Origin of the sequence: Rhizobium centroccidentale, from assembly GCF_030182565.1 — a bacterium.
Taxonomy (GTDB): domain Bacteria; phylum Pseudomonadota; class Alphaproteobacteria; order Rhizobiales; family Rhizobiaceae; genus Rhizobium.
In genome coordinates, this window is record NZ_JAQJCG010000014.1 from 1 (window position 1) to 163711 (window position 163711).

General features: G+C 59.8%; 172 protein-coding genes and 2 tRNA genes. 98 read left to right on the forward strand and 76 right to left on the reverse strand.

Annotation, left to right across the window (positions count from 1 at the left end; genetic code table 11):
- Positions 1-249 precede the first annotated feature (249 nt).
- Together PH562_RS18590 and PH562_RS18595 are read right to left on the reverse strand one after the other, a co-directional pair.
- Positions 250-1461 (reverse strand): acyltransferase family protein, encoded by a 1212-nt coding sequence (locus tag PH562_RS18590; protein WP_285174594.1) that lies wholly within the window; start codon positions 1459-1461, stop codon positions 250-252.
- A gap of 169 nt (positions 1462-1630) precedes the next feature.
- Positions 1631-2206 carry an NADPH-dependent FMN reductase gene (locus PH562_RS18595; RefSeq protein WP_285174595.1) on the reverse strand — a complete coding sequence of 192 codons (576 nt, stop codon included), beginning with the start codon at positions 2204-2206 and terminating at the stop codon, positions 1631-1633.
- Between the two features lie 73 nt (positions 2207-2279).
- Between PH562_RS18595 and soxR the strand changes: the two genes are divergently transcribed.
- Positions 2280-2744 carry a redox-sensitive transcriptional activator SoxR gene (soxR, locus tag PH562_RS18600; RefSeq protein ID WP_285174597.1) on the forward strand — a complete coding sequence of 155 codons (465 nt, stop codon included), beginning with the start codon at positions 2280-2282 and terminating at the stop codon, positions 2742-2744.
- Between the two features lie 9 nt (positions 2745-2753).
- On the opposite strand, the gene glpD is transcribed toward soxR, so the two are convergent.
- Both glpD and PH562_RS18610 read right to left on the reverse strand, forming a co-directional pair.
- On the reverse strand, positions 2754-4265 hold the full coding sequence (gene glpD, locus PH562_RS18605) for a glycerol-3-phosphate dehydrogenase (protein WP_285174599.1): 1512 nt from the start codon (positions 4263-4265) through the stop codon (positions 2754-2756).
- A 114-nt stretch (positions 4266-4379) separates the two neighbouring features.
- The gene (locus tag PH562_RS18610; protein ID WP_285174602.1) at positions 4380-5153 is read right to left on the reverse strand and encodes a DeoR/GlpR family DNA-binding transcription regulator; all 774 of its coding nucleotides are present in this window, start codon (positions 5151-5153) and stop codon (positions 4380-4382) included.
- A 97-nt stretch (positions 5154-5250) separates the two neighbouring features.
- Here PH562_RS18610 and PH562_RS18615 point away from each other — a divergent pair, with 97 nt between their 5' ends.
- The 9 genes from PH562_RS18615 (at position 5251) to PH562_RS18655 (ending at position 15585) form a co-directional block, all read left to right on the forward strand.
- Positions 5251-6021 carry an SDR family NAD(P)-dependent oxidoreductase gene (locus tag PH562_RS18615; RefSeq protein WP_285174604.1) on the forward strand — a complete coding sequence of 257 codons (771 nt, stop codon included), beginning with the start codon at positions 5251-5253 and terminating at the stop codon, positions 6019-6021.
- 101 nt (positions 6022-6122) lie between these two features.
- The gene (locus PH562_RS18620) at positions 6123-6461 is read left to right on the forward strand and encodes an ArsR/SmtB family transcription factor (RefSeq protein WP_285174606.1); all 339 of its coding nucleotides are present in this window, start codon (positions 6123-6125) and stop codon (positions 6459-6461) included.
- Positions 6462-6531: 70 nt separating this feature from the next.
- Complete coding sequence (locus PH562_RS18625; protein ID WP_113231555.1) at positions 6532-7428, forward strand: LysR family transcriptional regulator; 897 nt, start codon at positions 6532-6534, stop codon at positions 7426-7428.
- Between the two features lie 158 nt (positions 7429-7586).
- Entirely contained in the window at positions 7587-8066 is a 480-nt protein-coding gene (locus PH562_RS18630; RefSeq protein ID WP_285174609.1) for a formate dehydrogenase subunit gamma, read from the forward strand.
- Positions 8063-9619: a formate dehydrogenase beta subunit gene (locus PH562_RS18635; protein ID WP_285174611.1), complete on the forward strand. Its 1557-nt coding sequence runs from the start codon at positions 8063-8065 to the stop codon at positions 9617-9619. The genes PH562_RS18630 and PH562_RS18635 overlap by 4 nt, the downstream gene beginning before the upstream one ends.
- Before the next feature lie 5 nt (positions 9620-9624).
- Positions 9625-12504 carry a formate dehydrogenase subunit alpha gene (fdhF, locus tag PH562_RS18640; protein ID WP_285174613.1) on the forward strand — a complete coding sequence of 960 codons (2880 nt, stop codon included), beginning with the start codon at positions 9625-9627 and terminating at the stop codon, positions 12502-12504.
- Positions 12505-12733: 229 nt separating this feature from the next.
- Positions 12734-13561 (forward strand): formate dehydrogenase accessory sulfurtransferase FdhD, encoded by an 828-nt coding sequence (gene fdhD, locus PH562_RS18645; RefSeq protein ID WP_285174614.1) that lies wholly within the window; start codon positions 12734-12736, stop codon positions 13559-13561.
- Complete coding sequence (locus PH562_RS18650) at positions 13551-13817, forward strand: formate dehydrogenase subunit delta (RefSeq protein ID WP_113231560.1); 267 nt, start codon at positions 13551-13553, stop codon at positions 13815-13817. Before fdhD ends, PH562_RS18650 begins: the two co-directional genes overlap by 11 nt.
- A gap of 106 nt (positions 13818-13923) precedes the next feature.
- The gene (locus PH562_RS18655) at positions 13924-15585 is read left to right on the forward strand and encodes an OFA family MFS transporter (RefSeq protein WP_285174615.1); all 1662 of its coding nucleotides are present in this window, start codon (positions 13924-13926) and stop codon (positions 15583-15585) included.
- A 77-nt stretch (positions 15586-15662) separates the two neighbouring features.
- Here PH562_RS18655 and PH562_RS18660 read toward each other — a convergent pair whose 3' ends face one another.
- The 6 genes from PH562_RS18660 to PH562_RS18685 form a co-directional block, all read right to left on the reverse strand.
- Positions 15663-17336 carry a methyl-accepting chemotaxis protein gene (locus PH562_RS18660; RefSeq protein WP_113231562.1) on the reverse strand — a complete coding sequence of 558 codons (1674 nt, stop codon included), beginning with the start codon at positions 17334-17336 and terminating at the stop codon, positions 15663-15665.
- Positions 17337-17631: 295 nt separating this feature from the next.
- The gene (locus PH562_RS18665; RefSeq protein ID WP_113231563.1) at positions 17632-18108 is read right to left on the reverse strand and encodes a chemotaxis protein CheW; all 477 of its coding nucleotides are present in this window, start codon (positions 18106-18108) and stop codon (positions 17632-17634) included.
- Positions 18109-18270: 162 nt separating this feature from the next.
- On the reverse strand, positions 18271-19206 hold the full coding sequence (gene rocF, locus PH562_RS18670) for an arginase (RefSeq protein WP_285174620.1): 936 nt from the start codon (positions 19204-19206) through the stop codon (positions 18271-18273).
- A gap of 305 nt (positions 19207-19511) precedes the next feature.
- On the reverse strand, positions 19512-23696 hold the full coding sequence (locus PH562_RS18675; protein ID WP_285174622.1) for a translocation/assembly module TamB domain-containing protein: 4185 nt from the start codon (positions 23694-23696) through the stop codon (positions 19512-19514).
- Between the two features lie 65 nt (positions 23697-23761).
- A complete protein-coding gene (locus tag PH562_RS18680; protein WP_285174624.1) occupies positions 23762-25687 on the reverse strand; it encodes an autotransporter assembly complex protein TamA in 1926 nt (641 codons plus the stop codon).
- Between the two features lie 316 nt (positions 25688-26003).
- Complete coding sequence (locus tag PH562_RS18685; protein WP_069612891.1) at positions 26004-26303, reverse strand: glycine zipper domain-containing protein; 300 nt, start codon at positions 26301-26303, stop codon at positions 26004-26006.
- A 297-nt stretch (positions 26304-26600) separates the two neighbouring features.
- Here PH562_RS18685 and PH562_RS18690 point away from each other — a divergent pair, with 297 nt between their 5' ends.
- The 4 genes from PH562_RS18690 to hemA all read left to right on the forward strand — a co-directional run bounded on the left by PH562_RS18690 (position 26601) and on the right by hemA (position 31763).
- The gene (locus tag PH562_RS18690; RefSeq protein WP_113231566.1) at positions 26601-27089 is read left to right on the forward strand and encodes a (2Fe-2S)-binding protein; all 489 of its coding nucleotides are present in this window, start codon (positions 26601-26603) and stop codon (positions 27087-27089) included.
- An 81-nt stretch (positions 27090-27170) separates the two neighbouring features.
- Complete coding sequence (locus tag PH562_RS18695) at positions 27171-29516, forward strand: xanthine dehydrogenase family protein molybdopterin-binding subunit (RefSeq protein ID WP_285174626.1); 2346 nt, start codon at positions 27171-27173, stop codon at positions 29514-29516.
- 20 nt (positions 29517-29536) lie between these two features.
- Entirely contained in the window at positions 29537-30331 is a 795-nt protein-coding gene (locus PH562_RS18700) for an FAD binding domain-containing protein (RefSeq protein ID WP_285174628.1), read from the forward strand.
- 220 nt (positions 30332-30551) lie between these two features.
- Positions 30552-31763: a 5-aminolevulinate synthase gene (gene hemA, locus PH562_RS18705; RefSeq protein WP_015341358.1), complete on the forward strand. Its 1212-nt coding sequence runs from the start codon at positions 30552-30554 to the stop codon at positions 31761-31763.
- A 70-nt stretch (positions 31764-31833) separates the two neighbouring features.
- On the opposite strand, the gene dxr is transcribed toward hemA, so the two are convergent.
- Positions 31834-33027: a 1-deoxy-D-xylulose-5-phosphate reductoisomerase gene (gene dxr / locus PH562_RS18710; RefSeq protein ID WP_285174633.1), complete on the reverse strand. Its 1194-nt coding sequence runs from the start codon at positions 33025-33027 to the stop codon at positions 31834-31836.
- A 198-nt stretch (positions 33028-33225) separates the two neighbouring features.
- On the opposite strand from dxr, the gene PH562_RS18715 reads away from it, so the two are divergent.
- Positions 33226-33492 (forward strand): BON domain-containing protein, encoded by a 267-nt coding sequence (locus PH562_RS18715; RefSeq protein ID WP_113409016.1) that lies wholly within the window; start codon positions 33226-33228, stop codon positions 33490-33492.
- 60 nt (positions 33493-33552) lie between these two features.
- Here PH562_RS18715 and PH562_RS18720 read toward each other — a convergent pair whose 3' ends face one another.
- The 3 genes from PH562_RS18720 to PH562_RS18730 all read right to left on the reverse strand — a co-directional run bounded on the left by PH562_RS18720 (position 33553) and on the right by PH562_RS18730 (position 35728).
- Positions 33553-34167: a GNAT family N-acetyltransferase gene (locus PH562_RS18720; RefSeq protein WP_285174909.1), complete on the reverse strand. Its 615-nt coding sequence runs from the start codon at positions 34165-34167 to the stop codon at positions 33553-33555.
- A 113-nt stretch (positions 34168-34280) separates the two neighbouring features.
- Positions 34281-35489 carry a tyrosine-type recombinase/integrase gene (locus PH562_RS18725; protein WP_285174641.1) on the reverse strand — a complete coding sequence of 403 codons (1209 nt, stop codon included), beginning with the start codon at positions 35487-35489 and terminating at the stop codon, positions 34281-34283.
- A 32-nt stretch (positions 35490-35521) separates the two neighbouring features.
- On the reverse strand, positions 35522-35728 hold the full coding sequence (locus tag PH562_RS18730) for a helix-turn-helix domain-containing protein (protein WP_285174643.1): 207 nt from the start codon (positions 35726-35728) through the stop codon (positions 35522-35524).
- A gap of 65 nt (positions 35729-35793) precedes the next feature.
- On the opposite strand from PH562_RS18730, the gene PH562_RS18735 reads away from it, so the two are divergent.
- The gene (locus PH562_RS18735; protein WP_285174645.1) at positions 35794-36042 is read left to right on the forward strand and encodes a DUF982 domain-containing protein; all 249 of its coding nucleotides are present in this window, start codon (positions 35794-35796) and stop codon (positions 36040-36042) included.
- 9 nt (positions 36043-36051) lie between these two features.
- Here the strand turns inward: PH562_RS18735 and PH562_RS18740 are convergent, their stop codons facing one another.
- The 10 genes from PH562_RS18740 to PH562_RS18785 form a co-directional block, all read right to left on the reverse strand.
- On the reverse strand, positions 36052-37128 hold the full coding sequence (locus PH562_RS18740; protein ID WP_285174647.1) for a hypothetical protein: 1077 nt from the start codon (positions 37126-37128) through the stop codon (positions 36052-36054).
- Positions 37125-37661, reverse strand: a complete 537-nt coding sequence (locus PH562_RS18745; protein WP_285174649.1) for a hypothetical protein — start codon at positions 37659-37661, stop codon at positions 37125-37127. Before PH562_RS18745 ends, PH562_RS18740 begins: the two co-directional genes overlap by 4 nt.
- Before the next feature lie 2 nt (positions 37662-37663).
- Entirely contained in the window at positions 37664-38791 is a 1128-nt protein-coding gene (dnaN, locus tag PH562_RS18750; protein WP_285174651.1) for a DNA polymerase III subunit beta, read from the reverse strand.
- On the reverse strand, positions 38784-39128 hold the full coding sequence (locus PH562_RS18755; protein WP_285174654.1) for a hypothetical protein: 345 nt from the start codon (positions 39126-39128) through the stop codon (positions 38784-38786). Before PH562_RS18755 ends, dnaN begins: the two co-directional genes overlap by 8 nt.
- Positions 39128-39706, reverse strand: a complete 579-nt coding sequence (locus PH562_RS18760; RefSeq protein WP_285174656.1) for a hypothetical protein — start codon at positions 39704-39706, stop codon at positions 39128-39130. The genes PH562_RS18755 and PH562_RS18760 overlap by 1 nt, the downstream gene beginning before the upstream one ends.
- On the reverse strand, positions 39703-40026 hold the full coding sequence (locus PH562_RS18765) for a hypothetical protein (protein ID WP_285174657.1): 324 nt from the start codon (positions 40024-40026) through the stop codon (positions 39703-39705). The genes PH562_RS18760 and PH562_RS18765 overlap by 4 nt, the downstream gene beginning before the upstream one ends.
- Positions 40027-40028: 2 nt before the next feature.
- Complete coding sequence (locus PH562_RS18770) at positions 40029-40160, reverse strand: hypothetical protein (protein WP_285174659.1); 132 nt, start codon at positions 40158-40160, stop codon at positions 40029-40031.
- 61 nt (positions 40161-40221) lie between these two features.
- Entirely contained in the window at positions 40222-40491 is a 270-nt protein-coding gene (locus PH562_RS18775) for a hypothetical protein (protein ID WP_285174661.1), read from the reverse strand.
- 81 nt (positions 40492-40572) lie between these two features.
- On the reverse strand, positions 40573-40767 hold the full coding sequence (locus PH562_RS18780) for a hypothetical protein (RefSeq protein ID WP_285174664.1): 195 nt from the start codon (positions 40765-40767) through the stop codon (positions 40573-40575).
- A 497-nt stretch (positions 40768-41264) separates the two neighbouring features.
- Positions 41265-42005, reverse strand: a complete 741-nt coding sequence (locus PH562_RS18785; RefSeq protein WP_285174666.1) for an XRE family transcriptional regulator — start codon at positions 42003-42005, stop codon at positions 41265-41267.
- 78 nt (positions 42006-42083) lie between these two features.
- Between PH562_RS18785 and PH562_RS18790 the strand changes: the two genes are divergently transcribed.
- From PH562_RS18790 to PH562_RS18935, 30 genes are all read left to right on the forward strand, one after another.
- Complete coding sequence (locus PH562_RS18790; protein WP_246698850.1) at positions 42084-42275, forward strand: transcriptional regulator; 192 nt, start codon at positions 42084-42086, stop codon at positions 42273-42275.
- Between the two features lie 281 nt (positions 42276-42556).
- Positions 42557-43027: a phage regulatory CII family protein gene (locus tag PH562_RS18795; RefSeq protein ID WP_285174671.1), complete on the forward strand. Its 471-nt coding sequence runs from the start codon at positions 42557-42559 to the stop codon at positions 43025-43027.
- Complete coding sequence (locus PH562_RS18800; RefSeq protein ID WP_285174673.1) at positions 43024-43260, forward strand: hypothetical protein; 237 nt, start codon at positions 43024-43026, stop codon at positions 43258-43260. The genes PH562_RS18795 and PH562_RS18800 overlap by 4 nt, the downstream gene beginning before the upstream one ends.
- Positions 43257-43454: a DUF6525 family protein gene (locus PH562_RS18805; RefSeq protein WP_285174674.1), complete on the forward strand. Its 198-nt coding sequence runs from the start codon at positions 43257-43259 to the stop codon at positions 43452-43454. The genes PH562_RS18800 and PH562_RS18805 overlap by 4 nt, the downstream gene beginning before the upstream one ends.
- The gene (locus PH562_RS18810) at positions 43451-44923 is read left to right on the forward strand and encodes a Spo0J and IME4 domain-containing protein (protein ID WP_285174676.1); all 1473 of its coding nucleotides are present in this window, start codon (positions 43451-43453) and stop codon (positions 44921-44923) included. The genes PH562_RS18805 and PH562_RS18810 overlap by 4 nt, the downstream gene beginning before the upstream one ends.
- On the forward strand, positions 44920-45219 hold the full coding sequence (locus PH562_RS18815; RefSeq protein WP_112399291.1) for a hypothetical protein: 300 nt from the start codon (positions 44920-44922) through the stop codon (positions 45217-45219). The genes PH562_RS18810 and PH562_RS18815 overlap by 4 nt, the downstream gene beginning before the upstream one ends.
- Before the next feature lie 195 nt (positions 45220-45414).
- On the forward strand, positions 45415-47259 hold the full coding sequence (locus PH562_RS18820) for a DNA cytosine methyltransferase (protein ID WP_285174680.1): 1845 nt from the start codon (positions 45415-45417) through the stop codon (positions 47257-47259).
- Positions 47256-48407, forward strand: coding sequence for a helix-turn-helix domain-containing protein (locus PH562_RS18825; protein WP_285174682.1), 1152 nt, complete (start codon positions 47256-47258; stop codon positions 48405-48407). The genes PH562_RS18820 and PH562_RS18825 overlap by 4 nt, the downstream gene beginning before the upstream one ends.
- Positions 48391-49029, forward strand: coding sequence for a transcription termination/antitermination protein NusG (gene nusG / locus PH562_RS18830; RefSeq protein ID WP_285174684.1), 639 nt, complete (start codon positions 48391-48393; stop codon positions 49027-49029). The genes PH562_RS18825 and nusG overlap by 17 nt, the downstream gene beginning before the upstream one ends.
- 366 nt (positions 49030-49395) lie before the next feature.
- A complete protein-coding gene (locus tag PH562_RS18835) occupies positions 49396-49608 on the forward strand; it encodes an HNH endonuclease (RefSeq protein ID WP_285174686.1) in 213 nt (70 codons plus the stop codon).
- Between the two features lie 54 nt (positions 49609-49662).
- A complete protein-coding gene (locus tag PH562_RS18840) occupies positions 49663-49929 on the forward strand; it encodes a hypothetical protein (RefSeq protein ID WP_285174688.1) in 267 nt (88 codons plus the stop codon).
- An 81-nt stretch (positions 49930-50010) separates the two neighbouring features.
- Positions 50011-50466 (forward strand): hypothetical protein, encoded by a 456-nt coding sequence (locus PH562_RS18845; RefSeq protein WP_285174690.1) that lies wholly within the window; start codon positions 50011-50013, stop codon positions 50464-50466.
- A 104-nt stretch (positions 50467-50570) separates the two neighbouring features.
- Complete coding sequence (locus PH562_RS18850) at positions 50571-52160, forward strand: terminase large subunit (protein ID WP_285174692.1); 1590 nt, start codon at positions 50571-50573, stop codon at positions 52158-52160.
- Entirely contained in the window at positions 52157-53377 is a 1221-nt protein-coding gene (locus PH562_RS18855; RefSeq protein WP_285174694.1) for a phage portal protein, read from the forward strand. The genes PH562_RS18850 and PH562_RS18855 overlap by 4 nt, the downstream gene beginning before the upstream one ends.
- A 16-nt stretch (positions 53378-53393) precedes the next feature.
- The gene (locus PH562_RS18860) at positions 53394-54050 is read left to right on the forward strand and encodes an HK97 family phage prohead protease (RefSeq protein ID WP_285174696.1); all 657 of its coding nucleotides are present in this window, start codon (positions 53394-53396) and stop codon (positions 54048-54050) included.
- Between the two features lie 70 nt (positions 54051-54120).
- On the forward strand, positions 54121-55371 hold the full coding sequence (locus PH562_RS18865; RefSeq protein WP_483315363.1) for a phage major capsid protein: 1251 nt from the start codon (positions 54121-54123) through the stop codon (positions 55369-55371).
- Between the two features lie 61 nt (positions 55372-55432).
- A complete protein-coding gene (locus PH562_RS18870; protein ID WP_285174701.1) occupies positions 55433-55936 on the forward strand; it encodes a hypothetical protein in 504 nt (167 codons plus the stop codon).
- Positions 55937-55945: 9 nt separating this feature from the next.
- Positions 55946-56515, forward strand: a complete 570-nt coding sequence (locus PH562_RS18875; protein ID WP_285174703.1) for a head-tail connector protein — start codon at positions 55946-55948, stop codon at positions 56513-56515.
- A gap of 3 nt (positions 56516-56518) precedes the next feature.
- Positions 56519-56869 (forward strand): head-tail adaptor protein, encoded by a 351-nt coding sequence (locus PH562_RS18880; protein ID WP_285174704.1) that lies wholly within the window; start codon positions 56519-56521, stop codon positions 56867-56869.
- Positions 56866-57324: an HK97-gp10 family putative phage morphogenesis protein gene (locus PH562_RS18885; RefSeq protein WP_285174706.1), complete on the forward strand. Its 459-nt coding sequence runs from the start codon at positions 56866-56868 to the stop codon at positions 57322-57324. Before PH562_RS18880 ends, PH562_RS18885 begins: the two co-directional genes overlap by 4 nt.
- On the forward strand, positions 57321-57731 hold the full coding sequence (locus PH562_RS18890) for a DUF3168 domain-containing protein (protein WP_285174707.1): 411 nt from the start codon (positions 57321-57323) through the stop codon (positions 57729-57731). The genes PH562_RS18885 and PH562_RS18890 overlap by 4 nt, the downstream gene beginning before the upstream one ends.
- Positions 57732-57978: 247 nt before the next feature.
- On the forward strand, positions 57979-58431 hold the full coding sequence (locus PH562_RS18895) for a phage tail tube protein (RefSeq protein WP_285174709.1): 453 nt from the start codon (positions 57979-57981) through the stop codon (positions 58429-58431).
- A complete protein-coding gene (locus PH562_RS18900; RefSeq protein ID WP_285174711.1) occupies positions 58431-58835 on the forward strand; it encodes a gene transfer agent family protein in 405 nt (134 codons plus the stop codon). The genes PH562_RS18895 and PH562_RS18900 overlap by 1 nt, the downstream gene beginning before the upstream one ends.
- The gene (locus PH562_RS18905) at positions 58832-58978 is read left to right on the forward strand and encodes a hypothetical protein (RefSeq protein ID WP_285174713.1); all 147 of its coding nucleotides are present in this window, start codon (positions 58832-58834) and stop codon (positions 58976-58978) included. Before PH562_RS18900 ends, PH562_RS18905 begins: the two co-directional genes overlap by 4 nt.
- A 39-nt stretch (positions 58979-59017) precedes the next feature.
- Complete coding sequence (locus tag PH562_RS18910) at positions 59018-61132, forward strand: tape measure protein (RefSeq protein ID WP_285174714.1); 2115 nt, start codon at positions 59018-59020, stop codon at positions 61130-61132.
- Positions 61132-61854: a hypothetical protein gene (locus tag PH562_RS18915; protein ID WP_285174718.1), complete on the forward strand. Its 723-nt coding sequence runs from the start codon at positions 61132-61134 to the stop codon at positions 61852-61854. Before PH562_RS18910 ends, PH562_RS18915 begins: the two co-directional genes overlap by 1 nt.
- A 71-nt stretch (positions 61855-61925) precedes the next feature.
- Positions 61926-62438 carry a transcriptional regulator gene (locus tag PH562_RS18920; RefSeq protein WP_285174722.1) on the forward strand — a complete coding sequence of 171 codons (513 nt, stop codon included), beginning with the start codon at positions 61926-61928 and terminating at the stop codon, positions 62436-62438.
- Positions 62435-62845 carry a DUF6950 family protein gene (locus tag PH562_RS18925; RefSeq protein WP_285174724.1) on the forward strand — a complete coding sequence of 137 codons (411 nt, stop codon included), beginning with the start codon at positions 62435-62437 and terminating at the stop codon, positions 62843-62845. Before PH562_RS18920 ends, PH562_RS18925 begins: the two co-directional genes overlap by 4 nt.
- 278 nt (positions 62846-63123) lie before the next feature.
- Positions 63124-65049: a phage tail protein gene (locus PH562_RS18930; RefSeq protein ID WP_285174726.1), complete on the forward strand. Its 1926-nt coding sequence runs from the start codon at positions 63124-63126 to the stop codon at positions 65047-65049.
- 33 nt (positions 65050-65082) lie between these two features.
- Positions 65083-67194, forward strand: a complete 2112-nt coding sequence (locus PH562_RS18935; protein WP_285174728.1) for an SGNH/GDSL hydrolase family protein — start codon at positions 65083-65085, stop codon at positions 67192-67194.
- A 55-nt stretch (positions 67195-67249) separates the two neighbouring features.
- Here PH562_RS18935 and PH562_RS18940 read toward each other — a convergent pair whose 3' ends face one another.
- Positions 67250-68164: a class I SAM-dependent methyltransferase gene (locus PH562_RS18940; RefSeq protein WP_285174730.1), complete on the reverse strand. Its 915-nt coding sequence runs from the start codon at positions 68162-68164 to the stop codon at positions 67250-67252.
- A 545-nt stretch (positions 68165-68709) separates the two neighbouring features.
- Here PH562_RS18940 and PH562_RS18945 point away from each other — a divergent pair.
- The 3 genes from PH562_RS18945 to PH562_RS18955 all read left to right on the forward strand — a co-directional run bounded on the left by PH562_RS18945 (position 68710) and on the right by PH562_RS18955 (position 70565).
- On the forward strand, positions 68710-69609 hold the full coding sequence (locus PH562_RS18945) for a glycoside hydrolase family 108 protein (RefSeq protein WP_285174731.1): 900 nt from the start codon (positions 68710-68712) through the stop codon (positions 69607-69609).
- Positions 69606-69863 carry a hypothetical protein gene (locus PH562_RS18950; RefSeq protein WP_285174732.1) on the forward strand — a complete coding sequence of 86 codons (258 nt, stop codon included), beginning with the start codon at positions 69606-69608 and terminating at the stop codon, positions 69861-69863. Before PH562_RS18945 ends, PH562_RS18950 begins: the two co-directional genes overlap by 4 nt.
- Positions 69864-70118: 255 nt before the next feature.
- Entirely contained in the window at positions 70119-70565 is a 447-nt protein-coding gene (locus PH562_RS18955) for a hypothetical protein (RefSeq protein ID WP_285174734.1), read from the forward strand.
- Here PH562_RS18955 and PH562_RS18960 read toward each other — a convergent pair.
- The 6 genes from PH562_RS18960 to PH562_RS18985 all read right to left on the reverse strand — a co-directional run bounded on the left by PH562_RS18960 (position 70562) and on the right by PH562_RS18985 (position 72780).
- The gene (locus PH562_RS18960) at positions 70562-70741 is read right to left on the reverse strand and encodes a hypothetical protein (RefSeq protein WP_285174735.1); all 180 of its coding nucleotides are present in this window, start codon (positions 70739-70741) and stop codon (positions 70562-70564) included. The genes PH562_RS18955 and PH562_RS18960 overlap by 4 nt on opposite strands.
- Positions 70742-71038, reverse strand: coding sequence for a hypothetical protein (locus tag PH562_RS18965; RefSeq protein ID WP_285174737.1), 297 nt, complete (start codon positions 71036-71038; stop codon positions 70742-70744). It abuts the gene before it with no gap.
- Positions 71035-71775, reverse strand: coding sequence for an SOS response-associated peptidase (locus PH562_RS18970; RefSeq protein ID WP_285174739.1), 741 nt, complete (start codon positions 71773-71775; stop codon positions 71035-71037). The genes PH562_RS18965 and PH562_RS18970 overlap by 4 nt, the downstream gene beginning before the upstream one ends.
- Before the next feature lie 11 nt (positions 71776-71786).
- Positions 71787-72269: a hypothetical protein gene (locus PH562_RS18975; RefSeq protein ID WP_285174740.1), complete on the reverse strand. Its 483-nt coding sequence runs from the start codon at positions 72267-72269 to the stop codon at positions 71787-71789.
- A gap of 4 nt (positions 72270-72273) precedes the next feature.
- Positions 72274-72477, reverse strand: coding sequence for a hypothetical protein (locus tag PH562_RS18980; RefSeq protein WP_285174742.1), 204 nt, complete (start codon positions 72475-72477; stop codon positions 72274-72276).
- Positions 72478-72540: 63 nt separating this feature from the next.
- Positions 72541-72780, reverse strand: a complete 240-nt coding sequence (locus PH562_RS18985) for a hypothetical protein (RefSeq protein ID WP_174174065.1) — start codon at positions 72778-72780, stop codon at positions 72541-72543.
- Between the two features lie 393 nt (positions 72781-73173).
- Between PH562_RS18985 and PH562_RS18990 the strand changes: the two genes are divergently transcribed.
- The 3 genes from PH562_RS18990 to PH562_RS19000 all read left to right on the forward strand — a co-directional run bounded on the left by PH562_RS18990 (position 73174) and on the right by PH562_RS19000 (position 74898).
- Positions 73174-73383, forward strand: a complete 210-nt coding sequence (locus tag PH562_RS18990) for a hypothetical protein (RefSeq protein ID WP_285174745.1) — start codon at positions 73174-73176, stop codon at positions 73381-73383.
- 7 nt (positions 73384-73390) lie between these two features.
- Positions 73391-74656, forward strand: coding sequence for a deoxyguanosinetriphosphate triphosphohydrolase family protein (locus PH562_RS18995; RefSeq protein WP_285174911.1), 1266 nt, complete (start codon positions 73391-73393; stop codon positions 74654-74656).
- A 62-nt stretch (positions 74657-74718) separates the two neighbouring features.
- The gene (locus PH562_RS19000; RefSeq protein WP_285174747.1) at positions 74719-74898 is read left to right on the forward strand and encodes a hypothetical protein; all 180 of its coding nucleotides are present in this window, start codon (positions 74719-74721) and stop codon (positions 74896-74898) included.
- 188 nt (positions 74899-75086) lie between these two features.
- Here PH562_RS19000 and PH562_RS19005 read toward each other — a convergent pair whose 3' ends face one another.
- The 4 genes from PH562_RS19005 to PH562_RS19020 form a co-directional block, all read right to left on the reverse strand.
- Complete coding sequence (locus PH562_RS19005; RefSeq protein ID WP_285174749.1) at positions 75087-75281, reverse strand: hypothetical protein; 195 nt, start codon at positions 75279-75281, stop codon at positions 75087-75089.
- 10 nt (positions 75282-75291) lie between these two features.
- The gene (locus PH562_RS19010) at positions 75292-75525 is read right to left on the reverse strand and encodes an Arc family DNA-binding protein (RefSeq protein WP_285174751.1); all 234 of its coding nucleotides are present in this window, start codon (positions 75523-75525) and stop codon (positions 75292-75294) included.
- 791 nt (positions 75526-76316) lie between these two features.
- A tRNA-Arg gene (locus PH562_RS19015) sits at positions 76317-76393 on the reverse strand.
- 124 nt (positions 76394-76517) lie between these two features.
- Positions 76518-77678: a M20 aminoacylase family protein gene (locus tag PH562_RS19020; RefSeq protein ID WP_285174753.1), complete on the reverse strand. Its 1161-nt coding sequence runs from the start codon at positions 77676-77678 to the stop codon at positions 76518-76520.
- Between the two features lie 195 nt (positions 77679-77873).
- Here PH562_RS19020 and PH562_RS19025 point away from each other — a divergent pair, with 195 nt between their 5' ends.
- Entirely contained in the window at positions 77874-79040 is a 1167-nt protein-coding gene (locus PH562_RS19025) for a D-alanyl-D-alanine carboxypeptidase family protein (RefSeq protein ID WP_483315361.1), read from the forward strand.
- A gap of 116 nt (positions 79041-79156) precedes the next feature.
- Complete coding sequence (locus PH562_RS19030) at positions 79157-80353, forward strand: CobW family GTP-binding protein (RefSeq protein ID WP_285174755.1); 1197 nt, start codon at positions 79157-79159, stop codon at positions 80351-80353.
- A gap of 205 nt (positions 80354-80558) precedes the next feature.
- Here the strand turns inward: PH562_RS19030 and PH562_RS19035 are convergent, their stop codons facing one another.
- The 5 genes from PH562_RS19035 to PH562_RS19055 form a co-directional block, all read right to left on the reverse strand.
- Positions 80559-80792, reverse strand: a complete 234-nt coding sequence (locus PH562_RS19035) for a sulfurtransferase TusA family protein (RefSeq protein ID WP_285174757.1) — start codon at positions 80790-80792, stop codon at positions 80559-80561.
- The gene (locus PH562_RS19040; protein WP_285174759.1) at positions 80785-82098 is read right to left on the reverse strand and encodes a L,D-transpeptidase family protein; all 1314 of its coding nucleotides are present in this window, start codon (positions 82096-82098) and stop codon (positions 80785-80787) included. The genes PH562_RS19035 and PH562_RS19040 overlap by 8 nt, the downstream gene beginning before the upstream one ends.
- A gap of 342 nt (positions 82099-82440) precedes the next feature.
- Positions 82441-83394, reverse strand: coding sequence for an acetyl-CoA carboxylase carboxyltransferase subunit alpha (locus tag PH562_RS19045; RefSeq protein ID WP_285174762.1), 954 nt, complete (start codon positions 83392-83394; stop codon positions 82441-82443).
- Between the two features lie 62 nt (positions 83395-83456).
- On the reverse strand, positions 83457-84446 hold the full coding sequence (gene xerD, locus PH562_RS19050; protein ID WP_285174763.1) for a site-specific tyrosine recombinase XerD: 990 nt from the start codon (positions 84444-84446) through the stop codon (positions 83457-83459).
- Positions 84443-84610 (reverse strand): hypothetical protein, encoded by a 168-nt coding sequence (locus PH562_RS19055; protein WP_167078112.1) that lies wholly within the window; start codon positions 84608-84610, stop codon positions 84443-84445. The genes xerD and PH562_RS19055 overlap by 4 nt, the downstream gene beginning before the upstream one ends.
- 160 nt (positions 84611-84770) lie before the next feature.
- On the opposite strand from PH562_RS19055, the gene PH562_RS19060 reads away from it, so the two are divergent.
- The 3 genes from PH562_RS19060 to PH562_RS19070 are packed head-to-tail and all read left to right on the forward strand — an operon-like array spanning position 84771 to position 87801.
- Positions 84771-85364, forward strand: a complete 594-nt coding sequence (locus tag PH562_RS19060; RefSeq protein WP_092717639.1) for a shikimate kinase — start codon at positions 84771-84773, stop codon at positions 85362-85364.
- Positions 85361-86491, forward strand: coding sequence for a 3-dehydroquinate synthase (aroB, locus tag PH562_RS19065; protein ID WP_285174773.1), 1131 nt, complete (start codon positions 85361-85363; stop codon positions 86489-86491). The genes PH562_RS19060 and aroB overlap by 4 nt, the downstream gene beginning before the upstream one ends.
- Complete coding sequence (locus tag PH562_RS19070) at positions 86491-87801, forward strand: HlyC/CorC family transporter (RefSeq protein ID WP_285174775.1); 1311 nt, start codon at positions 86491-86493, stop codon at positions 87799-87801. Before aroB ends, PH562_RS19070 begins: the two co-directional genes overlap by 1 nt.
- 19 nt (positions 87802-87820) lie before the next feature.
- Here the strand turns inward: PH562_RS19070 and PH562_RS19075 are convergent, their stop codons facing one another.
- Complete coding sequence (locus PH562_RS19075) at positions 87821-88108, reverse strand: BolA family protein (protein WP_285174776.1); 288 nt, start codon at positions 88106-88108, stop codon at positions 87821-87823.
- A gap of 107 nt (positions 88109-88215) precedes the next feature.
- Between PH562_RS19075 and PH562_RS19080 the strand changes: the two genes are divergently transcribed.
- The 4 genes from PH562_RS19080 to PH562_RS19095 all read left to right on the forward strand — a co-directional run bounded on the left by PH562_RS19080 (position 88216) and on the right by PH562_RS19095 (position 93160).
- Entirely contained in the window at positions 88216-88836 is a 621-nt protein-coding gene (locus tag PH562_RS19080; RefSeq protein ID WP_285174777.1) for a J domain-containing protein, read from the forward strand.
- Between the two features lie 309 nt (positions 88837-89145).
- The gene (gene cobS / locus PH562_RS19085) at positions 89146-90135 is read left to right on the forward strand and encodes a cobaltochelatase subunit CobS (RefSeq protein WP_095436016.1); all 990 of its coding nucleotides are present in this window, start codon (positions 89146-89148) and stop codon (positions 90133-90135) included.
- Between the two features lie 17 nt (positions 90136-90152).
- Positions 90153-92054: a cobaltochelatase subunit CobT gene (cobT, locus tag PH562_RS19090; protein ID WP_285174780.1), complete on the forward strand. Its 1902-nt coding sequence runs from the start codon at positions 90153-90155 to the stop codon at positions 92052-92054.
- A 110-nt stretch (positions 92055-92164) separates the two neighbouring features.
- Positions 92165-93160 (forward strand): esterase-like activity of phytase family protein, encoded by a 996-nt coding sequence (locus PH562_RS19095; protein ID WP_285174913.1) that lies wholly within the window; start codon positions 92165-92167, stop codon positions 93158-93160.
- Positions 93161-93256: 96 nt separating this feature from the next.
- Here PH562_RS19095 and PH562_RS19100 read toward each other — a convergent pair whose 3' ends face one another.
- A complete protein-coding gene (locus tag PH562_RS19100) occupies positions 93257-93892 on the reverse strand; it encodes a queuosine precursor transporter (protein WP_285174782.1) in 636 nt (211 codons plus the stop codon).
- Between the two features lie 117 nt (positions 93893-94009).
- Positions 94010-94309 carry a 50S ribosomal protein L28 gene (gene rpmB, locus PH562_RS19105; protein ID WP_004107717.1) on the reverse strand — a complete coding sequence of 100 codons (300 nt, stop codon included), beginning with the start codon at positions 94307-94309 and terminating at the stop codon, positions 94010-94012.
- A gap of 237 nt (positions 94310-94546) precedes the next feature.
- Between rpmB and PH562_RS19110 the strand changes: the two genes are divergently transcribed.
- Positions 94547-95323 (forward strand): DUF3108 domain-containing protein, encoded by a 777-nt coding sequence (locus tag PH562_RS19110; RefSeq protein ID WP_285174793.1) that lies wholly within the window; start codon positions 94547-94549, stop codon positions 95321-95323.
- A 113-nt stretch (positions 95324-95436) separates the two neighbouring features.
- Positions 95437-96336: an aromatic amino acid exporter YddG gene (gene yddG, locus PH562_RS19115; protein WP_285174795.1), complete on the forward strand. Its 900-nt coding sequence runs from the start codon at positions 95437-95439 to the stop codon at positions 96334-96336.
- A gap of 22 nt (positions 96337-96358) precedes the next feature.
- On the opposite strand, the gene PH562_RS19120 is transcribed toward yddG, so the two are convergent.
- The 3 genes from PH562_RS19120 to gloB all read right to left on the reverse strand — a co-directional run bounded on the left by PH562_RS19120 (position 96359) and on the right by gloB (position 98843).
- A complete protein-coding gene (locus tag PH562_RS19120; protein ID WP_285174797.1) occupies positions 96359-97516 on the reverse strand; it encodes an esterase in 1158 nt (385 codons plus the stop codon).
- 131 nt (positions 97517-97647) lie between these two features.
- Positions 97648-98073, reverse strand: coding sequence for a cupin domain-containing protein (locus PH562_RS19125; RefSeq protein ID WP_285174799.1), 426 nt, complete (start codon positions 98071-98073; stop codon positions 97648-97650).
- Positions 98073-98843 carry a hydroxyacylglutathione hydrolase gene (gene gloB / locus PH562_RS19130; protein ID WP_113231592.1) on the reverse strand — a complete coding sequence of 257 codons (771 nt, stop codon included), beginning with the start codon at positions 98841-98843 and terminating at the stop codon, positions 98073-98075. The genes PH562_RS19125 and gloB overlap by 1 nt, the downstream gene beginning before the upstream one ends.
- A gap of 53 nt (positions 98844-98896) precedes the next feature.
- Here gloB and PH562_RS19135 point away from each other — a divergent pair, with 53 nt between their 5' ends.
- From PH562_RS19135 to PH562_RS19150, 4 genes are all read left to right on the forward strand, one after another.
- A complete protein-coding gene (locus tag PH562_RS19135) occupies positions 98897-99676 on the forward strand; it encodes a class I SAM-dependent methyltransferase (RefSeq protein ID WP_113231593.1) in 780 nt (259 codons plus the stop codon).
- A gap of 102 nt (positions 99677-99778) precedes the next feature.
- Entirely contained in the window at positions 99779-100888 is a 1110-nt protein-coding gene (gene hisC, locus PH562_RS19140; protein WP_285174804.1) for a histidinol-phosphate transaminase, read from the forward strand.
- Positions 100885-101814 (forward strand): prephenate/arogenate dehydrogenase family protein, encoded by a 930-nt coding sequence (locus tag PH562_RS19145; protein ID WP_285174811.1) that lies wholly within the window; start codon positions 100885-100887, stop codon positions 101812-101814. The genes hisC and PH562_RS19145 overlap by 4 nt, the downstream gene beginning before the upstream one ends.
- 27 nt (positions 101815-101841) lie before the next feature.
- The gene (locus tag PH562_RS19150) at positions 101842-102270 is read left to right on the forward strand and encodes a GNAT family N-acetyltransferase (protein WP_285174813.1); all 429 of its coding nucleotides are present in this window, start codon (positions 101842-101844) and stop codon (positions 102268-102270) included.
- 4 nt (positions 102271-102274) lie between these two features.
- On the opposite strand, the gene PH562_RS19155 is transcribed toward PH562_RS19150, so the two are convergent.
- Positions 102275-103288 (reverse strand): DUF2125 domain-containing protein, encoded by a 1014-nt coding sequence (locus tag PH562_RS19155; RefSeq protein WP_285174815.1) that lies wholly within the window; start codon positions 103286-103288, stop codon positions 102275-102277.
- An 11-nt stretch (positions 103289-103299) separates the two neighbouring features.
- Here PH562_RS19155 and PH562_RS19160 point away from each other — a divergent pair, with 11 nt between their 5' ends.
- On the forward strand, positions 103300-103872 hold the full coding sequence (locus PH562_RS19160; RefSeq protein WP_483315362.1) for a gamma-glutamylcyclotransferase: 573 nt from the start codon (positions 103300-103302) through the stop codon (positions 103870-103872).
- Positions 103873-103899: 27 nt separating this feature from the next.
- Here PH562_RS19160 and PH562_RS19165 read toward each other — a convergent pair whose 3' ends face one another.
- The 4 genes from PH562_RS19165 to ftsE form a co-directional block, all read right to left on the reverse strand.
- Positions 103900-104703, reverse strand: coding sequence for a lysophospholipid acyltransferase family protein (locus PH562_RS19165; RefSeq protein ID WP_285174819.1), 804 nt, complete (start codon positions 104701-104703; stop codon positions 103900-103902).
- A gap of 122 nt (positions 104704-104825) precedes the next feature.
- Positions 104826-105548, reverse strand: a complete 723-nt coding sequence (locus PH562_RS19170; RefSeq protein ID WP_208409278.1) for a YdcF family protein — start codon at positions 105546-105548, stop codon at positions 104826-104828.
- Positions 105549-105617: 69 nt separating this feature from the next.
- Positions 105618-106664 carry a cell division protein FtsX gene (locus tag PH562_RS19175; RefSeq protein ID WP_440478768.1) on the reverse strand — a complete coding sequence of 349 codons (1047 nt, stop codon included), beginning with the start codon at positions 106662-106664 and terminating at the stop codon, positions 105618-105620.
- Positions 106657-107316: a cell division ATP-binding protein FtsE gene (gene ftsE / locus PH562_RS19180; RefSeq protein WP_015341323.1), complete on the reverse strand. Its 660-nt coding sequence runs from the start codon at positions 107314-107316 to the stop codon at positions 106657-106659. The genes PH562_RS19175 and ftsE overlap by 8 nt, the downstream gene beginning before the upstream one ends.
- A 210-nt stretch (positions 107317-107526) precedes the next feature.
- Between ftsE and PH562_RS19185 the strand changes: the two genes are divergently transcribed.
- The 3 genes from PH562_RS19185 (at position 107527) to PH562_RS19195 (ending at position 109401) form a co-directional block, all read left to right on the forward strand.
- A complete protein-coding gene (locus tag PH562_RS19185) occupies positions 107527-108192 on the forward strand; it encodes a hypothetical protein (RefSeq protein WP_285174823.1) in 666 nt (221 codons plus the stop codon).
- A 141-nt stretch (positions 108193-108333) separates the two neighbouring features.
- The gene (gene hpt, locus PH562_RS19190) at positions 108334-108882 is read left to right on the forward strand and encodes a hypoxanthine phosphoribosyltransferase (protein ID WP_095435999.1); all 549 of its coding nucleotides are present in this window, start codon (positions 108334-108336) and stop codon (positions 108880-108882) included.
- A 159-nt stretch (positions 108883-109041) separates the two neighbouring features.
- Positions 109042-109401, forward strand: coding sequence for a response regulator (locus PH562_RS19195; protein ID WP_069612925.1), 360 nt, complete (start codon positions 109042-109044; stop codon positions 109399-109401).
- Between the two features lie 46 nt (positions 109402-109447).
- Here the strand turns inward: PH562_RS19195 and PH562_RS19200 are convergent, their stop codons facing one another.
- From PH562_RS19200 to argH, 5 genes are all read right to left on the reverse strand, one after another.
- A complete protein-coding gene (locus PH562_RS19200) occupies positions 109448-109873 on the reverse strand; it encodes a cupin domain-containing protein (protein ID WP_285174829.1) in 426 nt (141 codons plus the stop codon).
- Between the two features lie 55 nt (positions 109874-109928).
- Positions 109929-112676 (reverse strand): TIGR02302 family protein, encoded by a 2748-nt coding sequence (locus PH562_RS19205; protein ID WP_285174831.1) that lies wholly within the window; start codon positions 112674-112676, stop codon positions 109929-109931.
- Between the two features lie 348 nt (positions 112677-113024).
- Positions 113025-114296, reverse strand: coding sequence for a diaminopimelate decarboxylase (gene lysA, locus PH562_RS19210; protein WP_285174833.1), 1272 nt, complete (start codon positions 114294-114296; stop codon positions 113025-113027).
- A gap of 13 nt (positions 114297-114309) precedes the next feature.
- Complete coding sequence (lptM, locus tag PH562_RS19215) at positions 114310-114504, reverse strand: LPS translocon maturation chaperone LptM (RefSeq protein WP_183874558.1); 195 nt, start codon at positions 114502-114504, stop codon at positions 114310-114312.
- Positions 114505-114603: 99 nt separating this feature from the next.
- Positions 114604-116004, reverse strand: coding sequence for an argininosuccinate lyase (gene argH / locus PH562_RS19220; RefSeq protein WP_095435994.1), 1401 nt, complete (start codon positions 116002-116004; stop codon positions 114604-114606).
- A 23-nt stretch (positions 116005-116027) separates the two neighbouring features.
- Between argH and tlpA the strand changes: the two genes are divergently transcribed.
- Positions 116028-116693: a thiol:disulfide interchange protein TlpA gene (gene tlpA / locus PH562_RS19225; protein WP_285174837.1), complete on the forward strand. Its 666-nt coding sequence runs from the start codon at positions 116028-116030 to the stop codon at positions 116691-116693.
- A gap of 159 nt (positions 116694-116852) precedes the next feature.
- Here tlpA and PH562_RS19230 read toward each other — a convergent pair whose 3' ends face one another.
- The 6 genes from PH562_RS19230 to PH562_RS19255 form a co-directional block, all read right to left on the reverse strand.
- The gene (locus PH562_RS19230; RefSeq protein WP_113231607.1) at positions 116853-117731 is read right to left on the reverse strand and encodes a 3-hydroxybutyryl-CoA dehydrogenase; all 879 of its coding nucleotides are present in this window, start codon (positions 117729-117731) and stop codon (positions 116853-116855) included.
- Positions 117732-117875: 144 nt separating this feature from the next.
- Positions 117876-118805: an electron transfer flavoprotein subunit alpha/FixB family protein gene (locus PH562_RS19235; RefSeq protein ID WP_113231608.1), complete on the reverse strand. Its 930-nt coding sequence runs from the start codon at positions 118803-118805 to the stop codon at positions 117876-117878.
- A 21-nt stretch (positions 118806-118826) separates the two neighbouring features.
- Positions 118827-119576: an electron transfer flavoprotein subunit beta/FixA family protein gene (locus tag PH562_RS19240; RefSeq protein WP_113408989.1), complete on the reverse strand. Its 750-nt coding sequence runs from the start codon at positions 119574-119576 to the stop codon at positions 118827-118829.
- 197 nt (positions 119577-119773) lie between these two features.
- The gene (locus tag PH562_RS19245) at positions 119774-120352 is read right to left on the reverse strand and encodes a cob(I)yrinic acid a,c-diamide adenosyltransferase (protein ID WP_285174842.1); all 579 of its coding nucleotides are present in this window, start codon (positions 120350-120352) and stop codon (positions 119774-119776) included.
- 112 nt (positions 120353-120464) lie between these two features.
- A complete protein-coding gene (locus tag PH562_RS19250; RefSeq protein WP_015341309.1) occupies positions 120465-120668 on the reverse strand; it encodes a twin transmembrane helix small protein in 204 nt (67 codons plus the stop codon).
- A 72-nt stretch (positions 120669-120740) separates the two neighbouring features.
- On the reverse strand, positions 120741-121574 hold the full coding sequence (locus PH562_RS19255; protein WP_285174846.1) for an SDR family oxidoreductase: 834 nt from the start codon (positions 121572-121574) through the stop codon (positions 120741-120743).
- A 111-nt stretch (positions 121575-121685) separates the two neighbouring features.
- Here PH562_RS19255 and PH562_RS19260 point away from each other — a divergent pair, with 111 nt between their 5' ends.
- Positions 121686-122648, forward strand: a complete 963-nt coding sequence (locus PH562_RS19260; RefSeq protein WP_113231612.1) for a YihY/virulence factor BrkB family protein — start codon at positions 121686-121688, stop codon at positions 122646-122648.
- Here the strand turns inward: PH562_RS19260 and gluQRS are convergent.
- Positions 122613-123494: a tRNA glutamyl-Q(34) synthetase GluQRS gene (gluQRS, locus tag PH562_RS19265; protein WP_285174849.1), complete on the reverse strand. Its 882-nt coding sequence runs from the start codon at positions 123492-123494 to the stop codon at positions 122613-122615. The two genes, PH562_RS19260 and gluQRS, sit on opposite strands and share 36 nt — an antisense overlap.
- Between gluQRS and PH562_RS19270 the strand changes: the two genes are divergently transcribed.
- Positions 123493-124182, forward strand: a complete 690-nt coding sequence (locus PH562_RS19270; protein ID WP_285174851.1) for a DNA-3-methyladenine glycosylase family protein — start codon at positions 123493-123495, stop codon at positions 124180-124182. The genes gluQRS and PH562_RS19270 overlap by 2 nt on opposite strands.
- Before the next feature lie 110 nt (positions 124183-124292).
- Entirely contained in the window at positions 124293-124850 is a 558-nt protein-coding gene (locus PH562_RS19275) for an HNH endonuclease (protein ID WP_015341304.1), read from the forward strand.
- A 191-nt stretch (positions 124851-125041) separates the two neighbouring features.
- Here the strand turns inward: PH562_RS19275 and PH562_RS19280 are convergent, their stop codons facing one another.
- Entirely contained in the window at positions 125042-125554 is a 513-nt protein-coding gene (locus PH562_RS19280) for a disulfide bond formation protein B (protein ID WP_285174852.1), read from the reverse strand.
- A gap of 18 nt (positions 125555-125572) precedes the next feature.
- Positions 125573-126166, reverse strand: coding sequence for a YqaA family protein (locus PH562_RS19285; protein WP_285174854.1), 594 nt, complete (start codon positions 126164-126166; stop codon positions 125573-125575).
- A 264-nt stretch (positions 126167-126430) separates the two neighbouring features.
- Here PH562_RS19285 and PH562_RS19290 point away from each other — a divergent pair, with 264 nt between their 5' ends.
- Together PH562_RS19290 and PH562_RS19295 are read left to right on the forward strand one after the other, a co-directional pair.
- Positions 126431-127030, forward strand: a complete 600-nt coding sequence (locus PH562_RS19290) for a hypothetical protein (RefSeq protein ID WP_285174856.1) — start codon at positions 126431-126433, stop codon at positions 127028-127030.
- Positions 127020-127757, forward strand: a complete 738-nt coding sequence (locus PH562_RS19295; RefSeq protein WP_285174858.1) for a hypothetical protein — start codon at positions 127020-127022, stop codon at positions 127755-127757. The genes PH562_RS19290 and PH562_RS19295 overlap by 11 nt, the downstream gene beginning before the upstream one ends.
- A 109-nt stretch (positions 127758-127866) precedes the next feature.
- Here PH562_RS19295 and PH562_RS19300 read toward each other — a convergent pair.
- Both PH562_RS19300 and PH562_RS19305 read right to left on the reverse strand, forming a co-directional pair.
- Positions 127867-127951: transfer RNA gene (locus tag PH562_RS19300), tRNA-Leu, on the reverse strand.
- Between the two features lie 143 nt (positions 127952-128094).
- Positions 128095-129393: an MFS transporter gene (locus PH562_RS19305; protein WP_285174859.1), complete on the reverse strand. Its 1299-nt coding sequence runs from the start codon at positions 129391-129393 to the stop codon at positions 128095-128097.
- A gap of 230 nt (positions 129394-129623) precedes the next feature.
- Here PH562_RS19305 and PH562_RS19310 point away from each other — a divergent pair, with 230 nt between their 5' ends.
- The gene (locus tag PH562_RS19310; RefSeq protein ID WP_285174860.1) at positions 129624-130211 is read left to right on the forward strand and encodes a TetR/AcrR family transcriptional regulator; all 588 of its coding nucleotides are present in this window, start codon (positions 129624-129626) and stop codon (positions 130209-130211) included.
- A 6-nt stretch (positions 130212-130217) separates the two neighbouring features.
- Here PH562_RS19310 and PH562_RS19315 read toward each other — a convergent pair whose 3' ends face one another.
- Positions 130218-131012 carry a class I SAM-dependent methyltransferase gene (locus tag PH562_RS19315; protein ID WP_285174862.1) on the reverse strand — a complete coding sequence of 265 codons (795 nt, stop codon included), beginning with the start codon at positions 131010-131012 and terminating at the stop codon, positions 130218-130220.
- Positions 131013-131394: 382 nt separating this feature from the next.
- The gene (locus PH562_RS19320; protein ID WP_113231619.1) at positions 131395-132375 is read right to left on the reverse strand and encodes an aldo/keto reductase; all 981 of its coding nucleotides are present in this window, start codon (positions 132373-132375) and stop codon (positions 131395-131397) included.
- A 255-nt stretch (positions 132376-132630) separates the two neighbouring features.
- Between PH562_RS19320 and PH562_RS19325 the strand changes: the two genes are divergently transcribed.
- On the forward strand, positions 132631-134271 hold the full coding sequence (locus PH562_RS19325) for an AMP-binding protein (protein ID WP_285174865.1): 1641 nt from the start codon (positions 132631-132633) through the stop codon (positions 134269-134271).
- Here PH562_RS19325 and PH562_RS19330 read toward each other — a convergent pair.
- Together PH562_RS19330 and PH562_RS19335 are read right to left on the reverse strand one after the other, a co-directional pair.
- The gene (locus PH562_RS19330; protein ID WP_285174867.1) at positions 134258-135529 is read right to left on the reverse strand and encodes a GNAT family N-acetyltransferase; all 1272 of its coding nucleotides are present in this window, start codon (positions 135527-135529) and stop codon (positions 134258-134260) included. The genes PH562_RS19325 and PH562_RS19330 overlap by 14 nt on opposite strands.
- 2 nt (positions 135530-135531) lie before the next feature.
- Positions 135532-136947 carry a lipopolysaccharide biosynthesis protein gene (locus PH562_RS19335; RefSeq protein WP_285174869.1) on the reverse strand — a complete coding sequence of 472 codons (1416 nt, stop codon included), beginning with the start codon at positions 136945-136947 and terminating at the stop codon, positions 135532-135534.
- A 249-nt stretch (positions 136948-137196) separates the two neighbouring features.
- Here PH562_RS19335 and PH562_RS19340 point away from each other — a divergent pair, with 249 nt between their 5' ends.
- Positions 137197-137826, forward strand: coding sequence for a glutathione S-transferase family protein (locus tag PH562_RS19340; RefSeq protein WP_285174871.1), 630 nt, complete (start codon positions 137197-137199; stop codon positions 137824-137826).
- Between the two features lie 127 nt (positions 137827-137953).
- Here PH562_RS19340 and secA read toward each other — a convergent pair whose 3' ends face one another.
- Positions 137954-140674 carry a preprotein translocase subunit SecA gene (gene secA, locus PH562_RS19345; RefSeq protein ID WP_285174873.1) on the reverse strand — a complete coding sequence of 907 codons (2721 nt, stop codon included), beginning with the start codon at positions 140672-140674 and terminating at the stop codon, positions 137954-137956.
- Positions 140675-140920: 246 nt separating this feature from the next.
- Between secA and PH562_RS19350 the strand changes: the two genes are divergently transcribed.
- The 6 genes from PH562_RS19350 (at position 140921) to PH562_RS19375 (ending at position 145565) form a co-directional block, all read left to right on the forward strand.
- Positions 140921-141844, forward strand: a complete 924-nt coding sequence (locus PH562_RS19350) for a peptidylprolyl isomerase (RefSeq protein ID WP_113231625.1) — start codon at positions 140921-140923, stop codon at positions 141842-141844.
- A gap of 61 nt (positions 141845-141905) precedes the next feature.
- Positions 141906-143147 carry a bifunctional glutamate N-acetyltransferase/amino-acid acetyltransferase ArgJ gene (gene argJ / locus PH562_RS19355; protein ID WP_285174875.1) on the forward strand — a complete coding sequence of 414 codons (1242 nt, stop codon included), beginning with the start codon at positions 141906-141908 and terminating at the stop codon, positions 143145-143147.
- Positions 143128-143937 (forward strand): GNAT family N-acetyltransferase, encoded by an 810-nt coding sequence (locus PH562_RS19360; RefSeq protein WP_285174877.1) that lies wholly within the window; start codon positions 143128-143130, stop codon positions 143935-143937. Before argJ ends, PH562_RS19360 begins: the two co-directional genes overlap by 20 nt.
- Entirely contained in the window at positions 143934-144347 is a 414-nt protein-coding gene (mutT, locus tag PH562_RS19365) for an 8-oxo-dGTP diphosphatase MutT (RefSeq protein ID WP_113231628.1), read from the forward strand. Before PH562_RS19360 ends, mutT begins: the two co-directional genes overlap by 4 nt.
- Before the next feature lie 548 nt (positions 144348-144895).
- The gene (locus tag PH562_RS19370) at positions 144896-145213 is read left to right on the forward strand and encodes a hypothetical protein (RefSeq protein WP_113231629.1); all 318 of its coding nucleotides are present in this window, start codon (positions 144896-144898) and stop codon (positions 145211-145213) included.
- Positions 145214-145382: 169 nt separating this feature from the next.
- A complete protein-coding gene (locus tag PH562_RS19375) occupies positions 145383-145565 on the forward strand; it encodes a Flp family type IVb pilin (protein ID WP_069612954.1) in 183 nt (60 codons plus the stop codon).
- A 20-nt stretch (positions 145566-145585) separates the two neighbouring features.
- Here the strand turns inward: PH562_RS19375 and PH562_RS19380 are convergent, their stop codons facing one another.
- The gene (locus tag PH562_RS19380; protein WP_285174883.1) at positions 145586-146470 is read right to left on the reverse strand and encodes a methyltransferase domain-containing protein; all 885 of its coding nucleotides are present in this window, start codon (positions 146468-146470) and stop codon (positions 145586-145588) included.
- 118 nt (positions 146471-146588) lie between these two features.
- Between PH562_RS19380 and PH562_RS19385 the strand changes: the two genes are divergently transcribed.
- From PH562_RS19385 to PH562_RS19405, 5 genes are read left to right on the forward strand one after another with little or no spacing between them, the layout of a single operon-like run.
- Complete coding sequence (locus PH562_RS19385; RefSeq protein ID WP_285174885.1) at positions 146589-147365, forward strand: ComF family protein; 777 nt, start codon at positions 146589-146591, stop codon at positions 147363-147365.
- 30 nt (positions 147366-147395) lie between these two features.
- Positions 147396-147653 (forward strand): glutaredoxin 3, encoded by a 258-nt coding sequence (gene grxC / locus PH562_RS19390; protein ID WP_015341281.1) that lies wholly within the window; start codon positions 147396-147398, stop codon positions 147651-147653.
- A 22-nt stretch (positions 147654-147675) separates the two neighbouring features.
- Positions 147676-148533, forward strand: a complete 858-nt coding sequence (locus tag PH562_RS19395; RefSeq protein WP_113231632.1) for a carbon-nitrogen hydrolase family protein — start codon at positions 147676-147678, stop codon at positions 148531-148533.
- Complete coding sequence (locus PH562_RS19400; RefSeq protein ID WP_285174888.1) at positions 148530-148958, forward strand: DUF1178 family protein; 429 nt, start codon at positions 148530-148532, stop codon at positions 148956-148958. The genes PH562_RS19395 and PH562_RS19400 overlap by 4 nt, the downstream gene beginning before the upstream one ends.
- Entirely contained in the window at positions 148958-149545 is a 588-nt protein-coding gene (locus tag PH562_RS19405) for a DUF3291 domain-containing protein (protein WP_285174889.1), read from the forward strand. Before PH562_RS19400 ends, PH562_RS19405 begins: the two co-directional genes overlap by 1 nt.
- A gap of 13 nt (positions 149546-149558) precedes the next feature.
- On the opposite strand, the gene ubiG is transcribed toward PH562_RS19405, so the two are convergent.
- Positions 149559-150311, reverse strand: a complete 753-nt coding sequence (gene ubiG / locus PH562_RS19410; protein ID WP_285174891.1) for a bifunctional 2-polyprenyl-6-hydroxyphenol methylase/3-demethylubiquinol 3-O-methyltransferase UbiG — start codon at positions 150309-150311, stop codon at positions 149559-149561.
- 262 nt (positions 150312-150573) lie between these two features.
- Here ubiG and PH562_RS19415 point away from each other — a divergent pair, with 262 nt between their 5' ends.
- The 7 genes from PH562_RS19415 to clpB all read left to right on the forward strand — a co-directional run bounded on the left by PH562_RS19415 (position 150574) and on the right by clpB (position 161078).
- On the forward strand, positions 150574-151200 hold the full coding sequence (locus PH562_RS19415) for a hypothetical protein (RefSeq protein WP_285174893.1): 627 nt from the start codon (positions 150574-150576) through the stop codon (positions 151198-151200).
- Positions 151201-151371: 171 nt separating this feature from the next.
- The gene (locus PH562_RS19420; RefSeq protein WP_113231637.1) at positions 151372-152646 is read left to right on the forward strand and encodes an aspartate kinase; all 1275 of its coding nucleotides are present in this window, start codon (positions 151372-151374) and stop codon (positions 152644-152646) included.
- Between the two features lie 100 nt (positions 152647-152746).
- Positions 152747-155014 (forward strand): phosphoenolpyruvate--protein phosphotransferase, encoded by a 2268-nt coding sequence (gene ptsP, locus PH562_RS19425; RefSeq protein WP_113231638.1) that lies wholly within the window; start codon positions 152747-152749, stop codon positions 155012-155014.
- Between the two features lie 93 nt (positions 155015-155107).
- Positions 155108-156187 (forward strand): peptide chain release factor 1, encoded by a 1080-nt coding sequence (prfA, locus tag PH562_RS19430; RefSeq protein ID WP_285174895.1) that lies wholly within the window; start codon positions 155108-155110, stop codon positions 156185-156187.
- On the forward strand, positions 156184-157059 hold the full coding sequence (gene prmC, locus PH562_RS19435) for a peptide chain release factor N(5)-glutamine methyltransferase (protein ID WP_285174897.1): 876 nt from the start codon (positions 156184-156186) through the stop codon (positions 157057-157059). Before prfA ends, prmC begins: the two co-directional genes overlap by 4 nt.
- Before the next feature lie 348 nt (positions 157060-157407).
- Complete coding sequence (locus tag PH562_RS19440; RefSeq protein WP_285174899.1) at positions 157408-158112, forward strand: DUF4167 domain-containing protein; 705 nt, start codon at positions 157408-157410, stop codon at positions 158110-158112.
- Positions 158113-158477: 365 nt separating this feature from the next.
- Positions 158478-161078 (forward strand): ATP-dependent chaperone ClpB, encoded by a 2601-nt coding sequence (gene clpB, locus PH562_RS19445; protein WP_285174901.1) that lies wholly within the window; start codon positions 158478-158480, stop codon positions 161076-161078.
- Positions 161079-161176: 98 nt separating this feature from the next.
- Here clpB and PH562_RS19450 read toward each other — a convergent pair whose 3' ends face one another.
- A complete protein-coding gene (locus tag PH562_RS19450) occupies positions 161177-163117 on the reverse strand; it encodes a M23 family metallopeptidase (protein WP_285174905.1) in 1941 nt (646 codons plus the stop codon).
- Between the two features lie 288 nt (positions 163118-163405).
- Positions 163406-163711, reverse strand: a 306-nt coding sequence (locus PH562_RS19455; protein WP_285174907.1) for a hypothetical protein, incomplete at its 5' end; no start/stop codon positions are given.

Consider the following 163711-nt stretch of genomic DNA (forward strand, 5'->3'; position numbering starts at 1 on the left):
CCACGGGCTTGGTGTCCCAAAGGTGCATCGGTCTCCCATCCGCCACCGCAACAGGCATTACAGCCTCAACCGCGGATAAAGGGAAGTTACAAGGTGCCGACAGGCGGATGAGGGGGTATCTGCCAAGAACACTTGAATCCGCGCCTTCAAATCAGCCGGCCCCCCCTCATCCGACCCTTCGGGCCACCTTCTCCCCGAGGGGAGAAGGAACTTGCTGCTCTGACATGCCTCACATGTGATGGCCCTACATTACGCCGTGGCTGGTCGCATGACTTTGTTTTCATGTGTCCGCGCCCACTGAATGACGGGGCGTTCGAGCAGGACATAGCTCAGCGTGCCGATGGCAAAAATGATGGCTGTTGCGATCAGGCTTGAGACGATCCAGCCGCCCAGCACGTTGTCCGAGCCGGCACCGAAGGATGAGGGGAAGAGCTGCGGCATCAAGGTCAGCACGATATCCTGCCAGATATAGACGCCGAAGGAGACGGTGGCGACATAACGGCTCACGGGGTTGTCGAGCAGCTTTGCCAGCAGCAGCGATTGGGGGAGCGTGCAAAGCGCGATCGCGGCCGCGAGGGGCAGCAGTGGGAATTGATAGGGAATGCCGAGCCAGGCATAGCCTTCCGCCGCGCCGCCGATCGACTGCGGCAGCTGCCACGCGCCCATGACGATCGCAAGCGCTCCGATGATGTCGTAGATCACCGAGCGTCGAGGCGGGAGGATGGTCTGTATGCCGGCGGCCAGCACGCCGATTGCAAATATGGCGAAGAAGCCGATGGGATTGTAGCGCGGCATCCATTCCTTGGCGCCGCCCTGAAAGCCATATCGCCATCCCTGCCCGACATTGTCGGTCGGCAGATAGGTCACGACGAGCCAATGGCCAATCAAGGATATTGCGATGATGCCGATCCAGAGCAGGCGGCTGACGAAAGCGGAGCGCGATCTCAGTTTCGGATGAAACAAAAGCAGGAAACCGATTGGCATGAGAACATAGCAGGTCGTCTCGAAGGGGATCGACCATAAAGGCCCATCGCCCTGTACCGGGAAAAAGGTACGCCAATGCCATTGGCTCATCAGGAAGAAACCGGAGATGTAGCGGCCGACCAGTTCCGCGTCCAGCGGAAAGCCATAGATCGTGAAGCTGATCAGGAAGCCGACCGTCAGGGCAAACCAAAAGCCCGGCAGGATGCGTGCGGCACGGCGCATGGCATAGATCTTCAGCGAAGGTAGGGGTTGGGCTCTATCCAGTGCCAGCCAGAAGGGACGCGCAAGAAGGAAGCCGCTGAGGACGAAGAAGACCGAGACGCCGTGATTGCCGAAACGCGCCAATATGAAGGTTACATCCAGGGCTGGTGGGATCTTGTAGAAATTCATTCGGAGCACGAGATGGTGAACAAGCACCATCAGACATGCGACGGCGCGCATGAAATCCGCTCCTCCCAGCCGCTTGGCGTTCTCCATTCTCGTATCCGCCCGAGATCTCCCTCTATTGCGTTAGGTCATTGCGGCGGTTTCGGCAAGCATGATCCTTGACAGGACGCCCGAACCCATCGGTGCCGGGTCCGGGCGTCGGACCGATCTCCCGCACCTGCCAGAAACGAGAGATCGGATTCATGTGTTGGGATAGGGATCAGGCGGCAACGGAGCGGTAGGGGCGCGTGACGCGAGCTGGCTTTAAGGCGTTGCTCCACCATGTCAGCCGCGCAATCATGAGAACAAGCGATTTTCTGGCATCGAGCGGGCTTTCGAGCGTGCCATCTTCGGCAAATCGGCCCCAGGGGTTGGCGAAGCTGACCGTATCGCGCACCGTGACCGTATGCAGCTCGGCAAAAACGAGCCGCAACTGTTCCACCGCGCGCAGGCCGCCGGAGATGCCGCCATAGGAGACGAAGGCGACGGGTTTGCCATGCCAGGGCTCATAGACGAGATCGAGCACGAATTTCAGCGAGGCGGTGAAACTGTGATTGTATTCGGGCGTGACGATAATGAAGGCATCGGCATCCGAAAGCCGCTCCGATAGGGCTGCGACACCGGGATGCTCGCGATTGTGCGCGAAAGGCAGATCGAATTCGAGAGGATCGATCAGATCGATGTCTATAAGCGGATAATGCGCCAGTTCGCGGGCGACCCAGTTGACCACCCGGTCGCATAGCCGACCCGGACGCGTGCTGCCGTAGATGATCGCCAGCCGGGTTCTTTCTGTCATGTCTTGCTCCTGCTTTACGCGGTTCGGAGCCAGGGTTATAAAACCTCAAGTAAAGTTGAGGTCAATAGCGAAAATGGGAAAAATCGATCCGGCTCAATTTCCGAAGCTGCTGACGGTCGGCGAGGTGGCCGCACGCAGCGGCGTGGCTGTATCGGCGTTGCATTTCTATGAAGCGAAAGGCCTGATCGAGAGCCATCGCAGCCGCGGCAATCAGCGGCGTTATCCTCGCGAAGTGCTGCGGCGAGTCTCCGTCATCAAGGTGGCCCAACGTGTCGGTATTCCGCTTGCCGAGGTTCAGGCGGCTCTTCAATCGCTGCCGCAGGGTCGCACGCCGACGGCATCCGACTGGAAGGCGCTTTCGGCGCTATGGAAGGATGATCTCGACGCCCGCATAAAGCGCCTGCAGGGACTTCGCGATCAGCTGGACAGCTGCATCGGCTGCGGCTGCCTTTCGCTCGATAGCTGTCCCTTGCGCAATCCCTGGGATCAGCTTTCCGAGGAAGGCGCAGGCCCGCGGCTGCTCGATCCCGGAGAATGAATTGGCCGCTCAGGCGTGGACGTGGCTCTCTGCCATATAGCTGTCGAGAGCTGCGGCTTCTTCCTTCGAAAGATAAAGACCCTTTTTGGAGCGCCGCCATAGGATATCTGCGGCACTATAAGCCCATTCCTGTTCGATCAGATAGCGCACTTCCGCCTCATAGAGATCACTACCGAAACAGCGGCCGAGATCGGCAATCGTCTTTGCGTCGCCCAGGATCATGGCGGCGCGCGTGCCGTAGCGGCGGATGAGGCGGCGGGCATGCGGATCGGCAAGGAAGGGATAGCGTGACTTCAGCTTGGAGACTTCGGCCTCATAGCCGCGAACCGGAAAGTCGCCGCCCGGCAACGAGCTCCCTGCGGTCCAAGGCGTGCCCTTGAGGCCGATCGCCTCACCGATCTTCTCCAGCGCATGCTCGCCCAGGCGGCGATAGGTGGTGAGCTTGCCGCCGAAGACATTGAGCAGCGGTGCCTGGCCCTCTTCGCCTTCGACCTTCAGCACGTAGTCGCGCGTGGCTTCCTGCGCTTTCGATGCGCCATCGTCATAGAGCGGGCGGACGGCCGAATAGGTCCAGACGATATCTTCGGGCTTTACCGGCTCCTTGAAATATTCGCTGGCGGCGTTGCAGAGATAGGTGGTTTCGCCCTCGGTGATCTTCACATCCTTCGGATCATCCTTGTAGTCGCGATCCGTGGTGCCGATCAGCGTGAAATCCTGCTCGTAGGGAATGGCGAAGATGATGCGGTTGTCCGGGTTCTGGAAGAAATAGGCGCGCGGGTCATCGAACTTCTTGCGCACGACAATATGGCTGCCCTGAACGAGACGGACATTGTGCACCTGGTTCTTACCGAAGGTACCGGACAGCACCTGATCGACCCAGGGACCTGCGGCATTGACCAGCATGCGCGAACGAAACTCGCGTTTTTCGCCGCTGACCGTATTTTCCGTTTCGATAGCCCAAACGGCGCCTTCGCGGCGGGCCGAGACCACTTTCGTCCGGGGCATGATCGTCGCGCCGCGGTCTGCCGCATCGCGGGCATTCAATACCACCATGCGGGCATCGTCGACCCAGCCGTCGGAATATTCGAAGGCTTTGGTGAAGAGCGCCTTCAGCGGCTTGCCCGCCGGATCCTTCTTCATGTCCAGTGTTGCGGTCGGCGGCAGCAGCTTTCGTCCGCCGAGGTGGTCGTAGAGGAAAAGGCCGAGGCGGATCAGCCAGGCGGGGCGGATGCCGCCCTTATGGTAAGGCAGGACGAAGCGCATCGGCCAGATGATGTGCGGCGCCATCGCCCAGAGCACTTCGCGCTCCATCAGCGATTCGCGCACGAGACGGAATTCATAATGTTCGAGGTAGCGCAGGCCGCCATGAATGAGCTTTGTGGCGCCTGACGACGTGCCGGAAGCGAAATCGTTCATCTCGGCAAGCGCGACCTTGTAGCCGCGCCCGGTGGCGTCGCGGGCGATGCCGCAGCCATTGATGCCGCCGCCGATAACGAAAATGTCGTAGACCTGCTCGCTCACCCGCCCCTCCGCAAAGGTCAGCCATCCCTCGAAGATGGAAAATCGAAACTAATCCATCTAAAGCGAAACAGATACGAATGTCAAACGAACGTTTCTTGACGGAAAGTGCGGCAGTTAGGCCGATCTGCGAGAGGTTTCAACAAGATGGACGTCATGTTCCGCTGCGATGGAGCGCACAGATTCGATGCTGCATTCGTCGGTGACGAAGGTGTGGACTTGCGAGAGATGACCAATGCGAACCGGGGCGGTTCGTTCGAACTTGGTGCTGTCGGCAACGAGTATGACGTGCCGGGCATTGGCGATGATGGCCTGCGCCACTTTCACTTCGCGAAAGTCGAAATCCAGAAGCGCACCGTCGGGATCGATTGCCGAGGCGCCGATGACGGCATAATCCACCTTGAACTGCTTGATGAAATCGACGGCGGCTTCACCGACGATACCGCCATCGGAGCCGCGCACGACGCCGCCGGAAATCACGACTTCGATGGATGGAAAGATGCGTAACTTATTGGCAACGTTGATATTATTGGTGATGACCATTAGTTCGTGATGGCCAAGGAGTGCCTCTCCGACTGCTTCCGTCGTCGTGCCGATATTGATGAAAAGCGAGCTATTGTTGGGGATCAGGCTCGCCGCAGCACGGCCGATCGCATGCTTTTCAGGCGCGGCGATGGAACGTCTCGCCTCGTATTTCACGTTCTCGGTTCCGCCGGGAAAAATTGCGCCGCCATGCACGCGCGAGAGTACGCGCCCGTCGCAGAGATCGTTCAGGTCCTTGCGGATGGTTTGCGGCGTGACCGAGAAGCGTAGCGCCAACTCCTCCACAAGCACTCGCCCCTCCGCCTTTGCGATGTCGAGGATCTCTGTCTGACGCCCGGACAGGAACATGGCTTTCGCTCCCTTTCTTTCGTTTTTTCGTCATCATATGGTAAAGTGAAAATTCCGCAATTACCGGCACGCGAATAGTGTGGTTGGGGAGGTCATCGTGTTTCATCCGAAGCTATTCGACAATCGCAACGTCGTGGTCACCGGCGCCGGTCGTGGCATCGGGCTGGAGGTCGCGCGCCAGTTCCTCGATTGCGGCGCTCATGTCCTTGTTCATGTCGGCCGCGATGCCGGTCGCCAATTGCCCGATTTCCTGATGGAAGCGGAGGCCGAGCGCCGCGCCTTTCTCATTGCCGGCGATTTCGCCACCGGCAATGGCACGCACGATTTCGTCAGCGCTGCCGGCGAGCGTTTCGACCGCATCGACGTGCTGGTCAACAATGCCGGCACCATGGTCGGGCGATTTCCCGCCGGCGAACTGACGGACGAACAATACGAGCAGATCGTTCATCTCAATCAGACTTCCGTCATGGAAGTGACGAGAGGGCTGTTGCCGCTGCTGCGGGCAGCCGGGCAGGCCGCGATCGTCAACACGGTTTCGATTTCGGCGCTGACCGGCGGCAGCCCAGGATCGGCGATTTATTCCGCTTCGAAGGCCTTTGTCGCGACCTACTCGAAAGGGTTGGCGCGCGAGCTGGCGCCTGACGGCATCCGAGTGAATTGCGTCTCCCCCGGCACGATAGCGACTGATTTTCATGAGCGTTATTCATCGAGAGAGAAGCTGGAGCAGACGCGCAAATCGATCCCGCTTCAGCGCCTGGGCACCCCCGAAGATTGCGCGCCCGCCTATCTCTTTCTCGCAGCGCCCCTGCTTTCCGGCTACATCACCGGGCAGGTAATCGAGATCAACGGCGGGCAGCTTATCTGCTGATAAAACGGACCTTTTTTGGTTTTCCGCGTCTTTTTTGAATCAGCTTCTGATTTGATAATATTATAAACATTCCCTGGGGGATTCTTATTAGAGGCTGTGATATGTCGTCGTCTCTACCGCAGGGCGGTGCAGCGGAACATGATGTTGAGGAAATGACCGACAGGGCGCGAAAGTCGAGCGCCCTGTTGAAAGCACTATCGCATGAGACGCGCCTGACAATTCTCTTTATGCTAGCCAGGCACGAGAAAACGGTGATGGAACTCGAGGCTCTTCTTGATCTGCCGCAGGCCGTCGTGTCGCAGCATTTGGCGCGCCTTCGTCTGGACAAGCTGGTCGATACGCGCCGCGAAGGACGTCTCATCCATTATGCCGTTGCGCGGTCGGAAATCTGCGCCGTCGTCGATTCGCTGCAGAAGGCTTTCTGTCAGACCGATCGCTGATCCCTGAAGCCGCTTTGCATGTTGCGCTCGCCATGCTGCCGGTCTAACTCTTTCGTCGCGGGAGAGCGGGATGATCGACAAGCTGGAATTCTTCATAGCGCTGGCGAATCAGAAGCATTTTGGCCGCGCCGCGGAAGAATGCGGCGTGACGCAGCCGACCCTGTCTGCGGCGATCCGCCAGCTGGAGGACCAGCTCGGCGTGATGCTTGTCAGCCGTGGTTCGCGCTTTCAGGGACTGACGCCCGAGGGCCAGCGTGTCTTGGAATGGGCTCGCCGCATCGTCGGCGACAGCCGCACTATGCGCGAGGAGATGCGGGCTGCGCGCAAGGGCCTTGCCGGCCATATTCGGATCGCCGCCATTCCAACAGCGCTTGCCATGGTGCAGAAAATCACCACGCCTTTCCAGGAAAGACACCCGGACGTCACCTTTTCCATTTTATCGCGCAATTCGCTGCAGGTTCTGAGCCTGCTGGAAAATCTCGAGATCGATGCCGGCATTACCTATCTGGAAAACGAGCCGCTCGGCCGCGTCACCAGCGTGCCGCTCTATGCCGAGCGCTATCACCTCATCACTGCGGCAGGCAGCCCGTTTTCCGAGCGTGAGACGGTCACCTGGAAAGAGGTCGGCGATCTTCGGCTTTGTCTATTGACTGCCGACATGCAGAATCGCCGCATCATCAACCGGCACCTTGCCGAGGCAGGCGCAACGGCCAAGCCGACGCTGGAATCCAATTCGATGATCGTGCTGTTTTCGCATGTGCAGACCGGGCGCTGGGCGAGCATTATGCCGAAGAATATTGCCGATTCCTTCGGTTTTCCGGCGGATATTCATAAGATCCCGATCACGGAGCCTGACGCCGAGCATCTTGTCGGCCTCGTCGCCACACATCGTGAACCCTTTACGCCGCTCGTGTCTGCCTTGTTGCACGAGGCGAGATTGCTCGCGGAAGAGAATAAAAATCGATAGAAAATTCCTATCGAATGACGGGACTGCCTTATTGATCCTTAGCCCTCTCCCTGCGAGCTTATCGTTGTGGCGCGTCGACCGCGCGCCAGGAGGAAATGCCGCATAGGTTTCGCGAAGATTCGCCTTCGATCTTCGGAGCTATGCGCGGGAGGCTGCTAATGAGTTTGAATCAGGCCGCGGGCGATATCGCAACCCGGGCCGGCACCATCATCGATAGCATGAAATCGATGGAGGGGCCGCTTTTGCCGATCCTGCACGGGATACAGGACGAGTTCGGCTATGTACCGCAGGATACGCTGCCGCTGATCGCCAAGGCATTGAACCTCTCACGCGCCGAAGTGCATGGCGTCATGACCTTCTATCATGACTATCGCGATCATCCCGCCGGCCGTCATGTTCTAAAGCTCTGTCGCGCTGAAGCCTGTCAGTCGATGGGCGGCGACGCGCTGGCGGAGCGCATCAAGCGGCTGCTCGGCATCGATTTCCATCAGACCACGCTCGATGGCAGCGTCACGCTGGAGCCGGTCTACTGTCTCGGGCTCTGTGCCTGCGCTCCGGCTGCGATGCTGGATGGCGAACTCTATGGCCGCCTCGACGATGAAGGCGCGGACGACCTCGTGAAGGAGGCGCGCCAATGACCCTCACCATCTATATTCCCCGCGATGCGGCCGCCCTTTCGCTTGGTGCGGAAAAAGTGGCGAAATCGGTCGCGCAGGAAATCGCCAAACGCGGGCTCGATGCGCGCATCGTTCGCAACGGCTCGCGCGGCATGTTCTGGCTTGAGCCCCTGGTCGAAGTCGAAATCGATGGCAAGCGCATCGGCTACGGACCGGTGAAGGCCAAAGATGTCTCTGCACTCTTCGATGCCGGGCTCGCCGAAGGCGGCGAGCATCCGCTCTGTCTTGGGGAGGTGGAAAACCTCCCGTTCCTGAAAGAACAGACCCGCCTGACCTTTGCCCGCTGCGGCATCACCGACCCGCTTTCGCTGCAGGATTATGAAGCCCATGGCGGCCTGAAAGGTCTGCGCCGCGCCATCGATATGGCGGCTGGCGATATCGTCAAGGAAGTCACCGATTCCGGCCTGCGCGGCCGTGGCGGTGCGGGCTTCCCGACCGGCATCAAGTGGAAAACGGTGCTCGATGCGCCGGGAACACGCAAATACATCGTCTGCAATGCCGACGAGGGCGATAGCGGCACTTTCGCCGACCGGATGATCATGGAGGGCGATCCCTTCGTGCTGATCGAAGGCATGGCGATCGCTGGGCTGGCGACCGGCGCGACAAAGGGCTTCGTCTATACGCGCTCGGAATATCCGCATGCGATTGCCGCGATGATTAAAGCGGTGGAGATCGCGCGCAAGGCCGGCATTCTCGGCGCTTCGGTTCTGGGTTCCGGCAAGGCCTTCGATATGGAAATTCGCACCGGTGCGGGCGCCTATGTCTGCGGCGAGGAAACGGCGCTCTTGAACAGCCTCGAGGGCAAGCGCGGCATCGTACGCGCCAAGCCGCCTCTGCCGGCGCATAAGGGGCTGTTTGGCTGTCCCACCGTCATCAACAATGTCATCTCGCTTGCCTCGGTCCCCATCATCATGGACAAGGGCGCTGCCTTCTATCGTGATTTCGGCATGGGCCGGTCGCGCGGCACGATCCCGCTGCAGATCGCCGGCAACGTCAAGCATGGCGGCCTTTATGAGACGGCCTTCGGCCTTTCGCTCGGCGATATCGTCGACAGGATCGGCGGCGGCACGGCGACGGGACGGCCGGTGAAGGCGGTGCAGGTGGGCGGGCCGCTCGGCGCGTACTTCCCGCGTGCGCTGTTCGACACGCCATTCGATTATGAGGCCTTCGCGGCGAAGGACGGTCTCATCGGCCATGCCGGCATTGTCGTCTTCGACGATACCGCCGACATGCTGAAACAGGCGCGGTTCGCGATGGAATTCTGTGCCGTCGAAAGTTGCGGCAAGTGCACTCCCTGTCGCATCGGCTCGACACGCGGCGTCGAGACGGCCGACAAGATCGCACAAGGGATCGAGCCCGAGAAGAACCGGGTTCTGCTTGCCGATCTCTGCAACACGATGAAGTTCGGTTCACTTTGCGCGCTCGGCGGCTTCACGCCCTATCCCGTCATGAGCGCGATGACCCATTTCCCGGAGGATTTTTCTCCGGCTCCCTTGATTGAAGCGGCGGAGTAAGATCCATGTCCCTCGTTCCAGAAATCGATTACGGCACGCCGGCCTCCACCTCCGAAACCATGGTGACGCTGACCATCGACGGCCGCCAGATCAGTGTGCCCGAGGGTACGTCGATCATGCGCGCTTCCATGGAAGCCGGCATTCAGGTGCCGAAGCTCTGCGCCACCGACATGGTCGATGCCTTCGGCTCCTGCCGCCTCTGTCTCGTGGAGATCGAAGGCCGCAACGGTACGCCGGCCTCGTGCACGACACCGGTTGCCCCCGGCCTTGTCGTTCACACGCAGACTGGCCGGCTGAAGGATATCCGCCGTGGCGTGATGGAGCTTTATATCTCCGACCATCCGCTCGACTGTCTGACCTGCGCCGCCAACGGCGATTGCGAGCTGCAGGATATGGCGGGCGCTGTCGGCCTGCGCGACGTGCGCTACGACTACGAGGGCGACAACCACGTCAAGGCGCGTAACAACGGCGACATCAATCTGAAATGGATGCCGAAGGACGAGTCGAACCCTTATTTCACCTATGATCCTTCGAAGTGCATCGTCTGCTCGCGCTGCGTGCGCGCCTGCGAGGAAGTGCAGGGCACCTTCGCACTGACGATCGAGAGCCGCGGCTTCGGCTCGCGCGTCTCGCCCGGCATGCATGAGAGCTTCATCGACAGCGAGTGCGTTTCCTGCGGCGCTTGCGTGCAGGCCTGCCCGACTGCGACGCTGACGGAAAAATCTGTCATTTCGATCGGCCAGCCGGAGCATTCGGTCGTCACCACCTGCGCCTATTGCGGCGTCGGCTGCTCCTTCAAGGCGGAAATGCGTGGCGAGGAGCTGGTGCGCATGGTGCCCTGGAAGGACGGTCAGGCCAATCGCGGCCATTCCTGTGTCAAGGGCCGCTTTGCCTATGGCTATTCGACCCATAAGGACCGCATTCTCAACCCGATGATCCGCGAGAAGGTGACCGATCCCTGGCGCGAAGTGAGCTGGGATGAGGCCTTTGCCCATATCGCCACCGAGTTCAAGCGGCTGCAATATCAGTATGGCCGCGATTCCATCGGCGGCATCACCTCCTCACGCTGCACCAATGAGGAAACCTATCTGGTGCAGAAACTGGTGCGCGCCGGCTTCGGCAACAACAATGTCGATACCTGCGCCCGCGTCTGCCATTCTCCCACAGGCTATGGCCTCGGCCAGGCCTTCGGCACCTCGGCCGGCACGCAGAATTTCGACAGCGTCGAGCATTCCGATGTCGTCATCGTCATCGGCGCCAATCCGACGGACGGTCATCCGGTCTTCGGCTCGCGCCTGAAAAAGCGGCTGCGCCAGGGCGCCAAGCTCATTGTCATCGATCCGCGCCGCATCGATCTGGTGCGCACGCCGCATGTCGAAGCCAGCTATCACCTGCCGCTGAAGCCGGGCACCAACGTCGCCATTCTGACGGCGCTGGCGCACGTGATCGTCACCGAAGGCCTGTTCGACGAGAAGTTCATCCGCGAACGCTGCGACTGGTCCGAATTCGAGGACTGGGCGGCCTTCGTTTCCGAGCCGCAGCATAGCCCGGAGGAAACGGAGAAATATACCGGCGTTTCTCCGGAACTCGTGCGTGGTGCCGCTCGTCTCTTTGCCAAGGGCGGCAACGGCGCGATCTACTACGGCCTCGGCGTTACCGAACACAGCCAGGGCTCGACGACGGTCATGGCGATTGCCAATCTTGCCATGGTGACGGGCAATATCGGCCGTCCGGGTGTCGGCGTGAACCCGCTGCGCGGACAGAACAATGTGCAGGGCTCCTGTGACATGGGCTCCTTCCCGCACGAGCTGCCGGGCTATCGCCACATCTCCGACGATGCGACCCGCGATATCTTCGAAAAGCTCTGGGGCGTGAAGCTCAACAACGAGCCCGGCCTGCGCATCCCAAACATGCTGGATGCCGCCGTCGAAGGCACCTTCAAGGGCATCTACATTCAGGGCGAGGACATTCTCCAGTCCGATCCGGATACAAAGCATGTCGCCGCCGGCCTTGCCGCGATGGAATGCGTCGTCGTCCACGACCTCTTCCTGAACGAGACGGCCAACTACGCGCATGTCTTCCTGCCCGGCTCGACCTTCCTCGAAAAGGACGGCACCTTCACCAATGCCGAGCGCCGCATCAATCGCGTGCGCAAGGTCATGACCCCGCGCAACGGCTATGCCGACTGGGAAGTGACGCAGAAGATGGCACAGGCCATGGGCCTTGGCTGGAATTACACGCATCCGTCTGAAATCATGGACGAGATCGCCGCAACAACACCGAGCTTCGCGCTCGTCTCCTACGACTATCTCGAGAAGATGGGCTCCGTGCAGTGGCCCTGCAACGAAAAGACGCCGCTCGGCTCGCCGATCATGCATGTCGATGGCTTCGTGCGCGGCAAGGGCAAGTTCATCCGCACGGAATATGTGCCGACGGACGAACGCACCGGCCCGCGCTTCCCGCTGCTGCTGACGACCGGGCGTATTCTCAGCCAGTACAATGTCGGGGCGCAGACGCGGCGCACGGAGAATGTCGTCTGGCACGCTGAGGATCGCCTGGAGATCCATCCGCACGACGCCGAGCAGCGCGGCATCCGCGAGGGCGACTGGATCCGGCTCAGCAGCCGCTCCGGCGACACGACGCTTCGCGCATTGATTACCGACCGCGTTGCGCCCGGCGTCGTCTACACGACCTTCCATCATCCGGACACGCAGGCGAACGTCATCACCACTGACTACACCGACTGGGCGACGAACTGCCCGGAATACAAGGTAACTGCGGTGCAGGTCTCGCCGTCGAACGGTCCTTCGCAGTGGCAGGTCGAGTATGACGAACAGACCCGGCAGTCGCGGCGGATCGTTGGGAAGATGGAGGCAGCGGAGTGAGTCGGAGTATGGGGAAATATACCCCCCTCTGTCGCTTTCGCGACATCTCCCCCACAAGGGGGGAGATTGTTGGGAGTTTGCCGGTTGCTACTGGCAAGACAATAGGCAGCGATTTCAGCAGACTGGACGTTCGCTTGAGGCAAGAGAGTGCTGCGCGTTACCAATCTCCCCCCTTGTGGGGGAGATGTCACGAAGTGACAGAGGGGGGTATTCCACACCCGGTACCACAATGACCAAATTCACCCCCACCACCACCGTCCCTGAAGCCGCCCGCCGCAACGGCCTGGTGCGATCCGGCTCCCGTATCGTTCCCGAAGAAGTGCCGATCGCCTTTTCTTATGGCGGCACCTCGCACGCGGTCATGATGGGCACACCCGCCGATATCGAGGATTTTGCCGTCGGCTTCAGCCTCACCGAGGGCATCATCACCGATATCGATCAGATCGCGGCCGTCGAGCCGATCGAGGACGAGCAGGGGATGGACGTGCAGATCACGCTCGTCGATGATGCGGCAGATGCCTTGCGGCTGCGCCGCCGCCATATGGCAGGCCCCGTTGGTTGCGGCCTCTGCGGCATCGAATCGATCGAGCAAGCTGTGCGCAAGGTGCCGGATGTCTCGAACGTTGCTTTAAAGCTGACGCAAAAGGATATCGTTCGCGCGGTCGCGCTGCTTAACGATGCGCAGCCTCTGCATCGCGAGACGCATGCCGTGCATGGCGCGGGTTTCTATATTCCTTCCGAGGGCTTGCTTGCCGTGCGCGAGGATGTCGGCCGGCACAATGCGCTCGACAAGCTTTGCGGTGCCGTCATCCGGTCCGGTCATGAGGGCGCGGATGGAGTGGTCGCCGTCACCAGCCGCCTGTCGGTCGAGATGGTGCAGAAGGCGGCGATTGTAGGCAGTTCCGTCCTTGTAGCGATTTCCGCGCCGACGGCGCTTGCTATCCGTACGGCGGAGGAGGCCGGCATGACGCTGGTGGCGCTGGTGCGCGGCGACGATTTCGAGATTTTCACCCATCCGCATCGCATCATCACGGGGAGCATCGCCGATGTCGCCTGACGACACGCCGCACGGCAAGACCGAAACCAAGCTCATCTATATGGCGAACCAGATCGCCACCTTCTTCAAGACACAGCCGGCAAACGAAGCGGTGCAGGGGGTTGCCACCCATATCAACAAATTCTGGGAGCCGCGTATGCGCCGCCAGCTTTTCGCGATCATCGATCACGGAGATAGCGGGCTGAACCCTTTGGTCTTGGAGGCGGCGTCGCTGATCCACAGGCCGGCGCCGGTCGAGGAAGTTAAGTCGGCTTAATACTAGCATTGATAGTGCATTGGGATGGAGAGTGGAGGCTCCATCATCGAATGCGATTCCCGTTTCGGGAAGGGGTGCCGGTCTTTGAAGCAAGGAGGAGTTGTTCATGACGGCTGCGGATACGAATATTTCCCGAGGAACGGCGACGGCGGGTCTGCTCGATCGTGAGCGCATCATTGCCAGGCCGGGCTTCAACCGGTGGCTCGTGCCGCCGGCGGCACTGGCGATCCATCTCTGCATCGGCATGGCCTATGGCTTCAGCGTGTTCTGGCTGCCGCTCTCCAAGGCGCTCGGCACCCCGGCACCGGCTCCGGCCGAGTGCGCAAACCTCAATCTTCTGACGGCCCTGTTCACGACAAGCTGCGACTGGCGCATCAGCGATCTCGGCTGGATCTATACGCTCTTCTTCGTATTGCTCGGCTCCTCCGCCGCCATCTGGGGCGGATGGCTCGAGAGGGTCGGGCCGCGCAAGGCCGGCGTGGTTGCTGCCTGCTGCTGGTGCGGCGGTATCCTGATTGCGGCGATCGGCGTCATCTTCCACCAGCTCTGGATCATGTGGATCGGTGCTGGCGTCATCGGTGGTATCGGGCTCGGGCTCGGCTATATCTCGCCGGTGTCGACCCTGATCAAATGGTTTCCCGACCGGCGCGGCATGGCGACCGGAATGGCGATCATGGGCTTCGGCGGCGGCGCGATGATCGGCGCGCCGCTTGCGAGCTTGCTGATGAACCACTTCCGTGATGACGGATCAGTGGGCGTCTGGCAGACTTTCATCGTCATGGCGGCGATCTATTTCGTCTTCATGATGGGCGGTGCCTTCGGCTATCGTCTGCCGCCGGCCGGCTGGCGGCCGGAAGGCTGGACGGCACCCGCTGCCAAGAGCTCAATGATTACGACGAAGCATGTGCATCTTCGCGATGCCCACAAAACCCCGCAGTTCTGGCTGATCTGGGCCGTATTGTGCCTCAACGTCTCGGCGGGCATCGGTGTCATCGGCATGGCTTCGCCGATGCTGCAGGAAATCTTCGGTGGCGCCCTGATCGGCCTGCCGGATCTGAAATTCGCCGATCTCAGCAAGGACCAGATCGCGGCGGTGGCGGCCATCGCTGCCGGCTTTGCCGGGTTGCTGTCGCTTTTCAATATCGGAGGGCGCTTCTTCTGGGCGTCGCTATCAGACAAGATCGGTCGCAAGAACACCTACTATTGCTTCTTCGTCATCGGCATTGCGCTTTATGTCCTGGCTCCCTGGGCGGCAGGCATTCATAGCAAGGTTTTGTTCGTGGGCGCGCTTTGCATCATCCTGTCGATGTATGGCGGCGGTTTCGCTACCGTTCCTGCCTATCTCGCCGATATATTCGGCACGCAGTTCGTCGGCGCGATCCATGGTCGGCTGCTGACGGCCTGGGCGACGGCCGGGATCATCGGGCCTGTCGTGGTCAACTATATCCGCGAGGCGCAGAAGGCGGCTGGCGTCGAAGGCGCGCAGCTCTATACCTTCACCATGTATATTCTTGCGGTCATGCTGGCTGTGGGCTTGATTGCCAATTCGCTGGTCAAGCCGCTCTCGGACAAGTGGTTCATGTCGGACGAGGGGGTCGCCGCGCTGCAAGCAAAGACCGCCGCTGCCAATGCCGGCCCCACCGGCTCTTTCGGCATCGGCACGGGCGGTTTCGATGGTAAGGCACTGATCGCCTGGGGGCTCGTCGGCATTCCGCTGCTCTGGGGTGTATGGGTGACGATCAAGAGCACTTACGCTCTGTTCGGCTAAACTATCCTCCGCAAGATCACGAAGCCGCTTCGACCTATCCGAGGCGGCTTCGTGCTGAAGGTTAATTGCGAGGGAGATCAAGCGGCGCGCCGCGTTACCATATCGTGGATCATCGAGTCGGCCAGGCGGAATTGGGCCAGCAGCGTGTGCAGCGCATCCGCCTCATTGGCGAGCCTGAGGCTTGCGGCGGTGCTCTCTTCGACCATCGCGGCATTCTGCTGGGTGGTCTGATCCAGCGAATTGATCGCCGAATTGATTTCTCGAAGGCCGATCGTCTGTTCCTTCGACGCCTTTACGATGGCAGCGACGTTGGTGTTGATATCGGCAACCTGGGTGACGATCTGTTCCAGCGCCTTGCCCGTCTGGCCGACCAGGCCGACACCGTTCTTGACATGCTCGCTCGATGTCGTGATCAACGCCTTGATTTCCTTGGCGGCACTGGCCGAGCGCTGAGCAAGTTCGCGCACTTCCTGCGCCACGACGGCGAAGCCTTTGCCCGCCTCGCCGGCTCGTGCCGCCTCGACACCGGCATTCAGCGCCAGCAGGTTGGTCTGGAAAGCGATATCGTCGATGACCCCTATGATGTTGGTGATCTCGCGTGAGGATTTCTCGATCTGATCCATGGCGGCGACGGCGTTGCGGACTACCGTGCCGGATTCTTCGGCGCCGCGTTTGGTTTCGGCAACGAGACGCCCGGCTTCTTCCGCACGTTGGCTGGAATCGGCGACCGTGGTGGTGATTTCCTCCAGGGCAGCGGCCGTTTCCTCCACCGAGGCGGCCTGCTGCTCGGTACGCCTTGAAAAGGCCTCGGCTGAATCGCCAAGCTCGCGCGAGCCGGCGGCAATGGCGCTGGCATTGTGGCCGACGGTGGTCAGCGTCTCGGAAAGCCTCTCGATCGTTGCGTTGAAATCGTGGCGAAGCTGTTCCATGGAGGGCACGAAGGACCGCTGGAGCGTCTTCGTCAGGTCGCCTTCCGACAGGCTGCGGAGTGCGCCGGCAAGTTCGCTGATGGCGCTCATGCGCGAGGTGACATCGGTCGCGAATTTCACGACCTTGTAGACTCTGCCGTCGGCATCGACGATAGGGTTATAGGCCGCCTGGATCCAGATTTCCTTGCCGCCCTTGCCGTAGCGGACGAATTCGTTGGCGATGAACTCGCCCTGCGCCAGGCGCTGCCAGAAGCGCTTGTATTCCTCGGTGCGGGCATAGGCCGGATCACAGAAAATACTGTGATGCTTGCCGGCGATCTCGCTGGGCGCATAGCCCATGGCGTTGCAGAAATTTTCGTTCGCGGTCAGAATTTCGCCGGTCGGCAGGAATTCGATCACGGCCTGCGAGCGCGAGAGGGCCTGAAGCTTGCCGGCATCGTCGATCGCCTTCTTCTTGGCCTCGGTGACATCGACGGCGAATTTTACGACCTTTACCGGCTTGCCGTTGCGAAAGACGGGGTTGTAAGAGGCCTCTATCCAGATCTCACGATTGCCCTTGGCGAAACGCTTGTAGGTGCCGGCATCATATTCGCCGCGGCCGAGACGCGCCCAGAAATCATGATAGGCAGGGGTTGTCACATAGGCGGGATCGCAGAACATCCGGTGATGATTGCCGACGATTTCCTTCAGCTCATAGCCCAGCGCGCGGCAGAAATTCTCATTTGCGGTCAGTGCTTTACCCTGGAGATCGAATTCAATGATGGCCTGTGATTTGGAAACGGCGGAAAGAATGCGGCTGGCATCGGATGATAGACTGAACATTCCTATTCCCTCTTAGAAAGCTCACGTTTGTCGGGCGTGGATTAATGGCATCGAAGCGGGCCGCCGCGCTCGTCGGCACGCCGAAAACGGCGTTCCGCAAGGGATGGTCGGAATGTAGAGATTGTATTTTCTTTCCTCGCCTCACAATCGATGATGGAGTTGTCTCCCTTAATTTTGAGTAAAAATTAGATAATTAGAAATTATAATTTAAATAAAACATAACTAACTAAAATACTGAAATAATAAAAACCGCCGCGAGAGAACGGCGGTTTCTTAGAAAGACTATGCGGCGAAGTTAAGCTGCAAGTTCGTCTGTTTCGTTTTCCTTGAACATCTTGGCGAGGTTCAGGAAGCAGATCATGCCATTCTCCGTGGCGATGATGCCTTCGCAATAGGCGCGATCGAAGGACGCGGTCACTTCCGGCACCGGCTGTACCTGGTTGGACGCGATCGTCAGGATATCGGAGACGCGATCGACCAGCATGCCGATAACCATGTTATGGACTTCGGCGACGACGATGGCGCTGCGCTCATTGGCGACCGTGCTCTGCATGCCGAGCTTGTAGGCGAGGTCGATGATCGGGATCACCGAGCCGCGCAGGTTCATGACGCCGATGACATCGGCCGGCGCGTGCGGGATCGGCGTCGACGGCGCCCAGCCGCGGATTTCGCGGATCGTGGTGGTCTTGACGCAGAATTCCTGATCATGCAGCCGGAAGGCAATGATCTCCAGAGTATCGCCGCTGAAGCTGGTGGAATTGATCGTGGCCATGAACGTTCTTCCCATTGAACCCGTGACGCCGAATTCGACGTGTTATTGGCACGATAGAGCAAGAAGATTGCTTAAACCTAAATCTATACAAGCAGTTTCGACTGGATAGTCTTACGCCGTATGATGTCGGGAAGGGTCGCCCCGGAAAGGAATGGAGCCCCTTTAAGCGGCTCGGGTCGGGCGATCGAAGATGCGCCGACCGAAGAGGCTTGCCGCCATTTCCACGAGAACACGGGCGCTCTTGCCGCGATCGTCGAGGAACGGGTTGAGCTCCACGAGGTCGAGCGATGAGACGAGGTTGCTGTCGGAGAGCATTTCCATGATCAGATGCGCTTCGCGATAGGTCGCGCCGCCCGGCACGGTGGTTCCGACACCCGGCGCGATATCCGGATCGAGGAAATCGACATCGAAGCTGACATGCAGCAGGCCGTTGGCTTCGCTGACGGTATCGAGCACCTTGCGCATGATGGCGGCGACGCCTTGCTCGTCGAGGGAGCGCATGTCGAAGACGTTGACGCCGTGTTCGCGGATTTCCTCGCGCTCGCGCGGATCGACGGAGCGGATGCCGACCTGGAAGACCTTCGTCGGATCGACCAGCGGCCGCCCGGCTGGCAGAACGTCCTCGATCTCGGCTTCACCACAATAGTAGGCGACGGGCATGCCATGAATATTGCCCGAGGGCGACGTGGCCGGCGAATTGAAATCGGAGTGAGCGTCGAGCCAGAGCACGAAGAGCGGGCGACCGACCTCCGCCGCGTAACGAGCCATGCCGGAGACACTGCCCATGGAGAGGCTGTGGTCGCCGCCCAGGATCAGCGGGAAGCTGCCGGACGATGCGACATCATAGACCTTTGCTTCCAGTGCGCGCGTGAAAGCGCCGACGATCTTCAGATTGTGAGCGTGGGGATGCTCCGGCAAATCCGTGGCCGGCGCCGGGTGCAGGTCGCCGCCATCCGTGACGCGATGGCCAAGTTCGGTCAGTGTGGTTTCGATGCCGGCTATGCGAAGCGCCGTCGGACCCATGCCGGCGCCGCGGCGGCCGGACCCTTCTTCCAGGGGAACGCCGATCAGGGTAACGGGAGTGGATTGCGTATTCATCGGCATTGCTCCGAGGGTTAGAGCGCTTCCGGAAGAGCCACCAGCAGCTTTCCGGAACGGGGTAAAAACACAATGACATAGATCAGATCGGGGCCAGGAAGAGCCGATTGGTCTGAATCATGTTGCCTTGCATTATCAATTGTCTGGATGACAGCAAAAAGATGGAAAATTGTCCAGAATCAACCGGCTTTCGACAGATTGATCAATCCGATTGCGCAGAATGATAAGCCGACGGACAATCTTCATGCGGCGCGGCGCTCGGCAAACCAGTCGACGATAGTCTGCTCTCGCGGGAGAGGTGTTCCTCAATATTCGTGCTCATAGACGACGCCGGCTTCCCCGGCGCCGTCCGAACCTGCCGCGCCGCGCAGCTTCACGCCGCGACCGACATTGAAATTGATGATGGCCTTGGTGTTGTTGGAGGCGCCCTGCTGCAACTCGATATAGGTGCGTTTGTTCAGGTACTTGCCGGCACCGACCTGTGCCTGGCCGTTCGCATCCGTCGAGATGTCCAGATCGTCGACGCCGAGATGGCTGCGCAGGCCTTCGAAGAGCGAGGTCGAACGTCCGCCGGCCAGCTGACTGGCGGCATCGGCAAGCTGGGCGATCTGCATGGCTGAAAGCTTCGACATGGACTGGCCGAAGATCAGCTGCGCGAGAACCTCGTCCTGCGGCAAAGCCGGTGAAGACGAGAAGCCGATCTGCGGGTCGGTCGCCAGACCGGTGACATCGACCGTTATGGTGGTGGAGCCTGCCGTCGACGTCGCTTCCATGTTGAGCGCCGGGGTGAGATCTCCGCCGAAGGTGATCTTGCTGGTATCGGTGAAATCCAGCCGGCGGCTCAAAATGGTCAGGCGCCCGCGCCTCATGGTGAAACCGCCGGATACCACGGGTTCTGCTGCCGTGCCGCGCACCGTGATGTTGCCGCCGAGTTCGGCATCGATGCCGCGGCCGCGCACGAAAATCTGCGAGGGGGCATCGAGCTGCAGATCAATGCCGAGCGTGGTCGATTTGCTGCGCGGCGCCTCCGGCTTCTGGTCCTTGAACTGGGCATTGACCGCAGCCGGGGCATTCTTGTGCTTGATGTTGATCTCCGAGAGCGAGGCCGGCAGTTTCTGCGGCACGGTGATCGATGCCTTATTGATCCTAAGATTGCCCGTCAGCATCGGCGCGGTCATCAGCGGTCCCTTGATGCCGAGCGTGCCGTTGACGGTCGCGGTAACGAGGGTTCCGTCGACATAGGTCGCGTTGTTGAACTTCATCTGGATATCGGCTGGAAAGCCGCTATCCGGGGTAATGCCGACTGTGCCGCTGCCGGAGATGCTGCCGCCGCTGGTGAGATTGCCGCTCAGCCGTGAGATGACGGCTTGCCTGCCGTCGAGCGCAACAGTGACCGCAAGGCCGCTGAGCGTGAGGTTTCGCCGAACATCGACCAGCTTGGCGCCGTCGGTGGTAATCGTGCCTGATATGGCGGGTGCCGCCGTCGTGCCGCCGATCTGCATGTCGATTTTCGCTGTACCCGTCATGACCAGGCCCTGGGCGGCCAGCTGGCCTGCCAAAGCGTCGAACGGCAGATTACCGGCAAACTTCAGCGCCATCGCCTTGTTGCCGGCAATGGCGACGGTGCCGCCGCCATTCAGTGCCAAGCCGCTCTGGCCGGTCAGGTTGGTGTTGATGGTGACGACATTGTCGGCGAACTTGCCGTCGGCCTTGATGCCGAGCTGTGCGAGGCCGGCGGATTTCGTCTGGCTTGTTGCCGCGCCCGACCAGTTGGTCTGGAAGACAACGGCGGGCGAGGTCGCCTTGCCGGTGACCGCCACCGTGCCCGAGATGACGCCCTCCGCCGCCAGCGTCGGCGCAAAGACGTTGGCGAGGCTTGCGGGCAGGTTGGCGATCTTCGCATTGATGTTCAGGGCTTGCCCGGCAGTGCCGTCGACAGTCACCGAACCGCCACCGGTCTGAAGGGTCAGGCCGTTCATCGAGGCGATGCCGTCCTTGATGACGATCTTCGTCGGCGATGCGAGCTTCACCGGTATCGTGCGCGGCGCGCCGGCGAACGAATCAAGATTGACCGTCGTCTGACCGCCGGCCGTCTCGACGCTGCCATGTGTCGTCAGCGGCGCGTTGTCATAGGCCGATTTCAGATCGAAATCCGTGCGGCTGCCCTGCTGGGTGAAGGTCAGATTGAGTTCGGCGATGCGGTTGGCGCCGGAGGCGATCGTATCGGCGCGGATGCTGCCATTGGCGGAGAAGGCCCTGAGATCGTCGACGGCAAGCGCCACGGCCGGCTTGCCGATGACGAGATCGTCGCGGCGGATACCATTGCCATTGGCGTTGACCTTCAGGCCGATCTTGCCGTTGGTGCTGGCGATATCAAGCGAGCCCTTGAGGTCACCCTCGGCCTTCTGTCCGGCAAGCGCGGCCAGCAGGCTGAGATCCGGCAGGTCGAAGGTCAGCGCGCCGGTGGGCTCGAAGCTCGGCGACAGATCCAGCTTGCCCTGCAGCTTGTTGGTTCCGATTTCGGCTGCCAGTGACGGGATGCTGGTGCGGCCATCCTTGGAAACGGCGTCCGCGGTGATACGGATCGGCTTGCCGTCGATCGCCCCATTTGCCTGGATGTTTGCCTGCGGCGCCTTGGGATCGGCGGTGCCGGTCACGCCGATATCAAGCGTATCGAGCAGCCGTCCCGCCAATTTGACATTGACAGCCTTGACGGTCGCGTCGATGCCGATCGCGCTCAATGGCCCCTTGGCCTTGAGACCGATATCGGCCTGTCCTTGCGCGTTCGGGACGAGCTTGGAAAGGTCGAGCACCTTGCCGGATAGATCTGTGGTCAGCGATTGGTCGTTGAGCGCGACATTGCCATTGATTTCGGCGACATTGGATTTCACCGCAAGATTGGAGAGCGTCATCTTGGTGGGCACCGTGCCGGCGACCTGGCCTTCCAGCGAGATCGTGCCCTCGAACTTGTTCGAGACACCATCCGGTAGAACTCCGGGCAGGGCGAAGAGCTTGAAATTGCCAGTCAGCGTCTTCGACGACAGCGTATATTTGCCGTTGACGGTGCCGCCGATGCTGGCGCTTTCCAATGTCGTATTGTTGAAGCCGATCGTGTCGGGCGAGAGCTGCAGCGGCGCGGTTAGAGCAATCGGCGCGCGGATCAGACGATTGAGGTCGGAGCTTACGAAAGCCGTCTGACCAACGACGAGGCGAAGCTGCAGTGGGCCGGACATGCCGGTGAGGTTGAAGGCATCGCTTCGGGCACTGAGATTGATCTGTCCGATATTGCCCTGCGGGGTACTGGCGCTGTCGAGTGCTGCCTTGGCATCGATCTTCACCGATTGGGCAGCACCCGTCAGCGCGATGTCGACCCGCGAGATCAGGGCGCGGGCCTCGCCATTTTCCATGGGCCACCGGAAATCGACGGGGCCGGAGGTGCCGATCAGATTGGCATTGAGGCTGTTGTTGCCGGCGGGATCGAGCGTGCCCGATGCGGCAAGCACGGCGCTGCCGGTGGCGAGATTACCGGTCTGGATATCGATCTTGCCCTTGCCGTCGAAGGTCGCGGAAAGATCGATGGTGGTCTGGCCGGCAAAGAGCGCCCGCATGGTCGGCGGCAGGAGTGAATCGACATCGCCACCGCCTTTGACGTCGATGTGGTGCAGGCCGTCGTTTGAGAGGCTGTGGTGACCGCTGATGGCGACGGTCGGCTTGCCGTCGAGGGCTGCCTGCAGCTTGCCGGCCCAGTTGGAAAGGGGGCCGTCGCCGGAAAGGTCGATGTTGACGGCCGGACCGCCCGGCAGGTGCAGCAGCCCGGCCAGCATGCCGTCGCGCGGCTCGGAAATCTGCGTCTTCAGTTTCAGCTTGTTGTCGGCCGGCGCAAAGGCGATATCGGCGGAAAGCTTGGCATCGGGCACGTCATGGCGGCTGGCATTGATCATGAGCCCCATACTACTGCTGTTTGCCTTGACGCTGCCGTCGGCGGCCAGAACAAAGTCCTGTCCGGCAACGGCCTGTCCGACGCGAAGATCAGGCAGGGCGATGGCGCCGATATCGATGGCGATGGGCAGGGAGAAACCGCTGGAGCTTGCCGGCTGCGTTGCCGGTGCGGGTGCGACCGTCGAAACCGGCAGCCGTTCGAAATCGACGACATCGGCTGCGACGCGATCGGCATGGAAAGTGCCTCTTAGCAAGGATAGCGGAGACCAGTCGATGGCAAGGTTCTGCACCTTGGCATAGGGGCCTTTCGTGTCGGATACAGTGATCGAACCGACCCTCAGATTGCCGTTCAGCAGTCCCGAGGGCGCGACGATGGCGATGGTGCGATCCGGCGTAGATGCGAGCTTTGCCACCTGATCGACGGCATAACCGGTTACGGAGGGTACCAAGCCGACGACGAGCACAGCCGCGATCACGAGCAAGAGGATCGCTACGACCGCATAGGCGATCCAGCGCACCAATTGCCCGAGAATTCGAATCAATATGCTCATGAAAGCGACAGTAGCCTCAATTTCGTAACCGTGTGCTGAAAGGCCCGCGACAACTCTGCGGTTTATCAGAAGGCCTGTCCGATGCCGGCATAGATGCCATAAGATGTGCCATTGTCATATTTCTTCAACGGCACGGCGACATCGAGCCTGATCGGACCGAAGGGCGTAGCGTAGCGCAAGCCCACGCCGGCGCCAATGCGCAGATCGGACGCGTCGGGCAAGACGCTGTCGGTAACGCTGCCCATATCGACGAAAGGTACGATGCCGATCGTATCGGTGATCTTCACCCGCGCTTCGAAAGAGGCGGTCACATAGGAACGTCCGCCCGTTTCGTCCCCACGGGAGTTGTAAGGCGAGATTTCCTGATAGCTGTAGCCGCGCACCGAGCCGCCGCCGCCGGCATAGAAACGCCGGGTGGCAGGAATGTCCTCAATGCTGTTTGCACCCAGCAGCGAGCCCGCGGCAAGCTTGCCGGCGAAGACCACGTTGTTGTTGGCGCCTATGCCCTTGTAACCGGTGATCGAGCCCTCGAAGGAGCTGAAAACCGTGCCGCCCATTGCCTCATAGCTCGGCTTGGCGCCGATGGAGGCACGATAGCCTTCGGTAGGGTCCAGCTTGTTGTCGCGCGTATCGCGGACATATTCGAGTGGGATCGCGACCGTCAGATAATTCTGCTTTCCGAAGGCGTCGGTCGTGTCCTTTTCGTAGGACACTTCGCCACCAGCGGAAACGGTATCCTGATCGTTGATTTCGTAGGCGAGACCGGCGCTCGCCGTGGCGGTATCAGCGTCGTAGGCGTCCGGATGAAGGCTCTGCACCTTGAAGCCCGCCGTGAAGGTCGCCGAGGGGTAGAAGGTGGCCGGCCGGACATAGGTAATACCTGCGGTGTAATCCAGCTTGCCGACATCCGTGGTCTCGCCGATGCGCGAGACAGATCCCTCGATACGCAGTGAATCCGCGCGCCCCGTCAGGTTGCGGTGGCCCCAATAGCCCTGCAGGCCAAAACCGTCGATGGTGGAATATTGTGCGCCGACACCGAAGAAGCGCTGCTTGCCTTCCGACACCTCGATGGTCGTCGGGATGCTGCCATCCGGCGCGAGCTTGTCCGCCTCGCGGATGGTGACGCTGGAAAAGACGCCGAGCTTTCTCAGGCGATCCGAGGCTTTCTTCAGCTCGTCGGGCGAGTAGGGCTTGCCTTCGTTGATGCGGGCATAGCGCTTGATGAAATCCGGATCGACCGATTTTTGGCCGGTGACGCCGACATTGCCGAAGGGAGCGACGGGACCGCTTTCGACCTTCAGCGAGACATCGACGGTATTGGTCGAATGATCGGCGACGACTTCGCGTTTGTCGAGCTTGGCAAGCGGATGACCCTCGTTCTTGAAGTCGGCGACCATCTTGTCACCTGCCTTCAGAATGGTCAGCGAGCCGGCATCGCCGCCGCGCACGAGGCCATAATTTGCCGGATCGAGCCTCGCGGCGTCGCCGAGCAGATTGATCCTGCCGAGTTTGAAGACCGGGCCGGGATCGACGCTGATCGTGACCGCAACAGGCTTGGTGCGGCTGAAGGTCGGTGTCGGCGGCAAAGCATCGAGGGGGGTGCCGTTGACGGTGATGTTGACCACGCCGCCATAACGGGCTTTTTCATAAAGTGTGGCTATCAGGCGATCGCGGTCATCACGCGCCTTCACGACGACGCCAAGGTCGCCGGATACGGGCTTCTTTTCATCGGAAACCAGCATCGAGCTATCGCTCAATGCGTCCTTGAGATCCTTGTCGAGATTGTCCGCCTTGAAATCGACCGTGTAGCGGACGGGATCGGAAACCTGATCCGCCGTTTCGTCTTCACCCCAGAGCTTGATGCCAAAGAGTTTGAATGCAAATGCATTTTGGGCGCACACCGGACCGAGCGCCAGCACTGCCGCAACCGCTGCCACGGTTCCTGCCTGCCGATACGCAATACTCTTTCTCGGTTCAGTTCTTTTATGCATACGCCGCTTTACGGTTACATGAGAACTTACTCAGTTTGACGTTTCCCGGGGGTTAACGCGCGGCCACCATAGAGGCAAAAGTCTCTTAGGTGTACCGTTTTGGAGTCAAAAACCGGGAAAATATGCCCATTAATGCGTGAAACGCTGAGGTTCTTGCCCGAGTTCTCATATATTCGAGTGGCCTGAAAAACACCCTCCTTTGGTTGTCAAAGCCATGCGACAACCAGGTCTCGCCGCGCTGTCAAAGACATTTGCCGCCCGAATAAAAAATCCCGGACTTGCGGCCCGGGATCTTCGAAATTCGATAAAAGACCGATCAATAGCCGCCGTAGCCGCCGCCATAACCACCGCGATAGCCGCCGCGCGGGCAATCGTCGATGTAGCGACGTCCGTAACGATCGCGGTAGTAGCACTGGCCGGGCTGTTCCTGGACGCTGCCGATGACGGCGCCAGAGACGCCACCGATCGCTGCGCCGACTGCCGCGCCACGGACGTTGCCGGTGACTGCGCCGCCGATGATTGCGCCGGATGCTGCGCCGATGCCTGCGCCCTGTTCGGTCGGCGTGCAGCTTGCGATAGACAAGCCGACCAATGCGAGCATAAGAACTTTCTTCATTTACTCTCTCCAACGTTAGTTAAGCCGAACCCGGCCAACGTCGTCCCAATTCTTCAGCTCCACCACGATGGGCTGTCTTTACAGTCCTGCAACGATAGAAAATATCGTGCAAAATATGATTGTCTATTGGTGGATAGCAGTTTTTTTATTGCTGAGAAAAGGCGGCATCCCGTCTGGAGAAGAAAACAGTTGGCCGCGAGGCAGAAAATCCATCTCCTCTCTAAAGTAGAGGTTGATTGGATTGCGAAAAAGTCAAATGATGCTCCTTGCCTCTGGAGGAGAGGCGAGGAGGAAAATATGGCAAAAGTGACTTTGACGGTGAACGGCCGTTCGGTCAGCGGCGAGTGCGAGGATCGCACGCTGCTTGTCCATTTCATCAGGGAAAAACTCGGACTGACCGGAACCCATGTCGGCTGCGACACCAGCCAGTGCGGCGCCTGCGTCGTGCACATGGACGGCAAGTCGGTGAAGAGCTGTTCCATCCTGGCCGTTCAGGCTTCCGGCTCCAAGATCACAACCATCGAGGGTCTGGCCGCCAATGGCGAGCTGCATCCGGTTCAGGCCGCCTTCAAGGAGCATCATGGCCTGCAATGCGGCTTCTGCACGCCGGGCATGGTGATGACATCGGTCGACATGATCAATCGCCATGGCGGCAAGCTGGATGAGAAGACGGTGCGCAGCGAGCTTGAAGGCAATATCTGTCGATGCACCGGCTATCACAACATCGTCAAGGCGGTGCTTTCAGCCAATGCCGCAATGAACGCCGCAAGCCAAGCGGCCGAATAAATTCCACCGAGATCGTCTGGCTAAACGCTTGGACTGTGATCTTGGCGGATTGCCGGGCCCGGAACCCCAATGGAGGATGTGATGGGCGTTGAAGGCATTGGTGCGCGCGTGGCGCGCAAGGAAGACAAGCGATTTCTGACGGGCAAGGGGCGATACACCGACGATATGGTGACGCCGGGCATGAAATATGCCTATTTCGTCCGTAGCCCGCATGCGCATGCGAAGATCAAGAGCATCGATGCGTCGGCGGCACTTTCCATGCCGGGCGTGATCGGGGTGCTCGACGGCAAGCAGCTGCTTGATGATGGCATCGGCAATCTGATCTGCGGCTGGATGATCCATTCCCGCGACGGCTCGCCCATGAAGATGGGCGCCTGGCGGCCGCTGGCGGTCGATACCGTCCGCTATGTCGGCGATGCCGTCGCGATCGTCGTTGCCGATAGTCTTGGCGAGGCACGCGATGCGGCTGAAGCCGTAACGGTCGATTATGAGGAGCTACCTGCCGTCGTCGAGGCGGTTGACGCGCTGAAAGCCGGCGCACCGCAGATCCATCCAGAAGCGGCAAACAACCTGATTTTCGACTGGGAGCTTGGCGACGCGGCAGCGACCGACAAGGCGATCGCCGAGGCAGCCCATGTCACCGAAATCGAGATTCATAACAACAGGCTTTCGCCGAATGCCATGGAGCCGCGCGCCACGCTCGGCATCTATGATGCCGCCGAGGACCATTATACCTGCTACACCACAAGCCAGAACCCGCATGTGGCCCGGCTCGTCATGAGCGCCTTCTATAATGTCGCGCCGGAAAACAAGCTGCGCGTCATCGCGCCGGATGTCGGGGGCGGCTTCGGTTCGAAGATCTATATCTATCCGGAAGAGATTGTCTGTCTCTGGGCATCGAAGAAGACCGGCGTCCCTGTGAAATGGACGGCTGACCGCACGGAAGCTTTCCTCACCGACGCGCATGGCCGCGACCATGTTTCCAAGGTCAAGATGGCTTTCGATGCGCAAAACCGCATAACGGCACTGAAGGTCGATACGATCGCCAATCTCGGTGCCTATATGTCGCTCTTTTCCTCAGCCGTGCCAACCTATCTCTATGCGACGCTGCTGTCGGGCCAATATGCCATTCCGGCGATCCATGCCAATGTCCGCACGGTTTATACCAATACCGTGCCGGTCGACGCCTATCGCGGGGCAGGGCGGCCGGAGGCGACCTATCTGCTCGAGCGCACGGTGGAAACGGCGGCGCGCGAACTCGGCGTCTCACCGGCGGAGCTGAGAAGGATCAACTTTATCCGCTCCTTCCCGTATCAGACGCCCGTCATCATGAATTACGACGCGGGCGACTATGAGGCTTCGCTCAACGCCGCCATGCAGCAGGCGGATTGGGCCGGCTTCCCGGCCCGCAAGGCAGAGGCCGCCCGTCGCGGCATGAAGCGTGGCATTGGCATGAGCTGCTACATCGAGGCTTGCGGCATTGCGCCGTCGCAGGCCGTCGGGTCGCTCGGAGCAGGCGTTGGCCTTTGGGAGTCGGCTGAAGTGCGGGTGAATGCGGTCGGGACCATCGAAGTGCTCACCGGCTCGCACAGCCATGGGCAGGGGCATGAGACGACCTTCGCGCAGCTCGTCGCCGACCGGCTCGGTGTACCGATCGACAGCGTTTCCATCGTTCATGGCGATACCGACAAGGTGCAGATGGGTATGGGCACCTATGGTTCCCGCTCGGGCGCCGTCGGCATGTCCGCCGTCGTCAAGGCGCTCGACAAGGTCGAGGCGAAGGCAAAGAAGATCGCCGCGCATCTGATGGAGGCGGACGAAAGCGATATCGTCATCGAGAATGGTGAGGTAAAGGTGGCGGGCACCGACAAGGCGCTGCCCTGGTTCCAGGTGGCGCTCGCCTCCTATACCGCCCACAATCTGCCCGCCGGCATGGAGCCGGGCCTGAAAGAAACCGCCTTCTACGATCCGGCGAACTTCACCTTCCCCGCCGGTTGCTACATCTGCGAGGTCGAGGTCGATCCGGAAACCGGCAAGACCGAGATCGTGCAGTTCGTCGCGGCCGACGACTTCGGCAATATCATCAATCCGATGATTGTCGAGGGACAGGTGCATGGCGGCATCGCGCAGGGAATCGGTCAGGCGCTTCTGGAAGGCGTGCATTACGATGAGAGCGGCCAGCTGCTGACGGCGAGTTTCATGGATTACACCATGCCGCGCGCCGACGATCTGCCGTCCTTCCAGCTTTCGCATCAGAACACGCCGTGTCCGAACAATCCCCTGGGGATCAAGGGATGCGGCGAGGCGGGCGCCATCGGCTCACCGCCGGCGCTGATCAACGCCATTACTGATGCCATCGGCAACAACAGGCTGAACATGCCGGCGACCCCGCTCAAGGTGTGGGAAGCGGCGCGGGCTACGGCCTGAGGCAAGAGGAGGATAGGACTATGTATGCAACGAATTACCATCGCGCCTCCTCGGTCGACGAAGCCGTCAAGCTTCTGTCCAATACCGATGAAGGCAAATATGTCTCCGGCGGGATGACGCTGATCGCCACCATGAAGCAGCGCCTGGCGTCGCCGAGCGATCTCGTCGATCTCAGGCATATTCCCTCGATCAAGGGGATTCGCGTCGATGGCCGAAGGGTCACGATCGGCGCGGCGACAACCCATGCGGAGGTCGCCTCTTCTGCTGCGATCCGCGCGGTCTGTCCGGCGCTCTGCGACCTTGCCGGCATGATCGGCGATCCACATGTCCGGCATATGGGGACGATCGGCGGCTCCATCGCCAACAATGATCCGGCGGCGGATTACCCCTCGGCGATGTTGGCGCTGAACGCCACCATCGTCACCGACCGTCGTCAGATCGCGGCCGACGACTTCTTCCAGGGTCTGTTCGAGACGGCGCTGGAAGGGGCGGAGCTCGTTACCTCCATCGCCTTCGACGCGCCGGAGCGGGCAGGCTATGCCAAGTTCCCCAACCCCGCTTCGCGCTATGCGATGACGGGTGTCTTCGTCGCCAAGGGGGCAGGTGGCGTGCGCGTTGCCGTCACCGGTGCCGGTGCGGATGGCGTGTTCCGCCATGCCGAACTGGAGCAGGCGCTTGCGGCGAACTGGCTGCCGGACGCTGTTACGGGCGTAACGGTCGATCCGTCATCGTTACTGTCAGACCTGCATGCAACGGCGGAATACCGCGCCAACCTGGTTAAGGTCATGGCCAAGCGCGCCGTGGCTGCCGGCTAGATTCGCCATAAGCAAGCCCGGAGCGGCGGGGGTTTACCCTCCGCTCCGGAGAGAGTGTTTCCAGCACAGTTTCGATTGTCAAATTGATGTGATTGGCTATTCTTGTCTGGAATTGTTCAAAATTAGGGGCCATTTGCCGCAGCGGGCGCGAAAGCAATGCGGAGGGGTTGACGTGTGATCCGGCATTCTCGAAAACGGTCGCACGGTACTGGAGCATATGATGGATTTCGAAGCATTTTTTAAGGGCGAGCTGGAAGGTCTTCACAATGAAGGTCGCTACCGGATCTTCGCAGATCTGGAACGCCGTAGTGGCAATTTCCCCCGCGCTATCAGGCATACCCCGAACGGCCCGCAGGAAGTGACCGTCTGGTGCTCCAACGACTATCTTGGCATGGGCCAGCATCCGAAAGTGATCGAGGCGATGAAGCAAGCGATCGATCACTGTGGCGCGGGTGCGGGAGGCACCCGGAATATTTCTGGCACCAACCACTACCATGTTCTGCTCGAGCAGGAGCTTGCCGATCTCCACGGCAAGGAATCCGCGCTGATCTTCACCTCGGGCTACATCTCCAACTGGGCGACGCTCGGTACGCTCGGCGCGCGCATTCCCGGCCTCATCATCTTCTCGGATGCGCTCAACCACGCATCGATGATCGAAGGCATTCGCTATGCGAAGTGCGACAAGGTCATCTGGAAGCATAACGACCTGCACGATCTTGAAGCCAAGCTGAAGGCTGCCGATCCCAAGGCGCCGAAGCTGATCGCTTTCGAGAGCGTCTATTCCATGGATGGCGATATCGCCCCCATCAAGGAAATCTGCGATCTTGCCGACAAGTATGGCGCGATGACCTATCTCGATGAAGTGCATGCCGTCGGCATGTACGGCCCGCGCGGCGGCGGCATTGCCGAGCGCGAGGGACTGATGGATCGTCTGACCGTCATCGAAGGCACGCTCGGCAAGGCCTTCGGCGTCATGGGCGGCTATATTGCTGCTTCGACCGCGCTCTGTGATTTCATCCGGTCGTTTGCATCAGGCTTCATCTTCACGACGTCGCTGCCGCCGGCTCTGGCCGCGGGCGCCGTCGCCTCCATCCAGCATCTGAAGGTCAGCCAGTTCGAACGCATGCGCCATCAGGATCGCGTGCGCAAGCTGCGTGCGCAGCTCGATGCGGCTGGCATTCCGCACATGCCGAACCCGAGCCACGTCGTGCCGGTCATGGTCGGCGATGCCGCCAAGTGCAAGTGGATTTCCGATCTGCTGCTCGACGCCGGCGTCTATGTCCAGCCGATCAATTATCCGACAGTGCCGAAGAAGACCGAGCGCCTGCGCATCACGCCGACGCCACTGCATTCGGATGGTGATATCGAGCAGCTGGTCGGTGCGCTGCATGCGCTCTGGTCACGCTGCGCGCTGGCGCGGGCGGTCGCGTAAGGGACGGCTTCCGCTTTCGACAGGGCCACTATGGGCTTCTGCCAAGCCGCCATAAATTGTAAGCTTATACTTACGCAGCTTTTTCCCGCTGGGCGATGAGCACTGCGGCACGGCCGCGCGCCTCGGCGTCGGCGGCAAAGACGGCATCCATGGTTTCGGCGCTGCCGGTTGCTATCATCTCCTCCATGACGGCTTCGGCGACATCGGCCATTTCGAGGAAGCCGATGCGGCCGTCGACGAAGGCGTGGAAGGCGATCTCCTCGGCGGCGTTCATGACGGCGCCCTGCAGGCCGCCGCGCTCCAGGGCCGTGCGGGCAAGGCGCAGCGCCGGGAAGCGAATCTCATCCGGCGCCTCGAAATCCAGCCGCGCGAGCTTGGCGAAATCCAGCCGGTCGACGCTGAGCTTGGCGCGGGCGGGATAGGTCAGCGCATAGCCGATGGCGGTGCGCATGTCGGGACAGCCGAGCTGCGCCAGAATGGAGCCGTCTGTATAGCCGACCATCGAGTGAATGACGGATTGCGGGTGGACCACGACCTCGATCTGATCGGGGCGCACATTGAACAGGTGCTTGGCCTCGATCATTTCAAGCGCCTTGTTGAACATGGAGGCGCTGCCGATCGAGATCTTGAAGCCCATCGACCAGTTGGGATGGGCACGCGCGATTGCCGGCGTGACATTGGCCATTTGCTCGCGCGTCCAGGTGCGGAAGGGGCCGCCCGATGCGGTCAGGATGATGCGCTCCACCGCATGCTGCTGGTCGTCTTCCAGCGCCTGGAAAATGGCGCTGTGTTCGCTATCGACTGGGATCAGCCGGCCACCGCCTTCGGCAACGGCGCGCACGAAGAGATCGCCCGCGGAGACGAGACATTCCTTGTTGGCAAGCGCGATATCGGCGCCGCGGCGCGCGGCTGCCAGCGTCGGCGCAAGACCGGCTGTGCCGACGATCGCCGCCATCGCCCAGTCCGAGGGCATGGAAGCGGCTTCGATCAAGGCATTCTTGCCGGCGCCGACGGCAATGCCGGTGCCTGCAAGCGCATCCTTCAGCTCCTGATAGCGCTCTTCATTGGCCGTCACGGCAAAGGCGGCGCCGCAGGCCTTGGCCTGCTCGGCCAGCAGCTCGATATTGTCATGCCCGGTGATGGCGGCGATATCGAAGGCCTCACGTCCGCCCAGCTGGGCGATGACGTCGAGCGTATTCTGGCCGATGGAGCCGGTCGAACCCAATATCGTCAGGCGACGACGCGCCGTGCTGCCGGTGTTCATTCAGGTATCCGCATTTGCTGCTGTTCCCCATGGCTCTACAGGGGATTGCCCGGAGCGGCAAGTCCGGAGCCATGCAACTGCTCCTCCGCCGGTACACGCGAAAAGCGACCGTGTGAATTAGTCATATTTTTTTTAATCTCGATTGAACCAAATGCAAACTGCTGCGTTTTCCGACCACTCGAATGCGGAGGGTCACGAATGGTTTTCAAGGCGGCAACGTTTCACGGGATGGAGCTCTATCTGGAAAACGAGCAGGCCAGGCGCTCGGCGCTGGAATCCGCCGTTGCCAATGCGCTCGCCGTTGCCGGCGGAATCGATGCTTCCGATGTCACCGTGATTGCCGCAGGCCAGGAAATCCGCCTGCACGGCTCGGTCGCGACCTATCAGGAGGTGACGCGGGCAACCGCGGTTGCAGAATCCATTCCCGGCGTGCGGTTGGTGAGGAACAGGATTGCTGTGGGGTGATATGTGCGTTTTAAGTTCGCGTTCACGCCGTGCCCGATGGGGGCTTACGGCAGGGTACGTTTAATTACAAATAGTCGGCAGATCGAAGAATAGCTTCGACACGGTCGGAGAATCCGAAGCGTGGGTGCCCGTCCGGCAAAGCACGCCTCCCGCTTTCTCAATAACGCGCTTCGAAGCGAGATTATCTTCGTTGCAAACGATGCTGATATTGGCAAAGCCAGCTTTCTTGGCGCGCGGCAATAGAAGCTGCAGCGCTTTCGTTGCACATCCTCGGCCTTGCTTCCAAGGGACTACCGAATAGCCGACATGGCCAGGTAGGTGTAGGGGCAATTGATTTGTACCGGTTAAATAACGCAATGTGATGTAGCCGCAAAACTCCCCGTCCCAGATCCAGAACGGGTGGGCGACAAGGCATTGAGGTTGTCGAGTCGATACCGCTGTGGCGACGATTTCAGTCGATCTCATACTGGCGAGGAAAGCTGATCTGTCTTCCCGAAGTGTCACCAGTTCAGCTTTGATGAACGTCTTGTCGTGCTGACGCCGGGGATCGGGCGACCATCCGCGCATGAGCGCCTGCTCGAAACCCCGCAAATTGAGCAGGTTTGGCTCAACAAGGGTCAAATCATCCGCGCGCGTTGAAGCCCGATGTTCTTTCAATCTCGACCACACGATCATCATTCAGGCTGAAAATAATGGTGATCTCGACGCGATTCGAACGCGTGACCCTCAGATTAGGAATGAGACCGTAAAGCCTTAATTTGCAGGCTATTCGCCGCGCCATGTGCCATTCATGCGCCATCGGCAAACAGGTTTGAAGCGATCTGGTTCATGGCCTGCCGATGCGATTCACTCGGGAAAAGATGGCCGTAGCGGTCCATGGTGACAGCGAGCGAGGAATGGCCGGCGAAAGTCTGGACCGTCTTCGGCTTCAGGTTGGCTTCGATCCATGTCGATATCGCAAAGTGCCTGAGGCCGTGCCAGCCGAAGCGCTCGAACTTCTTCCCGGCCGCCTTCATCTCTTCGCCGGCACGTTTAACGATCGGGTCGAAGATCCGCTTGCGCATGTTCGTATGGCTCTCGAAATTCCCCTTGCTGTTGGGGAACACGAGATCCTCGTCCTTTTTGAAGGATGTCTTCAGCTTCCATGCCTTCATCGCCTTGACGACAACGGTGCCTAGCGGCACCTCGCGTAGGCCTGCGGCGCTCTTGGTCGTATCTTCAGTCAGCTTGCGACTGACTCGAGTCTCGATATTCACCACGCCGGCTTTCAGATCGAGATGCTTCCATCTGAGAGCATGCATCTCCGATGCGCGAATGCCCGTCGCTGCGGCGAAGATGATCTTCGTTTTGAAATCACCCTCTGCAGCCTTGATGACGGCTGCCAGCGCCACCTTGCTCGGCGGCTTTATCTTCTTCGATCCTTCGTTTCTCTTGCCGACGACGCGGACCTTCGCGGCGGCATTCACGGCAACCAGGTCGTCGGAAACGGCGTGCTGCAGTACGCGGGAAAGTGTGCCAAGGATCTGCCGTGTCGTGGGAACGCTGCAACCGAAGTCGCGCAAATCGTCCCTGAATTTGCCGACGCGCTTCGGCGTCAGCTGCGCAAGCTTTTCGTCCGGAATGCCATGAGGAAAATTGATGATCTTCTGGCCGGTCTTGCGGTCGACATGATGACGGGCCTTTGGCGCGATGTAGTTCCAAAGGTGTCCCTGAATGTTCTGAAGGTACTCTTCGGTAACGCGCTCGCCACGATCCTTGCGATCGGTCATATGCTTGTCGAAGTTCTCGCAAGCCTTCTGGATGGTTGTGGTGGCCGCTTCCGGACGAAAGGTGCCAGATCGCACCTGACCTTCCACTTCGATGCGCTTGGCCTCAGCATCCCGTTTCTTGTCGAATTGCTCGCGGTGACGCTGGCCGGAAGCGTCCATATAGTTGAGAACCCAAGCCTCATGGGTTCCGCTTTTATTCGTCCACTTCCGCTTCCTGATCGTTGCCATCAATGACCCTCATAGGCTGATGGCGCACGACGCTAATGCAGGTTCTCCGATTGCTCAAGGTCCTGCATCCATTTCGTCAGCGACGACTTGCGAGCGGCGACCGTGCCGCCAAGCTTGAAGGAGGGGATAATCTGGTCATAGACCAGACGATAGACCTGCCGACGCGTGACGCCGAGATAGGCGGCGATCGCGTCAGCGCCCATCAGGAGATCGCCGCGAGGAGCTTCTTGAACACTCATGCTAAACCTCCTCGCGCAAGGAACATCCTCCCATCCGCAACGTTGATGAGCGGGAGGACATCAACATGTCTGGCTGGGGAAAGGCGGTAATCGTCGAGACAAGCAAGATCGGCCAACGGCTCGTGATCATGAATCCGGAGCGAGCGGCGGAATTCATGCTGCAGGAATGGCCATCCAGCATTCGAGGCAAGGCTTTTGCCCGCGCGCAGGGGGTGCTGCTTGGCGCGCTCGAAGGAAAGACCAAGCCCACGGCGGCTCGCAAGGCGTTTCTGGACGCCTTGAACGAGAGCGGGATTTACGTGTTCGACGAGTAGCATCATCGCTCAAGCCTCAATGCCGCACTGCTGCGCATTATGGATGAACAGCCTGTTGTTGCCGTCGCGTACGATGTAGCGGACGGCGGCGCCCGGATCTTTGGGGAAGGAGCAGAGCAGCTGGCCCTGGTACTGATAATCGCCGCCCTTGACTGTGACCGGGCGATCGAGCCAGCAGAAGCCGTGCGGCGCTATCGGCTTTCCGGAATTGTATTTCTCCGCGAGCTGCACCAGTTCGCGCAAGATCACGAGCGGAGTACGCGGTCCAGTTCCGATGTCGTCGGCCTGAGCATCGACGGCGCCAGCCAATTCTAGCGCTGTAGCGGCAAGGTGCCGTCCTTCTTCCATTGCCTGACGATGGCAGGCAAGCGATTCCTCAAGGCGGTTATAGAGGTCTCCGACGATTTCGGCTGGATCTTCAGCCGGCGACCAGTCTTCCAATAGGCTCTGCTCTCCCGTGTAGTTCCAAATCGCGCCCATCAGTGAACGTCCGACATTCGCCATGTCGATCAGATCTTCTTCGTTTTCGCAGTCGGTCATGATCAATGCCCTCGCGAGGCGTTCATTCTCCGGTCTTGAAGGCGTAGGGATTGGCAGCGCTGATCCGGTCGGCTTCGCCGCCTGCTTTGCACGGATCTTCTCCACCTTCGTCCAGATTCGGGCTAGCTCGATCTCGCCGGCCTGGTGCATGTCGATGCCATGAGCGAGGCAGTAGGCTGCCAAGGTAACCATAACGCCACCAACCTCTTGCGCCGGCTCGCCTTTGTCGCGGCCGAAAACGTACTCGATCAGCGCGTATGCGCGAGATTTCGGGTAGTCTCCGGATTGCAGTAGTTCTAGAGCCTCTTCGAGGAAGCGGTCACCGCGTTCCAGCTTGTCGGCCGATATTTCGGAACCGAAGCAAGCCATCATCCACGGCTGGACTCGAGACTGGAATGACTCCACCGCTGTATGTTGCCGCAGATGCTCCAGCTCCGACTTCAGTGCAAGGACACTTTCCCACGCTGCAAACGGGTCGTTCGGCTCGTCGAGATCGGCGGCGATCTTCAGCAGTTCGGCTTTGTATGCTTCCAAGGGGATATTCATCCGTGGGTTCTCCAGGCTTCAAAGGCGCTACGTAACTCCACCCAACGCGCAGCAGCGGCCGGATCGGTATTCAGTTCGGCGCGGGATTTGATCCGCAGGATATTGCGGACCGAAACGGCGATGCGCTCGGCGTCGGCAATGTCGGGAACGTTGTGGCGCTCGATGAGGAATTGGCGGAACCTGCGGTCGCTGCACTTCATGGCGCATTCGGCGGCGTAGTCCTTCGGTTTCTCGTTGCCGACGTGCTGGCGCGGTGGCTGAGGCTCATAGCTGCGGATCTTGTCGAAGGCGGTTTCCAAGAGGACAAGCAGTGCGCGCACCAGCTCGGGCGCCTTGAGAATCAGGCGGCGATCGTCATAGGAGCAATCGGGCGTGAAGTACGCGATCGGCTCGATCTCGCCCGTCATGCGATTGACGACGCAGATTTCCGCCCTGCTGGTTTTGGTATCGTAGGACTCGACGAACTGCTCGCTGGCGAGGCCTGCGAGATCGCGAGCTTCGGGCAGAAAGGTGCGGGCTTGATCGAGGTTCATCGTCAGACCCTTTTCGGCATGATGATGTAGAGTTCGTCACTCTCGATCGTCGGCTTGAATAGGCCAGCCGTGCCACCATCTGAAAAATACATGGCGACATCTTGCGTCTGAATGCTGCCGAGCATGCCTTTCAGGTAGCGGCCGTTGAAGCCAATCTCGATGCTGTCGCCGAAGCAGTCGGCCGCGATCTCCTCATATGCTTCCTCGCCTTCCAAGGTTGCGAGTTGCAGCTTAATTGAACCACCATCAAGCGTGAGCTTCACGACATCCTTTGCGACATCGTTTGCGACGATGCACACGCGGTCCACGGCAGCTGAAAGATTAGCGACGGGTGCGATGACTTCTTTTTCGTTGGCAGAGGGAATTAGCCGCTCATATTCTGGATACTGTGCGTCGATCAATTTTGAGATGATCGTCAGGCCGTCGCACTCCAATCTGATCAGCGATTCCGAAATCGTGAAGATTGCCGTTGATTTGGATTTTCCGACCAACTTGCACATGGCGTTGATCATCTGAACGGGAATGATCACGGTCGGAAAGTTGACAGGCTCATTGGTGCCTATACGGACGACCGCGAGATTGTGTCCGTCGCAGCCGGCGACTGCAATTTTCGCGCCGCTCATGTATGGCTTTAAGCATATTCCCTGCAAGAAGATGCGCGCTGCATCCGTTACGCCAACAGCGTAAAGCACCCTGTTGCAAGCGTCGGCAAGGACGCTCATACTGATGGGAAACGTGTCGCCCTTTACCTTGTCGGCGATCGACGGGAAATCGCCACTTGGCAATGAAAGCAGCGTGAATCGAGACTTTCCGCTACGGATGAGAACCTGGCCATTGTACGCGCCGGGAGCAAACTCGATTTCGGCGGTCTCGGGCAAGCCTTTCACGATCTTCATAAGATCTTCCCCAAGGAGGGTCACGGTCTCGCCGTTGCCTTCCTCGAGAAGTTCGCATGACGCCTCAATCTCAATGTCGAGATCTGTGCCGCGCAACAGCAGGTCCGCAGAGCGCGGCTGCAATAGAACGTTGGCGAGGATCGGGATAGTCGCCTTGCGTTCGACGGCTTCAAAGACGGCGGCCAGCGCGGGAAACAGTTGGTTTCTATGGACGCGGAAATAAGGCTTAGCCATGGGCGCGCCTCCCGCCGAGGAGATCCGCGATTGCCCTTTCGTGGGATGGGGGGGCGAGCCCTGTTATATTGTGATGCATCTCCTCCATCGCGGAGGCAACGTCACCCTCGGCAAGGAAGCGGTATGCCCGCTCCAGCCAGTTGCCGTTAACGCCGGCGGCATCATTATAAGCTTGATAGATTTCGTCGTACCCAAAATCATCGACGCAAACGTCAATCTCGGCCTCAACTTCGACGACGGGCAGCGTTAGAAGGTCTACGCCAAGCTCTTCCAGTTTGTCGGCAATGGCACCTAACTCGTGCGCACTAACATTGATCGTTCGTGTAAAAATTGCCATCAAACGCCCTCCTGGCTGTCGTCGCAGGGCGCGGTCTTGCCGCCACGGAAGATGTATTCCTTCCAATGGACCCAGCAGAAGCGGCCGTCGCGAAGTTTGAGAAATCCCCAGCGGCGGCCGCTACGGCCGCGCCAGACGATGGTTATGATTTTGCGGCTGTCAGCGAGCGGCACGCGCCAGTCGGTATCGTCTGCCGGCGCCTCATCCGTCATCTTGCCATTCGCGGTGAAATAGACGCCGCTGTAGCGACCAAGCACACGATGACAATGCGTCGAAGGCCTATGGCTCCAGCGGAACGCGGGAACGATATTGCGCGTGATGATCGGCGAGTCAGGACGAATGACCGGTGCGAAGCTCGCCGCCTGCGCGAGAGCCGAGATATCCGGATCGACGACTTCCTCGACATAGCTGGTCAGCGGGAAAGTCCAGAAGTCCCACGGATGATCATGGCAATCCGGATCCGCATCACCGCGGTGAAAGATGTGAAGGCGAAGACGGCCGATCCATACCCGCGTCATGTACGGCGTGCGCTGGCCGTCCTCGTCGCCGTAGATTGTGTCGAAGCCAGCGAACTTCATCGCGGGCCTCTCAATCCAGCCACGGCGATCGCGCCTGGCTGATCGGCCCCGCACATCCACCAGCAATACTCATCATTGTCGGTATCGCCGGCCTTGTGGGCATCGTAGATCCAGAAATTCTCGATCTCTGCGGCGCTTGCGTCGAAATGCTCCAGCCCTTCGGTGAAGCCCCAATCGTGGATGATGATTTCATTGATCTCACGTGCAATCGCGCCGGTGTCCAAGCTCTGGAGGTCTAGATGCCCATGAACAAAAGCAGCAAAGAACTCGCCATCTTCGGTGAAATAGATCGTCCAGTTTCGTTTCTGGTTGGCCGACATCATCAACCTCCGAAGACATAGAAGGCTGCCGCAGCGGCGAGCAGATCGTTGATGAGGATGATTAGGAACAGGCCGACAAAGCCGTTTTGCTTTGCGTGCCGGACATTACCGATTGCCGGAGTGAAATAATCCATTGGTTGCCCTCTCGCATCCGATTGGGAAACCGGCCCGCAGGCCGGAAACCCAAGCGGATGACTAGGCTGGAAGAGGAGTTAGTCGCCGTCCCATCGCCATATCTCGGCGGGCGGTGATCATCGAGACGACGCCCTGGCGCCTTGCATCCATAGCGCTGATCTCATGGCGAGCGACCTTGCGCCGAGCCTCTGAAATTTGCCGCAATGCCGCAAATGCCGCGATGATGTACGGTGCTCCGGCTTTCCAGCCATCATCAATGTACGACTGGCGGAACGCTGGACCGCAGCTGGCCTTGCGTCTCTGAGCTGGCGAGAGTTTTGTGCCCTTCATGGTCGATCTCCTTGACCTGCTTCCGATTGGGAAACCGCCGACGTCAGGGGTGAGACGTGGCGGTTGCCCAACCGGATCGGATCAGGCGGCCACGCGGTTGAGCGACTGCGCGTAGAGCACCGACGCATCGTGTGCGTGGCGAGCAATCTGCTCTTCGGTGAAGCCCTGGCGCATGTACTCGTCTTTCGTCAGGCCTTCGCCGCGTTCGCGGGCGAGATCGGCCATTTCCTGCGCGATGTTGCGGACTCGGACGGGGTTGTATGCGGCTGTCTGCATGTTTCTTTCCTCTCAAAAGCCTCCTTGGACCATGCCGCCGTCGCTCGGGAGGAGGGTGAGCGACGGCGGTCTTTGGTATCCGGCTAGGGAGGAGGAGATCACCGGACGAGCTAATGAGAAGCACAACTCGAATCAGAATTCAAGCGTAACTTGAAAATGCTTGAAATTAAGATTCGACTCGACTCGCCGGAGAAAAGAATCAATTATGAGAACAGAAAAAGAACATCAGGGTGAAAAAATGGATGTCAAGACAGGGCCGACGATCTGCGATGTCGCCTCCATCTCGATTGAATGCGCGGTATGCGGGCACTCGCGCTGGCGGCGCCCTTCCGACCTTTATCGATTGGGAATCAGGCCAACTGACCGCCTGGAGGCGGTTGCCATGCGCCTTTCCTGCTCAAGCTGCATAGCCGATGGTTTACCAGGCAAGAACGTTGTTGTGCAGGCAGCCTTCCTCACTGCGGAGGGAAGGAGATTGGCTGACGCCTATGTAGCTTCTAAAAGCCCAGCAGCTCGCGCAGCGGGATGATTCGCCACATGTTCTTCAACGCGTAGGCGTTGAACGTGATCGTGGTCGCGGGATTGTACTGTTCGCAGATGATCTCGCCCTTTGTCCTGCGAACCAATTTCTTGACATAGGCCTTCCCATTGCGCTCGCCGTCTTCCGGCAGCATTTCGATGAGAACGTGATCGCCCGGCACTGGCGCGCGGCCGCCGCAGTACAAAAGCTCACCGGGATCGTACCTTGGGACCATGCTGTCCGACAGGATATGAATGGCAAACACGTTGGCGATATGCGCCAGGCCGGGCGGACGGCGAGCATAGCCCGCTACTTCCCCGTTGAGGAAAAAGTCGCCATCGTCGCCGCCCACGCCACTGCCAAGAACCTTGATGTCCATCGGCCCCATACGAGGCGGCTCCGCTTCCGTGACGATTTCTGCCTCGTTGAGTGAGGCTTCCTTGTCTTTGAAAGAGACCTCTCCGCGATCTAGGGCGGCGTAATCGATGCCGAGAAATTCTGCCGTTTTCAACAGGTTTTCGGTCGAGGGCAGATTGTTTCCGGTTTCCCAATTCCCGACAGCAGCGACATCAACGTTAAGGTGCGTTGCAATGTCTTGCATCACCAAGCGTCTCTGCTTGCGTGCAGCGCGGATTGCTGCGCCCACGAGGATTGCCTTCTCGCTTTTTACCTTCTTAGCCATGCTTGCATTTGTAAGCGGTTCTTTAAAGCTATCCATTTAAGAGTACCTTGAAAAAGAATTTAAGTTATGCTTGTATCTGCGCTCATGACGTACCGCGAACAAGCAATCGAAGCATTGAGACTCGCCAGAGACGCCGCCGGCGGGTGGACCAATATCGCTCGCCCGCTCGGCATCTCGCCGCAGGCGGTCGCGCAATGGGAGATCGTGCCTGCCGATCGCGTGCTTGCTGTCGAAAAAGCAACAGGCGTTTCCCGCCATAAGCTTCGGCCCGATGTGTTCGGCGAAATGCCGGAGGCCGCCGAATGATGAACCTTTTTCCATCTGGCGATCCGGGCCGCTCAATGGGTCGCCGATCAACCGCGTCAGCTCCGCCGGGCTGGCGCGGCCAGTTCCCCCAGCGCCGGCACCTTCGCGGCGCTCACTCCCGCCAGGGCGAGTTCTCCCGCTCTGGCGGGCTTTTCGAATTCCATACGCTTCGGTCATGCGGACCTCCTTTGATCTGCTGACCTACGCATAGCCCGCGACCTCGCGGCGAGCACCGAATCATTTCCGAGTTTTGTTTCCTTGATTTTTCGAGGGGTTCTGTCTTGCGCATAATTTCTGAGGAAGAGATCCGCTCCCTGAAGGGGGTAACAGAGGCCAGCTACACGCTTGGCGGCGGCATTCGCTGCTTCGAGCTGCTGACGCGCGTCAACGCGTCGACGCTCTCCAAGTATTCGTCCTTCAACGACGAGAACGCGAACAGCCTCATTCCGATCGATGTCGCCATCGAAGCGGATCGACAGGCGAAAAGCCCGGTCATCGCCGCCGGCATGGCGCGGCTCCTCGGCTATCGGCTGGTGCCGGATGAGCCCGACACCGCACGCGGGCCGGTGACCGAGCAGGATGCGCACGATGTTCTGCGGGAAAGCATGGATGTTTCCCGCGCCATCCTCGATGCGCTGCTGAATAAGCATGTCGACGCGCTGGAACGTAAGCGGATCGCCAAGGAGGCGCGAGAGGCTATTCGCGCCATCGAGCAGGTTCTCGTCAAAATCGAAAACGGAGACGACGAATGAGCGCCGTCACCGAACCCGGCGTGAGCCGCAAGGGCCGCACGCTCCTCTATCGCGTGCGAATTCACCAGCAGCGGCACGGCAGATCTTACCTGCTGCAATGCGAGAACGACCAATGTGGCGCGAGAAACGCTGCGCGGGGCGGTTATCTGCGGCGCACGCCCGGAGCCATCAATCTCGTGACGCTTACGCCCAAGGGCGAAGATTATCTCGACCGTCTGATGAGGTGCGAATGATGGAGCGCACCAGGTCGTCATTGGTCGAGGCCATGCGGGCATTCGATTCCCTGCCAAAGCCGCTCCGGCAAGCCATCGCCGGGGCGGCATTTATCTATGATCCCAAGGAGACCGCAGCGCGCCTTGCGCGAGGCCGCAAGCCGGAAACGATCCTGCGCGGAATTCTCCGTTTCGAGCGGAGGGCGGCGAGATGAATACGGTCAAGACGGCACAGGAACGTGTCGCAGCCATGATGGGTGCGGCTCTTCGTGACGGTCAGGTGCGCAGCGCCGACCACAACGAGCGCAAGACCTGCATCAAGCTCAACGTGAAAGGCATGCTGCGCCGTGACAGCAAGGATGCGGATCTCTGGTATCCGACCGAAGCCGGCGCCAAGAAGTATCAGCCTCTATCAGCGCCGAAGGCAGAGGACAGCTACGGGAGCAGATATGAGCTGCCCCGCTATCCAGACCGAATTCCACATCATGCCTTGGCCGGCCTCTTCCCGATGTTCTCGGAAGCGGAGCTCGACGAGCTGGCGGAAGACATCCGCATGCGCGGCCAGGAGCAACCGGTGTGGATTCTCGATGGCAAGATCATCGATGGCCGAAACCGTGACGAGGCCTGCCACCGGATCGGGATCGATCCATGGACCAAGGATTACGAGGGCGACGACCCTCTCGGCTTCGTCCTGTCGCTCAACCTGCGCCGTCGCCACCTGACCGAAAGCCAGCGCGCCATGGTCGCGGCGAAGATCGTCGATTGGGAGCGGGGCATGAATCAGGCGACGGCCGGGTCAGCAAATTTGCCGACCCGAGAAGCCGCTCGCCGGATGTCGATTTCGGAACGTGCCGTTACCGCCGCTAAGCGGGTGCGCGAGCAGGGCGCGCCCGCACTTCTCGCCGCCATCGAAGCCGGCAAGATCACCGTTAATGCCGGAGAATCGCTGAGCTACCTTGAGCGTCAGGCGCAGGAAGAAGTCCTTCGCGCGGAGAAGAAAGAGATCATCGCCAAGGCGAAGGCGATTCGCACCGAGCGGCAGCAGCATTCGCGGATGATCCGGACAGCGCTCATCAATCACATTGCCGACAAGGGCGAGCGAGCGACCGGCGAAATGCCGCGCGCGGCCTATGCGGTCGGCTATTGCGATGTGCCTTGGCAGCAGGAGGCATGGAGCGACGAGACCGGGCAGGACAAGGGCCTGCCATATCCTTCCATGACGGTCGACGAGCTGATGTCGCTCTGCGCAGGCGAACGCAGCCCGTTCACGCAGGATGCCATCCTGTATTTCTGGACCACCACAAACCGGCTTGCCGATGCGCTGCGAATCATCGGAGCGTGGGGTTTCAGCTATGTCAGCATGATCACGTGGGACAAGGTGAATATCGGTATGGGCCGCTGGGTCCGCGACCGCACCGAACACCTGATCATCTGCAAGCGCGGCAACTTCCCCGGCATCGATCTCTACACGGCAAAGCCTGAAAGCCTCTACAGCGAGGTGAAGACCGAGCATAGCCGCAAGCCGGTCTGGTTTTCCGAAGAGATCGAGCGGCTTTATCCCGACATGCGCAAGCTGGAGCTTTTCCAGCGCAAGGAGAGCCTGCAAGCGGGCGATATCCGGCTCAACGGCAAATGGGACTTCTGGGGCAACCAGGCGGGCGCGCCGGAAGGCGAGGCAGCATGACCGCCTTCCTCCCTGACGTCGATAATCTTGAAGACGCCGAGACGGATCAGCAGCGCGCCCGCTGGCTGATCCGCGCGTCGTTGGCGAAGCTTTTGCGCGACGAGAGCCATATCCGCCGTCGTCTGCAGCTCGCTCAATTCCATGCCGGCATCGCCTATCTCGAAGCCGAGCTCTCCTTTCTTCGCAATCCACGCCGCGACGACGGCAGTCCCGTCGACTACTGCGGGATCGAAGTCGCGCGCGGTCGCATGGACAGAATCGCAAGCGGCCTGCCGCCGCGCAACTTGGGGGCCTGAATGGACCATATCAATCACGACGCTACGGCTGTTGCCATTCATGCGGCTAATCACCCCGACAAGGAAAGGTGGACGGGGGTTTCCGGCGTCTTCGGTGTACAACTCGCCGTCGACATCGTTTTCGCATCGCCTCCTTGTGTAGGCTACTCACGGCCCATTGGTCGCCAAGCGGCTTCCGTCAGCACGGAGGCCTGAATGTACGCCAGCAACCTATTAGACGGACTGATGGCGACGAGCGCGCTTCAGTATGGCGAGCCGATCATATTCGACAGTTTCGCGGGCGGCGGCGGTGCCTCGACGGGCATCGAAATGGCTTTGGGTCGGTCGCCTGAATACGCCATCAACCACAATGCAGAGGCGTTGGCGCTACATTCTGCCAATCACCCCGAGACGATCCACCTTTCAGAGAACGTCTATAAGATCGATCCCCTTGAGCATCTGCGCGGCAAGTATATCGGCCTCGCCTGGTTCTCTCCCGATTGCAAGCACTTCAGCAAGGCCAAAGGCGGCAAGCCGGTTTCGCGCAACATTCGCGATCTCTGCTGGATCATACCCGGATGGATCGAGCGCATTCAGCATAGCGGCGGCAAGGTTGATGTCGTCATCATGGAGAACGTCGAGGAGTTCAAGGATTACGGGCCGCTGATGGTCACGGCGCGCGGCGAAATTCCGGACCCTGAGCGGAAGGGAGAGACGTTCCAGAAGTGGTGCAAGGCGCTCCGGAAGCTCGGCGCGAAAATCGAGATGCGCGAGCTGCGCGGCAGAGACTACGGCGCACCGACCATCCGCAAGCGCCTGTTCATCATAATGCGTTTCGATGGCCTCAAGATTGTATGGCCGAAGCCCACGCATGGTGCGCCGGATGATCCAGATGTGATCGCCGGCAGAAAGCAGGCTTGGCCGATTGTCGCCGATTGCATCGATTGGAGCATTCCGTGCCCGTCGATCTTCGATACGGCTGAAGAGATTTGGCAGAAATACGGCGTTCAGGCAAAACGACCGTTGGCGCCAGCTTCCCATACGCGGCTTGCGCGCGGACTGGACCGATTTGTCATCAGGGCAAAACGGGCCTTCTTGGTCAATGTAGTCGGCGGCGACTGCATCTCCCCATCGATCCAGCGGTTCAATACCGGCGCCGTTGGCGTCGAGATGTGCGATCAGATGCCGACCATCACCGCCAACAGCTTCATAAAGAAGCCAGGTGGCGCCGCCCCATTGGGCTTGCTGGCTCCTGTCCTCACCTATGCCCAGCAGGGCGGCTCAAATCGCCCGGTTGATGGGCAGGCTCATACCATCACGGCCAGCGAGAAGGATCAAAACTCGGTCATGTGCGCTTTCATGGCGCAGGCGAACAGCGACCGGCGCAGGATCGGCGGCGTCAATCCCGGCCGTTCCATGCTTGAGGCCTCCTCGACGATCACGCAGACGGGCAGTCATCAGCAGGTTGCCGCAGCCTATATCGCTCGGGACTTCGGCACTTCCATAGGCCACGCAGCCACGCAGCCGTCAGCGACTGTTATGCCGGATGGACAGGGCAAGAGCAGATTGGTGATGCCATATCTCCAGTCCTACTATGCGACAGGTGAAGGCTCGCGCGAGGACCAAGCAATGCGCGTGGCAACGGTGAAGGCCCGCCACGCTCATGTAGAGGCTGTGGTCGAAGTGCCGCCGTTCACGGAGGCGCAAGCGGCTCGGGCGCGGCAGGTTGCAGATTTCATGCGATCGCATGGCCTGTGGGATGATCGCGAGTTCGTCACAATCGAGGTTGAGGGGCACACCTTCGTCATCGTCGATATTGGTATGCGCATGCTTACCCCGCGCGAGCTGTTCAACGCGCAGGGCTTCCCTGCGGACTACAAGATTGATGGCTACTACGATGCCGCGCGGATCGGTCATAACGGCGGCCCGGCATGGGTGCCCTTCTCCAAGGCGGTGCAGATCTCCTGCGTAGGCAACAGCGTGTGCCCGCCCGTCGCAAAGGCGCTCGTAGCGGCCAATTGCAGCCATCTGGCGCGCACTGAGCGAAGGATGGCCGCATGAGTATTATGATCATGAGCCGTCTGTTCAAGATGAACCTGGGCGGCTGCAATCGAAAGCTTCTTGCTGTACGTCTCGCTGATTTCGCGGATGACGACGGGCGCGGCATTTATCCGGGCGTCGCGCGCCTTGCGGCGGAAACAGAGCTTTCCGAACGCACCATCCAGCGTATCCTTGCCGATTTCGTCAAGGAGGGCATTCTCGTCGTCGTCAGAGAGGCGACCGGAAGGCCCGGAATCGCCAACGCCTATGACTTCGATCTCGGCCGTCTCTTCGCCTACAAGCCGGTAGAGACGGGTGACAGCGTGTCACCCGTTGAGGATGGCAGAGGGGTGACAATCCAGCAGGAGACGGGTGACAACGGAGACAGAGACGGGTGTCACGGTGACACCCGAACCGTAATAGAACCACCATTAGAACCATCATCTGAGAGAGGGAGCGCGAGCGCGACCCCGGATGAAGATCCGAAGAGGATCGAGCGGAAGTTCAAGGCTTGGTTTCTGAAATGGCCGACCTGCCTCAACAGCAGCGAGAAGGCTGCGAGAGACGCTTTCATCGCCATGACGGCGGAAGAGCGTGCCGAATGCATAGACAAGACGCCGGCCTTCATTGCAGCGGTGAAGGCGACACGGCACCCGAAATTCACCTATGCCGCCGTTTATCTGAACGAACGAGCATGGAAGCGCATGGAAGACCCGAAAGACGAGATCGGGCCACCGACCACACACGCGCCCTTCAGCCAGCCATGGATGGCGCTGTTGCTTGCCGAAGTGTCGAAGCCGATGGCGACCGCTTGGCCTGCCATGACGGCGTTCCAGCGGCAGCAGGCAGCAAGCAGCCCGGAAGCGGCTCGCGCCGTCGATATGGAGCGCCGGACGAAATACGGATGGCCGAAAGCTTCCCGAATGGTCTCGGAACAGAAGCCTTTGCCGGTGCCCGCTCTTCTCGTCGGCCTATCGGAGCGATTTGTCGGTGTCGATCCCAAAAGCGATTTGGCGGCGCGTTGGCAGGCGATGGCAGAGCGCATGGGCTGGCCCTGGCCGACTTCTGGCTTCAACCGCCTGCAGGTGCCGGCAGGCCAGCCAGAGGATGCCATCGCGGAATTTCAGGAACGTTTGAACGAGGGTAAGGGCCATGATGATGCAGCATGACAAGTTCGATGGAACGCTAATCGCAGCAAGCTTCGGAGAGCGGTTCGAGGATCGTATGCGCCGAATCAAGGCTGATCTGCTGCATGCGGCAACGCTTCGTGCGCATGCTGATTCGCCCTGGTTCGCCGTCAGAGTGATGTCTGGACGCGAAATAGCTGTGAAGAACGCACTCGACGACGCTGGTGTCGAGGCGCTTGTGCCGATGCGCAAAGGTCCGGAATATCGCCGTAGAGGTCGCGTTATTCCCTCGAAAATGATCCCCGTCATGACCAGCTATGTGCTTGTTCGCTTCATGATCAGTGACGAGGCTTTCCTTGGTATTCAGGGTATCGAACATGTCATTGGCATTCTCGGAGGATGCATCAACCCGCGTCGAGTGCCGAATTCAGAGGTCAATAGATTCAAGGCGCTGGCTGACGACGGCTCCCTTGATTGGGAGCGTCAGACGGTTGTCTTCAAGATTGGCGAGACGGTGCGTGTCGCCTCTGGACCCTTCGCATCCTTATGCGGCAAGATCGTCTCATGCAGGGACGATGGCCGTGGTGATGCTGTTATCGAGATAGACATATTCGGACGCACGACGCCAACGCTCATGCCTCTTGCAATCCTCGAAAAGGTATGACTACAAATCGTTCCACGGATGATCCGATGATCCTGAAGTGAGCCCCTGAGAACGCCGTAACGGGCGGGAACGAAAGTTCCGGGGTCGGTACACCGGTCGGACCCCGCCTTGAACTGCTTCTCCTGAAGCATCGATTCAAGGCCAGTGCGCAAGCTATGACTTACAGATGGGCGGCCAGTTGGTCGCCTTTTTCATTTAATGGTTATGGGCAGGCTCTCATCTATCAAACCACGGCTGAAGGCTCTTGGATCGCGCATCGCTGCGCCATCGACCAGAGAGGAAGCGGAGGCGCTGCGCCATCGCGAGCGTGATCGCACACAGCCATGGCGTGCCTGGTATAAGACGGCTCGATGGCAGAAGCTGCGCATGAGCGTTCTGGTTCGTGATCTCTTCACGTGCCAGATGAAGGGATGCGGTCGCATCGAGGCTGATACCTCGCAGCTCGTGGCAGACCACAAGACACCGCACCATGGCGACGAGGCGTTGTTCTGGGATGAGAACAACCTTCATTGCCTCTGCAAGCCATGTCACGACAGCTTGAAGCAGAAGCAGGAACGTCAATCGTTTCGGAGTTGGTGAGATACGCCTGCGTCTCATCATGAACGCAAGCAGGCCACAGCAAGGAGAAGTCGCATGAGCGAACAGGTAACGATGCGCGCCAAGATGCGCGTGACAGAAGTCAATCGTTTTGAAGGCAGCGACCGGCTGAAGATGGTTGCCGTTGCCAAGAGCGGTTCCTACCCAGAGAGCGGTTACGACGAGGATAACACCTATGCGAAGTTCTCCCCGCAGGGCGAGCTGACCATAACGGTGGCGAACCCCGCACTCCTCGGCAAGATCGAACCCGGCAAGCGGTTCTACCTCGACTTCATCGAGGCCGACCCGGCAGCCCCGGCCTGACCCGACAGGGGGGGTGGGTCAAAAGTTCGAAAGCCCTTCCGGCCTAGACCCGCGCCCCATTCATTCGGAGAGTTTTTTCCCGTGTCAGACGAAAAATCCGAGCTGGTCCAAGAACGCGACATGTTCGGCGACCCGATCTTGCCTATCAAGGATCGTCGCGGCCGGCCATCGTTCGGAAAGAACAAGGAAAATCAAGAGCTTGTATCCCTTCTGCGCGCCGCTGGCTGGACCCAATCGCGTATCGCCAACTACATCGGCTGCGACGAGAAGACTTTGCGCAAGAATTTTTCCCGAGAGCTTGAACAGGGTCTCGATATCATCGAGGGCATGGCGCTCGAAGTGACGCTGAAGAAAATGAAGTCCGGCAATTCTGTCGCCATTTCTCGCGTCTTCGACATCATCGACAAGCAGGGCAAGCCGGCCGTGCCGATTGCCCCGAAGGCAGAGAAACAGGAGCGTCTCGGTAAGAAGGAGACCGCCAACCGCGAAGCGCAGACCGCGCATGAGGGAACGGAATGGGGTACGCTTCTTCAATAAAGGCGGAATGGCAGTTCTCTTGCCCTGATTGGATTGAGCGCCTGAAGTCTGGCCGCTCGCTTGTGCCTGCTCTTCCCCTAGACACGGAAGAGGGTGACAGGGCGGTGAAGATCTTCAACAAGCTACGCCTTCCCGACGTTCACGGTCAGCCGACCATGGAGGAAGGTGCAGGCGACTGGTTCCGCGATATCGTTCGGGCTGTCTTCGGTTCGATCGATGAAGACGGCGAGCGCCACGTCCGCAAGGTCTTTGGCCTGGTGCCGAAGAAGAATTCGAAGACGACCGGCGGCGCCGGCATCATGGTGACGGCGCTCCTCATGAACCGCCGACCGCGTGCCGAATTTCTTCTGGTCGGGCCGACGCAGGATGTTGCCGATACGGCATTCCAGCAGGCATCCGGTATGATCGAGGCGGATGAATATTTGTCCAAGCGATTCCAGTGCATCGAGCACCAGAAGACGATCAAGGATCGCCTCACTAAGGCGAAGCTGAAGATCAAGACCTTCGATATGAAGGTGATGACTGGCGTTAAACCGGTCGGCGTTCTGCTTGATGAGCTGCACGTCATGTCGGCTTATTCGTACGCCTCGCGTGTCCTGGGGCAGATCAGCGGCGGTCTCATTCCGAACCCGGAATCGTTCCTGATCATCATCACGACCCAGAGCGACGAGCCGCCGTCCGGGCCGTTCAAGGTCGAACTCGAATATGCCCGCAATGTTCGAGATGGCAAGATAACAGACGCTCGCACGCTTCCGGTCCTCTATGAGTTCCCAGAGGCAATGCAGCGCCATCCGGATCAGCCTTGGAGCGACCCGGCAAATTGGCCGATGGTTCTCCCGAACCTCAACCTGTCGATCACCATCGCCCGGTTAATGGAGGAGTGGAAGGAAGCATCGGAGAAGGGCGAGGAAGAGCGTCGGCGTTGGGCATCGCAGCATCTCAATGTCCAAATCGGGATGGCGATGCATGGCGACCGTTGGGGCGGCGTCGATTATTGGGAGGCGGCGGTCGATAAGGCAATCACCCTCGAATATCTCATCGAAAATTGCGATGTGATCGTTGCGGGCGGTGATGCCGGTGGCCTTGATGATCTTTGGGGCCTCGCGCTGATCGGCCGACACAAGGTGACGCGGCAATGGTTGCTCTGGATAAGAGCATGGTGCCATCCTTCGGTTTTGAAGGCTCGCAAGAATATTGCCGAACTGCTGAACGGCTTCGCCCGCGAGGGTGGTGATCTCGTCATTTGCGAGCGACCTACGCAGGATGCAGAAGAGGCCGCAGCCATAATAGCTCGCGTTCGCGACGCCGGTCTCTTGCCAGAGGATGGCGGTGTCGGCGTCGATGCGTGGGGCATTACCGCCCTCGTCGAGGAACTGGCAGTGCGGGAGATCGTCGATCCGCAGGTTCGCTCCGTTCCCCAAGGCGGCCGGCTTAGCTCCGCCGTCTTCGGTATCGAGCGCAAACTGATGGACGGGACGTTCAAACACTCCGGTTCTGACCTCATGGCTTGGTGCGTGAGCAATGTGAAACTTGAGCATCGTCCGACTCTGGTCCTCGTCGATAAGAAAGAGGCCTGGGCGAAGATCGATCCGTTCATGGCGATGCTAAACGCCGGCAAGCTCATGGAGCTTAACCCGGAGGCCTCCGGTGCTGGCGAGGCGGACTACTTCAAGCAATTCGCGGGGGCAGCGTGAACATTCTGCAGAAGATGGCGAATGCCGTTGTGCGCACCCTTTCGTTGCGCAGTCCAGACGGATGGTCGCGAACCGGCTCCGCGAGCGATGCGGGCGAGAGCGTCAACGATGCCAACGTCATGACGATTTCATCGGTGTGGGCCTGCGTAAACCTGATCTCCGGCACGATTTCGTCCTTGCCGCTTATGGTTTACCGCATCGACGGCTCGGGAAACAGGATCGTTGCGAAGGATCACCCGCTCTATCGCATTCTGCACGATAGCCCGAACTATGATCAGACGGCGGTCGATTTCTGGGATTTCGTCGCGGCATCGATCGAGCTTCGCGGCAATGCCTATGCCCAGATCCTGCGATCGACAACTGCCATCATCGGGCTTGTTCCGGTCAACCCGGCATGCATGAACGTGCGGCGCTTGTCGGATGGGTCGATCCAATATTCTTGGACCGATAACGGAAAATCATACATCGAGTCGGATCGCGGTGTTCTTCATATCCGCGGTTTCGGCGGAGACCCTCTTGGCGGCATGTCCACCCTGCATTTTGGCCGGCATGCCTTTGGACTTGCGAGGACGATCGACAAGACGGCCGGAAAGATGTTCGCGAACGGGATGCGGCCGGGCGTCACGCTGACGTTCGAGAAGTGGCTCACTGACCAGCAGCGGAAGGACATCGACGGCAAGCTCGAAGAGAAGTTCGTCGGCGCGGTCAATGCCGGCAAGCCATTCGTTCTTGAGGGAGGCCAGAAGCTTCAGGTTATCGATATGAAACCGGAAGACGCTCAGATGCTCCAGTCACGCGCGTTTTCGGTTCAGGAGATTTGCCGCTTCTTCGGCGTCCCTCCGTTCATGATCGGTCACACGGAGAAGGTGACTAGCTTCGGCTCCGGCCTTTCGGAACAGGTCTTGGGATTTCAGAAGTTCACTCTTCGTCGTCGCTTGAAGCGCATTGAGCAAGCGCTCGAAAAGCAGCTGCTGACGCCAGTGGAGCGCGCAGCAGGAACCACGATCGAATTCAACCTTGATGGACTGTTGCGCGGCGACAGCTCGGCGCGCGCGACATTCTATCAAACGATGACGCAGATCGGCGCGATGACGATCAACGAAGTCCGCGCCCTTGAAAACATGCCGGCCGTTCCGGGCGGCGATGTCCCGCGCATGCAGATGCAGAATGTTCCCATCAACGAAAGTGGGAATCTTCCCAATGTCCCGAACAATTGAATTCGCGGAGTGCGACATGACCCACAATTATGATTTCGTGCTCGATACCAAGAGTGTCGGTGATGCAGGCGAATTCGAGGGCTATGCCTCCACCTTCGGGAACGTCGATCAGGGCGGCGATGTCGTCGAGCCTGGCGCCTTCATCGAAAGCATCGTGAAGGCCAAATCGGACAAGCGCACCATTCCCATGCTCTGGCAGCATGATCAGCGGGAGCCAATCGGATTTTGGAAAGATATTTCCGAAGACGCGAAAGGCCTTTACGTCAAGGGACAGTTGCTCGTCGATCACGACCCGCTTGCCAAGCGAGCCCACGGTTTGCTGAAGGCGAAGGCGATCGGCGGAATGTCCATCGGCTATCGCATTCCTCCTGGCGGAATTGTCGAGGATGAGAAGCGGCGCGGTGTCAGCCGCCTCAAGACTGTCGACCTTCGTGAGATTTCGCTCGTCACGATGCCAATGAATGTCGAGGCTCGCGTTACCTCGGTAAAATCCATTCTGGACGCCGGCAAGATGCCGACCGTCCGTGAGTTCGAAGACTTCCTGCGGGATGCAGGCGGTTTCTCGAAAGCCCTTGCAACGGCGATTGCCAGCAAGGCCGCACCGCATCTTCGGGGGGAGCCCGAGGCGCCGGTTAGCGAGGCTACCACCTTCCTGCAGGCTCTCCTGCGCTAATCCAACATTGGAGACTACCATGAAAATGAAGATGCGTTTCTACGCGTCGGCCTTTGCTGTGCTCGGCGCAATGAGTGCGAATGAACGTGCGGCAGGCCGCTATTTGCGTGATGCCGGAGGCCACGACACCAAATCGGCGAAGGAACTTGCCGAAGAGGTCAAGACTCTGTTCCAGAAGTCCATGGACGAGACCAAGGAACTTGCCGAGAAGGCGCTTGGTGAAGCCAAGAAGAGCGGAGAACTCTCGGCGGGTCTGAAGGAAAAGGCCGACGAAGCACTGCTCAAGATGAATGGCCTCATGGAGCAGGTTGCCGAGTTCGAGCAGAAGCTCGCCCGCAATCGCGGCAATGATGCCGACGCGGAAAAGAGCCTCGGCCAGCAGTTCGTAGAGGATGCCAAGGTCAAGGAATTCCTCGGTCAGGGCACGCCGCGCGGCCGGATCGACATGCAGGTCAAGGCGATCATCACGACCGCCACGACCGATACCGCGGGCGCCATCGGAGCGGCCATTCCTCCGACCCGTCTTCCCGGCATCGTCGCACCGCCCGAGCGCCGCATGACGGTTCGTGACCTGATCACGCCTGGCCGGATGGATGGTGGCGTCCTCGAATATGTTCAGGAAACCGGCTTCACCAATGGTGCCGGCATGGTCGCGGAAGGGGCAGCGAAACCGCAGTCCGATATCAAGTTCGCGCTGAAGAATACCTCGGCCAAGGTCATCGCCCATCACTTCAAGGCCTCTCGCCAGGCCCTGGAGGATTTCGCGCAGCTGGCCTCCTATATCGACGGGCGTGGTCGATACGGGCTCGCGTTCAAGGAGGAGACCCAGCTCCTCAACGGCGACGGCACCGGCCAGAACCTGCTTGGCATCGTGCCTCAGGCGACCGCCTATGCTGCGCCGATCGCGCTTACCGATCCGACCAGCATCGACATCATTCGCCTTGCGATGCTGCAGGCTGTCCTTGCGGAATACCCGGCGACCGGCCATGTCATGAATCCGATCGATTGGGCTTGGGTCGAGACCCTGAAGGATACGACCGGTCGCTACATCATCGGCAATCCGCAGGGCAATATTGCGCCGACGCTCTGGGGCCTGCCCGTCGTGCAGACCCAGGCGATGGCCGTCGATAAGTTCCTGACCGGCGCCTTCAAGCTCGGTGCACAGGTTTTCGACCGCTGGATGGCGCGTGTCGAAATCGCCACCGAGAACGAGGACGACTTCATCAAGAACCTGATCACCATGCTGATCGAAGAGCGTCTTGCTCTGGCCGTCTACCGTCCGGAAGCCTTCATCTACGGCGACTTTGGCCGCGTGGCCTGATTTTCGGCTCATCACAGCGGGCGGCGCGATCCGCCCGCTTCATGAACCGAAGGAGAGTAGCATGAGCAAAATCTTGAAATATGACGTTCTCCGCGAACATGAAGGCGATCGCTTCTACAAGCGCGGTGAAACTCGCGAACTCGCCGAAAACGATGCGCAGCATCTTGTTGGTCTCGGCGTGCTGGCATTGCCAGGATCGGCACGGAAGCAGCCGACCGCGTCGGATGCTAAGACCAAGGCTGACATTGAAGCCGAGTTCAATCTATTCGTCGATACGGCCAATCAGACGCGGCAGGCGATTTCGACTGAGCTGAACAAGGCCAGGGAAGCTGCAGACGCCAAGCTTAGCGAGATTGGCGTCGAGCTTGCCGCTGCCCGCAATAATGCTGACGCGACACTCGCTTCCATCGCGTCCGAACTCACTGCGGCTCGCAAGGATGCCGATGTCAAGATCGGCGAGATTGCTGCCGAGATCGAGAAAGCGAAATCGGAAGCCTCGAGGAAAACCAAACCGGAAGAGCAGCCTTCGAATAAGGCAGAGCAGACGCCCGAGAAGAACAAGTAGGATCGTCCAGTGCGCGTCGTCGTCATAGAAGCTCCGACCGAAATCATAACCCTCGATGAAGCCAAGCGGTTCCTTCTGGTCGACCAGGCCGTCACGGAAGACGACGATCTTATCAGGTCGTTCATTCTGGCCGCCACGCAGTGGCTCGATGGGCCCGCTGGATGGCTAGGGCGTGCGCTTGGGGTTCAGGTGCTCGAATGGCAGCGGTGCGATTGGCCGAGTAATCGAGAGCTTCTGCCATTTCCGCCGGAAATCGAAATTCTCTCGATCAAATACGTAGACCCGGATGGCGTGGAACAGACATGGCCGTTTCCGGCGCCACTCTATTTCGACGACCTTCCGGCAGTTCGCGGGCATGAGGGTGATGTGAAGATTCGTTACCGCGCAGGGTACGGCAAGCAGAACCCTGACGACCCTACTAACTGGGTCAATGCCGTCCCAGAGCCGATCCGTATCGCGATAAAGATGCTCGTTGCCCAATGGTACAATGTGCGCGAGCCGACCGTCGTATCAGGCCAGCAACCGCTCTCGATGCCATTCGCAGTTGAGGCGCTTCTTTCGACATATCGAGTTTGGTGATTGATGGCTCCTATCCGTTCAGCAGGTGACCTTTTCTTTCACGTCGCCTTCGACAAACGCGCCGACGCCGACGATGGCGCCGGGAACACAGTTGGCGAGTGGCAAGAAAAATTGCAGTGCCGCGCCGGCTTCACCCATCTGCGCGGCGGCGAAAGCGTCATGGCTGCCCGGCTCGAAGGTCAGCATACGCAGGTCATCTTTGTGCGCAGATCGACCTTGACGAGGGGCATAACGACGGATTGGCGCGTTCGCGATCTGAGGAACGGCGATACATTCAACATCCGCGATATCACGCCGTCTGATGATCGGCTTTGGCTGGATTTTCTGTGCCAGAAGGGAGTTGCGGACGGATGACGGTCACTGGTTTAGATCGTCTCCGTTACAAGCTGACGAAGAAAATTCCGGATGCCATGCGCGCCGCCGTGCAGGCCGCCATGGAACAGAGCGCGGAAGAAGCGGTAGCGGCTATGAAAAGTCTCGTGCCCATCGAATCCGGGGATCTGCGAGATAGCATCGGCTGGACATGGGGCGATCCTCCCAAGGGGGCGATCATCGTCGCCAGGAGCAGGACAAAGAGCAAAACCGGTCTGCGTATCACGATCTACGCGGGCAATGACAAAGCCTATTATGCGAGATGGGTTGAGTTCGGAACGGCGCCGCATGTGAACGGCGGCAAATATGCCGGATCTATGAACCCCGGAGCGCGCGCCCATCCATTCTTCTATCCCGGATGGCGTCTTGTTCGGCGCCGTGTCAAGGGGCGCGTAACCCGGTCAGTTAAAAAGGCGGTCAGGGACTCTTCGAAATGAGTGCGCAGGTCGACTATCACAAGGCACTTTATGCTCTGATGACCGGAAACACCGCCCTTATGTCGTTGGTCGACGGTGTTCATGATCGCGTTCCGGAAAAGCCGTTCAAGACGAAGAATGCCTATATCAGCTTCGGCTCTGCGGTCGTTGTCGATGATGGTGCTGACTGCATTGTCAGCGATATCCATACCCGGCAGATCGACATCTGGTCCCGCAAGGTCGGCTCGATCGAATGCGCTCACATCGTCGACGTGGTTAAAAAGGCCGTTCATGACAAGGATGTCACGCTGGAGGATGGTCAGATAGTTCATACGCTCGTCGACCTTTCGCGCGTCATCGAGGATGCCGATGGCCTGACCTGGCATGGCATCGTGCAGGTAACGGCGTCCATCGAGGATATCAGCTGATGGCATGGATGATCGTGCATAAGGGCGGCACGTATCGTCGACCGCAGTCAAAATACTCTTTCACCTTCACCCCCTCGCCACAGCCGCAGCAGTGGCCGCGCGATGTAGTCGAGTACGCGGTGAATACTGGCCGTGCTGAACGCACGGTGTCACCCCGCCGCAGCCGTCAAACCACCTGATCGCAACCGGGCCACTCGCCCATTTAACCGCTGGCATTTGCCGGCGCGATTTTCCATGGAGAAAGCCAATGGCAAGAGCAGTTACCGAGAATTTCGCGGAAATGGTGCTGGAGGTTGAAACGGAAGTAGCCGGCACTTTCGCGAGGATTTGCGGCCTTACGTCCCGCAACGTCAATCGTGCATCGAACATGAGCACGAGCGAAGTTCCGGACTGCGACGACGAGGCGCTGCCCGCCGTCGTGGAGCGGGCCGTCCAATCGCAGGAAGTCACGATAGCCGCGACGGGCGTGTGGGCGAAGCAATCGCACGGCATGATGATGGACTGGTGGTATAGCGGAGCAACCAAGAATATCCGCATCGGCCACCTGAAAGCTGATGTCGGCGAGACGCAGTACGAGACCGGCCCGGCCTATCTGGTCAACCTCAACAATGCGGCCGAACGCGGTCAGAAGGTTACGGCCGAGATCGACATCCAGTTCGACGGCCTGCCGACCCGCACGGCTGCGGTGGCCGGTCCCTGATGCGCGGCGTCGATCTTACATGGGCGGGTGGCGAGCACACATTCCTGCTCGGTCTCGACCTGCTTCGCGCTCTTGAGGTGAAGTGTGACGCCGGCCCGATGCACATCCTGCAGCGCCTCTCATCCGGTCAATGGTACGTGGACGACATCATAGAGACCATTCGGCTCGGTCTCGAAGGCGGCGGCCTGCCGAAGGATGCCGCCCGCAACCTGGTGAAGCGCTACATCGGCCATGACGAGCCGCTGACCGCCTTCGTGCTCCTGGCGAGAACGATCCTGATGGCGGCGCTCTACGGTGCTGAGGACGACCCGCCGGGGGAGTTGAAAGCGGGGGAGAGCCAGAGTCCGACCCGCTCCCTCGCGGAAAATGGCGATGGTCCCGCTTCTACAAGTGGGGGGGAGTGATCGGCCGCGACATCGGCTCGATGACACTGTGGGAGTTTTCCTGCGCGGTTGAGGGCTACCGCCTCGCCAATCGCACCAAAGACGATCCTCCACCCGGCATGGACGACGATCGACTTGCTGAACTTGGCATCGACGGCTTCTAGCTGCCGATCCGCGATCTATTGGCCGCATGAGGTCTCGCAGTGGCAACCGATATCGAACAGCTTATAGTCTCGCTTGAGGCGCGTACGAAGACTTTCGAAAACGCGCTCAATCGATCGAATTCTCTGGCTGCCCGAAATGCCAAGGCTATCGAAAGCCGCTTTGCCGCCTTGAACAAGAATGTATCGGGACAGCTCGACGGCCTTGCGTCCATCGGCGTGAAGGCTTTCGCCTTGATCGGCGGCGCGGCCGGCGGGAAAGAGTTGATCGATTCATCCATCAAGATCAGCAATGCGCTGAAGGTGACAGGGCTTTCCGGCCAGCAGCTGACCGATGTCTATGACAAGCTCTTCGCATCGGCGCAGCAAAACAACACGCCTCTGGAAACGCTCGTCACGCTCTACAGCCGCGCGTCGATGGCGTCGAAGGAATTGCATGCCAGTCAATCCGACCTGCTGAATTTCTCCGACAAGGTGGCGCTTGCGTTGCGTGTGCAGGGCTCGTCGGCGGAAGAATCGGCGGGCGCATTGCTGCAGCTCAGCCAGGCGCTCGGAAATGGGACCGTTCAGGCCGAAGAATATAATTCCCTGCTTGATGGTGGCCGCTCGATCCTGCAGGCGACTGCGGCGGGTTTGAAGGAGGCTGGTGGCTCCGTCTCGGAGCTGACCAAGCTCGTGAAATCAGGCAAGGTATCGTCGGAAGCCTTCTTCCGCGCCTTCCTCGCCGGAGCGCCTGTCCTTGCGCAGCAGGTCGCCAGCTCCGAAACCACGATATCGGGCAGCTTCGTGCGCCTGCAGAATGTCCTTGTCGATGCGGCCGGAAAGTTCAATAAATCCGGAGAGGCGTCGAAAACCTTTGCGTCGTTTGTCGACGAGGCGGCCGCCACGATCAACGCCATTAACTTCGATGCGCTGTTCGGCCAGATAGACAAGCTTTACAATAAGTGGGTCAGCCTTCAGAACGCCATCGGCAACAGCGGTCAGAACTTCGGCGAAGCGACCGGCCTGAACAATGTCGGCAAATGGATCGCTGGAGCTCTCAATGGCGATCAGACAGCCGTCGATCCAGGAACTGGCAAGCTGTTCTATTCGACCAAGGCTGTCGCCGATCGCATCAATGATGCGTTCAGTAATGCCAACCAATCGCAGGACAATGCCGCGCTGACGGCAGACGCCATTCGCGCCAGCCTGACCGGGAAAACCGCCGTTACTGCCAACAAGGCCGGTCCGCGACTGCCTGCCGATCCGAATGCCGGCAAGAAGGAAGACAAGATCAAGCCGGTCACCCTGGCAGACTACCCGGTTACCGGACAGAAGAAGGGTGGAGGCGGCGGCGGCTCAAGCGAAGATGAGTACCAGCGCGAGTCGCGGAAAATTCAGGAGCATACCGATCTCCTGAAGGCGCAAACGGACGCGCAGGCCAAGCTCAATCCACTGGTGAAGGATTTTGGCTATGCGAACGATTTCGCCAAGACGAAGCAGGAGCTTTTGACGTCGGCGAAACAGGCGGACATCAAGATCACGCCGCAGGTCGAGGCTGATATCGAGAAGTTGGCTTCAGGCTACGCGACCGCATCAGCGGAAGCCGACAAGCTTGCGGCTACGCAGGACAAGGTGCGCGAGCGCGCCGAGTTTCTAGAAAATGCAGCCTATGACGCGTTTTCGTCGCTGATCCCGCAGATCAAGACCGGCAATGATGCGCTCGACAAGTTCCTGAACACGCTGATCGAGGCCGTTGCCCAATCAGCGCTGCTCGGCAAGGGTCCGTTCGCCAGCGCAACAGCGAGCGGTGGTTTGCTCTCCTTCGTCCCGAAGCTCTTCGGGTTCGCGAATGGCGGCATCGCCGCTCACGGAAAGCCATTACCGCACTTCGCTGGCGGTGGCGTCTCCCGGTCGGCATCCATATTCGGGGAGGCCGGACCGGAGGCTGCCGTTCCTCTGCCCGATGGCCGGAGAATTCCCGTCGATCTTCGCATGCCGGAGAGAACTGGTTCGAGTGGCCGCACCTATGCGCCTGTCTACCATATCGATGCCAGAGGGGCGGACCAGGCGGCCGTCGATCGATTGCAGCGCGGTCTTGACCAACGCGACCTCACCGAAAGCAAGCGCGTTGCCGCCTATAACAGAACATCTCAAGTCAGAAAGGTGCGTCCCTGATGGCGCGTTTGCTCGACTGGCCGCTTGGCCTCCGCTGGAACAGCTGGAGGCCGCTCTCAGGGCCGCAATCGATCGGAGCCGGCGCAAACACATCGATCGGCGATGTCACGCAATCGATTGCCTCACCCTTCGGTGCTCGACATCTGCAGTTCTCGTTCCCGCCCATGCGGGGCGCTCTGGTGCGTCGGGCGCGCGGTCTCGTAACCGCGTTGCATATGGGCGCAAATGCTGTGCGCGTGCGGCCTGGTGATTGGGATGGCATGTCGATGGCGGAAGCCGGCATGACGATCAGCGCGCAGCAAAAGCAGGACGGTATTCCATGGTCAAATGGGATGGCGTGGTCGAACGACCAAAACTGGCGGCCGACGAAGCCGAATGTTGCGATCACCGTAGATGCAGCCAAGGACGCCACCATTATTACGCTTTCGGGCCAGTTTTGGGGCCATAGGCTAGGGATGGGTGATTATTTCGGCTTCTTCCCGTTTCACTTCGGGCTCTACGAGGTGACGGAAGTTATGGAGCCGGGCACCTATCGCATCTGGCCGCCGCTGCGCAAGGCGGTCAAGGCAGGTGACTTTGCGACCCTCTATCCCGTTCTGGCAATGCGCCTGCTGTCGAACAACCTGCCTGACGCGAACAGAAGCGCCGCCTTTCTTGAGGGGCTGACGATCTCGTTGTTCGAGGTGTTCGATTATGACGTTCGGGATTATTTTACGGATTAAATATGCCAAGCCTGTTCTTGCCGTCCGATCGAGAGTTTTTACGGCGCCCACACATCGCGCGCGCGTGGTTCATGGATATCGACCTGCCTGGCGGCCATTGGTACGTACATAATGGCGCGGGACGTGTGACGATCGGGGGTACCGAATGGAGAGGTTTGTCCGATCCTCTCGGAAGGCAATTTATATCTATTTCGGCGGTGGAAGACCCGCGCTTCGGGCAGGCCGCGAAATTAGATGTCGTCCTTGCCGGTATTAACCTCGAATTCCTTCGGCAGGTTAAAGATAACGCGCGGCTCATCGAAGGACGTCGGGTCGATGTTTATTGGGCTGCATTTGATCAGGAAACGCAGGAGATCTGGAGCGGGGGGCTGAAGAAGCTCTTCCCTGGCTATTTGTCTGCGCCGTCAATTCATTGGGCCGGGCGAGGTGTCCGCGTAGTGCCGATCACGATCGAGAGCCTTTGGCAAAGCCAGAACTTTCCCTTCGGCGGTCGATGGACACCAGCCGATCAACGTCGGCGATACCCAGGAGACAAGGGCCTCGATTACGTCGGCGTGACGGTGCAGGAAATAATCAAAGCATGACGAACATCGAAACGGCTCTGCGCGCTTACGTTGAGGCAGCTGAAAAGCAGCCTGTGGTTTGGGGTGAGAGCGATTGTTCCGCATGGGCTGCCAGATGGGTCAGCTCGTTCCATGGCCGCAAGCTCATTGCTCCGCATTGGCGCTCATCGGTGGAGGCTCGCCAACTGGTGGCAGATGCCGGCTCGCTTGCTGCGCTCTGGACCAAAGTACTTTCGGAATATGGCCTGCAGCTGCGCTATGGCGCACCGCAGGCGGGCGATGTCGGAATTCTTGAAACCCGCGTTTCTGGCCAGGTTGGAGTGATCTTCATCCATGATGCGCTCGTGGTGTGGCGCGGTGAGCCGGTGGGTGCCCGTTTCCTCCGTCCACATCCGCAGGCAATCGTCAAGGTTTGGGCACTCATATGAAAATGAATAGATTGCTCTTTTGGAGCGCGGTCTCGTATGCGGCACTGACTGCTCGGGCCTACGCCGATCCCATTTCATTGTCTCTTGGAGGGTCTATTTTCAGTGCCCTCTACGCTGCCGGCGTCCCAGGCGCGATAGCGAATTTTATCGCTGTAAATGGCCTCGCCGTCGCCGCGACCGGTGCAGCTGTAGCGGCGAGCATCTTCGCGCGCCCACAAGGCGGCGCCGTTAACCCGCAAGAGGCAAAATCGAACTTCGAAACCGGCAGCAGTTCGGTCATGGAGGGTATAGGGCGAGTTCGTGTAGGTGGCTTGAAGGCGTTCGGCAACACTGACGGTTCGACACGTGCTCGTCTGGTTTGTCGTCTGCAGGGGCCGATCGATGCCGTCGAGACGCGCTATGTTGGCGGGCGCGAAGTCACGGTGGAAATCAACGGCGATATATCGTCACCGCCGTGGGCAAGGAGCGGCGGATCTTGGGCTAAGTGGCTGGATAAGCGTGGTGACGGGACTGAGACGGCATGGTCGGAACTGATCAGCCTCTTTCCGACACTCTGGACGACCGATCATAAGGTTCGCGGAATCGCGCAGAGTGTCTTGCTGTGGTTCAATCCTGGTTTGGAAAAGCCGAAATATTTGAGCCTGTATCAGACGGGTGTTCCTGAGACGGAAGAGGTAGTGCGCGCCTCGCTGATGTTTGACCCGCGCGACGGTACTCAGTCGGGCGTCGATCGCTCGACGTGGAAGTGGAGCGATAACGGCATTCTTGCCTGTGCGCATGTGCTTCGCCGCGACCCGGCATTCACCTTTGAGCACTTCGACTGGTCTCTGATCTCCGCGGAGGCCAATCGGGCTGATGCTATGGTGGCAACCCTGACCGGTATGGAAAAGCGGGCGCGCGCCTGGGGCATCTGGTCGTGGGAAAGCGGCCGTGCCGAAACCATGCAGCAGCTGCTCGACTCCATCGGGACTGAAATCCGGCTCACGGATGAAGGCAAGATATGGTTTCAGCTGATCGATGATGCATTCGCATCCGAAATCGATTTCACCCCTGCCGATGGATATGACATTCTCTGGCGCTCGGGTCCGGAAGCGGTGGAGCGGCCTAATATTGCGCGCGTCAAATACTATTCCCCGGAGCGCAACTACGATCTGACGGAGCTGGCGCTCTCTTCCTACAATGACGACGATACGGTGATCACTGGCGTCGCCTGGGCCTATGTGCAGGAAGAGGTGGACCGTTACGGCCCGAAATACCTCGATATCGAACTGCCCTTCTGCCCATCCGCATCGCAGGCCCAGCGTATTGCCCGCAGAAAGTTCGCGCTTGCTCGAGGCGATACGGGCTCCATCACCACGAACATGGTAGGGCTTTCCGCGTGGGGGCTGCTGTACGGAACGGTGCAGCTTCCGGACCTCGGCGACGTGCTGAACACGCGCTTCGAGCCACCTCGCTGCGACGACGATAACGGGTCTGTGGAAATTCCCTTCACCGTATGGCCCGCGTTGCCGCCATGGAACCCAGCGACAGATGAGGCGCCGGCTCCTGATCCCATACCGGAGCTTGGATATGAAACCGGAATGATCACGCCCAATCCGCCGACAGGTGCGCTTCAGATCACCTATCCTGATGGCGGCAAGGAACTGCGGGTGTCCTTCTCCCTACCGGCGCAGGATTTCGATACGGTCGAGACGGTGTTTCGCACCTATACGGGCGCGCTGCCCAACGCATGGCAGGGCATGGCGGAATATCCCGCACCGCCAGCCACGAACCTTGCCTATGCGGGCGGTGATTATGCTGGCAGCACAATCGACACCCGCCTGCGCGTCTTCGACGATGACGACGGCACCTACTTTTCCGATCCTCTGCATACTGTGGTCGGCACGGATAACACCGCCTGCGCGCAGCCGACAGTGATAAGCGTCGATATCGAACCGGGAATATCCGGATCCGGCGCACAGCCGGCGACGATCGACATCACACTGACCGCCTCGGAGGTCAGAGCGGCGGCCATCCGGCTCCAACGCAATACTGGCGCTGGTTTCGCCACGATTTTGCAGACCAACATCCGGCCCGGACAGCAGGTTTCTTTCTCGGACAGCTCGGGCGCCTCCGGCGCATGGCGCTTCCAAACCATCACCAGCGACGGCACGGCCGGCGTGGCGAAAGACTACGATATAGTCATCAACCATAGCGGCAGCTGAGCGCTCTACTTCCTAGAAATCGGGGCAATTGCGATGGCGGTTTACACCAAAACGGCAAACGATGTTTTTTCGCCTGTAAGTGCGGATGGCAGTGCGAGAAGCGTTCTCAATCAGGATGCGCAGGTTTGGGGCGAAGAGGTGCAGACTTCCATAGTAGGCGCTTCTGTCGGCATGATCCGCGCGACGTCCGTTGCGGGTCTTGGCTCAGGCACGAGAGTTGGCCAGCCAGGGCAGGTAACGCAGGACCCCGGCAGCGGAGAGTATTATTGGAGCGGATCCGCATGGGTCCGCACTGGCGATATCATTGACCCGGCCGCCTTGCAGGCCAGAATTGATGACACTCGGACGGACTTACAAGCCGGAATCGATGGCGTTCAAAACGAAGTCTCCAATCACTCCGCCCTTGAGAACCTGATCTACAACGGCAATCTGTTCGACAATGCCCGCGGGGTGCGACTCTATTCTCCCGACATCGGGAAATTTGCAAGCTATAGCGCCCGGATCGGAATGCCGTCAAACGTGGACATGGAGAGATTCGACTGCCGTTACGGCATCGCAATTCCTGCTTCGCTTGGCGGATCCGGCAACTTGATCGTCCAAGACGTGCTTTTGCAGGGCGGATTCGTATTGTTGTCGATGTTGGTGAAGTCCAGCAACTCTGGCTGGTCCTTCGGGAATAGTAATGGGTTGCAATGCTACGTTCGCTACTCTGATGGCACGAGTGCGCAGATCAGCACTGGATCGGGAACGCTGCAGTTCGAAATTGTCGGCAGCATCCGGCGTTACTACGGGACGATCGCGCTTGATCCGTCGAAGACGGCCGTTAGGATCGATATGGGCCTTAACGATGCCGGTGCACGGACAGCCGATATCTTCATATCAGGCTTCTGGGCGTCGTGGGCGAACGTGGCTCCCTCGATCGACCAAACAGCCTATCCGAACTGGCGGGGCTGCACTGCGCGGGGAGATATTTCGCCGACCGTCGACGAGCACTCCTATCGGCTGCGCCGTGCGCAGTTCACGGCCCTTTATGACGCGATCTCGGATCCGCTCCAGAGCGTTGTTCTAGCGTTGCTTGGTGACAGCCTGACATGGGGTCTCTCTGCGACGGGCAACGGCACTTCGACGCCTCGTGGACATGCTCTGACGGATCCTCGCGATGTACTCACCAGCCTTAGCTGGGCCAATAAACTTGGCGCATGGCTCGGGTACCGCATGTGCTCTGGTCAGAGCCTCTCCAATCCATCCCCGGGTGTTCGCGAATATCGGCAAAGCCAGCTGATTGATGTCGTCATGAACCCTAAGGTGAAGATGATATCGAGCATTGGTTTGGAAATTGGCAAGAGCAGCAATGCGGCGACTGGCGGAAAGTTGCGTAAGTACGTGTCGGTTTTCCAGAATTACGAGCTGACCTTCGACTTCGTTGGCGATCAGATGACCCTCTGGTTTTCGAAGCTGAATACGGATGCCGGCGCGAGCTTCGATGTCTATTTGGATGACGTCTTGGTTGGCGACGACATCAGTCACTACGCATCGCCCGCCGCTTTCAGTGGTAGCTACGTAATCAATACGACGCTCGGCCATCATGCGGTGCGTGTTCGAAACAACAGCGCCACGCAAAATCTCCGCATCGAGGCCATTGAACACAATCGTCTCTGCCGCGTGATCAATAATGGGATCATCGGGACAAATTCGACGGAATGGCTTCCGACAGGCAGCCTCCTTACGGGTGGCCTGCCGGCGACGGCAACCCATGCCATCCTGATGATCGGCACGAACGATCGATCCGATTCCAGCAATGCCCCGACTGACGCGGTAAAAATTACGGACAACTTGTCGACTATCGCCGATTGGATTGCGACCAATCGCGCAGCGACGGCGTTTTGCCTAATGACGCCTCCGAAGGCGATCGGGCCTTCGGAGGAGGGAGGCGGCACAGTGCCGGACTATTTCTTCACTGCCGCAGAAGCGGCCCAGGCAGTAATTATAGCGGCGGCACGAAAGGAGCTGCCATGCATTGATGTCTATGCCCATACGAACATGCTTGACTGCGACGGCATCGTCTATCTGGAACCCACTGGATTGCACTTCAACGACACGGGAAGCAGCGAGGTTTACCGCCATATTATTAAGCATCTGAGTTGAAGAAAAGGCGGCCGAACGAAAACGGCTGCCGCATTCTAACGGTCTGAGGCCAGTATCATGAACCGCTGTCGGCTAAATCGGAGGGCAGATCAACTCCTTCATGAGCGGCTCGCCTCACAATCATCATCCTCACCAGGTGGATGAGATCCGAAATCTTCTCGGGATCGCTCTTGCCTGACAAAGCGTCAAGGAGCCTTATCGCTTCAATGCAAAACTCCTCTTCTCCAATAAAGAGAGGGTCTCCGCTACGCTTCGCCTCCACAGCTTGGCGATGCATTTCGATATTTGCCTGGGTAGTGTCTTCATATGATGCGACTTTGGCCTGCGGGTCAGGATGAGCAAAATAGAAATGGTTACTACATGAAATGCCGCTACTTTTCACAACTTCGCGTAACCGCTCATCGATCACTATGCCCTCTTCCTTGAAAGAGCGAATATAATCGGCAAACGGTCGTGATACGACATGTTGGCCCGTCGTGGTTCGCTCTCCTGGGAAAATGTCGGCAAAGACCAGCGTGCCGCCCGGCTTTAGCCTAGCGATCGCTGCAGAGAGGAACGAACGCCAGAGGGTATCGTCTACGAAGTGAACAAACACATACAGGACCGTCACGACATCGAATTTTTCCTGTAAGTCGAGTTCGGAAAGGTTTCCTTTAATGAAGCGTGCGCTTGGATGGGCTTTCTCGGCTGCTTCGATTGCAACAGGAGAAATATCTACCCCCGTGTATTCGAATCCGCTGTCCAGAAAGCAGCTTGTCACTCGGCCATAGCCGCAACCTAGATCCAGAACCGACTTAGCGCCACTGTGCGCCAGAGATTTGGCAATTTGAGAAACAACGATTTTGAGTTCCCGCTCACCCTCCTCGTTTTTCTCGCGCGATGCCGCCAGCGTGCCAACGGACCGAGGGTCATTTTTTAGGTCTTCGTGTCTCTTGATCCAGTATCCAGCTTGGTCGAAATTTTCCGACATACAAATGTCTCCGATGTTCAATGAGGTATTCTAGAAAAGGCATAATCCTTGGTTCGTACCAAGTTGCAGCCTCATCTTCAATCACCTCTCCTTCCACCATACATTCAGCGTCGCTTCAGTTTAAAATGCGACTGTCGGCGAATGCATGCGTTAAACCTTTCAGAGATGGAAGAAGCCCCATGACATCTGTCGAACGCAAGAAACTTGCCCGACGCATCATGACTACATTGCTGCCAATCTTTGGGGTCTTGACCATGTTCGGCTTCGTCGCTCTCGCTGCGTTCCGATAGCCTTTTTCTCCACGACGCCGTTTCAATCCAGTTCGACGATCCTCGAACAAAAGACCAGCTGTAGTCCTGACTTCACGTCACAGGACTACAGCTAGAGAGGCATGCGCGCCCTGCGCAATCTGATAATTCAGGTCAAGCAGGCTTGATCACCACTAGGACAAAAACCCAGCGAAACCGAAACTCATCCCGAATGCGGGGTCGGGTGCTTCGGCGCATCTCAAAAATCCCCTTCAACCCTATCCATGGAGCAAGCCTATGGACGATTTCGCACGCTCTCTCGCAAAGGTTCTTATCAGCGAGGGCGGTTTCACCAACAATCCAAACGATCCGGGCGGCGCCACAAACAAGGGCATTACGCAGCGCGTCTACAACGAGTATCGAACTGCGAAAGATCTCCCTACGCAATCAGTCAAGCTGATCAGCGATGGCGAGGTTTCTGACATCTACCGGTCCCGCTATTGGGATATGGCGAGCTGCGGCAAGCTTCGTTCCGGCGTGTCTTACGTTCTGTTTGACGGCACGGTTAATTCCGGCGTCTCGCAGGCCGTGAAGTGGCTTCAGCGCGCACTCAAACAGCTCGGCCTTTACCAGGGCGCTATCGACGGACTTTGCGGCCAGGGGACCATCCTGGCGGCCGGCGGCGTCAATGACGATGACGGCTTGATCAGGATCATCATGGAACGTCGTCTCGCCTTCCTGAAGGCATTGAAGACGTGGAAGTATTTCGGCAAGGGATGGTCGTCGCGTTGTGCTGCTGTCCTCAAGACCGGCCAGGTATGGGCGTCCGGCTCTGTCGGTCCTGACCCGGCGTTTGCTTTCGTCGAAGGCGGCCAGGCGAAAGCCTTCATCTCGGACGCCAAGGCTGCGCCGGTTCTTGCCATCGCTGACGGAACTACCGGTTCCGGTTTTGCCGGCGGCGCGGTCACCGGCTACATCGCCTCGGCAAAGGAACAGCTGTCACAGTTCGCCGGGTCGAGCATCTTCATCGATCACGCGCTTATGTGGATGACGGTCGGCTCGATCGCACTCGTCGGCGCGGGCGCTGCTTACCGCTGGTATGCGAAGCGGGTTCAGAGCAGGCGTGCCGATGTCCTCGATCTCCCCACGATCGCACAGGCGGCGGGCGCGCAGTCGCCTGAGGCGGTGGCGGCATGATCGGGCTCATCGGCGCTTTTCTCAGCAAGAATTGGATATCGCTGACTTTGGTCGGCGGCATCCTGCTTGGCGTCGCAGCCATCTACCTGAAAGGCCGTTCGGATGGCTCCGCTTCGGCCGAACATGAGGCGAAGACCGCCGTCGTCAACCAGATCACGGAAAGGAACGATACCGATGCCAAGGTCAAGAATATGTCTCGCCCTGATATCTGTCGGGCTATTGGCGGGGTGTGGCGCGACGACGGGTGCCAGTGACGGCGCCGGCTATGCCGCACTTCACCCGAACGCAAAGACTCGAGCTTTCATTTTCGCGAACGACGAGCCGTTCACTCATGAAGTCGCTGCCCACAACATCCAGTGCGGGAAAGATCCGCTCTGCCGGAAATGACGTTGGCGGCAGCGGGACAGATCTTGGGCTTCTTCATCACATCAACCACGCTGGCGGCTCTCCTGCTGCTGGCGTGGCATTCAGTTTAGGCAGTCCAGGGCATTCGGGGGCACTTCAGGACAATGAGCGAGGACACCATGCAGATAGAGATCGAGAAGCCGCGCCTGAACCCGGTTCATTTCATCGCCATCATCGGCGCCGGCTTCCTGAATGCTTTCGCCATCGGCGGCGTGTGGGTTAGCCTGAACCGCGATATCGCCGATCTGCGCAGCTCGCAGGATCGGACGCAAAAGGCGCTCGATGCGACTGCCCAGCAGGTCTCGCAGATGCCGTCCCTGACGTTTCAGACAACCAGGGCACTTGAAGCGGCTGCCGAAAACAAGAAGGCGACCGAGGCGACGAATGAGAGGATCGACCGAGTGATAGATACGTTCGGCCGAAAGCTCGATACGGCGATCGACAGCATCAACAAGGTCGGGACGCAGGTGCAGGTCTTGAGTTCCAAATTCGAGGATGCACAGGGTAAATCGGAAAAGACCTTCTTCAGAACGCCGGTCGTCAGACCCTAGCGGCGGTCACCATATCGGGGCTGGCGATAATCCAGCCAGCGATGCTCGAAGCAAAACCAGCGCGTCTCGCCCTTGCCAATGTCGTAGCCGAAGCCGCCCCATGCCTTGCAGCCAGGATGCTCACACCAGTGATTGACATGGACTGTATCTATCGGCCGCTCAAGTTCCTCCGCCATCTAGTTCAAGTCGCCCCTTGAAACGCCGCCGAGCGAACCGGCCATATTCCCCGCGAAGTTCTCCAGTGTCTTCATGGCGTATTGAAATCGTGTCGCTTGCGGAGCGCCTGCAGCTTTCGAGGCGGATTGGAGATCGCGCGCAACGTTGCCGAGCACATTTCCGACGAATCCATTTATGTCGCCTGTGCTTGAACCGACTGTGCCCAGCAGTTGGGCGATAAGCAGCTCGTGCATCACGCAGCGGCCGTCGAGTTCGGCTACCCGCCTTTCCAATTTCTCTATTCTGTCTTCGGTCATTGCTCTTCTCCTTTGGGTTTTCTCGGTGGCAACAGCACCAGTTCGTCATTTGGAAAGACGCGCTCCTGCAGCGCCTTAGCCTCGCTCCACGGCGCCGTCATCCAAGTTTCGATCTCATCTTGATTACGAAGAATGACCGGCATTGCCCTGAAGTGAATCGGCTTGACTACGGCATTCGGCTCCGCCGTCAGGAACCCATAGAGGTCAACCGTGATCTCTCCCTCCTTGATCTTGCGGACGGAAGTCCATTGCGGCACCCATAGGCCCGCGAAGAACATCAGCGGCTCATCCTCGCTGCCTGCAAACCAGGCATTCGGCGCCCTTCCTCCCTCGACCTTGTTCGCTGGATCTGGCTCGGCAAATCGCGTGAACGGCACAAGACAGCGGCTCTCGACGCCAAGCCATCTTGCCCAGTGCTTGCTTGAGGTGTTGCGGACATTCGTCGTGCCGCCGTCCGGCTCCATCCTCAGCAGCTCGTCGAAGTTCACCTCCTTACCCTTTGCGCGGAGCTTATCGGCTCGCTTGGTCGCATTCTCGTAGATGGCCTTCTGCGACGACGGCAATCCCCAGCGGACCTTTGCCAGTTCGCGGCCGGCCGGCGTGTTCCGTACGATCGGTCCCATCTGATCCGGATAGAGATCAAGCTCCGGCTCAAGGTTGCCGATGCTGTCGACCAGCGCCCGGCTGATATGCCGAATCGCTTCCTGATTGGTCGTCACATTATAAAGGTTGCACATGGTCGTTTCCCCTAATCCCGTGGCGGCGAACGGACGATGATCTTTGCCATGCCTTTGGTGCCGCACTTCTTGCAGACGAGTTTCCGGACGGCATTGGCGATCGAGGCATCGCTTCCCAAAGATCGCTCTAGCCGTTCTCGATCGAGCTGGCTCTTTCGTCCGCAATTGCAGTGCACGTAGAGCCTATGCCATCGGCTCAAATCCGAAAAGCGAAGGTCCTCATCTTTCCGCTCCTTGGGATTGATGTAGCCCATCCTCTTCGCCCACTCGTCGGGCGAAAAATGATAGTGGAGCTTGCAGCGGTCATAGTAGTTATTCTCCGTGCGCTGGCATCCCAAAGACTTCGCGAGCGGCATGAGGATGGAAGGCAGCTCGGCTTCTCCGAACTCCGCAAGCAGGGCGTCTCCATCAAGGTTCTTCAGCAGCTCGCAGTCTTCGCAAATGACAGCGAGCTTGGCTCCCTTGTAATCCGCGAGCCTGGCACGCGCTGACATTGCTCTATTCCGGTTCGTAGGCTGGCCTGAAGCCTCGGGTAAAGCCGTGGCACATGGCCGCTTCCGTCAAGGCCAGTTGAGCGCGGACGAATTGCAGCATGTCCAGAGCGGCGGCGATCGTAGCGCGGGCATCGCCATCATAAAGGGCAAGCGCTGCATCGACAGGATCAAGTTCAGGTGTTTCAACAGCGATCGGCTGGGCAGTCATGGTCACACGTCCTCATTCCGCCGTATCGCTACGGCGGTTCAACATTGAAATTATCGGTTTATCTCAGGCGGCGTTCAGGTCGGCGATTTCGCCGTGCTTCGCCAGCAGGCGCGGAGACGACATGTCGCCGGTCTCCTCGTCGACCATCACCGCATAAGCGGCAACGCCAACAAATCGGGATGCCATCGAGGCTGCGATCTTCTCTGCCGATGGAACGCTGGACGCCTGACGCATCTCGCCCGGCACCAGATTTCCTCGGTTCTTGCGATAGGGGAGGATAATGAATTTCTCGGCGGTACTCATGGCGTCTTCCTCAATTTGTTCTCAAAATGTTCTCATTTTCAGGAAGAGTCAAGCGATGCCTATGGCCGCGTCCTAGTCGTGATCCGTTGCTCATTGGCTCAATTGATAGCCGTGCTCGACTCGCAAGAGCAAAATGTGTGGACAAAATTTTGGGAATTGGTGGAAAAAAGGATGTAAAATTGCACTCATGCACTACATCTAAAATAGAGTGAGTTTTCGCCCCTCTCTTCAGAGCTTGATCACGATTCTCTGCGGTGGTATCACATAGTGGTCCAAGCGGTAACGATTAAAGCGCGTTGGGTGAGGGGAATGCAAAAACGACAGGGAACATACTCTTTCTAAAGCAGTTTCGTTTTAGAAATGGGTATAGCAACTTTGTAAGGGTCCGCCAAAATGTCGCACGAGATTCGGGAAGTTGTAACGGCTATCAACAAGGCCGGGGGAAAACTGCGTCCGGCCGACTTATTGAAAGCTCTGCCGCGCCGCGACAAACGCGAAGTCGTTAGCGCGGTTCAAGCTGCTCTCGACAGAGGCATCATCAAACTGGATAGCGATATGTGCCTGATCGTAGGACACTCCGAAAGGGTTCATCAAGCTGCGTAAACGGGGTATACCTGGTCGTACGGAGCGTTTTCACAACTCCACAAAAACCGATCAGCGAAATGATTTCGAACGCGACAGAGATCGCATTCTTTACTCTTCTGCCTTCCATCGCCTCTCCGGCATCACGCAGGTTGTACGTGCCGGAGAGCAAGAGGTGTTTCATACACGGCAGCAGCACACCATAAAGGTCGCCCAGGTTGGGCGAAGGCTCGCGCAACGTTGCGTCACTGATTTTCCCGAGATTACAGCAAACTTGGTTGATCCCGAGGTTGTTGAAGCTGCATGTTTAGCTCATGATCTAGGACACCCACCGTTCGGTCACGTTGGTGAGGCTCTGCTGGACGAGCTGACCCAGCAATATGGGGAACCCGATGGGTTTGAAGGGAATGCGCAAACGTTTCGAATATTGACACGGCTCGCTATCCGCTTCCAAGAGCATGGCGGCCTAAATCTAACACGCGCCACACTCGCAGCGACCCTCAAATATCCGTGGTTACGCGATACCACAAATCCCGATCGGTCAAAAAAATGGTCTGCTTACAAAGCGGATGCGGATGCATTCTTCTTTGCTCGGGCTTCTCAATCCGATGGGGTACGTACTACTGAGGCCGCGCTCATGGACTGGGCGGACGACATCGCCTATTCTGTGCACGACCTAGAAGATTTTCACCGATGTGGTGCGATCCCCTGGATAGAGGTGTTTGCCGAAGAGGATCAGCTTGTCGAAAATGCCCTAGCCAGATGGCACGGCGCGCCAAGGGGGGCCAAAACAGCCTTAACGTCAGCGGTACATCGGCTAAAAAGCTTCTTTTTTGATACATATCTTCTGTTCTATGAACGCTATGAGGGTCGCGCACAGCAGCGCTTTGAATTGCGCAATATTACGTCCACCCTCATAGGACGCTTTATTAATGCTGCTTCGGTTACCAAAGATGGTATCGTCAAGATATCTCGCAACGAGCAGGCTGAAGTCTTGATTCTGAAGCAGATATTTCGAGATATAATAATAGACAGTCCGACCCTACGCGCCCAACAACACGGCCAGCGCAGAATTCTGGCGGATCTGTACAACGTTATCTATGCGGAATCGCAAGGGAGCTACCCGGTATTTCTGCCAATCCGCCTTCGATATTTGTGGGATTTGTCGGACAACAGCAAGGCGCGCTTCACGGCGGATTGCATTGCAAGCTTGACAGAGCGAGAAGCAGTTGGAATGCATAGTAGGCTTTTCGGAACGTCAGACAGCTCAGTGCTTGATCCGATTGTTCGGTGATCAATTTGGCATACGTTTTCGCCCTTTCGGATTCGCCGCGCAAAAGCGTGTTATCGTGAGGTATGAGAGAACGCTATGCCTTGGTCGAAGATGACGACGGCACTTTCGCCATCGTTGACGCACGCACTTACGAGGTGGTCGAGCGCTCTGGCCTGATATTTGAGAGCCTTTCTCCTGCGGTCGCAGAAGGTCTCATCCCATTGCTCAACGAGCTCGACAAGCGCAAGGAAATGCCGAACTAGAAGTTTGATGTAACCGGCGAAAAACACGGGCATTTGCTCGCTTGTGGCAAGCCGCACCGTTTTACACCCCTATTGATACTAAACGGCTTTTTTCTGCGCGAACGGCTGAGTTTTACAGCTAAGTGCTTGGACTATAGGCCTTAAGTCGAGCTTCCCAAGCTGATGCTCGATCCATCAGGCGGAAAATGTCAATCAGCTTGGGGAACGTGTTCGAGCAGACCGGTCTCTAAGGTGATCTGTCGAGCGTTGAAATGCGCATCGAACCATAGAAGCTCGGCAAGTTCGGTGTCATCGGCCTGCAAATGGAGCTTTACGACGAGCATGGCTGGCGAGCGCAGCCCCTTGGTTCGGACAATGTCGCCCGAGCGGATAGTTTCACTCATGCTCGGCCTCTTAGCGCGCCAGCCTGATCACTCTTGATTTCAATCTCTCGAAATCAGCCAGGATCTCGGCGACTTCCGGATCTACTGGACCTTCACCCTCTGCGCTGTCCAAAAGGAATGAAGCCTCAAGGCGCGCGACGATCTCGGCAGTCATCGACCGCTGATTGATAACTGAAGCCTCATAAACCCTACGCTTCAGACCTTCAGATATTCGTAACCTAAAATATTCATCGTCCCTTGCCATGCCCCACGGATGGCACAAAAGAACATTGACCGATATGCCCCACGGATGACACACATATAGTCTGCCCAAGGTAGGTTGTATGTGGTTAATGATGACCTTCTGCGCCTTCTCGGGCAGTTGGGGGCGAAGTTTGCGAGGAGGCCGGGAGTACCCCGGCCCGGCCTTTTCGAGCAAAGGCGAAACGAGGGATTTTTACAATGCAAGATGATGAATACCGCACGGCCGGCCGGGCCGCTGCGAACGATGCTCCATGCCCGACAAGGCGAGGGGTCCTGGCTGGAATGATGACGCTGGCAGCGACAGGTTTCGCCAGGACCTCCCGTCATGATGAAACGATCCTTTACCTCCATGGAGAATTCCAGAGTGCGGCGACAAGCTTGCTCGACGCTGAGGGGAAACGGCAGGCAGGCTTGCTGCGGCGCATGACGCTCCTTGCGACTGCGCTCTCGGTCATTCCATCCGGATCTCCCAACGGACGGCGGGCAAAGCACGAAGTCGCGAGTTGGTCACATCAGCAGGGCTATTGCACCATGCGGCTTCCGTCCGACCTGGTTTCATCACTGAATTCGCAGTCAGGATAGGTCGAGTCGACCACTTCAAGCGCGCGGTCGGCCCGCAACCATGGCCGACCGCCAACGTCATTTACAGCTGTCGTTCAGTGATTTCATGCGCCATTCATGCGCCACCGAATCCCCGCTAACGTCGGAAAATGCCTGAAAATGCTGGTAATTCTGGTAAACGGATGGCGCATGAGATGTGGGCCGAAAATGATGCTAAGTGCTTGAAAATAATGGTGATCTCGACGCGATTCGAACGCGTGACCCTCAGATTAGGAATCTGATGCTCTATCCTGCTGAGCTACGAGACCACTCGGCATGATCCATACAAAAGCAAAGGCCGGAAGCCAAGCCCTTTTGCGTCTTGGGGACAATCTGTCTTGAGCGTGTGCCCCCCGCGGCTTTGAAGGCTGCGCGGGGGCATCGAAGGATGCCTTAGGCGTTGAGGCGCTGTTCGGCAAGCCGCACCCAGTAGGAAATGCCGTGGGCGATGGCTTCGTCGTTGAAGTCGTAGGCCGGGTTGTGCAGGCCGGCGCTGTCGCCGTTGCCGACGAAGATGAAGGCGCCGGGGCGGGCGAGTAGCATGTAGGAGAAATCCTCGCCGCCCATCATCGGGTCGATATTCGGGATAACGTTCCCGGCGCCGGCGATCTCCTCTGCGACAGCAATCGCGTGATCGGTCTCGTCGGCATGGTTGAAGGTGACGGGGTAGTTGCGGTGGAATTCGATCTCGACTTCGGCGCCGTGGCTCGTCGCGATGCCTGTTACGATCTGCTTGAAGCGCTGCTCGGCAAGGTCGCGCATTTCGGGATCGAGCGTGCGCACGGTGCCGCCGAAGCTTGCATCGTTCGGGATGACGTTATGCGCGTTGCCGGCGTTGAACTTGGTGACGGAAACCACCACCGATTTCAGCGGATTGGCGCTGCGCGAGGCGATAAGCTGCAGGTTGGAGACGATCTGTGCGCCGATGGCGATCGGATCGATCGTCTTGTGCGGCATGGCGGCATGGCCGCCGAGCCCCTTGATGGAGACGGTGAATTCATCCGTCGCGGCCATGATCGCGCCCTTGCGGATGGCGAAGTGGCCGACGGGCAGACCGGGCATATTGTGCATGCCATAAACTTCGGCGATCTGGAAACGCTCCATCATGCCGTCTTTGACCATGGCGTCGCCGCCGGCGCCGCCTTCTTCGGCCGGCTGGAAGATGACGGCGATGTTGCCGTTGAAATTGCGGTTCTCGGCGAGGTATTTCGCAGCCCCCAGGAGCATGGCGGTGTGGCCGTCATGACCGCAGGCATGCATCTTGCCGGCAGTCTGGGATGCATAGGGCTTGCCGGTGATTTCGGTGAGCGGCAGGGCATCCATGTCGGCGCGCAGGCCGATCGTGCGTCCCTCGCCCTTGCCGCGGATCAGGCCGACGACGCCGGTGCGGCCGATGCCGGTCACCACCTCGTCGACCCCGAAGGCGCGCAGCTTCTCGGCCACGAAGGCGGCCGTATTCTCAACGGCATAGAGAAGTTCGGGATGCGCATGGATATGGCGGCGCCACTCGGTTACTTCGCCCTGGAGTTCTGCGGCTCTGTTCAAGATCGGCATATGCTGATTTTCCTGCTGCTCAATATCGATTCTGGTTCAACCTGCGGGTCCTTGGTACAGCTTCGGCCAGCTTGTCGCGGCCCTTGCGGCGTGCCATCGGGAAATAAAGTCGTCAATCGCCTTTGCCTTCTCCTAGCCATATAGGTTAAATAGACGAAGCTTTCGAGAAAATTCCGGACTTCTGAAGGATAGATCGTGCCGACGAAGCAGAATCGTTTGTATGCCGCCCTGCGGCTCGTTCCTATGGCCGCAGCAGCATCCATGCTTTTCCTGTCGACCGCGCAAACGGCCGGAGCCAATCCGCATATTCTCGTCGATGTCAGCACCGGACGCGTTCTCGACCAGCAGGAGGCGTTTCGCCGCTGGTATCCCGCCTCACTCACCAAGCTGATGACGACCTATGTCACCTTCCGGGCCATCCAGTCAGGCCAGATCAAACTTGATACGCCTGTCGTCATGTCGAAGCTCTCCGCCGCGCAGCCGCCGGCGAAGATGTATTTCAAGCCGGGCCAGAAGATGACGCTCGACAATGCCTTGAAGATGATGCTGGTCAAATCGGCAAACGATCTTGCCATGGCTGTTGCCGAGACGGTCGGCGGTTCGCAGCAGGGCTTCGTGGCGCGGATGAATGCGGAAGCCGCGCGCCTCGGCATGCGCGATTCGCATTTCATCAATCCGAACGGTCTTCCCGGCAAGGGGCAATATACGACGGCGCGTGATCTTGCGATCTTGAGCGTCGCGCTGCGCCGCGAATTTCCGCAATATGCCGGCTATTTCTCGCTTGAGGGCTTCACCAACGGCGTGAAGCAGGTGCCGAACATCAACATGCTGATCGGCCGCTTCGACGGCGCCGACGGCATGAAGACCGGCTTCATCTGCGCAGCCGGCTTCAACCAGATCGCCTCGGCAACCCGCAACGGCCGCACGCTGATCTCGGTCGTCCTCGGCACCGACAGCCTAGCGGCGCGCGCCGACGATTCTGCCAATCTCCTGGAAAAGGGCTTCCAGAACCAGCTGTCGACCCGCGACACGCTGGCGACCCTCAGACCCGATGCGCCGCTTGCGGCCGATGTCGCCGATGTCACCGCTGAGATCTGCAGCGCCAAGGGCGCACAGGCGCGCAGCGAAACCCGCGATCCCTTCGGCCGCACCAAGGTACAGTCGCCCTATATCCACGAAATGGATCATGAGCCCAATTTCGTCTATGCCGGCCTGATCGGCGGCCAGGACATCGCGACGGCCGCCAAGGGCGACAAGGACGATGCGACGGCCAGAGGCGACAAGGCGACCAGGGACAATAAGATCGCCATCTCCGGTGGCGCATCCAATGTGCCTGTCCCGATGCCGCGGCCCACTTTCTAGAGCGCTTCAGCGTTTCACGGAAACTCTGAAGCGCTCCATCTTTTGTTTTCACGCAATTCCGGACGGAAAACCGCTCCGCACTTTTCCTGGAATTGCTCTAATATCGGACAGGAATCATGAGCGTTTCGCAGCAAAGAGTGCCGGTTGCCATCCTGACCGGTTTTCTCGGTGCGGGTAAATCGACCCTGCTCAACCGCATCCTCAAGGACGAGGCCATGCGCGATGCGGCCGTCATCATCAATGAGTTCGGCGATGTCGGCATCGATCATTTGCTGGTGGAAAGCTCCGGCGATTCCATCATCGAGCTTTCCGATGGCTGCCTGTGCTGCACGGTGCGCGGCGAGCTGGTGGATACGCTGGCAAATCTCATGGACGCCATGCAGACCGGGCGCATCCGGCCGCTGAAGCGTGTCGTCATCGAAACGACCGGCCTTGCCGATCCCGCTCCGGTCATGCAGTCCATCATGGGCAATCCGATCATTGCGACCAATTTCGATCTCGATGGCGTCATCACCGTCGTCGATGCGGTCAATGGCCTGCAGACGCTCGACAATCATGAAGAGGCGCGCAAACAGGTCGCGGTCGCCGACCGCCTGATCGTGTCCAAGACCGGGATTGCCGGCGCCGTGCCGGAAGCGCAGCTGGAAGGCAGGCTGAGGGCTCTCAATCCGCGCGCGCAGATCCTGAATGCCGATAGCGACGAGGCCGGACGCGCCGCCATTCTGGTCAACGGCCTCTACGACCCAGCGTCCAAGATCGCCGATGTCGGCCGCTGGCTGCAGGATGAGCTTGAGGCGGACGACGATCATCATCACCATGATGAGCACGATCACCACGCTCATGATCACCATCACGGCGATCATGGGCACCACCATCACCATCATGGACATCACCACGGTCACCGGCATCAGCACGCTCATGATGTCACGCGTCATGACGGGTCCATCCGCTCCTTCTCGATCGTCGAGACGCAGCCTATCGATCCGATGGCGCTGGAAATGTTCATCGACCTCCTTCGTTCGGCCCATGGCGAGAAGCTCCTGCGCATGAAGGCGATCGTTGCCGTGTCCGACCGGCCGGAGCGCCCCGTCGTGCTGCATGGCGTGCAGAATATCTTCCATGCGCCGGTGCGCCTGCCGGCCTGGCCCGATCCAGAAGACCGCCGCACGCGCATGGTCATCATCACCAAGGATCTGCCCGAGGATTTCGTGAAGGGCCTGTTCGACGCCTTCCTCAGTAAGCCGCGCGTCGATACGCCTGACAGAGCGGCGCTGGAGGACAACCCGCTCGCTGTGCCGGGGATGAAGTTTTAGGGTTTCTACCTTCTCCCCGCTGGGGAGAAGGGGAGGCGGGGAGGCGCCGTAAATCAGCCGTCCTCTTACGGCCGCTTCAGAGGAAGATGTCTGTACATCGCAGCCAACTCCTGCCGATTGCATCAGGTGAAATTCGCTCCATCCTCATGGTGAGGCGGGAGCGTAGCGACCCTCGAACCACGAGGATGGCCTCCGTCGCAAATGGTCACCTCTTGCGGATCACGAAGCGATGGCCGCTATCCGTCTTCTCGCTTGCGAGAAGCGCATGGCCTTTCTCATTGCAGAGATGGGGAATGTCGATGACGGCGAGGGGGTCCGTCGTCTCCACGGTCAATGTCGCGCCGCTTGCCATGCCGCGCAGGCGCTTTTCCGTCTTGATCGCCGGATAGGGGCATTTCAGGCCGCGCAGATCGTAGATCTCGGTATCCGGACTATTCACTCTTGGCCCAGAACTTCCAGAAAGGCGGCTTCTTGGCCTCGGTCTGCGCGGTCTCGACGGCCGGGGCTGGCGCATAGGCGAGCGCGTTGAGGCTGGGGTTCATGGGGTTTGCCGTCGGGATCGGCACGTTCGCGGGGGCGTTGGCCGCAACGACCGGGCCGGCCGCAGGCTGCTGCGCAGTCGCCACCGGGGCGCCTGCCGCAGGGCTTGCTGCCGCCACGCGGATACTTGCCGTCGTCGGATTGCCGGTCGGGCTCGCAACGGTGCCGCCACGTGCCACCTGCTGGGCCGACTGGTTGGACATCATTGATTCGAGGTCGGCAACCTTCATCATCTTGCCGGCGGCAAGGGCGGTGCCTGTGGGCGCATAGGCGATATCGTGGCCCTTGCGCTGCTTGGCGACGACAGCCTTGCGTTCGGCTTCGGTCGGATCGTACCAGGCCATGCCGTCAAACTTCTTAGAGGCGGCGGCATAGTCCGCCTGATACTGCTTGTCATAGGTCGCAAGCGCCGTCTGCAGGGCAGGCGGTGTCGTCATAACAGGGCATTTGCCGCCGGCGTTGAACGGGCCGCTGGCCTGCTGGTTGAAGACGTATTTCTTCTCGCAGACCTCGACCTCGGGCGGCCGCTTGGTGACTTCGAAATTGTCGTAGCCGACCTTCAGCATCTTCCAGAATTCGATATTGGGGCTGAGGCGGTGCTTCCACATGTTTTCCGCCGTCATGCGGAAGGGGAAGGCTTCGAGCTGAACGGCCTTCTGGCCGCCCTTGAAGGCGTCGCGCGCAAAGGCATAGATTTCCAGCACCTGCTGGTCGGTCATCGAATAGCAACCGGACGACGAGCAGGCGCCGTGGATCATCAAATTGTTGCCGGAGCGGCCATTGGCGGCATCATAGCGGTTCGGGAAGCCGGTGTTGATGGCGAGATAATATTTCGAATTCGGGTTCAGGTTGGCTGGCGTCAGCATGTAGAAGCCTTCGGGCGCCTGCCGGTCGCCTTCCTTTACCTTCGGGCCTAGACGGCCGGACCAGGCGCAGATCTTGTAATCGGCGATGACTTCGAAACGGTTGCTCTGGTTCGCCTTCAGGATCTCCATCACGCCTTCTTCCTTGAAGATGCGGATCATGATGGGCGAGTTGCGGTCCATGCCCTTCTTGGCCATGTCAGCAAGAATATGGCTGGGAAGCGGCTGTTCGACCTTGTTCTTCACCTTCGACAGGTCGATCGACGCGGTGTCCAGCGCGTCGTTGCAGCCGGCGAGCGCCAGCGCCATCAGGGAAATATAGGCAAGGTGACGAATGCGCATTCTGACTTGGTCCATAAATGCGAAGAGTGGCAGCTCGATCTGTTTCGCCACTCCCCTCGAAGCATGAAACGGAATCATAGATGGCTTATACTTGAAAATTCCTTACCAGCCTATGACGTGCCCGCAGCGCGTCGGCAAGCTTTTCTTTGCCATAAAAGCTTCGATAACGGAAATGTGGCCAAGGTTTGGCCTCATTCCCGCTTTTAGCGATCACTTTTTTCGAATGCTGCTTCGAGCACGATGCCGAAAAGCGTCAGGAATTTCGGACGACATCGTGCTCTACTTCTTTGATGGTAGAGCGGATTCAGATTTTAGGTCGGTTCGACCTAAAATCATCCGGCTCTACAGATTGCGACCGATGTTGAGGAATTTCTGGCGGCGGTCGCTGCGTAGTTGTTCGCCCGAACGGGTGGAAAGCTCTGCAAGCGCGTTCGCAATCGTTTCGCCGGCCGCGCTTATCACCGCGTTCGGATCGCGATGCGCGCCGCCGACAGGCTCGGAGATGATGCCGTCGATCACGCCGAGGCTCTTCAGATCATCGGCCGTTATCTTCATGTTGGTTGCGGCTTCCTTGGCGCGCGTTGAATCGCGCCAGAGGATCGAGGCCGCACCTTCGGGCGAAATCACGCTGTAGATCGAATGTTCGAGCATATAGACGCGGTTGCCGACGGCAATCGCGATGGCGCCGCCGGAACCGCCTTCGCCGATGACGATAGAGACGATCGGCACCTTCACGCCGAGACACATCTCGGTCGAGCGGGCGATCGCTTCGGCCTGGCCGCGTTCTTCGGCGCCGACACCCGGATAGGCGCCGGCGGTGTCGACCAGCGTGATGACGGGCAACTGGAAGCGGTCGGCCATTTCGAGGATACGGATCGCCTTGCGGTAGCCTTCCGGCCGCGCGCTGCCGAAATTGTGCTTCAGGCGGCTCTTGGTGTCGTTGCCTTTTTCCTGGCCGATGAGGGCGACCGGCTGGCCGCGGAAGCGGGCAAAGCCTGCCTGGATGGCGGCATCCTCGGAAAATTGGCGGTCGCCGGCCAGCGGCGTAAATTCCGTAAACAGCGTGCTGGCATAGTCGACGAAATGCGGGCGCTGCGGGTGGCGGGCGACCTGCGTCTTCTGCCAGGCGTTGAGCTTGGAATAGATGTCGGCCATCGCCTCGCGGACGCGGATTTCAAGCCGCCCGACTTCCTCGGACGTATCGATGCTTTCGTCTTCGCTCGCCAGTTTCTTGAGCTCGTGAATCTTGCCTTCGAGATCCGAGATGGGTTTTTCGAAGTCCAGATAATTGTGCATGAGGTGCGTTTCCGATCCTTTTGCCCGTGACGAGAGATGGCGGCTCAGCCTGTATGCCGGTCCTAATCCTGTTTTTTTGCCTGTTTGGCAAGGGGGTGATGCGTTTGGACCAGCTGATGAAGGCGTTCTTCCAGTACATGTGTGTAGATTTGCGTCGTCGAAATGTCCGAATGGCCGAGAAGTTCCTGCACGACGCGCAGGTCCGCGCCGTTGGCGAGAAGATGGCTCGCAAAGGCATGGCGCATCACATGCGGTGAGATCATCGAAGGCGTCAGGCCGGCCCGGATGGCAAGATCCTTGAGATCGCGCGCAAAAACCTGACGCGGCAGGTAGCCCTGCCTGGAAGCGGCAGGAAAAAGCCATGGGCTTTCGGGGAGAGGGTTCTTGGCGTTTGCCGCAATCTCGGCCTGCAGCCGTCCATAGCTCCTCAGCGCCGAAATGGCCGACTGCGACAGCGGCACCAGCCGCTCCTTGTTGCCTTTGCCGCGGATCATCAGGAAGCGGCCTTCCTGATCCAGCACCTTCGCCGGCAAGGAGATGAGCTCGCTCACGCGCATGCCGGTGGCGTAGAGCATCTCCAGGAGCACCAGCATGCGCAGGCGCTGCAGCCGGTCCGGTCCGTCGGCAGCGGCCTCTTCCTCCGCCTGGGTCAGAAGCCTCGTCACCTCATCAACGCCCATGGTCTTCGGAAGGGCGCGGCCCTTCTTGGGGGCATCGAGGATCCCCGTCGGGTCGTCCGTGCGCAGACCTTCAGCATAGAGGAACTTATAGAATTGCCGCATGGCGGAGAGCCGGCGTGCCTGGGAGGATGGTTTGAAGCCCTGGCTCGACAGGCTGGAAAGATAGGCGCCCAGATCGCTGGAGCTGGCTTCCGTCAGGTGGACGCCCTGACCGGAGAGGAATGAATGGAGATCGTCGAGATCGCGCTCGTAGGATTGCAGCGTGTTGACGGCAGCACCCCGCTCTGCGCTCATCATCTCCAGAAAGGCTTCCAGATGCACTCGCCCCAGATCTCTCTTGCCCGCCCGTATGTTTTCAGTTGGCGCGCTCATGGTTTCAGCGAGCCCGTCGTCGGCGGGTTGAGGCGCTCGGGGGCAATGCGGATCGTCACATCGCGCGGCTGGGGATCGACGAAGAGCACGAGAGCCCACATCGCTCCATATATCGATCCGGCGATGACCGCGCAGATGACAAGGAAGCGAAACAGGGTTGGCATTCGAAAACTCTCCTTCGCCGTTCATTGGCGCGGCGATGCGCAATAATTATGTCCTTCAAGGGTTAGCCGAAGGATATTGCAGACATGTTTACGATAGCGGCGTCTTGACGCTACCGGCGCATTTGACGATACCGTTTCCAAAGAAATTGTGAATGGGCCGATGAGTGAACAAGTCCTGACCCTTGCCGAGAGCCTCAAAGACAGGGCGCGTGCTGCGCTCGGTCAGCGCAATCTCGTCTTCGTGGGATTGATGGGAGCAGGAAAATCCTCGATCGGCCGGCCCGTCGCGCAGCAGCTCGGCCTTCCCTTCGTCGATACGGATATCGAGATCGAACGCGTGTCGCGCATGACGATCGCCGAACTGTTTGCCGCCTATGGCGAGCAGGAGTTTCGGGCGCTGGAAACGCGTGTCATCAAGCGGCTCCTCAAGGGCGGCCCGCGCGTCGTCTCGACCGGCGGCGGCGCGTTTATCAACGAAAGCACGCGGCTGCATGTCAAGCGCGGCAGTCTTTCCGTCTGGCTGAAGGCCGACCTCGACGTGCTGTGGGAGCGGGTGAACAAGCGTGACACGCGCCCTCTACTCAAGACCGAAAATCCGAAACAGACCCTCGAGAACCTGATGAATGCGCGTTATCCGATCTATGCGGAAGCCGATATTACGGTTCTCTCCCGCGACGTAAACAAGGATATCATGGTCAGGGAAGTCCTTGCCGCCATCGCCGAGGGAAAGAAAGCAGAAAGCAAAATACCATGAATGCGATCACACCGGCTTCCGCTGAGCGTCTCGTGCGCGTGCCTCTCGGCGAGCGTGCCTATGACATCCTGATCGGTCCCGGCCTGATAGCCCGTGCGGGCCAGGAGATCGCCACGCGGCTGAAGGGCCGCAAGGCCGCCGTCGTCACCGATGAAAACGTCGCACCGCTCTATCTCGCTGCATTGGTTGCCAGCCTTGAAGCGGCCGGCATCCAGGCTTCGAGCCTCGTTTTGCCGGCCGGCGAAAAGACAAAAAGCTTCGAGCATCTGATCACCGTTTGCGATGCGGTGCTGACGGCGCGTGTCGAGCGCAACGACGCGGTGATCGCGCTTGGCGGCGGCGTCATCGGCGATCTCTCGGGCTTTGCCGCCAGCATCGTGCGCCGCGGCGTTCGTTTCGTTCAAGTGCCGACTTCGCTGCTGTCGCAGGTGGATTCGTCGGTCGGCGGCAAGACCGGCATCAACACCCATCATGGCAAGAACCTCGTCGGCGTCTTCCATCAGCCGGACCTCGTGCTTGCCGATACCGATGTGCTGAACACGCTGAGCGAACGCGAATTCCGCGCCGGCTATGCCGAAGTCGCCAAATACGGCCTGATCGACAAGCCGGATTTCTTCGCCTGGCTCGAGGCCAACTGGAGGCAAGTCTTCTCGGGTGGTGCCGCTCGTATCGAGGCGATTGCCGCGAGCTGCCAGGCAAAGTCCGATGTCGTCGTTGCCGACGAACGCGAAAACGGCCCGCGCGCCCTGCTCAATCTCGGCCACACCTTCGGCCATGCGCTCGAAGCGGCCACTACCTATGACAGCCGCCGGCTGGTGCATGGCGAGGGTGTCGCGATCGGCATGGTGCTGGCGCATGAGTTTTCCGCGCGCCTCAATCTCGCAAGCCCCGATGATGCCAAGCGTGTCGAGGCACATCTGAAGGCCGTCGGTCTGCCGACGCGGATGGGCGATATTCCGGGCGAGCTGCCGCCGGCCGAAGCGCTGATGGATGCGATCGCGCAGGACAAGAAGGTCAAGAGCGGCAAGCTCACCTTCATCCTTACGCATGGCATCGGCCAGTCCTTCGTTGCCGACGATGTGCCGTCTTCCGAAGTCCTGAGTTTCCTGAAGGAAAAACATCCCTGATGACCGTCGAGGGCACGCTGGCTGTTCTGTGGGAATATTGGCCCGAAATTATATCGATCGTGGCCCTGGTGCTGCTTTCCGCCTTCTTTGCCGGCTCGGAGACAGCGCTGACGGCGGCTTCGCGCAGCCGTATCCATACATTGGAAGCCAACGGCGACAGGCGAGCCGGCATCGTGCGGCTCTTGATAGAGCGTCGCGACCGATTGATCGGCGCGCTGCTGATCGGCAACAACCTCGCCAATATTCTGTCATCCTCGCTTGCGACCAGCGTGTTCCTGGGTCTGTTCGGCAATTCCGGCGTGGCGATCGCCACGGCCGCCATGACCGTCATCCTCGTCATTTTCGCGGAGGTTCTGCCGAAGAGCTGGGCCATTGCGACGCCGGATCGCTTCGCGCTGAACGTCGCCAGTGCGATACGCCTCTTCGTCATCGTCGTCGGGCCTGTGTCGAGCGTCGTCAATGCCATCGTGCGCCAGATCCTGGGCATCTTCGGCGTCAATCTCTCCCGCGAAGTGTCGATGCTGTCGGCGCATGAGGAGTTGCGCGGCGCCGTGGACCTGCTTCACCGCGAGGGTTCGGTGGTCAAAGCCGACCGCGACCGCCTGGGCGGCGTCCTCGATCTCGGCGAGCTGGAGCTGTCAGACATCATGGTGCACCGTACGGCGATGCGCGCGATCAATGCCGATGATCCGCCAGAGGTGGTCGTGCGTGCGATCCTCGACAGTCCCTATACGCGCATGCCGCTCTGGCGCGGCACCATCGACAACATCATCGGCGTCGTGCATGCCAAAGACCTGCTGCGGGCGCTGGCGGAACGCAATGTCGAGCCGGAAAATCTCGATATCGTCAAGATCGCGCAAAAGCCCTGGTTCGTGCCCGACAGCACCAATCTGGAAGACCAGCTCAACGCCTTCCTGCGCCGCAAGCAGCATTTCGCGGTCGTCGTCGACGAATATGGCGAGGTTCAAGGGATCGTCACCCTGGAGGACATTCTGGAAGAGATCGTCGGCGATATCGCCGATGAGCACGATCTCGATATCCAGGGCGTGAGGCAGGAGGCCGACGGCTCGATCGTCGTCGACGGCGTCGTACCGATTCGCGATCTGAATCGTGCGCTCGACTGGCACTTGCCGGACGAAGAGGCGACGACGATTGCCGGTCTCGTCATCCACGAATCGATGACCATTCCGGAAGAGCGCCAAGCCTTCACCTTCTACGGCAAACGCTTCATCGTCATGAAGCGCGAAAAGAACCGCATCACCAAGCTGCGCATCCGCCCCGCCGAGACGGAAGAAGCGAAGGCTCCATAGGAGCTATCTCATCGATGGACTACCAGCGCACCGCCTCCCCTGGAGCGGCGGGTTCAACGGCCAGCGCATGCAGGCCGGCATCCAGTTCCGGCTTCAAAAGCTCGTTGATCGCGCGGTGGCGCGCGAGGCGCGGCATGCCCGAGAACTTGGCGGACACGATTCGAATTCTTATATGAGTTTCGCCGGTTCCGGTCATGTTGGGCTGATGACCCGCATGCAGGTGGCTTTCATTGATGACGGCAAGGCGCTCGGGCGCGAAGGCGTCGGTGAGCTTCCGCTCAATGCGGGATTGCAACGTCGTTTCCATATTCCCGCTTCGACCTCGCTTGCGAAAAAAGGCTCCCACAAAGCCTATAACATTCCTGTTTGTCAATTCTTGTTGTGGGGTATCCAAGGCCCCATAATTAGGACGCCATGAGACTTGATTCAAAATATTTCGATCGTATCCGCACCCGCCGCAAGCGCGCGCAGGAGCCCGAACAAGGGCCGCCGACGTGCCAGTGGGACGGCTGCGACAAGCACGGCACGCATCGCGCCCCGGTGGGGCGCAATGCGGAAGGGCAGTTTTTCTTGTTCTGCTTCGAGCACGTCAAGGAATACAACAAGGGCTATAATTATTTCTCCGGCCTCTCGGACGGAGAAATCGCGCGCTACCAGAAAGAAGCTATCACCGGCCACCGTCCGACCTGGACCGTCGGTGTGAACAAGGCTGCCAAGAACAGTCCGCTTCAATCAGATATCCGCTCCGGTTCCTATTCCCGCATTCGCGACCCCTTCGGCTTCGTTAGGGAAGGCGAAGGCCAAGGTCGGGGACCGCGTTTCCCGCAGCAGCGCAAATTGAAAACGCTGGAGGCGAAGGCCTTCGACACGATGGGGCTTGGCGCCAATGCCACGGCCCCGGAAATCAAGCGCCGCTACAAGGAATTGGTGAAAATGCACCATCCCGATGCCAATGGCGGCGACCGCGGCTCGGAAGAGCGCTTCCGCGCGGTCATTCAGGCCTATCAATTATTGAAGCAGAACGGTTTTTGTTAATTCCCGTCCTTGCTCTCCGCCTTCAATCAGGTATGGTCCAAATCGGCTGAAGCTGCGGGCAACCGCGGCAGGGTGCGCATTTGGCTGGCTGCACCTCGGTCAACTTTCCGGACGCGGCGTTTCTTGTCCGGGGACTCTGTTCAAGGATGCTCGCAAGCGATCATATTATCGCGCCGAGATTTTGCTTTAGTCCCGGAGAAGTATCGCCGCTGTTCCGACCGAACGGATGCGGGCAACAAGCTGCGGCGTTTCGGATAAATCGGCTGAGTTTGATATGGCAGGGTGAGAGCCACCCGCCCTGGAGACATGATGAGCAAGATTGACCTTGATATTTCCGAGATCCCCGATACCACCGTTTCGGTCCGTGAAGTCTTCGGCATTGATTCCGATATCCGCGTCCCCGCCTATAGCCAGGGCAGCGCCTACGTGCCCGATCTCGACACGGACTACCTCTTCGACCGCGAGACCACGCTCGCCATCCTCGCGGGCTTTGCTCATAACCGCCGCGTGATGATCTCGGGCTATCACGGCACCGGCAAGTCCTCCCATATCGAGCAGGTCGCCGCACGCCTGAACTGGCCATGCGTGCGTATCAACCTCGACAGCCATGTCAGCCGTATCGATCTCGTCGGCAAGGATGCCATCGTCGTCAAGGACGGGCTACAGGTCACCGAATTCAAGGATGGCATCCTGCCCTGGGCCTACCAGCACAATGTCGCGCTCGTCTTCGACGAATATGACGCCGGCCGCCCGGACGTGATGTTCGTCATCCAGCGCGTGCTGGAATCGTCGGGCCGCCTGACCCTGCTCGACCAGAGCCGCGTCATCCGTCCTCACCCGGCCTTCCGCCTGTTCGCGACCGCCAACACTATCGGTCTCGGCGACACGACGGGCCTCTATCACGGCACGCAGCAGATCAACCAGGCACAGATGGACCGCTGGTCGATCGTGACGACGCTGAACTATCTGCCGCACAACAACGAAGTCGATATCGTGCTGGCGAAGGTGAAGTCCTTCCGCAACGACAAGGGCCGCGACACCGTCTCCAAGATGGTTCGCGTTGCCGACCTGACGCGTGCGGCCTTCATGAACGGCGATCTGTCGACCGTCATGAGCCCGCGTACCGTCATCACCTGGGCCGAGAATGCGGAAATCTTTGGCGATGTCGCCTTTGCCTTCCGCGTCACCTTCCTCAACAAGTGTGACGAGCTGGAGCGGCCGCTGGTCGCCGAGCACTATCAGCGCGCCTTCGGTGTCGAGCTGAAGGAAAGTGCCGCCAATATCGTGCTCGAAGCCTAGGGAAGAACCGACACATCATGTCAGGTCGCGGAGATAATTCCAAAGCGAAGCCGGGTGCACCGGTGGACATGGAGCCGTTGCGCCGGGCGATCACCGGCTGTGTGCGCTCGATCGCCGGCGATGCCGAGGTCGAGGTGGCCTTCGCCAACGAACGCCCGGGAATGACCGGCGAGCGCATTCGCCTGCCGGAACTTTCCAAACGGCCGACGGCCCATGAGTTGGCGGTGACCCGCGGCCTCGGTGATTCGATGGCCCTGCGGCTTGCCTGTCATGATGCCCGTGTCCACGCCGTCATGGCACCTCAGGGTACCGATGCTCGCAACATCTTCGATGCCGTCGAGCAGGCGCGTGTCGAATCGATCGGCTCGCTGCGCATGAGCGGCGTGGCCGCCAACCTCAATTCGATGAATACGGAAAAATACGCCAAGGCGAATTTCTCGGGCATCGAGCGGCAGGAAGACGCGCCGATCGGCGAAGCCATGGCAATGATCGTGCGCGAGAAGCTGACCGGCCAGAAGCCGCCGGAAAGCGCCGGCAAGGTGCTCGATCTGTGGCGCCCCTTCATCGAGGAAAAGACCGGCGGCCAACTCGACAACCTGCTGTCTGCCATCAACGACCAGCAGAGCTTCGCCCGTGTCGTCCGCAACATTCTGACGGCCATGGAAATGGCCGAGGAATATGGTGACGAGCAATCCGAGCCCGACAGCGACGAGCAGCCGAGCGAAGAGGACAAGCCGAACGGCGAGGACCAGGATAACGACGACGTCAAGGAAGACGAAGGTTCCGATGCCGCTCCAGCCGAGGACAGCGAAGCCTCCGACGAGCAGATGGAAGACGGCGCAACCGAAGACGGCGGCGAGATTTCCGACGATGATATGAGCGAAGAGGGTGAGGAAGACTCGGAAACGCCGGGCGAAACCCGCCGTCCGAACACGCCTTTCGCCGACTTCAACGAGAAGGTCGACTATCACGTCTATACGGAGGAATTCGACGAGACCACGACGGCGCAGGAATTGTGCGATGTGGCCGAGCTTGAGCGTTTGCGTGCCTTCCTCGACAAGCAGCTTGCGCATCTGCAGGGCGCCGTTGGCCGACTCGCCAACCGTCTCCAGCGTCGCCTGATGGCGCAGCAGAATCGTTCCTGGGACTTCGATCTGGAGGAGGGCTATCTTGATCCGGCCCGCCTGCCGCGCCTGATCATCGACCCGACGCAGGCGCTGTCCTTCAAGATGGAGCGCGACACGCAGTTCCGCGATACGGTCGTGACGCTGCTCATCGACAATTCCGGCTCGATGCGTGGACGGCCGATCACGGTTGCCGCCTCCTGCGCCGACATTCTGGCCCGCACGCTCGAGCGCTGCGGCGTGAAGGTCGAGATCCTCGGCTTCACCACCAAGGCCTGGAAGGGTGGACAGGCGCGCGAGAAGTGGCTCGCCAGCGGCAAGCCGCAGACGCCCGGCCGTCTGAACGACCTGCGCCACATCATCTACAAGTCCGCGGACGAGCCCTATAGACGGTCTCGCAGCAATCTTGGCCTGATGATGCGCGAAGGCCTGCTCAAGGAGAATATCGACGGCGAGGCGCTGATCTGGGCGCATAACCGGCTGCTCGGTCGCCGCGAACAGCGCCGCATCCTGATGATGATATCGGACGGTGCGCCGGTCGATGATTCCACGCTGTCGGTCAATCCGGGCAACTATCTGGAACGGCACCTGCGCGCAGTGATCGACCAGATCGAGACGCGCTCGCCGGTGGAACTGTTGGCAATCGGTATCGGCCATGATGTGACGCGGTATTATCGCCGCGCCGTCACCATCGTCGACGCCGATGAACTGGCTGGAGCCATGACGGAACAGCTTGCCTCGCTGTTCGAGGATCAGACGAGCATGCCGCGCTCGCGCATGCGCCGCGCCAGCTGAGCCCGCTGCGGTGTTTTTCGGCATCGGCCTTATGGCCGGTGTCTTTTCCGGGCAGTGTCGCCGGTTTGCGGCGCTGGCCGGTTGCCGCGAAATCCGTGTGTCTCATTGCGATGCTCGCCGGACTGCTCTCGGGCTGCAGTTCCGGAAATGGCGCCGATGAGCCGGGCCTGGCGGCAATTCAGGCGAAGGTCATTTCCACCTTCAAGCGAGGCTCGGATCAAACGCGCTTCGGCGCTCTGGAATTTCTCGGCGGTCTTGAGTTCAGCTCGGATAATGCGCTTCTCGGCGCTGTTTCAGCCATCCGCTTTCGCGACGATCAACGCCATTTCATTTCGGTGCTGGATACCGGCCATTGGCTTACCGGTGCCATCGAACGCGACCAAGAAGGCCGGCTGACCGGCATCAGCGATGCGCGAATAGCGCCCATGATCGACCGCCTTGGCGAGAAGGATTCGGGCGATGGAGTTATGGATGCCGAAGGCTTGGCGCTGCGCGGCAATCACGTCCTCGTCAGCTATGAACAATATCATCGCGTCGATGCCTATCCCGATCCGGGTTTCGAGATTTCGCCGCCCGATGGCACCATGCCCATTCCCATCCCGCGATGGGGGCTGCGGTCCAATCGCAGCCTCGAGGCGCTGATGATCGCGCCACAGTCTAGCCCGCTTGCCGGCGGCACGGTGATCGTCGCCGAAGACAGTCTCGATGATCAGGGTAATTTGTTCGCCGCAGTTCTGGACGGGCCGCTGCAGGGACGCTTCACCGTGCGGCGCCATGGCGGCTTCAATGTCAGCGATGGTGCCTTTCTGCCGGATGGTGACCTATTGCTGCTGGAGCGGCGCTTCGGGCTGATCCATGGTCTCGGCGTGCGTATGCGGCGTATAGCCGGCGCGGATATCAAGCCGGGTGCTGTCTTGGACGGCAAGGTGGTCTTCGCGGCTGGCTCCGGAGATCAGATCGACAATATGGAGGGCCTGGATGTCTTCCGCACTGCCGATGGCTCCCTGCATCTCGTCATGGTCTCGGATGACAACCATTCGATCCTGCAGCGCAGCCTGATGTTGGAGTTCAAGCTGCATGATGACAGCGTCATCAGCCAGAATTGAAGCAGCCAGGGACTTATTTGTCTGCCGCTACCATTTTATTTTTGCTGGGGATGGTGCCGCGCGTCACATTGAGTCGCGCGGCGGATTATTTGGCCGTCAAGCCGTCGGCGCCTGCGGCATCGGCTTCAGCATGTTCATCAGTGCACCATAGGGCAGCAGCATGACGAGGCCGACGGTCACCTTGACTGAGAAATCGCCGATCGCCCAGGAAATCCAGCGCGGTGCCGAGGTCGAAAAGACGCCGAGGATCGGCGCCCATTCGATCGCGAAGGGATCGTTCGGCCCGAAGAAGACGAAGAAGGGCGCGAAGGCGAAGGAGAAGAAGATCAGCGTATCCAGCATCGAGCCGATGAGCGAGCCGAACAGCGGTGCGCGCCACCAGGCCATGCGGCGCAGGCGGTTGAAGACCGAGATGTCGAGCAGCTGGCCGGCGAGATAGGCCGAGCCGGAGGCGATCGCGATGCGCGGCTGTGCGGTGTAAAACGAAAGAGCGACACCAACGACGAAGCCGGCAAAGACGACCTTGCGCGCGGCCTTCGGGCCGAACTGGCGATTGGTCAGATCGGTGATGAGGAAGGCGACCGGATAGGTGAAAGCACCCCAGGTGAGGATATCCGCGAGATTGATGCCGGCGAGCGTCGCCTGCAGCGGATACTGCACGAGGATGTTGGAAGCGACGACAACCAGCGTCATCAGCAGAACGTAGATAAGGGTATGACGTATCGTCAGCATTTTTTTATCCTGGGAGATGCCACCAGTTGAAAGAAACCGGACATGGAAAAAGGCTTGTCCGGAGATGATCCGTGCAAGCCTCTTAGCCGGTATGAAATCGCGAAGTGCTAGGGCTGCTTAGGCAGCAACGGCAGCTTCAGCGGACTTCTTGACGATCTGGCGACGCAGCAGGCGAGCGCGCATGCTGAGTTCGTTTTCGCTTGCCTTGATAAGGAAAGCGTCCAGACCACCGCGATGCTCGACCGAACGCAGCGCTGCAGCGGAAACGCGCAGACGGTAGCGCTGGCCGAGAACGTCGGAGATCAGCGTGACCTGGCAAAGGTTCGGCAGGAACCGACGCTTGGTCTTGTTGTTGGCGTGGCTAACGTTGTTGCCCACGAGGACGGCCTTGCCGGTCAATTCGCACATGCGGGACATGGTACACCTACTTTTGTTTTTCTCGGCCATCGGATAGACATCCCGGGCAAAACCCGACGCGCAATCCAACAGGCCATAATTGGAAAGTTGCGGTTCTATAGTCAGAGAGGCTGGCCGCGTCAAGCCAAACCTTGTGTTTTCCCGCAATTCCGTCAAAAAGCTGCTGTTGTCTGACGCTCGCAGCAGGCGAGCAAAGCAACTATATAACTTGCCTGATCCTCGTTGAAGGCCCTGATCATGGTTCAAATTCGGAAGTGGCTTCTCATTTCAGCTATCGTTGCGTCGATGCCGTCCATGGCATTGGCCGATGTGCTGCGGCATGAAACGCGCTATCGCGTTTCGCTGGCAGGCCTGCCGATTGCCAGGGCGGATTTCAAGACCGAGGTCACCGGCAAGCAGTTCACCATTCGCGGCGATATCACCTCTGCGGGCCTTGCCGATCTTGTCACCTCCATCGACGCCAGGACGGATGTGACCGGCGTCGTCAACGACAGCAAGCTGCAGGCGACGCACTACACACTCTTCTACAAGAGCGGCAAGAGGGAGCGCACCTATGACGTTGCCTATACCAACGGCAATGTGACGTCGAATTCGATCACGCCCGAGCCGAAACGGCCGGACACCTGGGTTCCGATCACGGAGAGCGACCTGAAGTCCGTGCTCGACCCCATATCGGGTATGATCTTTCCGATTACGCCCAGCCTCAACCTCTGCAATCAGACGCTGGCCGTCTTCGATGGTGAGATGCGCATGGATCTGAAGCTGTCGCCGAAGGGATCGCACCCCTTCTCGACGGAGGGTTTCAAGGGCAAGACCATCGCCTGCGGCGTGCGCTTCACGCCGAAGAGCGGCTATAAGAGCACGCGCAAGGACTATCTCTATCTTGCCAAAAGCGACGATATGGAGATCTGGTTCGCCAAGGCGGATACCATGAATGTCTACGCTCCCGTCTACGTCCGTATCCCGACGCAATACGGAACGGTGACGATCACGGCCGTAAAATACGGCAGCTAGACGCGCCGCTGGTTCACAGAACGCTTGACGCTTCCCGTCGTTGTTTCTACGCAATTCCACGAAAATTGCTGGGTATTTCGTGGGCTCGGGACGTCCGCGGCAAGGGGACAGGAATGAAATTTCGCGCGACGTTGACAGGCTTTTCGGCCATTTTGATGTGGTCGTTTCTGGCGCTTTTGACCGTCGCCTCCGGCAAGATGCCTCCCTTCCAGCTGCTTGCCGTCTGTTTTGCGATCGGCAGCATTCCGGGCATCATCGTTCTTCTGTTGAGGCCCGAACGGCTGCAGCTGTTGCGCCAGACCGCCAAGGTCTGGATCACGGGCATTGTCGGCCTGTTCGGCTATCATTTCCTTTATTTCACCGCGTTGCGCCACGCGCCTGCGGTGGAGGCTGGCCTGATCGCCTATCTCTGGCCGCTGCTGATCGTCGTCGGCTCGACGCTGCTGCCGGGGGAGCGGCTGCGCTGGTATCATATCGTCGGCGCTCTGATGGGGCTTGCGGGTACAATCCTGATTGTCGGCCGCAATGGCTTTCATTTCGAAGGCGCCTATGCCGTCGGCTATGGTGCGGCGTTCCTTTGCGCCTTCACCTGGTCCGGTTATTCGCTGATCACGCGTCGTTTCGAGGCTGTTTCCACCGATGTGGTCACGATATTTTGCCTTGCGACATCGATCCTTTCCTTCTTTTGCCACCTTGGCCTGGAGGAGACCATCTGGCCGGAGAACCCGGCCCAGTGGATCGCCGTGCTGGGCCTTGGCCTTTTCCCTGTCGGGGCTGCCTTCTATGCCTGGGATTACGGCGTCAAGAACGGCGATATCCAGATCCTCGGCGCGGCAAGCTATGCCGCACCGCTGCTCTCGACGCTGATCCTGACGCTGTTCGGCTTTGCCGAGCCGAGTTGGGGCATTGCGCTCGCCTGCCTGCTCGTGACTGGAGGCGCGGTGCTGGCCGCCCATCGCATGATCCTGCGCCGGGGCGACGCAGAGCAAACGCAAGCGGAAGCGGCGGAATAGCTCCGCCGCGGATCGCTACTGCTTATTTCTTGAAGACCTTTTCCAGGAAGGCCACGAGCGACGGCCGCCAGACATCCATCTCATGCTGGAGATCGGGGTATTCATGGTATTCGTGCTTGATCTTCTTGGCGTCGAGCGTCGCCTTCAAGCCCGCCACGTCCTTGCCGACGACCTGGTCCTTGCTGCCGACCGTTACCGTGAAGTTGTGCAAGGCCTTGTTGATCTTCTCCGGCTCATTCAGCACAGCATCGACGGTCTTGTTGGGAACCGTCGTCGTGCTGACGCCGCTGAAGGTTGCGACCCAGCCGAAGGTATCCAGATGTGAAAGGCCGGATACGAGGGCCTGATAGCCTCCCTGCGACAGCCCGGCCACAGCGCGGCCGCTCGCCTCGTTCCGCACCCGATAATGCTTCTTCACATACGGGATAAGATCTTCGGTCAGTTCGCGATCGGCTGCTTCGGCGTTCGCGGGATAGAAATTCGCGCGGCGATCGGCGGCCGGAAAATTCTCGGTGATCGCATTCGGCACATCGGTTTCCGTATCCGGAATGACGACGATCATCGGCTCGATCTTCTTTTCGGCAAGGAGATTATCCAGGATCTGCGGCGCGCGGCCCTGGAGGACCCAGGACCCCACTGTATCGCCGAAGCCGTGATAGAGGTAGAGCACCGGCAGCGGCTTGGAGGAATCTGTATAGCCGGGCGGCGTGTAGACATACATCTGCCGTTCCGAATCGAGCGCCTTCGAATGCAGGGTCACCAGCCGCAGGTCGCCGTGGGGCACATTGCGGATATCGAGAATGCTGCCGGGCACCAGGATCAAACTGGTATTGACCTGCCGTTGCGGCTTCGGCGCATTGGTGCCGGTGTCGATGCTGCGGAAGCCGTCGACGTTGAAGTAATATTCGTAGAGATTCGGCTTCAGCACCTCCGTCTTCGTGCTCCATGTGCCATCGTCGCCGCGCTGCATGGCGATGGGATCGCGCAAGCCCAAAGTGACGGAAACCGCCTTTGCCGCCGGCGCATAGAGGCGGAAGGTGATCGACCCATCCTTCTCGACCGACGTCACGAAGTTTTTCAGGGGTTTTTCGGCCGGCGGCGAGGCCGGGGCATCGAGGGCAAAGACAGGCGCGCTCATGACGCAGCCTGCTGCGACGAGCAAAGGAAACAACAAACGCACGAAAAAACCTCCTCCAGATGGATCAATTTCACTTCCCCCGTGTAAAGCTGACACAGCACGTCGCTTTTTCAAGACCGTCGCTGCGCGCTGTCTGGCCGCATCCTGCGTGATGTCAATGAAAGGTAAAAGGTTCAGCCTAAGGTGGGCTTCCAGTTCGGCGGTGCCATCTCGAAGCTCGAAAATTCGAAGCCCGGGGAAACCGTGCAGCCGACGAGCGTGAATTGCCCGAGGCTTTCGGCCGATTGCCACCAGTTGGCCGGAATAACCGCCTGCGGGCGCTCGCCCTTCGCCAGATCCATGCCGAGAACGAGTTTTTCACTCGCCTTGCCGTCGGCCGAGCGACGCAAGGCGAGAGGCGCGCCGGCATAGTAGTGCCAGACCTCGGCGGCATCGTGCACCCGATGCCAGTGCGAGCGCTCGCCCGCCTCGAGCAGATAGTAGATGGCGGTGGAGTGGCCTCTCGTGCCGCCATTTTCGTCGCGGAAGGTCTGCACGTACCAGCCGCCCTCCGGATGCCGCTGCATGGAAAGCATTTCAATGATCTCTTTTGCCTGCATCAGAAATTGTCCTTGCGCTTGCGGATCTCGGCGAAGACTTCTTCGTTGCTGCGGCTTTCCATCAGCAGATGGCGGCGGATCGCCGGATCGGCGGCGCGCAGGAACGGATTGGTTTCCTTCTCGAGCGCCAGCGTCGTGGGGATGGTGAACTTACCTTCCGCTCTCAATGCTTCGATATCGGCGGCGCGCGCCTTCAGCCGCTCATTGCCGGGGTCGATGGTCAGCGCAAAACGCGCGTTGGAGAGCGTGTATTCATGGCCGAAATAGACAGCCGTTTCGTCCGGCAGGACCGCAAGCTTCTGGAGGGAGGCCCACATATCCGCTGCCGGCCGTTCGAACAGGCGGCCGCAGCCGAGCGCAAACAGCGTGTCGGCGGCGAAAAGCAGCTTGTCGTCGGCGAAGTGATAGCAGACGTGGCCGGCAGTATGGCCAGGCGTTTCGATGACATTGACCGTATGACCGGCAAACTCGAATGTATCGCCGTCCCCGACGGCGCGATCGAGGCCGGGAATGGCGACCGCCTCGTTGATCGGGCCGATGATCTCCAAGCCGAACTGTTCCTTCAGCGCCAGATTGCCCTCGACATGATCGGTATGATGATGGGTTGTCAGGATATGGCTGATCGTCCAGCCGCGCCGATCGGCGGCTTTCAGGACCGCATCTGCTTCCGGAGCGTCGATCGACGCCGTCAATCCGGTTTCGGGATCATGGACCAAGACGCCGAAATTGTCGGAACGGCAGATAAAAATCTCTAATTCCAATGGTTTCATGATCGAAATCGTCCTCGTCTTTTACGTTGGTGGAGAATGTAAGCCGTTCGGCCTTGAAGTCCAACGCTTGGCTGATAACATTTGTTTCGATGCACGCCGATATTGTCGATCTCCGCCAGTTTTATCATTCCGAGCTCGGTCGCTTGGCGGAGCAGTCGATCGCCATGGCGCTATCCTCCATCTGGGCGCGGATGCCCGAGGAGCGGCTTGTCGGCCTCGGCTATGCCGTGCCCTATCTCGATCGTTTCCGTGCCGACACCGAGCGTACCTTCGCCTTCATGCCGGCGGGGCAGGGTGCGGTGAACTGGCCGATGGGCTCGGCCTCGGCGACGGCGCTGATCTTCGATGAAGAATTGCCGTTGCCCGACAGTTCGATCGACCGTGTGCTGATGGTGCATTCGCTGGAATTTGCGGAAAGCCCGCGCGAGACGCTGAAGGAGCTTTGGCGCGTTCTGGCGCCCGGCGGCCGGCTGGTTATTGTCGTGCCGAACCGTACCGGCGTATGGGCGCGCATGGAGCATACGCCATTTGGCTCCGGCCGGCCCTATTCACGCGGCCAGCTCACCTCGCTGCTGCGCGAAACAAACTTCACGCCAGGTGCTACGGCAGAAGCACTGTTCTTTCCGCCTTCGAAGCTGCGGACCGTACTGCGGCTACGCCGCGCCTTCGAGCGGGTCGGCCGGACCCTGTGGCCCGCCTTTTCCGGCGTCATCATCGTCGAGGCGCAGAAACGGCTCTATCAGGGGCTGCCCGTTGCCGTTCGCGCCTCGCGCCGTGTCTTCGTGCCGGTGCTGGCCCCGCGGGGCATACCGACGACGCGTGATGGCGCGTGACGCTTTCGCCGTAGCGCCGACACTCGACAAATTTATCAATCCGCTTTAATGCGACGGGGTGTCATAAACCGGAATTTTCCGGTCTTTCCCAAGGTCGATCCCATGAGCATGGAAATGAGCAAGCCCGTCCCGCGTCCCGGCATCCTCGACATCGCCGCCTATGTGCCGGGCAAGGAGCATGCGCCGGGCGTTGCGCGCGTGTTCAAGCTTTCCTCGAACGAGACGCCGCTCGGTGCCAGCCCGAAGGCGATCGAAGCCTTCCGCAGCGCTGCCGGCAATCTCGAGCGCTATCCGGACGGACAGGCCAAGGAATTGCGGCAGGCGATCGCCGATGTGCATGGGCTGAACATGGCCAATATTCTCTGCGGCGCCGGCTCGGACGAGCTGCTCGGCCTGCTCTGCCACACCTATCTCGGCGTGGGCGACGAAGGCATCATCACCGAGCACGGCTTCCTGGTCTACAAAATCCAGATCATGGCCGCCGGCGCGACGCCGGTCACGGTCAAGGAAAAGGATTGCACAGTCGACGTCGACGCGATCCTCGCGGCGGTCACGGAAAAGACCAAGATGGTCTTCATTGCGAACCCTGCCAATCCCACTGGAACATACGTGCCGGTCAGCGAGATCCGCCGCCTGCAGGCGAGCCTGCCCAAGCACGTCATTCTCATCCTCGACGCTGCCTATGCCGAATATGTCCGCCGCAACGATTACGAGGCCGGCCTTGAACTCGTTTCGGCGAACCAGAATGTCGTCATGACCCGTACCTTCTCCAAGGTCTATGGCCTCGCGGCGCTTCGTATCGGCTGGATGTATGCCCCGGTCGATATCGTCGATGCGATCAACCGCGTGCGTGCTCCGTTCAATCTGAACGGCGCGGCCATTGCTGCCGGAGCGGCTGCCATTCGCGATCAGGCTTTCACGGAAAAGGCGGTCGCGCATAACACACTCTGGATCGAGAAGATGACGGCTGCGCTCGAAGCCTTGGGTCTCAGGGTGACGCCGTCGGTTGCGAATTTCGTGCTGATCCACTTCCCCGACAGCGACGGCAAGCGCGCTTCGGAAGCGGACGATTTCCTCACGAGCCGCGGCTATATCCTGCGCGCCGTCCGGGCCTATGGTTTCCCGAATTCGCTGCGCCTGAGCATCGGCACCGAAGAGGCCAATCTCGGCGTCATCGACGCTCTGGCCGAATTTATGGGACGCAAGGCATGAGCAACATCCAGTTCGACCGCATCGCCCTGATCGGCATCGGCCTTATCGGCTCTTCCATCGCCCACGACATCAAGCGCCTCGGTATCGCAAAGGAAGTGGTGATCTCGACACGCAGCGCCGAGACGTTGAAGCGTGCCGAGGAGTTGAAGCTCGGCGACCGCTATACGCTGTCCTCGGCCGAGGCAGCCAAGGACGCCGATCTCGTCATCGTCTCCGTGCCAGTCGGCGCCTCCGAAAGTGTCGCCAAGGAAATTGCTGCGCATCTGAAGCCGGGCGCTATCGTCACCGATGTCGGCTCCACCAAGGCGTCGGTCATCGCGCAGATGCAGCCGCATATGCCCTCCAATGTGCATTTCATTCCGGGCCATCCGCTCGCGGGAACGGAGAAATCCGGCCCGGATGCGGGCTTTCCGGGGCTGTTCAAGGGGCGCTGGTGCATCTTCACGCCCGTTCCGGGTACCGACGAGGCTGCGATCAAGACGCTTCGCGGCTTCTGGGAAACTCTGGGCTCCCGTGTCGACGAGATGGATCCCGAGCATCACGACAAGGTGCTGGCGATCGTCTCGCATCTGCCGCATCTGATCGCTTACAACATCGTCGGAACCGCCGACGATCTGGAAACGGTGACCGAGTCTGAAGTCATCAAATATTCCGCCTCTGGCTTCCGCGACTTCACTCGCCTTGCCGCCTCCGATCCGACCATGTGGCGCGACGTCTGCCTGCACAATCGCGATGCGATTCTGGAGATGCTGTCACGCTTCTCCGAGGATCTGGCATCGCTGCAGCGCGCGATCCGCTGGGGTGACGGCGACAAGATCTTCGACCTTTTCACCCGCACGCGCGCCATTCGTCGCTCGATCGTCGAAGCCGGCCAGGACGTCGACGTGCCGGATTTCGGCCGTCATGCGCTGGATGTGAAGGAATAGGCATCCTTATACGACGGAGGAGCGCTTATGATCATCAGGCGCGCACATTCCGAAGATTTGCCCTGGCTCCTTGAGCATGAAGACGCCAGTGAAGACTGGATCGGGCGTTGCATTGCGCTCGGTGAATATTTTGTGGCCGAGCGGGACAGTGAAGTCGTCGGCTTCCTGCGCTTCAGCCGCTTCTGGGGCAAAATCCCCTATATGGATATGATCCGCGTGCTGCCGCTACATCAACGCGAGGGTGTCGGAACCGCCCTGTTCCATGCCTGGGAAGGCGCCATGATCGAAGAGGGCGCCCAGCATCTGATGACCTCAAGCGAATGGGCGGAAGCTGAGCCGCAGGCGTGGCATCGCCGCAATGGCTTCAAGGCGGTGGGTAGCATCGACCTCCGCATCGTTCAGCCGAGCCCGGAGATATTCTTTGTGAAGGATATCTCCGGCGCAGGTAAGGAATAGCATCTTAGATCGGCGGGATCTTGCCGAGCGGGATGAAACCGCTGAGCGAGAGGCGGCCGCGATCGGCGGTGAGATCGACGGAAACCTTGTCGCCGCCATTGGCGAGCGCCTTCAGCATCTTCGTGGCCGTCTTGATGATGTTCTTGGCAGCGGGAAGCGTCGTGGTCAGACTATCGCCCCATGGCCCGATCTGATTGATTTCCAGTTTGAACTGGCCTGATAGAAAACCCTCATCGTCAAAATTGAAGGGGCCGGAAAGCGTCATGATGCGGCCGTCGCCGATGTCGATGACGGCTTGGTGCAGCACGCCTGCCGAGCCGCGAAGCCCTTCGCGGTCGCTGCCATCGAGCAGGCCGGCCTTGCCCGATAGCGTCACGTTGGCGCTCGTGGATGCGGTCGGCAGGACCTGGGGAAAATCCTTGATCACGGCATTGGCATTTTCGACGCCGATCGCGAAATCCAGATCGCTGCCGCTCTGGCTGGCGTGCATCTCCGTGTGGGCGGCTGTGACATTGATACTCTGGCCGGTGACTGAGGAGACGATGCCCGCCTTCAGCCCATTGATAACAGTCTGGGTCTGCGCGACGCCACGGCCCTTGGCGACGAGGTTCGATTGCAGATCGGCCCATTCAGCCGATACGGTCAGGCCCTCGGTCGTCCGCAACTCGGCGGGAGATTTCAGGCTCCAGCTCACATGGTTGGGCTGGAAGACCGGTGCGGAGGCACTGAGCCTGTCGAAATTGGTGGAGACGCCCCGTGTCTGGTTGTCGACAGTCACGGTGTCGCAGGTCAGGCCGATGGAGAAGGGGAAGCCGTTGAAGGCCATGTTCTCGCATTTGCCGGCAATGCCGGCGCTGTTCTGCTGACCGAGCGCCTTCAGGACATTGGCCCTGACGAAACCGGTCGCATAGTACCAACCGCCGGTGTAAAGACCGGCCAAAACCACCACCAGCCCAAAAAGGATGAGCCACAGACGTTTGCCTCGACCGGTCGTTACGCTCTGGCTTGACGCTGCCATGTTGTTCTCCAATGGTTGGACTGAAGCTTCACAGTGATTTGGCGTTGGATATGGACGAATTTTGGGTGTTTGGCTACGGATCCCTCATGTGGAATCCGGGCTTTGGTTATGACGAGCGGGCCGAGGCCCTGATTTTCGGTTATCGTCGCTCGCTCTGCGTCCGTTCCTGGGTCCATCGCGGGACGGAAGAAAACCCCGGCCTCGTCCTCGGCCTCGATCGCGGCGGCTCTTGCCGTGGCATGGCCTTTCGGGTTCCGGTCTCCGATTGGGACGAGGTGCTGACCTATCTGCGCGAGCGCGAACTCGTCACCAACGTCTATCTGGAAAAGACCCTGCCGATCCGGCTCTCTGACGGGCGGCGCGTGACCGCCGTCGCCTATGTCGTCGATCGCAACCACAGGCAATATGCCGGCTCGCTGGATGCGATCGAGGCAGCGCATGTGGTGGAAGCTGCCATCGGCCGCTCCGGCCCGAACGATGCCTATCTCTTGAATACCCTGGCCCATCTGCGCGACATGGGCATCCGCGATCATTGGCTGGAGCAGGTTGCCGGCGAAGTGGAGCGAATGCGAAAGGCATCCTGAACCTGCCGCCGGGCATCGAGAGCTCGCTCAGACAGCGGCGGTAACGGGTTTTGCCTTGGCGATTTCCGCCAGACGCTGGACCGCGGTCGGAGGAAGCGGCAGGTTCGGGTTGTTGGCGACCGTCTCGACCAGCAGCTCGTCGCTCGCCCTTTCCGTCTCCTCGATCAGGCGCGCGAAAAAGGCATCCGGGTCCATGCCGGGCTCGATCGGCGGCAGGATGCGCACCTTGATATGGCCGGGATATTTGCGGAACGTGCGGCGCGGCCAGAAGAGGCCGGGATGCATGGCAACGGCGACGACGGGGATGCCGAGGTCGCGATACATGCGGGCGATGCCGTATTTATAGACCGGCTCGGCACCTGGCGGCCGGCGCGTCCCCTCGGGGTAGATGATGAGCTGGCGGCCGGTGGCGAGCTCTTCGCGCGTGCGCTTCAGGACATCGAACATGACCTTGCCGCGGGCGCCGCGATCGACCGGGATCATGCGCTGTTTACCGGCATACCAGCCGAACAATGGGATCCACATCAGCTCGCGCTTCAGGATATAGACCGGGTCGTCCAGATAGGGCAGCAGTGCGAATGTATCCCAGAAGGATTGATGCTTGGGCGCGAAAATGAAGCTGCCCTTGGGGATATTTTCCAAGCCCTCGATCTCGAAGGTGGTGCCGACGATCTTCTCCATCAGCCAGGTGCTGGATTTCGCCCACGCCTTGGGGATCGCATAGGCCGCCTTGCGCGGCATGAGGAAATAAATCGGCGCCAACACGATCATGCGAATGATCAGATTGGCATAGAAGGCCGTGTTGAACAGGATCGAACGCAAGATAATCATCGAGGCTTTTCCAATGCACCGGCTTGCGCCAGCATCCGAAGGTTTGCCTACACGATTACAGCGTCAATAAAAAGTCGGTCTTTGCGGGGTTTTCGCGTCTGCGTCGTTTGATACGGCGAGCCTCAGTCGTCGTCCTCAGTCGGCTGCCGCGAGCGCAGGCCTATCGGCCGTCCGAGGCCGGTCAGATTGCGGGCGCCGGCAAGGAGCACTTTCGCATATTCCGAGATCATCGTGCGCAGCGCATTCGGGTCCGTGAACCAGTTCTTGCTCTTCAGGTCGGAGTTGACGACCGGATAGGGGATGAAATCAGTCGAGGGATCGACATATTTCAGTTCCGCGAGACTGCGGGGCATATGGTAGTTGTTCGTGACAACGAGAACGCTCTTATAGCCCCTGGCGTGAATCCACTTTGCCGCTTCACGGGCATTGCCGATCGTATCGAGCGCATCGTAGCCGATGTCGACACAGCAGCTGAACAGGCTGGCGGAACTCTGCGTCAGCTTGCGGATCTGTGTCGGCGTGGTGGTCGGATGCGCGCCCGATATCAGCAGACGGTTGCCGGCACCGGTGCGCAGTAGCTCCACTGCCTGATCGATCCGCTGATAGCCGCCCGTCAGCACGACGATGGCATCGGCTTTCGGCTCGAGCGGCGGTTTCAAGGTGGTGATCGAATCGGCGAAATGCAGGAAGCCGCCGAAAACGATGGCGACAAGGAAGATGAAAGCGAAGCCGCCCCAGCGCAGGAGACGGCGGAACAGGCTGCGGCGCATAGGTCTATCGCCGCGGGGGCGTGTCCGCAGCGACTGCAAACTCACGGACTTGCGAGTCGTCAGATCCATGCTCATGATTCGCTATTATACGCCAATTGCGGCAAGGAGCGGGCTGGCAAACGGTAAAAAAACATCGCTGAAGCGTCAATTCTGTACGCTGTCCGTCCGCCCGGGATCGGAACGGATCAGATCGATCTCGTAGATCGTGCGCATGACGGTGAATCGCGCCGTCAGCGTCGTCAGCAGCGCGATGATGATCATGGTGGCGAGAATGCCGATATAGCCGAGCGCGCCGACGGAGAAAGTCCCGAACAATGCCGTTGCCTGGTCGGTCTGCGGCGTGGCGATCGTATGGCTTTGCAGGAGGCCGGCTGTTGCAAAGAAAAGCGCGGCAAGGGCACTGCCGGCGCCCGATCCTTTGAGGCTGATCTTCAGAAAATGCTTCTGGAACTCGTTGGCGACGAAGGTGCTTTCGGCGCCGACGAAATGCAGCACCTCGACGATATGCCGATTGCCTGACAATGCGCCGCGCGTGGCGAAAACCACAGTCAGGACCATGGCGGTGAAGACCAGCAACAGGACACCGGTACCGATGAGAACGGTGGTGTGCGCCATCGACACGAGCCGGTCGACCCAGGTGCGATGATCGTCCAGCGTCGCTTGTGGGATCTGCGCCTTGAGCAATGCGCGCATCGCCTCGAAGTCAGGCGGATGCGTTTCGTCGATGGTGATGATGACGAGGCGCGGAACGGGCAGTTCCTTGATATCGAGGCCGGCGCCGAGCCACGGTTCGAGCAGGCGCGCGGTTGCCGCTTCATCGACGATCTGGCCGGACTTGGTGCCGACGAAGCTCAATGCGATATCGCGGGCGCTCGCGAGCGCCTTTTCCATGTCAAGATCGTTGTCCGGCTTGATCTGGATGGTGATCTCGCGGGAAATCTGGCTCTCCCAGCTTGCCGCCGTCGAGCGTACCATGCTGACCGCACCGAGTGTGAGGCAGGCGAGAAAGGCCATGATGGCGATGACGACAATGAGCGCATTGCCCTGAATGTTGGAGGACGGCACGATCGGCCCCGTCGGGCGAACGCGCATCTCCGGACGCTTGCGTTCTACAGGCGGTGTACCGGGCGCTTGCCGCGCTTGCGGCGCCCCGGCATTCGGGGCTGTCCTGCGGGGGCGGGGATCAGTCATAGATATCGAGATGCCCCCCCGATAGAATCATGCGTCTCGCCTCGATCTGGTCCATCAAAGCGAGATCGTGCGTGGCAATGACGACAGCGGTCCCGAGTCGGTTAAGCTCGAGAAAGAGATTGAGCAGGCGGCGCGCCATCGGCGGGTCGACGTTGCCCGTCGGTTCGTCGGCGAGCAGAATTTCCGGGCGGTCGATGAGGGCGCGCGCGATGGCGGCGCGTTGCTTCTCGCCGCCCGACAGAACCGGCGGCAGCACATTGATGCGCTCGCCGAGCCCTACCCATTTCAACAGTTCGAGGACGTCGGTGCGATAGGAGCTTTCATCCTTGCCGCGCACGCGGAGCGGCAACGCAACGTTTTCATAGGTCGTCAGATGCTCGAGCAGCCGGAAATCCTGGAAGACGATGCCGACGCGGCGGCGCAGCAGCGGCAGTTCATTGCGCGGGATCGAGGAAATCTCGCGGTCAAACATGCGGATCAGCCCACGCGTCGGCTGCAGCGACATGAAGAGCAGCCGCAGCAGTGTCGTCTTGCCGGCGCCGGAGGGGCCAGTCAGGAACTGGAACGATTTCCTCGGTATGTCGAAGCTCAGGTCGCGGAGGATTTCCGGACCCATGCCGTAGCGCAAACCGACGTTCTCAAAGTGAATCAACGGGCAGTCCAGTCTTCCGCAGGGTTCAATCAGGCGACTTGTTAACCAATGGCATTAACAGCCGGTAAATTTTTCTGGAAAGGCGCCCTATTCATGGCGATCTTTGCGAAGCATTAACCAATAAAATTTACGACTGGGCAGGATTCGTTTCAATGCCCAGCTTGGCAATGGGCGTCGAAACCATGTGGATCACCGCAAAGGGAGGCCATCATGGGCGCTTTTCGCCACCGTCAACAACAGACGGGGCTGATTTATGACCTCATTCCGCCCGAACGCGGAACGGGATCCCCTCAGGCGCATTACGTCATGCCGAAACCCGATATCGTGGATGCCGAATTCGTGACCGTTTTCGCCGCACGCGGGCGGGCGGCTTCGGGCATGAACATGTGCTACGGAGGGCATGCCCGATCGAAACCGCAGCCGGCGACGCGCAAAACTGCCTTCTCGCGCATCCTGTCCGTTCTGCGGGTGACCGAAGAGGTCTTGCAGCAGGCATCGCGGCGCAGTTTCGTCGCGCTCATCGTTTGCCTCGCAATCTTGATCTTCGGTCTTTCGGGCGGTTTTTTCGGTCTTTCCAACGCCCCAGCCGAGGCGACGTCCGATCCGCTGCAGTTCTCGCATGTCACGCTGACGCCTAGGGATGAGAACGGGCTGCCCGTCTTGAGATTGAACGGCATCATCGAAAATGTCAGTGGTGCCACCCTTTCGGTCCCGCAGGTGCGTGCCGATCTTTTCGCCGGTGGCCAACTGGTCAGGAGCATCGTGGTGGATACGCCCGTCGATCGCCTTGGGCCACATGAAAGCCGCGGATTCTCGACGCGATTGCAGCATCCCGGTGGAAAAACGCCAGAAGTTCGGCTTTCCTTCATGCCTTAGGGGGTGTGTTGGGCTTGCCGATTGTGCTACGGGCTACTGCTTTAGAGTGCTACAGCGACCTTTGCGCGTCTTATACAACGCGCGGCGCTGTAGAGCTTGATCGGCGGCCATGGGCCGCTTAGCCATGGAGCATGCCAATCAATGCCTGTCGTACGCGGGAAGAATATCGAGCCGCTTTTCACTGCCGAGCAGATTGCCGAGCGCAATCATGCCTTGGCGAAGGAAATCGCCAGCGGGCCGACGAAGGATCTCCTCGTCATCGCCATCCTCAAAGGCTCGTTCATCTTCGCAGCCGATTTGCTGCGCGCCCTGCATGAGACCGGGCTTGCCCCTGAGGTCGAATTCATCACGCTTTCGAGCTATGGCGCCGGCACGACGTCCCAAGGCGTGCGCATCGTCAAGGACATCGACAGCGACGTTCGGGATCGCGACGTGCTGCTGATCGACGACATTCTGGAATCGGGCCGCACGCTGCGTTTTGCCAAGGAACTGCTCTATGAGCGCGGCGCCCGCAACGTCACGCTGGCCGTCCTGCTCGACAAGAGCGTCAAGCGCCAGGAAGAGCTCGAGGCCGATTATGTCGGCTTCGAATGCCCCGATTATTTCGTTGTCGGCTACGGCATGGATGTCGCCTACGCCTTCCGCGAATTGCCGTTCGTCGGTGTCGTCACGGGCGACGCCGAGGCCTGATCTTAAGTTAATGCAGGCGGCATGTCCGTCTGTCCCATTCTGCTCCAGCGATGACGAACCGTTAACCACGGAGCCCGATCGCCTCCCCCACGTTTACCTATCGCAAACGGAATTCTGGTGATTTCGGTCGCGGAACATGACGGACCAGGAGCACGGACCATGGCAAAAATTCTGATCACGGAAGACGAAGATTCGCTTCGCACCTTCGTCGCCCGCGCGCTGCGCTTGGACGGTCATGAGACCGAAGAGGCAGCCGACGGCGCGGAAGGCTTAGAGAAACTGAAGCAGGGCGGCTACGACCTTTTGCTGTCGGATATCCGCATGCCCGTGATGGACGGCATCGAGCTTGCGCATCAGGCACATTCGACGTGCCCGGGGATGAAAATCCTGCTGATGACCGGCTATGCGGAGCAGCGCGAGCGCGCTGACGACCTTATGGAAAAGATCGTCGACGTCGTCGCCAAGCCCTTCGCGCTGCCAGACATCCGCAAGGCCGTTGCCCGGGCTTTGGCTGCCTGACATTTCTCGACTATCGGCTCAGTCGTTTCCTGTGCCGAGGTCATCATCATTTGCGGATAGGGCCGAAATCGTCATCTGGATAGTAGATGGTTTCTTCTCCCGGCTTTCTTGAGCCGACAACGATCATCGTCACCGCGGCGGCGGAATAGTTGAGCAGATGATGCCCATTCGGTTGCCCAGCCGGAAATCCCACGAAATCGCCGGGCCCGAGAATATGGTGACCGTTTTCGTCAACCAGCGTCGGCGTGCCTGTGAGAATATAGAGAAATTCGTCCTCCGCCATATGCCAGTGGCGTGATGAAGACATGCCTCCGGGATCGAGGGTGACGAGGTTCACGCCAAATTGCGTGATGCCCACAGCTTTGGCAAGCCGAATCTCGTGCTTGCCGCTCAGCCTCGCATCCACGTCGGCAACGCCGGGCAGACCTGTCGTGACAGGCAGATCCGAAATATGGGCAAGCTTGGTCTCCATATCCTCCCCCTTTGCGAAGCATGAAGACAGGCAACTTCTTTGATGGCAGACTGCGTTACTGACCCAGGTTCAGCAGACGTTCCAGATAACGCCGTTCTTCGCTGAGCGTGGGATTGTTGCTCAGCCGTTCCCGAATGGCGTCGAGAATTTGACGTGCGCGCTCTGCTTCAATGATGTCCGGCACCATGTTGTCATTGGGGTTGTCAGAGAAACCGCCGTCGTTGCGCGACCGGCCGAGCGGATCGCGGCCGTTTTGACCGCCTTGGCCCATCTGCCCCGGCATCTGTCCCTGACCCTGCCCCTGGCCTTGTCCCTGCTGCATCTGGGCCATAAGCTGGTTCATCATTTCGCGCGTGCCCTTGCGCAGGGCATCCAGCGCGCGTCCCTGGCCTTGCACGGCGCCTTCGCCATTGCCCTCGGCAAGCTGGCCTGAAGCGCCTTTCATCTCCTGTTGTGCCTTGCCGTAATTCTGGTTCGGCTTCATGCCGAGCGAGTCGAGGTTTTTCTGCAGTTCGCCGAGTTGCTTGCCGAGGCCCTCCTGCTGCTGGCGCAGTTGCTTCAGCGCGTCGCGCAGCTGATCGGCCGTCATGTTATCGGTGGGATCCTTGCCCTTCTCGCCCTGCTGGTTCTGGCCTTGCTGCTGATCCTGCTGGCCTTGGCTGTGCTGGCCCATATCCGGGCGCATCGGGTCGTTGAGGCCGGGCATGGGCTGATCCATCAGGCCGTCGCCGTCCTCGTTGGAATCGCCGCGCTGCATGCGATCGCGCATGGCCTGATCGAGCTTGAAGGTCTGATCCATCAGCTTCTGCTGATCGCGCATGATGCGGCCGAGCTTGTCCATCTGTTCGCGCATCTTGTCGTTGGCCTGGTTCTGCTGCTGCCCAGGCTGCGGCTTGCCCGCCTGCAGGCTGTTCATCAGCTGCTGCAGTTCAGAGAGCATCTGCTGTGCGGCCTGCCGATTGCCGGAGCGCGCGAGATTTTCGATCTGATCCATCATGCGCTGCAGATCCTGCTGGCGCAGGATATTGGCTGAGCGCTGGTTCGGCTGGGCCGGCATGTTGCGCATGCGCTCGGCCAGCTCCTTCATATAGGCGTCCATCGCCTTGCGCAGCTCGTCGGTCAGCTTCTTGATCTCGGCATCGGAAGCGTTGCGCTGGAGGGCGTCGGAGAGCTTCTGCTGGGCGTCGCGGAGGGCCTTTTCCGCATCGGTCAACTGCGCATCTTCCATGCCGAGGGCGATCTGCCAGAGATAATCGGCGGTATCCTTCAGCGAGGCTTCGCTACTTGCGAGCTTCATGCGCGTCAGCGCCGACTTGATCGCGAGATAATTGCCGAGATCGGGAATAGTCTCTTCGGGCCGTATGGTCAGCGATTTGTTGAGCTCGATCGCTTCCGGCATCTTCCGCGTGTCGAGTGCAAACACCTGGCGTTCTTCCGCCACGGCGGCGGCGAGCGGCTGGCTGAAATTGCGTGATGGCAATACCATCTCATAGGGTGAGCTGCGGCCCGTCTGGCCGGCACCGTCCTTGGCGACGAGGGTGATGCGGACGCGCTTGCCGGCGAGCGGGTCCTGCGTCAGATCATGGCTTGCCAGACCCTTGCCGTTGCGGCGGTCGCGGCGGGGAAGCTCCAGCTTGTATTCGGGCAGGCCGTATAGGGGTTTGGCAGCCGGATCGGATTCGACCGGCACGATCTCGGCATAGGCTTCCTCGACGCCGTAATCATCCTTGACCTTGAAGCCGAGTTCCAGCGCGCCGCTCGCCGTCGCATGCGGAATGCCGTCGAAGGTGATCTCCGGCGGTTTATCGACGACTACGTTGAAGGACCAAGACTTGCCGTTGACGGTGAGTTCGCCACCCTTTTCCAGTTTGAGAACATGGGTACGGGCGACCATCCCGTCTGCAGCCGGGATATTGCCGGTGCCGTTTGCTGCGGGCGGCACGGCGGGAGGCGTTGCAGGTTTTGCGCCAGCCGGGCCCTGCTTGTCGGCATCAGCGGCCTGCTCGGGGATTTCGGCGCCTTTTTCCGCGCCAGTTGCCTGGAACAGCACTTTCTCATCCGTCGCAGCACCCGAAACACGTACGGTGAGCTCGGAAAATTGCGGCACGTTCAAGCTGTTGCCGGCATTGGTGACATTGCCCGTCAAATAGACCGGCGCTTCGCCGGTATAATAGGGCGGAGTGACCCAAGCGTCGACACGGACATCCGGATTGCTCGATGTCGAGGTCGATGCCGTGAAGGCATCACTGAGCGAGCCGCCGCTGTTGGACATGGAAAAGCTGAAGGCCGTTACCAGCAACAGGGCTGGGATGGCGCGCAATGCGAAGCGGTCGTAGCGCGTAATATCCGGCCTCGGCAGGCCGGCATCCAGGGCGGCGATGCGCTCGGCCATACGCGTCTGGTGTTCCCGCCAGAGCGCGCGCGCAAACGGAGTGTCGAGCGCCGGCTCGTCTTCCTGCACCGTGACGGGCTGGTGGGCGAGGCCATTGCGCTCTTCCAACAGCCGGTCCGCCTCGACGGTGTTCGGCCAGCGCAGGCGGCGCAGCGGATAGAGGGAGATGGCGAAGCCGATCGCGAAGACGGCAAGCAGCAGAAAGCGCAGAACATCCGGCGCCATGCGGAAAATGCCGAACCAGGCGATGGAGAGGAAAAGGGCCAGAATGGAGGCCGGCAGCAGCAGCCGCGGCAGAAGCTGTTCGCTGACAAGTACCAGCCGCGCAAAGAGACGCTTGACCGCAACCATGCGCGCCAGCGCCGGACGGGTGGCAAAAGCGCCCTTCTTAGGGTTGCTGGGGCTGGTCATCGGTCCGGTCTTCTCCCGATCTGACGTTGATGGCCAGAGCATGATGCCGAAAAGTGTGGACGTCTTTCGGACGACATCATGCTCTACTTCTTTAATTCTAGAGTGGATTCAGATTTTAGATCGATTCGATCTAAAATCATCCGGCTCCAGTCGCCCGTTGGGTGGCGCAGCGTCCCACACGCTCGCGCACGCGGTGCCCGGCGAGACACCATTCAATCAAAGATAACATTCTTTGTGGCGAAGACGAGGGCAACGGGCGTGAAAGGCTGCTTTTTCACCGGACTTCGCCGAAACGTGATCGGGTAAAGCAGCCTTTGCGGTCCTGCCCGAAATTGTCGATGAAGCCGCTTACCCCTCAAGCCAGGCCGGGATCGAATCCAGGCCGATCAGCTCTTCGTAGGTCCCGCGCGGGCGGATGATGTGGAATTCATTGCCCTTGACCAGCACCTCGGGAACCAGAAGTCGGCTGTTATAGGTACCGGCCTGCACGGCGCCATAGGCACCGGCCGAGCCGACGGCCAGCAGATCGCCGGGCTTCGGCAGCGCCATCTCGCGGTCGAGTGCCAGATAATCGCCCGTCTCGCAGACCGGGCCGACGACGTCCGCCTTGATGCGTGGTGTGCTGGCGTCGCCGACCGCAACCGGCCTGATCTCGTGATAGGCCTCATAAAGTGTCGGACGGATGAGGTCGTTCATGGCGCCGTCGACGATGACGAAGCTCTTGTCGCCGCCATCTTTCACATAGATGACTTCGGTCACGAGAATGCCGGCATTGCCGACGATCAGGCGGCCGGGCTCGGTGACGATCCGGCAGTTGAGGCCGCGCAGCTGGTTCTTGACGATCTCGGCATAGGCATCCGGCAGCGGCGGCGGGTTGTTGTCGTCGCGATAGGGAATGCCGAGGCCACCGCCGATATCAACATGATGGATATCGTGGCCATCGCCGCGCAGCGTTTCCACGAGGTCGCGCAGCAGCTTGAAGGCGTCGTCGAAGGGCTGCAGCTCGGTGATCTGGCTGCCGATGTGCATATCGATGCCGGTGACCTTGATCCCAGGCAGGCTGGCGGCGCGCTCATAGACGGCGCGGGCGCGCTGCCATGAAATGCCGAACTTGTTTTCCTTCTTGCCGGTCGAAATCTTCGCATGCGTGCGCGCATCGACATCGGGATTGATGCGGAAGGAGACGGGCGCCACCTTGCCGGCGCGGACGGCGCGCTGATTCAGCACTTCCAGCTCCGGTTCGGATTCGACGTTGAAACAATAGATGCCGGCTTCGAGCGCTGCGTCCATTTCCTGCGCCGTCTTGCCGACGCCGGAGAACATGATGCGGTTGGCCGGAATGCCCGCGGCCAATGCGCGGCGCAGCTCACCAACGGAGACGACATCGACGCCGGCGCCAAGGCGGCCGAGCGTCTTCAGCACCGCCTGATTGGAATTGGCCTTCATGGCGTAGCAGACCATGGCATCGACATCGCCGAAGGCCTCCGCGAAGACGCGGTAGTGGCGCTCCAGCGTTGCCGTCGAATAGACGTAGAAGGGTGTGCCGACCGCCTTGGCGATCTCCGGAACCGGTACATCCTCGGCGTAGAGGATGCCGTCGCGATACTCAAAATGGTTCACGGTCGTCGCCTAATCAGAGAAGCGGGTCGAGGAAGAACTTCTTGTCCTCCGTGCCCGGCTCCTTCGTCGGCTTGGAGACGTCGCCGCCCTTGGTCGCGTGCGCACTCGGCGGATCGAGAGGGCCTTTGCGGCCACATCCGACAACGGCAAGGCCGATGACCGAAAGCACGACGGTCAGGCGGATGATGTGCGGCATGTTGATCTGCATCGAAATCCTCTTGGGCGGCAAACGCGAAAGCAGTCCTTCATAGCGAAGTTTCCGAGCCTTGTGCACCCTGATTGTTGGTTGTGACTTTCGGCGATTTTCTCAATTGCGGGCGCGCCAGAAGGCGATCTGCTTGCGCACTTCCGAGGGCGCCGTACCGCCAAAACTCTTGCGGCTGGCAACGGAAGCTTCGACCGTCAGGACATCGAAGATCTTGTCGGTGATATCGGGGTGGATCGCCTGTAGGTCCGCAAGCGAGAGTTCCGCCAGCTCGCAGGATTTGCTTTCGGCAAGCGCCACGGCACGCCCCGTCACGTGGTGGGCATCGCGGAAGGGCAGGCCGGCTTCGCGCACCAGCCAATCGGCTAGGTCGGTGGCGGTCGAATAGCCGGAGCCGGCGGCCGCCTTCATGCGGGCAGTGTTGATCGTCATGTCGCGCATCATGCCGGTCATGGCGGCAATGGCGAGTTCCAAGCTTTCGGCAGCGTCGAACACCTGTTCCTTGTCTTCCTGCATGTCCTTGGAATAGGCGAGCGGCAGGCCCTTCATGATGGTCAGCAGCGCCACCAGCGAGCCGTTGATGCGGCCGGTCTTAGCGCGCACGAGTTCGGCGGCATCCGGGTTCTTCTTCTGCGGCATGATGGAGGAGCCGGTGGAGAAGGCGTCGGAGAGACGCACGAAGCCGAATTGCGGCGTCGACCAGATGACGATCTCTTCGGCAAGCCGCGACAGATGCATGCCGGCGATCGCTGCAATCGACAGGAATTCCAGGGCGAAATCGCGGTCGGAGACGGTGTCGATCGAGTTGCGGGTCGGCTCGCGGAAGCCGAGCGCCTTGGCCGTCATGTGGCGATCGATCGGGAAGCCCGTGCCGGCAAGGGCAGCGGCGCCGATCGGCGATTCGTCCATATGCTCGATGGCGTGGCGTACGCGCGAACGGTCGCGGCCGAACATTTCGACGTAGGCCATGCAGTGATGGCCGAAGGTGACGGGCTGCGCCGTCTGCAGGTGGGTGAAGCCCGGCATGACGGTTTCGGCATGTTCCTCGGCACGGTCGAGGAAGGCAGAGATGAGCTCGGTCAGCGCCTGCTCGCACTTCTGCAGCTCTTCCTTCACCCAGAGGCGGAAATCGAGTGCCACCTGGTCGTTGCGCGAGCGGGCGGTGTGCAGACGGCCGGCAGCCGGGCCGATCAGGGTTGCAAGCCGCGCCTCGACGTTCATGTGGATGTCTTCGAGGCGGCGCGAGAATTCGAAATTGCCGCTTTCGATCTCTGACAGGATCGTGTTCAACCCGTGAACGATCTTGTCTTTATCCTCGGTTGAAATGATGCCTTGATTGGCGAGCATGCTCGCATGCGCGATTGAGCCGCGGATGTCCTGGGCAAACAGCTTCTTGTCGAAATCGATCGAGGCATTTATCTCCTCCATGATTGCCGCGGGGCCGGAAGCGAAACGCCCGCCCCACATCTGGTTGGAGGATTTGGTGTCCGTGCCGTCAGTCATGAGATGCCCACCTGGAGAATGTAATGACAGCAAAGAAGCCGTTCGGTCTGCCGTCCATGAAACTTGTTATGCTTGCCGCCGTCGCCGGGGTTATTGCCGGTGCGGCAGCGGTATACGTGAAGGAGGCGGGGTATGGCAATGGCATTGGTGAAACGGCCTCGGCCGATCAATGCGGGACTGCCAGGGATCGCGCTGCTGCCCTGACGCCCTTTACCAAGGGTCAGGTCGCCGCCATGAGCGTGCCGCCGGCGCCGATCTCGCTTCAGGGTGTCTCCTTCAAGGGGGCTGAAGGGCAACCGCTGTCGATCAGCAGTTTCGCCGGCAAGACCGTGCTCTTGAATGTCTGGGCGACATGGTGCGTGCCGTGCCGCGAGGAAATGCCGGCACTGAACGCGCTTGAGAAGAGCGTCGGCAGCGACAAGTTCGAAGTGGTCGCCGTCAATATCGATACGGGCGACGATGAAAAGACCAAAGCCTTCCGTGCGGAATATGCGATCGATAAGCTCGGCTACTACCGCGACAACACGATGGGCGTGTTCAATGTGCTGAAGAAGCAGGGGCTGGCCTTTGGTTTGCCGGTGACCTTGTTGATTGACGACAAGGGCTGCCTTCTGTCGGCCATGAACGGACCGGCGGCGTGGGACAGCGAGGATGCCAAGAACCTGGTGAAGGCGGCTGCGGGGATTTAATTTTCTCCTTCTCCCTTTGGGGAGAAGGTGCCCGGTAGGGCGGATGAGGGGGAGTGTGTCATAACAAACGCGTCGCTGGGTAAAGCAGCACCGTCTTGCCGGCGGCCCCCGCTCATCCGCGCTGTCGCGCGACTCTCCCCCCGATGGGGCGAGGGTGTTTTACCGCGTCGGAACCGGCGTCTCGCCGCGGTAGTCGTAGAAGCCGCGGCCCGATTTGCGGCCGAGCCAGCCGGCTTCGACATATTTTACCAGCAGCGGGCAGGGGCGATACTTGGAGTCGGCGAGCCCGTCATGCAGCACTTGCATGATCGAAAGGCAGGTATCGAGGCCGATGAAGTCGGCAAGCTGCAGCGGGCCCATCGGGTGGTTGGCGCCGAGCCGCATGGCGGTGTCGATGGCATCGACGGTGCCCACGCCTTCGTAGAGCGTGTAAATCGCCTCGTTGATCATCGGCAGCAGGATGCGATTGACGATGAAGGCGGGGAAGTCTTCGGCGACGGTGATCGTCTTTTCCAGCGAGGAGACGTAGTCCTTGGCCGCGGAGAAAGTCGATTCTTCGGTCGCGATGCCGCGTACCAGCTCCACGAGCTTCATGACCGGAACCGGGTTCATGAAGTGGATGCCCATGAAGCGTTCGGGACGGTCGGTGGCGGAGGCAAGGCGGGTGATCGACAGCGACGAGGTGTTCGTTGCCAGCAGCGCTTCGGGCTTCAGGACCGGACATACCTGCGCATAGATCTTGCGCTTGACGCTTTCGTCTTCCGTCGCAGCCTCGATGGCGAGATCGACCTGGGCGAGATCGTTGAGATCGGCCGAGCCGGTGATGCGGGAGAGCGCTGCCTTGCGCTCTTCGTCGGTTGTCTTGCCGGATGCGACCTGGCGGGCGAGATTGCCGTTGATGGTGGCAAGGCCGCTTTCAATGCGATCCTGCGAGAGATCGTAGATATGGACCTTGTAGCCGGCCATGGCGGACACATGGGCAATGCCGCAGCCCATCTGGCCCGCGCCGATAATACCGATCGTCTTCAGCGAACTCATTGCCAACTCCCCGGCGCGCTCCTGGCGATGCGCTATGCTTTTAATTCAAATTTGCCGGGCCATTTCTAGCCCGGCAAAGATTGATAGACCTATAAAAGACGATTTTCCAGTCTCTCGCAACTGCGAGAAACTCAATCGGTGCGATCAGAGCGCCTTCTGAAGTTCCGGCAGCGCTTCGAAGAGGTCGGCGACGAGGCCGTAGTCGGCGATCTGAAAGATCGGGGCTTCCTCGTCCTTGTTGATGGCGACGATCACCTTCGAATCCTTCATGCCGGCCAGATGCTGGATGGCGCCGGAAATGCCGCAGGCGATGTAGAGCTGCGGGGCGACCACCTTACCGGTCTGTCCGACCTGCCAGTCGTTCGGCGCATAGCCGGCATCGACGGCAGCGCGGGAAGCGCCGACGGCAGCGCCGAGCTTGTCGGCAACCGGCAAAATGACTTCCCTGAACTTCTCCGCCGAGCCGAGCGCGCGGCCGCCCGAGATGATGATCTTGGCGGAGGTCAGCTCCGGACGGTCCGATGTCGACAGTGCATCGCCGACGAAGGTGGACAGCGCCGGATCAGCAGCCGCAGAGATCGTCTCGATTGCAGCCGAACCCCCTTCAGAGGCGGAGGCGAACGAGGCCGTGCGCACGGTGATCACCTTCTTGGCGTCGGTGGATTGCACCGTCTGGATGGCATTGCCGGCATAGATCGGCCGCTTGAAGGTGTCGGGGGAAACGACTTCGATGATTTCCGAGACCTGGGCGACATCGAGCAGAGCGGCAACGCGCGGCAGCACGTTCTTGCCGACCGAGGTCGCGGCGCCGATGATCACGTCGTAGGAACCGGCAAGCGATACGATCAGTGCCGCTAGCGGTTCTGCGAGATTGTTGGCGAGGCTTGCATCCTCGGCAACCAGCACCTTGGAGACGCCGGCAAGCTTTGCCGCCTGCTCGGCCGCAGCCTTGGCGCCCGCGCCGGCAGCGAGCACATGCACATCGCCGCCGATCTTGGAGGCAGCCGTCAGCGCCTTAGCGGTCTGGTCGGAGAGGTGGGCATTGTCATGATCAGCCAGAAGAAGAATGGCCATAGGTCTTATCCTTTCCTATCCTCAGAGCACGCCGGCTTCGGTCTTGAGCTTTTCGACAAGCTCAGCAACCGAGCCCACCTTGACGCCGGCCTTGCGGCCAGACGGCTCTTCGGTCTTCAGCACCTTCAGGCGCGGCTCGGTCGAGACGCCGAAATCGGCGGGGCTCTTCTTGTCGAGCGGCTTCTTCTTGGCCTTCATGATGTTCGGCAGCGAGGCGTAGCGCGGCTCGTTCAGGCGCAGGTCGGTCGTGACGACCGCCGGAAGCTTGACCTCGATGGTCTGCAGGCCGCCATCGACTTCGCGGGTGACCTTGGCGCTACCATCACCGATCTCGATCTTCGAGGCGAAGGTCGCCTGCGCCGTGCCGAGCAGGGCCGCCAACATCTGGCCGGTCTGGTTGGAGTCGTCATCGATCGCCTGCTTGCCGACGATGACGAGGCCCGGCTGTTCGGCCTCGGCGACGCCCTTCAGGATCTTGGCGACGGCGAGCGGCTCGACGGCATCATCGGTTTCGACCAGGATGGCGCGATCCGCACCCATGGCGAGCGCCGTGCGCAATGTTTCCTCGGCCTTGGCAGGTCCGATCGATACGACCACCACTTCCTCGGCCTTGCCGGCTTCCTTCAGACGCAGCGCTTCTTCGACCGAAATCTCGTCGAACGGGTTCATCGACATCTTCACGTTCGAAAGCTCAACGCCAGAACCATCCGGCTTCACGCGAATCTTGACGTTGTAGTCAACAACCCGCTTAACGGGGACGAGAATCTTCATGGAATCCTTCCTTCAACATGACCGCCCGAGAACATGCGCTGTTTAGCGCCATTCCATTTGTCGAATGGCGACATGGATACGCGTTTTTTTCCCAATTACAACGCTTCCAGGCCGCCGAGAGACGAATTGCTTGAAAGGCATAAATAACGTTTACGTTAACGTCAATACGGATGCCTTCGGTGATCGAATTCGCGCCGCTATCGATTCTTGCCGGGAATCCAGAGAACATCGGCCTGTCCGCGATCATTGGCGTGCCGTGCCGCGACAAAGAGAAAATCGGAAAGCCGGTTGATATATTTCAGCGCCGCCGGGCTCACCCGTTCGCCTTGCTCACGCGACAGCGCCACCATGAGGCGCTCTGCGCGACGGGCTATCGTGCGGGCAAGGTGAAGATGGGCGGAAGCGGGGCTGCCGGCGGGCAGGACGAAAGATCGCAAAGGCTCGAGATCGGCGTTCAGCCGGTCGATATCCTGTTCGAGGCGCTCGACCTGGGGATCGATGATGCGCAAGGGTTCATAGGCCGGCGGCTCGTCCGTTTCGGGGGTCGAAAGATCGGCGCCGAGATCGAAAAGATCGTTCTGGATCCGCATCAGCATGGCGTCGATCTCGGGCATGTCTGACATGTGTAGCCGCGCGACGCCGATTGCGGAATTGGTCTCGTCGACCGTGCCGTAGCTTTCGACGCGCAAATCGTGTTTCAGCCGCCTCGGGCCGGCGGCAAGGCCTGTGGTGCCATCGTCGCCGGTCTTGGTGTAGATCTTGTTGAGCTTGACCATCGTGTTCCTGTGGTTAGAGCCTTTCGCTTTTCTTCGGATCGCGAAATGCCCTAACCCTTTATTTTAAGCAATTCCGGACGGAAAACCGCTTCGCACTTTTCCTGAAATTGCTTTAGGCCGGGCGGCCGCCGCCCGTCAGCCAGAGCGTCAGCATGATCAGGATCACCGCCACTGCCTGCAGCAGCACGCGCAGCTGCATCAGCCGGTTCGAAAGGTTCGGGTTGTCGCCTTTCATCATGTTCAGCAGGCCGCGAATGAGAACGATCGCGACAAGTCCCATGACAATGATGGCGGCAACATAAGTAACGGTAGACATGGCTCCTCCATCCTTGTCTTCATTTTAAGCAATCCCAAGCGGAAAAGGCGCTTTGCCCATTCGTGGGTTGCTCTAATCCAGCCGGCGCATCAGACGATAGAAAAGGTTAGCCGGCAATAGCCTTTTCAAGAGCACGCCCTGCTTGGCGGGTGTCGTTACCAGATAGTGTGGGCGTGGATTTCTCACGTTCAGAGCGGATTTTAGCACATCATAGACCGCTTCCGGACCCAATTTATGTTTATTGATCGGGCCTGATCCATCAAGCCGTTTCAGTTGCCTGCGGTATTCCACCACATGGGGCGAGCCTTCGAGGTCGATATGCTCGTGGATCTTGGCGAGCGCATTGGCGGTAAACTTCGTCGCGATCGGGCCGGGCTCGATGAGGCTCACATGGATGCCGCTATCCTGCAGCTCCATTCTGAGCGTGATCGTCAGCCCTTCCAGCGCGAATTTCGAGGCCGTGTAGGCGCCGCGGAAACGGTAGGGAACGAGTCCCAGAATGGACGAGCAATTGACGATACGGCCATGCTCCTGTTTGCGCATCAGCGGCAGGATCTGGCGCGTCAGCTCGTGCCACCCGAAGAAATTGGTTTCGAACTGTTCACGCAGCACGGCGGTCGTCAGATCCTCGACGGCGCCCGGCTGTCCATAGGCGCCATTGTTGAAGAGAGCATCGATGCGGTCACCCGTGCGCTCGCGCACTGTCGCCACCGTGGCGGAAATGGTCTCGGGCCTTGTGTAGTCGAGGAGCAGCGCTTCGATGCCGTCAGCCTCGAGCGGAGCGAGATCTTCGTGCTTGCGCACAGTTGCGAATACGCGCCATCCGTCGGCTTTCAGCGCCCGTGCGCAATAAGCACCGATGCCGGAGGAGCAACCAGTGACGAGGATCGTGCGTTGTTCCGTCATGGAAAGATGATTCCTGTACAAACCGGGACTCGTTTCCCATATTCAGGAACCCGATACAATCGACAACCGGCGGTATCAGCCGGATGAATGCCGACGCCGAGCGGAGATGGAATGCCGACAGCCCTGCGGACGACTTACAAGGTGATCTACGACGCAGTGTTCCATTTCGTCGAGGATGACGGGTTCGCCATGGCAAGCCATGTGGCGCTGTCGACACTGCTGGCGGTTTTTCCCTTCCTGATCTTTGGCACGGCGCTCGCAAGCTTTCTCGGCGCCAGTCAGTTTTCGTCGACGGCCGTGCATCTGATCTTCGACACCTGGCCGGAGGCGATCGCCAAGCCTCTCGCCGATCAAGTCGTGCAGGTGCTGACCATTCCGCGCGGCGGGCTATTGACGATCTCGGTGCTTGCTGCTGCCTATTTCGCGTCGAACGGCGTCGAGGCGCTGCGCATATCGCTGAACCGCGCCTATCGCGTGCCCGAGACCCGACCGTGGTATTTCAACCGTCTCGCCAGCCTTGGCTATGTGCTCATTGCCGTGCTGATCTTCGCTATCCTCAGTATCCTGCTCGTCGCCGTGCCGCTCGCGCTCAATTATACAAGGCAATGGCTGCCGAAGCTCGCCGATATCCTCGAGATCGTCTTCAGCTGGCGGATCTACGGCACGATCTTTCTGCTGCTGGCGGGCCTGATGATCCTGCATCTGTGGCTGGCGGCCGGGCGCAGGCGGGTGTTCGACGTGATCCCCGGCGTGATATTGACGCTGGTCTTCTGGTCGATCGGCGCTGTGCTCTTTGCCTATTATCTCTCGACCTTCGCCAACTATACCGCCACCTATGCCGGTCTGGCGTCCGTAATGATCGTGCTGATTTTTCTCTATATGCTCGCAGTGATCTTTATCATGGGAGCGGAGATCAATGCGGCGCTGATGAAATTCCGCGTGCGCCGCCTGCTGTTCGGCAAGGTGGCGAGCCGCGCGGCCGCCGAGGTAGCTTCGGAAAAGATACCCTCAGAACCAAGGGCCGAGCCAGGAGCCAAATCAGAGGCCGATGCGGCGGCGAAGCTCCGCCGGTGAGAGACCCTGCCGGCGCCATTCGGCAATGCCGGTATCACCCAGGCTCTTGGACAGCTTTTTGCCATCCTCTCCGAGGACCAGACGATGGTGATGATAGAGCGGTTCCGGCAGGCCGAGGAGTGTCTGCAGCAGGCGATGGATCGAGGTGGCGTGGAAGAGGTCCAGCCCGCGCACGATATGGGTGATGCCCTGCACGGCGTCGTCGACGACAACGGAAAGATGATAGCTCGAGGGTGCATCCGAGCGCGACAGCACGACATCGCCCCAGGCGGCCGGATCGGCTGGAATAATGCCCGTCTCGCCGTCGCCGCTTTCTTGCCAGTGCAATGGTTCGTCCACTGTCGCTAGCGCCTTTTCCATATCGAGACGCCAGGCATGCTTCATGCCCGATGCCAGCAGGCGCTGCCGCTCGGCATCGCTGCGCTCGCGATCGTCGGGTGGATAGAGCGGTGTGCCGTCCGGGTCGCGCGGCCATGATTTGCCACCCGCCTCGAAAGCGGTGACGCGCGATTTGACCTCGCCGCGGGTCAGGAAGGCGGGATAGACGAGGCCGCGCTCGATAAGCGTCTGCAACGCCGCCTGATAGGCCGGAAAATGCTCGGACTGCCGACGCACCGGCTCCTGCCAGCTGAGGCCGAGCCAGGAGAGATCGGTATAGATGCCCTCTTCGAAATCGGGTGTGCAGCGCGCCTGATCTATGTCTTCGATGCGCAGCAGGAAATCGCCGCCTGCTTTTGCCGCCATGTCGTGATTGAGGATGGCCGACAGCGCGTGACCGAGATGCAACGGGCCATTCGGGCTCGGGGCAAAACGGAATTTCGGCTTTTGACGGGGAATCTCGATCATGCTTTCTTCTGCCACGAATTTGAACCGGGGGCCACGAGACGTCATGCAGATCATTCGCGACGAGCGCGATATCGAACGGGGACTTGCTGCCCTGCTGGAACTGGATCCGCGCCTGCGGCCCGTTGCCGCAGAGGCGGGCACTTTGCCTTTGCGCCTGCGTGAACCGGGCTTCGAGGGCCTCGCCCATATCATCGTATCGCAGGTCGTCTCCCGCGCCAGCGCCGATGCGATCTGGGGGAAGATGATCGCTGGGATGGGTCAGGTGACTGCAAAAGGCTATGTCCGGCTGGAGCCGGAGGCATGGCGGACCTTCGGCCTGTCGCGAATCAAGCACGAGACGCTCCATCGCGTGGCCGAAGCGGTTGCCGCCGGTGGTCTCGATCTCCATGCGCTCAGCGCCGAATCACCTGAAAAGGCGCTCGCCGAGCTGACGTCGATCAAGGGAATCGGCCCCTGGACGGCGGAAGTCTACCTGATGTTCTGCGGCGGTCACGCAGATGTGTTTCCGGCGGGCGATGTGGCGCTGCAGGCGGCCGTCGGCATGGCTTTCGGCCATGAAGTCAGGCCCTTGGCCAAGGCAATTGCCCGGGAAGCCGCGGTTTGGGCGCCCTGGCGCTCGGTCGCGGCCCGGCTCTTCTGGGCCTATTATGCCGTGAAAACACGCCGGGATGCGCTGCCTATCGTTTAATCGGCGGCTCCTCGAAATTGCCTTTATGCACTGAATTTATTGGACTTCACAATCCTGTAACAACCGGCCTAATATACAGGTGCAGATGCCGAATCGATCAGGAGGGTTCCTTGACGATTGCAGTCTCCCCGCAGTCCTTGCCGGCGCTCGTGCTGAACGCTGACTACAGACCGCTGAGTTACTATCCCTTGTCGCTCTGGTCCTGGCAGGACGCGATCAAGGCGGTTTTTCTTGACCGTGTGAACATCATCGCAGAATACGATCAGTGCGTGTCCTCACCGAGCTTCTCGATGCGGCTGCCGAGCGTCGTGTGCCTGAAGACATATGTGCAGCCGTCCCGCAATCCCGCCTTCACCCGCTTCAACGTCTTCCTGCGCGACAAGTTCGAATGCCAGTATTGCGGCTCGCATGACGACCTGACCTTCGACCATGTCATCCCGCGCGCCCATGGCGGCGAGACCACCTGGGAGAACGTCGTGGCCGCCTGTTCGCCGTGCAATCTCCGCAAGGGCAGCAAGCTGCCGAAGCAGGCCGGCATGTTCCCGGCGCAGAAGCCATACCAGCCGACGGTGCAGGACCTGCACAATAACGGCCGCCTGTTCCCGCCGAACTATCTGCACGATAGCTGGCTCGACTATCTCTACTGGGATTCGGAACTGCAGCCGTAGGATTTCCTTCTCCCCTCGGGGAGAAGGTGGCCCGAAGGGTCGGATGAGGGGGAGCGGCGGCACGCAAATTTGCGTTTCGCTTGCCGGTCAAGGCCCTCGTCGCTTCGCTTCTCGTCCCCCTCATCCGTCCGCTCGCAGTTTCGCTTTGCTCGCCTGCTCGCGCCCACCTTCTCTCCGCGGGAGAGAAGGGGTCAACCCGCCTTCTTCGCCCCCACAAAGGCAATAGCTGCCAGGATGACGCTGGCGATCACATTCCAGCCGGCCATCGACAGGCCGAGGATGCGCAGCGCCGCTTCCGTGCAGGAGGGGCCTTTGATGGTGTTCAGCTGGCCGAGCAGGTCGCCGGCATTCTGCGTGACGCTGGCAGCCGATGTCGAGCAGGTGGTTGGGCCTTCCCAGAAGTGCCATTCGACGCCGGCGTGGTAGACGCCGATGCCGCCGCCGACAAGCATCATCAGACCGGCGATGATCAGGAGGCCGCGGGTGATCCACGAGGGCAGGCCGGCAACCGCCGTCAGCACGGCGATGATCGCAACCGGGATGCCGTAATAATAGGGCTGGCGCTGGTCCAGGCAGAGCGCGCAGGGGATATAGCCGCCGATATATTGGAAGCCGAGTGCCGAGCCGATGACGACGATCATGCCGATCGTCAGCAGGGCGCCATAGCCGAGGCCGGCGCGGGAGGAAGGCGAAGTCGTGGACATGCGTTGGGGGCTCCTTGGTCAGCTCGCCAGGGCAAAATGGAAGACGGCATAGAGGGCGATGAGAACGGCGGCGGCGGCCATCGCGATCTGGCCCAGGCGCTTTTCGATGAAATGGCGGATGGATTCGCCATAGCGGCGAAGCAGGAAGGCCAGGAGGAAAAAGCGGGCGCCGCGGGCGACGATGGCCGAGACGATGAACAGGCCGAGATTGATATGGGCGACGCCGGAGAGGATCGTCACCACCTTGATCGGCGGCAGATGCGCGAGACCCGATGTGACGAGCAGCAGGAGCACCCATTCATAGGTGATGCCGGCGCTCATCTGGTTGAAGGCGTCGAGCTTGCCGTAGAATTCGAGGATCGGCTTGGCGATGGTCTCGAAGGCATAATAGCCGAGCGCCCAGCCGGCAATGCCGCCGAGCACGGAGGCAACCGTCGCCGTCAACGCATAGCGCCAGGCACGTTCGGGCTTCGCCAGCGACATCGGCAGGAAAAGCACGTCCGCCGGAACAAGAAAGATGGAGCTCTCGACGAAGGCGATCACGGCCAACCAGATTTCCGCCGATTTGCGGCCGGCGAGCGACATGGTCCAGTCGTACAGTCTACGAAGCATAGGGCCCCCTTTTTGCTGCGTTGCAAACCTTTAGGGGGCAGGATTATGGCTGTAAATGGTCGGGGAGGGGCGGAAGCGGCGGAAAGGCAAAATTTTTCGTGATGGGGTGGGGATGCCAACAGATCTATGCCTAGTTCGAGCACTGATGATCGGAGGATATGTAAAGTTACCGTGAAATATTAAGCTTGACTCTAGTCATGCGGGTAATTGAAAGTGGTTTTTAAACGGCGGAATGGCAAAATATCGCTGTTTTGCGGAGGACGCGTGGGCATCAACGACGCCATCAAGTTTGAGATTTGGCGAAATTTAATTCTATCTGAAAAATCGGTTTTCAACTGGCCAGCCTGGAACAGAGCTCCCATGTTTAGGGAGTCTAGAAAAAACGCGACAGAAGCGGGACGCCTACCGTTTGTCTCCGACATTGCAGCTCGCCTTGAAATGTTAGTGACTTTGGCAGATGCTAATGATGTGGCTATCGAAGGGGTCCGCGTGCGGCTTGTAGCATGGCAAAATCGACCCCTTGAAGATGTTACAGCGACTTTTGAGTATTTCGATCTTGTCAGGTGGGTCTGCATTAGTCGAATTGATTTTCTGCCATTGTCCCCACATCCTAATAAGTTTTGGCGGAAATTTGGGCTTGAGCCCGAAATTAACGGATCACATATTCATACCTGCGAAGATAACATCAAAATAGGCAACGAAGCATTCGCGCCATATGGCAACTTACCAAATGCGATACCCTTGGATAAAGAGCCTCAGTCGTTCAAGGATATCAGCCAGAGCATAGGTGAATTTTTTAACATTACTGGCTTTCATGCTGTGCCTGCACCGGAATGGAACTGGAGCCTGCAATATGATCGATAGAATCTCGATAAATGCTATCGCTGAAGAGGTAGCTCGCGCGCTCTCGTATTCTCGTTGCGGCAATGATGGCGCCATGGTGGTGACGCCGCTATTATACCCTGGCAGCAGCCGCGTGGTGCTTCGTTTTCAGGAGAGTGAAGAGGGTTACTTCATCTCCGACTTAGGTGCTGGCCGCCGCGAAGCGGAACTAATGGGCGGGGACGCTATTTTCACTAAAATAGCGAAGACATCAGCCGAACGATTTGGCGTGCGGTTTGATAGCGATATGATTTTTGATCTGGAAGTTCCCCGCGAAGCCCTTGTAGCTGCAGCGATAGCAGTCGCCAATGCGTCGAAAGAAGCAGTAGACCATACCGCTGAACGTGTGGCCGAGAAGCGTGCTTCGGATCAAAGGGAGCGCTTATGGTCGCGTCTGGCTGCGGCATTTCCAGGTGCATATGTCGCGCGGGAAATCGCTATACAGGGTGCAAGCTCGCCATGGAATTTTGATGCAATGATAGAGGTGAATCACAAGAAGTCGCTTTTCGATCTTGTTTCGCCTCATCCTACGTCCGTTCATGCGGCGGTAGCCAAGTTTCTTGATATTCAGGATCTTGGTGATGCATCACCAGTACGTGTGGCAGTTACCGTCGATAAAGATCACACGCCACACCTACCGCTTCTGGGTCGGACCGCGAAGATTATTCAGCTTAATAGCGCAATCGAAACGTTCAAAACGGCTGCTTGACCAGAAGTATTAGAATATCAACTATCGTTATTTTGGCTAGCTCGCTATTTGATGCCAGCAGCTAGCGACAATTGCAGTTACAAATAGGCGTAAGCAATCGCTTGATCGATGGTGCCCCATGCCGGAGTCGAACCAGCACTTCTTTCGAAACTCGATTTTGAGTCGAGCGCGTCTACCAATTCCGCCAATGGGGCAACGGGGTACTGACGAGGCGGCTGTCTAGCATGTGACTGGCGGGGCGCGCAAGCCGGGGATGGCAGATATTGCGAGTGTTTCCGCAGGGTTGCGGTTTGGCCCATGGCGCGGGTGGGCGTTATGGGCTTTTGTCGCTTGAAGCTCAGTGAGCCATGGCCGGGCCTTTGGTGGTGGAGCCGGACTTTTGCAGGGTGATCGCCAGGATGGCGGCGAGCAGGCAGAAGGCGCCGGCCACGAAGAAGGCGGGGAGGTAGGTGTTCAGCTCCGTGCGGGTCAGGCCGGCGCCATAGGCGGCGGTGGCGGCACCCAGCTGGTGGCCGGCGAAGACCCAGCCGAAGACGAGGCCGGCCTTTTCGCGGCCGAAGCGGTCGGCGGCGATCTTGACGGTCGGCGGCACGGTGGCGATCCAGTCGAGGCCGTAGAAGACGGCGAAGATCGACAGGCCATAGAAGGTGAAATCGCTGAAGGGCAGGTAGACCAGCGACAGGCCGCGCAGGCCGTAATACCAGAAGAGCAGCCAGCGATTGTCGAAGCGGTCGGAGAGCCAGCCGGAGCCGATCGTGCCGAAGAAATCGAAGATGCCCATGACGGCAAGCACGCTGGCGGCCGCGACGGGCACGATGCCGAAATCACCGCAGAGCGTGACGAAATGCGTCTGGATCAGGCCGTTGGTCGACAGGCCGCAGATGAAGAAGGTGGCAAAGAGGATCCAGAAGGTCGAGGTCGTGGATACCTCGCGCAGGATCGCGATCGGCGAGGCGAGTGCTGCCTTCAGGTTCCTGGTGGCGGCCGGCGGGGGCGTGATGTGGACCTCGCCGACCAGCGGCAGATTGACGTCCGAGGGACGGTCGCGCATCAGAAGCAGCACGATGAAGGCGGCGACGACGATCATGCCGCAGACGAAAAGCACGGTGGTGCGCCAGCCATAGCGCGTCGTCAGCTCTGCCATCAGCGGCAGGAAGACGAGCTGTCCCGTGGCTGAGCTTGCCGAAAGCATGCCGATGACGAGGCCGCGATGCTTGGTGAACCAGCGCGTCGAGACGGTCGCCGCCAGCACCATGGCGGTGAGGCCGGTGCCGAAGCCGATGATGATGCCCCAGCACAAAAGCAGCTGCCAGACCTGCGTCATATAGAGCGAGCCGATGAAGCCGACGCATATGGTGCCCAGCGCGAAGACGATGACCTTGCGCACGCCGAAATGGTTCATGAAGGCGGCGGCAAAAGGGCCCATGAGGCCGAACAGCACCAAGCGAACGGCAAGCGCCGACGAGATGGAGGAGGTGCTCCAGCCGAATTCGTCCTCCAGCGGCTTGATGAGCACACCGGGCGCGCCCATGGCGCCGGCGGTGACCAGCATGGTGAGGAAGGTGGCGGCGACGACGACCCATCCGTAATGGATGTTGCGCCGGGCGAGCGTCGAGGCAAGGGCAGTGGAAACCATGAGCTGCGTTCCAATCAGGTTGGGTATCGTGTCGTCAGGCCGGACTTGCGAAAACACCGGATCGCGGACAGTCGGGGGTACCGTACCACGTCTAGCGCCCTGCCGTTCTCCAGGCTTGAACGTTTGTGCAAAGGCATTTACATGATTGCTATCATATTTGTTGCGTATTGATGATGGTCATCATATAAATTGTCAATACAGATTTATTGATGCTCTGATGGAGTTTATTGATGAGAGTGAGCCGGGAGAAATTCGCCGAGAATCGCGAGAAGATCCTTGCCGTGGCAGGCGAGCTCTTTCGCGAGAAGGGTTTCGACGGTATCGGCGTCGCCGACATCATGAAGGCGGCCGGGCTGACGCATGGCGGCTTTTACGGCCATTTCGATTCAAAGGACGAGCTTGCCTGCGAGGCGAGCAAGGCGCTGGTGGCGCGCTCGCTGGAGCGCTGGAAGGAAGTGGCGGCAAGCTCGCCCGACCAGCCGCTGGAAGCGCTGCTTGCCCATTATCTCTCGCATCGCAACGTTGTGGAACATGCGACCGGTTGCGTCTTTGCGGCGCTGACGCAGGAGGTCAGCCGCCATGGCCCCAAGATGCAGTCCACCTTCACCGGCGGCCTGATGGGGCTGGTCGAGGTGCTGGAAGAAATCGTTCCCGGCGAAACGCCGGAGGATCGCCGGCGCAGGGCATTTGCCAGCCTTTCGGCCATGGTCGGCGCAGTCATCCTGGCACGCGCGATGGACAATTCCGAATTGTCGCAGGAATTCCTGTCGGCGACCCGGCAGGAGCTGTCGCCGCCGCCTGGTGAAAGCAACGGCTAAGCTTGCCTAATCGCGGAAGGCGAGCAGCCCGTTCGCCTCGACGACCTCCCTGAACTTGCCGTCGGGCGCGACCGCCAGCAGCTCGGCGCGCAGAGCCGCCTCGAAATCGGCTGCCTTGTCGCCCAGCGCCTGCGGCGAAGTCGACGACATCGAGAAGATGCGGCCGACGATCTCTTCGATATCCCTGGTGTATTCCGAGATGATGCCGATCCGTTCGAGGTTGCGGAAAGGCGAGGCGAGCAGCATGGCTTCATGCGGCGCCCATTCCTTGCTCCGGCGCATCTGCCGCTCCGCGCTGCGCTCGGGCGAATAGGTTTCCATCAGCGGCTCGAGGATACCGCGCCAGTTCGGCTCCGCCAGAATGCCTTTATCGTGGAAAAGCACGACGGCGCCGCCCGGCTCGATCAGCCTATCGAGGGCCTCAAGCGTTGCCGGCCTGTCCATCCAATGGAAGGAGCGGCCCATGACGCAGAGGTGCAGCCTGCCGATATCGGGGCCGAGATCGTAGGAAGAGCCTTGCCGGATGCTGATGTCGACGCCGGCTGCCTTCGCGCCGAGCGCGGCTTCGGCGAGCATTTCCGGTTCCGGATCCATGGCGGTGACGGAAGCACCCTGCAGCCGGCCGAAGGCTATGCCGAGCTGGCCCGGGCCGCAGCCGAGATCGAGCACATGATCGCCGGGCTTCAGCCCGCTGCGCTCGGCGACGCGGGTAATCAGCCTGTCAGGATAGGGAATGCGATAGCGCAGGTAATAGGCCGCGGTCGATTGAAAGCGCCGCGCTTCGAAGGGGACTGTGATCATGGGCTGTCATCCTGGGGTAGGGAACCACCACCTGTTAAGCCTCAACTGTGACCCGTTCGTGAAGTCACTTTTGCGCGATTTACCGTAGGGTCAATCGGCTTCAGAGGGTGTGAGTGCCCCTCACTTCCTTCTCCCCTCGGGGAGAAGGTGCCGCCAGGCGGATGAGGGGGCCTGCCGAGAGCAGGAAGTCCATGAATTCACGTCGGCCAGCCTGTCCCCCTCATCCGACCCTTCGGGCCACCTTCTCCCCGCTGGGGAGAAGGAGTTGCGCGGCAACCACTTCATTTCATATGCGGATTGCTCTGCCGGAAGAGAGTTGAGGGACCAGGCAGACAGCTAACCGCAATATCACCAGCCCAACCTAGCCAGCTTCAAAACCTCCTTATTTGAACCCAGCAACGCCATGCGGAACGTAGGGGCTTTCCAGCGCCTCGACTTCCTCCGGCGTCAATTTGACCTCCAGGGAAGCGACGGCATCCGTGATGTGGCCGGGCTTGGAGGCGCCGATGATCGGGGCGGTGACGGCGCTCTTTTGCAGGATCCAGGCGGTTGCGACCTGCGCGCGCGGGATACCGCGGGCCTTGGCGACGGTGCCGACGGCATCGACGATCTTGCGGTCGGCTTCGAGCGCCTGGGTGTAGAGCGTCTTACCGAATTCATCGGACTCCGTACGGGCAGTGGCCTCATCCCAATCGCGGGTGAGCCGGCCGCGGGCGAGCGGGCTCCAGGGGATGACGGCGATCTTCTGGTCCTCGCAGAAGGGCAGCATTTCGCGCTCTTCCTCTCGGTAGAGCAGGTTCAGGTGGTCCTGCATGCTGACGAACTCCGTCCAGCCGTTGAGGCGCGAGGTGTAGATCGCCTTGGCGAATTGCCAGGCATACATGGAGGAGGCGCCGATATAGCGGGCCTTACCGGCCTTGACGACATCGTGCAGCGCTTCCAGCGTTTCCTCGATCGGTGTCGTATAGTCCCAGCGGTGGATCTGGTAGAGATCGACGTAATCAGTGCCGAGACGACGCAGGCTGTTGTCGATCTCGTCGAAGATCGCCTTGCGCGACAGGCCGGCGCCGTTAGGGCCGGGGCGCATGCGGTTGAAGACCTTGGTGGCGAGCACGATATCGTCGCGCTTGGCGAAATCCTTGATGGCGCGACCGACGATCTCTTCCGAGGAGCCGTTGGAATAGGTATTGGCCGTATCAAGGAAGTTGATGCCGGCCTCGATCGCCTGGCGCAGCAGCGGACGGCTGTCTTCCTCCTTCAACGACCAGGCATGCGTGCCCTTGTTCGGATCGCCATAGGTCATGCAACCCAGGCAGATGCGTGAGACTTCAAGACCGGTCCTGCCGAGCTTTACGTATTCCATCGCTATTCTCCGTCCATTCGATCATTCGCTACAAGGAGGTCCATCGTCGGAAGGGCGATGGGATGGGTGCGTCGCGAAAAGCAAGTCGACGGGCAAGATCGCCGCCGGGCGACGCATGAATTCGTGAAGAGCTTCGAAGTATTCCTGAATAAATAAGGCGATTCGCGCCTGGGGGAAGACGGCGATTTCAAATGTTTCCTTGAACCCCACGGGCGACAGGTGTTAGCTGCACCGCACCATTTTCTGGAACTGCGCATGAAATTGCCCCCGCGTGATACTTATGAAGCCCTCTATCGCGACTTTCGTTGGGAGATTCCGGCGAAATTCAACATAGGACATGCTGTTTGCGATGCCTGGGCCGAAAGTGAGCCGGGTCGGGTCTGCCTTCAGCATTTCAATCCGGACGGCAATCACTTTTCCATGACCTATAGGGAGTTGCGCGATCGTTCCGCCTCCTTTGCCAATGCGCTTGTTTCGCTCGGGGTGCGGGCAGGAGATCGGGTGGCGCTGCTGCTGCCGCAGAGCTTCGAGACGGTCGTCGCGCATGTGGCGATCTACAAGATGGGGACGATCGCCTTGCCTCTGGCCCTGCTGTTCGGTGCGGAGGCGCTGGAATACCGGCTGAAGGCATCAGGCGTATCGGCCATCGTCACGAACCGGTTCGGCCTCGAGCGGCTGCGCCCGATCAGGGACCGGCTGTCCGAATTGACGCAGGTGATCAGCATCGATGGCGCCGAAGAGGGCGTTGCCGGCTTTGCCGATCTGGTCGCCGCGCATCCGCCCTTGTTCGAGGTCGCCGATACCGGCCCGGACGATCCGGCCTTGATGATCTTCACCTCGGGCACGACCGGCCCGCCCAAGGGTGCGCTGCACGGTCATCGTGTGCTACCGGGGCATATTCCGGGCATGCAATTCGCCCATGAGGGCTTTCCGCAGGCTGGCGACCGGCTCTGGACGCCGTCGGACTGGGCCTGGGCCGGCGGTCTCCTGAACGCGCTACTGCCGAGCCTGATGCTCGGTGTTCCCGTCGTTTCCTCGCCGGCACAAAAATTCGATCCCCATATGGCTTTCCGCATCATGGCCGAGATGGAGGTGCGCAATGCCTTCATTCCGCCGACGGCACTGCGCCTGCTGAAGTCGGTCGACAATCCGCGGGCGCATTACGATCTCAAGCTGCGTACCATCGGTTCGGCCGGCGAAGCGCTTGGCCGCGAAACCTTCGAATGGGCGCGGTCCGCGCTTGGCGTGAGCGTCAACGAATTCTTCGGTCAGACGGAATGCAATTTCGTGCTCTCTTCCAGCGAAGCCTTCGGCGCCAGCCGTGCTGGCGCGACGGGCAAACCAGTACCCGGCCATCGAGTCGCAATTGTCGATGCCCATGGTATCGAGGTTCCCGTGGGCGAGACGGGACAAATCGCGATCAAGCGGCCTGATCCGGTGATGTTCCTCGGCTACTGGCAGAACGAGGCAGCGACGGAGGCGAAATTCGCCCATGACTGGCTGCTGACGGGCGATATCGGCCGCCAGGATGCGGATGGCTATATTTCCTTCGTCGGCCGCGACGACGATGTCATCACCTCGTCGGGCTATCGCATCGGGCCTAGCGAGATCGAGGATTGCCTCGGCGGCCATCCCGCCGTGCAGCTTGCCGCGGCGGTGGGAAAGCCGGACGCGGTCCGAACGGAAATCGTCAAGGCCTATGTCGTCCTCGTACCGGGTCGCGAGCCGAGTGACAAACTGGCGATCGAGATTCGCGAATGGGTGAAGACCCGGCTTTCCATGCACGAATATCCGCGCGAGATCGAATTCGTCGATGCGCTGCCGCTGACGACATCAGGCAAGGTGATCCGTCGCCTCCTGCGCGAGCGGGCGATCGCTGAGGTCAGCGCTTCGTAAGCGACAGGATCTTTTCGCGCAGCAGCTTCGCCATGTTGCGGGTGCTGCGATACATGTGCAGCTGCGTGGTTACCTGACGCACGTCGCGGTCACCGTTCGGCGTCAGGCCGATGATCAGCGTGCCCATGTCCTCGCGTTCGTGCCAGAAACGGCTCATGATCGGATGATCCGGCACGGCGCAGGAATCGGAGCGGACAACGTTGGCGTCGTCGAGATGCCATTCCGTCAATTCACCCATCAGCAGCTTGCCCGGCGAATAGCGGGCATAGGCCTCGTCGAATGCCGTCTTCCACGTATAGGCTTCGCCGCCCATGATCAGCACGATCATCGAGGCGACAGCCTTACCATTGAGATCGATGGTGTGGATGCGCACCGCGTCGATGGCTGCAAGATTGGAAATTGCCTCACGGGCGAAGGCGGCATGGTGGCGGTCGGTGACCAGCGCCGAGCGCTTCTTGCCCTTCCAGCCGCTTGCTTCCAGCGCCAGGAATTCTTCCATGCGCCTATGAATATCGCGAGGCTGACGCGCGACGCTGTAGGTGACTTCGCCATGGCTTTCCAGCAGCCGCCATTGGCGGCGCATTTCCCGCAAGTGCGCGTTGGAAATCGTCCGCCTGAGGTAGGTAAGCGCGTCGTCATTGCTCTGGAGCATAGGACGCTGGAACGGGTTGGCGACGGCGATCGGCAGGTTCCGGCCGATGGCGATGACCTTGGCCATCTGGACGAAGTGACCGTTGAGACGGACATCCGGCAATACGAGCGTGCTTGGCAGATGCAGTTCCGGCCGGGAGAGCGCTTCGAGGAGGTTGTCGAGCGTTTCGCCGGCATCCTCGGCGTCGAGCAAAGGCGTGCCGAGCGGGCCGAAGGAGTTCGACCAGACCCGGATAATGGACGGGCCGATCGCAAAGCCAGGCTTGTCGACCGTGAAGGGCATCAGCAGCCGGATGCGGCTGCGCGTGCTGCTGTTGTCGCGCATGAGCGCCAGACGCACCTGCCGATCCTCGAGGCGCGGCATGGCGGGTGCGAGAAAGCGCCCGGAGAAGAAGACGTTCGGCTCCATGGCGCGATTGGACAGGAAGTCCAGCTCGTCCTGCAGCTCGTAGCCGAGCTTGCCGGGATAGAGGCAGAATTCGCGGCCGGCACGGCCGACCTCGACGCGGGCTTCGGCTTTCGGTGTTTCGAAATGCAGCGCTGCGAGCGTATGGGTCAGGGCGTTCACTTGGCTGTCGGTGGTTTCGGTGTAGGGGGGACGTGCCATAATCAGAAAACCCTCGTTGCCGATGAGGCCGACGAGCGTCGGAGGAGGGCGAATAGGGTGATGCCGAGCGCACGGCGGACGGCGATGTGCAGGAGCAGCGCTTCGATCGCCATGGCGGTGGCGCCGGCAATTGCCGCTCCTTCGATGCCGAGATGCGGGATGAGCGCGACGTTCAGGCCGACGTTGGCAACGAGCGCCACAGCATAGAGATAGACGCAGAGCATCTGCTTGTCCGCCATGGTCAGGAGCACTTCGGCAGGGCCGACGAGCGCTCTCGCAAGAATTCCGGCAAGCAGGATCGCCATCACGATCTGGCCCTCGGTGAAGGCGGCGCCGAACAGCGACAGCAGGAGCTGCCCTGCCGCCAGCACCACGAGACCGAGGGCAAGTGCCGGAAAGAAGGACCAGCGTGTCGCCTCCGTGGCAAAGGCTGCGAGCTTGCTTCGGTCACCTTCCGCAAGGATGGCGGCAAAGCGCGGCCCGATGGCTGCCCTGACGGCGAAGGAGACGAAGAGCACCAGCGCCATCGTCTTGGCGGCGGCGAAATAGACGGCGACTTCATCCGGATCGAGGAAAATGCCGACGACGATGACGTCCGAATTGGTGAGCAGGTAGCCCACGCCCTCGACCAGGAAAATCGGTAGGGCCACCGCCGTCCAGGCGTTGAATTCGGTGGCTTTCGGGCCGCGTGGGTAATGGCGGCGCAGACGGAACGTCATCGCAAGATATTGCAGCAGGACACTGGTGAAGGCGCCGGCGAGCGCCGCGGCCATGGCTGTGACGGCATCGCGTGGCGCGCCGGCGAGGATCGCAGCCACCATGAAGAGCAAGATCAGGGTCGGGCGGATCAGGAAGGTTGGGCTGAGCGCCATGATCGGCCAGTGCTTGGCGCGGGCCGTACCATCCAGCACGTCTCCGAGCGAAATCATCGGCACGGCAATCAGGCCGAGGAAGATCGGCATGACATAATAGTGCTCGACCATGCCGCGGAAGGCGAAGAGCAGCAGCGCGCCGATCAGTGCCAGCGTGCTCGAGACGGCGACCACGAACAGGCGTGCCGAGGCGTTCAGGCCGCGAATGGCATTATGATTGCCGCTGGCGTCATACTGCGGCAGGAAGCGGATGATGGCCGTGGGGAAGCCGAGGCAGGCGAGATTGCCGAACAGGATCATCAGGACCCAGACAAAGACGAAGATGCCGTATTCGAACCGTCCCATTAGGCGGGCCAGAATGATCTGCGAGAGAAAGGCAAGGGCAGCACCTGCAACGCGGATCGTGAAGGCGATCAGCGCCATGCGCTGCGAGACTGCCTTTTCGTCCCGGCCGGTGAGCATAGCGACGACTTTGCGCAGATACGGCGATAGCGCGGCCCGCAATGCGGACGGCAACATTCTTTCCGCTGTTTGAAAGACCGCCATGATCGATACGCAATACTTTAAGTATGATCCCAAACTCGCGTTAGTCTTGGCAGAGGAGAGTTAAGAATCGGTTCTTGCGACACGTAAAAGTGGCTTTGCCGAAGTGGAGGGTTGCTTATCAAGCGTGCGGGAAAGCAACCATGAGACGCAATTGGCCCTCAGATTGCCGCGTCATGCTGCTGGCGCAGGAAACGGGTGGCGGAGGTTTGGTCGGTATGTAGAATCCAGGGTCTATCGGAGGAGGATTTCATGCTCATACTTCACGATTATTTGCCGTCGCAGAATGGCTGGAAGGCCAGGGTTCTGTTCGGATTGCTCGATATTCCCTATCAGACCCGCCTGGTATCCATCTTCGAAGGTGAGGGGCGCACGGATGCCTTCTTCGAGATCAATCCGGCAGGAGGCATCCCCGTTCTCGAACTGGAGGATGGGCGAACGATTGCGGAATCGAATGCTATTCTCACCTATGTTGCCGAGGGCACGCGGTTTCTTCCGGCGGATCGCTATCTGCACGCCAAGGTCATGCAGTGGCTATTCTTCGAACAATATCATGTCGAACCGGTCATCGGCACGCTGCGCTTCTGGACGCTGACGGGTCGGCTCGAATCCAACGCCGTTTTGGGGGAGGCCAAGCGCGCGGGCAGCCTTCGTACGCTTGCAGCGCTCGAGCGCGGGTTGAAGAACACGCCTTTTCTCGTCGGTGAGGAGTTCTCGATCGCGGATATTGCGGTTTATGCCTACGCCCACAGAGCGGCGGATTGCGGTTTTGATCTTGCCGATTATCCCGCGTTCACAGCTTGGCTCGATCGTGTGCTTGATGTCATCGGACCAGGCTACCCGGTCCATCTCTACAGTGAGGATCCGCATTCCGCTGTCTGAACGCGGTGGGCGTGCCTGAGACATTTGTCGGCGGCGCCTGTCGGCGAATTGTTGTGATCTCTGATCGTTGCAAACAAAAATGCCGCCCGAAGGCGGCATTTTTGTTCATTGCTATCGATTGCGCGGCTCAGACCACTTCGCTGCTTTCGAAGGCGCCGTGGCAGTGCTTGTACTTTTTGCCGGAGCCGCAGGGGCAAGCCTCGTTGCGGCCGACGCGGCCCCAGGTGGCCGGATTGCGCGGATCACGATTTTCCGGTGCCACAGCGCTCTCATTTGCAAGCGTGAACGGTGAGAATTCGTCCTCACCGGTCGTCGCGTCGATATGACGGGCCTGCATCGGCGGCGTTTCCGGTTCGGCCGGCTGCTGCACCAGTTCGACGCGCGAAAGCTGCGCGGTCACGGCCTGGCGGAGATTGTTCAACAGCGCCTGGAACAGCTCGAAAGCCTCGGCCTTGTATTCCTGCAGCGGATCGCGCTGAGCATAGCCGCGGAAGCCGATGACCGAGCGGAGATGGTCGAGGTTGACGATGTGCTCGCGCCAGAGATTGTCCAGCGTCTGCAGCACGATGGAGCGCTCGACATAGGTCATGATCTCTGGGCCGAAGCGTTCGGCCTTTTCGGTCGCAGCCTTTTCGGCAGCTTCCGTCAGGCGCGCACGGATATCGTCTTCAGCGATGCCTTCTTCCTTGACCCAGTCATGGATGGGCAGATCGAGATCGAAGAAGTTGGCGACAGCCGTCTTTAGGCCGTCGGCATCCCACTGTTCGGCATAGGCGCGCTCCGGAATATGTCTAGCGACGAGATCCTCGATGACGTCATGGCGCATGTCGCCGACGAATTCGGAGAGGTCCTTCGATTCCATCAGCTCGACGCGTTGGTCGAAGATGACCTTGCGCTGATCGTTCAGCACGTCGTCGTACTTCAGAACGTTCTTGCGGATGTCGAAGTTGCGGGCCTCGACCTTCTTCTGGGCACGTTCGACAGCCTTGTTGATCCAGGGGTGGACGATGGCTTCGCCTTCCTTGAGGCCGAGCTTCTGCAGCATGCCGTCCATGCGGTCGGAGCCGAAGATGCGCATCAGGTCGTCCTGGAGCGACAGGTAGAATTTCGAGCGGCCCGGATCGCCCTGGCGGCCGGAACGGCCACGCAGCTGGTTGTCGATACGGCGGCTTTCATGGCGCTCGGAGGCGATGACGTAGAGGCCGCCGGCAGCGATCGATTTCTGCTTGAGTTCCTTGATCTCTTCGGCAATGCGGGCAATGGCCGCGTCGCGTTCCGGCCCCGGCTCCATCTCATGCAGGTCGCGCTCGACCCGCATTTCCAGATTGCCGCCGAGCTGGATGTCGGTGCCGCGGCCGGCCATGTTCGTGGCGATCGTCACCGCGCCAGGAACGCCCGCCTGGGCGACGATGTAGGCTTCCTGCTCGTGGTAGCGTGCGTTCAGAACCTGGAAGTTGGAGAAGCCACGCTTGCGCATGAGGTCGGCGAGAAGTTCGGATTTCTCAATCGACGTCGTGCCGACCAGCACCGGCTGGCCGCGCTTGTGCGCATCGAGGATCTCGTTGATGATCGCGTTGTACTTCTCGGCATGCGTACGATAGACCTCGTCGTCCTCATCGATACGCTGGATCGGCAGGTTGGTCGGCACCTCGATCACGTCGAGGCCGTAGATGTTGCCGAATTCCTCTGCTTCCGTCGAAGCCGTACCGGTCATGCCGGCGAGCTTGTCGTACATGCGGAAATAGTTCTGAAAGGTGATCTGCGCCAGCGTCTGGTTTTCCGGCTGGATCTGCACATGTTCCTTGGCTTCCAGTGCTTGGTGCTGGCCGTCCGAATAGCGGCGGCCTGGCATCATGCGGCCGGTGAATTCGTCGATGATGACGACCTCGCCGTTGCGGACGATATAGTCCTTGTCGCGCTGGAAGAGCTTGTGCGCCTTGAGCGCATTGTTGATGTGATGGACGATCGCGACGTTCTCGACGTCGTAGAGCGATTCACCCTTCAAGAGGCCCGCTTCGCGCAGCATGGTCTCCAGCTTCTCGGTGCCTTCTTCGGAGAAGTTCGCCGAGCGCTGCTTTTCATCGATTTCATAGTCTTCCTTCGCCAGGCGCGGAATGAAGGCGTCGATGGTGATATAGAGATCGGAGCGGTCGTCGAGCGGACCGGAGATGATCAGCGGCGTGCGCGCTTCGTCGACCAGGATCGAGTCCACTTCGTCGACGATCGCGAAGCTATGGCCGCGCTGAACCATCTGGGCGCGCTCATATTTCATGTTGTCGCGCAGATAGTCGAAGCCAAGCTCGTTGTTGGTGGCGTAGGTGATGTCGCAGGCATAGGCGTCATGGCGCTGTTCATCCGACAGGCCGTGGACGATGACGCCTGTTGTCAGGCCGAGGAAGCTGTACAGGCGGCCCATGGTGCCGCTGTCGCGCTGCGCCAGGTAATCGTTGACGGTAACGACATGCACGCCCTTGCCGGCCAACGCGTTCAGATAGACCGGCAGGGTTGCGACCAGGGTCTTACCTTCACCGGTCTTCATTTCGGCGATGGCATTGGAATGAAGGATCATGCCGCCGATCAGCTGCACGTCAAAGGGTCGCATGCCGAGAACGCGGCGCGATGCTTCGCGGGCGACCGCGAAGGCGGGCACAAGGATATCGTCCAGCGTCTTGCCTTCCGCGAGCTGCTGGCGGAACTCAACCGTCTTGGCGGCCAGAGCTTCATCGGACAGCGCACGCATCTCCGGTTCGAGCGCATTGATTGCAGCTACTTTCGGCTGGAACGATTTGACCCGGCGGTCGTTGGACGAGCCGAACAACTTGCGGGCAATTCCACCTAGGCTGACCATGTGACTGGTCCTTTCTGAGATTTCATCCTGCCGTTTCCTGCTTTATCCCTTCCCGAAAAAAACGGGAGTATAGCACAAAACGGCCGGAAACTGTTCTGGACGCGAGGTTGCGTGACAGATAAGAGGGGGGTCGATTGATGTCAACGGGATTTGGCCGATACAGAAAGGCCACATTCTCCTGCTGAAGGCTTTTTCACGCCGGATTCACATCTGTCGAGCCGGTCGAGATCACCGAAGGGTTATTTTATGTTGAAGTATAACAAACTTGCTGCGGTTGCTTTCGCAACAATCGTTACCTTCCAGGCTCCGGTCTTCGCGGCCGACGCCAAGGATCCCGTTGTCGCCAAGGTCGGCGATGTCGAAATCCATCAATCCGAACTCGATCTGGCAATCGCCAATCTCGATCCGCAGCTCGGCCAGCTTCCGGACGACCAGAAGAAGGTCGCGGCACTTTCGGCCTCGGTCGACGTGAAACTGCTGTCGCAGAAGGCTGCCGCTGAGAAGCTCGACCAGACGCCGGACTTCCAGGCTCACATGGCCTATCTGCGCGACCGCGAGCTGCACAATGCTTATTTCAAGGCTCACGTTGCCGACTCCATCAAGGATGACGAAGTCAAGGCTCGTTACGACAAGGAAGTCGCAGCCCTGCCGAAGCAGGAAGAAGTTCATGCCCGCCACATTCTGGTAAAGACCGAGGATGAAGCCAAGGCGATCATCAAGGAACTCGATGCCGGCAAGGATTTTGCCGCACTTGCCAAGGAAAAGTCCACGGATCCGAACAAGGCTGACGGCGGCGATCTCGGCTATTTCGGTCATGGCCGCATGGTCAAGGAATTCGAAGACGCGGCTTTCGCGCTGCCGGTCGGCACTTATACCAAGACGCCGGTCAAGACCGATTTCGGCTGGCACATCATCAAGGTCGAAGACAAGCGCAATGCTCCTCCTCCGCCGTTCGACCAGGTCAAGGACCAGGTTCGTCAGCTCGTCATGCGCGACAAGTATCTTGAGCTTCTGAACAAGGCCAAGACGGACACCAAAGTCGTCATCAACGACCCGGCGCTCAGCAAGGCCTATGACGATGCGCAGAAGCAGCAGGACGCGGCCCCGGCCGACGACGCCATTGCGCCTGCTGATGGTGCAGCAGCGCCCGACGCGCAGCCGCAGCAGTAAGTCACAGCGGTTAAACCATTAGGGCCCGGTTTTCCGGGCCTTTCACTATTAGGTGGCTCTCATGTCCGGTTCCGTCTCTCCGCTCGCTCCCAAATCCTTTGCTGCCATGCCGGCCCTTCGCGGCGTGCGCATGACCACGGCATCCGCCGGCATCAAGTACAAGAATCGGACCGATGTCCTGTTGATGGTCTTCGACAAGCCGGCCGCCGTTGCCGGCGTCTTTACGCGTTCGAAGTGCCCTTCGGCTCCGGTCGATTTCTGCCGCAAGAATCTCGCACACGGCAGCGCGCGCGCCGTCGTCGTCAATTCAGGCAATGCCAATGCCTTCACTGGTCTGAAGGGCCGTCAGGCGACGGAACTGACCGCCAAGTCCGCGGCCGCCGCCGTCGGCTGCGGTGAAAACGAAATTTATCTTGCCTCCACCGGCGTCATCGGCGAGCCGCTCGACGCCACCAAGTTTGCCGGCGTGCTCGACACGATGGCCAAGGACGCCGTCAGCGACTTCTGGTTCGAAGCCGCCAAGGCGATCATGACCACGGATACCTATCCGAAGGTCGCGACCCGCGCAGCCGAGATCGGCGGCGTCAAGGTGACCATCAACGGCATCGCCAAGGGTGCCGGCATGATCGCCCCAGACATGGCGACGATGCTCTCCTTCGTGGTCACTGATGCCGATATTTCCTCGACCGCCCTGCAGACGCTGCTGTCTGAAGGCGTCGGCCCGAGCTTCAACTCCATGACCGTCGACAGCGATACCTCGACCTCCGATACGCTGATGCTCTTTGCCACCGGCGCCGCTGCGGCTGACGGGCAGGCGCATATCGAGCGTGCCGACGATCCGAAGCTTGCCGCCTTCCGCGCCGCTCTCAACGAGTTGCTCAGGGATCTCGCCATCCAGGTCGTGCGCGACGGCGAAGGTGCCACCAAGATGCTCGAAATCACCGTGACCGGTGCCGAAAGCGATGCGGCTGCCAAACGCATAGCCCTTTCGATTGCCAATTCGCCGCTGGTCAAGACCGCCGCCGCCGGCGAAGACGCCAATTGGGGCCGCGTCGTCATGGCTGTCGGCAAGGCCGGTGAAATGGCGGATCGCGACAAGCTTGCCATCTGGTTCGGTGATGTCCGCGTCGCCGTCAATGGCGAGCGTGACGCTTCCTATTCGGAAGAAGCCGCCTCGAATGTCATGAAGCAGCAGGATATTCCCGTGAAGGTCGATCTCGGCCTCGGCAATGGCCGCGCAACGGTCTGGACCTGCGACCTCACCAAGGAATATGTTGCCATCAATGGCGACTACCGGAGCTGATATCTCGCTGATGCATGCGCAGTCCACGATAAACAAGCTGCCCCTGGTGCGCAGGCTGGAAGCCGTCGGCTTCCGCGCTTGGCCTGCCTCGTCGGTGCAATATGATGGCAGCTGGCAAATCCGGCTAACGGCGGGTCATCCGTCGAAGCGGCTGAATTCTGTGGTGCCGCTCGATCCCTCCGATCATCGCGATCTCGAAATCCGGCTGGCAAAAGCGCAGCGCAAGTTCGAGGCCTATGGCAGGCCGATGGTGGTGCGCGAGACGCCGCTCGCCTCGCCTAAGCTCATCGATCTCCTGCGGGAGCGCAGGTGGACATGTTTCGACGAAACGATCGTCATGACCGCCAATCTGGTCGATCTCGAACTGCCTGACATGCTGGATCATCTGCCGAGCCACGATGTAGGCCGCTATGTTGATGCCAGCCTGCTGGTTGATGGGGCTGATCCCGCCCTGAAGCCCGCGCTGGCGGAGGTGGTGAGCAGCATCAAGCCGCCATCGGGTCTCTTCGTCATCGAAAATGACGATGCCGGCCCGGTGGCGACCACGCTGTGCGTGCAGGATAATGATCTTGCCGGCATCATGTCTGTCGCCGTTTCCGTACAGCATCGGCGCAAGGGTCTAGGAGCCGAGATTCTGACATCGGCGCTTCGCTGGGCACGCATGCGCAGCGCTAAAACCGCCTGGCTTCAGGTCAGCGCCGACAATGCTCCGGCTCTGGCGCTCTATGTCCGCTTCGGTTTCCGAGAAGCCTATCGCTATTGCTATTGGCAACCGCCGGGGGCTGCATGAACGAGGCTGGCCGCAAGATCGTTCTCGTCGCCGCCTGCGCGCTTATCGACACGGATGGCCGCATCCTGCTGGCGCAGCGTCCCGAGGGAAAATCGCTCGCTGGGCTCTGGGAATTTCCCGGCGGCAAGGTGGAAGCCGGTGAAACGCCGGAGGAGACCCTGGTGCGCGAGCTTCAGGAAGAGCTGGGTATCCAGACGAAGATCGCCTGCCTTGCGCCCCTGACCTTTGCCAGCCACACCTACGAAACCTTCCATCTGCTGATGCCGCTATACATCTGCCGGCGTTACGAAGGAATCCCGCATGGCCGGGAAGGGCAGGCGATCAAATGGGTGCGGCCGCAGGCTTTGCGTGATTACCCCATGCCTCCAGCCGACGAGCCGTTGATCCCGTTCCTGCAGGATCTGCTTTAGCTTCTATGGCAAGGGCTGAGACAGCGCTGCCTTCCGGCGGCGTCGCGCCGTATCTAGATATCCTTGAATTTGAAAGTTGATTTTGCGAGCTGATCGAGGTGGGAGACGCCGGGCTCTCTGGGGGACGCATCCGTCCGCCAACCGCCTTGAGCAAACCTGGCATGTGTAAATTCCCACAACCCAAGATAATAAAATATATCATGGCGGTATATCATGGCGCGCAAGCGTCGGCCTCTATTATTTGGTGTATAGAGGAAATCTTCTGGCAATGCGTGTGTCTGCGCGGCGAACTTGATGTCCCGTAGCGGGGCGGATCTCTTTCGCGTTTACGCAGAGATGGTTTGGAATGCGTTAAGGCGGCGCATCGAATTTATGGTTAACGATAATTAGCCATTTAAAATCAGATCTATAGCCTGATTCGGCCATTGTCCCAGAACTTTACGTCTCATTAATTTGCATGTGGATATTAAGGGATCGTTTATGACCTTCTGGCATTCAATTCTCTCAATCAAGCGGGTTGTTGGGTGCGTTAAAGAAGGCTTGACATAATGGACGACGATTTCTGGAAAGCTGTTCAGGAAAAAGAGCAGTCCTATTCCACGTCGCGCAGGACGGGCGCGTTGAATATCGCTTTGCTGTTCGGTACGGCGGCGGTAGCGCTTTCGCTTATTCTGACCCCGATGCTATCAGACAAATCCAAGTCGCGCGTGCTTGCAAGCGCGCCGGATATCGACAATATTGCCACGGGTTCGATCCCGCAGACCGAAAACGGCAAGCGATATACGATCCGCCGCAGCGTTCTGCAGCAGGAACCGGGCTCGGTCTGCATCGTCCAGGGTTATGGTGCCGATAACGGCTGCCAATAGCGCATTTCCAGGAAAAGTGCGCAGCGGTTTTCCGTCCGGAATGCGTAAGGAAAAAATAGAGCGTTTTCGCGCATTGAAGCGGAAATGCTATAGTGCATGAGCATAGCCTGCCGGATGCCATGACGAGCATCGGATTCATCAGTTGTCCAATGCTGGGAGCTTCGAGCTTATGCGTTCCGTTCGGCGTATTTTCACCGATAAGACCGGTGCCACGGTCATTGAATACGGCCTCATTGCAGCCCTGATGTCGGCTGCAATCATCAGCGGTGTCGGCGCTTTCGGCGGCAGCCTATCAAGTACATTCAACCTTCTGTCCAATACGATACAGAATTCGGCGGCGTCCCAGAACTGATACGGCCGGTAAATCTTTGGCTACTGTTTGAGCTTGTGCTCTTCAACCTTGAGCGCTTCGGCCAAACGCGCCTTGGCCGAACCCGGCCGCAGCGGCTTCTGCTGGCTCTCATGCGGCGTCCAGCCTGAGACATAAATGATCGAGAATGTTGCCCTGATCCGCCCGTCCGGATCGGAATAGCGTTCGGCATAAAGTTCGGCTGCGCGCAAGAAGAAGGCGCGCGTCAGCGGTTTGCGGCTGCGGTCGACGAGCGGATTGGTCATGCCCATGGCGCGCAGGTCGCGCATCAAGGCAAAGAGATTATCGTAGCGCACTGTATAGGTCTCAGCGTCGATGACGGGCAGTGTAAAGCCGGCACGCTGAAGAAGACCGCCGACATCGCGGACATCGGCAAAGGGGATGACGCGCGGGCTTGCGCCACCCGTCAGCTCGATTTCGGTTGCGAGCAGCACGTCGCGCAATTCCTGCAGGGTTCCCGAGCCGGGGATCGCTGCCAGGAAAAGGCCATCCGCCTTCAGCGCTCGGCGGATCTGAATGAAGACGCCGGGCGTGTCGTTGGTGACATGCAGGCTGAGCGGGGAGAGCACGAGGTTGACCGATTCCGGCGCGAGCGGCAGCTCCTCCGGCGGCGCCTCAATGATAGTCTCGCCGGTTGCGGCAAAGCCCTTCTCGCTTTCGATCCGTTTCAGGTGACCGATCTTGCCCGTCTCCAGGGCCAAGCGCGCGGCAATGCCTGTCGCGCCGTGCAGCTCGACCGCTTCGTCAAAATGGCGTTCGGTGACAGCAAGCCGTTCCGCCAGTTCGCCGGCGGCGATATCGAGCAGGAAAGCCGCTTTCGTATCACTTTGTTTTAGTGCCCGGCGTTTACGGGCCGAAAGCAGCGATTGGTCGAACACGATTTCCATGGTGGTTTCCTGCGATATCATCAATTCGGCTGGGCACGTCGGGCACACGCGTTTCTGTCGCGCAACTCCGGGCGGAAAACCGCTATACACTTTTCCTGGAATTGCTAGTCTCAATCATATGGGGATGATGGGACGCGAAATCACCTTGTCTATGCTGGGCGCCTGGCTGAAAAGGCCGTGGGTGGCGCTTGCCGATCTCGTCTATCCGCCGGCGTGCCCAGGCTGCGGAGTTTCCGTCGGCGCGCATCGCGGTCTTTGCCCCGTATGCTGGTCCGCCATCCGCTTCATCGAGCGGCCTTATTGCGAAGTGCTCGGCAGCCCGTTTTCTCATGATCTCGGCGTGGGAATTCTGAGCGCCGAGGCGATTGCCGATCCGCCAGTCTTCGACCGCCTGCGTTCTGCTGCCGTTCATGACGGCATCGTGCGGGATCTCGTTCTCAGCCTGAAATATCGCGATCGTACCGATCTCGCGCCGATGATGGCCGGCTGGATGCTGCGCGCCAGCGATGGCACGATTGCGGATTGCGATGCGATCATTCCGGTGCCGCTGCACCGGGCGCGGCTGTTTGCGCGCAAGTACAATCAGGCGGCCGAGCTTGCTCGGCATATCGCCCGCCTTTCGGGCAAGCCGCTGCTGGCGGCAACGCTCCTGCGCGTCAAACGCACAAGCCAGCAGGTGGGTTTGGGAGCCAAGGCGCGGCAGGACAATGTGCGCGGCGCTTTCGCCGTTTCCGAGCATCGGGCCGCCGATATATTCGGGCGGCGCATCGTTCTCGTCGACGACGTTTATACGACCGGCGCCACGGTTGCCGCGGCCACGCGCGCGCTGAAGAAAGCAGGTGCCGCCGATGTCACTGTTTTGACCTTTGCAAGGGTCGTCGGCCATCTTATATGACAGTCAATATAGGCTTTTCCGGAGTGGATCATGGCATCCGTCGTTATCTATACGCGTGAATTCTGCGGCTATTGCGCCCGTGCAAAATCCCTGCTCGAATCCAAGGGCGTCGATTATGTCGAGCACAACGCCACTTATTCGCCCGAAATGCGGCAGGAGATGATCGCCAAGGCGAATGGCGCCTCGACCTTTCCGCAGATCTTCATCAATGGCGAGCACGTCGGCGGCTGCGACGACATCCACGCACTCGACCGGGCCGGCAAGCTCGATCCGATGCTGGCTGCCTGATCCATAGACGAGGGAGAGACCGATGAGCTTCAAGGCTGCTGCCATCCAGATGTGTTCCGGCGTCGATCCGGTGAGGAATGCGGCTGATATGGCGCGTTTGGTGCGGGATGCAGCCTCCAAGGGTGCGATCTACGTGCAGACGCCGGAGATGACCGGTGCCGTTCAGAAGGATCGGCCGGCCATGCGTGCCGTGCTGCAAGACGAGCCGAACGATATCATCGTGAAGACGGCCTCCGAACTGGCGAAGGAACTCGGCATCCATCTGCATATCGGTTCGACCGCCATTGCGCTCGATGACGGCAAGATCGCCAATCGCGGCTTCCTCTTCGGTCCCGACGGCAAGCTTATCAATCGCTACGACAAGATCCATATGTTCGACGTCGATCTCGACAATGGCGAAAGCTGGCGCGAAAGCGCCGTCTATCGGCCGGGCTCGGAGGCGCGCATCGCGTCGTTGCCGTTCGCCGAGCTCGGCTTTTCCATCTGCTACGATGTCCGCTTTCCGCAGCTCTTCCGCGCCCAGGCCGTTGCCGGCGCCGAGGTGATGACGGTGCCTGCTGCCTTCACCAAGCAGACGGGCGAGGCGCATTGGGAAATACTTCTCCGCGCCCGTGCCATCGAAAACGGCATGTTCGTCATTGCCGCCGCTCAGGCCGGCAAGCATGAGGACGGCCGTGAGACCTTCGGCCATTCGATGATTATCGATCCCTGGGGCAAGGTGCTGGCATCGGCCGGCGGTACGGGCGAGGCTGTCGTCATCGCCGAGATCGATATAGCCGCAGTCAAATCAGCCCATGACAAGATACCGAACCTGAAGAATGCGCGTGAATTTTCGCTGGAGAAGATCGCGACGCCGGCGGCTGGAGGCGTCGCTGCTTGATCCGTTATTCGCTTACCTGTGACAATGCCCATGAGTTCGAGGGCTGGTTTTCTGAAAGTGCCGATTTCGACCGCCAGGTCGCAAGCGGTTTCCTCACCTGTCCGGTCTGCAATTCGGCTGCGATCTCCAAGCAGCTGATGGCGCCTTCGGTTTCGACGGCGCGCAAGAAGGACGAGATGCAGACGCTCGCCATGGATGCGGCGCGTAAAGAGGCGATGACCAAGCTCAAGGAAGCAGTCGACGCCATCAAGGCGAATGCCGAGGATGTCGGCACGAAATTTCCGGAAGAAGCCCGTAAGATCCATTACGGCGAGGCGGATGCGCGCGGGATCATCGGCAAGGCGACGCCGGACGAAGCACAGGCTCTCGTCGAGGAAGGCATCGAGATCGCTGCCATTCCCGTACTCCCCGAGGATATCAACTGATGCCGGTCGCCGGCAGCAAACATCTCGCCATGTATAATTTCGGGCTGCATGTCGCAGCCTATGAAAGCCCCGCAGTCGAAGGATTTCGGCTGCGAGAAGCGGCGAATTTCGAGGCGGCCGCGCGTGCTCACGGTTTCATTGGCCGCTCCGGCTATGCCGGCGAGCCCGGCACTGCCTGTTGGGGCGAGCAGGTCTTTCCGCGTTTCATCGAGTGCAGCGGCTTTCAGACGGCGCCATCGTCGCTATCGCTGTGGGCCGATATCGAATCGCTGATGGCATTCACCTATAGCGGCGTGCATGCCGACGCCCTGAAACATGGGCGGCACTGGAATGTCAGGCAGAGCTGGCCGCCGCTTGTCCTTTGGTGGGTGGAAGCTGGAGCCGTTCCACGGTGGCAGGATGGGGTCGAGCGCCTTGAACACCTTCATGATCATGGCGCAAGCCCGAGGGCGTTCTCATTCAAGCAGCCCTATCGATCCGATGGTCAGCCACTTGAGATCGATCGTTCTCGTATCAAGGAGATCGTTACGCTCAACGCTGCCACGCAGGGCGAGTTATTGGCACATGTGCTGACACTGAAGATCTGAGGCAGATGCCCGATCAGCTCAGGTTCGCCCGCTTGGCCAACAGCATATAGTTGACATCCATGTCCTTCGAGAGATTCCAGCGGTCCTGCAGCGGTGAATAGAAGACGCCGGTGCGGGCGGTGATCTCGAGACCACTTGCGGCAAGCGGCTTTTCGATCTCCTCCGGACGCACGAGCTTTTCGTATTGATGGGTGCCGCGCGGCAGCCAGCGCAGGAGGTTTTCGGCGGCGAAGATGGCAAGTGCCGCTGCCTTCATGGTGCGGTTGATGGTCGCAACGAACATCAAGCCGCCGGGTCGCACCATTTTTGCGCAGGTCGACAGGAAGAATTCGACGTCGGCGACATGCTCGACCACTTCCATGTTCAGCACGATATCGAAGGTTTCGCCGGCCTCGGCTAATTGTTCGGCGGTGACGGCGCGATAATCGACCGGAACGCCCGAAGCTTTCGCGTGCGTCGAGGCGATGCCGATGTTCTTTTCGGAAGGGTCGGCACCGATGACGGTGGCGCCCATGCGCGCCACCGGCTCGGACAGCAGGCCGCCGCCGCAGCCGATGTCGAGCACGCGCAAGCCCTCAAGCGGTCGGCTGCTCTTCGGGTCGCGGTCGAAATTCTCGCAGGCGCGGTCGCGGATATAGGCGAGGCGCACCGGATTGAACTTGTGAAGCGGTTTGAACTTGCCGGTCGGGCTCCACCACTCGGCCGCCATGGCGGAGAAACGGTCCACTTCGCTCTGGTCGATCGTGCTCTTTGCCGTTTCGCTCATGGCTCACTCCATCATTTGGGTCGTTCCGCGGTTCGGACGACTGCAAGCAATAATTCTACCCGAAGGGTGAAGTCGGACGATCGATGCACGATGTCAAGGGCCTGTGGCCACCGATCGGCTGTGGGGCATCTCGATCGCGAGATGCGAATTGCGATGCGGAGGTTGACATGGAGGTATCTTATGGCCGATCAATCGCCGGGCTGTGAAATGACTTTCGGAACCGGGATCGATTGCGATCGACTGGCCTGTAGAGGAGCTCCTCATGAGACCATTCCGTCTCGCGACGATCGTCGCTATGGGCTGGCTTGCGGCTAACCATGCAAATGCCGGGGACGGCAAGGGGTTCCGCCTGACGATCGATGGAGTCAGCGTCGGCATCAATCCCGGCGATACGCTTGAAGTCACCATGAAGGATGGCCGCAAGGTCCCGGTGGAGCTGCAGCGCAGCGAGACGGTGACCTTCACCGGCGGCAAATTCTCCTTCGATCATGACGGCAAGTTCACGGTCGCAAAGACGGATCTCGGCGACGGCGTGCAGCAATATACGCTGATGACGCCGATCGGCACAGGCATCATCGTGCAGGTCTATAAGGGTCTCAACCCTTCCAGCTATACCGATGTCGTACTCCAGCAGATGGTGCAGGAGAGCATCAATGGCGGCGCGAAAATCAGCAAGCGAGCGACCCAGCGCACATTGCCGAGCGGCACCGTGCTGAAGGGCGTAAAGGCCGAGACGACCACGGACGACGACGTCATGGAGTATGAGATCGTCGCGACCGGCCGGCCGGAAGGCGGCGTGCTTGTCGCCACCTTCCTCAACAAAGAAAATATCCCCAAGGAAGGGGGCATTCTCGACAAGCTCTGGTCGACCTTAAAAGTGGATTTTTAGGGTAAACTTTTCATCGCCTCTGGCGTCCGATGCTATTGCGCCTGCCCGACAAACTCGCTAAGAGACGGCCCCATTGAGATCACGCTTTTCCGGCTACCGAACCGGGAGGGCGATTTTGCATGTCGGGCTTTCCGCATTCGGCCGCCCGGCGCAGGGTACTGGTAGAGGCACATGGCACGCATCGTGATGAAATTCGGCGGGACCTCCGTCGCGGATCTGGACCGTATCAAGAACGTCGCACGCCATGTGAAACGCGAGGTCGATGCCGGTCACGAAGTGGCAGTCGTCGTTTCCGCCATGTCCGGCAAGACCAACGAGCTTGTTGGATGGGTCCAGAACATGCCCAAGGTCGCCGGCGCCAATCATTCGATCTATGATGCGCGTGAATATGATGCTGTCGTGGCTTCGGGCGAGCAGGTCACGTCTGGCCTTCTGGCGATTGCCCTGCAGGCGATGGGCATCAACGCCCGCTCCTGGCAGGGCTGGCAGATCCCGATCCGCACCGACAACGCCCATGGGGCCGCCCGTATTCTCGAGATCGAGGGCGAGGACATCATCCGCCGCATGGGTGAGGGCCAGGTTGCCGTCGTCGCCGGCTTCCAGGGGCTCGGCCCCGACAACCGCCTCTCGACGCTCGGCCGTGGCGGCTCCGACACCTCGGCCGTTGCGATCGCCGCCGCGGTGAAGGCCGATCGCTGCGATATCTACACGGATGTCGACGGCGTCTACACGACAGATCCGCGCATTGAGCCGAAGGCGCGCCGCCTCAAGAAGATCGCCTTCGAGGAAATGCTCGAAATGGCGTCTCTCGGCGCGAAGGTGCTGCAGGTGCGCTCGGTCGAGCTTGCCATGGTGTTCAAGGTCCGCACTTTCGTGCGCTCTTCTTTCGAGGATCCCGATGCTCCGGGCATGGGCGATCTGCTTAATCCGCCCGGAACGCTGATTTGTGACGAGGAAGAAATCGTGGAACAGGAAGTAGTCACCGGCATTGCCTATGCCAAGGATGAGGCTCAGATCTCGCTGCGTCGTCTTGCCGACCGGCCGGGTGTTTCCGCCGCGATCTTCGGGCCGCTGGCCGAAAACCACATCAACGTCGACATGATCGTCCAGAACATTTCCGAAGACGGCTCCAAGACCGATATGACCTTCACGGTCCCCTCGGGGGACGTCGAGAAGGCGCTGCGCGTTCTCGGCGAAAACAAGGAAAAGATCGGCTACGACGTCGTCCAGAGCGAATCAGGTCTGGTCAAGGTTTCGGTCATCGGCATCGGCATGCGCTCGCATGCGGGCGTGGCTGCGACCGCTTTCAGGGCACTTGCCGAAAAAGGCATCAACATCAAGGCTATTACGACGTCAGAAATCAAGATTTCCATCCTGATCGACGGTCCTTATGCAGAACTCGCAGTCAGGACTTTGCATTCCTGCTACGGTCTGGATAAGAGTTGAGTCACGACTGCTGACGACGGACCGTGACGGAGGCGAGTTTCGGCCGGCCCTGACGTGGGCAAGACGGGCATGACATCTTGATTCGGGAGCTAGTGGCGCAATGAGAGACCTATCCGGCGGTCCACGCGTTCTGCTCAAGCGGCTACGCGAATTGATGGCGGAGCCGCTGGAGCCGCAGGAGCGCCTTGACCGGATCGTCCGCCAGATTGCCAGCAACATGGTTGCCGAGGTTTGCTCGGTCTATGTGCTGCGCGCCGACGGTGTCCTTGAACTTTATGCCACCGAGGGCCTGAATAAAGAGGCCGTCCACCTTTCGCAATTGAAGATGGGGCAGGGCCTCGTCGGTACGATTGCGGCTTCCGCTCAGCCTCTCAATCTTTCGGACGCGCAATCACATCCCGCCTATCGCTACCTGCCGGAAACCGGCGAAGAGATTTATCATTCCTTCCTGGGCGTGCCGATCCTGCGCACCGGGCGGTCGCTCGGCGTTCTCGTCGTTCAGAACAAGGCGAGCCGCAATTATCGCGAGGAAGAGCTGGAGGCGCTCGAAACGACGGCCATGGTGCTGGCCGAGATGATCGCGACCGGCGAGCTGAAGAAGATCACCAAGCCCGGCCTGGAACTCGATCTTACCCGCTCCGTCACCATCGATGGCGACAGCTACAATGAAGGCATCGGCCTCGGCTATGTCGTGCTGCACGAGCCGCGCATCGTCGTCACCAACCTGCTGAACGAGGATGCCGACAAGGAAATCGGCCGTCTCGCCGAGGCACTCGGTTCGCTGCGTATTTCGATCGACGACATGCTGTCGCGCCGCGACGTGTCCATGGAAGGTGAGCATCGCGAGGTGCTTGAGACCTATCGCATGTTCGCGCACGACCAGGGCTGGGTACGCAAGCTGGAGGAAGCTGTCCGCAACGGCCTGACCGCCGAAGCTGCCGTCGAAAAGGTGCAGAGTGACACAAAGGCGCGCATGATGCGCCTGACCGATCCCTATCTGCGCGAACGCATGCACGATTTCGAAGATCTGGCGAACCGGCTGCTTCGGCAGCTCATCGGCCATTCGGGCCGCACCAGCGCCGAAGGCTTCCCCAACGATGCGGTCATCTTCGCACGCGCCATGGGTGCGGCAGAGCTTCTCGATTATCCGCGCGCCAATATCCGCGGTCTTGTGCTGGAAGAGGGCGCGGTCACGAGTCATGTCGTCATCGTGGCGCGTGCCATGGGCATTCCGGTCGTTGGACAGGCGGTAGGCGTTGTCGCGCTGGCGGAAAACGGCGATCCGGTCATCATCGATGGCGATGGCGGTCATGTGCATCTGCGGCCGATGGCCGATCATCAACGCTCCTATGAGGAAAAGGTGCGGTTCCGCGCCCGTCGGCAGGAGCAGTTCCGTGCGCTGCGTTCCGTCGAGCCGGTGACCAAGGACGGGCAGCGCATTTCTCTGCTGATGAATGCCGGTCTCTTGGTCGACCTGCCGCAGCTTTCCGAATCAGGCGCGGAGGGTATCGGCCTGTTCCGCACCGAGCTGCAGTTCATGATCGCTTCGACCATGCCGAAGGCGGATGAGCAGGAAGCCTTCTATCGCAATGTCATGAAGCAGGCCGGCGGGCGCGTCGTCACCTTCCGCACGCTCGACATCGGCGGCGACAAGGTCGTTCCTTATTTCCGCGCGCATGAGGAAGAAAATCCCGCGCTCGGCTGGCGCGCCATCCGCCTCTCGCTCGATCGTCCCGGCCTGTTGCGCACACAGCTGAGGGCCATGCTGAAAGCTGCAGCCGACAACGAATTGAAGATGATGGTGCCGATGGTTACGGAAGTCTCCGAGATCAGAGCGGTGCGCGAACTCCTGCAGAAGGAAGTGCAGCACCTCTCGCGCTTCGGGCATGGCCTGCCGCGCAAGCTGCAGTTCGGCGCCATGCTTGAGGTGCCAGCGCTCTTGTGGCAGCTGGATGAGCTGATGGCGGAAGTCGATTTCGTCTCCGTGGGCTCCAACGACCTGTTCCAGTTCTCGATGGCTGTCGATCGCGGCAATGCCCGCGTTTCGGATCGCTTCGATCCGCTCGAGCGGCCGTTCCTGCGCATCCTGCGCGATATTGTGCGCGCTGGCGAACGCAACAAGACGCCGGTGACGCTTTGCGGCGAACTGGCGGGCAAGACGATTTCGGCCATGGCCCTGCTCGGCATCGGTTTCCGCTCGGTTTCGATGTCGCCGGCCTCGATCGGGCCGGTCAAGGCAATGCTGCTTGGACTTGATCTCAAAGCTCTGTCCGAGGTCATGGAGGCCGCACTTGATGACAAGCAGCCGACGAGTTCCATGCGGGATATCCTTGTACGCTTTGCCGAGAGCCACAATATTCCGCTTTAGCGCGTGATCCTGAAAAACACGAAGCGGTTTGCAGGCAGTATCATGCGCATCACGACATCAAAGCAGAGATAATAAGAAGAATTGGAGTAGAGGGTGGCGAAGCTCCCTGTTGAAAAAATGCGCGAATTGGAACGCCGCTTCGGCGAGATCGAGGCGCGCATGTCCGCCGGTCCGGCCGCGGATGTCTATGTGAAGCTTGCTTCCGAATATTCCGAACTGCAGCCGGTCGTCATCAAGATCCGCGACTATGAGCGCGCCCTTGCCGAGGCTGCCGATCTCGAAACTATGCTCTCCGACAAGTCGGTCGATCGCGAGATGCGCGATCTTGCCGAGATGGAACTGCCTGAGGTCAAGGAGCGCATCGAGACGCTGGAAAAGGACATCCAGATCGAGCTTCTGCCGAAGGATGCCGCCGACGAGAAGAGCGCGATCCTGGAAATCCGCGCCGGCACCGGCGGTTCCGAGGCAGCCCTTTTCGCTGGCGATCTCTTCCGTATGTATGAACGTTTCGCGGCCGCCAATGGCTGGAAGGTGGAGGTTCTCTCCGCCAGCGACGGCGAAGCGGGCGGCTTTAAGGAAATCATTGCCACCATCAGCGGCAAGGGCGTGTTTTCCCGGTTGAAGTTCGAATCCGGCGTCCATCGCGTACAGCGCGTGCCGGAAACCGAAGCCAGTGGCCGTATCCACACCTCGGCGGCGACCGTCGCCGTGTTGCCGGAAGCCGAAGAAATCGATATCGAGATTCGACCCGAGGATATCCGCATCGACACCATGCGCTCTTCGGGTGCCGGCGGCCAGCACGTCAATACGACCGACTCTGCGGTGCGTATCACGCATCTTCCCTCCGGCATCGTCGTCACGAGCTCGGAAAAGTCGCAGCATCAGAACCGCGCCAAGGCCATGCAGGTGCTGCGTTCGCGCCTCTTTGACATGGAGCGTCAGCGCGCCGATAGCGAGCGTTCCGCCGACCGCAAGAGCCAGGTCGGCTCCGGCGACCGCTCCGAACGCATCCGCACCTATAATTTCCCGCAGGGGCGCGTCACCGATCACCGCATTAACCTGACACTCTACAAGCTCGATCGGATGATGGTGGGCGAGATCGACGAGGTGGTCGACGCACTGCTGGCGGATTACCAGGCGAGCCAGCTCGCCCAGCTCGGCGAACAGGCATGAGCGGCGGGCAGGGGCCAACCATATCCGGGCTCCTGCAGGAGGTGCGCGTGCGTTTTGCCGAGGCCGATCTCGATGATCCCGCCACGGAAGCACGCATTCTTGTCGGCGGTCTTCTGCATCTTTCCGCGACTGGGCTCGTGACGCACGGTTCCGAGTCCGTGTCTGAGGATGATACGGTGATGGTACGCGCGGCGATCGCTCGCCGGCTCAAGCACGAGCCGGTCTATCGCATTCTCGGCGAGCGGGAATTCTATGGCCTGTCGCTGCGGCTTTCGGCTGCGACGCTCGAACCGCGGCCCGATACGGAAATTCTCGTCGATACGATGCTGCCGCATGTCAGGCGTCTTGAATCCCAGATCGGCAATATCCATATACTTGACATCGGAACGGGTACTGGGGCCATTTGTCTGGCTCTGCTTCATGAATGCCCCAAAGCGACGGGTGTGGGTTCCGACATTTCCAGCGAAGCGCTGGAAACCGCTCGCGGGAACGCGGAGCGAAATGGCTTGGCGGCGCGGTTCAGAACTGCGCAGGGAAGCTGGTTTGAAGCCATCCACGAACGTTTTCATGTGATTGTCTCAAATCCGCCCTATATTGCGTCTAGTGTCATTTCCACTCTCGCTCCAGAAGTAAAGGATTTCGATCCTCCCACAGCCCTTGATGGGGGCTTTGACGGGCTGGATGCATACAGGGCGATCGCAAAGGATGCGGCTCGATTTCTATATCAGAATGGTATGATTGGTGTGGAGATCGGCTACGATCAGCGTGAAACGGTGACTTCGATTTTTGAAGGAGCAGGATTTTCCCTTGTCGAGGCGGCTCGTGACTACGGCCAGAACGACCGGGTTCTTGTGTTTGAATTTCAACATTAACGCGACGTTTTGCAGCGGATTTGTGGGACCCTGTTGTTATCGCAAAGAAAAAGCTTGGATTTCCTGAGGAAGCAATATAGGTTGCGCTCACGCGTTGGGCGGCTGGGAATGAGCGAGACGATTCGCTTATCTTGGACAGCCTCGGGGATCCGCTCTTTGGTAAGAGTGTCAAAGGTTGAAGATAACCCAATGCGTGATCAGTTTAATCTGACGTAGTCGAGCGGCAGACCGGCGCTAAAGCGCAGTTTGCTTGCGGCACGCAGGCCCTGGTTCGGGAATGTCCGAACCGCGGCAGCAGGTGTCGTGTATGATTTTTATCCCAACGAAGAGAATTCAGGTGAAGGATCTATGAGGCCAGGACAGCAGAACAAGCGCGGTCGGGGGCGTGGTAATAACAACAACGGCGGCGGCGGCGGAAATAACAACAACAATTTCAACCGCAAGGGCTCGAACCCGCTGACCAGGACTTACGACAGCTCCGGTCCCGATGTGAAAATCCGCGGAACCGCACAGCACATCGCCGAGAAGTACGCGGCCTTGGCTCGCGATGCTCAAAGCTCCGGCGACCGCGTTATGGCGGAAAACTACCTGCAGCATGCCGAGCACTACAATCGGATCATTGCCAGCGCGCAGGCGCAGATGCAGGAGCGCTACCAGCGCGACGATCATCACAACTACAATGACCGCGATAATGCCGAGCGCGACATCGACGATATGGATGCGCAGGAGATCGACGATCAACCGCAGATGGCTCAGCCTCACGTTCGCCAGCAGCAGGCTGCTCCAGCCGCTGTTGCGGCGCCTGCTCGCGAGCCCGAAACCATCAACGGTACGGGTCCGCAACCGGTAATCGAAGGCATCCCGGCCGAAGTGGCGATCGAAGAGGAAACCCCGGCAGTGGCCGCAACCGAGCGTCAGCCGCGTCGCCGTAGTGCAGGCGGCAATCGCCCGCGCCGCCAGCCGCGCCGCAGCGCTGCATCGGGCGAAGGCGAAGATCAGGGCGAAGCCGCCTCGGGCGACACTCCTGCTCTGGCGGATGTTGCCTCGGAATAAGGCCCGTGCGCTTTCGGGCGCGGACGGTAGAAATTGAAACGGCAACGGCAGCGCGAGATGCGCTGCCGTTGCCGTTTTGCTATGGGCGTATGAAAAGGACGAAGTGATCATCAGGTAGCGAGAGGGAACGAGTCGCTATCGTCGAACTGTCGAAGCCAAGGTTCAGCTGGGTGAACTGGCTAATAAGCCACGCGCCTTTTTCGCGTTTTGCACCCTTTAAACTCTTCAAATACCCTCCCATATTCTCTCCAGTTGTCTTGCCGCAAATCTCAATGGCGGAAAGGCGGGGCCTGCCTCTAGAGGGGGCTCAATCTCAATCATCGGTCTGTGCCGGATCCGGGCAGAGCGATTCATGGAGGTCTCATATGAATATTGAAAAATACTCCGAGCGGGTACGCGGTTTCCTGCAATCCGCCCAAACTAATGCGCTTGCACAGGGTAATCAGCAGTTCACGCCCGAGCACGTTCTCAAGGTTCTCTTGGACGACGACCAGGGCATGGCTGCCTCGTTGATCGAACGGGCCGGCGGTGATGCCAAGGCTGCCCGCATTGCCAATGATGCCGCGCTTGCCAAGCTGCCGAAGGTTTCCGGTGGCGACGGCCAGGTCTATCTCTCACAGCCGCTCGCCAAGGTCTTCGCCACTGCCGAAGATGCCGCGAAGAAGTCGGGTGACAGTTTCGTCACCGTTGAGCGTCTTTTGCAGGCACTGGCGATCGAACCTACGGCTTCAACCTCGGCGACGCTGAAAAATGCAGGCGTAACGCCTGTTGCCCTCAATCAGGTCATCAACGATATCCGTAAGGGGCGCACGGCTGACTCCGCCAATGCGGAGCAGGGCTTCGATTCCCTGAAGAAATATGCACGCGACCTCACCGCCGAGGCCCGCGAAGGCAAGCTCGACCCGGTTATCGGCCGTGACGACGAAATTCGCCGCACGATCCAGGTCCTTTCCCGCCGCACGAAGAACAATCCCGTGCTGATCGGCGAGCCCGGCGTCGGCAAGACGGCGATCGTTGAAGGCCTGGCGTTGCGTATTGTCAATGGCGACGTGCCGGAATCCTTGAAGGACAAGAAGCTTATGGCGCTCGACATGGGCGCGCTGATAGCCGGTGCGAAGTTCCGCGGTGAATTTGAAGAGCGGCTGAAGGCTGTGCTCAACGAAGTGCAGTCGGAAAACGGTGAGATCATCCTGTTCATCGACGAGATGCACACGCTGGTCGGTGCCGGCAAGGCGGATGGCGCGATGGATGCGTCCAACCTCCTGAAACCCGCCCTTGCGCGTGGCGAACTTCACTGCGTCGGCGCGACCACGCTCGATGAATATCGCAAGCATGTCGAGAAGGATCCGGCCCTTGCCCGCCGCTTCCAGCCCGTCATGGTCGAGGAACCGACGGTCGAAGACACGATCTCGATCCTGCGCGGCTTGAAGGAAAAATACGAACAGCATCACAAGGTGCGCATCGCCGATGCCGCGCTGGTGGCTGCTGCCACCCTGTCGAACCGCTACATCACCGACCGCTTTCTGCCGGACAAGGCCATTGACCTGATGGACGAAGCTGCAGCGCGTCTGCGTATGCAGGTGGATTCGAAGCCGGAAGAGCTCGACGAACTCGATCGTCGCATCATCCAGCTGAAGATCGAGCGCGAGGCGCTGAAGAAGGAAACCGACCAGTCTTCCGCCGACCGGCTGAAGAGGCTGGAAACGGATCTTGCTTCGCTGGAAGAGGAAGCCGATGCGCTGACCGCGCGCTGGCAGGCCGAAAAGCAGAAGCTCGGTCTTGCCGCCGATCTGAAGAAGCAGCTCGACGACGCCCGCAACGAACTCGCCATCGCCCAGCGCAAGGGGGAATTCCAGCGTGCCGGCGAGCTCGCCTATGGCGTGATCCCCAATCTTGAGAAGGAACTTCACACCGCGGAAGAGCAGGATAGTGCCCGCGATTCCATGGTGCAGGAAGTCGTCACTGCCGACAACATCGCCCAGGTGGTTTCCCGCTGGACCGGGATTCCCGTGGACAAGATGCTGGAAGGTGAGCGCGACAAGCTGCTTCGGATGGAAGACGAACTGGCGAAGTGGGTCGTCGGCCAGGGCGACGCCGTTCAGGCCGTTTCCCGTGCCGTCCGCCGCTCGCGGGCCGGCCTGCAGGATCCGAACCGGCCGATCGGCTCGTTCATCTTCCTTGGCCCGACCGGCGTCGGCAAGACGGAGTTGACGAAGGCGCTTGCCCGCTTCCTCTTCGACGATGACACCGCGATGGTGCGTATCGACATGTCCGAGTACATGGAAAAGCATTCCGTGGCTCGGTTGATCGGTGCTCCTCCGGGCTATGTCGGCTATGAGGAAGGCGGGGCACTCACCGAAGCCGTCCGTCGCCGACCCTATCAGGTCGTGCTGTTCGACGAGATCGAGAAGGCGCATCCAGATGTCTTCAATATCCTGCTCCAGGTTCTGGATGACGGGCGTTTGACGGACGGACAGGGCCGCACGGTCGACTTCCGCAACACGATGATCATCATGACCTCCAATCTGGGTGCCGAATATCTGACCCAGCTGAAGGATGGCGATGACAGCGATCTGGTGCGCGAGCAGGTGATGGACGTTGTCCGGTCGCATTTCCGGCCGGAATTCCTGAACCGTATCGACGAGATCATCCTGTTCCACCGCCTGAAGCGTGATGAGATGGGCGCGATCGTCGATATCCAGCTGGAACGACTGCTGAAGCTGCTGTCGGAGCGCAAGATCACGCTCGAACTCGATGACGATGCCCGCAACTGGCTCGCCAACAAGGGTTACGATCCGGTCTATGGTGCACGGCCGCTGAAGCGGGTGATCCAGAAATACGTCCAGGATCCGCTCGCCGAACAGATCCTTTCGGGTCAAATTCCGGATGGTTCGCTCGTCAAGGTCACCAGCGGTTCGGACCGGCTGTTGTTCCGTGCGCGCCAGGCGGTAAACGAAGCGGCCTAAGCTGCGGCGATTGAATAAATGCGGATGGCGGTCCTCGGGCCGCCATTTTGCTATCGGCCGCAGCGCAGCCCCAGCATGAAGTGGCCGAGCGGCTGCAGCTATTTGCTGGCGATCTGCTTCGTCTTCTCGTCGGTCAGCAGTGTATCGATGCGCTTACGCTCTTCCTGGAATTTGGCAAGCGGATCGCCTTCAAGCGATTTGCCGCCGGGAAGGCGGATGCGCAACGGGTCGACCTTCGTACCGTTGACGATCAGCTCATAGTGCAGGTGGGGGCCCGTCGCGAGACCAGTCGAGCCGATGAAGCCGATCACCTGTCCCTGCACCACCTTTGCGCCGGGGACCACGCCCTTGGCGATGGCACTCTGGTGATTGTAGGAGGAGACGTAGCCGTTCGCATGCCGGATCAAGGTCTGATTGCCAAAGCCGCCGGAATCCCAGCCGGCCTTTTCGACAATGCCGTTGCCGGCAGCGATGATCGGCGTACCGCGCGGTGCGGACCAGTCTACACCGGTATGCATGCGGGCAAAGCCGAGGATGGGGTGGCGGCGCATGCCGAAGCCGGATTTGAAGACACCGGTGGGAACGGGATTGCGCAGCAGGAACTGCCGGATGCTCTTGCCGTTTTCGTCGAAGTAATCGATCGAGTGATCCGTCGGATCCTCGAAGCGGTAGAAGCGGGTCACGTTATCGCCGAACCGGGCGTTGACGTAGAGCAGTTCGGAATCGGCCGTCGCCTGTCCCTTGTCGTCTGTGACCGAGAAGAAGGCTTCCAGTGAATCCGTCGGCTTCAATTGTGCCTGGAAATCGACGTTGCTCGCAAGCAGCTTGACGATCTGCGCCACCATCTCCTTGGTCATGCCGTAGGAAAGGGCGGCGCGATAGATGCCGTCATAGACACTCGGCAGGTCGCGGCCGGCCGCCAGGGCGGGCGTGTCGTTGTCGAAAGCCGTCGAGATGGCATCGAGCATCGGCGGTGCGTTGCCGGCAACGAAGTCGCCTCGGTCGTTCTGCGCGACTGTCAGCAGGTGTTTCGTGCCGCGATAGATGCTGGCGCGGATGATTTTTGCCTGCTCGCCCTTCTGCAGAATGCCGATGCGCAGCACGTCGCCGGCGGAGACGTCGGCCGAACCGAAGAGCGGCTGGATCTTGGCTGCGACATCGTCCGCGTCGGCCTTGAGGTAACCGGATCCGGTCAGCGCTGTGGCAATCGACATGTTTTCGCGGACGGGAATGATGTCGTCGGCAAATTCTTCCGTCTGCGCGGTCACGGCTTCTGGGGCGGAAACGGACATGTTCTCTTCCACGATGCGGGCAGCAAGGCCCGCCGTCAGGTCGACATCGGAATCATCATTGGCGAAACGGCGCGGGTCGACATAATAGAGCGCGGAAAGCTGGGTGTTCCCGTCGGCCAGCACCGAGCCGTTGGAACGGACATTCTCCTCGACCTCATCGAGCGACATGGAGCCGGCGAGCTGGAAGGGAATATCCTTGGTGGGAAAGGCAATCGTTTTCAGGCTGACTTCGGATTCGACGTCCGATCCGTAGATGGCTCCGGTCTTGTTGGCCGGCTGCGGTATGTTGTCGTCCGTCGAAAAGATTGCCAAAGGATCGAAGGGCGGGTAGCTCTCGCTGGCGATGCGGTTGGTGGCGAGGGCAATCTTCACATGGGCGAAAGGCTGGCGGCGCACCACCTCCTTGTCGCCATCGCGCACAACGGTCGACACTTCCAGAATATTGCGGTCGGAAGGTTTTGAGGCGATTGCCGTGGAAATCAGCCGGCCACCGCGTGTGACCTGATCATCGGCAGCATTATGACTATCGACCGTCGCATAGGCTTCCGCAGGGATGGCGAGTTGCTGCCGGCCGTCGAGCGCGGCAAACAATGCCACCCCCATCAGGATGCTTGACGTGACGCCGGTCAGAAAGGTGCCGGAAAGCCAACGGAGAGAAACCTCGCGCCGATCCGGTGCCCGCCGGCCATCCGCCAGGATTGGCGGCTCGTTGCCGAGCGATCGGAGCATCATCTTGTCCGTCATCATGCCGATCGTGATCCGCTTCCTTCATGCGAGCCCGCAGGCTGGGGGCGAAGATGTGCATATTTATGACAGGAGTGTCAAATCAACCAGCCGCTTTTTGAGCCATTCCGTGCGCTGTTTCCCATAAATGCCAAGCGTCATGGGACGGAGATCTGATGTCGAGATGCAGCTCTTGGGCCGGCTCCGCCATTTTGCTGCCCCGCCTCACTTGATCTGATGGATATCTACCGGTGTTTTGGGGTATTTTTACGAAGCTCACAGGGGTATTCATAAAACTCACATAAGAATCAATCAGTTATGTGTTTTTTGATTTTTTTCAAAATAGGCCTGTTGACTTGGTTCGGAGGTAGGGTCTATAAGCCCGATCACTGACGAGGGCGGCGGCGCTGCTGGCGACGAAGTCTCTCGCTCTGGTGTTTCCTGGATTGGCTGCGATGCTGATTGTTGGTTCTGGGCTGGGCCTGGGATTGAAGGAAGTTCTGTTTTTGACTGGTTTGACTGGTCTGTTATTTGACAATTGAAGATGAGAAGAAAGAGAAACGTGGGCGGCGGAGCTTCGCGGGACCTGGAGAGATCTGGGTTCTGGAAAGAGACTTC

Excerpts from the sequence above, each read along its gene's own strand:
- PH562_RS18590 (WP_285174594.1), bottom strand. The coding sequence starts at position 1,461 with ATGGAGAACGCCAAGCGGCTGGGAGGAGCGGATTTCATGCGCGCCGTC.
- PH562_RS18595 (WP_285174595.1), bottom strand. The coding sequence starts at position 2,206 with ATGACAGAAAGAACCCGGCTGGCGATCATCTACGGCAGCACGCGTCCG.
- soxR (WP_285174597.1), top strand. The coding sequence starts at position 2,280 with ATGGGAAAAATCGATCCGGCTCAATTTCCGAAGCTGCTGACGGTCGGC.
- PH562_RS18610 (WP_285174602.1), bottom strand. The coding sequence starts at position 5,153 with ATGTTCCTGTCCGGGCGTCAGACAGAGATCCTCGACATCGCAAAGGCG.
- PH562_RS18620 (WP_285174606.1), top strand. The coding sequence starts at position 6,123 with ATGTCGTCGTCTCTACCGCAGGGCGGTGCAGCGGAACATGATGTTGAG.
- PH562_RS18625 (WP_113231555.1), top strand. The coding sequence starts at position 6,532 with ATGATCGACAAGCTGGAATTCTTCATAGCGCTGGCGAATCAGAAGCAT.
- PH562_RS18630 (WP_285174609.1), top strand. The coding sequence starts at position 7,587 with ATGAGTTTGAATCAGGCCGCGGGCGATATCGCAACCCGGGCCGGCACC.
- PH562_RS18635 (WP_285174611.1), top strand. The coding sequence starts at position 8,063 with ATGACCCTCACCATCTATATTCCCCGCGATGCGGCCGCCCTTTCGCTT.
- fdhF (WP_285174613.1), top strand. The coding sequence starts at position 9,625 with ATGTCCCTCGTTCCAGAAATCGATTACGGCACGCCGGCCTCCACCTCC.
- fdhD (WP_285174614.1), top strand. The coding sequence starts at position 12,734 with ATGACCAAATTCACCCCCACCACCACCGTCCCTGAAGCCGCCCGCCGC.
- PH562_RS18650 (WP_113231560.1), top strand. The coding sequence starts at position 13,551 with ATGTCGCCTGACGACACGCCGCACGGCAAGACCGAAACCAAGCTCATC.
- PH562_RS18655 (WP_285174615.1), top strand. The coding sequence starts at position 13,924 with ATGACGGCTGCGGATACGAATATTTCCCGAGGAACGGCGACGGCGGGT.
- PH562_RS18660 (WP_113231562.1), bottom strand. The coding sequence starts at position 17,336 with ATGTTCAGTCTATCATCCGATGCCAGCCGCATTCTTTCCGCCGTTTCC.
- PH562_RS18665 (WP_113231563.1), bottom strand. The coding sequence starts at position 18,108 with ATGGCCACGATCAATTCCACCAGCTTCAGCGGCGATACTCTGGAGATC.
- rocF (WP_285174620.1), bottom strand. The coding sequence starts at position 19,206 with ATGAATACGCAATCCACTCCCGTTACCCTGATCGGCGTTCCCCTGGAA.
- PH562_RS18675 (WP_285174622.1), bottom strand. The coding sequence starts at position 23,696 with ATGAGCATATTGATTCGAATTCTCGGGCAATTGGTGCGCTGGATCGCC.
- PH562_RS18680 (WP_285174624.1), bottom strand. The coding sequence starts at position 25,687 with ATGCATAAAAGAACTGAACCGAGAAAGAGTATTGCGTATCGGCAGGCA.
- PH562_RS18685 (WP_069612891.1), bottom strand. The coding sequence starts at position 26,303 with ATGAAGAAAGTTCTTATGCTCGCATTGGTCGGCTTGTCTATCGCAAGC.
- PH562_RS18690 (WP_113231566.1), top strand. The coding sequence starts at position 26,601 with ATGGCAAAAGTGACTTTGACGGTGAACGGCCGTTCGGTCAGCGGCGAG.
- PH562_RS18695 (WP_285174626.1), top strand. The coding sequence starts at position 27,171 with ATGGGCGTTGAAGGCATTGGTGCGCGCGTGGCGCGCAAGGAAGACAAG.
- PH562_RS18700 (WP_285174628.1), top strand. The coding sequence starts at position 29,537 with ATGTATGCAACGAATTACCATCGCGCCTCCTCGGTCGACGAAGCCGTC.
- hemA (WP_015341358.1), top strand. The coding sequence starts at position 30,552 with ATGGATTTCGAAGCATTTTTTAAGGGCGAGCTGGAAGGTCTTCACAAT.
- dxr (WP_285174633.1), bottom strand. The coding sequence starts at position 33,027 with ATGAACACCGGCAGCACGGCGCGTCGTCGCCTGACGATATTGGGTTCG.
- PH562_RS18715 (WP_113409016.1), top strand. The coding sequence starts at position 33,226 with ATGGTTTTCAAGGCGGCAACGTTTCACGGGATGGAGCTCTATCTGGAA.
- PH562_RS18720 (WP_285174909.1), bottom strand. The coding sequence starts at position 34,167 with ATGATCGTGTGGTCGAGATTGAAAGAACATCGGGCTTCAACGCGCGCG.
- PH562_RS18725 (WP_285174641.1), bottom strand. The coding sequence starts at position 35,489 with ATGGCAACGATCAGGAAGCGGAAGTGGACGAATAAAAGCGGAACCCAT.
- PH562_RS18730 (WP_285174643.1), bottom strand. The coding sequence starts at position 35,728 with ATGAGTGTTCAAGAAGCTCCTCGCGGCGATCTCCTGATGGGCGCTGAC.
- PH562_RS18735 (WP_285174645.1), top strand. The coding sequence starts at position 35,794 with ATGTCTGGCTGGGGAAAGGCGGTAATCGTCGAGACAAGCAAGATCGGC.
- PH562_RS18740 (WP_285174647.1), bottom strand. The coding sequence starts at position 37,128 with ATGAATATCCCCTTGGAAGCATACAAAGCCGAACTGCTGAAGATCGCC.
- PH562_RS18745 (WP_285174649.1), bottom strand. The coding sequence starts at position 37,661 with ATGAACCTCGATCAAGCCCGCACCTTTCTGCCCGAAGCTCGCGATCTC.
- dnaN (WP_285174651.1), bottom strand. The coding sequence starts at position 38,791 with ATGGCTAAGCCTTATTTCCGCGTCCATAGAAACCAACTGTTTCCCGCG.
- PH562_RS18755 (WP_285174654.1), bottom strand. The coding sequence starts at position 39,128 with ATGGCAATTTTTACACGAACGATCAATGTTAGTGCGCACGAGTTAGGT.
- PH562_RS18760 (WP_285174656.1), bottom strand. The coding sequence starts at position 39,706 with ATGAAGTTCGCTGGCTTCGACACAATCTACGGCGACGAGGACGGCCAG.
- PH562_RS18765 (WP_285174657.1), bottom strand. The coding sequence starts at position 40,026 with ATGTCGGCCAACCAGAAACGAAACTGGACGATCTATTTCACCGAAGAT.
- PH562_RS18770 (WP_285174659.1), bottom strand. The coding sequence starts at position 40,160 with ATGGATTATTTCACTCCGGCAATCGGTAATGTCCGGCACGCAAAGCAA.
- PH562_RS18775 (WP_285174661.1), bottom strand. The coding sequence starts at position 40,491 with ATGAAGGGCACAAAACTCTCGCCAGCTCAGAGACGCAAGGCCAGCTGC.
- PH562_RS18780 (WP_285174664.1), bottom strand. The coding sequence starts at position 40,767 with ATGCAGACAGCCGCATACAACCCCGTCCGAGTCCGCAACATCGCGCAG.
- PH562_RS18785 (WP_285174666.1), bottom strand. The coding sequence starts at position 42,005 with ATGGATAGCTTTAAAGAACCGCTTACAAATGCAAGCATGGCTAAGAAG.
- PH562_RS18800 (WP_285174673.1), top strand. The coding sequence starts at position 43,024 with ATGAGCGCCGTCACCGAACCCGGCGTGAGCCGCAAGGGCCGCACGCTC.
- PH562_RS18805 (WP_285174674.1), top strand. The coding sequence starts at position 43,257 with ATGATGGAGCGCACCAGGTCGTCATTGGTCGAGGCCATGCGGGCATTC.
- PH562_RS18810 (WP_285174676.1), top strand. The coding sequence starts at position 43,451 with ATGAATACGGTCAAGACGGCACAGGAACGTGTCGCAGCCATGATGGGT.
- PH562_RS18815 (WP_112399291.1), top strand. The coding sequence starts at position 44,920 with ATGACCGCCTTCCTCCCTGACGTCGATAATCTTGAAGACGCCGAGACG.
- PH562_RS18820 (WP_285174680.1), top strand. The coding sequence starts at position 45,415 with ATGTACGCCAGCAACCTATTAGACGGACTGATGGCGACGAGCGCGCTT.
- PH562_RS18825 (WP_285174682.1), top strand. The coding sequence starts at position 47,256 with ATGAGTATTATGATCATGAGCCGTCTGTTCAAGATGAACCTGGGCGGC.
- nusG (WP_285174684.1), top strand. The coding sequence starts at position 48,391 with ATGATGATGCAGCATGACAAGTTCGATGGAACGCTAATCGCAGCAAGC.
- PH562_RS18835 (WP_285174686.1), top strand. The coding sequence starts at position 49,396 with ATGAGCGTTCTGGTTCGTGATCTCTTCACGTGCCAGATGAAGGGATGC.
- PH562_RS18840 (WP_285174688.1), top strand. The coding sequence starts at position 49,663 with ATGAGCGAACAGGTAACGATGCGCGCCAAGATGCGCGTGACAGAAGTC.
- PH562_RS18860 (WP_285174696.1), top strand. The coding sequence starts at position 53,394 with ATGACCCACAATTATGATTTCGTGCTCGATACCAAGAGTGTCGGTGAT.
- PH562_RS18865 (WP_483315363.1), top strand. The coding sequence starts at position 54,121 with ATGAGTGCGAATGAACGTGCGGCAGGCCGCTATTTGCGTGATGCCGGA.
- PH562_RS18870 (WP_285174701.1), top strand. The coding sequence starts at position 55,433 with ATGAGCAAAATCTTGAAATATGACGTTCTCCGCGAACATGAAGGCGAT.
- PH562_RS18880 (WP_285174704.1), top strand. The coding sequence starts at position 56,519 with ATGGCTCCTATCCGTTCAGCAGGTGACCTTTTCTTTCACGTCGCCTTC.
- PH562_RS18885 (WP_285174706.1), top strand. The coding sequence starts at position 56,866 with ATGACGGTCACTGGTTTAGATCGTCTCCGTTACAAGCTGACGAAGAAA.
- PH562_RS18890 (WP_285174707.1), top strand. The coding sequence starts at position 57,321 with ATGAGTGCGCAGGTCGACTATCACAAGGCACTTTATGCTCTGATGACC.
- PH562_RS18895 (WP_285174709.1), top strand. The coding sequence starts at position 57,979 with ATGGCAAGAGCAGTTACCGAGAATTTCGCGGAAATGGTGCTGGAGGTT.
- PH562_RS18900 (WP_285174711.1), top strand. The coding sequence starts at position 58,431 with ATGCGCGGCGTCGATCTTACATGGGCGGGTGGCGAGCACACATTCCTG.
- PH562_RS18915 (WP_285174718.1), top strand. The coding sequence starts at position 61,132 with ATGGCGCGTTTGCTCGACTGGCCGCTTGGCCTCCGCTGGAACAGCTGG.
- PH562_RS18920 (WP_285174722.1), top strand. The coding sequence starts at position 61,926 with ATGGATATCGACCTGCCTGGCGGCCATTGGTACGTACATAATGGCGCG.
- PH562_RS18925 (WP_285174724.1), top strand. The coding sequence starts at position 62,435 with ATGACGAACATCGAAACGGCTCTGCGCGCTTACGTTGAGGCAGCTGAA.
- PH562_RS18930 (WP_285174726.1), top strand. The coding sequence starts at position 63,124 with ATGGAGGGTATAGGGCGAGTTCGTGTAGGTGGCTTGAAGGCGTTCGGC.
- PH562_RS18935 (WP_285174728.1), top strand. The coding sequence starts at position 65,083 with ATGGCGGTTTACACCAAAACGGCAAACGATGTTTTTTCGCCTGTAAGT.
- PH562_RS18940 (WP_285174730.1), bottom strand. The coding sequence starts at position 68,164 with ATGTCGGAAAATTTCGACCAAGCTGGATACTGGATCAAGAGACACGAA.
- PH562_RS18945 (WP_285174731.1), top strand. The coding sequence starts at position 68,710 with ATGGACGATTTCGCACGCTCTCTCGCAAAGGTTCTTATCAGCGAGGGC.
- PH562_RS18950 (WP_285174732.1), top strand. The coding sequence starts at position 69,606 with ATGATCGGGCTCATCGGCGCTTTTCTCAGCAAGAATTGGATATCGCTG.
- PH562_RS18955 (WP_285174734.1), top strand. The coding sequence starts at position 70,119 with ATGAGCGAGGACACCATGCAGATAGAGATCGAGAAGCCGCGCCTGAAC.
- PH562_RS18960 (WP_285174735.1), bottom strand. The coding sequence starts at position 70,741 with ATGGCGGAGGAACTTGAGCGGCCGATAGATACAGTCCATGTCAATCAC.
- PH562_RS18965 (WP_285174737.1), bottom strand. The coding sequence starts at position 71,038 with ATGACCGAAGACAGAATAGAGAAATTGGAAAGGCGGGTAGCCGAACTC.
- PH562_RS18970 (WP_285174739.1), bottom strand. The coding sequence starts at position 71,775 with ATGTGCAACCTTTATAATGTGACGACCAATCAGGAAGCGATTCGGCAT.
- PH562_RS18975 (WP_285174740.1), bottom strand. The coding sequence starts at position 72,269 with ATGTCAGCGCGTGCCAGGCTCGCGGATTACAAGGGAGCCAAGCTCGCT.
- PH562_RS18980 (WP_285174742.1), bottom strand. The coding sequence starts at position 72,477 with ATGACTGCCCAGCCGATCGCTGTTGAAACACCTGAACTTGATCCTGTC.
- PH562_RS18985 (WP_174174065.1), bottom strand. The coding sequence starts at position 72,780 with ATGAGTACCGCCGAGAAATTCATTATCCTCCCCTATCGCAAGAACCGA.
- PH562_RS18990 (WP_285174745.1), top strand. The coding sequence starts at position 73,174 with ATGTCGCACGAGATTCGGGAAGTTGTAACGGCTATCAACAAGGCCGGG.
- PH562_RS19000 (WP_285174747.1), top strand. The coding sequence starts at position 74,719 with ATGAGAGAACGCTATGCCTTGGTCGAAGATGACGACGGCACTTTCGCC.
- PH562_RS19005 (WP_285174749.1), bottom strand. The coding sequence starts at position 75,281 with ATGAGTGAAACTATCCGCTCGGGCGACATTGTCCGAACCAAGGGGCTG.
- PH562_RS19010 (WP_285174751.1), bottom strand. The coding sequence starts at position 75,525 with ATGGCAAGGGACGATGAATATTTTAGGTTACGAATATCTGAAGGTCTG.
- PH562_RS19020 (WP_285174753.1), bottom strand. The coding sequence starts at position 77,678 with ATGCCGATCTTGAACAGAGCCGCAGAACTCCAGGGCGAAGTAACCGAG.
- PH562_RS19030 (WP_285174755.1), top strand. The coding sequence starts at position 79,157 with ATGAGCGTTTCGCAGCAAAGAGTGCCGGTTGCCATCCTGACCGGTTTT.
- PH562_RS19040 (WP_285174759.1), bottom strand. The coding sequence starts at position 82,098 with ATGCGCATTCGTCACCTTGCCTATATTTCCCTGATGGCGCTGGCGCTC.
- PH562_RS19045 (WP_285174762.1), bottom strand. The coding sequence starts at position 83,394 with ATGCACAATTATCTGGACTTCGAAAAACCCATCTCGGATCTCGAAGGC.
- xerD (WP_285174763.1), bottom strand. The coding sequence starts at position 84,446 with ATGAGCGCGCCAACTGAAAACATACGGGCGGGCAAGAGAGATCTGGGG.
- PH562_RS19055 (WP_167078112.1), bottom strand. The coding sequence starts at position 84,610 with ATGCCAACCCTGTTTCGCTTCCTTGTCATCTGCGCGGTCATCGCCGGA.
- PH562_RS19060 (WP_092717639.1), top strand. The coding sequence starts at position 84,771 with ATGAGTGAACAAGTCCTGACCCTTGCCGAGAGCCTCAAAGACAGGGCG.
- aroB (WP_285174773.1), top strand. The coding sequence starts at position 85,361 with ATGAATGCGATCACACCGGCTTCCGCTGAGCGTCTCGTGCGCGTGCCT.
- PH562_RS19070 (WP_285174775.1), top strand. The coding sequence starts at position 86,491 with ATGACCGTCGAGGGCACGCTGGCTGTTCTGTGGGAATATTGGCCCGAA.
- PH562_RS19075 (WP_285174776.1), bottom strand. The coding sequence starts at position 88,108 with ATGGAAACGACGTTGCAATCCCGCATTGAGCGGAAGCTCACCGACGCC.
- PH562_RS19080 (WP_285174777.1), top strand. The coding sequence starts at position 88,216 with ATGAGACTTGATTCAAAATATTTCGATCGTATCCGCACCCGCCGCAAG.
- cobS (WP_095436016.1), top strand. The coding sequence starts at position 89,146 with ATGAGCAAGATTGACCTTGATATTTCCGAGATCCCCGATACCACCGTT.
- cobT (WP_285174780.1), top strand. The coding sequence starts at position 90,153 with ATGTCAGGTCGCGGAGATAATTCCAAAGCGAAGCCGGGTGCACCGGTG.
- PH562_RS19095 (WP_285174913.1), top strand. The coding sequence starts at position 92,165 with ATGCTCGCCGGACTGCTCTCGGGCTGCAGTTCCGGAAATGGCGCCGAT.
- PH562_RS19100 (WP_285174782.1), bottom strand. The coding sequence starts at position 93,892 with ATGCTGACGATACGTCATACCCTTATCTACGTTCTGCTGATGACGCTG.
- rpmB (WP_004107717.1), bottom strand. The coding sequence starts at position 94,309 with ATGTCCCGCATGTGCGAATTGACCGGCAAGGCCGTCCTCGTGGGCAAC.
- PH562_RS19110 (WP_285174793.1), top strand. The coding sequence starts at position 94,547 with ATGGTTCAAATTCGGAAGTGGCTTCTCATTTCAGCTATCGTTGCGTCG.
- yddG (WP_285174795.1), top strand. The coding sequence starts at position 95,437 with ATGAAATTTCGCGCGACGTTGACAGGCTTTTCGGCCATTTTGATGTGG.
- PH562_RS19125 (WP_285174799.1), bottom strand. The coding sequence starts at position 98,073 with ATGCAGGCAAAAGAGATCATTGAAATGCTTTCCATGCAGCGGCATCCG.
- gloB (WP_113231592.1), bottom strand. The coding sequence starts at position 98,843 with ATGAAACCATTGGAATTAGAGATTTTTATCTGCCGTTCCGACAATTTC.
- hisC (WP_285174804.1), top strand. The coding sequence starts at position 99,779 with ATGAGCATGGAAATGAGCAAGCCCGTCCCGCGTCCCGGCATCCTCGAC.
- PH562_RS19145 (WP_285174811.1), top strand. The coding sequence starts at position 100,885 with ATGAGCAACATCCAGTTCGACCGCATCGCCCTGATCGGCATCGGCCTT.
- PH562_RS19150 (WP_285174813.1), top strand. The coding sequence starts at position 101,842 with ATGATCATCAGGCGCGCACATTCCGAAGATTTGCCCTGGCTCCTTGAG.
- PH562_RS19155 (WP_285174815.1), bottom strand. The coding sequence starts at position 103,288 with ATGGCAGCGTCAAGCCAGAGCGTAACGACCGGTCGAGGCAAACGTCTG.
- PH562_RS19160 (WP_483315362.1), top strand. The coding sequence starts at position 103,300 with ATGGTTGGACTGAAGCTTCACAGTGATTTGGCGTTGGATATGGACGAA.
- PH562_RS19165 (WP_285174819.1), bottom strand. The coding sequence starts at position 104,703 with ATGATTATCTTGCGTTCGATCCTGTTCAACACGGCCTTCTATGCCAAT.
- PH562_RS19170 (WP_208409278.1), bottom strand. The coding sequence starts at position 105,548 with ATGAGCATGGATCTGACGACTCGCAAGTCCGTGAGTTTGCAGTCGCTG.
- PH562_RS19175 (WP_440478768.1), bottom strand. The coding sequence starts at position 106,664 with ATGACTGATCCCCGCCCCCGCAGGACAGCCCCGAATGCCGGGGCGCCG.
- PH562_RS19185 (WP_285174823.1), top strand. The coding sequence starts at position 107,527 with ATGGGCGCTTTTCGCCACCGTCAACAACAGACGGGGCTGATTTATGAC.
- hpt (WP_095435999.1), top strand. The coding sequence starts at position 108,334 with ATGCCTGTCGTACGCGGGAAGAATATCGAGCCGCTTTTCACTGCCGAG.
- PH562_RS19195 (WP_069612925.1), top strand. The coding sequence starts at position 109,042 with ATGGCAAAAATTCTGATCACGGAAGACGAAGATTCGCTTCGCACCTTC.
- PH562_RS19200 (WP_285174829.1), bottom strand. The coding sequence starts at position 109,873 with ATGGAGACCAAGCTTGCCCATATTTCGGATCTGCCTGTCACGACAGGT.
- PH562_RS19205 (WP_285174831.1), bottom strand. The coding sequence starts at position 112,676 with ATGACCAGCCCCAGCAACCCTAAGAAGGGCGCTTTTGCCACCCGTCCG.
- lptM (WP_183874558.1), bottom strand. The coding sequence starts at position 114,504 with ATGCAGATCAACATGCCGCACATCATCCGCCTGACCGTCGTGCTTTCG.
- argH (WP_095435994.1), bottom strand. The coding sequence starts at position 116,004 with ATGACTGACGGCACGGACACCAAATCCTCCAACCAGATGTGGGGCGGG.
- tlpA (WP_285174837.1), top strand. The coding sequence starts at position 116,028 with ATGACAGCAAAGAAGCCGTTCGGTCTGCCGTCCATGAAACTTGTTATG.
- PH562_RS19230 (WP_113231607.1), bottom strand. The coding sequence starts at position 117,731 with ATGAGTTCGCTGAAGACGATCGGTATTATCGGCGCGGGCCAGATGGGC.
- PH562_RS19235 (WP_113231608.1), bottom strand. The coding sequence starts at position 118,805 with ATGGCCATTCTTCTTCTGGCTGATCATGACAATGCCCACCTCTCCGAC.
- PH562_RS19240 (WP_113408989.1), bottom strand. The coding sequence starts at position 119,576 with ATGAAGATTCTCGTCCCCGTTAAGCGGGTTGTTGACTACAACGTCAAG.
- PH562_RS19245 (WP_285174842.1), bottom strand. The coding sequence starts at position 120,352 with ATGGTCAAGCTCAACAAGATCTACACCAAGACCGGCGACGATGGCACC.
- PH562_RS19250 (WP_015341309.1), bottom strand. The coding sequence starts at position 120,668 with ATGTCTACCGTTACTTATGTTGCCGCCATCATTGTCATGGGACTTGTC.
- PH562_RS19255 (WP_285174846.1), bottom strand. The coding sequence starts at position 121,574 with ATGACGGAACAACGCACGATCCTCGTCACTGGTTGCTCCTCCGGCATC.
- PH562_RS19260 (WP_113231612.1), top strand. The coding sequence starts at position 121,686 with ATGCCGACAGCCCTGCGGACGACTTACAAGGTGATCTACGACGCAGTG.
- PH562_RS19270 (WP_285174851.1), top strand. The coding sequence starts at position 123,493 with ATGCTTTCTTCTGCCACGAATTTGAACCGGGGGCCACGAGACGTCATG.
- gluQRS (WP_285174849.1), bottom strand. The coding sequence starts at position 123,494 with ATGATCGAGATTCCCCGTCAAAAGCCGAAATTCCGTTTTGCCCCGAGC.
- PH562_RS19280 (WP_285174852.1), bottom strand. The coding sequence starts at position 125,554 with ATGTCCACGACTTCGCCTTCCTCCCGCGCCGGCCTCGGCTATGGCGCC.
- PH562_RS19285 (WP_285174854.1), bottom strand. The coding sequence starts at position 126,166 with ATGCTTCGTAGACTGTACGACTGGACCATGTCGCTCGCCGGCCGCAAA.
- PH562_RS19295 (WP_285174858.1), top strand. The coding sequence starts at position 127,020 with ATGATCGATAGAATCTCGATAAATGCTATCGCTGAAGAGGTAGCTCGC.
- PH562_RS19305 (WP_285174859.1), bottom strand. The coding sequence starts at position 129,393 with ATGGTTTCCACTGCCCTTGCCTCGACGCTCGCCCGGCGCAACATCCAT.
- PH562_RS19310 (WP_285174860.1), top strand. The coding sequence starts at position 129,624 with ATGAGAGTGAGCCGGGAGAAATTCGCCGAGAATCGCGAGAAGATCCTT.
- PH562_RS19315 (WP_285174862.1), bottom strand. The coding sequence starts at position 131,012 with ATGATCACAGTCCCCTTCGAAGCGCGGCGCTTTCAATCGACCGCGGCC.
- PH562_RS19320 (WP_113231619.1), bottom strand. The coding sequence starts at position 132,375 with ATGGAATACGTAAAGCTCGGCAGGACCGGTCTTGAAGTCTCACGCATC.
- PH562_RS19325 (WP_285174865.1), top strand. The coding sequence starts at position 132,631 with ATGAAATTGCCCCCGCGTGATACTTATGAAGCCCTCTATCGCGACTTT.
- PH562_RS19330 (WP_285174867.1), bottom strand. The coding sequence starts at position 135,529 with ATGGCACGTCCCCCCTACACCGAAACCACCGACAGCCAAGTGAACGCC.
- PH562_RS19335 (WP_285174869.1), bottom strand. The coding sequence starts at position 136,947 with ATGGCGGTCTTTCAAACAGCGGAAAGAATGTTGCCGTCCGCATTGCGG.
- PH562_RS19340 (WP_285174871.1), top strand. The coding sequence starts at position 137,197 with ATGCTCATACTTCACGATTATTTGCCGTCGCAGAATGGCTGGAAGGCC.
- secA (WP_285174873.1), bottom strand. The coding sequence starts at position 140,674 with ATGGTCAGCCTAGGTGGAATTGCCCGCAAGTTGTTCGGCTCGTCCAAC.
- PH562_RS19350 (WP_113231625.1), top strand. The coding sequence starts at position 140,921 with ATGTTGAAGTATAACAAACTTGCTGCGGTTGCTTTCGCAACAATCGTT.
- argJ (WP_285174875.1), top strand. The coding sequence starts at position 141,906 with ATGTCCGGTTCCGTCTCTCCGCTCGCTCCCAAATCCTTTGCTGCCATG.
- PH562_RS19360 (WP_285174877.1), top strand. The coding sequence starts at position 143,128 with ATGGCGACTACCGGAGCTGATATCTCGCTGATGCATGCGCAGTCCACG.
- mutT (WP_113231628.1), top strand. The coding sequence starts at position 143,934 with ATGAACGAGGCTGGCCGCAAGATCGTTCTCGTCGCCGCCTGCGCGCTT.
- PH562_RS19370 (WP_113231629.1), top strand. The coding sequence starts at position 144,896 with ATGGACGACGATTTCTGGAAAGCTGTTCAGGAAAAAGAGCAGTCCTAT.
- PH562_RS19375 (WP_069612954.1), top strand. The coding sequence starts at position 145,383 with ATGCGTTCCGTTCGGCGTATTTTCACCGATAAGACCGGTGCCACGGTC.
- PH562_RS19380 (WP_285174883.1), bottom strand. The coding sequence starts at position 146,470 with ATGGAAATCGTGTTCGACCAATCGCTGCTTTCGGCCCGTAAACGCCGG.
- PH562_RS19385 (WP_285174885.1), top strand. The coding sequence starts at position 146,589 with ATGGGGATGATGGGACGCGAAATCACCTTGTCTATGCTGGGCGCCTGG.
- grxC (WP_015341281.1), top strand. The coding sequence starts at position 147,396 with ATGGCATCCGTCGTTATCTATACGCGTGAATTCTGCGGCTATTGCGCC.
- PH562_RS19395 (WP_113231632.1), top strand. The coding sequence starts at position 147,676 with ATGAGCTTCAAGGCTGCTGCCATCCAGATGTGTTCCGGCGTCGATCCG.
- PH562_RS19405 (WP_285174889.1), top strand. The coding sequence starts at position 148,958 with ATGCCGGTCGCCGGCAGCAAACATCTCGCCATGTATAATTTCGGGCTG.
- ubiG (WP_285174891.1), bottom strand. The coding sequence starts at position 150,311 with ATGAGCGAAACGGCAAAGAGCACGATCGACCAGAGCGAAGTGGACCGT.
- PH562_RS19415 (WP_285174893.1), top strand. The coding sequence starts at position 150,574 with ATGAGACCATTCCGTCTCGCGACGATCGTCGCTATGGGCTGGCTTGCG.
- PH562_RS19420 (WP_113231637.1), top strand. The coding sequence starts at position 151,372 with ATGGCACGCATCGTGATGAAATTCGGCGGGACCTCCGTCGCGGATCTG.
- ptsP (WP_113231638.1), top strand. The coding sequence starts at position 152,747 with ATGAGAGACCTATCCGGCGGTCCACGCGTTCTGCTCAAGCGGCTACGC.
- prmC (WP_285174897.1), top strand. The coding sequence starts at position 156,184 with ATGAGCGGCGGGCAGGGGCCAACCATATCCGGGCTCCTGCAGGAGGTG.
- PH562_RS19440 (WP_285174899.1), top strand. The coding sequence starts at position 157,408 with ATGAGGCCAGGACAGCAGAACAAGCGCGGTCGGGGGCGTGGTAATAAC.
- clpB (WP_285174901.1), top strand. The coding sequence starts at position 158,478 with ATGAATATTGAAAAATACTCCGAGCGGGTACGCGGTTTCCTGCAATCC.
- PH562_RS19450 (WP_285174905.1), bottom strand. The coding sequence starts at position 163,117 with ATGATGACGGACAAGATGATGCTCCGATCGCTCGGCAACGAGCCGCCA.